Source organism: Okibacterium fritillariae (assembly GCF_052783725.1).
This window is the reverse complement of sequence record NZ_CP199917.1, coordinates 2,962,824-3,154,576: the sequence shown is the minus strand read 5'-3', so window position 1 is coordinate 3,154,576 and position 191,753 is coordinate 2,962,824. Positions and strand designations below refer to the sequence as shown.

Annotated in this window: 178 protein-coding genes, 1 tRNA gene and 3 pseudogenes (1 of these 182 only partly in view); 107 read left to right on the top strand and 75 right to left on the bottom strand. The window is 67.1% G+C overall.

Annotation, left to right across the window (positions count from 1 at the left end):
- Nucleotides 1-107 precede the first annotated feature (107 nt).
- From ACUWEX_RS14495 to ACUWEX_RS14455, 9 genes are all read left to right on the top strand, one after another.
- Nucleotides 108-1,142 carry a metal ABC transporter substrate-binding protein gene (locus ACUWEX_RS14495; protein ID WP_445996702.1) on the top strand — a complete coding sequence of 345 codons (1,035 nt, stop codon included), beginning with the start codon at nt 108-110 and terminating at the stop codon, nt 1,140-1,142.
- A 155-nt stretch (nt 1,143-1,297) separates the two neighbouring features.
- Nucleotides 1,298-2,143, top strand: coding sequence for a metal ABC transporter ATP-binding protein (locus tag ACUWEX_RS14490; RefSeq protein WP_445997654.1), 846 nt, complete (start codon nt 1,298-1,300; stop codon nt 2,141-2,143).
- A gap of 53 nt (nt 2,144-2,196) precedes the next feature.
- Nucleotides 2,197-3,072, top strand: coding sequence for a metal ABC transporter permease (locus ACUWEX_RS14485; RefSeq protein WP_079728888.1), 876 nt, complete (start codon nt 2,197-2,199; stop codon nt 3,070-3,072).
- A 92-nt stretch (nt 3,073-3,164) separates the two neighbouring features.
- Nucleotides 3,165-3,584, top strand: a complete 420-nt coding sequence (locus tag ACUWEX_RS14480; protein WP_079728887.1) for a Fur family transcriptional regulator — start codon at nt 3,165-3,167, stop codon at nt 3,582-3,584.
- Between the two features lie 172 nt (nt 3,585-3,756).
- Nucleotides 3,757-3,993, top strand: a complete 237-nt coding sequence (gene rpmB / locus ACUWEX_RS14475) for a 50S ribosomal protein L28 (protein WP_077054656.1) — start codon at nt 3,757-3,759, stop codon at nt 3,991-3,993.
- Complete coding sequence (gene rpmG / locus ACUWEX_RS14470; protein WP_077054657.1) at nt 3,993-4,160, top strand: 50S ribosomal protein L33; 168 nt, start codon at nt 3,993-3,995, stop codon at nt 4,158-4,160. Before rpmB ends, rpmG begins: the two co-directional genes overlap by 1 nt.
- Nucleotides 4,161-4,162: 2 nt before the next feature.
- Nucleotides 4,163-4,468, top strand: coding sequence for a 30S ribosomal protein S14 (gene rpsN, locus ACUWEX_RS14465; protein ID WP_077054658.1), 306 nt, complete (start codon nt 4,163-4,165; stop codon nt 4,466-4,468).
- A 251-nt stretch (nt 4,469-4,719) separates the two neighbouring features.
- The gene (locus ACUWEX_RS14460; protein WP_077054659.1) at nt 4,720-5,007 is read left to right on the top strand and encodes an HU family DNA-binding protein; all 288 of its coding nucleotides are present in this window, start codon (nt 4,720-4,722) and stop codon (nt 5,005-5,007) included.
- 128 nt (nt 5,008-5,135) lie between these two features.
- The gene (locus ACUWEX_RS14455) at nt 5,136-7,118 is read left to right on the top strand and encodes a cytochrome c oxidase assembly protein (protein ID WP_445996701.1); all 1,983 of its coding nucleotides are present in this window, start codon (nt 5,136-5,138) and stop codon (nt 7,116-7,118) included.
- Between the two features lie 6 nt (nt 7,119-7,124).
- On the opposite strand, the gene ACUWEX_RS14450 is transcribed toward ACUWEX_RS14455, so the two are convergent.
- A complete protein-coding gene (locus tag ACUWEX_RS14450; RefSeq protein WP_445996700.1) occupies nt 7,125-8,357 on the bottom strand; it encodes a hypothetical protein in 1,233 nt (410 codons plus the stop codon).
- 45 nt (nt 8,358-8,402) lie between these two features.
- Between ACUWEX_RS14450 and ACUWEX_RS14445 the strand changes: the two genes are divergently transcribed.
- Nucleotides 8,403-9,689, top strand: coding sequence for an ATP-dependent DNA helicase (locus ACUWEX_RS14445; RefSeq protein ID WP_445996699.1), 1,287 nt, complete (start codon nt 8,403-8,405; stop codon nt 9,687-9,689).
- Between the two features lie 226 nt (nt 9,690-9,915).
- On the opposite strand, the gene ACUWEX_RS14440 is transcribed toward ACUWEX_RS14445, so the two are convergent.
- The 4 genes from ACUWEX_RS14440 to ACUWEX_RS14425 form a co-directional block, all read right to left on the bottom strand.
- Nucleotides 9,916-10,593 carry a biliverdin-producing heme oxygenase gene (locus ACUWEX_RS14440; protein ID WP_445996698.1) on the bottom strand — a complete coding sequence of 226 codons (678 nt, stop codon included), beginning with the start codon at nt 10,591-10,593 and terminating at the stop codon, nt 9,916-9,918.
- A gap of 164 nt (nt 10,594-10,757) precedes the next feature.
- A complete protein-coding gene (locus tag ACUWEX_RS14435) occupies nt 10,758-11,333 on the bottom strand; it encodes a hypothetical protein (protein ID WP_445996697.1) in 576 nt (191 codons plus the stop codon).
- Nucleotides 11,334-11,384: 51 nt separating this feature from the next.
- The gene (locus tag ACUWEX_RS14430) at nt 11,385-11,795 is read right to left on the bottom strand and encodes a DUF4383 domain-containing protein (RefSeq protein ID WP_445996696.1); all 411 of its coding nucleotides are present in this window, start codon (nt 11,793-11,795) and stop codon (nt 11,385-11,387) included.
- A 181-nt stretch (nt 11,796-11,976) separates the two neighbouring features.
- On the bottom strand, nt 11,977-12,279 hold the full coding sequence (locus tag ACUWEX_RS14425; protein WP_445996695.1) for a DUF2470 domain-containing protein: 303 nt from the start codon (nt 12,277-12,279) through the stop codon (nt 11,977-11,979).
- 89 nt (nt 12,280-12,368) lie between these two features.
- Here ACUWEX_RS14425 and ACUWEX_RS14420 point away from each other — a divergent pair, with 89 nt between their 5' ends.
- Complete coding sequence (locus tag ACUWEX_RS14420) at nt 12,369-12,887, top strand: DinB family protein (RefSeq protein WP_445996694.1); 519 nt, start codon at nt 12,369-12,371, stop codon at nt 12,885-12,887.
- A gap of 8 nt (nt 12,888-12,895) precedes the next feature.
- Here the strand turns inward: ACUWEX_RS14420 and ACUWEX_RS14415 are convergent.
- Nucleotides 12,896-12,966 (bottom strand) — tRNA-Gly (locus ACUWEX_RS14415).
- 108 nt (nt 12,967-13,074) lie between these two features.
- Here ACUWEX_RS14415 and dcd point away from each other — a divergent pair.
- A complete protein-coding gene (gene dcd / locus ACUWEX_RS14410) occupies nt 13,075-13,680 on the top strand; it encodes a dCTP deaminase (protein WP_445996693.1) in 606 nt (201 codons plus the stop codon).
- Here the strand turns inward: dcd and idi are convergent.
- Nucleotides 13,677-14,225 carry an isopentenyl-diphosphate Delta-isomerase gene (gene idi, locus ACUWEX_RS14405; protein ID WP_079728842.1) on the bottom strand — a complete coding sequence of 183 codons (549 nt, stop codon included), beginning with the start codon at nt 14,223-14,225 and terminating at the stop codon, nt 13,677-13,679. The genes dcd and idi overlap by 4 nt on opposite strands.
- Before the next feature lie 86 nt (nt 14,226-14,311).
- On the opposite strand from idi, the gene ACUWEX_RS14400 reads away from it, so the two are divergent.
- The 13 genes from ACUWEX_RS14400 to ACUWEX_RS14340 all read left to right on the top strand — a co-directional run bounded on the left by ACUWEX_RS14400 (nt 14,312) and on the right by ACUWEX_RS14340 (nt 28,277).
- On the top strand, nt 14,312-15,382 hold the full coding sequence (locus ACUWEX_RS14400) for a polyprenyl synthetase family protein (protein ID WP_079728841.1): 1,071 nt from the start codon (nt 14,312-14,314) through the stop codon (nt 15,380-15,382).
- Complete coding sequence (locus tag ACUWEX_RS14395) at nt 15,379-16,278, top strand: phytoene/squalene synthase family protein (protein WP_445996692.1); 900 nt, start codon at nt 15,379-15,381, stop codon at nt 16,276-16,278. The genes ACUWEX_RS14400 and ACUWEX_RS14395 overlap by 4 nt, the downstream gene beginning before the upstream one ends.
- Nucleotides 16,275-17,855 (top strand): phytoene desaturase family protein, encoded by a 1,581-nt coding sequence (crtI, locus tag ACUWEX_RS14390; protein WP_445996691.1) that lies wholly within the window; start codon nt 16,275-16,277, stop codon nt 17,853-17,855. The genes ACUWEX_RS14395 and crtI overlap by 4 nt, the downstream gene beginning before the upstream one ends.
- Nucleotides 17,856-17,860: 5 nt before the next feature.
- On the top strand, nt 17,861-18,244 hold the full coding sequence (locus ACUWEX_RS14385; protein ID WP_079728838.1) for a lycopene cyclase domain-containing protein: 384 nt from the start codon (nt 17,861-17,863) through the stop codon (nt 18,242-18,244).
- Complete coding sequence (locus ACUWEX_RS14380; protein WP_079728837.1) at nt 18,241-18,561, top strand: lycopene cyclase domain-containing protein; 321 nt, start codon at nt 18,241-18,243, stop codon at nt 18,559-18,561. The genes ACUWEX_RS14385 and ACUWEX_RS14380 overlap by 4 nt, the downstream gene beginning before the upstream one ends.
- Nucleotides 18,548-19,450, top strand: a complete 903-nt coding sequence (locus ACUWEX_RS14375; protein WP_445996690.1) for a prenyltransferase — start codon at nt 18,548-18,550, stop codon at nt 19,448-19,450. The genes ACUWEX_RS14380 and ACUWEX_RS14375 overlap by 14 nt, the downstream gene beginning before the upstream one ends.
- 34 nt (nt 19,451-19,484) lie before the next feature.
- Entirely contained in the window at nt 19,485-20,594 is a 1,110-nt protein-coding gene (locus ACUWEX_RS14370; protein ID WP_445996689.1) for a LacI family DNA-binding transcriptional regulator, read from the top strand.
- Between the two features lie 252 nt (nt 20,595-20,846).
- Nucleotides 20,847-22,562, top strand: coding sequence for an ABC transporter substrate-binding protein (locus ACUWEX_RS14365; protein WP_445996688.1), 1,716 nt, complete (start codon nt 20,847-20,849; stop codon nt 22,560-22,562).
- A 3-nt stretch (nt 22,563-22,565) separates the two neighbouring features.
- Nucleotides 22,566-23,546 carry an ABC transporter permease gene (locus ACUWEX_RS14360; RefSeq protein ID WP_077054675.1) on the top strand — a complete coding sequence of 327 codons (981 nt, stop codon included), beginning with the start codon at nt 22,566-22,568 and terminating at the stop codon, nt 23,544-23,546.
- The gene (locus tag ACUWEX_RS14355; RefSeq protein WP_079728833.1) at nt 23,543-24,457 is read left to right on the top strand and encodes an ABC transporter permease; all 915 of its coding nucleotides are present in this window, start codon (nt 23,543-23,545) and stop codon (nt 24,455-24,457) included. The genes ACUWEX_RS14360 and ACUWEX_RS14355 overlap by 4 nt, the downstream gene beginning before the upstream one ends.
- A complete protein-coding gene (locus ACUWEX_RS14350) occupies nt 24,454-26,199 on the top strand; it encodes an ABC transporter ATP-binding protein (RefSeq protein WP_445996687.1) in 1,746 nt (581 codons plus the stop codon). The genes ACUWEX_RS14355 and ACUWEX_RS14350 overlap by 4 nt, the downstream gene beginning before the upstream one ends.
- The gene (locus ACUWEX_RS14345; protein ID WP_445996686.1) at nt 26,199-27,065 is read left to right on the top strand and encodes an alpha/beta fold hydrolase; all 867 of its coding nucleotides are present in this window, start codon (nt 26,199-26,201) and stop codon (nt 27,063-27,065) included. The genes ACUWEX_RS14350 and ACUWEX_RS14345 overlap by 1 nt, the downstream gene beginning before the upstream one ends.
- 39 nt (nt 27,066-27,104) lie before the next feature.
- Nucleotides 27,105-28,277 carry a glycoside hydrolase family 1 protein gene (locus ACUWEX_RS14340; RefSeq protein ID WP_445996685.1) on the top strand — a complete coding sequence of 391 codons (1,173 nt, stop codon included), beginning with the start codon at nt 27,105-27,107 and terminating at the stop codon, nt 28,275-28,277.
- Nucleotides 28,278-28,415: 138 nt separating this feature from the next.
- Here ACUWEX_RS14340 and ACUWEX_RS14335 read toward each other — a convergent pair whose 3' ends face one another.
- Nucleotides 28,416-30,977, bottom strand: coding sequence for a glucoamylase family protein (locus tag ACUWEX_RS14335; protein ID WP_445996684.1), 2,562 nt, complete (start codon nt 30,975-30,977; stop codon nt 28,416-28,418).
- Nucleotides 30,978-31,126: 149 nt separating this feature from the next.
- Between ACUWEX_RS14335 and ACUWEX_RS14330 the strand changes: the two genes are divergently transcribed.
- Together ACUWEX_RS14330 and ACUWEX_RS14325 are read left to right on the top strand one after the other, a co-directional pair.
- Complete coding sequence (locus tag ACUWEX_RS14330) at nt 31,127-32,020, top strand: dihydrodipicolinate synthase family protein (protein WP_445996683.1); 894 nt, start codon at nt 31,127-31,129, stop codon at nt 32,018-32,020.
- Between the two features lie 202 nt (nt 32,021-32,222).
- Nucleotides 32,223-34,154 carry an alpha/beta hydrolase family protein gene (locus ACUWEX_RS14325; protein ID WP_445996682.1) on the top strand — a complete coding sequence of 644 codons (1,932 nt, stop codon included), beginning with the start codon at nt 32,223-32,225 and terminating at the stop codon, nt 34,152-34,154.
- A gap of 104 nt (nt 34,155-34,258) precedes the next feature.
- Here the strand turns inward: ACUWEX_RS14325 and ACUWEX_RS14320 are convergent, their stop codons facing one another.
- On the bottom strand, nt 34,259-34,819 hold the full coding sequence (locus ACUWEX_RS14320; RefSeq protein ID WP_079728828.1) for a TetR/AcrR family transcriptional regulator: 561 nt from the start codon (nt 34,817-34,819) through the stop codon (nt 34,259-34,261).
- A gap of 61 nt (nt 34,820-34,880) precedes the next feature.
- Between ACUWEX_RS14320 and ACUWEX_RS14315 the strand changes: the two genes are divergently transcribed.
- Nucleotides 34,881-35,951, top strand: coding sequence for an SDR family NAD(P)-dependent oxidoreductase (locus ACUWEX_RS14315; protein WP_445996681.1), 1,071 nt, complete (start codon nt 34,881-34,883; stop codon nt 35,949-35,951).
- An 80-nt stretch (nt 35,952-36,031) separates the two neighbouring features.
- On the opposite strand, the gene ACUWEX_RS14310 is transcribed toward ACUWEX_RS14315, so the two are convergent.
- Together ACUWEX_RS14310 and ACUWEX_RS14305 are read right to left on the bottom strand one after the other, a co-directional pair.
- Complete coding sequence (locus ACUWEX_RS14310; RefSeq protein WP_445996680.1) at nt 36,032-37,624, bottom strand: phosphatase PAP2 family protein; 1,593 nt, start codon at nt 37,622-37,624, stop codon at nt 36,032-36,034.
- A 144-nt stretch (nt 37,625-37,768) separates the two neighbouring features.
- Entirely contained in the window at nt 37,769-38,320 is a 552-nt protein-coding gene (locus ACUWEX_RS14305; protein WP_079728826.1) for a hypothetical protein, read from the bottom strand.
- 41 nt (nt 38,321-38,361) lie between these two features.
- Between ACUWEX_RS14305 and ACUWEX_RS14300 the strand changes: the two genes are divergently transcribed.
- Both ACUWEX_RS14300 and ACUWEX_RS14295 read left to right on the top strand, forming a co-directional pair.
- Nucleotides 38,362-38,805, top strand: a complete 444-nt coding sequence (locus ACUWEX_RS14300; RefSeq protein ID WP_445996679.1) for a GNAT family N-acetyltransferase — start codon at nt 38,362-38,364, stop codon at nt 38,803-38,805.
- Nucleotides 38,806-38,917: 112 nt separating this feature from the next.
- Complete coding sequence (locus tag ACUWEX_RS14295; RefSeq protein WP_445996678.1) at nt 38,918-40,546, top strand: glycosyltransferase family 39 protein; 1,629 nt, start codon at nt 38,918-38,920, stop codon at nt 40,544-40,546.
- Nucleotides 40,547-40,616: 70 nt separating this feature from the next.
- On the opposite strand, the gene ACUWEX_RS14290 is transcribed toward ACUWEX_RS14295, so the two are convergent.
- Nucleotides 40,617-41,306: an ion channel gene (locus tag ACUWEX_RS14290; RefSeq protein WP_079728823.1), complete on the bottom strand. Its 690-nt coding sequence runs from the start codon at nt 41,304-41,306 to the stop codon at nt 40,617-40,619.
- 125 nt (nt 41,307-41,431) lie between these two features.
- Complete coding sequence (locus ACUWEX_RS14285) at nt 41,432-41,839, bottom strand: RidA family protein (protein WP_079728822.1); 408 nt, start codon at nt 41,837-41,839, stop codon at nt 41,432-41,434.
- A 266-nt stretch (nt 41,840-42,105) separates the two neighbouring features.
- On the opposite strand from ACUWEX_RS14285, the gene ACUWEX_RS14280 reads away from it, so the two are divergent.
- From ACUWEX_RS14280 to ACUWEX_RS14270, 3 genes are read left to right on the top strand one after another with little or no spacing between them, the layout of a single operon-like run.
- Nucleotides 42,106-43,404: a CaiB/BaiF CoA transferase family protein gene (locus ACUWEX_RS14280; RefSeq protein ID WP_445996677.1), complete on the top strand. Its 1,299-nt coding sequence runs from the start codon at nt 42,106-42,108 to the stop codon at nt 43,402-43,404.
- Nucleotides 43,401-44,702, top strand: a complete 1,302-nt coding sequence (locus tag ACUWEX_RS14275; RefSeq protein ID WP_445996676.1) for an extracellular solute-binding protein — start codon at nt 43,401-43,403, stop codon at nt 44,700-44,702. Before ACUWEX_RS14280 ends, ACUWEX_RS14275 begins: the two co-directional genes overlap by 4 nt.
- Nucleotides 44,699-45,163 (top strand): MaoC family dehydratase, encoded by a 465-nt coding sequence (locus ACUWEX_RS14270; protein WP_445996675.1) that lies wholly within the window; start codon nt 44,699-44,701, stop codon nt 45,161-45,163. The genes ACUWEX_RS14275 and ACUWEX_RS14270 overlap by 4 nt, the downstream gene beginning before the upstream one ends.
- Before the next feature lie 188 nt (nt 45,164-45,351).
- On the opposite strand, the gene ACUWEX_RS14265 is transcribed toward ACUWEX_RS14270, so the two are convergent.
- Both ACUWEX_RS14265 and ACUWEX_RS14260 read right to left on the bottom strand, forming a co-directional pair.
- Nucleotides 45,352-45,687: a hypothetical protein gene (locus ACUWEX_RS14265; protein ID WP_445996674.1), complete on the bottom strand. Its 336-nt coding sequence runs from the start codon at nt 45,685-45,687 to the stop codon at nt 45,352-45,354.
- A 265-nt stretch (nt 45,688-45,952) separates the two neighbouring features.
- Nucleotides 45,953-46,873 (bottom strand): sulfurtransferase, encoded by a 921-nt coding sequence (locus ACUWEX_RS14260; RefSeq protein ID WP_079728816.1) that lies wholly within the window; start codon nt 46,871-46,873, stop codon nt 45,953-45,955.
- Between the two features lie 58 nt (nt 46,874-46,931).
- Between ACUWEX_RS14260 and ACUWEX_RS14255 the strand changes: the two genes are divergently transcribed.
- Both ACUWEX_RS14255 and ACUWEX_RS14250 read left to right on the top strand, forming a co-directional pair.
- The gene (locus ACUWEX_RS14255) at nt 46,932-47,429 is read left to right on the top strand and encodes a DoxX family protein (RefSeq protein ID WP_234991272.1); all 498 of its coding nucleotides are present in this window, start codon (nt 46,932-46,934) and stop codon (nt 47,427-47,429) included.
- 14 nt (nt 47,430-47,443) lie between these two features.
- On the top strand, nt 47,444-48,451 hold the full coding sequence (locus tag ACUWEX_RS14250; protein ID WP_445996673.1) for a LacI family DNA-binding transcriptional regulator: 1,008 nt from the start codon (nt 47,444-47,446) through the stop codon (nt 48,449-48,451).
- Between the two features lie 116 nt (nt 48,452-48,567).
- Here ACUWEX_RS14250 and map read toward each other — a convergent pair whose 3' ends face one another.
- Nucleotides 48,568-49,338, bottom strand: a complete 771-nt coding sequence (gene map / locus ACUWEX_RS14245) for a type I methionyl aminopeptidase (RefSeq protein WP_445996672.1) — start codon at nt 49,336-49,338, stop codon at nt 48,568-48,570.
- 63 nt (nt 49,339-49,401) lie between these two features.
- Here map and ACUWEX_RS14240 point away from each other — a divergent pair, with 63 nt between their 5' ends.
- The 3 genes from ACUWEX_RS14240 (at nt 49,402) to ACUWEX_RS14230 (ending at nt 52,424) form a co-directional block, all read left to right on the top strand.
- Nucleotides 49,402-49,689, top strand: coding sequence for a helix-turn-helix domain-containing protein (locus tag ACUWEX_RS14240; RefSeq protein ID WP_079728813.1), 288 nt, complete (start codon nt 49,402-49,404; stop codon nt 49,687-49,689).
- A gap of 408 nt (nt 49,690-50,097) precedes the next feature.
- A complete protein-coding gene (locus tag ACUWEX_RS14235; RefSeq protein WP_445996671.1) occupies nt 50,098-51,087 on the top strand; it encodes an aldo/keto reductase in 990 nt (329 codons plus the stop codon).
- Nucleotides 51,088-51,095: 8 nt separating this feature from the next.
- On the top strand, nt 51,096-52,424 hold the full coding sequence (locus ACUWEX_RS14230; protein WP_445996670.1) for an L-fuconate dehydratase: 1,329 nt from the start codon (nt 51,096-51,098) through the stop codon (nt 52,422-52,424).
- Here the strand turns inward: ACUWEX_RS14230 and ACUWEX_RS14225 are convergent.
- On the bottom strand, nt 52,376-53,188 hold the full coding sequence (locus ACUWEX_RS14225) for a FadR/GntR family transcriptional regulator (RefSeq protein ID WP_079728810.1): 813 nt from the start codon (nt 53,186-53,188) through the stop codon (nt 52,376-52,378). The two genes, ACUWEX_RS14230 and ACUWEX_RS14225, sit on opposite strands and share 49 nt — an antisense overlap.
- A 192-nt stretch (nt 53,189-53,380) precedes the next feature.
- On the opposite strand from ACUWEX_RS14225, the gene ACUWEX_RS14220 reads away from it, so the two are divergent.
- From ACUWEX_RS14220 to ACUWEX_RS14185, 8 genes are all read left to right on the top strand, one after another.
- On the top strand, nt 53,381-53,773 hold the full coding sequence (locus tag ACUWEX_RS14220; protein WP_234991270.1) for an L-rhamnose mutarotase: 393 nt from the start codon (nt 53,381-53,383) through the stop codon (nt 53,771-53,773).
- The gene (locus tag ACUWEX_RS14215; protein ID WP_079728809.1) at nt 53,770-54,657 is read left to right on the top strand and encodes an amidohydrolase family protein; all 888 of its coding nucleotides are present in this window, start codon (nt 53,770-53,772) and stop codon (nt 54,655-54,657) included. Before ACUWEX_RS14220 ends, ACUWEX_RS14215 begins: the two co-directional genes overlap by 4 nt.
- A gap of 256 nt (nt 54,658-54,913) precedes the next feature.
- Nucleotides 54,914-56,260 (top strand): ABC transporter substrate-binding protein, encoded by a 1,347-nt coding sequence (locus tag ACUWEX_RS14210; RefSeq protein ID WP_079728808.1) that lies wholly within the window; start codon nt 54,914-54,916, stop codon nt 56,258-56,260.
- A gap of 202 nt (nt 56,261-56,462) precedes the next feature.
- Entirely contained in the window at nt 56,463-57,455 is a 993-nt protein-coding gene (locus ACUWEX_RS14205) for a carbohydrate ABC transporter permease (protein WP_445996669.1), read from the top strand.
- Entirely contained in the window at nt 57,455-58,429 is a 975-nt protein-coding gene (locus tag ACUWEX_RS14200) for a carbohydrate ABC transporter permease (RefSeq protein WP_079728806.1), read from the top strand. Before ACUWEX_RS14205 ends, ACUWEX_RS14200 begins: the two co-directional genes overlap by 1 nt.
- A 3-nt stretch (nt 58,430-58,432) precedes the next feature.
- Complete coding sequence (locus tag ACUWEX_RS14195; protein WP_445996668.1) at nt 58,433-59,707, top strand: Gfo/Idh/MocA family protein; 1,275 nt, start codon at nt 58,433-58,435, stop codon at nt 59,705-59,707.
- Nucleotides 59,704-60,603, top strand: coding sequence for a fumarylacetoacetate hydrolase family protein (locus tag ACUWEX_RS14190; RefSeq protein ID WP_445996667.1), 900 nt, complete (start codon nt 59,704-59,706; stop codon nt 60,601-60,603). Before ACUWEX_RS14195 ends, ACUWEX_RS14190 begins: the two co-directional genes overlap by 4 nt.
- A complete protein-coding gene (locus ACUWEX_RS14185; RefSeq protein WP_445996666.1) occupies nt 60,600-61,373 on the top strand; it encodes an SDR family NAD(P)-dependent oxidoreductase in 774 nt (257 codons plus the stop codon). Before ACUWEX_RS14190 ends, ACUWEX_RS14185 begins: the two co-directional genes overlap by 4 nt.
- A gap of 79 nt (nt 61,374-61,452) precedes the next feature.
- Here ACUWEX_RS14185 and ACUWEX_RS14180 read toward each other — a convergent pair whose 3' ends face one another.
- Nucleotides 61,453-62,787 carry an MFS transporter gene (locus ACUWEX_RS14180; RefSeq protein WP_445996665.1) on the bottom strand — a complete coding sequence of 445 codons (1,335 nt, stop codon included), beginning with the start codon at nt 62,785-62,787 and terminating at the stop codon, nt 61,453-61,455.
- A gap of 331 nt (nt 62,788-63,118) precedes the next feature.
- Nucleotides 63,119-63,706: a TM2 domain-containing protein gene (locus tag ACUWEX_RS14175; protein WP_079728802.1), complete on the bottom strand. Its 588-nt coding sequence runs from the start codon at nt 63,704-63,706 to the stop codon at nt 63,119-63,121.
- Nucleotides 63,707-63,910: 204 nt separating this feature from the next.
- On the opposite strand from ACUWEX_RS14175, the gene dnaK reads away from it, so the two are divergent.
- The 8 genes from dnaK (at nt 63,911) to ACUWEX_RS14135 (ending at nt 71,370) form a co-directional block, all read left to right on the top strand.
- Nucleotides 63,911-65,785 carry a molecular chaperone DnaK gene (dnaK, locus tag ACUWEX_RS14170; protein ID WP_077054710.1) on the top strand — a complete coding sequence of 625 codons (1,875 nt, stop codon included), beginning with the start codon at nt 63,911-63,913 and terminating at the stop codon, nt 65,783-65,785.
- A 3-nt stretch (nt 65,786-65,788) separates the two neighbouring features.
- A complete protein-coding gene (locus ACUWEX_RS14165; RefSeq protein ID WP_445996664.1) occupies nt 65,789-66,493 on the top strand; it encodes a nucleotide exchange factor GrpE in 705 nt (234 codons plus the stop codon).
- A gap of 5 nt (nt 66,494-66,498) precedes the next feature.
- Nucleotides 66,499-67,488 (top strand): DnaJ C-terminal domain-containing protein, encoded by a 990-nt coding sequence (locus ACUWEX_RS14160; protein WP_079728800.1) that lies wholly within the window; start codon nt 66,499-66,501, stop codon nt 67,486-67,488.
- A 107-nt stretch (nt 67,489-67,595) separates the two neighbouring features.
- On the top strand, nt 67,596-68,024 hold the full coding sequence (locus tag ACUWEX_RS14155) for a heat shock protein transcriptional repressor HspR (RefSeq protein ID WP_079728799.1): 429 nt from the start codon (nt 67,596-67,598) through the stop codon (nt 68,022-68,024).
- A gap of 70 nt (nt 68,025-68,094) precedes the next feature.
- Entirely contained in the window at nt 68,095-68,856 is a 762-nt protein-coding gene (locus ACUWEX_RS14150) for a DsbA family protein (RefSeq protein ID WP_445996663.1), read from the top strand.
- A gap of 48 nt (nt 68,857-68,904) precedes the next feature.
- On the top strand, nt 68,905-70,215 hold the full coding sequence (locus ACUWEX_RS14145; RefSeq protein ID WP_445996662.1) for a class I SAM-dependent methyltransferase: 1,311 nt from the start codon (nt 68,905-68,907) through the stop codon (nt 70,213-70,215).
- Nucleotides 70,216-70,219: 4 nt separating this feature from the next.
- Nucleotides 70,220-70,516, top strand: a complete 297-nt coding sequence (clpS, locus tag ACUWEX_RS14140) for an ATP-dependent Clp protease adapter ClpS (RefSeq protein WP_079728797.1) — start codon at nt 70,220-70,222, stop codon at nt 70,514-70,516.
- Nucleotides 70,513-71,370, top strand: coding sequence for a DUF2017 family protein (locus ACUWEX_RS14135; RefSeq protein ID WP_445996661.1), 858 nt, complete (start codon nt 70,513-70,515; stop codon nt 71,368-71,370). The genes clpS and ACUWEX_RS14135 overlap by 4 nt, the downstream gene beginning before the upstream one ends.
- Nucleotides 71,371-71,548: 178 nt before the next feature.
- On the opposite strand, the gene ACUWEX_RS14130 is transcribed toward ACUWEX_RS14135, so the two are convergent.
- On the bottom strand, nt 71,549-72,196 hold the full coding sequence (locus tag ACUWEX_RS14130) for an NADPH-dependent F420 reductase (RefSeq protein ID WP_445996660.1): 648 nt from the start codon (nt 72,194-72,196) through the stop codon (nt 71,549-71,551).
- Nucleotides 72,197-72,264: 68 nt separating this feature from the next.
- Here ACUWEX_RS14130 and ACUWEX_RS14125 point away from each other — a divergent pair, with 68 nt between their 5' ends.
- Together ACUWEX_RS14125 and ACUWEX_RS14120 are read left to right on the top strand one after the other, a co-directional pair.
- Entirely contained in the window at nt 72,265-73,467 is a 1,203-nt protein-coding gene (locus ACUWEX_RS14125) for a glycosyltransferase (protein ID WP_445996659.1), read from the top strand.
- A gap of 84 nt (nt 73,468-73,551) precedes the next feature.
- Nucleotides 73,552-75,711, top strand: a complete 2,160-nt coding sequence (locus tag ACUWEX_RS14120; protein ID WP_445996658.1) for an ATP-dependent Clp protease ATP-binding subunit — start codon at nt 73,552-73,554, stop codon at nt 75,709-75,711.
- Between the two features lie 11 nt (nt 75,712-75,722).
- Here ACUWEX_RS14120 and ACUWEX_RS14115 read toward each other — a convergent pair whose 3' ends face one another.
- The 4 genes from ACUWEX_RS14115 to ACUWEX_RS14100 all read right to left on the bottom strand — a co-directional run bounded on the left by ACUWEX_RS14115 (nt 75,723) and on the right by ACUWEX_RS14100 (nt 80,668).
- Nucleotides 75,723-76,745, bottom strand: coding sequence for a LacI family DNA-binding transcriptional regulator (locus ACUWEX_RS14115; RefSeq protein ID WP_079728792.1), 1,023 nt, complete (start codon nt 76,743-76,745; stop codon nt 75,723-75,725).
- Between the two features lie 73 nt (nt 76,746-76,818).
- Nucleotides 76,819-78,360 carry a GMC family oxidoreductase gene (locus tag ACUWEX_RS14110; protein WP_445996657.1) on the bottom strand — a complete coding sequence of 514 codons (1,542 nt, stop codon included), beginning with the start codon at nt 78,358-78,360 and terminating at the stop codon, nt 76,819-76,821.
- Entirely contained in the window at nt 78,357-79,772 is a 1,416-nt protein-coding gene (locus ACUWEX_RS14105; RefSeq protein ID WP_445996656.1) for an alpha/beta fold hydrolase, read from the bottom strand. The genes ACUWEX_RS14110 and ACUWEX_RS14105 overlap by 4 nt, the downstream gene beginning before the upstream one ends.
- Nucleotides 79,769-80,668 (bottom strand): SDR family oxidoreductase, encoded by a 900-nt coding sequence (locus ACUWEX_RS14100; protein ID WP_079728789.1) that lies wholly within the window; start codon nt 80,666-80,668, stop codon nt 79,769-79,771. The genes ACUWEX_RS14105 and ACUWEX_RS14100 overlap by 4 nt, the downstream gene beginning before the upstream one ends.
- Before the next feature lie 83 nt (nt 80,669-80,751).
- Between ACUWEX_RS14100 and ACUWEX_RS14095 the strand changes: the two genes are divergently transcribed.
- The 6 genes from ACUWEX_RS14095 (at nt 80,752) to ACUWEX_RS14070 (ending at nt 88,395) form a co-directional block, all read left to right on the top strand.
- The gene (locus tag ACUWEX_RS14095; protein ID WP_445996655.1) at nt 80,752-82,428 is read left to right on the top strand and encodes a SulP family inorganic anion transporter; all 1,677 of its coding nucleotides are present in this window, start codon (nt 80,752-80,754) and stop codon (nt 82,426-82,428) included.
- Nucleotides 82,429-82,643: 215 nt separating this feature from the next.
- Nucleotides 82,644-84,269 carry an FAD-dependent oxidoreductase gene (locus ACUWEX_RS14090; protein WP_445996654.1) on the top strand — a complete coding sequence of 542 codons (1,626 nt, stop codon included), beginning with the start codon at nt 82,644-82,646 and terminating at the stop codon, nt 84,267-84,269.
- Between the two features lie 18 nt (nt 84,270-84,287).
- On the top strand, nt 84,288-85,568 hold the full coding sequence (locus ACUWEX_RS14085) for an ABC transporter substrate-binding protein (protein ID WP_445996653.1): 1,281 nt from the start codon (nt 84,288-84,290) through the stop codon (nt 85,566-85,568).
- Nucleotides 85,569-85,571: 3 nt separating this feature from the next.
- Complete coding sequence (locus tag ACUWEX_RS14080; RefSeq protein WP_079728785.1) at nt 85,572-86,477, top strand: carbohydrate ABC transporter permease; 906 nt, start codon at nt 85,572-85,574, stop codon at nt 86,475-86,477.
- Nucleotides 86,467-87,408 carry a carbohydrate ABC transporter permease gene (locus tag ACUWEX_RS14075; RefSeq protein ID WP_079728784.1) on the top strand — a complete coding sequence of 314 codons (942 nt, stop codon included), beginning with the start codon at nt 86,467-86,469 and terminating at the stop codon, nt 87,406-87,408. Before ACUWEX_RS14080 ends, ACUWEX_RS14075 begins: the two co-directional genes overlap by 11 nt.
- Before the next feature lie 12 nt (nt 87,409-87,420).
- Complete coding sequence (locus ACUWEX_RS14070; protein WP_445996652.1) at nt 87,421-88,395, top strand: acetylxylan esterase; 975 nt, start codon at nt 87,421-87,423, stop codon at nt 88,393-88,395.
- A 115-nt stretch (nt 88,396-88,510) separates the two neighbouring features.
- Here ACUWEX_RS14070 and ACUWEX_RS14065 read toward each other — a convergent pair whose 3' ends face one another.
- Both ACUWEX_RS14065 and ACUWEX_RS14060 read right to left on the bottom strand, forming a co-directional pair.
- The gene (locus tag ACUWEX_RS14065; RefSeq protein ID WP_445996651.1) at nt 88,511-91,627 is read right to left on the bottom strand and encodes an alpha-mannosidase; all 3,117 of its coding nucleotides are present in this window, start codon (nt 91,625-91,627) and stop codon (nt 88,511-88,513) included.
- Between the two features lie 56 nt (nt 91,628-91,683).
- Nucleotides 91,684-93,192, bottom strand: a complete 1,509-nt coding sequence (locus ACUWEX_RS14060) for a hypothetical protein (protein WP_445996650.1) — start codon at nt 93,190-93,192, stop codon at nt 91,684-91,686.
- A gap of 106 nt (nt 93,193-93,298) precedes the next feature.
- Between ACUWEX_RS14060 and ACUWEX_RS14055 the strand changes: the two genes are divergently transcribed.
- Both ACUWEX_RS14055 and ACUWEX_RS14050 read left to right on the top strand, forming a co-directional pair.
- Complete coding sequence (locus tag ACUWEX_RS14055; protein ID WP_445996649.1) at nt 93,299-94,291, top strand: LacI family DNA-binding transcriptional regulator; 993 nt, start codon at nt 93,299-93,301, stop codon at nt 94,289-94,291.
- Nucleotides 94,292-94,470: 179 nt separating this feature from the next.
- Nucleotides 94,471-95,769, top strand: a complete 1,299-nt coding sequence (locus tag ACUWEX_RS14050; RefSeq protein WP_445996648.1) for an SGNH/GDSL hydrolase family protein — start codon at nt 94,471-94,473, stop codon at nt 95,767-95,769.
- On the opposite strand, the gene ACUWEX_RS14045 is transcribed toward ACUWEX_RS14050, so the two are convergent.
- The 3 genes and pseudogenes from ACUWEX_RS14045 to ACUWEX_RS14035 all read right to left on the bottom strand — a co-directional run.
- On the bottom strand, nt 95,750-96,391 hold the full coding sequence (locus ACUWEX_RS14045) for a GrpB family protein (RefSeq protein ID WP_445996647.1): 642 nt from the start codon (nt 96,389-96,391) through the stop codon (nt 95,750-95,752). The genes ACUWEX_RS14050 and ACUWEX_RS14045 overlap by 20 nt on opposite strands.
- A gap of 18 nt (nt 96,392-96,409) precedes the next feature.
- A pseudogene (locus ACUWEX_RS14040) lies at nt 96,410-96,577 on the bottom strand (DivIVA domain-containing protein); the annotation flags it as partial.
- Nucleotides 96,566-96,661 (bottom strand): annotated as a pseudogene (locus ACUWEX_RS14035) (DivIVA domain-containing protein); the annotation flags it as partial. The pseudogenes ACUWEX_RS14040 and ACUWEX_RS14035, both read right to left, overlap by 12 nt.
- Nucleotides 96,662-96,855: 194 nt before the next feature.
- On the opposite strand from ACUWEX_RS14035, the gene ACUWEX_RS14030 reads away from it, so the two are divergent.
- The 3 genes from ACUWEX_RS14030 (at nt 96,856) to ACUWEX_RS14020 (ending at nt 99,581) form a co-directional block, all read left to right on the top strand.
- Nucleotides 96,856-97,848 carry an ATP-binding cassette domain-containing protein gene (locus ACUWEX_RS14030; protein WP_445996646.1) on the top strand — a complete coding sequence of 331 codons (993 nt, stop codon included), beginning with the start codon at nt 96,856-96,858 and terminating at the stop codon, nt 97,846-97,848.
- A complete protein-coding gene (locus tag ACUWEX_RS14025) occupies nt 97,845-98,657 on the top strand; it encodes an ABC transporter permease (protein ID WP_079728775.1) in 813 nt (270 codons plus the stop codon). Before ACUWEX_RS14030 ends, ACUWEX_RS14025 begins: the two co-directional genes overlap by 4 nt.
- A gap of 75 nt (nt 98,658-98,732) precedes the next feature.
- Entirely contained in the window at nt 98,733-99,581 is an 849-nt protein-coding gene (locus ACUWEX_RS14020; RefSeq protein WP_079728774.1) for a CPBP family intramembrane glutamic endopeptidase, read from the top strand.
- A 31-nt stretch (nt 99,582-99,612) separates the two neighbouring features.
- Here the strand turns inward: ACUWEX_RS14020 and ACUWEX_RS14015 are convergent, their stop codons facing one another.
- The 3 genes from ACUWEX_RS14015 to ACUWEX_RS14005 all read right to left on the bottom strand — a co-directional run bounded on the left by ACUWEX_RS14015 (nt 99,613) and on the right by ACUWEX_RS14005 (nt 103,819).
- Nucleotides 99,613-102,612, bottom strand: a complete 3,000-nt coding sequence (locus tag ACUWEX_RS14015; protein ID WP_445996645.1) for a DUF2207 domain-containing protein — start codon at nt 102,610-102,612, stop codon at nt 99,613-99,615.
- Nucleotides 102,613-102,769: 157 nt separating this feature from the next.
- Nucleotides 102,770-103,099 carry a hypothetical protein gene (locus ACUWEX_RS14010; protein WP_445996644.1) on the bottom strand — a complete coding sequence of 110 codons (330 nt, stop codon included), beginning with the start codon at nt 103,097-103,099 and terminating at the stop codon, nt 102,770-102,772.
- A 132-nt stretch (nt 103,100-103,231) separates the two neighbouring features.
- On the bottom strand, nt 103,232-103,819 hold the full coding sequence (locus ACUWEX_RS14005; RefSeq protein ID WP_445996643.1) for a DUF1349 domain-containing protein: 588 nt from the start codon (nt 103,817-103,819) through the stop codon (nt 103,232-103,234).
- A gap of 61 nt (nt 103,820-103,880) precedes the next feature.
- Here ACUWEX_RS14005 and ACUWEX_RS14000 point away from each other — a divergent pair, with 61 nt between their 5' ends.
- The 7 genes from ACUWEX_RS14000 (at nt 103,881) to ACUWEX_RS13970 (ending at nt 108,463) form a co-directional block, all read left to right on the top strand.
- Nucleotides 103,881-104,474: a sugar O-acetyltransferase gene (locus ACUWEX_RS14000; protein ID WP_445996642.1), complete on the top strand. Its 594-nt coding sequence runs from the start codon at nt 103,881-103,883 to the stop codon at nt 104,472-104,474.
- Nucleotides 104,474-105,025, top strand: a complete 552-nt coding sequence (locus ACUWEX_RS13995; protein ID WP_445997653.1) for a TetR/AcrR family transcriptional regulator — start codon at nt 104,474-104,476, stop codon at nt 105,023-105,025. Before ACUWEX_RS14000 ends, ACUWEX_RS13995 begins: the two co-directional genes overlap by 1 nt.
- 131 nt (nt 105,026-105,156) lie before the next feature.
- On the top strand, nt 105,157-105,567 hold the full coding sequence (locus tag ACUWEX_RS13990) for a (R)-mandelonitrile lyase (RefSeq protein ID WP_079728768.1): 411 nt from the start codon (nt 105,157-105,159) through the stop codon (nt 105,565-105,567).
- Between the two features lie 24 nt (nt 105,568-105,591).
- On the top strand, nt 105,592-106,626 hold the full coding sequence (locus ACUWEX_RS13985) for a zinc-binding dehydrogenase (RefSeq protein ID WP_445996641.1): 1,035 nt from the start codon (nt 105,592-105,594) through the stop codon (nt 106,624-106,626).
- Nucleotides 106,627-106,731: 105 nt separating this feature from the next.
- On the top strand, nt 106,732-107,064 hold the full coding sequence (locus tag ACUWEX_RS13980) for a PadR family transcriptional regulator (RefSeq protein ID WP_079728766.1): 333 nt from the start codon (nt 106,732-106,734) through the stop codon (nt 107,062-107,064).
- Nucleotides 107,061-107,981, top strand: a complete 921-nt coding sequence (locus tag ACUWEX_RS13975; RefSeq protein ID WP_079728765.1) for a hypothetical protein — start codon at nt 107,061-107,063, stop codon at nt 107,979-107,981. Before ACUWEX_RS13980 ends, ACUWEX_RS13975 begins: the two co-directional genes overlap by 4 nt.
- A 32-nt stretch (nt 107,982-108,013) precedes the next feature.
- Nucleotides 108,014-108,463, top strand: coding sequence for a hypothetical protein (locus ACUWEX_RS13970; protein ID WP_079728764.1), 450 nt, complete (start codon nt 108,014-108,016; stop codon nt 108,461-108,463).
- A gap of 4 nt (nt 108,464-108,467) precedes the next feature.
- Here the strand turns inward: ACUWEX_RS13970 and ACUWEX_RS13965 are convergent, their stop codons facing one another.
- Nucleotides 108,468-109,484 (bottom strand): LacI family DNA-binding transcriptional regulator, encoded by a 1,017-nt coding sequence (locus ACUWEX_RS13965; RefSeq protein ID WP_159449548.1) that lies wholly within the window; start codon nt 109,482-109,484, stop codon nt 108,468-108,470.
- Between the two features lie 59 nt (nt 109,485-109,543).
- Here ACUWEX_RS13965 and ACUWEX_RS13960 point away from each other — a divergent pair, with 59 nt between their 5' ends.
- Both ACUWEX_RS13960 and ACUWEX_RS13955 read left to right on the top strand, forming a co-directional pair.
- Complete coding sequence (locus ACUWEX_RS13960; protein WP_445996640.1) at nt 109,544-110,866, top strand: MFS transporter; 1,323 nt, start codon at nt 109,544-109,546, stop codon at nt 110,864-110,866.
- Nucleotides 110,863-111,093 (top strand): LacI family DNA-binding transcriptional regulator, encoded by a 231-nt coding sequence (locus tag ACUWEX_RS13955; RefSeq protein WP_079728762.1) that lies wholly within the window; start codon nt 110,863-110,865, stop codon nt 111,091-111,093. Before ACUWEX_RS13960 ends, ACUWEX_RS13955 begins: the two co-directional genes overlap by 4 nt.
- A gap of 148 nt (nt 111,094-111,241) precedes the next feature.
- Here ACUWEX_RS13955 and ACUWEX_RS13950 read toward each other — a convergent pair whose 3' ends face one another.
- Genes ACUWEX_RS13950 through ACUWEX_RS13940 form a run of 3 tightly spaced genes read right to left on the bottom strand, consistent with a single transcriptional unit; the run spans nt 111,242 to nt 112,851 of the window.
- The gene (locus ACUWEX_RS13950) at nt 111,242-111,559 is read right to left on the bottom strand and encodes a transcriptional regulator (RefSeq protein WP_143785508.1); all 318 of its coding nucleotides are present in this window, start codon (nt 111,557-111,559) and stop codon (nt 111,242-111,244) included.
- Nucleotides 111,549-112,031, bottom strand: a complete 483-nt coding sequence (locus ACUWEX_RS13945) for a hypothetical protein (RefSeq protein ID WP_445996639.1) — start codon at nt 112,029-112,031, stop codon at nt 111,549-111,551. Before ACUWEX_RS13945 ends, ACUWEX_RS13950 begins: the two co-directional genes overlap by 11 nt.
- 55 nt (nt 112,032-112,086) lie before the next feature.
- Nucleotides 112,087-112,851, bottom strand: coding sequence for an SDR family NAD(P)-dependent oxidoreductase (locus ACUWEX_RS13940; protein ID WP_079728759.1), 765 nt, complete (start codon nt 112,849-112,851; stop codon nt 112,087-112,089).
- Between the two features lie 81 nt (nt 112,852-112,932).
- On the opposite strand from ACUWEX_RS13940, the gene ACUWEX_RS13935 reads away from it, so the two are divergent.
- Nucleotides 112,933-113,481, top strand: coding sequence for a TetR/AcrR family transcriptional regulator (locus tag ACUWEX_RS13935; RefSeq protein ID WP_079728758.1), 549 nt, complete (start codon nt 112,933-112,935; stop codon nt 113,479-113,481).
- Between the two features lie 44 nt (nt 113,482-113,525).
- On the opposite strand, the gene ACUWEX_RS13930 is transcribed toward ACUWEX_RS13935, so the two are convergent.
- Complete coding sequence (locus tag ACUWEX_RS13930; RefSeq protein WP_445996638.1) at nt 113,526-113,966, bottom strand: VOC family protein; 441 nt, start codon at nt 113,964-113,966, stop codon at nt 113,526-113,528.
- 421 nt (nt 113,967-114,387) lie between these two features.
- On the opposite strand from ACUWEX_RS13930, the gene ACUWEX_RS13925 reads away from it, so the two are divergent.
- On the top strand, nt 114,388-117,138 hold the full coding sequence (locus ACUWEX_RS13925; protein WP_445996637.1) for a DUF4062 domain-containing protein: 2,751 nt from the start codon (nt 114,388-114,390) through the stop codon (nt 117,136-117,138).
- A complete protein-coding gene (locus ACUWEX_RS13920) occupies nt 117,135-117,989 on the top strand; it encodes a hypothetical protein (protein ID WP_445996636.1) in 855 nt (284 codons plus the stop codon). The genes ACUWEX_RS13925 and ACUWEX_RS13920 overlap by 4 nt, the downstream gene beginning before the upstream one ends.
- 466 nt (nt 117,990-118,455) lie before the next feature.
- Here ACUWEX_RS13920 and ACUWEX_RS13915 read toward each other — a convergent pair whose 3' ends face one another.
- Nucleotides 118,456-119,325 carry an SDR family oxidoreductase gene (locus ACUWEX_RS13915; RefSeq protein WP_445996635.1) on the bottom strand — a complete coding sequence of 290 codons (870 nt, stop codon included), beginning with the start codon at nt 119,323-119,325 and terminating at the stop codon, nt 118,456-118,458.
- 261 nt (nt 119,326-119,586) lie between these two features.
- Between ACUWEX_RS13915 and ACUWEX_RS13910 the strand changes: the two genes are divergently transcribed.
- From ACUWEX_RS13910 to ACUWEX_RS13885, 6 genes are all read left to right on the top strand, one after another.
- Nucleotides 119,587-119,820, top strand: a complete 234-nt coding sequence (locus tag ACUWEX_RS13910; RefSeq protein WP_143785505.1) for a hypothetical protein — start codon at nt 119,587-119,589, stop codon at nt 119,818-119,820.
- 100 nt (nt 119,821-119,920) lie between these two features.
- Nucleotides 119,921-120,502, top strand: a complete 582-nt coding sequence (locus ACUWEX_RS13905) for a uridine kinase family protein (RefSeq protein WP_445996634.1) — start codon at nt 119,921-119,923, stop codon at nt 120,500-120,502.
- Nucleotides 120,499-121,011, top strand: a complete 513-nt coding sequence (locus ACUWEX_RS13900; protein ID WP_445996633.1) for a GNAT family N-acetyltransferase — start codon at nt 120,499-120,501, stop codon at nt 121,009-121,011. Before ACUWEX_RS13905 ends, ACUWEX_RS13900 begins: the two co-directional genes overlap by 4 nt.
- The gene (locus ACUWEX_RS13895) at nt 121,008-121,307 is read left to right on the top strand and encodes a hypothetical protein (protein ID WP_445996632.1); all 300 of its coding nucleotides are present in this window, start codon (nt 121,008-121,010) and stop codon (nt 121,305-121,307) included. The genes ACUWEX_RS13900 and ACUWEX_RS13895 overlap by 4 nt, the downstream gene beginning before the upstream one ends.
- Before the next feature lie 69 nt (nt 121,308-121,376).
- A complete protein-coding gene (locus ACUWEX_RS13890) occupies nt 121,377-121,919 on the top strand; it encodes a hypothetical protein (protein ID WP_445996631.1) in 543 nt (180 codons plus the stop codon).
- A gap of 256 nt (nt 121,920-122,175) precedes the next feature.
- Nucleotides 122,176-123,063, top strand: coding sequence for an HpcH/HpaI aldolase family protein (locus ACUWEX_RS13885; protein WP_445996630.1), 888 nt, complete (start codon nt 122,176-122,178; stop codon nt 123,061-123,063).
- 94 nt (nt 123,064-123,157) lie between these two features.
- Here the strand turns inward: ACUWEX_RS13885 and ACUWEX_RS13880 are convergent, their stop codons facing one another.
- The 7 genes from ACUWEX_RS13880 to ACUWEX_RS13850 all read right to left on the bottom strand — a co-directional run bounded on the left by ACUWEX_RS13880 (nt 123,158) and on the right by ACUWEX_RS13850 (nt 134,848).
- The gene (locus ACUWEX_RS13880; protein ID WP_445996629.1) at nt 123,158-125,407 is read right to left on the bottom strand and encodes an MMPL family transporter; all 2,250 of its coding nucleotides are present in this window, start codon (nt 125,405-125,407) and stop codon (nt 123,158-123,160) included.
- 141 nt (nt 125,408-125,548) lie between these two features.
- Nucleotides 125,549-126,214 carry a response regulator gene (locus ACUWEX_RS13875; RefSeq protein ID WP_445996628.1) on the bottom strand — a complete coding sequence of 222 codons (666 nt, stop codon included), beginning with the start codon at nt 126,212-126,214 and terminating at the stop codon, nt 125,549-125,551.
- A complete protein-coding gene (locus ACUWEX_RS13870; protein ID WP_445996627.1) occupies nt 126,211-127,386 on the bottom strand; it encodes a sensor histidine kinase in 1,176 nt (391 codons plus the stop codon). The genes ACUWEX_RS13875 and ACUWEX_RS13870 overlap by 4 nt, the downstream gene beginning before the upstream one ends.
- A 36-nt stretch (nt 127,387-127,422) precedes the next feature.
- On the bottom strand, nt 127,423-129,690 hold the full coding sequence (locus ACUWEX_RS13865) for a glycoside hydrolase family 3 C-terminal domain-containing protein (protein WP_445996626.1): 2,268 nt from the start codon (nt 129,688-129,690) through the stop codon (nt 127,423-127,425).
- Entirely contained in the window at nt 129,687-132,191 is a 2,505-nt protein-coding gene (locus tag ACUWEX_RS13860) for a family 78 glycoside hydrolase catalytic domain (protein WP_445996625.1), read from the bottom strand. Before ACUWEX_RS13860 ends, ACUWEX_RS13865 begins: the two co-directional genes overlap by 4 nt.
- Nucleotides 132,192-132,250: 59 nt before the next feature.
- Nucleotides 132,251-133,618 (bottom strand): MFS transporter, encoded by a 1,368-nt coding sequence (locus ACUWEX_RS13855; protein ID WP_079728744.1) that lies wholly within the window; start codon nt 133,616-133,618, stop codon nt 132,251-132,253.
- Nucleotides 133,619-133,828: 210 nt separating this feature from the next.
- Entirely contained in the window at nt 133,829-134,848 is a 1,020-nt protein-coding gene (locus ACUWEX_RS13850; protein WP_445996624.1) for a LacI family DNA-binding transcriptional regulator, read from the bottom strand.
- 109 nt (nt 134,849-134,957) lie between these two features.
- Here ACUWEX_RS13850 and ACUWEX_RS13845 point away from each other — a divergent pair, with 109 nt between their 5' ends.
- Both ACUWEX_RS13845 and ACUWEX_RS13840 read left to right on the top strand, forming a co-directional pair.
- Nucleotides 134,958-136,487: an NAD-dependent epimerase/dehydratase family protein gene (locus ACUWEX_RS13845; protein WP_445996623.1), complete on the top strand. Its 1,530-nt coding sequence runs from the start codon at nt 134,958-134,960 to the stop codon at nt 136,485-136,487.
- A 51-nt stretch (nt 136,488-136,538) separates the two neighbouring features.
- Nucleotides 136,539-138,230 (top strand): 3-ketosteroid-delta-1-dehydrogenase, encoded by a 1,692-nt coding sequence (locus tag ACUWEX_RS13840; RefSeq protein WP_445996622.1) that lies wholly within the window; start codon nt 136,539-136,541, stop codon nt 138,228-138,230.
- Nucleotides 138,231-138,368: 138 nt separating this feature from the next.
- Here ACUWEX_RS13840 and ACUWEX_RS13835 read toward each other — a convergent pair whose 3' ends face one another.
- Together ACUWEX_RS13835 and ACUWEX_RS13830 are read right to left on the bottom strand one after the other, a co-directional pair.
- Nucleotides 138,369-139,118 (bottom strand): MerR family transcriptional regulator, encoded by a 750-nt coding sequence (locus tag ACUWEX_RS13835; RefSeq protein WP_445996621.1) that lies wholly within the window; start codon nt 139,116-139,118, stop codon nt 138,369-138,371.
- A gap of 888 nt (nt 139,119-140,006) precedes the next feature.
- Nucleotides 140,007-140,645 carry a hypothetical protein gene (locus ACUWEX_RS13830; RefSeq protein ID WP_445996620.1) on the bottom strand — a complete coding sequence of 213 codons (639 nt, stop codon included), beginning with the start codon at nt 140,643-140,645 and terminating at the stop codon, nt 140,007-140,009.
- A 273-nt stretch (nt 140,646-140,918) separates the two neighbouring features.
- Here ACUWEX_RS13830 and ACUWEX_RS13825 point away from each other — a divergent pair, with 273 nt between their 5' ends.
- Complete coding sequence (locus ACUWEX_RS13825) at nt 140,919-142,259, top strand: hypothetical protein (protein WP_445996619.1); 1,341 nt, start codon at nt 140,919-140,921, stop codon at nt 142,257-142,259.
- A gap of 82 nt (nt 142,260-142,341) precedes the next feature.
- On the opposite strand, the pseudogene ACUWEX_RS13820 reads toward ACUWEX_RS13825, so the two are convergent.
- Nucleotides 142,342-142,482 (bottom strand): annotated as a pseudogene (locus ACUWEX_RS13820) (recombinase family protein); the annotation flags it as partial.
- A gap of 418 nt (nt 142,483-142,900) precedes the next feature.
- Between ACUWEX_RS13820 and ACUWEX_RS13815 the strand changes: the two are divergent.
- The 4 genes from ACUWEX_RS13815 to ACUWEX_RS13800 all read left to right on the top strand — a co-directional run bounded on the left by ACUWEX_RS13815 (nt 142,901) and on the right by ACUWEX_RS13800 (nt 147,687).
- Nucleotides 142,901-144,634 carry an AIPR family protein gene (locus ACUWEX_RS13815; protein ID WP_445996618.1) on the top strand — a complete coding sequence of 578 codons (1,734 nt, stop codon included), beginning with the start codon at nt 142,901-142,903 and terminating at the stop codon, nt 144,632-144,634.
- A gap of 114 nt (nt 144,635-144,748) precedes the next feature.
- Complete coding sequence (locus tag ACUWEX_RS13810) at nt 144,749-145,918, top strand: DNA cytosine methyltransferase (protein ID WP_445996617.1); 1,170 nt, start codon at nt 144,749-144,751, stop codon at nt 145,916-145,918.
- 55 nt (nt 145,919-145,973) lie between these two features.
- On the top strand, nt 145,974-146,705 hold the full coding sequence (locus tag ACUWEX_RS13805) for a GIY-YIG nuclease family protein (protein ID WP_445996616.1): 732 nt from the start codon (nt 145,974-145,976) through the stop codon (nt 146,703-146,705).
- 496 nt (nt 146,706-147,201) lie between these two features.
- Nucleotides 147,202-147,687 (top strand): hypothetical protein, encoded by a 486-nt coding sequence (locus ACUWEX_RS13800; protein WP_445996615.1) that lies wholly within the window; start codon nt 147,202-147,204, stop codon nt 147,685-147,687.
- Nucleotides 147,688-147,909: 222 nt separating this feature from the next.
- Here the strand turns inward: ACUWEX_RS13800 and ACUWEX_RS13795 are convergent, their stop codons facing one another.
- Nucleotides 147,910-148,746, bottom strand: a complete 837-nt coding sequence (locus ACUWEX_RS13795) for a hypothetical protein (protein ID WP_445996614.1) — start codon at nt 148,744-148,746, stop codon at nt 147,910-147,912.
- Nucleotides 148,747-149,348: 602 nt separating this feature from the next.
- On the opposite strand from ACUWEX_RS13795, the gene ACUWEX_RS13790 reads away from it, so the two are divergent.
- From ACUWEX_RS13790 to ACUWEX_RS13765, 6 genes are all read left to right on the top strand, one after another.
- Entirely contained in the window at nt 149,349-151,409 is a 2,061-nt protein-coding gene (locus ACUWEX_RS13790; protein ID WP_445996613.1) for a beta-galactosidase, read from the top strand.
- Complete coding sequence (locus ACUWEX_RS13785; protein ID WP_079728730.1) at nt 151,406-152,335, top strand: carbohydrate ABC transporter permease; 930 nt, start codon at nt 151,406-151,408, stop codon at nt 152,333-152,335. The genes ACUWEX_RS13790 and ACUWEX_RS13785 overlap by 4 nt, the downstream gene beginning before the upstream one ends.
- A 200-nt stretch (nt 152,336-152,535) precedes the next feature.
- Nucleotides 152,536-153,333 carry a carbohydrate ABC transporter permease gene (locus tag ACUWEX_RS13780; protein ID WP_407668769.1) on the top strand — a complete coding sequence of 266 codons (798 nt, stop codon included), beginning with the start codon at nt 152,536-152,538 and terminating at the stop codon, nt 153,331-153,333.
- Nucleotides 153,334-153,411: 78 nt separating this feature from the next.
- Nucleotides 153,412-154,734 (top strand): ABC transporter substrate-binding protein, encoded by a 1,323-nt coding sequence (locus ACUWEX_RS13775; RefSeq protein ID WP_445996612.1) that lies wholly within the window; start codon nt 153,412-153,414, stop codon nt 154,732-154,734.
- A 7-nt stretch (nt 154,735-154,741) separates the two neighbouring features.
- Nucleotides 154,742-156,844 carry an alpha-galactosidase gene (locus ACUWEX_RS13770; protein WP_445996611.1) on the top strand — a complete coding sequence of 701 codons (2,103 nt, stop codon included), beginning with the start codon at nt 154,742-154,744 and terminating at the stop codon, nt 156,842-156,844.
- A gap of 96 nt (nt 156,845-156,940) precedes the next feature.
- On the top strand, nt 156,941-157,357 hold the full coding sequence (locus ACUWEX_RS13765) for a hypothetical protein (RefSeq protein WP_079728727.1): 417 nt from the start codon (nt 156,941-156,943) through the stop codon (nt 157,355-157,357).
- 78 nt (nt 157,358-157,435) lie between these two features.
- Here ACUWEX_RS13765 and ACUWEX_RS13760 read toward each other — a convergent pair whose 3' ends face one another.
- From ACUWEX_RS13760 to acs, 6 genes are all read right to left on the bottom strand, one after another.
- On the bottom strand, nt 157,436-157,777 hold the full coding sequence (locus ACUWEX_RS13760) for a hypothetical protein (RefSeq protein ID WP_445996610.1): 342 nt from the start codon (nt 157,775-157,777) through the stop codon (nt 157,436-157,438).
- Nucleotides 157,778-157,780: 3 nt separating this feature from the next.
- The gene (locus ACUWEX_RS13755; protein ID WP_445996609.1) at nt 157,781-158,233 is read right to left on the bottom strand and encodes a prevent-host-death protein; all 453 of its coding nucleotides are present in this window, start codon (nt 158,231-158,233) and stop codon (nt 157,781-157,783) included.
- A 54-nt stretch (nt 158,234-158,287) separates the two neighbouring features.
- The gene (locus ACUWEX_RS13750) at nt 158,288-158,785 is read right to left on the bottom strand and encodes a GNAT family N-acetyltransferase (protein ID WP_079728724.1); all 498 of its coding nucleotides are present in this window, start codon (nt 158,783-158,785) and stop codon (nt 158,288-158,290) included.
- 102 nt (nt 158,786-158,887) lie between these two features.
- On the bottom strand, nt 158,888-159,478 hold the full coding sequence (locus ACUWEX_RS13745; RefSeq protein WP_445996608.1) for a nitroreductase family protein: 591 nt from the start codon (nt 159,476-159,478) through the stop codon (nt 158,888-158,890).
- A gap of 134 nt (nt 159,479-159,612) precedes the next feature.
- A complete protein-coding gene (locus tag ACUWEX_RS13740; RefSeq protein ID WP_445996607.1) occupies nt 159,613-160,458 on the bottom strand; it encodes a DUF4870 domain-containing protein in 846 nt (281 codons plus the stop codon).
- A gap of 91 nt (nt 160,459-160,549) precedes the next feature.
- Nucleotides 160,550-162,676: an acetate--CoA ligase gene (acs, locus tag ACUWEX_RS13735; protein WP_445996606.1), complete on the bottom strand. Its 2,127-nt coding sequence runs from the start codon at nt 162,674-162,676 to the stop codon at nt 160,550-160,552.
- 80 nt (nt 162,677-162,756) lie between these two features.
- Between acs and ACUWEX_RS13730 the strand changes: the two genes are divergently transcribed.
- Nucleotides 162,757-163,434: a DUF1684 domain-containing protein gene (locus tag ACUWEX_RS13730; RefSeq protein WP_079728720.1), complete on the top strand. Its 678-nt coding sequence runs from the start codon at nt 162,757-162,759 to the stop codon at nt 163,432-163,434.
- 293 nt (nt 163,435-163,727) lie between these two features.
- Here ACUWEX_RS13730 and ACUWEX_RS13725 read toward each other — a convergent pair whose 3' ends face one another.
- The 13 genes from ACUWEX_RS13725 to ACUWEX_RS13665 all read right to left on the bottom strand — a co-directional run bounded on the left by ACUWEX_RS13725 (nt 163,728) and on the right by ACUWEX_RS13665 (nt 176,400).
- On the bottom strand, nt 163,728-164,384 hold the full coding sequence (locus tag ACUWEX_RS13725) for a ScbR family autoregulator-binding transcription factor (protein ID WP_079728719.1): 657 nt from the start codon (nt 164,382-164,384) through the stop codon (nt 163,728-163,730).
- A gap of 323 nt (nt 164,385-164,707) precedes the next feature.
- Nucleotides 164,708-165,844 (bottom strand): threonine aldolase family protein, encoded by a 1,137-nt coding sequence (locus ACUWEX_RS13720; RefSeq protein ID WP_234991255.1) that lies wholly within the window; start codon nt 165,842-165,844, stop codon nt 164,708-164,710.
- Nucleotides 165,845-165,936: 92 nt separating this feature from the next.
- Nucleotides 165,937-167,127, bottom strand: a complete 1,191-nt coding sequence (locus tag ACUWEX_RS13715; protein ID WP_445996605.1) for an ABC transporter permease — start codon at nt 167,125-167,127, stop codon at nt 165,937-165,939.
- Entirely contained in the window at nt 167,124-168,008 is an 885-nt protein-coding gene (locus ACUWEX_RS13710; protein ID WP_079728716.1) for an ABC transporter ATP-binding protein, read from the bottom strand. Before ACUWEX_RS13710 ends, ACUWEX_RS13715 begins: the two co-directional genes overlap by 4 nt.
- Nucleotides 168,009-168,127: 119 nt before the next feature.
- On the bottom strand, nt 168,128-168,991 hold the full coding sequence (locus ACUWEX_RS13705; RefSeq protein WP_445996604.1) for a response regulator: 864 nt from the start codon (nt 168,989-168,991) through the stop codon (nt 168,128-168,130).
- On the bottom strand, nt 168,988-170,361 hold the full coding sequence (locus tag ACUWEX_RS13700) for a sensor histidine kinase (RefSeq protein ID WP_445996603.1): 1,374 nt from the start codon (nt 170,359-170,361) through the stop codon (nt 168,988-168,990). Before ACUWEX_RS13700 ends, ACUWEX_RS13705 begins: the two co-directional genes overlap by 4 nt.
- A 112-nt stretch (nt 170,362-170,473) precedes the next feature.
- Complete coding sequence (locus tag ACUWEX_RS13695) at nt 170,474-170,758, bottom strand: hypothetical protein (protein WP_079728713.1); 285 nt, start codon at nt 170,756-170,758, stop codon at nt 170,474-170,476.
- A gap of 103 nt (nt 170,759-170,861) precedes the next feature.
- The gene (locus ACUWEX_RS13690; protein WP_079728712.1) at nt 170,862-171,278 is read right to left on the bottom strand and encodes a hypothetical protein; all 417 of its coding nucleotides are present in this window, start codon (nt 171,276-171,278) and stop codon (nt 170,862-170,864) included.
- A 114-nt stretch (nt 171,279-171,392) separates the two neighbouring features.
- The gene (locus ACUWEX_RS13685; RefSeq protein WP_079728711.1) at nt 171,393-171,602 is read right to left on the bottom strand and encodes a hypothetical protein; all 210 of its coding nucleotides are present in this window, start codon (nt 171,600-171,602) and stop codon (nt 171,393-171,395) included.
- A 190-nt stretch (nt 171,603-171,792) separates the two neighbouring features.
- Nucleotides 171,793-173,256, bottom strand: a complete 1,464-nt coding sequence (locus tag ACUWEX_RS13680) for a DUF6421 family protein (protein ID WP_445996602.1) — start codon at nt 173,254-173,256, stop codon at nt 171,793-171,795.
- Between the two features lie 157 nt (nt 173,257-173,413).
- Entirely contained in the window at nt 173,414-174,346 is a 933-nt protein-coding gene (locus tag ACUWEX_RS13675) for an ABC transporter permease (RefSeq protein WP_079728709.1), read from the bottom strand.
- A gap of 67 nt (nt 174,347-174,413) precedes the next feature.
- Nucleotides 174,414-175,472: an aliphatic sulfonate ABC transporter substrate-binding protein gene (locus ACUWEX_RS13670; protein WP_079728708.1), complete on the bottom strand. Its 1,059-nt coding sequence runs from the start codon at nt 175,470-175,472 to the stop codon at nt 174,414-174,416.
- Nucleotides 175,473-175,545: 73 nt separating this feature from the next.
- Nucleotides 175,546-176,400 (bottom strand): ABC transporter ATP-binding protein, encoded by an 855-nt coding sequence (locus ACUWEX_RS13665; RefSeq protein WP_445996601.1) that lies wholly within the window; start codon nt 176,398-176,400, stop codon nt 175,546-175,548.
- Nucleotides 176,401-176,575: 175 nt separating this feature from the next.
- Between ACUWEX_RS13665 and ACUWEX_RS13660 the strand changes: the two genes are divergently transcribed.
- A complete protein-coding gene (locus ACUWEX_RS13660; RefSeq protein ID WP_445996600.1) occupies nt 176,576-178,162 on the top strand; it encodes an amino acid permease in 1,587 nt (528 codons plus the stop codon).
- A 20-nt stretch (nt 178,163-178,182) separates the two neighbouring features.
- Here the strand turns inward: ACUWEX_RS13660 and ACUWEX_RS13655 are convergent, their stop codons facing one another.
- Both ACUWEX_RS13655 and ACUWEX_RS13650 read right to left on the bottom strand, forming a co-directional pair.
- Nucleotides 178,183-178,569 (bottom strand): DUF1801 domain-containing protein, encoded by a 387-nt coding sequence (locus ACUWEX_RS13655; protein ID WP_445996599.1) that lies wholly within the window; start codon nt 178,567-178,569, stop codon nt 178,183-178,185.
- Between the two features lie 48 nt (nt 178,570-178,617).
- Nucleotides 178,618-179,520, bottom strand: coding sequence for a PhzF family phenazine biosynthesis protein (locus tag ACUWEX_RS13650; protein ID WP_445996598.1), 903 nt, complete (start codon nt 179,518-179,520; stop codon nt 178,618-178,620).
- Between the two features lie 87 nt (nt 179,521-179,607).
- Between ACUWEX_RS13650 and ACUWEX_RS13645 the strand changes: the two genes are divergently transcribed.
- On the top strand, nt 179,608-180,087 hold the full coding sequence (locus ACUWEX_RS13645) for a hypothetical protein (RefSeq protein WP_445996597.1): 480 nt from the start codon (nt 179,608-179,610) through the stop codon (nt 180,085-180,087).
- Between the two features lie 168 nt (nt 180,088-180,255).
- Nucleotides 180,256-180,429: a CsbD family protein gene (locus ACUWEX_RS13640; protein WP_079728702.1), complete on the top strand. Its 174-nt coding sequence runs from the start codon at nt 180,256-180,258 to the stop codon at nt 180,427-180,429.
- A 248-nt stretch (nt 180,430-180,677) separates the two neighbouring features.
- Here ACUWEX_RS13640 and ACUWEX_RS13635 read toward each other — a convergent pair whose 3' ends face one another.
- On the bottom strand, nt 180,678-181,499 hold the full coding sequence (locus tag ACUWEX_RS13635) for an alpha/beta fold hydrolase (protein WP_445996596.1): 822 nt from the start codon (nt 181,497-181,499) through the stop codon (nt 180,678-180,680).
- A gap of 189 nt (nt 181,500-181,688) precedes the next feature.
- On the opposite strand from ACUWEX_RS13635, the gene ACUWEX_RS13630 reads away from it, so the two are divergent.
- Entirely contained in the window at nt 181,689-182,849 is a 1,161-nt protein-coding gene (locus ACUWEX_RS13630) for a helix-turn-helix domain-containing protein (RefSeq protein ID WP_445996595.1), read from the top strand.
- Here the strand turns inward: ACUWEX_RS13630 and ACUWEX_RS13625 are convergent.
- Both ACUWEX_RS13625 and ACUWEX_RS13620 read right to left on the bottom strand, forming a co-directional pair.
- Complete coding sequence (locus ACUWEX_RS13625; protein ID WP_234991253.1) at nt 182,846-183,604, bottom strand: GH25 family lysozyme; 759 nt, start codon at nt 183,602-183,604, stop codon at nt 182,846-182,848. The genes ACUWEX_RS13630 and ACUWEX_RS13625 overlap by 4 nt on opposite strands.
- 119 nt (nt 183,605-183,723) lie before the next feature.
- Nucleotides 183,724-184,581, bottom strand: a complete 858-nt coding sequence (locus tag ACUWEX_RS13620) for an exodeoxyribonuclease III (RefSeq protein ID WP_079728698.1) — start codon at nt 184,579-184,581, stop codon at nt 183,724-183,726.
- A gap of 67 nt (nt 184,582-184,648) precedes the next feature.
- Here ACUWEX_RS13620 and pyrE point away from each other — a divergent pair, with 67 nt between their 5' ends.
- Both pyrE and ACUWEX_RS13610 read left to right on the top strand, forming a co-directional pair.
- Nucleotides 184,649-185,197, top strand: a complete 549-nt coding sequence (gene pyrE, locus ACUWEX_RS13615; protein WP_079728697.1) for an orotate phosphoribosyltransferase — start codon at nt 184,649-184,651, stop codon at nt 185,195-185,197.
- 2 nt (nt 185,198-185,199) lie between these two features.
- Nucleotides 185,200-188,385, top strand: coding sequence for a hypothetical protein (locus ACUWEX_RS13610; RefSeq protein ID WP_445996594.1), 3,186 nt, complete (start codon nt 185,200-185,202; stop codon nt 188,383-188,385).
- 95 nt (nt 188,386-188,480) lie between these two features.
- On the opposite strand, the gene ACUWEX_RS13605 is transcribed toward ACUWEX_RS13610, so the two are convergent.
- Nucleotides 188,481-189,110, bottom strand: a complete 630-nt coding sequence (locus tag ACUWEX_RS13605; RefSeq protein ID WP_200811560.1) for a LysE/ArgO family amino acid transporter — start codon at nt 189,108-189,110, stop codon at nt 188,481-188,483.
- A 68-nt stretch (nt 189,111-189,178) separates the two neighbouring features.
- Here ACUWEX_RS13605 and ACUWEX_RS13600 point away from each other — a divergent pair, with 68 nt between their 5' ends.
- The gene (locus ACUWEX_RS13600; RefSeq protein WP_079728695.1) at nt 189,179-190,078 is read left to right on the top strand and encodes a LysR family transcriptional regulator ArgP; all 900 of its coding nucleotides are present in this window, start codon (nt 189,179-189,181) and stop codon (nt 190,076-190,078) included.
- 55 nt (nt 190,079-190,133) lie between these two features.
- Here ACUWEX_RS13600 and ACUWEX_RS13595 read toward each other — a convergent pair whose 3' ends face one another.
- A complete protein-coding gene (locus ACUWEX_RS13595) occupies nt 190,134-190,964 on the bottom strand; it encodes an HAD-IIA family hydrolase (protein ID WP_077054807.1) in 831 nt (276 codons plus the stop codon).
- Nucleotides 190,965-191,103: 139 nt separating this feature from the next.
- Here ACUWEX_RS13595 and ACUWEX_RS13590 point away from each other — a divergent pair, with 139 nt between their 5' ends.
- Nucleotides 191,104-191,753, top strand: the 5' portion of a protein-coding gene (locus ACUWEX_RS13590; RefSeq protein WP_079728694.1) for a carboxylesterase family protein. Its footprint extends 769 nt past the window's final position; 650 of the gene's 1,419 nt are visible here — the first part of the coding sequence; the start codon lies at nt 191,104-191,106; the stop codon falls past the right edge of the window.

The window sequence follows — 191,753 nt, the reverse complement described above, 5'->3', positions numbered from 1 at the left end:
GTCGCCGAAAGGCGGCCTCTCCGTCGTTAACGAGCTCGAGCTTCCAATCACCCCTCCGCGTCGTCAGCGATTTTGATTACGGTTATCAATAAGGTAGCGTTTTCGACATGAAGAAGACCGCTCTGGGCGCCATCGTCGCCACTCCGCTCGTAGCCGCACTCATCCTGACGGGGTGTTCGTCGACGGGCGGCAGTACGGCTGATTCCGGCAAGGTGCAGATCGTCGCATCCACCAACGTCTACGGCGATATCGCCAAGCAGGTGGGTGGAGATGACGTCGAGGTGAAGAGCCTCATCACGAGCGCGGCGCAAGACCCGCACAGCTATGAAGCGAGTGCGCAGGACCGCCTGGCCGTGTCCCGAGCCGACGTCGTCGTGGAGAACGGTGGTGGGTACGACCCGTTCGTCGACACGTTGCTCGAAGCCGGATCGACCGAGGGCGTCGTCGTGATCAATGCATCCGAGCTGTCGGGGCTGATGCCCGGGCATGAGGGCGAGGCGCACGACCACGAGCACGAGGACGAGACATCCAGCCCGGCCGCTGAAGCGGAAAGCACGGGGGCTGCCGACGCCACGAGCACGGGGGCTGCGGACGAGCACGAGGGACACGATCACATCGAGGGCTTCAACGAGCACGTGTGGTACAGCTTCCAGGCAATGGACGAGGTTGCGCACGAACTCGCGCACGAGCTGGGGGAGAAGGATGCCGCCAACGCCGAGACCTACGAGAAGAACTATGAGAACTTCTCGGCGCAGTTGAAGGAGCTCGAAGCATCCGCGGCTGCGCTGAAGCCGCAGGCGGAGGGCAAGGGCGCCGCCATCACCGAGCCGGTGCCGCTGTACCTGCTCGAGGAGATCGGCTTGCAGAACAAGACGCCCGATGCGTTCAGCGAGGCGATCGAGGAAGGCACGGACGTTTCGCCGGCCGTATTGCAGGAGACGCTTGCCATCTTCACCAATCACGAGGTGGCGCTGCTCGCCTACAATGAGCAGACGAGCGGGCCCGAAACGGCTGAGGTCGAGAAGGCGGCGAAGGATGCCGGCATCCCGGTCGTGTCCTTCACTGAAACGATGCCAGAAGGTGACACCTACGTGAGCTGGATGACCGCGAACATCAAGGCCGTCTCGGACGTGCTCGAGTAGTGAGCTCTCCGAACGAAGACCTGGGCGCCACCGCCGAAACGGCCGGTGGCGCTTCGGCGCGCCCCGCGGGTGCTGAGGGAGTGAGTCAAGGCGCCTCACGACCACGAGGGGCCGAGGCTCGGCGGCGCGGGAAGACCGGGGCCGCGGCATCCGCTCTGCAGTTGAGCGGGGCGAAGCTCGGGTTCGGCGGGCGCACGCTGTGGGATGGGCTGGATCTCGATGTGCGGCCCGGGGAATTTCTCGCCGTGCTGGGCCCCAATGGCTCGGGCAAGACGAGCCTGTTGAAGACGATTCTGGGGCAGCAGCAGCTGGATGCCGGCAGCGCGCACGTCGGCGGACACATCGCGCGGCGCGGGGACCGTCGCATCGGATACATTCCGCAGCAGAAGCTGATCCCCGCGGGAACGCCCATGCGGGGCCGCGACCTGGTGGCGCTCGGTGTGAACGGACATCGCTTCGGCATCCCCTTCACGGGGAAGCGGGAGCGCGACGAAGTCGACCGGTTGCTCGCGGATGTCGGGGCGACGGCCTATGGCAACGATCCCGTCGGCGTGCTCTCGGGTGGAGAACAGCAGAGGCTGCGTGTGGGACAGGCGCTGGCCGGCGACCCGCTCCTTCTGCTGTGCGACGAGCCCTTGCTGAGCCTCGACCTGCAGCACCAGCGCGGCGTGAGCGAACTCATCGATCGGCGCCGGCGTGAGCATGACACCGCCGTCGTGTTCGTCACACACGACGTGAACCCCGTGCTGGGCATGGTCGACCGCATCCTCTACCTGGCCGGCGGGCGATTCCGTGAAGGAACGCCCGACGAGGTGCTGCGCGCCGACGTGTTGTCGGAGCTGTACGGCACCCCGGTCGACGTTCTGCGCACGGGCGGACGCGTGGTCGTCGTCGGGATTCCCGAGAGCGAACCTCAGCATCATCACGAATCGGATGGCAGCGGCGCAGTCGCCGGTGCGCCGACACGTCTGCCCGATGTGCGGGACGGTGGGGCGCGATGAGCGGCGGTATGAGTGTCATGGGATTCGTCGCGGCAGTGGGCGGCGGTGTGAAAATGGATGATTCCCTCTGGGGGCGTCTCTTCAACTTCGAGAACTACGGCGAGCTGCTCGGCCTGGTGCAGAACTCGATCATCGCGGGTGCGGTGCTCGGCATCGTGGGCGGTCTGATCGGCGTGTTCGTGATGCAGCGCGACATGGCGTTCGCGGTGCACGGGATCAGCGAGCTGTCGTTCGCCGGAGCATCCGCTGCCCTGCTCTTCGGGGCGAATGTGGTGGCGGGCTCGCTCGTGGGATCGCTGGTGGCCGCCATCCTGATCGGCCTGCTGGGGGCGAAGGCGCGCGATCGCAACTCGATCATCGGCGTGCTCATGCCGTTCGGGTTGGGGCTCGGCATCCTGTTCCTGGCCTTGTATCCGGGGCGCAGCGCAAACAAGTTCGGGTTGCTGACCGGGCAGATCATCTCGGTCGACGACCCGCAGCTCGGCATCCTCATTGCCATCAGCATCGTCGTGATGGTGGCGCTGCTGCTGATGTGGCGACCGCTCACGTTCGACAGCCTCGACGCGGATGTCGCTGCCGCGCGTGGTGTGCCCACCCGCGCGGTGTCGCTCGTCTTCATGGTGCTACTCGGCCTCACCGTCGCGGTGTCGGTGCAGATCATCGGGGCCCTGCTGGTGCTCGCGCTGCTGGTGACGCCGGCCGCCGCCGCTCTGCGCGTGTCGGCGTCGCCCGTGCTCGTTCCGCTGCTCTCCATGATCTTCGGGTTCGTGTCAGCGGTCGGAGGTATCCTGTTGGCGATCGGTGGCTCGCTGCCGATCAGTCCCTACATCACCACGATCTCGTTCGCGATCTACGTGGTGTGCCGGGTGATCGGGTTGAGGACGAGTGCGCGTGCGGGTCGGATGCATCGACAGAACGTCGCGGTCTGACCCGGGAGTCCGAGTGGGGCGCACATCCGGCAGTAGACCGGGGCGCGTGTGGCGGTAAACGTTCCATCGCGGGGCGGATCAGAGGAGACATGATGGTTGCGAAGAGGAACACCTGGCAGCGCGAGGCCGTGCGCGGCGCGCTCGACCAGAACGAGGGTTTCATCAGCGCGCAGAGCCTGCACTCCTCGCTGCGCGACACCGGATCGCCCATCGGACTGGCCACGGTGTATCGCGCCCTCGCCGACCTGCAGGCCGAAGGTGAGGCAGATTCGCTGCAGTCGCCCGAGGGGGAGAGCCTCTATCGTGCGTGCGAGTCGACCGCCCATCACCACCACCTCATCTGCCGCAACTGCGGTAAAACCGTCGAGATCGAGGCGACCGAGGTCGAGCAGTGGGCGCACCGCGTCGCCGGCGAGCACGGGTTCACCGAAGCGCAGCACATCGTCGACATCTTCGGACTGTGCGAGGCCTGCTCGCAGAAAGCGGCCGCGGCCAACTCCTCCGCCCGCTAGTCCGGCGACGAGAGTTGCGGCATCCGGGTGTCTGCGTCTAAGCTTGATGTTTGGCTGGGTGGATTCCGCTGCCTAGACCGCACATATACCCCCTTTCTTTCAGATTGGGGATGAACTGTGCCGACAAGAGATCTTGGGCAGGGCATTCGCTCTGCGGTAATTGGAGGAAACCATGGCAGCAAACTGCCAGGTGACCGGCGCCACTCCCGGCTTCGGGCACAACATTTCGCACTCGCACCGACGCACCAAGCGTCGTTTCGACCCGAACATTCAGAAGAAGACGTACTACGTGCCGTCCCTGCGTCGCAACGTGACTCTCACGTTGAGCGCTAAGGGCATCAAGGTCATCGACGCACGCGGCATCGAGTCCGTCGTCAAGGACCTCCTGGCCCGTGGGGAGAAGATCTAATGGCAAAGCACCAGGACGTACGTCCGATCATCAAGCTCCGTTCGACGGCCGGCACCGGTTACACCTACGTGACCCGCAAGAACCGTCGCAACGACCCCGACCGTCTCGTGCTCAAGAAGTACGACCCCGTAGTGCGCAAGCACGTTGAATTCCGTGAGGAGCGCTAAACATGGCTAAGAAGAGCAAAATCGCCAAGAACGAGCAGCGCAAGGTTATCGTCGAGCGTTACGCCGCCAAGCGCCTCGAGCTGAAGAAGGCGCTCGTCGACCCGAACGGCACCGACGAGTCCCGCGAGGCCGCACGCCTCGGCCTGCAGAAGCTTCCCCGCGACGCTTCGCCCATCCGCCTGCGCAACCGCGACGCGGTCGACGGTCGTCCCCGTGGACACCTCTCGCGCTTCGGCATCTCGCGCGTTCGTTTCCGCGACATGGCGCACAAGGGCGAGCTGCCCGGCATCACCAAGTCCAGCTGGTAATCAGCAGACATTCACGTTCCGAAAGGGCGATCGACACCACGTCGGTCGCCCTTTCGGCGTTCCCACGCCTCCACGTTTGCTGGGACACGCCGACGGAAAACGCCTTTTAGGCCCAATGAACCGCGAAAACGCGGGGAATCCTGGTACATTCGAGGCGGTCGATGAGACCGGTAAGGATGTGACCCAGGTCGCATCGATTCGTCTACAACAAACTCGCTGTGCAACACAGCACGTCCGAGGAGGACAACTCAATGGCTGATAAGACGCTTAACAAGACCGAACTGGTTGCCAAGGTCGCATCCGAGTCCGGCCAGAGCCAGGCCGCCGTCAGTGGCGTCCTCGACTCCCTTTTCTCCGTTCTCGCCGACTCGGTGAAGAACGACGTCAAGGTCACCATCCCGGGCTGGCTCGCCGTCGAGCGCACCTCGCGCGCTGCCCGCACGGGCCGCAACCCGCAGACCGGCGCTGAGATCGCCATCCCCGCCGGCCACTCGGTCAAGGTGTCGGCTGGTTCGAAGCTCAAGGCTGCGGTCAAGTAGTCTCACCTGCACTGATCAGAAGGGGCGTCGCGCAAGCGGCGCCCCTTCTGGCGTTAACGCGCTCCCACGCTCCCGTGCGGGGCCGGCGCGGGCAGGGAACGCTCGGGTGGAGAGCGTAGGCTTATGAAGTGCCACGCTTACCCCGCATCGCCGCGCCCGCGGCCCTTCTGGTGGTCGCATTCCTCGCGCTCATCGCCGCACTCGCTTATGGCGGGGGCGCTACGGCGCAGTTGCTCGCCGACCCGGGCGCTCTCGTGCGCTGGGGGCTGCCGGCATCCAAGATGCTCGTCAACATCGGCGCGGCCGTGATGATCGGTTCGGTGGCGCTGGCACTCTTCGCGCTGAGCCCGAAACGCGACGAATACGGGCATGCGCTCGACATCGCCGCGGCCGGCGCCGGGTTCTTCACCGTGGCATCCGGTCTGACGGGGTTCTTCACCTTCCTGAGCGTCACGAACACGGCGTTGTCGTTCGACGACTCGTTCGGCGCCAAGCTGGGCCTGTTCTTCACGCAGGTCGAGGTGGGCCAGGCCTGGCTCGCCACCACGCTCATCGGCGCGACGGTCACGGTGCTGTGCTTCGCGATTCGTGGGCAGACGCTCATGTTCTTCGTGGGGCTGCTGGCCGTGGCGTCGCTCATCCCCATGGCCCAGCAGGGGCACGCGGCCGGCACCTCCGGGCACAACGCGGCCATCACGGCGCTCGGGCTGCACCTGCTGTTCGCCGCCGTCTGGCTGGGCGGGCTGATCACGCTGGTCTTCATTCGCAAGGATCTCGAGCAGGGGCGTCTCATCGCCGTGCTGCGACGCTATTCCACCCTGGCGCTCGTCTGCTTCATCGTTGTGGCCGTCTCGGGCTATGTCAGCGCAGAGTTGCGCATCGGCAGCCTCGACCGGTTGCTCACCCCGTACGGCGTGCTGGTGCTGGTCAAGGTCGCGGCGCTGATCGTGCTGGGCATGTTCGGCGCGCTGCACCGCAACTGGATCATCGACCGCATGGCCGCCGCGAGCACGACGGTTGCGGCATCCATCACCGGTCGGTTCTGGTGGCTGGCCACGGCCGAGCTCGCGTTCATGGGAGTGGCGACGGGTGTGGCCGCGGCACTCGCCCGCACGGCGACGCCCGTGGGCGAAGAAGTTCCGCCCGTGCAGACGCCCGCGCAGCTGCTGACCGATGAGCCGCTGCCCGCGCCCCTCACCTTCGTGCGCCTCTTCACCACGTGGGACTTCGACCTCATCTGGGTGCTCGTCTGCGCGTTCGGCATCTTCTTCTACCTCGCCGGCGTGCGGCGCCTGCGCAAACGCGGCGACGCCTGGCCGGTCTACCGTTCGGTGCTGTGGGTGCTCGGCATGCTCGTGCTGTTCTACCTCACCAACGGCGGCATCAACGCTTACCAGGACTACCTGTTCAGCATCCACATGCTGGGGCACATGGGCCTGACCATGGCCGTGCCCGTGCTGCTCGTTCCCGGTGCCCCCGTGACGCTCGCCATGCGTGCCATTCAGAAGCGGTCGGATGGCTCGCGCGGCGCCCGTGAGTGGATCCTGCTGGCCGTGCACTCCAAGTTCGCCGGTGTGATCGCCAACCCGTTGGTTGCGGCCGTGCTGTTCGCGGGCTCGCTGTGGGTGTTCTATTACACGCCGCTGCTGCGCTGGGCCATGACCGACCACTTCGGACACGAGTGGATGATCATCCACTTCCTCATCGTCGGCTTCCTGTTCGTGCAGTCGCTCATCGGCATCGACCCGGTTCCCTACCGCCTGCCGTATGCGTTCCGCTTGCTGTTGCTGCTCGCGACCATGGCGTTCCACGCGTTCTTCGGGCTCGCGATCATGTCGAGCACCGGGCTGTTCCTCGCGGACTGGTTCGGGGCGATGGGTCGCACCTGGGGCGATACGCCGTTGATCGATCAGCAGACCGGTGGTGGCATCGCGTGGAGCGTCGGCGAGATTCCGACCGTGGCGCTCGCGATCGTCGTGGCCATCCAGTGGGCGAAGAGCGACACGAAGGAACAGAAGCGCGTCGACCGCAACGCGGACCGCACCGACGACGCCGAACTCAAGGAATACAACCAGCGGCTCGAGAAGATGGCCGCGCGCGACTCTCGCTAGCGACGGCTAGTTGCGGCGGGAGGTGGGGGCCGGTTCGGTGACGACCGTGACCTTCTGGTCGCCCGTGACGAAGACCGAGCCGACCATGTCGAAGTCGACGTCGTCGTCGAGCTGCTTGACCGAGCCGTCGAAGAGGGACTGCACGGTGACCTCGATCTGCGCGGTGCCGGGCGTCGACGGGATGCTCCAGGCATCCTCACCGGCTTCGATCTCGATCTCGGGGTATTCGGTCATGGACCAGGCCGCATCGCCCTGCACGCGGTCGTCGATCGTGGTGCCGAAGGGGCAGCCGGTCGGCAGCAGGACCGTCTGCTCGGCGCAGGCGTCGAGCTGGTCGTCGACGGCCTCCTGAACGGCGTCGACGAAAGCGTCGGTGGGCGCCGTCGTGACCGTGGCCTCATCGACGGCGGCGGGCTTCTCGACCAGGAGCTTGTCGGGGGAGGCGGTCAGGAGATCGGACTCGTGGTCGAAGGTGTAGCGGCCCGGGGTGAAGACCTGCAGGTTGACGACGTTGTTGAAGGCCGGCTTCTCGCCCTCGGGCGCTACTTGCCGCGTGTCGACCGCGAAACCGTTGGCGCGGAACGACGTCGAATGCTCGACCGTGAGGTTCACGACCGACAGCGGGCTCGTGTGGAAGCGCCAGGCGGGGATGAGCGGGAACCGGGTTCCGGCCGATTCGACGTCGAAGGTCGACTCGCCGAACACGCCGCCCGCGTTGTAGGAGTAGCGCACCTCGTGGCGGCCGTTGCCGCGATCGGTGTCGGAGACCAGCTCGATGTCGGTGAGGGTGCCAAGGGCGGCGCGGCGGAGGAGGGCGTCGGAGGCGTCGGCGGGAAGATCGTCAGCGGCGAGCTGTTTGGCCGAGACGGCGACCCCCGGCACGGCGAGGGCGGCTGCGGCATCCCGCGCGGCGAGATGGCCGAGGTAGGTGCGCACGAAACCGGCGGCCGAGTAGACGTCGCGGTTGAGGGCACCGATCGTGGCGCCCACGGCACCGAGGAGCAGGGCGGCGACGACGATGAGCGCGATCACCGAGCGGCGGCGCGAAGCGGGCGTGCGCGGCGCGGGCTGCTGCTGGGGGGTTGCTGGCGCGGAGCCGTAGGGCGGCTGCGGGACGCCCGCGGGGGGCATGGCCGGGCGGGGCGGGACGGGCGTGCCGGCGGCGTACGGGCCCGCTGGCGCACCCGGGGCCGGCGTCGGCGCGGCGGAGGCGGGGTCAGTCGGGCGGTCGTTGCTCACCCGGCTATCATAAAGGAGCCCGATCGCCGCACTACGAAGGCAGCCGTGAAGAACAAGATCACCCTCTCCGCCGAACAGCAGGCGGTGTTCGAGCGGATCGAGGAGACGCGCGAGAATCTGTTCATCACGGGCCGCGCCGGCACGGGAAAATCGACGCTCCTCAACCACCTGTCGTGGAACACCGAGAAGCAGATCGTCATCTGCGCGCCGACCGGGGTTGCAGCGCTCAATGTGGGCGGCCAGACCATCCATTCGCTGTTTCGGTTGCCCATCGGTTTGATCGCCGACCACGACCTCGACCAGCCCGACAACGTGCGCAAACTGCTGAACAGCATCGACACGCTCGTGATCGACGAAGTCTCGATGGTGAACGCCGACCTGATGGACGGCATCGACCGCAGCCTGCGCCAGGCCCGGCAGCGCCGCCTCGAACCCTTCGGCGGCGTACAGGTGGTGCTCTTCGGCGATCCCTACCAGCTGGCACCCGTGCCCGGCCGCGGCGATGAGCTCGAATACATCAATGACAACTACCGCTCGTTCTGGTTCTTCGACGCGAAGGTGTGGCATGAGACGCCGCTCAACGTGATCGAGCTGGGGCAGATCCACCGGCAATCCGACGACCACTTCAAATACATGCTGAACGCCGTGCGGCACGGACAGGTGACGGCCGAGATCGCCGGCGTGCTCAACAGCACGGGCGCGCGCACCCCGCCCGACGACGGCACCATCACGCTGGCGAGCCGCAACGACGCCGTCAACCGCATCAACCACGCCTCGCTCGCCAAGCTGCCGGGCCGCGCGCTGACCGCGAAAGCCGAGGTGTCGGGCGACTTCGGCAAAGGGGCCTACCCGGCCGACGAGGCGCTCGAGCTGAAGGTCGGGGCCCAGGTCATGTTCCTGCGCAACGACGCCGGCGGCGGAGGCGACGGCCAGCGCTGGGTGAACGGCACCATCGGGCAGGTCACCAAGATCGACGCGAACGTCTGGGTGGATGTCGAGGGGCACGAGTTCGAAGTCGAACCCGTCGTGTGGGAAAAGTACCGCTACACGTACTCGGCCGCGACCAAGCAGCTGCGCAAGGAGATCGTCGCGGAGTTCACGCAGTTCCCGCTGCGCCTGGCGTGGGCCGTGACCATCCACAAATCACAGGGCAAGACGTATGACAGCGCGATCGTCGACCTCGGGGCGCGCGCGTTCAGCCCCGGGCAGACCTATGTGGCGCTGAGCCGGTTGACCGCGCTCGAGGGGCTGTATCTGACGCGACCGCTGCGGCCCTCCGACGTCATCGTCGACAAGGACGTCGAGCGGTTCATGCGGGGCATCGAGCGCTAGAAAACGCGATCGGCGCGCTCGGCCGCAATCGTGAGCTGTTGCGCAAGCGTAGGCGCGGACGCGGTCGCCGAGTCGATCGCTGGCTCAATGATCCGGAAGTGTTGAGCGGCGGGCGTACCGGCACGCGCGCTTCAGCGGGCCCACGACGATGAAGCGGCAAACGGCGGGGCTTCCTCGCGCCGCGCCGATCTGCGCGCCACGTCCCAGCGGACGGCGGCCGTGGTGACTAGGCGACGACGGCCTCGGTGGACGTGCCCTCACGGACGGCCTTCTGCTCGGCCAGGTCGATGAAGAGCTCGGTGTTGAAGCGGTAGGCGAGCAGAACCTCGTCGATGACGCGATCGCGCTCGGCGTCGTCCCACGGCACGGCGTCGAGCTGCGCGCGGTAGACGTCCTTGAACTCGCGCGGCTTGGCGATGTCGCCGAAGAGGTAGAAGCCGACGCCGTTGGTGTCGAAGCCGAACTGGCGCTGCATGAGGGTGCGGATGATCTGGCCGCCCGACAGGTCGCCGAGGTAGCGCGTATAGTGGTGCGCCACGAAGCCGCCGGCCCAGGTGGCGCCGACCGCGTTGATGCGGGCGACATAGGCGCGCGTGGTGGCGAGCGGCTCGATGCGCTCGAGCCAGTCGTCGCCGATGAGGAAGCGCAGGTCTTCTTCGATGGCGGGCAGGCGCGTGAGCTTGGAGGAGATGAAGGGGGCGGCCACGGGGTCGTTCTTCATCTGCTCGGCCGAACGCTCGATGGCCTCGTAGATGAAGTAGTGCTGAGCCACCAGGGAGACGTAGTCGTCGCGCGTGCCCTTGCCGCTCATGAGATCGCCCATGAAGTCGGCGCCCTCGCTCGAGGAGTGACCCGTGCGGGTGCGCTCGCGCAGGGCGGCGGAGAAGGGGATTACGGGTGTCATGGCGGCTCCCAGAGACAAGGCGAAGTTAGGTAAGGCTTAGTTTAGTGGGAGGGGAACCGCGGTTGTCCAGTCCTCGGGGCGAAAACGAAGCGGGCGTCATCCCGACTCGAAGTCTGGATGACGCCCGCTCGATCGGACACCGTGCGGCGCGAACCGCGGATGCCTCAGTGGTTGCTGTGACCCCCATCGGTCACGTCGAATCCGTGCGAGCCGTGGGGAACGGCATACTGACCCGCGTTCGTGGCGGCCAGCGCCGGCGTCACCATGCCCGAAACGAGCAGGGCGCCGAACACCAGGCCGAGAACATAGCGGCCCGCTTGGGGCTGACCCGCCGCCGCATCTGCCCACGTCGTCGACGACACGGATGCCGCAGCATCCGATTTGCGATCGAAACGTCGGCGGGCCACGGCGAGCGACCCCGACACATAGAGATTCAACAGGGACCCGACTGCCATCGGGAGGAGGGGAACGGTGGAAGCCAGGGATGAACTGCCCGCCACGATCGAAACCGTGAGAAGCAGCGCCCAGAGCGCGACCGGGATGAGCGAGGCCACCATGACGGTGCGCGGCAACACAGTGTGCGCGCGAGCCATGACTAACAGGCCCCACACGATCTCGGCCACACCGAAACCGATGAGGAAGATCGCCAGGGGGAGAGGGGAGCCCGCGCCGATGGCGAGGTGCACGAGACCAGCCCCCAAGCTGGCCAATGCCATCCAGATGCGCGTCGTGTGAGACACGGTGACTCCTCTCTCCGTTATTCCTGGCCGAATCGTGATGGTGTGTATCGGTTAGACGGCAACCGAGCGGGGCGTGGCCTTGTCGGCGGCGAGACCGACACCCAGCAGCACGATGGCGCTGGCGAGGTGCAGGAAGTGGTCGGCCGTGTTCAGGGCGAGGATGTTGAGGCTGGTGCCGACGAGGAAGAACCCGACGATACCGAGCAGCAGGTAGACGGCACCGATGGTGACGTTGACCGACTTGGCGGCGGCCGTGTTGGACAGACCGGCGATCAACAGGGCGGCACCGATGAGCAGGTGGGCGATGTTGTGCAGCGGGTTGACCTCGAAGATGCCGAGCAGCAGGCCACCCTCGGTGGCGATGAAGCCGACGCCGCCGGCGACGATGAAGCCGAGCAGACCGACGAGCAGGTAGACGGCACCGAAGACGGATGCCACGAGGCGGTTAGGTGATGTGCGCATTTGAGTTCCTCCAAATAACTGAGTGCAACGGTTGTTTGCACATGTTATTCATTCGGAGGACTCACAGAATAGGTTTGGTGCCAATTCGTGGGGGGCCTGGCGTGCGCGAGTAGGCGTGTGGTAGGTGAATATCTAAAGCCTGGTCAGAGGATAATTCGGGCGGAATCACCGAGCCCGGTGCTCAGTCGTGCGGGCGGGGCGTCACGCCGAGCTTCTCGCACGCGCGGTCGTAAAGGACGACGATCTCTCGACGAATTTCCGAGCGTTCCGTGATAGCGCTCGACCAGGGCACGCGCACGTCGGCCGTGGCGGTGCCGGAGCGCACCTGCCAGAGGCCACCGTCGCCGTCGAGGCCCGTCATCGTGGCGCCGTCCGCCGCCTCGGTGGCGAAGGCGCGTGCGATGAGCAGGTTGTCTTCCGGGTGGTCCTCGTTCATGTGCTTGAGGACGGCGTCGACGATCGCGGGCTCGAAGGAGAAGGTCATGGGTGCGATGTTAGCCCGTGGCGGGATGTCGGGGGAGGGTGGCGGTTGTGGGGCGGCGGTGGCGCGGCATCCATTCATAGGGTGTGGGCATGACGATCGAGCCTGATACGAAGAACTGGACCTGGGTGTTGGAGCGGCGGTGCGACGAGTGCGGCTTCGACTCGTCGGCGACGCCCTATGAGGAGGTGCCCGGCCTCGTGCGCGAGAACGCTCGGGCGTGGCCCGCCGTGCTGCAGCGCGCCGATGTGGCCGAGCGACCCGACGACGCCACCTGGTCGGCGCTCGAGTATGCGGCGCACGTGCGCGATGTGTTCCGCCGGTTCGACACGCGGTTGGCGCTCATGCTCGAAGAGGACGCGCCCGAATTCGAGGACTGGGATCAGGACCGCACGGCGGTGGAGGAGAACTACGCCGCACAGGACCCCGACGTGGTGGCGCGGGAACTCGTCGCGGCGGCCGAGCGGGTGGCGGCCGACTTCGAACGCGTGCCCGCGGAGTTGCGCGGACGCGAGGGGCTGCGGAGCGACGGCTCGCGGTTCACCGTGGACACGCTGGCGCGCTACTTCGTGCACGACCCGGCGCATCACCTGTGGGACGTGACGCGCTGAAGAAAGTGAGCGGATGACGGGAATCGAACCCGCGCTATCAGCTTGGGAAGCTGAAGTTCTACCATTGAACTACATCCGCGAAGTGTCGGGCCGGGGCCCGGGGTGGCGCTCGCCGCAGGGGTGGGCGCTTCCGACATCCTAGCAAGTGTGTCAGCGGGGGCGGCCCGGCCGTCGATAAACTGTGCGCGTGCTGCTATCCGACAGGGACATCAAGACTCAACTGGCCTCCGGGCGCATCGGGCTCGCGCCCTCCGACGACGCGATGGTGCAGCCATCCAGCGTCGACGTGCGCCTCGACCGGTACTTCCGGCTCTTCGACAACCACAAGTACCCGTTCATCGACCCGTCCGAGGACCAGCCCGAGCTGACGCGCCTGATCGAGACGAAACCCGACGAGCCCTTCATCTTGCACCCGGGCGAGTTCGTGCTCGGCGCAACCTACGAACAGGTGACGCTGCCGGATGACGTGGCCGCCCGGCTGGAGGGCAAGAGCTCGCTCGGCCGACTCGGACTGCTGACGCACTCGACCGCCGGCTTCATCGACCCCGGGTTCTCGGGCCACGTCACGCTCGAACTGAGCAACGTGGCGACCCTGCCCATCAAGCTGTGGCCCGGCATGAAGATCGGACAGCTGTGCTTCTTCCAGCTGTCGTCGCCGACCGAGAAACCGTATGGTTCGGCCGAATACAGCTCGCGGTATCAGGGGCAGCGCGGGCCCACCGCATCCCGCTCGTCGTTCAACTTCCACCGCACCGACGTGAGCGTGACCGACGCGGGAGCGCCGGGAGCCTAGACCGCGTGCAGCGCCGCCATGACGCCCGGCAGCTGCAGGGTGAGCCAGGGGCTGAACGCGAAAGGCGTGGCCTCGACGGCCGACAACAGCGTGTGCGGCTCGGCCCAGAAGTACTCGGCGACCTCGTCGGCGCTCGGCTGCAATGCGCTCGCGTCGACGATCGCGCGGTAGACGGGGCAGATTTCGTTCTCGACGACGCCCGAGGCATCGACCGCGCGGTAGCGGAAATCGGGCAAAACGGCTTCAAGCGAGAGCAGGGCACCCGCGGGGATGCCGAGCTCCTGTTCGGCGCGTCGGTGCACGGCCTCGGTGAGGTCCTCGCCCGGGCCGGGGTGGCCGCAGAACGAGTTCGTCCACACGCCCGGCCACGTGAGCTTCGACAGCGCGCGGCGCGTGACGAGGATGCGGCCGGCCTCGTCGAACACGTGGCACGAGAAGGCCAGGTGAAGGCGGGTATCGAGATCGTGCACGGTGGCCTTGTCGGCGACGCCGATCGGGGCGCCATCCTCTGCGAGGAGCACCACTTGTTCGACGGACGAAGTCATACCCCTATTCTGCGCCACAGCAAGGGGTGCTCCAAATGGTCAGCCAGCGTACTAATTTCTCAGAACGATGAAGTAGCCTCAAAAGTATGGACCATCCCGATCTGGTCGAGAGCTCCTCTCGCGGACTGCGGCACGCGGAAGAGGCGCTGGAACGCTACTTCGTGCTCGCGAAACGCCGCGCGGAACAGTGGGGCGACGGCTACCTGAAACTGTGGAACGTCATCGAGCAGAACACGTCGGGGGGCAAGCGCTTTCGACCCCGCATGGTGATGACCGCGTACGTGTCGCTGGGCGGCGACGACCTGCCCGCCGCGGGACAGCTCGCGGCCGCCTACGAGATGCTGCACACCGCCCTGATCGTGCACGACGACGTGATCGACCGGGACTTCGTGCGCCGCGGCATCCCGAACGTGTCGGGCAGTTATCGCGACCAGGCCACGACCGCCGGTTTCGCCACCCCCGCCGCCGAACACCGCGGCATGTCGGTGGCCGTCATCGCGGGCGACCTCGCCCTGTCGGGCGCCTATGGTCTCGTCGATCGCACCGGCGCGGATGACGTGACCCGCCTGCGTCTGCGGGAACTGCTCGACGGCGCGGTGTCGGCGTCGGCGGCCGGCGAGCTGGCTGACGTGGACTTCTCGCTGCGGCCCGAAGCCCCGACCGTCGACGAGGTCGTCGACATGGAACGGCTGAAGACGGCCGTCTACTCGTTCGAGGCGCCCCTGCAATCGGGCGCCGTTCTCGCCGGCGCCGACGACGCGACCGTGACGGCTCTCGGCGAATTCGGCCGGCTCATCGGCATTGCCTACCAGATCGTCGACGATGTGCTCGGGGTGTTCGGCGACGAGCGCTCGACCGGCAAGTCGACCATCGGTGACCTGCGCGAGGGCAAGCGCACCGTCCTGGTGTCCTACGCCTCGACCCGCGAAGAATGGATGCGCGTGCGCGAACTGTTCGGATCGCCGGCACTCGAAGAGGACGGCGCCGAGAAGATCCGCGCGGTGCTCGAGGAGTGTGGCGCGCGGGCCTACACCGAGGCGCTGGCGCGCGACTACGCGAACCGGGCGTGGGAGGCCCTGACCTCCCCGTCGATCCCCGTGGCGACGCGCGACGAGCTGCGACCCATCGTGGCGAACGTGCTGGAGCGCGCGCGATGACGCCGCCGAAGGCCCCGCGCTCGGGCCAACCGCTGACGGGCCGCCGCCTCTATGACGAGGTCGCCGTGCAGACGGCCGCCGTGGTGATCAAGCACTACTCGACGTCGTTCGGGCTGGCCACGCGGTTGCTCGGCGAGAGTGTGCGCGTGCACGTGCAGAACATCTATGCGCTGGTGCGTCTGGCCGACGAGATCGTGGATGGTGTGGCATCCGATGCCGGTCTCGACGGAGCCGCGGTGTTGGCCGAACTCGACGCGCTCGAGGCCGAGACCGACCGGGCCGTGGAACGCGGGTACAGCACCAACCTGGTCGTGCACGCCTTCGCGCTCACCGCCCGCCGCGTGGGCATCACGCGCGAGCTGACGGAACCCTTCTTCGCGTCGATGCGCGCCGACTGCTCAGAGACCGAGCACACGCCCGAGAGCTTCGACGCCTACGTCTACGGCTCGGCCGAGGTGGTGGGGCTCATGTGCCTCAAGACCTTCCTGCACGGCCACCGCGTCTCGCCTGAGCAGGAACGCCGGCTCGTGGATGGCGCGCAACACCTCGGTGCCGCGTTCCAGAAGGTCAACTTCCTGCGCGACCTGTCGGCCGACTTCGATGTGCTCGGCCGCAACTATTTCCCCGGTGTGCACCTCGACGCCTTCGGCGAAGCCGACAAGAACCGGCTCGTGGCCGATATCGACACCGACCTCGCCATCTCGGCGGCCGTGCTGCCCGAGCTGCCCGCGTCGAGCCGCCGCGCCGTCGTGCTCGCCCAGTCGCTCTTCGCCGAATTGAACGAACGCATTCGCGCGACCCCCGCCGCCACCCTCGCCAGCACGCGCGTGCGTGTGCCCAACCCCGTCAAGGCCGCGCTCGCCGCGCGCGCCGCGGCCGGAAGGATGCCCCGATGATCGAGATCACCGAGAACGAACGGGTCGTCGTCATCGGGGGCGGCATCACGGGACTCGCGACGGCCGCGCTGCTCGCCCGCGACGGCAAACGCGTCACCCTGCTCGAACGCGGTGACGACGTCGGTGGCCGCGCCGGGCTGCGCGAACGCGACGGTTTTCGCTTCGACGCCGGGCCCAGCTGGTACCTCATGCCGGAGGTGTTCGACCACTTCTACAAGCTGCTCGGCACGACGAGCGCCGAACAACTGGAGCTGACGCCGCTCGACCCCGGGTATCGCGTGTTCTTCGAGGGGCGGGGAAGCGACACCCTCGACATCCGCTCGGATCGCGAGAAGAGCCTGGCCCTGTTCGACGAGATCGAGCCGGGGGCGGGCGCGCGCATGGCCGACTACCTCGACTCGGCGGCCGACACCTACGAGATGGCGAAGAAGCGCTTCCTCTACACGACCTTCCAGTCGTTCCTGCCGCTGCTGCGGCCCGATGTGCTCTCGCGCACGCCCAAGCTGCTGCGGCTGCTCGCCGAACCGCTGTCGTCGTTCACCAAGCGCTATGTGCAAGACCCGCGGCTGAACCAGGTGCTCGGCTACCCCGCCGTGTTTCTCGGGTCGTCGCCGTATTCGACGCCCAGCATGTACCACCTCATGAGCCACCTCGACCTCGAAGACGGCGTGCTCTACCCGCAGGGCGGCTTCGTGCGGCTCATCGAGACCATCGCCGACCTGGCCCGCGAGGAGGGCGTCGAGATCGTCACGAACGCGGATGTCACAGCCATCCTCACCGCGGGCGGTCAGAGCCCGGCCGCAACCGGTGTCGCCTATGTGGATGCCGACGGCGAGGCGCGCACGCTCAACGCCGAGATCGTCGTGTCGGCCGCGGACCTGCACCACACCGAGACGCAATTGCTGCCGCCGCACCTGCAGACCTACCCCGAGAAGTATTGGCAGAAGAAGACCTCGGGCCCCGGCGCCGTGCTGCTGTACCTCGGTGTGCGCGGCGAACTGCCCGAGCTGCTGCACCACTCGCTCTTCTTCACCGAGGACTGGGCCGACAACTTCGGCCGCATCTTCGGCGAGCCGACCTCGGTTCCCGACCCCGCGTCGATCTACGTCTGCCGCCCGAGCGCGACCGACGACAGTGTCGCGCCCGAGGGGCACGAGAACCTCTTCGTGCTGATCCCGATCCCGGCCGACCCGAGCATCGGCGGCGCCGGAGACGACCGGGTGCGCCAGATCGGCGACGCGGCCATCCGACAGATCGCCGAGTGGGCCGGCATCCCCGACCTCGAGGAGCGCATCGTCGTGCGCGAAGAGGTGGGACCGGCCGACTTCGAGCGGGACCTGAACTCGTGGAAGGGCGGAGTGCTCGGGCCCGCACACATCCTGTCGCAGAGCGCCTTCTTCCGCGCCGGCAACGTGAGCAAGAAGGTGACCGGGCTCTACTACGCCGGCGGGTCGTCGATTCCCGGCATCGGGCTGCCCATGTGCCTCATCAGCGCCGAGCTGGTGCTCAAGCGCGTGCACGGTGACACGTCGACGGGGCCGCTGCCCGAGCCGTTGATTCGACGCCGACAGCGCTGAACCGCATGGGGCTCATCTACCTGGCGGCGCTCGCCGTCTCGCTCACGGGCATGGTCATGCTCGACCGGCGGTTCCGCCTCTTCTTCTGGCGCGGTCCCGTGCGCGCAGCCGTGATCCTCGTGGTGGGGGTCGTGTTTTTCCTGGTGTGGGATGTCTTCGGCATCACGTTGGGCATCTTCTTTCGCGGCGAGACGAGCTTCATGACGGGCGTTCTCGTGGGGACCGAGCTGCCGCTCGAGGAAGTGTTCTTCCTGTGCCTGCTGTGTTACTTCGCGATGAACCTGTTCGCCGGGGTGGGGCTGGCGTTGACCGCTGCGGCCGACCGGCGCCGGGTGCGGGGCGGCGCGGGTGCCGACGTGACCGCACGGCGGGGCGGTGCGGCGCGATGACGTATTGGTTGCTCAACCTGTGGTTCCTGGTGCCGGCGGCGCTCGTGTTCGTGGCCGCCGTGGTCGTGTCGCAGCGACGCGGGGGCGCGGGGCGTTTCGTGGGCGCCGTGGCCGGGGCCCTCGTCATCCTGCTGGCCTTCACCGCCGTGTTCGACAACGTGATGATCAGCATCGGGCTGGTGGCCTATGACCCGGCGCGTATCAGCGGCGCGTTCCTCGGAGCGGCCCCGCTCGAGGACTTCGCCTACGCGATCGCGGCCGGGCTGCTGCTACCGTCGCTGTGGGTGCTGCTCGGGAGGCGCAATGAAAACCGTTAGAACGCTGCTGCTGTCGTCGCGCCCGATCAGCTGGGTGAACACGGCCTTTCCGTTCGCCGCCGCCTATCTGCTGACGACCGGGCGTCTCGACGTGACGTTCTGGGTGGGCACGATCTATTTCTTGATCCCCTACAACCTCGCGATGTATGGCATCAACGACGTCTTCGACTACGAGTCCGATATGCGCAATCCGCGCAAGGGCGGCGTCGAGGGCGCGGTTCTCGATCGCAGACTGCACCGCGTGACGCTGCTGGCCGCCGTGGGATCGAACATACCGTTCCTGGTATATCTCGTGATCGTGGGTTCGCCGCTGTCGTGGCTGGTGCTCGCGGTGAGCGTTTTCGCGGTCGTCGCCTACAGCGCGCCGGGGCTGCGATTCAAGGAGCGGCCGTTCATCGATTCGCTCACGTCGAGCACGCACTTCGTCAGCCCGGCCGTCTATGCGCTGGCGCTCGCGGGCGCCGACCTGGGTGACCTGCAGTTGCTGTCGCTGCTCGCCGGATTCTTCCTGTGGGGCATCGCGAGCCACGCGTTCGGCGCGGTGCAAGACATCCTGGCCGATCGTGAGGCGGGCATCGGCTCGGTCGCGACGGTCATCGGGGCGCGACCCACCGTGCGCGTGTCCGTCATCGTCTACCTGCTGGCGGGCGTGCTCATGCTGCCGACGCTGTGGCCGGGGCCGCTCGCCGCACTGCTCGTGCTGCCCTATGCCGCGAACTCCGCGGTCTTCTGGAACGTGACCGACGCCACGGCCGAAACCGCGAACCGGGGATGGCGGCGCTTCCTCACACTGAACTACCTCACGGGTTTCCTCGTGACGATGCTCATGATCTGGTACTGGTTCCTGATCACGCCCCACGACTTCGCGTTCGTCGGCGGACGGGGCTGACCCGAGCGAAGAGGCCGCTCGATAGGATTGCGGGATGGCCAAGGCACCCACCGTCTATGACGTTGCCGCGCACGCCGGGGTGTCGATCGCCACGGTGTCGCGCGTGCTCACGCGGCCCGACGATGTGCGCGCGGCGACGCGCGAGAAGGTGCTCGCGTCGGTGGGCGAGCTCGGTTATGTTCCGTCGGGCGCAGCCCGCGGCCTGGCCGCGCGGCGCACGGGTGTGCTGGGCCTGTATTTCCCGGGTTTCGACGCCATGGACGAGATCGATGACGCGGTGTTCACGGGTGCCGACGACGCCCCGCACGCGACCGGCGCCGAGCTCGTCGACGACATCGGCGGCCCCTCCGAGGTGCGTCAGCTGAACCTCTACTTCGACGAGGTGTTGCGCGGTGCCGAGCTCGAGGCCTGGCGCCGCGGATTCGTGCTCATGGTCGGCATCGGACGCGGTGACAACGCCGAGCAGACCGTGCGCGATATGGCGGGCCGCGTCGATGGACTCGTCATGCTGGCGCAGAGCGTGCCCGATGACGTGCTGGCCCAGTTGTCCCGTCGTGTGCCCGTCGTCGTGGTGGCCGGCCCGCGCCGCGAGGACGCCTACGACCACGTGTCGGTCGCCAACACCGAGGGCATGCGCGCGCTCACCGAGCACGTCGCCGCGGGGCTCGAACCCGATGAGCTGCTCTACCTCTCGGGCCCCGCCGACTCGCCCGACGACGCCGAGCGGTGGGAGGGCTTCTGCCAGGCCCTCGAGGCCCGCGGCGTCGACGCCTCGACCGTGCCGATCCTGCGCGGCGACTTCACGCGCGAAGCGGGTCGTCGGGCGGCGGCCGAACTGGCGGCGGGCGAGCGGATGCCGCGAGCCATCGTGTGCGCGAACGACCAGACCGCGCTGGGGCTCATGGAGGCGTTGCAGGCCCGAGGCATCCGCGTGCCCGAAGACGTCCTGGTCACGGGTTTCGACGGTATCGAGGCCGGTGCGCTCGCCACGCCGCGACTCACCACGATCCGTCAGCCCATGGACGACCTGGGGCGCGCGGCCATCCAGGTGATGGCCCGCCGGCTCGACGATCGCGAGCAGGCACCGCTGTCGATCCGGTTGCCCGTGAAGGTGCTGCTGCGCGAGTCGTCCGAACGCCGCTGAGCCCGGTTGACGGTTGCCGAGCGATGCCGCAGTTCGCTGGGCGCTGCGAGCTGCCCTCAGACTCGGGCGGACATCGTGGCTGTGCAGGTCGCCTCGACATCCGCTCTTGCGCTCCACGAATGTATGCGCTTACACTCGGTTTTGCGGACGCGCCCCCGAGCGTCCGTCGACAAAAGATCGTCGAGCCCCACAACAGCGCAGCCCCCACGGACTGCCTCGTGACAGAGAAGACATGAGGACGAAACGGTGTCAATGACGCACACACCCCGGCGCGAATCCCGCGCCGACAACCCAGTCCGGTCCGGCCCGCGCCGACCTCGACGACGCGCGCGTGCCGCGGCCGTCGCACTGCTCACGGCCGTCGCGCTCGTGGCATCCGGCTGCAGCATTCAGATCGAGAGCCAGCCCGACCCGTCGATCCCCGACGACACCATGCTCATCGGCGCCGACAACGGCTCGCCCATGTTCGAGAAGAACTTCAACCCCTACCTCGCGAACAAGCGCATCGGCGCGTTCTACATCTATGAGCCGCTGACGGTCATCAACAACCTCGACGGTAAGGGAACGCCGTGGCTCGCGGCATCCACCGAGCAGCCCGACGCCTCGACCATCGTTTTCACCCTGCGCGAAGGCGTGAAATGGTCCGACGGCAAGGCCTTCACGGCCAGGGATGTCGACTTCACCTTCCAGCTGCTGAAGAAATACCCGACGCTCGACATGCTCGGCGCGTGGCAGTACATCGACACGGTCGAGACATCCGGCAACACCGTCACGATTCACCTGAGCCAGCCCGACGTGCCGGCGGCCAACCTGATCGCGCAGACGCGCATCGTGCCCGAGCACATCTGGAAAGACGTGAAAGACCCGGGCACGTTCCGCAACGTGGAGCCGGTGGGCACCGGCCCGTACACGCTCGGCAACTTCGCGCCGCAGCAGTACACGCTCGACAAGAACAAGCGCTACTGGCAGGCCGACAAGGTCGCCGCCGAACACCTCGTGCTGCCCGCGAGCAACACGCAGCTCGACACGGTCTCGAAGGGGTATGACTGGGCCTACCAGTACATCTCCGACGTCGAGGGCACGTGGGGAGCTGCGAATAAGGACAACAAGTACTGGTTCCCGCCGGGCGGCACCATCGCCATGCTGCCGAACCTGACGAAGGCTCCGTTCAACGACATCAACTTCCGTCAAGGCCTCTCGCACGCCATCGACCGCGACAAGATCGCCGACGCTGCCACCGAGGGTTACATGCAGGGCGCCGGCCAGAACAACCTGCTGCTGCCCAACCAGAAGGACTTCCTGAGCCCCGACCTGCCGAACGACGGCAAGGTCACGCAGGACACCGCCTTGGCGCTCGAATACTTCGCGAAGGCCGGCTACACCCCGCGCGACGGCAAACTCGTCGACGCCGCGGGCAAACCGCTCGAGTTCTCGCTCATGACGGCGAACGGGTACACCGACTGGCTGCGCGCGGTGCAGCAGATCCAGAAGCAGCTCGGCGACATCGGTATCACCGTGAAGGTCGTGCAGCCCCAGCCCGCCGCCTACCAGCTCGCCATGCGCAACGGCGAATACGACATGACCATCGGCGCGATCGGCGGAACGGGTGACGTCTACCGCGACTTCAACGGTCTGCTGTCGAGCGAGTTCGTCGTGCCGGCGGGCGAGGAGGCGACGAACAACTTCGAGCGCTTCTCCGACCCGGCCGTCGACGACATCCTGGCGAAGTTCCGCGTGGCCATCGACGAGAAGGACCAGCTCGACTACGGCTACCAACTACAGAAGGTCATGTACGACCAGGTGCCCGCCATCGGCGTGTACTACGGCGGCTCGTGGGGCCTCTACAACACGACCAAGTTCACCGGATGGCCGACCGCCGAGAACCCTTATGCGTCGCTCATGACCTACGAATCCACCCCGCTCCTCATCTTCACGTCGCTGAAGAAAACCCAGAAAGACGGTGAGTGATCCGTGGCCTACGCACTCCGTAAAGTCGGGCTGCTGCTGCTCACCCTGTGGGCGGCCGTCACCCTGAACTTCCTCCTGCCGCGACTGATGCCGGGCACCCCGGCCGACGCCGCGATCGCCAAGCTGTCGCAGAACGGCCCCGTCTCAGAGGCCACGCGCGCGGCCATCGAGGCCCAGCTGGGCCTGCCGACGGGCAACCTGTGGCAGCAGTACGTGGACTACCTGCGCCAGGTCGTCACCCTCGACTTCGGCACCTCGTTCACGTTCTACCCGCAGCCCGTCTCGGAGCTCGTCACGCAGGCGCTGCCCTACACGATCATCCTCGTCGGCACCGTGACCATCGTGGCCTTCGTGCTCGGCACCCTGACCGGTGTGCTCGCGGCCTGGAAGCGTGGCACCTGGCTCGACGCCCTGCCCACCCTGACGGGCACCTTCGCCAGCGCGTTCCCCTACTTCTGGACCGCCCTGCTGCTGCTCTTCTTCGCCGGCTACGTGTTCCACTGGTTCCCCACCTCGGGCGCCTATGGGCCAACGGCCACGCCCGCGTTCGACTGGGCCTTCATCAGCGACGCGCTCTATCACGCGGCCCTGCCGGCGCTCACGATTCTCGTCACCTCGCTGGGCGGCTGGATCCTCGGCATGCGCAACGCCATGATCAACACCCTGGGCGACGACTACGTGACGTTCGCCGAAGCCAACGGTCTGAAGAGTCGCACGGTCGCCCTGCGCTACGCGGCCCGCAACGCCATCCTGCCGAACCTTACGGGCTTCGGCCTGGCGCTCGGCGGTGTGGTGGGCGGCTCCATCCTGGTCGAGCGCGTGTTCAACTACCCGGGCATCGGCTACCTGCTGTACAACTCGGTGGTCAACCAGGACTACCCGCTCATGCAGGCCCTCTTCCTGATGATCACCGTGAGCGTGCTCATCGCCAACTTCCTCGTCGACATCTTGTACGGCGTTCTCGACCCTAGGACCCGCCGATGACCACCACAGAGCAGATCAAGACCGTGTCGGATGCGCCGGTCGGGCGCCCGAGTCGCTGGAAGACCGTGGCCCGCATCGGGTCGACCCTGTGGTCGAACTGGAAGTCGCGCCTCGGCCTCATCATCCTGGGCCTCTTCATCCTGGTGGCCATCTTCGCGCCGCTGATCGCGCCCTACGGGGGCTCGCAGGACGGCTTCGAACGATCGTCGGATGCCTCCGCCGCCCACTGGCTGGGCACCACGGCGGCCGGCGAAGACGTGCTCTCGCAGCTGATCTACGGAACCCGCGTGAGCGTGTTCGTCGGTTTCGTCGCCGGCTTCTTCTCCACCGTCGTCGCCGTGCTGATCGGCTTGAGCTGGGGTTATGTGCGCGGCTTCATCGCCGACGTCATCAACTTCATCGTCAACCTGTTCCTCGTCATTCCGGGCCTGCCGCTCATGATCGTCATCGCGGCCTACCTGCAGAACGGCGGCATCGCGATGATCATCGCGGTCATCGTGATCACGGGATGGGCGTGGGGCGCTCGCGTGCTGCGCAGCCAGACGCAGTCGCTGCGGTCGCGCGACTTCGTGACGGCTGCTCGGTTCTCGGGCGAGAGCGCGTTCCGCATCGTGTTCCGCGAGATCCTGCCCAATATGACGTCGCTCATCGTGGGCAGCTTCTTCGGGGCCGCGACGGCCGCCATCCTCGCCGAGGCCGGCCTCGAATTCCTGGGGCTCGGCGACTCGACCACCGTCTCGTGGGGCACCATGCTCTTCTGGGCGCAGAACTCCAACGCGCTACTGACCGGCCAGTGGGTGCTGCTGTTCGCGCCCGGCCTCTGCATCGCCCTGCTCGCGACGAGCCTCACCTTGATCAACTTCGGCGTCGACGGGATCTCGAACCCGCGCCTACGAGAGGGTTCCAAATGACGAATACGGATGCCGTGACCACCCCCGCCCCCTCCGCCTCCGAGCTGCTGCTCGAGGTGCGCGACCTCTCGGTCGTCTACGAGTCGCACGACTCCGAGCCCGTGCAGGCCGTCGACCACGTCTCCTTCCAGCTGAAGCGCGGCGAGTTCATCGGGCTCGTGGGGGAGTCGGGTTCGGGCAAGTCCACGCTGGGCTTCGCGCTCACGCGGCTGCAGAAACCGCCGGCACGCACCAACGGCGGACAGATCTTGTTCGGCGGCGTCGACATCCGCGAATTGGGTGCCGAGCAGCTGCGCGAACAGCGCCAGGGCGGTTTCGCAATGGTGCTGCAATCGGGCATGAATGCGCTCAACCCGGTGCGCACGATTCGCAACCACTTCGTCGACATCTTCAAGGCGCACGGGCACGTCCAGCGCGCCCGCTGGGCCACGCGTGAGGTCGAATTGGTGACCAAGGTGGGGCTCAAACCCGAGGTGCTCGACCGCTACCCCGGCGAGCTGTCGGGCGGCATGCGTCAGCGCGTGTCGATCGCCCTCGCGCTCTCGCTCGAACCCCAGTTGATGGTGTTCGACGAGCCGACCACGGCGCTCGACGTGCTCGTGCAGCACGCCGTGATGGACACCATCATGTCGCTGCAGAAGAGCGAGAACTTCACGGCCGTGCTCATCAGCCACGACCTGGGCATCGTGCTCGAGGCCACCGACCGCGTGCTAGTCATGCACGAGGGTCGCATCGTCGAAGACGCGCCGTCGATCGACATCCTCGAACGCCCCCAGGATGACTACACGCGCATGCTGCTGAGCCACTACGCCGACCCGCGCGCCGAGGTCGTCGAGCTGCCCGGCTTCATCGACCTGGCCACGCGCAAGGCCCGCGGAGCGACGCGCGCCGACGTGGCCAGCTCGCCCGCCTCGGTGCGCACGCGCGGGGCCCGCTCGGCCGACTCGCCCATCGTGGTCGACGCCGTGTCGAAGGTGTACCCGCCGCCACGCCGGGGCGAGAAGCCCGTGACCGCCGTCGACAACGTGTCCTTCACGCTCGAACCCGGGCAGTCGCTCGCGCTCGTGGGCGCCTCGGGCTCGGGCAAGTCGACCATTGCCAAGCTCATCACGGGCGTCGAGAAACCGACCTCGGGGGCCGTGCGCTTCGGTGACCTGCAGATCGACAAGTTGGGGCGCCGCCAGCTGCGGTCGCTGCACTCGAACGTGCAGATGGTGTTCCAAGACCCGTATGCCGCGCTCAACCCGCTGCACACGGTCGAATACACGCTCACGCGACCCGTGCTCAACTTCACCGACCTGCGCGGCGACGCCGCCCGCGCGCGCGTGCTCGAGTTGCTCGAGACGGTGGGGCTCTCGCCCGTCGAGCAGTTCGCCGCCAAGCTGCCGCACCAGCTCTCGGGCGGGCAGCGGCAGCGCGTGGTCATCGCCCGCGCACTCGCGAGCGACCCTCAGGTGCTGATCGCCGACGAACCCGTGTCGATGCTCGACGTCTCGCTGCGCGCCGGCGTGCTGGCGCTGCTCGAGGACCTGCGCGAGCAGTGGGGTGTCTCGATGCTCTACATCACGCACGACCTGCTGAGCGCGCGGCTCGTGACCGACAACATCATGGTGCTGAACCAGGGCCGCGTGGTGGAGCGCGGGGCCACGGCCGATGTGCTGCGGCATCCGACCGACCCCTACACGATCGAGTTGCTCGATGCCGTGCCGAACCCGGCGCGGGCGAAGCGGGGTGCTGCGTAGTGGCGGAGTTTCGGCAGATCGCTCCCTTCGGGGCGCTCCCGGTCGGCGACGGCGTCTCGGTCGTCGCGCTGCCGGCCGCGGTGGGCGAGCTGACGGCGTTCCACGTGAAACCCTCGGGCCTGGCGCGCGGGACAGTGCTGATCGTGCCCGGGTTCACCGGGTCGAAAGAGGACTTCCGCACCTTCGTGCCCCTGCTGGCCGAACGCGGCTTCGAGGTCTATGCCTATAGCCAGCGCGGTCAGGCCGATTCGGCGGCGCCCTCGGGTGTCGAGAACTATGCGCTCGCCGACTTCGCCCGGGACGCCATCGAGGTGGCCGGGCTCGTCGGTGACGGGCAGCCCGTGCACCTGCTCGGCCATAGCTTCGGCGGATGCGTCGCGCGCGCGGCCGCCATCGCCCAGCCGCAAGCATTCCGCAGCCTGACGCTACTGTGCTCGGGCCCGAACGGATGGCCGGGGCGCCACCAGGACACGACCGACACCGTCGCCGCGGGTGGCAGCATCGGGCTCTGGTACCGCGACAACCCCGACACGCACGGGGTCTCCGACGCGCACCTCGACCCCGAGCGGGCGTTCCTGCGGCTGCGCGCCGAACGCACGTCGAGCGACAACCTGCTCTCGGCTGCCGACATCCTGCGCAACGACCCCGACACGACCGACGAGTTGCGGCAGGCCCGCATCCCGACGCTCGTGGCCCACGGCGAGCACGACGACAAGTGGCCCATCGACTGGCAGCGCGACATGGCCGAACGGCTGGGGGCGCAGTATGCCGTCATTCCCGGCGGCGCGCATTCGCCACAGGTCGAGGCGCCCGAGGCCACGGCCGACACCCTCGCAGATTTCTGGGGCGCACACGCCGCCGCGTGACGCCCCCTCTCGTCCCCAACCATCAGCTCAAGGAGAATCGTGAAGAGCTTCCCGAACGGATTCCTCTGGGGTGCGGCGACCGCCGCGCACCAGATCGAAGGCAACAACATCAACAGCAACTGGTGGGTGATGGAGCACGCCGAGAACTCGAACATGGTCGAACCCTCGGGTGATGCCATGGACAGCTACCACCGCTACCCCGAAGACATGAAGCTCTTGGCAGAAGCCGGGCTCAACTCCTACCGCTTCAGCATCGAGTGGGCGCGCATCGAACCCGAGCGTGGCTACTTCTCGCGGGCCGAGCTCGACCACTACCGCCGCATGGTCGACACGGCGCGCGACCTGGGCCTCGACCCGACCGTCACGCTCATGCACTTCACGGTGCCGCGCTGGATGTTCGACGACGGCTTCTGGCGAGCGGATGACGCCGCCGACCTGTTCGCGCGCTACACCGAGGCCGTGCTGCCCATCCTCGACGACGTCACCTACGTGTGCACCATCAACGAGCCCAACATCGCCGCCATGCTGGCCGGTGGTGAGGATGCCTCTAATCTCGTCGCCTTCGGTCTGCCGAACCCCGACCTCGGCGTCGCCGACACACTGCTCGAATCGCACCACCGCTCGCGCGAGGTGCTCTCGCAGCTGTCGCACGTGAAGAGCGGCTGGACGGTCGCCACGCAGGCGTTCCACTCCACGGGTGAGCCCGGCGCCGACGAGAAGCTGCACGAATACGGCTACCCGCGCGACGACTGGTACCTCGAGCAGTCCGCCGGCGACGACTTCGTCGGCGTGCAGGCCTACACACGCACGTTCATCGGGCCAGAAGGCCCCCTGCCCGTGTCGGACGAGGTCGAGACCACGCTCACCGGCTGGGAATTCTTCCCGGATGCCCTGCAGATGGGGGTGCGCAGCGCGTGGGAGAAGAGCGACCACACGCCCGTCATCGTCACCGAGAACGGCATCGCCACGGCCGACGACACGCGCCGCATCGCCTACACCGAGGGCGCGCTCGCGGGCCTGCACGCGGCCATGGAGGACGGCGTCGAGGTGCTCGGCTACCAGCACTGGTCCGCGCTCGACAACTATGAATGGGCGTCGGGTTTCCGTCCCACGTTCGGCCTCATCGCGGTCGATCGCGAAACGTTCGTGCGCACGCCGAAGCCCAGCCTCGCGTGGCTCGGGGATGTCGCGAAGCGCGGCGGTCTCGCCTGATCGCGTTCGACTGAGGCCCGGCCTCACACGCGTCGGCGGCCGCATCCACTCGGATGCGGCCGCTTCTGCGTGTGTGCGGGCGATCGGATGTCTCACCGGCGGTGCCGCGAGGGTTCCTCGCCAGCGGTGCGGCGGAGGTTACTCGTCTGCGGTGCCGTGGCGGCGGTGGCCTCGTCGCGTGGCGAGGAGCCCGAGGGTGAGCGCCAGGCCGCCGAGGACGGCGGCGACCGCCAAGACGATCTCGGAGGGGCCGGTCAGGGAGAGGAATGGCCGCCCCCGGTGCGGCCATTCCGTGGCCGGGTGCACGTTCGAGGGGTCGGCGAGGGGGTCTGCGGGCGCGGACCAGGGGGAGACGAGACCGGGGGTGGACGGGCCGTTCGGGCCCGGCGCGGTGGGGGCGGATGTCGGCGCCGTCGGGTCGTCGGGGCCTGGAGGTGTGGGGGTGTTGGGCGCAGGCGCGGTGGGCGACGGCGTGGCGGTGGGTGACGGGGTTGCCGTCGGATCGGGTGAGGGTTCAGCCGTCGGCTCTGCGGTGGGGGTTCCGGTCGGCGGAGCGGTCGGTGCCGGCGTTGCCGTCGCCGTGGGTGTGGCCGTGGGTGTCGGCGTCGGCGTAGGCGTAGGCGTAGGCGTAGGCACGACGGTAGGGGAGGGCGTTGGGCTGGGAACGGGAGTGACCGACGGCGTCGGTGTGGCCGTGGGTGTCGGACTGGGGGTGGGCGTCGGTGTCGGTGTCGGTGTCGGTGTCGGGGGCGTTGTGGGTGTGGCCGTGGGCGAGGGTGTCGCCGTGGGGACGACGGCGACGAGCGACAGTGGCTCGCCGCGGGCCACGACGCCGTCGTCGGCGCGCGAGCTCAGGGCGACGGAGTCTCCCACTCCACTCGTGTCGGCGGCCGTGCACGCCCAGGTGCCGTTCGCCCCGATGACCGCGCGACACAGCTCATCGGCGCGGCCTGCCGCTCCTCCAGCCGCGGAACTCGCGCCGTGCGAATCGGGTGTCGGGCCGCCGGCGTCGGCGACGGGCCCGTCGACGGGTCCGTCGACGCCCCCGACCGTGACGATCGCGCCCGGTTCTCCCGTGCCCTCGAAGTCGACCGGCCCGGCCGGAAGCGGATGTCCCGAGGCGGGCGCCGTGAACGCGGGGGCCTCGGGGCTGGCGCTCGAGCCGAAGATCTGCGCCTGCATGAGCGGCCGGATGGCGTTCTCGAATCGCTCGTCGACGAAGTACCCCTTGAGGGCATCCCCGCGCTCGGCATTGAGGATGGCGCCCATGATCATGGACTGGTCGAGAGAGAGGTAGCGCTTCGCCACCGTGCCGCTACGCACCGCGACGGCGTCGTAGAAACCGCCGGGGCCGTATGACTCGAATTGCGACCGCAACCGGCCCAGGTTGTCGAGCACGCCGGCGCGGTCGTAGCCGAGGGCCAGGAAGCTCGCGTGCGGTGTGACGACTCCGTCGCCGAAGGTCGGTGCCGGGTTGGTGCCCGTGTTGCAGTCGGCATGATCGCGGTCGACGTTCGTGCGCTCGCGGTCGGAGTGATAGCCGTCGTCCTTGATGCCCAGCTCGTCGACCCCGTATTCGGCATAGCCGCCGAACGGATCGCTCGCGGGGGAGAAGCCCCAGAAGCCGTACCCTGCCTCGTCGATGCCGTGTTCCTTCTGGGCGCGCACGGTCAGCGGATGATTGAGCCCCCACGAACGCGGCCCCCACGACGCCTCTGGCACGAACAGGTCGGGCATGAGCGCCTCGAACATGCTGCCACCCCACCCGGGCACGATGCTCATGCCGCGGTAGCGGTAGGTGCCCTCGAAGACCGTGATGCCGTCGTAGGTGCGCGAGACGCCGTGCGGTTTGTGCTCCTGCCAGTCGGCGTCGCACCCCGGCGACATGGTGCGCAGGGTGCCGTAGAACGAGCTCGCGGGCACCTCGCCCTTGTCGATGCCGAGGTAGGTCGTCATCCGCGTCTCGCTGACCGTCGTGTCGTAGGCCGAACAGTTGTAGAAGAGCGTCTCGGTGTGACCGCTCTGAAAATTGCCGGGGATGCTGCATTCGGCGGGCGAGGTGGGCCAGAAGCCGTTTCGGTTGAGGCCCGTGCCGCGGGCGCTCACCGCCCGGGGATCGTAGAACACCGAGAAGTCCATGCTGTCGTAGAGGGCCGTGGCTCGCGCGGCGAGGGAGGCTTCGGCGCCCACGACGACGCGCAGGGCGGCGGCCAGCCAGGCGTTGTCGACAGAACTGGCGAACGGGGGCTTCGTCGACCCGTCGGAGTTCGTATCGATCACCGGTTGCCCGTCGACCGGTCGATACCAGTTCCAGAACATGCCGCTCGCGGCGTGTCGCGGCATGGTCTCGAGGGTGCCGAGAGTCGCGGCGAGCCGTTGGCTCGCTTCGACGGGCGTGATGATGCCGAGGTCGCGCGCGGCGACGGTCGACCAGAGATAGCCGCCCACGTTGGTGGTGGAGGTGTAGCCCGATCGGGAGCCGGGCTCGAGGTCCCCCGCGATGCCGTCGGCGGTGAGGCCCGTGCGCTCGTCGGTCATGGCGACCAGCGATGACCAGGTGTCGCGCGCCGTGGCTTCGAGGAGTGGATCGGAGAGAGCGCTGCTCGAAGCCTGCGCGGGCCCGGCGGCGAGGCCGAGAACCAGGGCGCCCGCGGCGAGCAGGCTCGCGACCCGGCGCGTGAGCGGGAACCTTGTCTTCACGGCATCTCCTTCGGCTGGCCGACAGGCGGCGGTGCCCGAGAGGGTGGTGAACCCTAGCGCACCCGCCGATGAACAGACCGTACCAGCTAACATGCTCGAGCACCAGAATATGGATATCACAAGACCACCAATCGATCGAAGGAGCTGCAATGTTCATCGGACTCAGTGCTTTTGCCCCCACCCCGCTCGCCGAAGCGGCAGTCGACGAACCGGCGTATGGTCGCCTGATTGCCCGCCTCGCCCGGGCGGGTGTCGACTCGATCGGCGCGCTCGGCTCGACGGGCAGCTACGCTTACCTCGACCGCGCCGAACGCGCGCGAGCCGTGGCGGTAGCGGTGCGGCACGCCGGCGAGGTGCCCGTGATCGCGGGGGTGGGCGCGCTGCGGATGCGCGACATCCTGCACCACGTCGAAGACGCGCAGGAGGCCGGCGCATCGGCCGTCATCCTCGCGCCCATGACCTATGAGGCACTGTCGGACGACGAGGTGTTTGCGCTCTACGAGGAGGTCTGCGCCAACCTGTCCGTGCCGCTCGCGATCTATGACAACCCCGTGGCCACCCGCGTCACGTTCAGCGACGAGTTGCACAGCCGGGTCGCGCAGCTGCGGCCCGTCGCCGCTATCAAGCTGCCGCTGCCGGCCGTCGGCGTGGAGGCCCTGGCGGCACGCGTGACCCGTCTGCGCGCGCTCGTGCCCGCCACCGTGGCCATCGGCGTGAGTGGAGACGATGCGGCCGCCGCGGGCCTGTCGGCCGGATGCGACCTCTGGTTCAGCGTGCTCGGCGGCACCCTTCCGATCGAGTGCCTCGCGCTCGTGCGCGCCGCCCAGCGCGGGGCCGCCGACGACGCGGCGGCGACCTCCGCCCGCCTGCAGCCGATCTGGCAGCTCTTCGCGCGCTACGGCACCTACCGCGTGGTCGCCGCCCTGACCGAGCAGTTGGGGCTGGTGCCGCGCATGCACCTGCCGCGTCCCGTGCGCTCGCTCGATGCCGACGGGATGAGAAGCGTTGCGGAAGCGCTTACCGCCGCGAACATCAGGCTCTGAGGTGCGTGAGGGGGTGCACAGCGGCGCGTTGAAGCATCCGTGCATCTGAAGTTTGCTCAAGTGGAGTTTCCGACGATGCGGGCCGTGAGAAACGCACAACCGTGCAGTTCTCGCGGCCATTCCGCGGTTTTCCGGCGGCTAGCATCGACAAGGCGCCAGAAACATGGGCGCGCTCGTAATCAAAGGAGATGCACAGCAGTTCATGGACACCTCATCCACCGGCCGATCGGCCACCCCCTCGCGTCGTCACACCGAAGCCCGCACCACGGACTCCGGCCCGGCCTCGCCGCTCCCATTCATTCGCCGCAACAGCTTCTGGCTCGCGCTCTCGCTGCTGCTCTGCCTGGTCTCGGCCGTCGGCGCGTTCTTCGTGCAGACCAACGGCGCCACCGTGGCCGTCAAGGACATGCGCTGGGAGACCAGCTCGGGCCGCGAACTCAGCGCCCTGCTGTTCAAACCCGACACCGCGACCGCCGAGAACAAGGCACCCGTCATCGTCGTGAGCCACGGCTGGTGGAACTCGCGCGAGATGCAGGACGCCAACTACGTCGAGCTCGCCAAGCGCGGCTACGTCGTCATCTCGATCGACATGTACGGTCACGGCAACTCCGACCCGCTGCCCCTCGGCGGCGAATCCGAGAACGGCACGGGCATGTACGACGCGGTGAAGCTCGCGGCCCAGCTGCCCTACATCGACCCCGCCAAGATCGGTATCGAGGGCCACTCCAACGGCGCCCGCGCCGCCAACTACTCGGTCATCGCCGACAACCAGGCCGAGACGCCCCTCATCTCGGCCGTGCTGCTCGTCGATAACGAGGCGTTCTACACCGACCTCGAAGACCCCACCACCTACGTGAACAACTATGGTGCCCGGGATGTCGGGCTCGTCGCCGACCAGTACGACGAGTTCTTCTTCCGCAGCTACGACGCCGACGGCGCCGCCCTCACCACCCCGCGCGAATTCGTCGGAACCCCCAACGCGCAGTCGTTCCTGCACTTCGGTGAGGGCGACAGCACCGACAAGCGCACGGCCGGCGAGTACTACGAGCAGTCCGTCGACGGCGAGGACGCCGTGCGCGTGCTTTACACGCCCGCGCAGACCCACCCGTGGGGCCCGTTCTCGAAGCAGACCACCGAGTACACGATCGACTTCTTCGAGAAGACCCTCGGTGCCCCCAGCCCGCTGGCCGCTGACTCGCAGACCTGGCAGATCAAGGCGTTCTTCAACGCCATCGGCCTGATCGGCTTCGGCATGTTCCTCGTGGCCTTCACCAAGGCCCTGCTCGGCACGCGGGCCTTCGCCGGCCTGCGCCGCACCGAACCGTTCCAGCTCAACCCGTCCACCCGCAAGGGCCTCTACTGGTTCTGGGGCGCTCTCGTGGTCTCGGCGCTGTTCTCCGGCTGGAGCTACATCGCCCTCAGCCAGTCGACGGCACTCGCGCCCATCATCTACAACTCGGCACCGACCTTCATCGTGCAGGGCGCGCCGTTCTTCATCGGTCTGTGGGCCGCCATCAACGGTGTGTTCAGCATCGTCGTCATGGTCGTCTCCTACCTGCTGTTCGGCCGCAAGAACGGGCAGAATCTGCGCGAGGTCGGCATCCTGCCCGGCTGGAAGGCCATCCTGCAGTCGATCGGCCTCGGCCTCGTCGTGGTCGTCGCCGCCTTCGGCATCGTGTTCCTCGTGGACTACTTCTTCAAGACGGACTTCCGCATCTGGGTGCTCGCGGTGAAGGCGTTCACGCCCGACAAGGTGTGGATCGCGGTGCTCTACCTGCCCCTGTTCCTCGTCTACTACGTGGCGAACTCGGTGGCCATCAACAGCTTCAACCGCTTCACCATCCGCAAGAAGGAGTGGGTGAACACGGCGATCCTGGCGCTGTTCAACGCGCTTCCCGTGCTCGTGCTCGTCATCGCGCAGTACTGGACGTTCTTCGTGACGGGCGACCTGATCCCCGGATTCGCCGGCATCTTCGGCATCTGGCTGTTCCCGGTGATCGTGATTCTGGCCGCCGCGGCCGTGATCTCACGCAAGATCTACCGCGCGACGAACAACCCCTACCTCGGTGGTTTCATCATCGCCTCGGTCGTGACGGTCATCTCGGTGACCAACACGCTGACGGTCGTGAGCTAGCGAGCTAGCGAGCTAGCGAGCTCGTCCGCTCGCCTCGGCGCTGACGCGAAGCCCCCTCCGGTTCTCCGGCAGGGGGCTTCGTCGTGTCCGCGTGCGGAGCGCGCTCAGCCGGGGAGGGCGAATGCGGCGCGGAACAGGCGACGGCCGCGGGTGGCGACCTCGGGGCGATCGCGCTCGTCGGTGCGCGAGAGGAGGATGGCGAGCATGGCGATGGCCAGGAGGACATCCTCTGTCTCGACGTGATCGCCGATGCGGCCCGCCGCCTGGTCGCGCACGAGGAGTGCCTCGACGATGGCCGTGGCGCGCGTGCGCAGGGGCTCGGCGAGCGGGTCGTGGCGATGCGTCGTCATGACCTCGACGAGTGCTGTCGACGCGAGGGCCTGCTCGGTCAGGGCGTCGAAGAGGGTGCTGACGGTGGCATCGTCGTCGGCCACGAGCACCTCGAGTTCGGCGATGTTGTCGTCGAAGACGGCCACCGCGAGGGACAGGCGGTCGGGGAAGTGTCGGTAGAGGCTGCCCTGCCCGACGCCCGCCCGGCGCGCGATGGCCGAGAGGGGCGCCGCGAAGCCCGATTCGGCGAACACCTCGCGCGCCGCGGCGATGAGCGCTCGGCGATTTTCGGGGCCCGCGCTGGGGCCGCGATTCGCTTTCGGTGTGGAGGGCATCGGTGTAGCATAACAACCGGACAGTGTTGTCCGGTATGGCTCGCTCCACCGAGACGAAGGAATGATCGTGACCCAGAACGCCCCCCACCTCACCGCCGAGACCACCATCGCCGACTGGCTCGACGACCCGATCGGCGGCGCCCTCTTCGCCGAGCTGCTCGCGCAGGGCGGCCAGACGCCCGACTCGCTGCGCCCCGTGCGCAACCTCACGCTCGGGCGCCTCGTGGCCATGAGCCAGGGCGCTTTTCCGCAGGAGATAGTCGACGTGCTCGTGGCCCGCGCCGCGGCCGGCGACCTGCCGAGCACCGAGGGGGCCGCATCCGCCGCACCCGTGCCCGCGCAGCCCGCGCGTGCCCGCGCACCCCGCGTCGAGTGGGTCGAGAAGGTGACCGAGGGGCGCTTCACGGGCAAGACCGTCGTCGTCACGGGCGCCGGCTCGGGCATCGGCCGCGCCGTGGCCTCGCGGGTTGCACGCGAAGGCGGCCGCGTCGTCGCCGTCGACATCTCGACCGAGCGCCTGGATGACTTCGCCGCGAGCCTGCCCGACGCGGACATCGTGTCGGTGGCCGGCGACATCACCGACGACGCCTCCGTCGCCGCGATCGTCGAGGCCGCGGGTGACCGCATCGACGCGCTCGCCAACGTCGCCGGAATCATGGACGATATGACGCCCGTGCACGAGATCTCGGACGAGATCTGGAACCGGGTCTTCGCGATCAACGTGACCGGCACCATGAAGCTCATGCGCGCCGTCGTGCCCGTCATGCTGCCGCGCGGCACGGGTTCGATCGTCAACGTCGCGTCCGAGGCCGCTCTGCGCGGGTCCGCCGCCGGTGCCGCCTACACTGCCTCGAAGCACGCGGTGGCGGGACTCACGAAGTCGAGCGCCTTCATGTACACGGGCACCGGCATCCGCGTGAACGCTGTGGCCCCCGGGCCCACCATCACGAACATCGAGGCGCGCTTCGGGTCGGAGCTCGGCGCCGAACGCGTGCGCCTGGCCATGGCCGCGATGCCGGATGCCGTGGAGCCCGACGCCCTGGCCGCGTCGATCACGTTCCTGCTGAGCGACGACGCCGTGAATCTGAACGGCGTGATCCTGCCCTCGGATGGCGGCTGGTCGGCCGTTTAACCTCCCGGTCGGCTGACGCGACCCGTGCAGTCGCTTCGGCGACCGGGCCGCGCGGCCTCACCGCCGACGCCGCTGCACCCTCACTTGACGGTGCGGCGGCGTTTGCGGTCGCTGCGGTAGATGCACAGCTCGCCCGGCACCGTGACGATCGACACCGGGAAACCTGCGGGCGCGGCCTCGCGCACCTCGCCGTCGTGCGCGAACGCCACCGACGCGTCCACCCGGAAATCCATGGTCGTGCGCGTCTCGGTGTGCACGGCGAGCAGCGTTCCCACGCCGGGCACCGAGCGCAGCCACGACGAGAGGTAGCTGCCGAGTGCGAGGTTGGCGAAGACGCGCAGGCGGGAGGCCGAGACATCCGCCCGAATCGACCGGATGTCGAGCAGGTTGTCGGAGAGCGACCGCCGCGACAGCGGGATGATGTTGCGCGGGTGGTAGCGATTGACGCCCACGAACAGCATCCACGACCGGACGGGCCCGTCCTGGCGCCGGAACTCGACCGGCTCGCTGCGCCGCAGAACCTTGTGCCCGGCCACGAGTGCCGCGGGCCATTTGCCGATCTTGTCCTCGAGCTTCTCTCGCTCCTCGACCAGCTCCGGGTAGACGCCGATCGAGGCCGTGTTGAGCACGGTGATCGGGTCGTCGCCATCGATGCGCGCCTCGGCGACATCGACCGTCGTACCCTCGCCGCGCTGCACGGCCTCGATGGTGTCGGCGAAGCTGTCGATGCCCGCGGCGCCCGCGAAATGGTTGAGGGTTCCGCCCGGGAAGACGACGAGCGGGAGGTCGGCCGTGCGCGCGGCGTGGGCCGCCACCGCGACGGAGCCATCGCCGCCCGACATGCCGAGGGCGAGCACACCGTGCCGCTCGGCCGCGTCGCGGAAGAGGCCCGCCAGATCGTCGCCCGACGCGAGCACGTGGATGTCGGCGTGGGGGAGCGCCTGCCGAATCTGCTGCTCGGGGTCGGGCCCGAGGGCCGCCGACGCGCGGCCGGAGCCGGAGGACGGGTTGACCACGACGAAGAGGCCGGCGCCCTCATCGAGCACGGGCAGCGAGACGCGCGGGCCCGGGTCGCGGCGGCGCAGCTGATGACGCGTCGGCACGAGGGCGCGGCCGACCAGGGCGACCCCGACGCCGATGGCGAGGCCGCCCACGACATCCGAGACCCAGTGGGCGCCCGTGTGGATGCGCGAATAGGCGACGGCGGCCGTCAGGGGCGCGACGACGGCCCCGGCGGCGGGGGACTCGAGGGCGACCCCCGCGGCGAAGGCGGCTGCACTGGCCGAGTGGCCCGAGGGGAACGACGGGGATGTCGGGGTGCGGCGCAGGCGTCGACCGACCGGCACATCGGAGAGGAGGGGACGGTCGCCGCCGAAGAGGCTCTTGCCGACGAGGTTGCTCACGGCGCTCGCCGCCGCGAGACCTGCGAGGCCGCGCACGGCGCCGCTGCGGGAACGCCCGCCGACGAGGAACAGGACGCCACCGATGGCGAACCAGAGCTTGCTGTGGTCGGCCGCGCGCGAGAGGCGGGAGAGGGCCGTGTCGACCGCGGCGGGGGTGGCGTGCGTGTTGATGCGCGATCCGATGGTGCGGTCGAGGCTCAGCAGCCAGCCGGGCAGCACCCGGGCGCGGTGCTGGGCGTGGAGGGGACGGAGGACGCGCGGCAGAAGCATCCATCCAGGGTAAGACGCGCGGCCTCGATCACGCTGAGGGTTGTGGAGAGAGCGGAGGCCTGCTGGAGGCTTGGGCGAGGTGTGGCCGCGACGTGCCCGAGCCCGCGCCCGCTCGAGACGCGTCCGAGGCCTGCCCGGGACGGCTCAGTTGGCGCCGGCCGGCGGATTGACCGCCAACTCGACGCGGTCGGCGAGGTAGGCCGAAAACGGGGTGGCGGTGTCGGCGGTGGCGCGCGGATTCCAGCGCACGAGCGCCGCCCCGTCGTGCAGGAACAGCGGCCCATCGGCGTCGCGCAGCGCCTCGGGCGTGAGCTCGACCACCTCGGCGTCGTAGTTCACGCTCTCGCCCTCGGTGAACTTGCCGCGCGAGGCGGCCGCCCGGTATTCGCGCCGCGTCTCGGCCGACAGCGACTGGTAGGCAGGCCGGCCCGGTTCGACGGCGCGCGTCAGCGACCCCGTGCGATAGAGCGTGCCGTCCTCGCCCAGCAGGAAGACGCCCAGCCGCCACACGCGCCCGATGGGCGTCATCACCGCGTTGCGCTTGATCAGCAGGGTGCGGTGCTCGGGCACATACTGCGCGAGCGCCTCGGTGCGGGCGTCGGCGGCGCTCAGACGCTGAGCTGCGGCCGCGATCGTCGCCCGCAGCTCGCCGATGGCGGTTTCGTCGAGGGCCCTCTCGTCGTCATGCTCGGTCACCCTCGAAGTTTAGGCGCGCACCGGGCACCTACGATCGAGGGATGACCGTCATCGTGAAGGAAGCGGCGCTCGCCGACATCGATTCCCCCACCCTCTACGCCATCCTGAAACTGCGGGTCGACGTGTTCATCGTCGAGCAGCAGAGCGCCTACCCCGACCTCGACGGGCTGGATGCGGCATCCGACACGTTGTTCGTCTGGGCCGAAGACGAGCACGGCCATGTGATGGCGACCATTCGCGTGCTCGGGCTGGGTGCGCCCGTGCAACGCATCGGGCGCGTGGCGACGGCGGCGGATGCTCGGGGCCAGGGTCTCGCGGCCGTGCTGATGCGCCGCGGCCTCGAGCTCACGGCCGACGCCGACACCGTGCTGCTGGGCGCGCAATCGCACCTCGAGGACTGGTACGGCCGATTCGGCTTCGCGCTCGACGGAGAACCGTACGACGAGGACGGCATCCCGCACATCCCGATGAGCTTGAAGCGGTAGGGCTCCCGGCCTGTTCCCCGAACGTTCACCGGCAATCCGCCGAGCGGTTGCCTCGGACGTCGGGCCGATTCATCCGGCTGCGGCACAGTGGAAACGTCGGGAGGAGTTTGTCGTGAGCACGTCGCCTCTCACCGAACCCACTCCGACGGTCGGCGCCGCCAGCCCGGCTCGCTCTGCTGACGCGGCGGGTGTGACTCTCGCCGCTCGCGATTCAGCGCGCCCCGGCCTCCGCGGCCCTCGCCTACCCGCCCGGTTCCGCACCGCGCGCACCCGGCACACCCTGATCCCCTGGGCGATCGGGCTCCTCGCCGCCCTCGTCTCGGCCGCCGGATCGGGCAACGCGTCGTATTGGGGCGACGAGGCCGCGAGCGTCATGTCCGCCGAGCGCAGCATCCCCAACCTCTTCGCCCTGCTCGGCAACATCGATGCCGTGCACGGCAGCTACTACCTGTTCCTGCACTTCTGGACCGGTCTCGTGGGCACGGGCGAATTCGCCGTGCGCCTGCCGAGTGCCGTGGCCGTGGGTGTCGCGGCGGCGGGAACCGTCATGCTCGGCCGACAACTGCTCGGCGGCCGGGCGGCGATCGTGGCCGGGCTGCTCTTCGCCGTCATCCCGCAGGTCACCATGATGGGTCAGGAGGCGCGCTCCTACGCCTTCGGCATGGCCGCCGCCGTCTGGCTGACCAACTGGCTCGTCGCCCTCGTGCGCCGCCGCGACCTCAGCCCGCGCACCTGGGCACTCTTCGGGGTGGCCGTCGCCGCCTGCCTCTACCTGTTCCTCTACCTGGCGCTCCTCGCCCTCGTGCATGTCGCGGTGTTCGTGGCCTTCAAACCGGGCGCGCGGATGTGGCGGGCGTGGGCTCGTGCGCTGGTTCTCGCCGCGGTGCTCGCCGCCCCCGTCGTGTTCTTCGGCCTGGCGCAGCGCGGACAGATCGGCTTCCTCGCCCGCCGCAACTACGCCACACTCGAGTCCGCCCTCGTCGGCCAGTGGTTCGGATCGGCCTTCTTCGCTGTCGCGGCGTGGGCCCTCATCGTCGTCGGTCTCGTGGCGGCCATCCGGTCGGGTCGGCGGGCGGCGCTCGTGCTCGGGGTGTGGGTGATCGCGCCGACCGCGCTGCTGTTCCTCGGCAATGCCCTGATTACGCCCATGTACAACCTGCGTTACGTGGCCTTCTGCACCCCCGCCGTGGCGCTGCTCATGGGGTTCGGTGTCACGGCGCTCGCAGCCCTCGTGCGTCGGCGGCGACGTGAGGGCGGCGCAACCGGCTGGATGCTTCCCGCCCTCGCCATCCTGACCGTCGCCTCGCTCGCGGCCCCTGTCTACCTGGCCCAGCGCGGGCCGTATGGCAAGGACGGCGGCAGCGATCTGCGGCAGGTGGCCGACGCGATCGAGCGCAATGCATCCCCGGGTGACGCGGTCGTTTTCGCCGAGGACATCAAACCGTCGCAGAAGCCGCGCCTGTCGATCGACCTCTACCCCGACCGTTTCGCGGGGTTGACCGATGTGGCCCTCGTGACGCCGTTCACCGCGCGCGATCAGCTGTGGGATGTCGTGCGCCCCCTGCCCGAGGCCGCCCCGGCGTTGCTCGAGCACAACACCGTCTGGGCCGTCGAACGCGAGGGCCGCTCACTGGAGGACATCGCCGAGCTGCAGCGCCTCGGCTTCTACCCGCAGCAGATGATCCAGGTCAACCGCAGCGTGATCTACCGCATGGTGCGCACGCCGCCCGAGCTGCCCTGACCGGATTCTGCCGAGCCGAGCCGGCATCTCCGTGCCGGAACAGCGGCCCGCTCCTCGAAAGGAGCGACGCTCAGTCATCCTCGTTGGATGTCTCGGGCACGTGGCGGATGCGGTCGGACAGGTAGGACACGACGGTGCCCGACACGACGCCGACGATGATGATGCCGCCGATCATGAGCAGCACGGCGCTGAACCGGCCGGCCGTCGTCACCGGGTACATGTCGCCGTAGCCGACGGTCGACAGGGTTTCGCAGGCCCACCAGACCGCGTCGCCGAAGTCCTGGATGCGGGCTCCCGGCGCGTTTCGTTCGGCCTGCAGCGTCGACAACGACAGGAAGTACACGTAGAACACGGCGTAGGCCGCGGCGACGATGATGATCCGCGTGCGCACGGCGGCCCCGCTGCGGCGCTGCAGATAGGGGATGTCGCGCAACAGGTCGAGCACGCGCAACGCACGGAACACGGGCAGCAGGACCGACAGCAGGTCGACGACGTTGTGGCGGACGAACATCCATTTGTGGCCGAGCGGTGTGAGGGCGAGGCGCACGACGTAGTCGACGAGGAAGCAGATCCAGGCGAGCGCGAGGATTGCGAAGATCGCGCCGTGCGTTTCGGGCGGGAGATCCTCGGCGAGCACGTACACCGAATAGCCGATGACGAACGCGAGGCCGAGCGCGACGAGCGGCCAGCGCGCCGCGTTCTGCCAGCGCGAGCGCAGGTGCAGGCGGCGGGCCGCGGCGGGGGACGGGTGGGCGTTCATGGCTACATCAAACACGACGAGGGGTCTTGCGCGCTCGCGCGGCCCGATGCGACACGCCGTGACGGCGACGCCGCATGCCCAATGCCGAGTGCCTCACGCGCGACGCGACTGCAGGGATGCGAGGTCTAGCGCGCCACCGCCGCCGTCGCCTCGATCTCGACCAGTTGGTCGTCGTAGCCCAGAACGGTGACGCCCATGAGTGTGCTCGGCGGCTGGTGTGGCGCGAAGGCGTCGCGCACGACCTGCCACGCGGTCACGAGGTCGGCCTGCTGGGACGAGGCGACGAGCACGCGCGTGCTGACGACATCCGCCGGGGTCGCGCCGGCCGCTTCGAGCGCGACGACGAGGTTCTCGAAGGCCCGGCCCGCCTGTGCCGCGTAGTCGCCGGGCGCGACCGTGGCACCCGCGGCGTCGAGCGGGCACGAGCCCGCGAGGAAGATCAGCCGGGCATCCGCGGGAATCGTCGACGCGTAGGCGTATTCGGCCACGTCGGACAGGCGATCGGTATGGATGAGCGAGACGATGCTGGTCATGTCTTCCTCGGTGGCGGTGGCGGTGGTGGCGGCGGTGCGTGCGGGGCGAAGGGATGCGCGCGAGGATCGGTCTCGAGCGCGACCGGAGTGTGAGCGGCTCCCGCCCGACTCCAGCTTAGAAGTCCATCGCTTCTGGCGGCGGAGCGGCCGGCATCGCGCGACCCGTGCGGCGACCGATTGCGCCGGGCCGGAGCGCGCGCTACTGTGTGAACAAACGTTTGATCACCGCCATCCACCGCTCGCAGCGTCGCGAGAAAAGAGAGAACATGTCCGACGATTTCGTCAAACCGCTCGAGGGCGTGCTCGTGCTCGACTTCAGCCAGTTCTTGGCCGGGCCGGTCGCCGCCATGCGCCTCGCCGACCTGGGCGCGCGCGTCATCAAGATCGAGCGGCCGAAGGGGGGCGACATCGGACGAACCCTCGCCTTCGCCGGTCGCACGGCCGACGGCGACACGATCTCGTTCCACGCCATGAACCGCAACAAAGAGGGCATCACGGCCGACCTGAAGAACCCCGACGACCTCGCGCGCGTGAAAGAACTGGTCACTCAGGCCGATGTCATCATCCAGAACTTCCGCCCCGGCGTGATGGAACGCATCGGCCTCGACTACGACTCGGTCGCGGCCATCAACCCGCGCATCGTCTATGGCTCGGCCAGCGGATACGGCGACGACGGCCCCTGGAAGGACCGCCCCGGCCAAGACCTGCTCGCCCAATCGGTGTCGGGCCTGCCCTGGCTCTCCGGATCGGCCGACGACGGCCCCGTGCCCGTGGGCCTCTCGATCGCCGACCACCTCACGAGCTGCCACATCGCGCAGGGTGTGACGGCGCTGCTGTTCCGCCGTGAACGCACGGGCCGCGGCGGACACGCCCAGACCAGCCTGCTCGAGGCCATGCTCGACCTGCAGTTCGAGCTGCTCTCGACGCGGCTCAACGACCCGACCGTCAGCGTGACGCGGGGTGGTGCGCATTCGGCCCACGCGTTCCTCTCGGCGCCCTACGGCACCTACCCCACGGCCGACGGCTACCTCGCGCTGGCCATGAACCCGATCCCCGTGATCGGAGAACTCCTCGGCATCGACGAGCTCGTGGCCCTGACCGACCCCGACGCCTGGTGGTCGCAGCAGAAGGAGATCGAAGCCCTGCTGGCGGCCCATTTCGCGACGCACACGACCGAGCATTGGCTAGACATCCTCGACCGGGCGGATGTCTGGTGCGCGCCCGTGCTGACCCTCGACGAGCTCGTCGAGCACGACGGGTTCGCGGCTGTGCGCATGACGCAGAACGTGGTGCGGGATGCCGCGCACACCGCCTCGGGCGCGGACCTCACGCTCACCACGACGCGCAGCCCCATCCGCATCGACGGGCGAATCCTGACGAGCGAGACGCCGGCCCCCAAGCTCGGACAGCACAACGACGCCGTGCGCGCCGAGTTCGGGGCGGGCGCGGCCAGCGACTCGGCGAACCAGGCTTCACCGGCCGCTTCTGCTGCCGCTGCCGCCACCGCCGCCTCCGAGGGAGCCCCGGGCGCCATCGCCCCGCAGCCGGCCGGGGCCGCGCGATGACCGTCATCCTGCGCGGCATCACGTGGGAACATCCGCGCGGCTACGACTGCCAGGTCGCCTGCTCGACGGCTTTCGGGCTGCTGCACCCCGACATCGTCGTGCGCTGGGAGTATCGCTCGCTGCAGGCCTTCGCCGACGCGCCCATCGAAGATCTCGCCGAACGCTACGACCTGCTGGTGATCGACCATCCGCACATCCCGCTCGCCGCCGCGGCCGGTGCCTTCGCCCGCCTCGACGGGGCGGGGTTCGACGACGAGCTGGCCGCGCTCGCCAGCCAGAGCGTGGGTCGCTCGCACGAGAGCTATGCGCATGACGGGCACCAATACGGCCTGGCCTCGGATGCCGCCGCCCAGGTCTCGGCCCACCGCCCCGACCTGCTCGCCACACCGCCGACGACCTGGGATGAGGTGCTCGAGCTGGCCGCCGATGGCCGTGTCGTCTGGCCGCTGAAACCCATCGACGCGTATTCGAGCCTCATCACGATTGCCGGCAACCGGGCGTCGACCGGGCACGGGGAGGCGCCGACATCCCGGCCCGGTCATTTCTTGGCGGAGGAGGACACGCTCGCGGCGCTCGCCGATATGCGGCGGCTCGCCGAACTCGTGCCCGCCGTGAACCTCGGGCAGAACCCGATCGAGGTTGCCGAGATGCTGGCGTCCGACGACCCGTCGGCGTATTCGCCGCTGCTGTTCGGCTACTCGAACTACTCGCGCGTCACCTTCCGGCCGCACCGCTTGCAGTACGGCGACATCCCGACGGTCGCGCCGGGTTCCTCGAGCGCCATCGGCGACGGCGGGGGACAGGGCTTGGAGGGCGCGGCCGGGTCGGGGCACCCTGCTGCACATCGTTCAGTGGCCGGGTCGCTCCTCGGCGGCGCGGGCCTTGCCGTCTCGGCGCACACCTCGCATCCCGATGAGGCCCGTCGCTACGCGTTCTGGGTGGCCTCGGCCCACACCCAACGCTCGGTCTACTTCGACGGCGGCGGGCAACCGGGCAACGCCGCCGCCTGGGATGACGACCGCCTCAACCGCGAAACCCTCGACTTCTTCCGCGGCACGCGCCGCACGCTCGAAGCCGCCTACGTGCGTCCGCGCACACCGGGCTATATCGAGTTCCAAGACCGGGTCTCGCCGTGGGTCACCGAGGCGGTCGCCGGTCGGATGCCGGAAGCCACCCTCGCCCGTCGCCTCAACGAGGCCGCGGCCGAACTGCTCGACGTCGCCGCGGCCTCGCCAAGCCGGCCCGATCAGCCCGGCCTGCCCGAACATCCCGACCTGCCCCTGGAGGCATCCCGATGAATACCGTCGACCGCTACTTCGAGGACTACGAGATCGGCGAGACGCGCACCTCGGTGGGGCGCACGATCACCGAGACCGACATCGTGCTGCACGCCGGCCAGACGGGAGACTTCTTCCCCCACCACATGGACGCCGAGTGGACGGCCACGCAGCCGTTCGGGCAGCGCATCGCCCACGGAACGCTGATCATGTCGGTCGCCGTCGGCATGACCGCCGGGGACATCAACCCGCAGGCGATGAGCTATGGCTATGACCGGGTGCGATTCATCCGCCCCGTCTTCATCGGCGACACCATCACGGTGACGGCCGAGATCACCGAGAAGACCGACCACACCAAACGCCCCGACACCCTCGGCTATGTGCACGAGAAGGTGAGCGTCGTGAACCAGTCGGGCGACACCGTGCTCGTGCTCACGCACCTCTACCTCAGCAACAAGCGCGCGCTCTCAGCGACCTCGTGAGGAGCGGCAGGCCCTAGCGTGCGGAAGCCAACTCGTAGCGCTCGCTGTGCATGCGCGCCGATCTCGCATGGCGCGGCTCGCCGGGCGCGTTCAAGAAACGGCCTGAACGCGTGTTCGTCGACCCGCCGAGGCTTCTCAACACCTTGGCCTGAATCGATCGAGCGTGCTGCAGAGCCACTTCTGTGTCTTTACTCATCGACTTCTCCTTCGTGTTCGTTGCGGGCGATGACGGCGTTCGCAATGGCGAGAGCTATCCGTCTATCGTCGTCGGACAGCCAGGGCATGTCCACCAAGGCATCCATCATCGCCAGGCCCATTTCGCGTTCGGCGGCGTTTTCACTGAGGGCCTTCTCGATCGTCCACGACCAGCGTGTCCACGTCTGTTCGCGGGTTGCGAGGCGATCGATGCTCTTTCGGGACGAAGAGCCGCTCAGAGCGGTTGCGGTGATCGAACCGACTCCGATGATGCTCGCCAGTATCGCCGCCCAGAATGTCGCTAGTGCCCCCGCTGACCATGTCGTCATTCGCCCCCATCATGCATAGCGTGCGACAGTGCCCCGTGCCTGTCGTACACCGCTACGGTAGCCCGCTCACGAAGCTTCCCGGGCCCAGGAATTCTGCCCTCACAGCTCTCGCAACCGGCAGCGATGAGGATCATTTCACTGGCGTCTCGATCACTCCCGTAAAGCCGCCATTCATGTCCCCATAAACGCTTCGTGCGGGGCCGCCGAGATAGTTCGTGGGATGTTGCGCGCAGCGGCGTGTCCGATCACAACCGCTTCGGAAGAGTCAGCGGGGGGCGTCGCCCGTGGCGGCGGGGCGGTCCGGATGAGTGGACCACTCGCTCCACGAGCCGGGGTAGAGCGCGGGGTCGAAGCCCGCGAGCGTGAGCGCGACCGCATTGTGCGCCGCGGTGACGCCCGAACCGCAGTAGGTGGCCACGGGTGTGTCTTCGGCGATGCCGGCGGCGGCAAAGCGTTCGCGCAGCGCGTCGGGCGACAGGAAGCGGCCTTCGGCATCGACGTTGGCTGCCGTGGGCGTGCTGACGGCCCCGGGGATGTGCCCGGCGCGGGGGTCGATGGGTTCGACATCGCCGCGATACCGCTCGGCGGCGCGCGCGTCGAGCAGCGCGCCCGATGACGGCCAGCGGGAAGCCTCCTCGATGTCGATCGTGGGCAGATGCCCCGGGGAGAGCGTCACGGAGCCGTGCCGCGAAGCCTGCCGGTGCGATGCGGCCGGGTGCCCAGCATCCGCGTCGTGGCCCACGTCGGTCCCGGGGCCGGTCTCGAGCGGAAGCCCCGCCGCCGTCCACGCCTCCAGCGCCCCGTCGAGCAGCCGCACATCGGCGACCCCCGCCCAGCGCAGCAACCACCACGCCCGCGCCGACGACATGTTCTTCAGGTCGTCATAGACGACGATCGCGTCCCCGTCATCCACACCCCAGGCGCGCGCCGATGCCTGCAGCGCCTCGAGAGACGGCAGCGGATGCCGACCGGCGACGGGTGCCCGGCCCGCGGGCACATGTGCGGCCAACTGGTTCTCGAGGTCGACATAGACGGCACCCGGAATGTGCCCCGCCGCGAACGCGGGACGCCCGTCGGGCCGGTCGAGCCGCCAGCGCACGTCGAGAACGCGCACGGGCGCGCCGTCGAGGTGCCCCGCGTCGAGGGCGGCGGCGAGTTCGGGGGCGGTGATCAGGATGTTGCGCATATGTTCCACTCCACCAGTTTCTCGCGCGCCAGACGCTTCGCGGTGTGAGACTGAAGGAATGTCACGTACCTCGAAGAAAGCGGCCGTCGCCGCGCGCGAATCGACCCGTTCGTTGGGCGCCACGGTGAAGGCCGCGACCGCCAATCCTCCGCGCACCGTTCCGCGCCTGCTCGGCCGCATCGTGCTGGGGTCCTTCCTGCTGTTCGCCGGCATCGGCCACCTCACGTTCGTGCGCGAGGAATTCCGCGCCCAGGTGCCCGAATGGCTGCCCATCGACAAGGACACGGTCGTGGTGGCATCCGGCATCGTCGAGATCACCCTGGGCGGTGCGCTGCTCGCCCTGCCGGGCAAACGCGTGCACGTGGGATGGATCGTCGCGGCGTTCTTCGTCGTCATCTTCCCCGGCAACATCTCGCAGCTGGTCACCCGCACCGACGCGTTCGGCCTGAACAGCGACGCGGCCCGCGGTCTGCGCCTCATCTTCCAGCCCGTGCTGGTGCTGTGGGCGTTGTGGTGCACGGGCGCGTGGCGCGCCTGGCGTAACCGCTCGCGCTGAGCCAAACTGACCACATGGCAACACTGAGTGACGTGGCGGCGCTCGCCGGAGTCTCGGTGTCGGCGGTCTCGCGCGTGCTCTCGAACGCCCCGGCCACGCGCGTGAGCGACGACACCCGTGAACGCATCCACGCGGCGGCGAAAACCCTCGACTACCGGCCCAATTTCGCCGGGCGTGCGCTCAAGACGTCCCGCTCGCAGGTGATCGCGCTGGTCGTGCCCGACCTGACGAACGCCATCTTCACCGAGCTCATGCGCGGGGTCGAGGACGCGGCCATCGCGCGCGACTACATGGTGTTGCTCGGCCGCGCCGAAGACATGCAGCCGGGCGGCGCCATGATCGAGCGCCTGATCGGCGAGGGGCGCGTGGATGGCATGCTCGTGCAACTCGCCGAGGATGTCACCTCGGCCGACGTCGACCGGCTCATGGCGGGCCGCGCGCCCGTCGTGCTCATCAACTCGGTCGAGGCGGGGCATCCGGGGTCGGTCGTGCTCGACGACGAACGGGCCGCGCGCCTCGGCGTCGAACACCTGCTGGCGCTCGGGCATCGTCGCATCGGCCTCATCACGGGTGTGCCCGAATCGTTCAGCGGGCAACGGCGTGCCGACGGTTTTCGCCAGGCGATGGCCGCGGCATCGGTCGACATCGACGAGGCGCTCATCACGCGGCTGGGCTATGAGCCGCGCGCCGGCCGCGAGGCCTTCCGCACACTCATGACGGCGGATGGCGCGCCCACCGCCATCCTCGTCGCCAACGTCAACGCGGCCATCGGGGCGCTCGCCGAGGCGCGCTCACTGGGAATCTCGGTGCCCGACGACGTCTCGGTCGTCGCCCTGCACGACGCCTGGACCGCCGAGAATACGTGGCCGCCGCTCACCACCGTGCGCCTGCCGCTCTACGAGCTGGGTCGCCGTGCGGCCGAGGCCGTCTTCGCCCGGATGTCGGGGGGAGCCGTCTCGGACGTGACGGTCGCCGATGCGGCCCCCGAGCTCATCGAGCGGGAGTCGACGGCGTCTCTCTGAGCTTTGGTCGGCCGGCTGTGGGCCGGGCCGCCGCAACCCGGTAGCTTCCGATCAGCGCGGCCCGATGGGGGACTGGAAGCGCACGAGGTAGCCGTCCGAGGCCGCTGCCGACGGTTTTACGCCGGCACCGTGAGGACCTGCGCGCCGTCGTCGGTGATCGCGATGGTGTGCTCGGTGTGCGCCGTGCGGCAGCCGGTGGCGCTCTTCAGGGTCCAGCCATCCGTGTCGGTGATGAGACGGTCGGTGTCGGCCATGACCCAGGGTTCGATGGCGAGCAGCATGCCGGGGCGGAGTGTGAAGCCTCGCCCGGGCCGGCCGTTGTTGGGCACAGACGGGTCCTGGTGCATGGTGCTGCCCACGCCGTGGCCGCCGAATTCGGTGTTGACGCGGTAGCCGGCGGCTTCGAGCACGCCGCCGATGGTGTGCGAGATGTCGCCCATGCGCGTGCCCGGGCCTGCGATGTCGATGGCGGCCTGCAGGGCGTCGGATGTCGCGGCGATCAGCTTCTCGTCCTCGGGCCGCTTGGTGCCGCCCACGATGAACGACACGGCTGCGTCGGTGACGATGCCCCCGAGCGAGGCGGCGAAGTCGAGCGTGACGAGGTCGCCGTCGGCGAGGCGGTAGTCGTGCGGTTTGCCGTGCAGCACGGCGTCGTTGACCGAGGTGCAGATGGAGTGGCCGAAGGGCCCGCTGCCGAAGGAGGGCGCGTAGTCGACGTAGCAGGAGGTGGCGCCGGCCTTCGCGATCATCTGCGCGGCGAGACGGTCAATCTCGAGCAGGTTCATGCCGACGGTCGCGCGATCGCGCAGGGTGCTGAGCACCTCGCCGACGAAGTGGCCGCTGGCCTCGGCGCGCACGAGCTCGGTCTTGTCGAACAGTTCAATCACTAGGCATCCTCACGTTTCGAATAACAATACCGGTAATACTATCCCGTGATTAGAATCGTGGGTATGGTTCGAATTCCGTTGGGTCCCGAAGAGCTCGCGCGCGGCCGGGAGGTCGGCTCTATTCTGCGCGCGGCCCGGGGCGAGCGCACGATGGTGGGCATCGCCACTGCCGCGGGCATCTCGCCCGAGACCCTGCGCAAGATCGAGACCGGCCGCATTGCCACTCCCTCGTTCTCGACGATCGCGGCGATCGCGAGCGTGCTTCACCTCTCGCTCGACGACCTGTGGGCCGCGGTCGATACCCGTGTCGAGACCGTCGCCGACCTGCCCGGCTACGAGCGCGCGTCTTAGCGACACACGCACAAGGCGCATTCTCGGCCGTTTCGAGCGCTTCTCACACCGCGCGTCTCGCCCCTCGCGCTTCGCACACCGCGCGTCTCGCCCCTCGCGCTTCGCACACCGCGCGTCTCGCCCCTCGCGCTTCGCACACCGCGCGTCTCGCCCCTCGCGCTTCGCACCGCGCGTCTTTCCCCTCCCGCGGCGCCTTCTCGCCTGCTCTGGGCGCCTCGCTCCTCTTCTCGGCGAGCTCGCGTCCTCCGGCGGTGATCCGTTCGGTTGCCCCTTCGGGCTGTCCCCGGCGCGCCCTCGGTGGCGCGCGGTGTCGGCGCGCCGAGAACTCGACGCGGTGATTGCTGCGAAACATCCGATGAATCCCGTACTGTAGGAGAAGCACTCACCCCGAGACGAAGGAGACACGAGGTGAAGCAACGCACCACGCGCGGCGGGCTCCGGCTCAGCGAGATCGGCCTCGGCACGGCCCAATTCGGCAATCTCTACCGCGAAACGACGGATGCTGAGGCGGCAGGAGCGGTCGAAGAGGCCTGGGCCCGGGGCATCCGCTACTTCGATACTGCGCCCCACTACGGCCTCGGTCTCTCGGAGCGCCGGCTCGGCGAGGCCCTGCGCAAGTATCCCCGCGACGAGTACGTTCTCTCGACGAAGGTCGGACGATTGCTGGAGCCGAACCCGGGCGGCGAGCGCCACCGCGACGACGACATCTTCGAGGTGAACGCCGCCATGCGCCGCCGCTGGGACTTCAGCGCCGACGGCGTGCGCCGCTCGATCGACGACAGCCTCGAGCGCCTGGGCCTCGACCGCATCGACATCGTCTACCTGCACGACCCCGACGACCACGGCCAACAGGCGATCGACGAGGCCATCCCGGCGCTCGTGAAGCTGCGCGACGAGGGCGTCATCGGCGCGGTCGGCGCGGGCATGAACCAGTCGGCCCTGCCCACCGAGTTCGTGCGGCGCACCGACATCGACCTCATCATGCTGGCCGGCCGCTACACGCTGCTCGACCAGGGCGCCGCCGCCGATCTGCTGCCGGCCGCGCTCGAACTCGGCGTGGGCATCGTGCTCGCGGGCGTCTACAACTCGGGGCTGCTCGCGACCGAGCATCCGCAACCGGGCGCCACCTTCGACTACACCGAGGCGCCGGCATCCCTCATCGAACGGGCCAACGCCATCGCGGCCGTCACCGAGCGGCACGGCGTGACCTTGCCTCAGGCCGCCATCGCGTTCGTGTTGCGCCACCCGGCCGTCGTGTCGGTGCCCATCGGCGCGCGCACGGCCCGGCAGGTGGCGAGCAACGTCGAGCGCTACGACGCGCCTGTGCCCGAAGACCTCTGGCAGGACCTCACCGACGAGGGCCTGCTGCCTCCCGACGAAACCACCCCACAGAACTGAGAAACCCTATGACAACCATCACCGCCGCCGAGGTCGTCGACGTGCGCTTTCCCACCTCGCTGACCGCCGACGGCTCCGACGCCATGAACAAGGACGGCGACTACTCGGCGGCCTACGTCATCCTGCGCACCGACGATCCCGAGCTGTCGGGCTTCGGCTTCACGTTCACGATCGGCCGCGGCAACGACATCTGCGTGCTCGCCGCCGAACAGCGCGCGCTGCCGCTCATCGGCCTCCGGGTCGAGGATGTCGTGGGCGACCTCGGCGGCATCTACCGCTCGCTCAAATCCGACTCACAATTGCGCTGGCTCGGGCCCGAGAAGGGTGTCGAGCACCTCGCCATGGCGGCCGTCATGAACGCCGTCTGGGATCTCGCCGCGCGCGTGGCCGGCAAACCGCTCTGGCGCCTTCTCGCCGATATGACGCCCGAAGAACTCGTCGACGTGGCCGACCTGCAATACCTCTCCGATGCACTCACGCGCTCCGAGGCCATCGCCATGCTCACCGAGCTGCAGCCCACACGCGAGGCCCGCATCGCCGAACTCGAGGCCACGGGTTACCCCTGCTACACGACGAGCGCCGGATGGCTGGGCTACTCCGACGAGAAACTGCGCCGCCTCTGCCAGGAGGCTGTCGACGCCGGCTACCGCCACGTGAAGTTGAAGGTGGGAGCGAACCTCGACGACGACATCCGCCGTTGCCGCATCGCGCGCGAAGTATTGGGTGACGACGCCAACCTGATGATCGACGCCAACCAGGTGTGGGACGTGCCCGAGGCCATCGAATGGGTGAACGCCCTCGCCGAGTTCAAGCCGCTGTGGATCGAGGAGCCGACGAGCCCCGACGACATCCTGGGCCATGCTGCCGTGCGCCGCGCCGTCGCCCCCATCGGTGTGGCCACGGGCGAGCACGGCATGAACCGCGTGCTCTTCAAGCAGATGTTCCAGGCCGAGGCCATCGACTTCTGCCAGCTCGACTCGGCCCGGCTCGCGAGCATCAACGAGATCCTGTCGGTCTACCTCATGGCCAAGAAGTTCGGCGTGCCGGTGTGCCCGCACGCCGGCGGAGTGGGCCTCTGCGAGCTCGTGCAGCACCTGTCGATCTTCGACTACGTGGCCGTCTCGGGTTCGCTCGAGGGTCGCGTCACCGAATACGTCGACCACCTGCACGAGCATTTCGTGGACCCGTGCATCGTCGAGAACGGCGCCTACCGTCTGCCCACGCTGCCCGGCTACAGCGCCGAGATGCACGAGGCCTCCCTCGCCGAGTTCGCGTTCCCGGCCGGCAGCTACTGGGCGGGGAGGTCGGCCGCGGCGTCGCTCGTCTCGGCCGGGTGAGTGTGCATGAAGTCCTCGACCGCGAGCAGGTGCGATCCCATCGCCAGGCGCGCGCGGTCGGGGTCTCCGGCCACGAGGGCGGCGAGGATGGCTCGGTGCTCGCGGTGTGTCTCGCGGATGGCGCCCTGCTCGCTGATCGCCCGCCACATGCGGCCGCGGATGGTGCGTGACGACAGCGCCTCGATGAGGGCCGCCAGCGCGGGGTTCGAGCTCGCGCGCGCGATGATGCTGTGGAATGCCAGGTCGGCGTCGAGCACGCGGCGGTGGTCGACGGGTTCGTCGCCGAGCGACATGTCCTCGATGCCCGCGAGCACGGTCTCGGCCTCGGCCAGGGCTTCGGGCTGAGCGTGCAGCGCGGCGCGGGCGGCGGCCTCGGATTCGAGGACGCGTCGCACCGATTGCAGGTGTTCGGCGCCATCCGGCGTCTGCAGGTCGACCATGAAGCTCATGGGCGCGAGCAGCAGGCTCGAGTCGAGCGAGGTCACGTAGGTGCCGTCGCCCTGGCGGGTCTCGAGCACGCCCATGATGCAGAGCGCGCGCACGCCCTCGCGCAGCGACCCGCGCGAGATGCCGAGCTCGGCGGCGAGATCCTTCTCGACCGGCAGCCGCGATCCGGCCCGCAGCGTGCCGTCGGTGATCATCTTCTTGATGCCGTGCAACACGACGTCGGTCTGCGAGCGACCCGTCGCCGCGGGGCCGGCCTGCGCAGTGCCGTCCGGTGCCGCTGTCGCGCCTTGCGCCGCCGAGCCGGCCTGTGCTGTCATCCGATCATTCTAGCCAGGGAGCGTCGGGTTGCCAGAAAACCTCCGCGGTCGGCCCGCTCTGTGGCTAGATTAGACATCCGGATGGCGTGAACGTCAGATGTTTCGCAGCCGGTCCCTCCCGGCCCCGCCCGCCACCCTGCGCCCCCAGCCAGCCGCTTTACCCCGCCGCCCGGCCCAACGAAGGAGTTGCCCGTGGAAACGATCGCCCTGCACACCCGACTCGCCCCCGGCAAGGAGGCGGACTACGACCGCATCCACGCCGTCATTCCGCCCGAACTGGACGTCGCCCTGCGCGAGGCCGGCGTGCTCGACTGGCGGATCTGGCGCTCGGGGCTCGACCTCTTCCACGTGGTGGACTGCGAGGACTATGCGGCCATGCGGGCGTTCTTGCGCGAGCATCCGGCTAACGTGCCGTGGCAGGCGCGCATGGGGGAGTTGCTCGACGTGCCCGACGATTATTCGGGTGGCGACAGCGGCATTCCGCAGGTGTGGCAGCTGCCGGCCGAGCCGGTCGAACCCGCTGCGCACGCCGCGTCCGCTGCGCCTGTCGTGCCCGCTGCGCCCGCCGACGGGAGCGCCCGGTGATCATCGACGCCCACCAGCACGTCTGGAACCTCGACCGCGCGAGCTACCCGTGGCTCGGGCCGGAGCACGGGCCCATCAACCGCACGATCGAGTTCGACGAGCTGCGCCCGCACCTGCGCGCGGCGGGTGTCGACGCCACGGTGCTCGTGCAATCCGCCGACAACGACGCCGACACCGACTACATGCTGGATGTCGCGGCGAGAAACCGCGAGGTCGCGGCCGTCGTCGTGTCGGTTCCGCTCGAGCATCCGCGCCGCGCGGCCGCCCGCCTCGACGAGGTGCGCCGCAACCCGCACGTCGTGGGTGTGCGCAACCTCATCCACGACCTGCCCGACCCCGAGTGGCTGCTCCGTCCGGACGTAGATGAGGGGCTCTCGGTTCTCGAACGAGCGGATGTCACGTTCGACCTCGTTTCGGTGCTGCCGCAGCACCTGGAGTTGCTGCCGACGCTGGGGGAGCGGCATCCGAATCTCAGGATCGTGATCGACCACCTCTCGAAGCCGCCGATCGGCCTCGGCGCGGATGATCGCGAGCCCTGGTGGTCGCTCATCGAACGCGCCGCCGAGAACCCGCTCGTGCACGCGAAGGTCTCGGGGCTCTACTCGGCCGTGCCCGGGCGCATGGCCGACTGGACGCCCGACGACATCCGCCCCTTCTTCGACCGTGCGCTCGAACTCTTCGGGCCCGACCGCCTCATGTATGGCGGCGACTGGCCCATCTCGGTGCTCGCGGGCGACTACGAGCGCGTGTGGGAGGGGCTGCGTGAGGTCACTTCGGGCCTCGGCGCCGCCGATCGCGACCGCATCTTCGGGGGCACGGCCGCCGAGTTCTATCGCATCGACGCGGGGTTGCTCGAGCGCGCGGAGGCTGCATCCGCCGATTAGTCGAATGTCTGACGTGAGGCGAGCGGTGAAAAAGCCCCAAATTGGCCCGCACGAAACGCCAGACAACCCTTTGCCGCCCGATTCATCTGATGTATGCTCGCAGCGAGGACGCGATCTCCGCCCCTCACCCGATGTGAACAAACGATTGACCACGCGCATCCCGCTGATATAACGTTTGATCACGCCACACAGATCGGCCCTCACCCCGTGCGCACGAAGCAGTGCCCGCGGTCCCGTTCACACTGAAGGAGCGTCAATGAAGACCTCGACCCCCCGGCACCGCCGGGTTCTGAAAGGCGCTGCCGGAATCGGCGTCGCCCTCACCATGCTGGCCGTCACCGCGTGCAGCGGCGGCGGATCGACGGGCGGCGGCGCCGATGCGCAGACCGACTCGGGCGGAGCAATCACCGTCTGGGTCGACCCGCCCCGCGTGCCCGCGGCCGACGCCTTCAAGAAGGCGCACCCCGAGATCGACGTCACCGTCAACCAGATCGACGGCACCGTCGGCGGCAAGAGCGTGCAGCAGCAATTCGCGCAGTTCGACCAGGCCGGCAAGGGCTGGCCCGACGCCATCTTCTTCCCCTCGAACGACGACATCGCGTGGGCCACGAGCTCGCAGTCGAACTACGCCGCCGACCTCACCGACATCATGGCCGACACCATCGAGGGCTACGACCCGGCCGTGCTCTCCATGTGCAACTTCGACGACAAGATCCGCTGCCTGCGCAACGACGCCGCCCCGGACGTGTTCTGGTACAACAAGAAGTTCTTCGACGAGAACGGCTACACCGTCCCCACCACGTGGGAGGAGTACTCCGAGCTGGCCGTGAAGATCGCCGCCGAGCACCCCGGCAAGATCTCGGGCTTCACGGGCGACGCCTACGCCCCCGACCGCTACCTGTGGGCCAGCGGCTGCCCGACCAACGACCGCAAGTCCGAGACCGAGGTGCACATCAACCTCAGCGACGAGAAGTGCACGCGGGCCCAAGATCTCCTCGCCACGATGTACGACGGCAAGGCACTCTCCACGCTCGGCATCTTCGACGCGGATGCCGCGACCGTCGGCCCCGACATGGTCATGAGCCCCGGCGCCCTCTGGTGGGGCGACTACCTCTTCAACCAGACCTGGAAGATCCCGGCGGGCGAGATGTCGGCCGTCGCACCCCTCGCATTCGACGGCGACTCCAAGCCCTCCGCTGGCAACGAGGGTGGCGGCCTGTGGGGCATGTCGAGCCACATCAAGGGCAAGCAGCTCGAGAACGCGAAGATCTTCATGAAGTTCGTCGCCACCGACCCGGCCTGGCAGGTCGACCTGTCGACCGGTCTTCCCGGCTACGGCCCGGTGCAGGATGCCTGGATCGAGAAGCAGAAGTCGGCCAACTACTTCGCCGACAACGACACCACTTTCGCAGCCTTCAAGGAAGCGGCCTCGGCCGTTCCGGGTGACCACTCCTACATGCTCTACAACACGGGCGGCATCTGGACCGAGACCATGGCACCGTCGCTCGTCTCGGGCAACTCGTTCGACGACGCGTGGAAGAAGTTCAGCGATGAACTCGTCAACCAGGCGAAGACGTTCGGTTACACGATCACCGAGAAGTAAGACGCGCGTCGAGGCATCCGGCTCCCCCGACCGGATGCCTCGACGCTGCGACTCTCCCCGCATCACCGCACCGCCGCATCACCCGCACCGCCGCATCACCGCACCGCCGCATCACCCGCACCGCCGCACCACCCGCACCGCCGCACGACCCACACCCCACTGCTCCAGCCCGCTGTTCCAGCGACACATCGAGGAAGATGTCATGAGCCAAGGCACCATCGCCCCGCCCCAGGCGGAGGCCCAGCCGCAGCCACCCGGCCGCGGCCTGCGCACCAAACGCCAGAGCGCGGCCGGTCGCCGCAAGCTGCACCAGCGGGAGGTGCGCGGGGCCTGGACCCTGCTGAGCCCCTACATGGTGCTGCTGCTCATCGGTGGAATCATCCCCATCTTCTATGCGGTCTACACCGCGCTGCAGCGGCCGGCAACGCCCGTGCAACCCGAGGGCGGCTTTGGCGGCATCTCGAGCTTCGTCACGGTCTTCTCCGACTTCCGCTTCTGGCAGACCTTCGGCAACATCTTCAGCGTTCTCATCGTCTGGCTGCCCATCATGATGCTCGGCATCGTGGGCCTCGCGCTGCTCGTGCACGCCAGCCCCGGCCGCTTCGGCAACACCATGCGGTTCCTCTATTACATCCCCGGTGCGCTCGCGGGCATCGCGAACCTCGTGCTGTGGGTCTACCTGCTGAACCCCGCGCAGTCGCCCATCGCCGGGCTCTGGAACGTCATGGGCCTCGACACCATCAAGGCCGTCGTCGCGACCGACGGCAACCTCCCCTTCATCCTGGCCGGCATGCTCTTCTTCCAGGGCATCGGCACGTGGATCGTGGTCGTCAACGGCGGCCTCAACGGCATTCCGGATGAGGTGCTCGAGGCGGCTTCGATCGACGGCGCCAACGCGTGGCACACCGCCTGGCACGTGAAGCTGCCCATCATCCGGCCCTGGATCGGGTATGCGGCGCTCATGAACCTGGCCTACGGGTTCCAGCTGTTCCTCGAACCGCAGCTGCTCGACCAGGTGTCGTCGAACGCCCTGCCCGACCAGACGACCCCCACCCAGCTCGGCTACGCGTTCGCGTTCTCGAACTACAACTTCCCGGCCGCAGCGGCGATGTCCCTCATCCTGCTCGTCATCACCCTCGGAATCGGCCTGCTCATCGTGTTCCGCAGCGGCCTGTTCGGCGAGGAGGAGAAATAATGTCACTCGTCAAGGCCAAACCGCAGAAGCGCGCCAAGACCGCCCACCAGGAGGCGCTCGCCGGCCCCGTCGGCAGCAACCAGATGAGCGTGGGCCGGGTCGCCCGCGTCGCGACCATGCTCTTCGTCGCCGCCATCTTCATCGTGCCCATCATCGGCTTCGTCGCCATGGCGTTCCGCGACCAGGACGAGGTCGCGGCCGGCGAGGGCGGCATCCTCGGGCTCGGCGGCGTCTCGTGGGACAACGTCGTCTACAGCTGGTCGCAGGTCAACGGCTTCGGGCCGGGCGAGGGCGGGCTGTTCCTGCAGTGGGTCGGCAACTCCCTCTTCGTCGCCGTGATCGGAGCGATCCTCGCGGTCGTCGCCGCCATCCCCGCCGGTTATGCGCTCGCGCGCCTGCGGTTCCGCTTTCGCCGCACCGTGCTCTTCGTCACGCTGCTCGCGATGGTCATGCCCAACACGGTGCTCGTCATCCCGCTGTTCCTCGAGGTCAACGCCATCGGCGCCTCGGGCGAGCTGTGGCCCGTCGCCGTCATCATGGGCTTCTTCCCGTTCGGTGTGTACCTGGCCTACATCCACTTCATGACGACGATGCCTCAGGAACTCGTCGAGGCCGCGCGCATCGACGGGCTCAGCGAGATCGGCATCTTCTTCCAGGTGGCCACGCCCATCTCGAAGCAGGCCGTCGCGCTCGTCACGTTCTTCGCATTCGTCGCCAACTGGACGAACTACTTCCTGCCGCTCGCGCTGCTCAGCTCGGTGCAGGGCAACAAGACCATCTCGATCGGCCTGCAAGAGCTCATCGGGGCGTCGCCGCTGTTCAACCCGACGGTCGCGGCCGGACTCAATGTGAAGCTCTACATGCCGCAGCTGGCGCTCGCCACGTTCCTCAGCATGATCCCGTTGCTCATCGTGTTCATCGGCGCGCAGCGGTTCCTGATGCGTGGCCAGACCGTCGGCGCGGTGAAGGGCTAGCGGATGTCTGCACACACCGATCCCGTCGGCGCGCCCGCGTCTGCGTCCGCCGCCCCGGCCGAGGGCGTGCCGGGCCCCGGGGACGCCTCCGCACCCGAGTTCGTGCCCGCGTTCGCGCCATCCCCAGATCGCGCCGAGTTCCATCCGGCCGCCGCCTACACGCTCGCTCTGCCCTCGAACCCGCGACCCATCGTCATCCTGGGTGCGGGCGGAATCGTGCGGGATGCTCACCTTCCGGCCTACCGCAAGGCGGGTTACCCGGTGTTCGGCATTTACAACCGCACGGTCGCGCGCGCCGAGGCGTTGGCCGCGGAGTTCGGCGTGGAGCGCGTGTTCGGGTCGGTGGCCGAGGCCGTGGCGGCTGCGCCATCCGATGCGGTCTATGACATCGCCCTCATGCCCGAGCAATACCTCGAGGTGCTCGAGCAGCTGCCCGACGGCGCGCCCGTGCTCATTCAGAAGCCGCTCGGCAACCACCTGGCCGACGGGCGCGCCATTCTGGAGCTGTGCCGCCGCAAGAACCTGGTCGCGGCGGTCAACACGCAGCTGCGGTTCGCGCCCTATGTGGCGGCGGCCCGCGAACGCATCGCGCGCGGCGACATCGGCGAGCTCTACGACCTCGAGATCCGCGTGCAGGTGAACACGCCGTGGCAGATGTTCCCGCACGTGCTCACGCTCGACCGGCTCGAGATCAACATGCACAGCGTGCACTACATCGACCTCGTGCGGTCGTTCCTCGGAAACCCCGAGTCGGTCGCGGCGGTGACGGTGAAGCATCCCGCCAAGGCGCACGCCAATTCGCGCAGCGACATCATCCTGTACTATCCCGGCCGGCAGATCCGCGTGGTCATCTCGACCAACCACGATCACGACTACGGCGAGAAATACGAGGAGAGCTATATCAAGTGGGAGGGCACCCGCGGGGCCATCCGCGCCCAGATGGGCCTGCTGCTCGACTATCCGACGGGCGGCGAGGACCGCCTCGAGGTGCAGTACGACGATGATCACGCCGCGGGTTGGCAGCCGATCCCGTTCAAGGGCAGTTGGTTTCCGGATGCCTTCATCGGCTCGATGGGCGCCGTGCAGCGTTTCGTCGGCGGCGACGTCTCCGAGCTGCCGACCAGCGTCGACGACGTGTTCGACACCATGGCCATCGTCGAGGCGGCGTATGAGTCGTCGGCCGCGGGCGGAATTCTCCCGCCGTATCTGGCGGGGGAGCCGCAGAGCGGAGCCGACGCGACCGCAGACCCGAACGTAGAAGAGGAAGAAAGAATATGAGATTTGCCCGTTTCGGAGTGCCCGGAAGCGAAACCCCCGTCGTCGAATCGGAGGGGCGCCACTTCGACCTGTCGTCGGTGACCCCGACGATCGACCCGGCCTTCTTCGCCACGCACGCGGCCGACGACTTCGCGGCCGTGCGCGCGGCGCTCGCCGAGGGCACGCTGCCCGCCTTCGACGCGTCGGGTCAGCGCCGCGGCGCCCCGCTCGACCGGCCCGGCAAGATCGTCTGCATCGGCGTCAACTATTCCGACCACGCCGCCGAATCCAATCTGGCCGTGCCCACCGAACCCGTCGTCTTCATGAAGGACCCCTCGACCATCGTCGGTCCCGACGACGAGGTGCTCATCCCCCTGAACTCCACGAAGACCGACTGGGAGATCGAACTCGGCGTCGTCATCGGCCAGACGGCGCGCTACCTCGCCTCGCCCGACGACGCGGATGCCGTGATCGCCGGCTACGTGGTGTCGCACGACGTGTCGGAGCGCGAGTTCCAGCTCGAGCGCGGCGGCCAGTGGGACAAGGGCAAGAGCTGCGAGACCTTCAATCCGCTCGGTCCCGTGCTCGTCACGCGCGACGAGGTCGGCGACCCCCAGAACCTCCGCCTGCGCTTGAGTGTCAACGGCGTGGAGCGCCAGGATGGCTCGACCGCGGACATGATCTTCGGCATCCGACACATCGTCTGGTACCTGTCGCAATTCATGGTGCTGCGCCCCGGCGACCTGATCAACACGGGCACGCCCGCGGGTGTCGCGCTCGGCATCGAGGGCACGCCCTACCTGCGCGCGGGTGATGTGGTCGAGCTCTCGATCGACGGCCTCGGCGAGATGACCAACAAATTCGCGGATGCCTCAGCCCCCGCCTCCCCCACCACTCTCGAAGGAGCCGCACGATGAGCACCACCGAATCCACCCCGGCCGGCGAGCTGAGCGGCCTCGTCGCCGCGGTCACGGGCGGCGCCTCGGGTATCGGCCTGGCCACGGCGCAGTTGCTGGCCTCGCGCGGCGCCCAGGTCGTCGTGCTCGACCTCAACCCGCAGGATGCCCCCGCCCCGCTCGTCGGCATTGCGTGCAACGTGGGCGACCGGGCCTCGGTCACCGACGCCATCCGCGAGATCGAGTCGCGTTTCGGAGCCCTCGACATCGTCGTCAACAACGCCGGCATCTCGGCCATCGGCACGGTCGAGGACAACGACGACGACGAGTGGGCTCGCGTGTTCAACGTCAACGTCGTCGGCATGGCGCGGGTCTCGGCCGCGGCGCTGCCGCTCCTGCGCGCCTCGTCGCACGCGGCCATCGTCAACGTCTGCTCGATCGCGGCGCTGAACGGCATGCCGCAGCGCGCACTCTACGGTGCGACCAAGGGGGCCGTGCTGGCCCTCACGTTTGCGATGGCCACCGACCATGTGCGCGAGGGCGTGCGCGTCAACTGCGTCAGCCCGGGCACGGTGGCGACGCCGTTCGTGGACCGCATGCTGCAGAACTTCGCCGATCCCGTGGCCGAGCGCAAAGCCCTCGACGAGCGCCAGGCCATCGGCCGCATGGTGTCGCCCGAGGAGGTCGCCTACGCGATCGCCTATCTCGCGTCGCCGGCTGCGGCATCCACCACCGGAACGGCGCTCGACGTCGACGGCGGCGTCACCCACCTCCGCGTGCGACCTCGGTAGCAGCGGTTGCTCCCGGCAGGGGTGCCGGGTGCGGCGGTCGGTCTAGCTGGAGGCCGACCGCCTTTTCGCGCGCCCGGCGTCAGTGCTTGAGGCGGCGGCCGACGGGGATGAGGAGCGCGAGGCCGATCAGGACGACGATGATGATGCCGAGGATTCCCCAGTACTGGGCGCCGCCGATCGTCACACAGATGGCGAACGCTGTGGGGGCGAGGAATGAGACCGCGCGCCCGGTGGTGGCGTAGAGGCCGAACACTTCGCCTTCGCGGCCGGCGGGGATGACGCGCGCGAGGTAGGAGCGGGACGCCGACTGCGCGGGCCCGACGAACAGGCACAGCGCGAGGCCGAAGATCCAGAACACGGTCTGACCGCCGTCGTGCAGGAAGAACACGGCGAACCCGGCGATGACGATTCCGATGAGGGCCACGATGATGACGGGTTTCGGCCCGACTTTGTCGTCGAGCAACCCGACCGTGATGGTCGAGATGCCGGCGACCACGTTGGCGGCGATGGCGAAGATGATGACCTCGCCGGGGCTGAACCCGAACGATCCGGCCGCCAGAACGCCGCCGAACGTGAAGACGCCGGCCAGGCCATCTCGGAAGACGGCGCTCGCGAAGAGGAAGTAGACGGTGGTGCGGCTGTCTCTCCAGAGGTGGCGGATGTCTCCGGCCAGTCGTCCGTAGGAGGCGAAGAAGCCCACTTTCTCCCGCCGTGCGCCGACGCCCTTGTATTCGGGGACAGCGAAGAGCACCGGCAGCGCGAAGATGCCGAACCAGGCGGCGGCGATGAGCATGGAGACGCGGACATCCATGCCGTCGTCGCCCGTGACCCCGAAGAGGCCGACGTCGGGGCTGATGAAGCCGAAGTAGACGACGAGCAGCAGCACGATGCCGCCGATGTAGCCCATGCCCCAGCCGAAGCCCGAGACGCGGCCGAGGGTCTTGGGTGTGGAGATCTGGGCGAGCATGGCGTTGTAGTTGACGCCCGCGAACTCGAAGAACACGTTGCCGGCGGCGACGAGCAGCAGGCCGAGCCAGAGGTAGTTCTGCTCGGGTTGCACGAAGAAGAGGGCGGCCGTGATGGCGACGACGATGTAGGTGTTGACGCCGAGCCAGAATTTGCGGCGGCCCGAACTGTCGGAGCGTTGCCCGGTGACGGGCGCGAGCAGGGCGATCAGCAGGCCGGCGCCCGCGAGCGCCCAACCGAGCTGCGCCGACACGACGGTCTCGCCGCCGAACCCCTCGGCGGTGGTGAGGTAGACGGTGAAGACGAACGTGGTGACGACGGCGTTGAACGAGGCGGAACCCCAGTCCCACAGTCCCCACGCCAGCACGATTCGTTTCGGCACGGCGGCCGGTGCTTCAGCCAGGGCCGGCACGAGGGTGGGGGCACCGCTGCCCGCGAGTTCGCTCATGAGCACAGGCTACTGCGCGCGGGTTTCGCCACGGCGACCCCCACCCGAACTTTCGTCGACATTTCGCCGCGACAAAGGCGTCTGTTCTAAGATGGGCGTGAGAGCCCCGGGATTGACGGCGTACCAGCTACGGCTAGGGAAACCCCCCGGGGCCTAATTCTTTAAGAGCTGAGGCAGTGCCAGCTTTTTCAAGAGCCCTGGCACAGATTGGGCCGCGCACGTGGCGTCCCCACCCGGTGCGCGGCCCTCGGCGGGTGCCATGTTCCACGTTAGGGCAGCAAAACGGCCGCAGTTCGAGGGGTCGAACTGCGGCCGAATTGGTGCGAAAAGATTAGTTGTCGCGCAGGGGGCGACCCGATGCATCCGTGGCGAACGACTGCGCCTTCACGAGAATCATGATGCCCTCGATGAAGCCCCAGAGGGCGCCGAAACCGAAGGTGAAGATGGTCACCAGAATCTGGGCGATGCCGATGCCCACATAGCCGAGGTAGAAGCGGTGGATGCCCAAGCTGCCGAGCAGAATGCCGAGCAGGCCCGCGACCAGGCGGCTCTTGGCCTCGGGGTCATAGTAGGGCGGCGGGTAGGCGGGCTGACCGTACGGCTGCTGCTGCGGGTAGCCATAACCCTGCTGATTCGGGTCCTGCGGGTAGCCCTGCGGCCCCGGGCCCTGCTGGGGGTAGCCGTAACCCTGTTGATCGGGCTGCTGCGGGTAACCCTGCGGGGGATATCCATAACCCTGCTCGGGCTGCTGCGGGTAGGTGGGGGCGCCGTAGCCGGTTGAACCCGGGTTCTGGTCGCCGGCGGGCGGCTGCTGGCCGTAGCCCTGCTGCTCGCCCCCGTGCTCACCGAAGGGCGGCTGCTGACCGGCGCCGTTCGCACCCTCGGGGTCGTGCTGCGGGGTCTGGTTGTTGTCGCTCATGCGGTCATCCTAGCGAGACGCCGTAACGCCGAGGCGGATGATTACCCCCACAATCGGATGTCGCCCCGAAGTTGAGTCGGCAAGGCTCAAGATTCGCCGTGAGAACTTGACGCTCCGAGGCATCCGAGTAAACTTGAGTCATCGGCGCTCAACTACTGAGCAGCCGGAGAAACTTTGTTCCACCCCCTAAGGAGATAAACACACATGGCTCGAGCAGTAGGAATCGACCTCGGAACCACCAACTCTGTGGTGGCCGTCCTCGAAGGTGGAGAACCCACCGTCATCGCCAACGCCGAGGGTCTGCGCACCACCCCCTCGGTCGTCGCTTACACGAAGGATGGCGAGACCCTCGTCGGCGAGACCGCCAAGCGTCAGGCCGTCACCAACGTCGACCGCACCATCGCGTCGGTCAAGCGCCACATGGGCACCAACTGGACCTTCGCGGTCGACGACAAGAAGTACACGCCGCAGGAGATCTCGGCCCGCATCCTGGCCAAGCTGAAGCGCGACGCCGAGCAGTACCTCGGCGACACGGTCACCGACGCCGTCATCACGGTTCCCGCCTACTTCAACGACGCCGAGCGTCAGGCCACGAAGGAAGCCGGCGAGATCGCGGGCCTTAACGTGCTCCGCATCATCAACGAGCCCACCGCCGCCGCCCTGGCCTACGGCCTCGACAAGGGTAAGGAAGACGAGCTCATCCTCGTCTTCGACCTCGGTGGTGGAACATTCGACGTCTCGCTGCTCGAAGTCGGCAAGGACGAAGACTTCAGCACCATCCAGGTGCGCTCCACCTCCGGTGACAACCGCCTCGGTGGAGACGACTGGGACCAGCGCGTCGTCGACCACCTGATCAAGCGCTTCAAGGAGTCGACCGGTGTCGACGTCTCGAACGACAAGATCGCGAAGCAGCGCCTCAAGGAAGCCGCCGAGCAGGCCAAGAAGGAACTCTCCTCCTCGACCAGCACGAGCATCCAGCTGCCCTACCTGTCGCTCACCGAGAACGGCCCCGCCAACCTCGACGAGACGCTCACGCGTGCGCAGTTCGAGCAGATGACCTCCGACTTGCTCGACCGCACCAAGAAGCCGTTCGAAGACGTCATCAAAGAGGCCGGCGTGAAGGTCCAGGACATCGCGCACGTCGTGCTCGTCGGTGGATCGACCCGCATGCCCGCCGTCTCCGAGCTCGTCAAGAAGCTCACCGGCGGCCAGGAGCCCAACAAGGGTGTCAACCCGGATGAGGTCGTCGCCGTCGGTGCCGCCCTGCAGGCCGGCGTGCTGAAGGGCGAGCGCAAAGACGTTCTGCTCATCGACGTCACCCCGCTGTCCCTCGGCATCGAGACCAAGGGTGGCATCATGACGAAGCTCATCGAGCGCAACACGGCCATCCCGACCAAGCGCAGCGAGACCTTCACGACGGCCGACGACAACCAGCCGTCCGTAGCCATCCAGGTCTTCCAGGGTGAGCGCGAGTTCACGCGCGACAACAAGAACCTCGGCACCTTCGAGCTCACGGGTATCGCTCCGGCGCCCCGCGGCGTTCCGCAGGTCGAGGTCACGTTCGACATCGACGCCAACGGCATCGTGCACGTGTCCGCCAAGGACAAGGGCACCGGCAAGGAGCAGTCGATGACCATCACGGGCGGCTCGTCGCTCGCGAAGGAAGACATCGAGCGCATGGTTCGCGAAGGCGAAGAGAACGCGGCCGAAGACAAGAAGCGCCGCGAGCAGGCCGAGACGCGCAACACGGCCGAGCAGCTCGCCTACTCGATCGACAAGCTCATCAAGGAGAACGAAGACAAGCTCCCCGCCGACGTCAAGAACGACGTGCAGGGTGATGTCGACGCGCTCAAGTCCGCCCTCGCCGGCGACGATGAAGATGCCGTGAAGACCGCCTACGACAAGCTCAACGAGTCGCAGGTCAAGCTCGGCGAAGCCATCTACGCGCAGGCCCAGGCCGACGAGTCCGCTCCGGCCGCCGACGAGTCGGCGCCCACCGAGCAGGAGACCTCCTCTGACGAAGACGTCGTCGACGCCGAAGTGGTCGACGACGAGGACGACAAGAACGAGAAGAAGTAAGCAATGACCGACCAGAACCCCACCCCCGAAAACGAGGGGTCTGACGACCCCGTCGTCAACGACAAGCGCAAGATCGACCCCGAGACCGGGGCGGTTCGCGAACCGGGCGAGGGTCAGGTTGGCGGGGCGTCGGGCACCACGCCCGGCGCCCAGGACGACCAGGCCGTCGCCGATGTGCCCGGCCCCGACATCGAGGCCGAAGAGCTCATCGAGGCCGAAGGCCCCGACGTCGAGACCTCCCTGAGCGACGCCGACCTCGACTTCCTGTCGGGTCAGTCGAGCGCAGAAGATCTCGCCAACGAGCGCCTCGTCGACCTGCAGCGGGTCACGGCCGAATACGCGAACTACCGCAAGCGCACCGAGGCGAACCGCGAGGTGGAGCGCGAGCGCTCCGTCGGCGACACCGTCAAGGCGCTGCTTCCGGTGCTCGACGACCTCGACCGGGCGCAGAAGCACGGCGACCTCGAAGAGGGCGGCTCGTTCACGACCATCGCGCAGAAACTGCGCGCGGCCGTCGAGCGCCTGGGTGTGACCCCCTTCGGTGCCGCCGGTGAGGCCTTCGACCCCACCATCCACGAGGCGATCTTCCAGCAGCCGAGCCCCGACGTCACGAGCGAGCAGATCGCCGATGTCGTCGAGACCGGCTACTACGTCGGCTCCACCCTGTTGCGCGCGGCCAAAGTGGTCGTCGCCGTTCCTGCTGGGTAGGCGCGATGGCAAGTCAAGACTGGTTCGACAAGGACTTCTACAAGGTCCTCGGCGTGAAGAAAGACGTCACGCCGGCGGAACTGAAGAAGACATATCGCAAGCTGGCCCGGCAGTACCATCCTGACTCCAACCCGGGAGACACCAAGTCGGAGTCGCGCTTCAAAGAGATCAGCGAGGCCTACTCGGTTCTCAACGATCCCGAGCAGCGCAAGGAATACGACCAGATCCGCGCCATGGGCTCGGGGGCACGCTTCACCGCCCCCGGCTCGGGTGGCGGCGGCAACGGCGGATTCGACGACGTCTTCGGTGGCATGTTCGGTGGCGGTGCCCGTCAGGGGTACAGCTACCAACAGAACGGCTTCGAAGACATCCTCGGTGGCATGTTCAACAACGGCGGCGGCTTCGGCCAGCCGTCGGGCGGCTACCGCGGATTCGGCGGGCCCAGCCGTGGCCGCGACGTCACGGCGCACACCACGATCGACTTCATCACCGCCACGCAGGGCGACACCATCACCCTGCAGGGCGCCGACGGCAAGTCGATCAAGGTCAAGATTCCGGCCGGCGTGAGCGACGGTCAGAAGATCAAACTGCGCGGCAAAGGTCAGCCGTCACCCGATGGCGGCGAGCCGGGCGACATCGTGCTCACGGTGTCGGTGCGCAAGCATCCGGTATTCGAGCGCGACGGGCTCAACCTGCGCGTCACCGTTCCGATCACGTTCGTCGAGGCCACCCTCGGCGCCACGATCGAGGTGCCGACGCTGGGTGGCGACCCCGTGAAACTGCGGGTCGCACCGGGCACACCGTCGGGCCGCGTGCTGCGCGTCAAGGGCCGCGGCGTCACCACCTCCAAGGGCACCGGCGACCTGCTGGCCGTCGTGCAGGTGGCCGTGCCGTCACACCTCAGCGCCGAAGCACGCGAGGCGCTCGAGAAGTTCCACGCCACCGAACCCGCCGAGAACCCGCGCGAAGATCTGCTGCAGCGGGCCAAAGGCTAGAAGCACCACTGCGTTGGGCGGTGCACCAGAGGATGTCGACACGAGTCGTCGTCCCCGGGTGCGCCGCCCCTCGCGCATCCACGACACGCCGTTGAGAGAGGACACCGATGGACGAGAATTCCCCCGTTTTCGCGATCGCGATGGCGGCTGAACTGGCCGGGATGCACCCCCAGACCCTGCGCCAATACGACCGCCTCGGGCTGGTCTCGCCCACCCGCACCGCCGGCAAGTCCCGCCGCTACTCGATGCGCGACGTCGCCCAGCTGCGCGAGATCGCCCGGCTCAGCGCCGAAGGTGTCAGCCTCACCGGAATCTCGCGCATTCTCGCGCTCGAGAACCAGGTCACCGAGCTCACCGGCCGCGTCAGCGAACTCGAACACGCGCTCGCCGACGCCCTGCTGCGCACCCCCGGCCGTCGCATCTTCGCCGCCGGAGCCGCGGGCGACGTGGTCTCGCTGCGCAGCGGAACTCGCGCCCAGCGACGCACCGAACTCATGGTCTGGCGACCGCGCGGAGGCTCGCACACGTCGTCCTGAGTGGTGAAACTTCGGTAGGTCACAATGTTAGCGTGTGCGAAAGCAGCGCCGACCGAGACCGGAGAAGCCCATGACATCCGCCGCCACGCCCGCCCCCGAGTTCTCGCCGGGCCCGCACCCCGCCGCGCTCGCCCTCACGGCTCATGCCGCCCGGGCCGTGGCACGACGCCGGGTCATCGCGGCGGCCGCACTGCTGCTCGCCACCGTCATCAGCGTGTCCGGATGCGCGGCCGCGAAGCCCGTAGCTCCCATCATCCCGACGACCGTTCCCTCGCCGACGTCGCCCGTCGTCGACCGCGCCGTGCTCGAAGGCGACGCGCACAACACGCTCACCACCTCGGATGACGACACCGTGACGCTTGTCGAATATGCCGACTACCAGTGCCCGCCGTGCGCCCAGATCTCGGGCTTTGTCGAGCGCATCGCGAGCGAATACGACGGCCGCATCACGATCGTGGTGCGCAACTTTCCGCTCGAGATGCACGACAAGGCCGTGACGGCCGCGCGCGTCGCCGAGGCGGCCGGCCGGCAGGGCAAGTTCGCCGAGATGTATGCGGCGCTGTTCAGCGGGCAGCAGTCGTGGAAGGACCTGCCCGAAGCCGAGGCGCTGCCCATCTTCGCCGGATACGCCGCGGACCTGGGTCTCGACATGACGCGATACGCCGCAGACCTCGCCTCGCCCGAGGTTGCCGCCGTCGTGGAGAAAGACCTGGCCGACGGCACGCTCTCGGGCGTCGAGGGCACACCCACGATCTTCCTCAACGGCCAACGCATCAACCTGTGGACGTACGAGCAGATGAAGTCGACGATCGATCGCGTTCTGAGCGAGTAGGCGTTCATTGGCGGCCCCCGCGGGGGCGTGCGGCGGCTAGCCTGGAGTGTGCCCGAGTTCGACTTCGACGCCCTGCGCCGCGCCCCCGATGTGGAGGCGCCCAACCTTTTTGCCGTCGACCCGACCGACCGCTTCATCCTCGACGAGGCCGCCGAGCTGATCGAGGCCGCGACCGCCGGCTCGGTCGTGGTCGCGAACGACCGTTACGGCGCGCTCACTCTCGGCGCCATCGCCGTGCACGGCGCCCACGAGGTGCGTGTGCACCAGGACGCCTACTCGGGTGAGCTGGCCCTCCGCCGCAACGCTGAAGCGCAGGGCATCGCGTCAACCGCATTCGGGTCCATGGATGTCGAACCCTCCCTCGTCGACGGCGCCCGCGTCGTCCTCCTTCAACTCCCGCGCCAGCTGGATGCCCTCGACGAACTCGCCGCCCTCATCGCGCGCACGGCCGACCCCGACGTCGTCGTCATCGCCGGCGGACGCATCAAACACATGAGCATGGCCATGAACGAGGTGCTCTCGAAGCACTTCGGCGACGTGCGCGTGTCCCGGGCGCGCCAGAAGTCGCGCCTGCTGATCGCGAGCAAGCCGCGGGTTGCAGGCGCGGTTTCCGCCGATGCCGATGCCGATGCCGATGCTGATGCGGATGTCGACGCTGATGCCGATGTCGACGCGATCAGGTTCATGAGTACAGAGGCGGGCGAGGCCACGACCGGGACGGCCACACGCGAGGACATCAAGGGTCGATCCCCTCTCACCCTCGCGTCCCGCCACGACGACGCCCTCGACCTCTGGGTCGCCGCCGCCGGCGCCGCTTTCGGTGGCACGCGCGTCGATATCGGCACGCGCTACCTGCTCGAGTTCCTCCCGGACATGGCGCCCGACGCACGGCACGCCATCGATCTGGGTTGTGGCACCGGCATCCTGGCGACCTCGCTTGCCCGCGCCAGACCAGAGTTGCGCGTGATCGCCACGGACCAGTCAGCTGCGGCCGTGCGCTCGGCCCGCGAGACCGCCCGCCTGAACGGCGTCGCCGACCGCGTGGAGGTGGTGCGCGACGACGCCCTCGCCTCTCAACCCGACGCGTCGGCCGACCTGATCGTGCTGAACCCGCCGTTCCACGTGGGCTCGACGGTGCACGCGGGCATCGCGCTCAAACTCTTCGCCGACGCATCCCGCGTGCTGAAGCCCGGCGGCGAGCTGTGGACGGTCTGGAACACCCACCTCGGCTACCGCCCGGCCCTCGAACGCCTCGTCGGCCCCACCGAGCAGCGCGGCCGGAACACCAAGTTCACGGTCACGCGCTCGCGCGCCCGAAATCAACCCGGTCGCGCCGTTCCGCCGACCGTGCGAAGCTGAAGACATGGATTTTGCCACGCCCGACCTCGACACCGAACAGGGTGTCGACCTGGCCTCGGCGCTCTCGCGGCCGTGGCAGGTCGTGGTGTGGAACGACCCGGTCAACCTGATGTCCTACGTCTCCTACGTGTTCCGCAGCTATTTCGGCTACAGCCGCGAACAGGCCGAGGCCCTCATGCTGGCCGTGCACAACGACGGCCGCGCGGTCGTGGCCACGGGCAACCGTGAAGAGATGGAACGTCACGTCGAGGCGCTGCACGACTTCGGCCTGTGGGCGACGCTGTCGCGGGTCGAGGAATGAAGGGTTTCAGCGCCCTCGCCGACGGGCTGCTCGCGGCCGAGTTGACGCCGGGCGAGGTCATGTTGCTGGCCGACCTGGGCATGCAGTTCCGGTCGCTGCTCGAGGCCGTGAGCGAGCGGGCTCGGGATGACTCGGGCGACGGTTTTCACGAAGACGAGGCCGCACGCATCCTGGGGTCGCGGGGCTGGGGTTCCGGCTCGACGGGCTCGAAAGGCGCGGCCGGTGCAGATGATGAAGCTTGCGCGGTCGGTGCAGATGGGTCGGCGGGTGCATATGGTTCTGCCGACGCCGACGCCGACGCCGACGCCGACGCCGACGCCGACGCCGACGCCGACGCCGACGCCGACGCGGATTCCGGCACATTCTTCGACCCCGACGCCGAATTCGGCGACGATGACGGCCGCATCTTCGCGGACGTTTCCGAGGGGGACCTCGACCCGGTCTGGGACGACCCGGCCGTGCGGCGGCTCTTTCCCGACGCCTACCCGGAGGACCCCGAGGCATCCGTCGATTTCCGGCGCTACACGATCGAATCGTCGACCGATCGCAAGCTGCAGAACGTGGAAGACCTGATCGCGTCGCTCGTGAACGGGCGCGACCCCGAGGCGATCGCCGCGACCCTGTCGGGCGCCGACGATGTGCTTGTGCGGCTGAACCCGGCGCAGGTGCAGGCGTGGATTCGCTCGCTGACCGACCTGCGGCTGACGCTCGCCGCCCGCCTCGGCATCGAGGAAGACGGCGACGAACCCGAGCCGACCGACGAAGACGCCGCGGCCATCTTCGACATCTACGACTGGCTGGGCTGGGTGCAGGACTCGCTGGTCACGGCGCTCTCGGAGAGCCTGCCGGCCTAAGGCGCGCCGCGTCCTGGCGGGCACCCTGCTCGACAAGGCCAGGCCGACGAACCCGGCCCGACGAACCCGGCTGGACGAACGCGGCCGGCGAACCCGGCCCCCACGAACACAGGGGCCCAACGAGTTCTCACCCGGCGAGCCCCTGTGGCGTCATGAGCCCTGCGGCTCAGACATCCGATTACATGTCGCGGTAGCGCTTGGCCTCGGCGAGCTTCGGGTGGATGTCTTCGGCCGTCATCTTGAGGCCGTAGGCGGGGGTGTCGCGCTGGAAGCGCCATCCCTCGGCCAGCGGGCCCGCGTCGACGACGTCGAAGCCGAGCTTCTCGATGAACGTGACGACGCTCGCCTTGGAGTCTTCGTCGTCACCCGCGATGGGCAGCGCGCGGCGGTCGTCGGCGTCGGCCGGGCGGGCGTCGGCGGTGAGGTCGGCGGCCGCGATGTTGTTGAACGCCTTCACGACGTAGCTGCCGGGCAGCAGCTTCTGCAGCATCTCGGACACGGTCGTCGACTCGTCGTCGAGCTCGGCGATGTTGCCGTCGCGCTGCGGGTAGTAGTTGTTGGTGTCGATCACGATCTTGCCCTCGAGCTGTTCGACGGGAACCTGGTCGATGGCCTTCAGGGGGATGGTGACGACGGCGATGTCGGCGGCCTCTGCGGCCTCGATCGGGGTGGCCGCACGGGCGTTGTCACCCAATTCGTGGATGAGGTCGCTGAGCGTGTCGGGGGTGCGCGAGTTGCTGATCACGATGTCGTAGCCGTTGGCCGCCGCGAGGCGGGCGAGCTGAGAACCGATGTTGCCTGCGCCGATAAGTCCGAGAGTAGTCATGTGGACTTCAACACGGATGCCGCGCAGGGTGTTCCCGATAGGCTGACGAGGTCTTCCGGAGGTTCTCGATGCACATTCTGATCGTCACCGATCAACACGCCGACTCGCTCGGGGGCGTGCAGGTCTCCATCCGGTTGCAGAAGCGTTTTCTCGAGCGGGCGGGACACACCGTCACGGTCGTGGCGCCGCGCATGCACCGCCAGCATCCGGGCGATGCGGGCTATCTCGACCTGCCGTCGGTGCCCGTGACGGTCGATCGCGAATACTCGCTCACGCTGCCCGGGCGCGGCACGGATCGGTTCATCGACGCGCGCATCCCGGCCCACGCCCCCGTCGAGCTCGTGCACGTGCAGGGCGATTTCTGGGGCGCGCTGATCGGCTATCGCTTCGCCGAGCGGCACGGGCTGCCGGTGGTGCACACCATGCACAACCACATGGAGTTCGGCATCGAACAGGTGGTGCCTTTTCCCCGCCTGGCGATTCGCGGCCTGCTGTGGTGGCAGCATCGGGTGTTGCGCAAGCGGTCGACGCTGGCGCCCTCGGCGTGGAGCTATCTCAACGAGTTGGCGTTGCGGGCGGATGCGGTGACCGCGCCGTCGAGCCACTTCGCGCGGCTGCTCGAGCAGAAGGATGTGGCCCCTCGCGTCGAGGTGATCTGGAACGGCGTCGACGACGAGGTCGTGGAGCGGGTGCTGGCGCGGGATGTCGCGGGTGAGCCATCCGAGGAGCGCCGGCCGATCTTCTTGTGGACCGGGCGCATGAGCGCAGAGAAACGGTTGATGGAGTTTCTCGAGGCCGTGCGGCTGGCCGATGTCGACGCCGAGTACCGCCTCTACGGCGGCGGGCTGCTGCTCGCCAAGGCGCGCGCGTTCGTCGAGCGGGCCGAGGCGGCGGGCCTGCGCTCGACCGTGCGGTTCATGGGCAAGGTGCCCTATGCCGATTCACTCGCGGGCATCCGTGCTGCCGACGCGCTCGTGCAGACCTCGATTGGTTTCGAGACGCAGGGCATGACGGTGTTCGAGGCCGCCGCCGTGGGAACGCCCTCGATCGTGAGCGACCCCAATATCGCGGGCGAGCTGCCGCCTGGCGTGTTCCGGCAACCGCAGGATGGTTCGGTGCGGGCGCTCGCCGATGCGCTGGTGGCCGCGGCAACCGACATCCGCTCGGGTTCATGGCCCACGATCGTGCCGGCCGAGGCCATCGAGTTTCGCCAGAGCTATCAAACGGGCCGGATGCTGCGCCTCTACGAATCCGTTCTCCACAGTCGCTGATCCCCCCGTCCTACCATTCTCGGTCGGCGCGAGGTAAAATTGAGTCACAACGACTCAACTTATCTCTGGGAGGAGATCAACCACATGCAAGCTGGGCAGATGCCGCCGCAGGAAGACCAGAAGAGCGCGCTCGAGCAATACGGCGTCAATCTCACCGATGTCGCGGCATCCGGCAAGCTCGACCCCGTCATCGGGCGAGACGCCGAGATCCGGCGTGTCAGCCAGGTGCTCACACGGCGCACCAAGAACAACCCGGTGCTCATCGGTGAGCCCGGTGTGGGAAAGACGGCCGTGGTCGAGGGCCTCGCGCAGCGCATCGTCGCGGGCGACGTGGCCGACTCGCTGAAGGGCAAGCAGATCGTCTCGCTCGACCTGGCCGCGCTCGTGGCCGGCGCGAAGTACCGCGGCGAGTTCGAGGAGCGCCTCAAGGCCGTGCTGAAAGAGATCAACGACGCCGACGGCCAGGTCATCACGTTCATCGACGAGCTGCACACGCTCATGGGTGCCGGCGCGGGCGAAGGCTCGGTCGCCGCCGCCAATATGCTCAAGCCCATGCTGGCCCGCGGTGAGCTGCGCCTCATCGGCGCCACCACGCTCGACGAATACCGCGAATACATCGAGAAAGACGCCGCTATGGAGCGGCGCTTCCAGCAGGTCTTCGTGGGCGAGCCGTCGGTCATCGACACCGTCGCCATTCTGCGCGGTCTGAAGGAGCGCTACGAGGCGCACCACAAGGTGACGATCGCCGACTCGGCGCTCATCTCGGCGGCCTCGCTGTCCAACCGTTACATCCCGGCCCGCCAGCTGCCCGACAAGGCCATCGACCTCATCGACGAGGCCGCGAGCCGGCTGCGCATGGAGATCGACTCGGCCCCCGTCGAGATCGACGAGCTGCGCCGCAGCGTCGACCGGCTGAAGCTCGAAGAGCTCGCGCTCAAGAAGGAGAAAGACGAGGCATCGAAGCAGCGCCTCGAAACGCTGCGCGACGATCTGCGCACGCGCGAAGCCGAGCTGCTCGAGCTCGAGGCGCGGTGGGATCGCGAACGGTCGCAGCTCAACCGCGTGGGTGAACTGAAAGAGAAACTCGACGCCGCGCGCATCAAGGCCGACCGGGCCCAGCGCGAGGGCAACCTCGAGAAGGCCTCGCGCCTGCTCTACGGTGAGATCCCCGTCATCCAGCGCGAGCTGGCCGAAGCCGAGCTGGTCGAGAACACCGAGCCGCGCATGGTCAACGACCAGGTCACGAGCGAAGACATCGCCGCCGTCATCGCGGCCTGGACCGGCATCCCCGTCGGCCGCCTGCTGCAGGGCGAGACCGAGAAGCTGCTGCACCTCGAACAAGAGCTGGCCAAGCGGTTGATCGGGCAGAAGCGTGCCGTGCGGTCGGTGTCCGACGCCGTGCGCCGCACGCGGGCCGGCATCTCCGACCCCGATCGGCCCACCGGGTCGTTCCTGTTCCTCGGGCCCACCGGTGTGGGAAAGACCGAGCTGGCCAAGGCGCTCGCCGAGTTCCTGTTCGACGACGAGAAAGCGCTCGTGCGCATCGACATGTCCGAATACGGCGAGAAGCACTCGGTCTCGCGGCTCGTCGGTGCCCCTCCGGGCTACATCGGCTATGAGGCGGGCGGCCAGCTCACCGAGGCCGTGCGCCGACGCCCCTACTCGGTCGTGCTGCTCGACGAGGTCGAGAAGGCGCACCCCGAGGTGTTCGACATCCTGCTGCAGGTGCTCGACGACGGTCGCCTCACCGACGGCCAGGGTCGCACGGTCGACTTCCGCAACACCATCCTGATCCTGACCTCCAACCTCGGCTCGCAATACCTCGTCGACCCCACGCTTGACCCGGCGGCGAAAGAGGAGGCCGTGCAGCAGATGGTGCGCCAGGCCTTCAAACCCGAGTTCGTCAACCGACTCGACGACATCGTCGTGTTCCAGACGCTCAGCGAAGAAGACCTCGGCCAGATCGTCGAACTCTACATCGAGCGGCTGCAGCGCCGCCTCGGCGAACGGCGCCTCGAGCTCGCCGTCACCCCCGACGCGCGCAGCTGGCTGGCCGAGCGCGGCTACGACCCCATCTACGGGGCCCGGCCGCTGCGACGCCTCATGCAGAACGAGATCGACGACCGGCTCGCCACGGGCATCCTGGCCGGCCAGATCCGCGACGGCGACACCGTGCGCGTCGACCTCGACCCGGTCGCCGACGCGCTCACCGTCTCGGCGGTCGCTCCCGAGCCGGCCGAATAGTACCGCCGGAGTCAGACCGTGCCGCGGCGGACGACCGAGGTGGGCACGAGCGAGCCCTCGAGTGAGACATCCTCTCCGCGCAGCTGGGCGAGCAGCACCTCGGCGGCGCGCTGGCCCACCGCGGCGGCCGGCTGGTGCACGGTCGTGAGAGGCGGATGGCAGCGCAGCGCCCACGCCGAATCGTCGAAACCGACGAGCGACACATCGTCAGGAACGCGGCGCCCCGAGACGCGCAGCGCCTCGAGAGCGCCCGCCGCCACGGCATCCGACGCCGCGAACACGCCGTCGATCGACGGGTCGCGGCCGAGCAGCACGCTCATGCCCTCGAAGCCGTCGTCATAGGAATAGAGGGGGACGTCGACCACGAGGGACTCGTCGAAACGGTCGCCCAGGGCATCCCGAAAACCGGCCAGGCGGTCGGAGCCCGAATCGCGGTCGAGCGCCGCGGCGATCATGCCGATGCGACGGCGGCCCCGGCCCACGAGTTCGGCCGTGACATCCGCCGCGGCTTTGCGGTTGTCGATGCCGACGAAGGGGAGGGCGCGCAGATCGGGCGGGTGCCCGACAAAGGTGGCGGGCAGGCCCAGGCGCTCGATAACACGCGTGATCGGGTCGTTCTGGCGCGCCGACACCATGATGACGCCGTCGACGAAACCGCCCGAGAGATAGCGCGTGATGCGGTCGGTGTCGCGCTCCGAATCGACGACCAGGCACACGAGCTGATGATCGGCCTCGCTCAGGGCCTCGTTGGCGCCCAGCAGGATGTTGCCGATGTTGGGGTCGTCGACGAACAGGCTGTGCGGCTCGTGCACCACGAAACCGACCGCCTGCGTGCGCTGCATGACCAGGTTGCGGGCCGCCGTGTTGGGCACATAGCCGACCTTGGCGATGGCCGATTCGATGGCCTCACGCGCCTCGGCCGAGACGTAGCGCTCGCCGTTGACGACGCGGCTCACCGTGCCGCGCGAGACCCCCGCCTCGATCGCGACATCGTGAATCGTCGCGCGTTTGCGGCGAATCGGCGGTGTGCTCACGGCTCCACCCTAGCGCGGGGGTGGAGCCGCCAGACGGTCACGGCGGGCACACCGGGCGCGACCGCCGACACGGTTAGCGCAGCATCCGATCGGCCGTGCGCAGCGACAGAGCCATCTGGATGAGGCCGGGGTTGGCGCTCAGGGCACTCGGGAACGTGGAGTTGTCCGAGATCCAGAGGTTCGGGATGTCATGGCTGCGGCCGTCGCCGTCGATGACACCCTCGGCGGGGTCGACGCTCATGCGGCACGTGCCGAGCGTGTGTGCGGTGCGGGCGAGAACCCGCGTGTCGAGGGCTCCGGCCGCCTCGAGGATGCGCGTCATCGTCGCCGTGGCGTGCTCGTCGATGGCCTTCTCGTTGTCGCCGGGAGTGAACGACACGATCGCGCGCGGGACACCCCAGTCATCCCGCTCGTCAGAGAGCACGAGGCGGTTGTCCTCGGACGGCAGGCACTCGGCGTTGATGCCGATGCCCGCCGAATAACGGGATGCGTGCAGGGCGTCGACGAGCTCGTCGCCCCACAGGCCGCCGCCGCGCACGAGCGAGGTGGCGTAGGTGAGGGGCATCGCGCCCAGGCTCTGGATGAGGTAGCCGCCCGCGAAGTCCGCGTCGGTCGGGCGCACGAAGTCCTCGCTGATGAGGGCGGACGGGTAGCCGCGATAGCCGCGCACCTGCTCCTCGAAACGACCCCACACCTGCACGGCGCCGTGGGCCAGGAAGTTGCGGCCCACCTGTCCGCTCGAGTTGGCGAGACCCGTGTTCAGCAGCAGCCGCGGCGTCTCGATGCCGCCGCCCGCCAGAACGAGAGCGGCACAGCGCTGCCGGTGCTCGCGACCATCCTGGCGGTAGACGACGGCCGACACGCGGCCGAGCGCGTCGAGCTCGATGCCGTGCACCATGGCGTCGGGGCGGATCTCGGCGCCGTTCGCGACGGCCGCCGGCAGGTAGGTGATGGCCGTGGTGGCCTTGGTTCCATAGCGCTCGCCCTGGTGAATCGACCCCAGGTTGTTGCTCGCCGCCCGGGCCCCGTGATGCGGCTGGTCGCGCTCGCGGCTCAGGATGGCGGCGGGCGCATCGGTCGCGCGAATGCCGAGGCGCTCGCAGCCGAGAGCGACGAGATCGGCGGATGCGTTGCGGTCGACGGGCGGCTCGAGGTATTCGCGCTCGGCATCCCAGGGGTAAGGCGTCGGGCCGGACACACCGATGACCCGCTCGACCTCGGCGAGGTAGCCGGTCAGCTCAGCGGGGTCGATGGGCCAATCGGCGCCCTCGCCCGTCTCGGTGCGCAGCGACAGGTCGCGCGGGTCGGGGCGCGGCGTGAAGGCACCCCAGTGCAGGGTGCTTCCGCCCACGCCGAAGCCGCTGTTGTTGGGGCCGAATGCCGTCGGGGTGTCGCCGCCGCTCAGACGCTCCGACATCCAGTTGATGCGGGGTGCCTCGACCTCGTCGTTGGTGTAGTCGTCGGGGTCGAAGTTGGGGCCGGCCTCGAGGGCCACGACGCGCAGTCCGCGTTCGGCGAGCCGTGCCAGCAGGGGTGCCCCGCCCGCGCCGGTGCCGACCACGACCACGTCGACGACGTCGTCCTCGGCATAGGTGCGCATGTCGGTGAGGTTCATGCGGTGTGCTCCCTGTCGTCGTGCGTGATATCCCCGAGATCGCCGAGGTCTGCGGGCTCCCACGGGTCGCGTCGACCGGCCGCGAGGGCCACATAGCCCGCGGGTTCGGCGTGGTCGCCGCTCGTGGCGAAACCGTCGTAGCCGATGCGGGCGAGCGAGGCCGGATGCGCGAGCCACACGCGCGTCAGATCGTTGCGCACGTCTTCGAACCAGCGGCGCACGATGTCGCCTTCCCACGGGCCGCCGGGGATGCCGTCGCCGTCGATGATGCCGCGGATGAGGTCATCCTGCTCGGCTGCGGCGTGCGGCCAGACATCGGCCAGGGCGTTGAGTCCCAGGCGGTAGGCGGTCGGGTCGTCGGGCAGTTTCGCGGGACGCCAGCCGTCGGTGCGCCCATCGGCCAGGTCGCGGTCGATGCGCGCCGCGAGGTCGATGTGTCTGGGGCCGTCTTGCGGCAATAAGCGGTCGGCGAGCGAGCGCAACGTGTCGAGCTGCCCGGGGGTGAGCGCGCGCGGGCGGTAGTCCGGGTCGTCGGCGAGCATGCGGCGCGAGAGCAGGGCGCGGGCCTCGCGGCCGGTGCGCCCCGAGGCGATCACGAGACCCCAGTCGCGAGGAATCGTCGGGGATGCCGCGGCCACAGCCTCCCAGAGGCGCACCACCTCGGCCGCCACCTCGGCGGGTCGCTCATAGGGCAGCAGGTGTCCGGTCTCGGGCAGCGACACGAAACGCGCCCGCGGGTAGACGTCCGCGATGAGACGTGACTGCGCGAGTGACCCCAGGTCGTCGTCATCCTCGCCGCCCAGCACGGTCACGGGCAGGTCGAGCGTGCCGATCTCGGCCGACACGTCTTGGAGGCTGCCCACGTCGAGCCAGCGTTGCCAGGACAGCACGGATGTCGCACGCACCTGCTCGACGGCGGCCTTCTCGTCGGCCGCGGAGAGGGGGCTCGCCACGTTCTGCGAGACGAACTCGCGGGCGGCGGCCTCGTCGAGAGGACCGTCGGCCACCCACGCCAGCATCTCGGCGCGCTTGTCGTCGTCCATGGGTTCGGGCGTCGGTGGGGAGGGCGCGAGCAGCACGGCGCCCGCGAGCCCGAAGGCCTCGGCGCGGCCATCGAAGACGCGTGCGATCACCAGGGCCGCGACCTTGCCGCCCATGCTGTGGGCCGCGAGCATCCACGGCCCGCCGTCGATCTCGGCTTCGATGGTTGCCACAGCGGCGTCGACCTGCGCCGCCACCGACCCGTTCGCGGCGTCAGGAGCCGAGCCCTGTCCGGGGAGGTCGATTCCGACGACTCGGAATCGGTCGCCGAGCGCCGCGGCGAGAGGCGCAGCGGCGGCCGCGCTGAAACCCAATCCGGGAAGGAAGAAGACGGTACAGACGTGCTCAGTCGTTGTCGTGCCGGCGCTCACGGAGTGACCATGCCGCCGTTGACGTTCAGCGTCTCGCCCGAGACGTAGCTCGACTCGGCCGAGGCGAGGAACACGTAGGCGGGCGCCAGCTCGGCCGGCTGGCCGGAACGCTGGTAGGTGCTCTCGTCGTCGAAGGCCTTCATCTGCTCGTCCGAGACGCCGCCCGACACCTGCAGCGCGGTCCAGACGGGGCCGGGGGCCACGACGTTCACGCGGATGCCGCGCGGCGCGAGTTGCTGCGACAGACCCTTCGAGAAGTTGTTGATCGCCGCCTTCGTGGCCGCGTAGTCGAGGCGGTCGGGCGCGGGCTTGTAGGCCTCGAGCGACGCCGTGTTGACGATGCTGGCGCCGGCGGGCAGGTGGGGGAGCGCCGCCTTCGTGAGCCAGAAGTTGGCGAACACATTGGTGCGGAAGGTCTGCTCGAACTGCTCGTCGCTCAGGTCTTCGAGGCGGTCGACGGCCACCTGCTTGCCGGCATTGTTGACGAGGATGTCGAGGCCGCCGAGCACGCGCACGGTCTCGTCGATGATCGCGCGGCACCGGGCGGGGTCGCTGATGTCGGCGGCGATCGCGTGACCGGTGGTGCCGGCATCCTTGATCAGCCCGAGGATGTGGTCGGCGTCTTCCTGCTCGGCGGGCAGGTGCACGATGACGACATCCGCCCCCTCGCGTGCGAAAGCGATCGCAACCGCGCCGCCGATGCCCGAGTCGCCGCCCGTGATGAGCGCTTTGCGGCCCGCGAGGCGTCCGCTGCCGCGGTAGGTCTTCTCGCCCAGGTCGGGCACGGGCGTCATCTGCGCCTGCACGCCGGGCTCGGGCTGGTGCTGCACGGGGGGCTCGACCCGTCCGTATCGTTCGACGGGGTTTCCGAAGGTGTACTGATCGCCTGAAGTCATGACTTCACACTAGGTTTGCGCCGCTCCCCGCGCACGGCCTTGCGCTTCGCCGACTTGGGGTTTAACGCCCGCGTAGAGTGGGGATGTCGTCACCACCTCTTCGACGACCCTCTTCTTTCCCCACCACATCGACCGATATCGGCCCGGTGGGCCGCGCAACGGGGCGCCTCGACACGTCAATAACGGCCCCTCGCGAGGTGCCCCAGCATAAAGGAGCCACTGTGGCTATCACCCAGAAAAAGTCCCCGTCAGACGCGAATCGCTACCGGCCAGAGCCGTCGGTGCTCACGGCGTTGAAGACGCCCCGCATCCTGACGCGAGAGGTGCTCGCCGGCCTCGTCGTCGCGCTGGCCCTCATCCCCGAGGCCATCTCGTTCTCGATCATCGCCGGCGTCGACCCGCGCGTCGGGCTCTTCTCCTCGTTCGTCATGGCGGTCTCGATCGCGTTCCTCGGCGGACGCCCCGCCATGATCACGGCGGCCACGGGCGCGGTCGCCCTCGTCATCGCGCCCGTCGCGCGCGACTACGGCATGGACTACTTCATCGCCACGGTCATCCTGGCGGGCATCTTCCAGGTGTTGCTCGCCGTGCTCGGGGTGGCCAAGCTCATGCGGTTCATCCCGCGCAGCGTCATGGTCGGCTTCGTGAACGCGCTAGCCATCCTCATCTTCACGGCGCAGGTGCCGCACCTGATCGGCGTGCCGTGGCTCGTCTACCCGCTCGTGGCGATCGGCCTCGTCATCCTCGTCTTTCTGCCGCGGCTGACCAAGGTGGTGCCGGCCCCGCTCGTCGCGATCGTGCTGCTCACGGTGGCCACGGTCGTGACCGCGCTCAACGTGCCGACGGTGGGCGACCAGGGCGAATTGCCGCGCAGCCTGCCCGAGCTCTTCATCCCGAATGTGCCGCTCACGGGCGAGACCTTCGCGATCATCGCGCCCTACGCGCTCGCCATGGCCCTCGTCGGTCTGCTCGAATCGCTCATGACCGCCAAGCTCGTGGATGACGTGACCGACACGCACTCCCGCAAGACCCGCGAGGCCTGGGGCCAGGGTGTGTCCAACATGCTGTCGGGCGTCTTCGGCGGCATGGGCGGTTGCGCCATGATCGGCCAGACCATGATCAACGTGAAGGCGTCGGGGGCCCGCACGCGCATCTCGACGTTCCTCGCGGGCGTGTTCCTGCTCATCCTCGTCGTGGTGTTCGGCGACATCGTGGCCGTCATCCCGATGGCCGCGCTCGTGGCCGTCATGATCATGGTGTCGGTGGGCACGTTCGACTGGCACAGCATCAAACCGTCCACGCTCAAGGCCCTGCCCAAGAGCGAGACGCTCGTCATGGTGGTCACGGTGGCCGTCGTCGTGATCACGCACAACCTGGCCATCGGCGTCATCGTCGGCGTGCTGGCGGCCATGGTGTTGTTCGCGCGGCGGGTGGCGCACTTCGCAACCGTGACGCGCGACATCCGCGAGGTCGCCTCGGATGCGGGCAGCCACACCACGGTGTACTACCGCGTCGATGGCGAGCTCTTCTTCGCCTCGAGCAACGACCTCACGACCCAATTCGAGTACGCCGACGACCCCGAGCGCGTGATCATCGACATGTCGGGATCGCACATCTGGGATGCCTCGACCGTCGCCGCGCTCGACGCCATCATCAGCAAATACGAGCGCCACGGCAAAACGGTGACCGTCACGGGCCTCAATGAGGCGAGCACCTCGCTGCGCACGCGCCTGGCGGGCAACCTGGGCGGCGGCCACTAACCGGCCGGTCCGACGCCCCGACGCCCCGGCGGCTTGCGTGTCGGCCTCTGCCCGGCGACGCGCAACCCCACCGGTCGAGGTCCCGTTCGAGGGCCCGGCCGGGCAATGAAGATTACCTCGGCTGGTTGCTTTGCTCCGGGTATTCGAGCGGTTAGAGTCGCACAGGACCGACCCCGATCGGCTCACAATACGAATTACCTGCGAAGGGGCAGTGAATGAAGGCGACCAGCCACACGATCACCACAGATGTCGTGATCATCGGCGGCGGACTCGGCGGCGTGGCCGCGGCCCTGGCGGTCGTGCGCTCGGGCCGGCGGGCCGTCCTCACCGACGAGTTCGCCTGGCTCGGCGGCCAGCTCACCTCTCAGGCCGTTCCGCCCGACGAGCACAAATGGGTCGAGCGGTTCGGTGTCACGGCGTCCTACCGGGCCCTGCGCGAGGGCATCCGCGATTACTACCGCGACAACTACCCGCTCACGGCCGAGGCCCGGCTCAACCCGCGTCTAAACCCCGGCGCCGGCCTCGTGAGCAAGCTGTGCCACGAACCGCGCGTCGCGGCCGCCGTCATCGAGCGGATGCTCGCGCCCCACCGCTCGAGCGGCCGACTCGTCGTGCTGCAGCCCTATGTGGCGATCGCCGCCGAGCACCACGACGGAACCGTCTCGAGCGTCACGGTCACCCGCGTCGGCTCGCACCGCGCCGACGCCGACACCATCACCATCACCGCGCCCTACATCCTCGACGCCACCGAGACGGGCGAACTCCTGCCCCTCACGGGCACCGACTACGTCACGGGAGCCGAGGCCCGCTCGGAGACGCACGAGCCGAGCGCCCCCGCATCCGCTCAACCCGACAACGTGCAGGCCATCACGTGGTGCTTCGCCTTCGACCACACCGACGGCGACAACACCATCGACCGCCCCGCCGACTACGACTTCTGGCGCAGCTATGAGCCGCCGTTCTGGGGCGACCGCCTGCTCTCGTTCACCGCCCCGAACCCGCGCACGCTCACGCCCGAGAAGCGCACCATGGTCGTGAACCCGGCGCTCGTCGACGGCCGCGACTCCGACCAGAGCCTCTCGGGCGGCGACTCCGACCTGTGGATGTTCCGCCGCATCCTCGCCCGCTCGAACTTCACGCCGGGCGCCTACGACAGCGACATCGTGGTCGCGAACTGGCCCATGCTCGACTACCTCGAGGCATCCATCCTCGACAACGCGGATGCCGCCACCCACCTCGAGGCCGCCCGCCAGCTCTCGCTCTCCTACTTCTATTGGTTGCAGACCGAGGCGCCTCGCCCCGACGGCGGAGCCGGCTGGCCCGGGCTGCGGCTGCGCGGCGACGTGCTCGGCACCCCGGACGGTCTCGCCCAGGCGCCCTATATCCGCGAATCGCGTCGCATCCGGGCGCTCACGACCATCGTCGAGCAGGACATCTCGGTGGCGAGCCGCGGCACCGCCGGGCCCGCGACCTTCGACAAATCGGTCGGCGTGGGCATGTACCGCATCGACCTGCACCCGTCGACGGGCGGCGACAACTACATCGACGTCGAGTGCAGCCCGTTCGAGATTCCGTTGGGTGCGCTCATCCCCTCGTCGACGTCGAACCTGATCGCGGCGTCGAAGAACATCGGCACCACGCACATCACGAACGGCGCCTACCGGCTGCACCCCGTCGAGTGGAACATCGGCGAATCCGCCGGCCACCTGGCGGTGTTCTGCCTCGAGGGCGGCACCACGCCCCGCGCGGTGCACGACGACGACCACCTCACGTCCGACTTCCAGGAACACCTCCAGGCGGCCGGTATCGAGATCCACTGGCCCGAGATCCTGGGCTACTAGCGAGAAATGAGAGAGGCAATGACAACAGCAAAGAAGCTGACGACGATCGCCGCGATGGCGGCGAGCGCGTTGCTCATCACGGCGTGTTCGGGCGGCTCCCCGTCCACCGCGCCGACGACGGCTGCGGCGGGAAGCGTCGACCTGCGCATGTCGGTGTGGAGTTCCGACGCGAAGCAGCTCGAACTCTTCAACTCCGTCGCCGACGAATACAAGCAGAGCCACCCCGAGATCGGCTCGATCACGTTCGAGTCGCTGCCCTTCGCCGACTACAACACGACGCTCACGACGCAGATCGCCGGCGGCAACGCCCCCGACATGGCGTGGGTGGGTGACATCGCCAAAGACCTCATCGTCTCGGATGCCCTCGTGCCGCTCACCGAGCCGTTCAAGGCCACCGACGGCTACGACTTCGACGACATCCTGCCGAGCGTGGCCAAGTCGTTCTCGCAGGACGGGCAGCTCTACGCCTACCCCTTCTCGAACTCGCCCTTCGCCCTCTACGTCAACAAGACGCTGCTGGCCGAGGCGGGACAGACCTTCGACCCCGAGGGCCTGACCTGGGACGACGTGTCGACGATGGGTTCGGCCGTCAATGAGAAGACGGGCAAGGCCGGTTTCGTCATCCGCGACTTCGACTACTCGTCGTGGCTGACGCTGCCGAGCGTGTGGACCGGTTGGGGCGCCGAGGCCTGGAACGCCAAGGGCGACACGTGCCAGATGAACACGCCCGAGATGGTCGACGCGTTCCAGTTCTTGCACGACGCCATCTACGTGGACAAGTCGATGCCCGGACCGGGCGTGACGGCGGACTTCTTCGCCGGCGACTCGGCCTTCACGACGGCCCAGGTGTCGCGCGCCTCGCTGCTCGACGGCTCGTTCGAGTACGACATCTACCCGCTGCCCGCCGGACCCGCCGGCGAGTACTCGGTGCTCGGCCAGGCCGGCATGGGCGTGCTCGCCTCGAGCAAGCACCCGCAGGAATCCACCGACTTCCTCGCGTTCCTGACCAACCCGACCAACTCGGCCAAGCTCGCCCAGTTCTTCCCGCCGCCCCGCGAATCGCTCCTCACGGGCGAGAAGCTGGCCGCCGTGAACACGAAGCTCTCGGCCGAACAGCTCGAGCGCGTCGTGGTCGACGAACTGCCCGAGGCCGTGTCGCCGCCCGTGCACACGGGTCCCGCCAAGATCGCGCAGACCGGCAAGACCGTGCTCGACCGCATGTGGACACCCGATGCGGATGTCGACGGGGTGCTCGACGAGATGTGCGTCGCCCTCAAGCCGCTGCTGACAGCCGAGTAGACCATGCCGACAACGCGTCAGCGCAGCTTCTGGACCACCAAACGGCGTGACGTCGTTGCCGGGTACGTCTTCATCGCGCCGCAGTTCGCCGGGATCATCGCCTTCGTGTTGATCCCGGTGGGCCTCGGCATCTGGTTCAGCCTCAACGAGTGGAACATCTTCACCGGGAACCTGACGTTCGTCGGGGGCGACAACTACGCCCGCGCGATCGCCGATCCCCAACTGCCCGCGGTGCTCGGGGCCACGGCCATCTTCTCGGGCGGCGTCGTCGTCCTGAACCTGGCGGTCGGCCTCGGGCTCGCGGTGCTGCTCAACCGCAAGATCCGCGGCGGTGCCCTGTTCCGCACCCTGTTCTTCTCGCCCGTCGTCATCTCGGTCGTGGCGTGGACCCTCGTGTGGGGTTTCCTGCTGCAGGACAACGGCGCCATCAACAACCTGCTGCTCATGTTCGGGGTCGACGGCCCCAACTGGCTGCAGCAGGGCCCGACCGCCATGTTCGCCGTCATCATCACGCAGGTCATCCGCAGCGTGGGCGTCAACATGATCCTGTTCCTGTCGGCGCTTCAAGGCGTGCCGCGCGAGCTGTATGAGGCCGCGCGCGTGGATGGCGCCAGCCCCGCGGCCGTGTTCTTCCGCATCACGCTGCCGCTCATCTCACCCACGCTGCTGCTCACGGCCATCATCACCATCGTCGGCTCGCTGCAGGCGTTCGCGCAGGTCGCGGTGCTCACCGAGGGTGGCCCCGACCTGTCCACCACCGTGCTCGTCTACTACGTCTTCCAGCAGGCGTTCCAGTTCAACGACATCGGCTACGGTTCGACCCTCGCGTTGATGCTCCTGAGCTTCGTGCTCGTGCTCACGGTCGTGCAGTGGCAGCTCCGACGAAAGTGGGTTTTCTATGAAGACTGAGCCGACACTCAGAACACGGTCGGATGCTCGGGGCCCCGGTCGTGGCGCTGGTCGCCCGATCGAGCCCGACCCGCTCGTCACCACGCGGGAGCGCCGCATCCGCAGCCGTTGGCGTTCGGTGATCTTGATCGGCGCGTTGATCGTGCTGGTCATCCCCTTCGCCGTGCCGACCATCTGGATGATCACGTCGTCGTTCAAGCCGCTCAACGAGATCTTCGCGTCGCCGCCCACGCTCTTCGCGGCCAACCCGACGGTGGATGCCTATGCCGAGGCCTTCACATTCCAGCCGTTCGCGCAGCAATACGTCAACAGCCTCTACATCGCGATCGCCGTCACGGTGGTGACGATGCTGGTGTCGAGCCTCGCGGGCTACGCGTTCGCGCGCATCCCGTTCCCCTTCAAGAACACGCTGTTCCTGATCGTGCTGCTGGGGTTGCTGGTGCCGAGCGAGGTGACGATCATCCCTCTGTTCCAGATCTTCAAGACGCTGGGGCTGATCAACACGCACCTGCCGCTGCTGCTCGTGCCCGCGTTCGGCGCCCCCGCGGTGCTCGGAACCTTCATCATGCGACAGTTCTTCATCTCGCTGCCCGTGGAGCTGGAGGAGGCGGCGCGGCTCGACGGCCTGGGCCGCGTGGCCATCTGGTGGCGCATCTGCCTGCCGCTCGCCAAGCCGGCGCTGTCGGCGGTCGCCATCCTCACGTTCCTCGGCTCGTGGAACATGTACCTCGAGCCGACGGTCTACCTGACGAGCCCCGAGCTCTTCACGTTGCCGCAGGCGCTGACGCGTTTCACCGACGCCTATGGCGGCGAGATGTGGGACACGCAGCTGGCGGCGGCGACCATGACCGTGGTGCCCGTGCTGATCGTGTTCCTCATCGCCCAACGGCAGTTCGTCGAGGGGCTCGCCCATTCGGGCCTGAAAGGCTGAGAGGATCGCTGCATGTTCACCGATCTGCCCGAGGCGGCGCTGCGAGAGTTTCGCAGCGCCGTTTCCCGCCCCGACGACTTCGACGACTTCTGGGCGCGCACCCTGGCCGAGTCCCGCGCCGCGCGCGCCCCGCAGACGAGCCGGCCGTTCCGCAGCCCGCTGACCGCGGTCGAGATCAGCGACCTCGAGTTCTCGGGGTTCGGGGGTGACCGCATCCGCGCCTGGGTCATCGCGCCGGCGGGTGCCGCCGACGGACCCCCGCTGCCGGCCGTCGTCGAATACCTGGGCTACGGCGCCGGCCGCGGCAACCCGCTGTCGCACCTCTTATATGCGTCGGCGGGTTTCGTGCACGTCGTGGTCGACTCGCGCGGGCAGGGTGCCGGTCGCGGGCAGGCCACCGGCCACACGCCCGATCCGCACGGTGCGGGGCCGTCGTTCCCCGGCAAGATGACGGCGGGCATCGAGCATCCCGATACCTATTACTACCGGCGCCTCATCACCGACGCCGTGTTGGCGGTCGACGAGGTGCGCGCCCTGCCCATCGTCGACGCTGCGCGCGTCGGGGTCGTGGGTGGGAGCCAGGGTGGCGCGCTCGCCATCGCGGCCGCGGCCCTGTGCGACGATCTGCGCGCTGCCGTGGCGTTCGTGCCGTTCCTCTCGGATGTCATGCGGGCCACGACCATCACGAACGAGAACCCCTATGCCGAGATCGCCCACTTCTTGGCCAACCAGCGGGCCCGTGTCGAGGATGTCGCCACCACGGTCGCCTATGTCGACGGCGTGAACTTCGCGCGCCGTGCTCGCACGCCTGTCTGGTACACCGTCGCGCTCATGGACCCCATCTGCCCGCCGTCGACGGTCTTCGCATCGTTCAACGAGTACGCCGGGCCGAAGCAGATCACGGTGTGGCCGTATAACGGTCACGAGGGCGGCGGCATCGAAGATCGCGCGCTGTCGCTCGAGGTGTTCACGACCGCTCTGGCCTGACGGTTCTGGCCTGACCGCTTTCTCGCGCACCGCGCGCTGCACGCCGAAACGCCTGGCCGATCCCTTCTGAGGGGAGGCCAGGCGTTTCGGCGTATCGTCTCTGCGAACCGGGCGGCTACGGTCGCACGAAGCGCAGGGTCACGATCTGGAAGGGGCGCACGTCGAGCTCGGCCGAAGCCCCGTCGGTGCCGACGAGTCCGTCCGCAGCGTCGAGGGTGCGTTCGAGCAGGTCGGTCTCGTCGATGCGCGCCACGTCGAAGGCAGCGTCGAGCGTGCCCCGGGCGCGGGCCCCCGTCGACTCATAGAGCCGCACGATGACGTCGCCGCTGCCATCCTCGGCAAGCTTCACGGCCTCGACCACGATGGCCGGATTCGACGACACGACGAGCGGCGCGATGGATGTCTCGGCCACACCGTTCAGCGTGCGCAACGGCAGGTTGCGCCGATAGCCGGCCTCGACCGCATCCGGGATCGTCGCGCCGATGCCCACCGAGACGTTGAGCGTGTGCAGGCCCTGGTCGGCGGCCGGGTCGGGGAACACGGGGGCGCGCAGCAGCGAGAGGCGCACGGTCGTGGCATCCGAGCGCGTGCGGCGGCCTTGGGACGCGTCGCCGCGCGTGCGACCGATGTCGTGACCGTAGGTGGCGTCGTTGGCGATGACCACGCCGAAGTCGCGCTCGCCGACGTGCACCCAGCGGTGGGCGGATGTCTCGAAGCGCGCCGCATCCCACGACGTGTTCGTGTGGGTGGGGCGGTAGACGTGCCCGAACTGGATCTCGGAGGCCGCGCGCTCGGCGTGCACGTCGAGCGGGAACGCCAGCTTCAGCAACTTCTGCGACTCGTGCCAATCGATGGTGGTGCGGATGTCGATGGTCGCCGCATCGGCGGGCACCGAGACCAGCTGCTCGACGGTCGACGAGCCGAAGGAGCGCGAGATCTTGAGCGCCTGACCCGAGCCGCCCGCCTGGCCACCGCCCAAAGCACCATCGAGCGACACGATCTCGACGGAGTCCGCCGCGGTCAGGTTCTCGGTGTGGCGGCGGTAGTGGTCGTCGATGTCCCAGGCATCCCATTTGTTCGGGGTGTCGCGGTGCAGCTGCAGCAGGTTGGCGGTCTGCCCGGCGGGCACGACCTCGCGCTGCCGACGCGTGTCGACGATCGACGTGATGAGCCCCCGGTGGTCGACCACCACGCGCAGGTGCTCGTTCTCGATCAAGTACTGAGCGGTGTCGGCACCGCCGTTGCTGCCGACAACGCCGTCTTGGCGGGTGATGGCGGCCGTGCCCGTCTGCTGCGCGAGCGGCGCGCCGCCCCCGAGTGCGGGCACGCCGTCGACGGCGAACGGCGACGCGTTCACCCGCAGGGTCTCGTCACCGCTGCCCGCGAGGGCGGCGATCGACGCGGCGATGATGTCCTCGAGCACGGCGGCCACGCGCGCATAGTTGCGCTCGGCCTCCTGGTGCACCCAGGCGATCGAGGTGCCGGGCAGCACATCGTGGAACTGCTGCAGCAGCACGGTGTGCCAGGCCTCGGTCAGCGCCTCGACGGGGTAGGCGGCACCCGCCCGCACGGCCGCCGTGGTGGCCCACAGTTCGGCCTCGCGCAGCAGGTGCTCCGAGTGCCGGTTGCCCTGTTTGGTGCGGGCCTGCGACGTGTAGGTGCCGCGGTGGAACTCGAGGTAGAGCTCACCCGACCACACGGGCGGCGCCGGGTATTCGGCCTCGGCCTCTTCGAAGAAGCGTCGCGGGCTGGACAGCTCGACGGTCGGCGACCCCTCGAGGCTTTCGGTGCGGGCCGCCGTCGCGAGCATCTCGCGCGTGGGCCCGCCGCCGCCGTCGCCGTAGCCGAAGGGCACGAGCGACATGGTGCCGCGGCCCTTCTCGGCGTATTGCCGCTCGGCGCGAGCGAGGTCCTCGCCCGAAAGGTCGGAGTTGTAGAGGTCGACGGGCGGGAAGTGCGTGAAGATCTGGGTGCCGTCGATACCCTCCCAGCGGAACGTGTGGTGCGGCATGACGTTGGTCTCGTTCCACGAGATCTTCTGGGTCAGGAACCAGCGCGCTCCGGCCGCCGCGGCGATCTGGGGCAGGGCCGCCGAATAGCCGAACGAGTCGGGCAGCCACACCTCCTCGGTGTCGATGCCGAATTCCTCGAGGAAGAATCGCTTGCCGGCCACGAACTGCCGGGCCAACGCCTCGCCGCCCGGCAGGTTGGTGTCCGATTCGACCCACATGCCGCCGACGGGAACGAAGTTGCCCGTGGCCACGTGCGCGCGCACGCGCTCGAACAGCTCGGGGTAGGACGCCTTCAGCCAGGCATACTGCTGGGCGGATGACGCGGCGAACACGAAGTCGGGATTGCGATCGATCAGGTCGCACACGTTCGAGAACGTGCGCGCCACCTTGCGCACGGTCTCGCGCGTCGGCCACAGCCACGCCGAGTCGATGTGGGCGTGCCCGACGGCGTGCAGGTGGTGGGCGCTCGACGACGCGGGGGCCGCCAGTGCGGGGGCGAGGATCTCTCGGGCAGCGTCGGCCGTGCCGCGCACGTCGGCCGGGTCGAGCGCGTCGATGGCGCGGTCGAGGGCGTGCAGAATGGATGCCGCGCGCTGCGACGCCTCGGGCAGTTCGGCCGCGAGCTGCACGAGCACGCGCAGATCCTGTTCGAGCTCCCACACGGCGTGGTCGCGCAGGCCGATCTCGAGCCGCGCGAGCCGGTAGATCGGGTCGGTGCCGGCCGTGGCCTTGTCGCCGTAGGGCGTGGGCGCGAACGACCAATCGCCCGTCACGTTGGGGTTGGAGGCGGCCTCGATGAACAGGTCGACCGAGGTGACGCCATCGAGCGGAACCGCCTGGTTGAAGGGTTCGACGGCCTTCACGATGCGCCCGTCGGGGGAGTAGACCGTGCCCTCGGCCTCGAAGCCCGACTGGGCGCCCGTGTAGCCGAGATCGACGACCAGTTCGGCGTTCGTGCGTGCCTCATCGGTCCAGCTCGCCGGCAGCTCGCCCGTCACGCGGAACCACACCGTGCCCCACGGCTTGCCCCAGGCCTCGCCGATCGTGACAGGGCGGAACTGGGCGGCGTGCTCGCGCATGGTGGCGAAGGGGACGGGTTCGTCCGGGACATCCCACGCCGTGATGGTCAGCGGTGACCGTTCGCGGTAGAGCGCCGGAAGGATCCGCTCGGATCGGAAGCGGGCAACGCGGAGTTCGACCTGGGAACGACTGAAGTGCATCGGGGGACTTTCTGGTGAGGAGGATGTGCGGGGAAAAACGTGGGCAGAAAACGGGGTCAGGAGGCGATGGTCACGCGACGTCCATCGGGAAACACGGCCACCTTGCGCCATCCGCTGCCGTTCTGTTCCCACCCCTCGTTGACCGAACCGGCCGCGGGCGTGGGCACGGAGCCGGCGAAACGGTTCTGCGTGGTGTAACCGGCGGCCGCCATGCTCGTGTAGCCCGGCAGGTCGAAGGATGACCGGTAGCCGTTGTCCACGATGAGGGAGGCCTCGTCGTCGACGCCCGAGCCGAGCTCGATGGTGGGCGTGATGAAACGGGTGGACCGCGCATCCGGCCCGAGCACGATGGCCTTGGCGGTGGGGAACTGGCTGCGGATGACGCCGAAGTAGCCGCCCACGACCGTGAGGTTGCGCACGTAGAAGTCCGAGCCCTGCCCGTCGACGCCGACGCCGAGGCAATGCGCGCCCGACGTGGGGAAGAAGTTCGGGTTGACGATCATGTGACTGATGCCCGCGTCGATCTTGATCTCGTAGCCGTTGCGCGACCCCTCGGAGCGGAAGTTCAGCAGGGTCAGCCCGGAGTTCACGGACTTGCGGTTCTGGTTGCGCACCGACTGCAGGCCGACCGTGCCGCCGATGGCCTGGCAGTCGAGCAGCGTCATGTTGGTGGGCGCCAGCAGGAATCCGCCGAGCCCCGGGCTGATGGCCTCGACGTTGGTCATCGAACCGCCGATCGACGCCAGCCCCGAGTCCTGCACGCCCCAGCCGCCGGGCGACACGATCTTGATCTTGTTGAACGCGTTGGCGTAGGAGTACTCGTCGTTGACGCCCGAGACGAAGGTCGCGCGCTCGCGGAAGATGCCCGATTTACCGGTTTTCTGGATCCAGAGGTTGCGGAACTCGCAGTTCACGAGCGAGCGCAGGTAGAGCCCGTGGCCGCCGCCCGTGGTGCCCGTCATCTCGAAGTCGGCCAGCACGACGCCGGTCGCCTTGTTGTTGTTGGCGGGGCCGGCCTTGTCGCCCACCTGCCCCGTGACGGTGAAGATGTCCTCGGTAGCGCCGGCGATCTGGATGATCTTCGTCTGACGCATGCCCGCGCCGATGATCTTGGGGCCCGCGTAGCCGTAGGGCTGGCCGTTCACCGGCTGCACGGGGCTGTTGCGGTAGTCGACCGACAGGCCGCGCACGTGGATCTGGCCGGCGGGCAGCGACACCTCGCCGCCCGGTGCCGTCATGGCTTTGTTGATGGCCGCTTGAACGGCTGACGTGTTGTCGGCCCCGGCCACGTCGACGAAACCGAACTCGGGGTCGAGGGGCGAGATGGGGCCCTCGGTGACGGTCACGGCGGTGGGCTTCGGGCCCTTCGGCGGCTTCGGCTTGCCCGCCAGGGAGGTGTCGGTGGCGGCGTTGGCCGGCGACCCGATGCTCGCGACCGAGGCGACGGCTCCCGCCGCGGCCACCGCCGAGGCGGTCAGGAAGTTGCGGCGTGCCGATCCCTGCCCCGTCGGGGTGGGTGCGTTCTCGTGGGTGGTGTCGCTCGAGCATGGTGTCTTCTTTGACATCGTCGTAGCCTTTCAGTCCGGGGGCGCGTGCGGCCTACGAGGAGCCTGCGGCATCCATCTGGTACCGTCAAGACGTAATACCTATTACTCGACGAAGAGGGTGGTTATGAACTTCCGGGTCACGCAGCGCGACATCGCCAAGCTCGCGGGTGTCAGCCAAACGGTCGTGTCCTTCGTGCTCAACGAGCGCGACGAGAATCTGGCGCGGGTGCCCGAGGCCACGCGTGCGCGGGTGCTGCGCATCATCCAGGAGACCGGATATGTGGCCGACCCCATCGCGCGACGCCTGAAGCAGATGGGCAATCGCATGATCGGCGTCTACACGTACGAGGCGCTGTTCCCGGCCGACCGTGAGGACTTCTTCTACCCGTTCCTGGCGGGCATCGAGGAGGAGGCGCAGCGGCTCGACCACGACCTGCTGCTGCTGACGAGCGGGCGGGCCACGGGTTCGAACCTCGGCTTGAGTGCCGGTGTCACGCGGCTGAGGCTCGCGGATTGCTGCATCCTGCTCGGCCAGAACATGCCGTCGCAGGAGCTGCAGTTCTTGATGGGAAGCGGTTTTCCGTTCGTCTCGATCGGTCGCCGCAACGACGTCGGTGGCCCCGTGCCCTACGTCGCGGCCGACTACGAGAACGCCGTGGGCGGGCTTGTCGAGCGGGCGCGCGGGCTCGGGCACGAGCGCTTCGTCTACCTGGGTCACGGAACGGGCCCCGAGTCCTACGTCGACCGGGCCGCCGGTTTCGACACGCACGTCGGCCAGGCCGGCACGCATGTGGCGCCCGAAGGCGACCCGCACGAGTGGATCCGCGCCATCGAGGCCGCGCGCGCGACGGTCGTCTTCGTCGAGCAGGATGACTTCCTCCACCGCCTGGTCGCGGCGCTCGACGAGCGCGGTCTGGCGGTTCCCGAGGTGTTCTCCCTCGTCAGCCTGTCGGGGTCGATCGACGCCCCGGACGGCCTGACCGGCTTCCGCCTGCCGCGCCGCGAGATGGGCCGATTGGCCGTCGATATGCTGTCGAGCCCGGCCGATCATCCGCGCCAATCGCTGCTGTCGTGCGAACTCGTGGAGGGGCGCACCTTGGCCCGCGTCGCGAGCTGAGCCGGCGGGCCGTGTCTCGCGGGCCGTTCGAAATCCCCTATTCCGCTCGCGGCGATCGTGACCTATGGTGGCCTTCGCAGGGGGAGTGGAGCGACGCCGACGGGCCACGAATGATCGTGGGGGGCGGTGCTTGTCGATCCCGCGCATCCATCATCGGGTCGACAGACAGCGGGGAAAACATGTCCACGAATCACCCATCCGAGGCGCCGGGCCGGGCCTTCACACGACGATCGCTCCTACAGGGAGCGGCGGCCGGAGCGGCCGGTCTGCTGCTCGCCGGCGGTGTCGGGCAGCCGGCTTTCGCCGCCGCCACGCGGCCCTACATCCCGGCGAGCCTCACCTATGCGCCCACCGATCCGCTGGCCGGATTCTTCCAGAAAGTGGCCGCGGGGACGGCGAGCATCGTCTTCAACGGCGACTCCATCACCGAGGCGTATGGAGCCGCCAACCCGCAGGAGGGTTACCCCGCCCTGCTGCTCGACCGGTTGCGTCGCTCGAAGCAGCAACCGCTGGGTGGCCTCGGCTATGTGCCCGCGCGGTATCAATTCTCGGGGGCTGTGCCGAAGCCCGTGACCGCCACCTATCTGACGTATTACGGGAAGAACAACAACGTCATCGACATCCAGGCGAGCACCTACAACGGTAAGCGCAGCACGCAGGAAGGCCTCGGGCGCCGTTCGGTGCTGCTCGAGCCGACCGTCATCACATCGATGTCTTTCACGCAGAAGTTCACGTCGATCCGCATCGCCTACCGGGCGCAGTCGGCCGGCACCACGTTCTCCGTGCAAATTGGATCCGGTGCGCCGAAACCGGTCGCACCCGGCTCGGTCGCCGAGGGCACATTCACGATGGACCCGATCGCCTCCGCACAGCGGACCGTGACGGTCACTGCCGTGACGGGAGGCGTGTTCATCGAGGGATTCGACATCTACGACGGCGACGAGAAGGCGGGATTCCAGGCAATCGAGTCGAGCCAATCGGGTTCGATGACGTGGCAGTTCTCGGCGGCGTCGGGCGCGCCAGTAGGGCTCGGCACGGGCACGGGAAGTAGCGGATGGGCGAACAGCCTCGTGCGCTATGAGCCCGACCTCATCGCCTCGATGTGGGGCACGAACGACTACGCGAACCAGGTCCCACCCGCGGATGTGACCACACACACGATCAATTACCTGACGCTCATGCACGCCAAGAAGCCGGCCGCGACGAAGCTCATCATCATGCCGTACGAGTTCGGGGCGAAGCGGACGCTGCCGTGGTCGGACTATGTGAAAGCCCAGACGGACGCCGTGGCGGCTTTCTTGGAAGCGAACCCCAACGCCAAAGTCGGTTTCTTCGACCTCGGTAAATACATCCCCAAGTACTTCGGGGCGACTTCGGCCACGACCGAGTTCATGTCGGATGGCATCCACCCCAACAGTCACGGATACGACGTCATCGCCGCCATCCTCTACGTCTACTTCACCTCGAAGCCGGCCTAGTCCGCGCCCGCGCCTTGATCTCGAGGATGACGTCGGTCTTGGCATCGGCGTAGGCGTTCATGTCGTCCCACTGCCGCGACATGAGGGCGCGTTTCGTGCTCTCGTAGAGCGCGCGGTCGGCGGCGTCGGAGCGTAGATGGTTGCGCAACAGCAGGTATTCGTCGATGGCCGCGTTGCCGCGTTCGTAGATGTGCACGTGGATGTCGCGCTCGGGCGTGCGCACCATCCGATGCCTCGGTTCCCGCACGCGCAGCGCGTAGCCGGCCGCCAGCAGGGCGTCGAGGTAGTCCTCCTCGGCCGTGATGTCGGCGACGGCAACGACGATGTCGACGATCGGTTTCGCCGCCAGGCCGGGCACAGAGGTCGAGCCGATGTGCTCGATGTCGATGGATGCGGGGGCGAGGGCATCCGCGATGCGCTGGCGGTGCTGCTCGAAGATCTCGGGCCACCGCTCGTCGTAGTCGTGCAGGCCCACGCGCAGGGCCTCGGCGCCGCCCACGAGCTCGAGACCGGCGACATCCGCTCGACGGGGGACGGGGCTGGCGGTGGAGCTGGAGTTGCAGCGGGCGCTAGAGCTGGGGCTTGGGCTTGGGCTGGCGCTAGCAGGGGAGTCGCCGGTCATTCAGCGCGCCTCGTGCTCGCGGAGCGCCGCCACGATCTCGTCGAGGAAGTCATCGACATGGTCCTGGTCGTACCCCTCGCGGAACTTCGTCGGCGCGAAGAGCGCCTCCACGACCTCGACGGACGTGATCGGGTTGATCGACCGACGTCGCTCATAGCCGGCGAGCGTCTCGCGCACGCGCTCCATCAACTCGTCGACGTCGCGCGGCTCGTAGCCCTCGCGCCACCGCGTGGTGCCGAACTTCTTGGCCGCGACATCCTCTGAACGCATGCATCCCCCTCTGGTCTTCCTCGATCCTGCCATGCGGTGCGCGGGATGAGCGGAATGAGCGGGACGAGCGCCATGACCGAGGCGAGCGCGGTGCAGGCGCGGGCGCCGGGCCGCACCGGTTCGATGCCCCTCGGCGGAGGCCGCTCCGCCTGCCGGTGGAGGTGCCGCGCGCGCCGGGTCGGTAGCGTCGGATCATGGGGATCGACGACGACCGAGCGGGCCACGACCCGCGGCACGACACCGCCATCGACGTGCGCGCGCTGACCAAGAGTTTCGGTGACGCCGAGGTGGTGAGCGGCGTGGACCTGTCGATCGCGCGCGGCGAGGTGTTCGGCATCCTGGGGCCCAATGGTGCCGGTAAGACGACGACCATCGACTGCCTCGCGGGTCTGAGCGCCGCAACGTCGGGTTCGGTGCGCGTGCTCGGCCTCGATCCCGTCGCCGACCGGGCCGCCTTCACCGCCCGGGTGGCCGTGCAACCGCAGGCCGCCAGCCTCTTCGACCACCTCACGGTCGCCGAGACGCTGCGCCTGTTCGCGTCGTTCCACGCGCAGCCCGCGCCCCTCAAACCCCTCCTCGCCGAGGTCGGTTTGACCGCCGACCAGGGCATCCGCGCGAAGCACCTGTCGGGCGGTCAGACGCGCCGGCTGCTGCTGGCCGTCGCGCTCATCGGCGACCCCGAGCTCGTCATTCTCGACGAACCGGCCGCGGGCCTCGACCCGAGCGCGCGCCTGCACCTGTGGTCGACCATCCGGGCGCTGCGCGATCGCGGTGTCACAGTGCTGCTCACCACGCACGACATGGAGGAAGCCACGGCCCTGTGCGACCGGGTGGCCATCCTGGTGCGCGGCGAGATCGTCGCGTCGGGTTCACCGGCCGACCTCGTGCGGCAGAGCGCGGGCGAGAGCACGGTGCGCTTCGTGGTGGCGGCGGGCACCGACCTCGGCCCGGTCGAGCGGATGGAGGGGGCCAACGCGGTGTCGACCGAGAACGTGGCGGGCGGCATCCGTGTCGTCGTGAAAACGGATGACCCGGACGGCCTGTTGCGCGCCATCACCTTCACGCCGGGGCTGCAGGCGCGCGAGTTCGCGGTGCATCGCAGCTCGTTGCAGGACCTGTTCGTCGAGCTGGCCGAGAACGTGGCATCCGGCCCCGCGCCCACTCATACCGAGGGGAGCGCCGAATGAGCGCCGTCACGCCGCCCACCGTCCGCCCGCGTGCCGCCGGCCCGGCGCGCCGATCACCCTTCGTCGAGGTCAGTCGCGCGAGCGCGCTCGAGCTGCTGCGCAACGGCAAGATCGTGGCGTCGATGATGTTCATGTTCGGCTTCTTCCTGTTGCTGATCGTGTGGCTCAACGCGGTGCTGGCCGGCAGCTCGGATGTCCCGGGCGGTGACTATCTGCGCCTGAACCTGGCCACCTGCATCGTCGTCGGCTATCTCGCCATCGCCATCACGGGAACGACCGTGCCCCTCGTCGCCCTGCGCGAACGCGGAACCCTGCGGCTGCTCGGCACCACACCGCTCAAGCGGCTCACGTTCCTGCTGGCGCAGACCCCCGCCCGTTTCGCGCTCGGGGCCGCCGAGGCCGTCGTCATCCTGGCGATCGCGATCGCGCGCGGCTATCTCGACCCGTTGCAGACGCTGCGTCTCAGCGTCACGCTGCTGCTCGGCCTCGTCATGCTGTTCTCGTTCGGCTACCTGCTGGCGTCGCGGCTGCGCAACGCCGAGGTGGCGAACCAGTTCACGGGGCTCATCCCGATCGTTGTGCTGCTCACCTCGGGCACCGTGTTCCCGCCGTCGCTCTTTCCCGACTGGCTGGTGCCCGTGCTGAACGCCATCCCCACCGCCTGGTTCATCCAAGCGGCCGGCGCCGACCTGTCGGGCTATACGCCCTTTACCAGCGTCTACGTGCTGTGGGCGCTCATGGCCGCGGCCACGGTCGTCGCGACGCTCCTCGCTGCGCGGCTGTTCCGCTGGGACATCCGCGAGGGGTGAGAAACGTTGCCTGTTCGGGTGCGCAGGAGCCGCTAGCGTTGGTGTCATTCCGGTCCGCCAGAGGAGAGGCTCGCCATGAGCGACACGACACCGACAATCGCCCCCGAGCCGCGGTCGCCGTGGAAACGCTTCTGGGAGCGGGGCGGGTGGTGGCGCGGGGTGCTCCTCGCGGCCGTCTACTACGGCATCTATCAGTTGCTGTCGATCGCCGTGAACGCCGTCTTCCCGGCGGGCGGTAGCGTTCGCGGTGAGCTGGGCAGCGCCATGGATGTGTTCCTCGGCACGGGCCTGCCGATCATCCTCGGCGGGGCTGTGCTGCTCGGCTTCGCGGCCTCGCTCGGTTGGGTGCGCGAGCTCTTCGGGCCGCAGCCGGTTCGCGGCCGCCGATGGATGTGGATCGGCATCGTCGTCGTCCTCCTCATCAACGTCTCGGCGCTCCTGTCGATCGACACGCAGTCGGCGGGCGCGGCGTTGATCGCGTCGTGGCTGTTCACGGGCCTCTTCGTGGGGCTCGCCGAGGAGCTTCTGACCCGCGGATTCGTCGTCAACTTCATGCGCAAGGCCGGCCACGGCGAGATCGCGGTGGCGCTGGTGTCTTCGGCGGTGTTTGCCGCTCTGCACGCCGGCAACTTCTTCACCACCGACCAAGGATTGTCGACGACGGCCACTCAGGTGGTCTACACGTTCTTCTTCGGCCTCATCATGTATCTGGCGCTGCGCCTGACGGGCCGCCTGATCTGGCCCATCTTGCTGCACGCCTCGACCGACCCGACGGTGATCATGTTCGCCGGTCATCCGTCGAAGGGAAACCCGCTCAGCATTCTCGCCTCGCTGAGCACCTACCTCATCACTGTTACGGGTCTCGTCTTGCTCATCGTCTTCATCGTGAGCGAGCGTCGACGCGCCCGTCGCGACCTCTCCTAATGGGCCTGCGCCTCGAACGGGCGCACAACGCTCACCGGTTTCGGGATGCTCGGGTGAGCACGAGTCCCGTCACCCCCAGCACCACCGAGGCGAGCGTGATGAGCGCGAGCGGCAGGAACGTGGGCTCGTCGCCGGGCATTTGCGCGCTGAGCCAGACGAAGAGGATGGCGCCCGACAGGACGACGGAGGGCATCAGCCAGCGGGCGAGGTCGCGGGGGATGCCGCGGCGGAACATGCCTGGGCTTCTCCGGGCTCCGGCGAATGCGACGGCGAGACCGAGCACAGAGCCGAGGCCGCCGAGCACGAACACGGCGAGCGTCACGGCGGCGGACGTCTGCTGCTCGGGCGTGCGCACTTGCTCGGTATTCGGGCGGTCAAACGTGCCGGCCGGGAAGTCGAGGGTTGCTCCCGCATCGTCATCCGTGAGCTCGGAGGGGTAGCCGGACTCACCATTGCGTTTCAGTTCGAGAACGTGCGTCTGGATGCCCTCCGCATCTGAGGATTCCTCGACAGAGGGGACCTTCGTGCCGGGTGTCGCCTCGAACTCACCGAAGGGGATAACCGCATCGCCCGGGGCGCCAGGCAGGCCAGAGGTGCCGGATGACTCGCTACCGGCCGTGTTCCAGCCACCGGCCGTCTGCTCCGCGGCAAGCTCGTCGGGCACGCGCAGCTCGAGTCGCAGCGGAGAGGGAGCGGGGTCGTCGCCCCAGTTCGCGTCGTTCGCCCATCCGGTCAGCAGGGCGCCCCAGGCCATCCGATCGACGGCGATGCCTGAAGAATCCTCGGCCGGCACGACGGGCGAGGTGAGGGCGTATTTGATGCGGATGTCGTGAGTTCCGGTCAGCACCTGGGACAGCTCGGTGGCGAGTAGGAGGGTGTCGGCATCCGGGGTCACGGAGAATTTCGCGGGCTCGCCATCGACGGTCACGCTCGACACCTCGAGGCCCAGGTCGTAGCCGTCGATGCTGCTGCGCCACTGCTGGGCGAATTGGGGCACGCGGGCGCCCTCGTCGCCGAATGACACCGAGACCTCCTCGGTGACCGCGAGACGTGCGCCGCCGTCATCCGCGCGCGTGAGTTCGGCGACGGCGTCGAAGGATTGCACCTTCGTGAAGAGGGTGCCGGTCACGTCGCCGCTGTAGGAGCGGTAGGCGACCGGGCCCGGGTAGGGGTTCGGCAGCACGGCGACCGCGACGATCGAACCGGCAACGAGCAGAAGCGAGAGGCCGCGGATCGCGGTGCGGGCACCCGCCGAGAGGGAGGACGCCGACGAGAAGTCGCCCCGGGATTCGCGGGCGCGGGCCGTCTCGCCGATGCTGCCCGCGATGAGCGCGGCGACACGCTTGCCGACCGGGCGCGGCGGGCCGAACAGCACGGCATAGGGCAGGAGTCGGTCGCCGACGGGGCCGCGCGCGGTGAGCTGCGTGCGCTCGGAGTACACGCCCACGCCGCGCAGATACTGCTTCACCAACGCGCCGCGCCGGGTGAGGGGCCGCGCCGAGAGGGCGATGGTCAGCACCAAGAGCGCGAGCACGGAGGACACGACGACGAAGGCCACCGGCCACCACACCACCGACAGCGTGGCCTGATAGGACAGCTGACGCAGCAACCCCCACTGCACGACCGTGAGCGCGAGCGGTGCCGCGATGAAGAGGTCGCGCACGAAACCGCGCGGGATGCGGCGCAGTCCCATCGTCAGCTGGGTGCGGCGTTCGGTGGCGACGGCCGAGCGCAGCAGCGCAAGAGGCAGGTCGCCGATGGTGCCGGTGCCCCGGGCGACGCGGGCCGCCTCGGCAAAGCGTGAGGTGCGCTCATCCGAATCGAGCCCGCGCCGTTGGCCGGCGCTGAGTGCCGCCGCGAGCTGGGCCGCACGCGGACGGCGCAACACCTGGGCCGCCAGATGTGGGCTGATGCCGGGCGGCGGTTCGTGCTGCGCCACGAACCAGGGCCGACCGCGCGCGTCACCCCAGGCGACGGCGCGCGCCGCGAAGGCGAGCAAGAAGGTCAGCGCGAGGAAGGCGAGCGGCGCGATCGGGCCGTAGACCTGCACCCAGTAGAGCGGCGTCTGCGGGGGCATCGTGAAGGCCCCGGGCTCGAACGACATCACGAAACCGGCGTGCGCGTGCGGCGGCACGTTCTCGTCCGAGATGAAGCGGTAGGTGACGTCGTCGGCCGAACCCGTCGCGGCCTGCGGTTCCGGGTCGAGCCAGACGCCGCCCGCCACCATGAGCCAGGTCAGGCTGCTGCGCGGCTGCCGGATGAGCTGCTCGTCCACGTCACGTGGGATCGTGACCGAGACGTCGAGGCCCGAGAGTCCCTGCGGCCAGGACGGGCCGAAGACATCCCATTTCAGCAGGTCGACCGGGCGGCCCGTGTCGGGGTCGATCGACGAAAAGGCCAGGTCGTGCAGGTTATAGCGCAACACGAATTCGTGGGTGCCCTGCAGGGTGTCGTCGCCCTCGAGCGTCAGGCGCACCTGGGTGGGTGTCTCCGAGCGGCCTACGTCGAGTGTCTTGCCATCCATCGTGGCTTCGATGCCGTCCGGTGTGAGCGCATGCCCCTGGTACTGGCTCGCGAGGGTGCGCTGGATGCCGCGCTCGCCGCCCGCGCCGTCACCCGCGTCGCTCGCCGCATCCGGAAATTGTGCGGTGATGCGCTCTTCGACCTGCACGTCCATGCGGCCGTCCTCGGCGCGGGTGACGCGGTAGTCGGCGGTGAACTGCCGCGCGATCCACGTGTCGGTGACGTTGGAGGCCGACTCGGTGATGTCGTCGAGCGTGAGGGGTTTGTTGATGACGGGGCCGACGAGCAACACGATGCCGGCGAACGCCACGAGCGCCCAGAACCCGCGCAGGCTGTAGCGCAGCCCGGGGCCGCCCTTCGACCGCAACCAGGCCTCGAGCGCCAGCAACCACCGCGACAATACGACCCACAACGGGCTGTGCTTCGGGGCCGGGTCGGGGATGCGTTCGTCTGAAGCGTCAGCCCCCGCCGCGTCTGCGGGCGGCTGTGCCGGGTCCTCGGTCGTCACCCTTCGAGTCTGGCACAGCACCGAGGTCGCTCAGGATGCTTCGCGCCGGGCTGTGCCAGCGCGGAACGCTCAGACACCGGGGTGCGCGAAAACGATCGAACGCGGCCGGAGCGCCTGATGCGGGCATCACGACGAGGATGCCGCGGGGCAGCTCGAGCTAGAAGTCGGCGTCGAAGTCGGACGGCCCGTCGTCGGCGCCCTCGCGGGGTTTGGGAGGCTGGAGGTTGCGGGTCTTCTCCCGCATCGATTCCAGTGCGGTCGGATCGTCGAGGTCGACGGCCCGGTCGAGTGCCGGCGAGGAGAAGAGTTGGCTCGCCGGGCCGAGAAGAAGTCGCGCTTCACCGCGCAAGGCTTCGTCCGAGAGGGCCGGAACGGTGACCAAATCCGATTTGCCGACGTTGGCCAGGGCTCGGGCGTACTCGACGACGGCCGTGCAGATCTCGTCTCCCAAGATGACGTATCCGCTCGCGTAGAAGAGCTTTTGCATGGTGTTCGTCCCCCTCGTCGTGACTGGTTCTGATAACGACGTTAGATGACCTCTCGGCGTGCGCGGCAGGGATTGACCTCGCCGAATCCTCGCGCTAATTTCCGACGCGGGGCTTCTGTCGGCCGGCGCCGCTCAGTGCTCGGGGTGCAGGCTCTCGTCGGTCTCGACGATGCGCCACGACGTGAAGTGAACCGTGAGGTCGGCTCGGGATGGCGCGCAGCACATCGGGCCCGCCGTGACCGCCGCGTCGGGGTCGAGGGGTGCGACGCGAACGAGCCGCCATGCCTCGTCGTCGACGCGGGCGCGGATGGTGAGAGCATCCCCGGATCGGCTGGCGCGAATCGTGACGAGGCGGCCATGCCAGCCGGGGATGGGGGAGAGTGACCAGTCGGACATGCCGCGCGTCACGACCGCGCCGAGGCTGTCTTCGCCGTCGCTGCGTTCGACGCCGGTCTTGATCCAGGTGGTGTCGTCGACCTTGACGAAGATGCCCGCCTGGTCGAACTGGGCCGAGAAGTCGAGGTGGAACGCGACCTCCATGGCCGAGTTTTGCTCGAACGGAACGAGCAGGGCGTGCTCGGTGTCGTGGATGAAGCCGTAGGACGTGATGCGCCAGGCGTCACTTTCTTCGACGGCGGTCACGCGCATGCCGTCGTCGGCGATCTCCACGCGCGCCGGAGGGGTCGTCCAGGCGCCCGAGTTCCAGTCGATATCGGTCATGGCGGATGTCCTCTCCTCAGCGCGGCCCGGCCGACCACGGCCCAAGCGTACACTTGTACACATGACGATCGACCACTTCCCCGGAGATTCCCGCAGCAACTACGAGCGGATGCTCGCCGGTGACGACTACATCGCCGACGACCCCGAGATGGCCCGCCGGGCCGGCCGCGCGGATCGCCTGGCCGACGCCTACTATCGAGCCACGCTCGCGGATGAGGCGGCCGCCCGACCCCTGCTCGTCGAGCTTCTGGGGTCGCTCGGCCCGGACGCCGTCGTGAAGCCGCCCCTCTTCGTGGACTACGGCGAGCACATCCACATCGGCGCGCGCACGTTCGTCAACTACAACCTCACGGCCCTCGACGTCGCCACCATCACCATCGGCGAGGACTGCCAGATCGGCCCGAACGTGCAACTGCTCACGCCGACGCATCCCGTCGCCGCGCAGCCCCGCCGCGACAAGATCGAGGGCGCCCAGCCCATCACGATCGGCGACAACGTGTGGCTCGGCGGCGGCGTCATCGTGTGCCCGGGCGTGACCATCGGCTCGGACAGCGTGATCGGCGCCGGCTCGGTCGTCACGCGCGACATCCCGGCCGGCGTCGTCGCGGTCGGCAACCCCGCCCGCGTGATCCGCGACATCGACGAGCCGCGGTGATGCAGGCACGGGCGCCGCGCCGCATTGATCCGCATCGACGTGAGCGTGTGATCGAAGCCTGCCTCGACGTGATCGCCGATGTCGGGGTCGACGGCACGACCCACCGGCGCGTGGCCGCGGCGGCCGATGTCCCACTCGGGTCCATGACCTACCACTTCGCCGGGATGGACGAGCTCCTCCGCGAGGCATTCACGCTCTTCGCCGATCAGGTCGCGACACAATTCGCGAGCCGCCTCGACAGTGCGACATCCGAGGAGGAAGCCGAGCGCGCCGTGGTCGACATCATCCTGCACGACACCTTCGGCACCGACCGCGACCTCGTCCTCACGCACGAGCTCTACACGCTCGCGGCCCGTCGGCCCGAATATCGCACGATCACACAGACCTGGATGGCTCGCAGCCGGGCCGCCCTCGAACGGCACTTCGACCCGTCGACCGCACGCTTGCTCGACGCCCTGATCGAGGGGCTCACCATCCACCGCGCTCTCGACGTGACGCGACCCGACGATGCACTCGTCGTGGAGGCGGTGCGCCGCATCCTGCGCCCCTGATCAACTGCCGGGTGACGCGATCCGAAGGGGGTTCTGCGAGTACCGGGCAAGACGCGACCTTCCTTACCGGCGCCTGACGCGGTTCAGTTAACGAGGATCACCTCGGCACACAGAACCCGACAGGACGCGACATGAACATCGAACCCGCCACCCCCACCACGAAGAACCCGCCTGAGCAGTTCGCGGGCGACGTGTGGCTCGACCCGATCGCGCTGCCGCACGAAGACGGGCAACACCTGGTCGTCGCCACCGTGCGGTTTGCACCCGGCGCCCGCACCGCGTGGCACTCCCACGAGAAGGGTCAGTACCTGCGGGTCACCGCGGGTGTCGGCCGCTTCGGCACGCGCGATGGCCAGATCATCGACGTGCACCCGGGCCAGACGATCTACACACCGCCGGGTGAGGAGCATTTCCACGCCGCGGCGCCGGGCGTGTTCATGGAGCACATCGCCATGCTCGAGAACGGCGACGACCCGTCCGCCACCACGAGGTGGCTCGAGCACATCACCGACGACGACTTCACCGGCACCTCGTCTCACTGACCACACACTTCGAAAGGAAAGCTCATGCGAGCCACATTGATGTACAAATCCGGCGACGTCCGCGTCGTCGAGGTGCCCGAGCCTGAACTGCGCGAAGCGACGGATGCAATCATCCGCGTCACCCATGCGTGCGTCTGCGGTTCCGACCTCCACCCCTATCACGACCTCGGGGACACGCCCGAGGGGCGACGCATGGGCCACGAGGCCATCGGCGTCATCGAGCAGATCGGCACGGATGTCTCGACCCTCGCCATCGGCGACACCGTGATCGTCCCCTTCGCCTGGTCTGACGGCACGTGCGCTTTTTGCCAGGACGGTGTCACGACGTCCTGCGTTCACGGCGGTTTCTTCGACGGAGCGTCCTCGGCGACGCAGGCCGAGAAGCTGCTGGTGCCGCAGGCGGATGGCACGGCCGTGAAGATCCCCGCGGGCACGGACGAGTCGTTCATGCCCTCGCTCCTCACCCTGTCGGATGTCTACCTCACCGGCTATCACGCCGCCATCCGCGGCGAGGTCGGCCCGGGCAAGACCGTCACGGTGGTCGGAGACGGCGCCGTCGGGCTCTCGGCCGTGCTCGCGTCGAAGCAGCTCGGTGCCGAGACGATCATCCTGATGGGCCGCCACACCGCGCGCACCGACCTCGGTCGCGAGTTCGGCGCCACCCACGTGGTTGCCGAGCGCGGAGAAGAGGGTGTCGCGAAGGTGAGGGAGATCACTGGCGGCGAAGGCTCGCACGTCGTTCTCGAGGCCGTTGGCCACATGCCCGCCTATGAGCAGGCCTACGGAATCATCCGCCCCGGCGGCACGATCAGCCGCGTCGGCGTTCCGCAGTATGAGGACGCCCCAGTGGGCTTCGGCTCGCTCTTCGGCAAGAACGTCACGCTCACCGGCGGGCCCGCCACCGTGCGCGCCTACCTCGAGGCCGCCATCCCGCAGGTGCTCGACGGCACCATCGACCCGGGCCGCGTCTTCGACCGCGAACTGCCGCTCGACGATATCGCCGAGGCCTACCGCCTCATGGATGACCGCGAGGCACTCAAGGTGCTCATCCGGCCGTAGTCGAGCCACATCCAACGCCACGTCAGAAGGGGTGCTGCCGATCGGCGGCGCCCTTTTTGCGTGCCCGCTTGTCACTACTATGCATTGCACGCTAACATGCAAAACATGACAGCTGATGTGGGGGCGCAGATCCGGAAGGGCGTCGTGGAATACTGCGCGCTCGGCATCCTGTCGCGCGAGCCGATGTATGGCTGGCGGCTGTCCGAGGAGCTGGTCGAGCGCGGCATGATCGCGAGCATCGGCACCCTCTACCCCGTGCTCGGGCGCCTGAAAGATCGCGGCCTGATCACGTCCTACGCCGGCGAAAGCGGGTCGGGGCCCGTGCGCAAGTACTACAAACTCACCCCCGCCGGGGAGGCCGAGCTGAGCGAATTCCGCCGCCAGTGGGAGCCGTTCACCCGTTCCGTGCAAGACATCGTGGCAGGAGACGACGCATGACCACCGTTCCCCCCGAGGCGCAGGCCTACCTGAAACGCCTCGACCGAGCGCTGCGGCCCGTGCCACGCGATGTCGCCTCGGCGATCCGAGCCGGCATCACCGAAGAGCTGGCGGGCCTCGAGCCGCAGGAGGCCGTCGATCGGGTCCGCTCCTTCGACGACCCCGAGGCGATCGCGGCTGCCGCGCTGGGAGAGAGTCGCGCCGACGCCCGGCCGGCCCCTCGGCGGCGGGCCCTCTGGATCGTCGGCGCCGTCGCGGTCGTCGTGGTGGTCGCCCTCGTCGTCGCGGCCTCGGTCTCGGGCTGGCTGTCGGGCCCAAGACCTGATCGCGACGCGCAGCCGGCTGGCCCCTCGGCAAGCGCGTTCCCCATGACCGATCTGGGCCCGTCGCCCGCCCCGGCCACGCCCGGCCCCGACGAGCTCGAGAAGCTGCGCCTCGAAGAACAGGACCGTCAGTGGGATGCCGTCACGGCCACCTATCCCGACGCCGTGCGCCCCGCCGACCCGTTCCAGGAATACCGCGACCCGAACGACTCGACGGCCCTTCTCGGATGCCTCACCGCCGCGGGCCTGCCCGTGGACCTCGGCTCGACGGTCGGCGGTGGCGGACCCGTCAGTGTGGGCACGAGCACCTCGACCGAGGCCGAAGAGGTCGCCTCGTTCACCTGCTGGGCGGGCTACCCCACGAAACCGGTCGCGCCGATGACGACCGCCCAGCTCGACTATCTCTACAGCTACCTGACCGAATACCTCGTGCCCTGCTACGAGGCCAACGGAATCACGAACGCCAAGGCGCCCAGCCGCGAGGACTTCGTGAGCCAGTGGCCGAACCAGGGATGGTTCCCCGACACGACCTCGGCTGCGCTGAGCGACCAGGAGCAGCAGCGCATCGACAGCACCTGCAAGCGACCGGACTGACGATGCGCTCGATACATCCTCGTCACCTTCGCGTGGTCACCCGCAACGTGATCGTCGCCGCGGCGCTCGTCACTGTGCTGGCGGGCTGCACGCTGCTCAGCCCCGAGCGGGGCGACTCACCGGCACCGACCTCGACGACGACGGATGCATCATCCGCGACGCCGACCGCAACGCCGACGCCCTCCCCGGTGCCCACCAACCAATTCGTCGACTCGGGCCCGACCGAATTCGCCACGGGCGACGCCACGGAGCTGCCCGACGGCGCCCTCCGCTATATCGTGCAACCGGGCGACGTCGGCAACGTGATCTGCGAACGATTCGGCCGCGACTACTGGCAGGGCTACCTGGCCGACGCCGACGGCAATCCTGTGAACGGCGCTCTGGGCTGCATGATCGTCAGCTTCCCCGGGGATGTCATGATCCTGACGCGCGACACCCGGGCCGAGGCCATCAAGCGCGCCCGGTTGTCCGCGCCCGAGTAGCGTTTCAGGCGGATTCGCGCACGAGAAGGTGCAGACCGACCAGGGCCTCGAGCATCCCGGGCGGGCCCGTTCGGTCGAGGACCTGTTCGAGCAGGCCGACGGCTGCCTCGGCGAAGGCGGTCTTGTCGATGGCCAGCGTCGTGAGTTCGGGGCTGCTGAGGCGGCCGATGTCGAGGCCGTCGATGCCGACGACGGCCACCTTGCTCGGCACGGGGACGTCGAGCCGGCTGAGGGTTTTCAGCACCCCCATGGCCATGACGTCGTTGTAGACGAGGATCGCGTCGGTGTCGGGGGCCTCGCGCAGGAGGCGTTCGGTGGCCGTCATGCCGCCGTCGAGGGACTCGTCGGCCGAGATCAGGGGGCGGCCCGGCCAATCGAGCCCGTGTTCGCCGACATACGTTTCATACACGTCGCGTCGTTCCCGCGAGCCCGCGTCGTCGGAGTCGATGAACGCGATGCGACGTCGGCCGGACGCGACGAGGTGGTCGAGCGCGGCGGTCACGCCCGAGGCGCCGTCGAGCACGACGCGGGCGTCGAGCCGGGGATGAGCGGGGCCGTCGAGCATGATGAGTGGCAGGCCCAGGCCGCCCTCGCGCAGCACCGCGGCGGGCAGGAGGGAGAAGGTGTCGGAGCGGCATCCGGTCAATGCGAGCGCATCGACACGCGAGGCGATCGAGGCGAGCTGCGCGCGACCCTTCTCGCGATCGGTGCCGATATCGCAGAGCAGCACACTCCAGCCGCGCTCGGCCGCGACGCGCGTGAGTGCCGAGGCGAGCTCGGCGAAATATGGGTTGCTCAGGTCTTCGAGTACCAGCCCAATCGTGGTCGTGCGCCCCTGCACCATGCTCTGGGCGCTCCGGTTCGGGCGGTAGTTGAGCTCGTTTGCCGCGGCCAATACGCGAGCCTTCGTCGCGGCGCTGACGTCGACCATGTCGTTGAGGGCCCGCGTCACGGTCTGGCGTGAGACGCCGGCTCGCGCCGCGACGTCGAGGATCGTGCTCGCGCCGCGTTCTCTTGCCATGGACTCGAGTGTACTGCTAGCGTCGCCTACGCCGTGAACGTTCACGGTGCTCATCTCGATTGGAGCTTCCCCTGTCTTCCTCCGCCGCCCCCGGCTCCTCTTCGCTCGATCACCGAGAGGCCCGTCGCGCCCGCATCGCCGTCGGCATCCTGTTCTTCACGAACGGCGCGCTGATCTCGAACCTCCTCCCGCGCTATCCCGAGATCAAGGATGACCTCGGCCTCACGAACACCGCATTCGGCGCGGCCGTCGCGGCCTACCCGCTGGGCGCGCTCCTGCTCGGGCTGACGGCTGGCATGCTCATCCGCCGCTTCCGCTCGTCACGGGTCGCCATCGCGGCGACGGTCATCACCGCGATCGGGCTCCTGCTCGTGGGAGTTGCCCCCGGCTGGATCGTCCTCGCCCTCGCGCTCTTCCTGGCGGGCGCGATGGACGCGATCACCGACGTCGCGCAGAACTCACACGGCCTGCGCGTGCAGCGGCTCTACAAGCGGTCGATCATCAACTCCTTCCACGCCATCTGGTCGATCGGCGCGGTCATCGGCGGCGTGATGGGTGCGGCCGCGGCGGCTCTCGGCGTGCCGCTGCTCCTGCACCTCACGATCTCGGCGGTCCTCTTCAGCGTCGCCGCGGTCGCGTCCTACCGCTGGCTGTTGGCAGGGCCTGAGCCGACTCCGGATGCCGCGCCCACCGTGGCCGAGCCGCTCGCCGGGTCGCTCGCCGAGCCGCTCCCCGCGTCGACCGCATCCCCGTCCCCGGCCGCATCCCCGTCCGCAACCGCGAAGCCCGGCGGCACCGCCTGGCGCTACGCCACCCTGCTCGCGCTCGTCGTCATCGCGGCCGGCGGCGCCATCGTCGAGGATGCCGGCAGCTCCTGGTCCGCCATCTACCTCTCCGACAGCCTGGGCGCCTCCGCGTTCGTCGCGGGCCTCGGCTTCATCTCGCTGCAGGGCATGCAGTTCGTCGGCCGCCTGCTCGGCGACCGCATGGTGGACCGTTTCGGCCAGCGCGCGATCGCCCGCCTCGGCGGCGCGCTCGCGCTGGTGGGAATGGGGGCCGCGCTCGCGTTCCCGAGCATCCCCGGAACCATCGTCGGCTTCGGGTTGGCCGGCTTCGGCGTCGCAACGCTCATCCCGGGCGCCATGCAGGCCGCCGACGAGCTGCCCGGCTTCAAACCCGGCGCGGGCCTCACGATCGTCGGATGGCTCCTCCGCCTCGGTTTCCTGCTCTCGCCGCCCCTCGTGGGCGCCATCGCCGACGCATCTTCGCTGCGTTTCGGCCTCATCCTCGTCCCCGTCGCGGGCCTGCTCGTCCTGATCTTCGCTCGCGTCCTCGCCACCCGCACCACGACCCGCACCGCCACCCCGGGCGTCGATCGATGACGGAACACCGAGCCCCCACGATCGCGGATGTCGCCGACCGCGCAGGCGTCTCCCGTCAAACCGTGTCGAGAGTCATCAACCACGACGCCTATGTCGCGAACGACACTCGGATCAGGGTTCTCGAAGCCATCCGCGACCTCGGCTACCACCCCAACGTCGCGGCCCAGGCCCTCGGCCGCCGCAACCGTCCGGGCCCGCGCGTGTCCTCAAGCGACGCGGACGCGTGAGGTGCGCCTTCTCGCGCCAGGCCACCCGCCAACCGCCGACCGCCGCCTGCTGACTGCCGACTGCTGACTGTTGCGCCGCGGCGGCTGCCGACCGCTGTCTGCTGACCGATGTGCCGCGGAGGCCGCACCGGTGCCATCTTTCAGACGCCTACTGGTCGCCCAGCGCCTCGGCGGCCAGCCGCTGCAGCGCCACGATGTGGGCGTCGAACGTGTATTGCCCGAGCGGCGTCAGGCTGAGCGTGGTGGTGAGGCGCTTGTCGGTGCGGCTCGAGGAGGTCGACTTCTTCACCGTCACGAAGCCGAGTTCGACCAGGCTGCGGACCGTCTTCGAGAGGTTTGCCTCCGACAGCCCGAGCGTGTCTTTCAGAACCGAGAACTCGGCGCTGTCGACGGGGCGCAAGAGGCCGCAGATGCGCAGGCGGTTCGGCGCGTGGATCGCTTCCGAGAAGCGGGCATCATCGGCCACGCCGCAGCTCCCGATCGAAGGCACGGTCATAGGCGCGGCCGCCCAGCCACATCACCAGGAATGCTGCGAGGGCGCTCGCAATGATCCACACGCCGTTCCCGGTGGCGGCGAGGGCGAACGACACCCCGAGCAGCAGCACGATGACGACACCCATGACGATGGCGACGGTGAGGCTGCGCGGTCCGGCCGTGTGGGTGATCGTCACGCCCGTCTTCTTTTGATAGGCCAGCGCGAGAAAGACGATGCCGAGCGAGGCGAACGTGACCAGCAGGGATTGCCAGATCGTCCCGGTGCCGATGGGCGAGCCGACGATGGCAGCGGTCGCGAGGGCGAGGAGCGGGTAGTACCAGCCCGGTGTCGCGACCCGATCCGCCAGGGCTGAGCGGTCTGACTGGAGCGCGCCCAGCGCTTCGCGCGCATCCCGATTGCGGTCGTCGGCGGGGTAGCGAGAGCCTTCGTAGTGACTTTCCATGTTGGAAACCATTTCACATGCCATCCGGTTAAGCAAGTGTTTTGGATGCCTCAGCTCATGCCTTGTCGCGGAACATCTTCTCGGCGATGCGCAGTCCGGTACGGGTCGGAAGGACTCTCGCGAGCGCCGCCAGCATTCTGTTGCTCCCGCCATCCACCACCGATGGCGCCGAACCGTGGAGCGCCGCCCATGCCGTGTCGACGACATCCTGAGGTTGGCGTTTCCCCTTCGCGGCACCGGGGTTCATGGGCGTGACGGTATCGCCGGGGGACACCGACAGAACGCGGATGCCGTGCTTCCGATTCTCTTCCGAGATGGCCTCGCTGAACAGGCGCACGTAGGACTTCGAGGCCCCATAGGCGGCGAGGTAGGGCGTCGCTTGATAACCCGCGACGCTCGCGATATTGATGATCGCGCCACGACCGGCAGCCCGCATCCGGATGATGGCGGCCTGGTTCACCAGCGTCAATGCGGCGATATTGAGGCCGATCATGCTCCGCAAGGCGGCGGGGTCGATGCGCGTGAGGTCTCCCTCGGGTGCGGAGCCGGCGCTGAAGATCACATGGTCCAGACGGGGCAGTTTCGCGATCGCCTCGACGAGCGTGGCGACATCCGACGCCTGCGAGAGGTCTCCCGCGTGCACGACGACCTCGTTCCCGTGGATGTCGGTCAATTCGGCGGCAAGGGAGTCGAGGGCGCTTCGCGACCGCGCGACGACGACTAGATCGAACCCCTTCGCGGCATAGTCCTGGGCGAACTGCCGGCCGATGCCGGAACTCGCCCCCGTGATCAGGGCAACGGGACGAAGAGATGCGGGCATCTCATTCCTTTCACTCGAGTGACACTCTAAACGGATAAGCTATCCGAACGGAAAGTCTATACGTTTCGCTAGAGTGGAAAGGTGGAAACGCAGCGGAGAGACGTCGTGCGCAACCGGCAGCGCATTCTGGATGCCGCGGCGGCCGCCCACGCGCGCGGAGAGGCCCTGGCGCTCAACGCCATCGCCCGCGCGGCTGACACGGGCGTGGCCACCGTCTACCGGCACTTCGCCTCGGTGGAGGCGCTCGAAGAAACCCTGGTTTGGGATCGGTTCGACGAACTGCGCGCGATGCTGCAACCGTCGAGTGCGGCATCCGTCGACTCGGTGCTCGAGAAGTACTTCGCACTTCTCCTGGGCGACCCGCTGTTCGAGACCGTGATCTCACGCGCCGAATGTGCTCTTGAGCGCACCGGCGAACTGCGCGACGAGTTGATCGAGGCTTTGTCGTCTTTCATGGGGCGCGAGGCAACCGGTGGGCGCCTTCGCGCTGACCTGGAGCCGGACGACCTGCTGGCGCTGCTGTGCGGTCTCGCTTATTCGGCGCGCACGCTCGGGGCAACGGCCGACGACCCCCGTGGCCGGCTGCTGTTCGCCGTCCTGATGTCTGGGCTCCGCCCGCCGCGACCGTAAAAACTAGTCGGCCGGCCGCCTCGCGGGCCTTCATGCGAGGCCGCTCATGAGCCTGCGTCAGCTCCCGTGCTGTCGCCCGAGGCGGCATCCCCGTCAACCGGCGGCTTCATCCAGAACGGCGAGTAGTGGTAGCCATCCGGGTCGTCGAATTGGCGCTGATACATGAAGGGGTAGTCATCCGTGTCGCCGATGCGGCCGCCCGCTGCACCCGCGCGTTCGACGAGCTCGTCGACGGCTTCCTGGCTGCCTAGATCGAACGAGACCGTGACTTTGGAGGGGGTGTCGGGCCCGCCGACGAGGTCCTCGGTGGCTCCGACGCTGGCGTACATCGCCCGGCTGCCGAGCATGATGTACTGCTCCGGCGCGATCGCGAAGCAGTACGCATCGGGCCCCGACATCTCGTCGTTGCGCTGCCAGCCGAGGGCCGTGTAGAAGGCGGTCGCGCGTTCGACGCTCTCGACCGGGCACGTGATGAAGATGGTCATGTGGCTCATGCTGGCGACCGGAGTGCCCGCCGTCAAGATCATCCGACACTGGTGCTTCTGACGCCCCTCGCCCTAGCGGGATTCCGCGAGTATTTGGCGGATTTCCGCAGGTGCCCTCCTGTTGCGACCGTTGAACGTCGCCGTGGGCCCGGTGTGCCGCTCGACGAGCGGCGCGTGACGCGTCGTGGTACTCCGTACCCACCCCGGGGGTGAGGTTTTCTGTACTTGAGGACGATGGCCGCGCAGGGGGAGCGCGGGATAGGGTGACGGCATCCCGCCCGGTCGATCGCGCCTGATCGACTGCACCCGTTCGAGGCCGCACGCGCCACACGGGGTCCTCTCGCCGAAGCTGTCGCCACGGACATCCTCATTTTTCACGCCGCCTGTGTGCGGTCACGAGAGCGCTCACATCGGATGCTTCATGAATCTCACTCCCGTTTCGATCAGAACCCCCGACCAACTTCTCCGCGTCTTCGTCAGCTCCACGCTGCGCGATCTGGCGGAGGAACGCCAGGCCGTGCGCGGCGCGATCGAGCGGATGCGGCTGGCCCCCGTGATGTTCGAGCTCGGGGCTCGCCCGCATCCCCCGCGCGACCTCTATCGCTCCTATCTGCAGCGCAGCGAAATCTTCCTCGGCATCTATTGGCGCCGCTACGGCTGGGTCGCACCCGACGAAACGGTCTCGGGTCTCGAAGATGAATACAACCTCGCGCCGCCCATGATGCCCCGCCTGATCTACATCAAGTCGACCGACGACGTGCTCGAACCGCGCCTGGTCGAGCTGTTGCAGCGCATCAAGAACGACGACCGCGCATCCTATAAATCGTTCGACACGGTGGAGGAGTTGCGCGAGCTGGTCGAGGCCGACCTGGCCACCCTGCTGGCCGACCGCTTCGACGCCTCCCTGAACGCGTCGGCCGACGGCGCCGCTGCCGTGATCGCGCCGCCGCAGCAGTACCTGCCGTCAGAGACCGGTGCCGGCGCCATCCCGGCCCCGCTGACCTCGCTGCTCGGGCGCGACCGCGAGTTCGAGCGGGCCCGGTCGCTCCTGTTGCAGGATGATGTGCGCCTCGTCACGCTGACCGGCCCGGGTGGCGTCGGCAAGAGCCGCCTCGCGATCGAGCTGGGCCGGTCTGTTCGTGAGGAATTCCCGGACGGTGTCGTCTTCGTCTCGCTCGCCGCCGCGCACGACGCCGACCAGGTGCCCGCGGCCATCGCCGATGCGCTCGGCGTGCGCGACACGGGTGCCGAACCCCTCGTCGACACGCTCACCACAGCGCTGCGGGGCCGCCGCGTGCTCATCATCGCCGACAACTTCGAGCAGGTCATGGGCGCGACGCCCGCCCTGATCGCCCTGCTCGCCGCGCTCCCCGGTCTGTCGTTCCTCGTGACGAGCCGCACGGTGCTGCGCGTGCTCGGCGAGTACCGCGTCGACCTCGGCCCGCTCGCCCTCCCCGCCGCCGTCGACCGCGATGTCGCGTCGGTGCTCGAATCGGCGGCCGTGCAACTCTTCGTGCAGCGGGCCCGCTCGGTGGCGCCCGAGTTCGTGGTCACCGAGGACAACGTGGCGGCCGTCGTCGGCATCTGCCGCAAGCTCGACGGCGTGCCGCTGGCGCTCGAACTGGCGGCGGCGAGCATCCGTTTGCTGCCCCCATCCGTTGTTCTCACGCGCCTCGAACAGCACCGCGGCCTCGTCTCGGGAACCCCGCACCTGCCCGCGCGCCAACGCAGTCTCGAGGACACCATCGAGTGGAGCGTGCAGCTGCTGCCCCCGCGCGAGAAGACCCTGCTGCAGCGGCTGGGCGTGTTCTCGGGCGGCTTCTCGCTCACCGCAGCCGAGGCCGTGGCGGGCGGCGGTGCCGCGGGTGACGGCACAGCGGGGGAAGGCGCCGCGGGTGAAGGCGCCGACGTCGACGTGCTCGAGAGCCTGGGCGCGCTCGCCGATTCGAGCCTCATCCGCCAGCAAGACCACGGCGAGGATGCGCGCTTCACCCTCTTCGGCTCGGTGCGCGACTATGCCCGCCGGGGCCTCGAAGCATCGGATGCCGGTGCCGCCACCCACCGCGCCCACGCCCGTTACTTCGCCGACCTGGGTCACGCGTCGGTACCGCTCCTGCGCGGCCGCACCCAGAACGCGACTATGCGTCAGCTCGCCGACGACCGCGACAACCTGCGCGCCGCCGTGCACTACTTCATCGAGCACCGCGAGTGGGATCGCCTGGCCCGCCTCGCCTGGGACCTCTACGTCTATTGGTGGATGGGTGGGCTGCTCAACGAGGTGCGGGGCTGGATGGATGAGCTGCTCGCATCCGGTGACGCCGTCGATGACTCGAGCCGGGCCGCCGCGCTCTACTACAGCCGCGCGATCACGTTCTGGCAGCAGCCGGTCGAGGTCATCCCGGGTCTGACCGAGAGCTCGACGCTCTTCCACGCCGCCGACGATCGCTCGGGGGAGGCCCTCGCCCGGACATCCCTGGCGCTCGCGCTCCTCACGACGACGCCGCCCGAACCCGCCGAAGCCGAGGACGAACTCGAACGATCCCTCACCCTCACGCGCTCGGCCGGCGACACGTGGGGCGAGGCGCTCGTGCTCGTGACGCTGGGCCGCGTGGCCATCTTCGACCAGAAGCTGCGCCGGGCGCTCAACCGTTTCGAAGAAAGCCTCGAGGTCGCGCGCCGTCAGGGCGACGACCTCAGCGCCGCCATCGCCGAGAACCACCTCGGCTGGGCGCACCTCATGCTCGGGGATGTCGACACCGCCCGCGTGCTGTTCCGAGAAAGTCTCAGCGCCTCGGCGCTCGTCGGGCACACCGAGGGCATGGCGTACGGCCTCGAGGGCGCCGTCGCGGTCGCCGCGGCCGACGGAGACATCGAGCGCACCGGCCTCCTCCTCGGGGCCTCGGAAGCGCTGCGCGAGCGGTCGGGTCTCTACAACGTGCCGACGTTCTCGTTCCACCAGCAGGCCATCGCGCCCATCCTGGCGGGCGATGCCGCGGCGCAACTGCTCGCGGCCCAAGAGCGTGGCCGCCTGCTCCTCCCGGCCGCAGCGGTCGCGCTCGCCGTGAGCCCTCCAACGCCGCGGCCTCCCGTTCCGGCCGAAGCCGAAGCCGAAGCCGGAGCCGGAGCCGAAACCGAAACCGTTTCCGACCTCGAACAGGCGGCCCGTTCATGACCGAGAGCACAGCGGTGGTCGACAAGCATTCCGCCGCCCGCCCCACCGGCGCCGAGCTCTACACCCGCCTCCTCGCCGCCTTCCTCCTCCCGTTCCTCGCGGCCGCCTTCGTCCTCCTCTACCTCCTCCCCGGCACCACAGACGCCCTCTTCGCCTGGACCATCGAGCCGCCCCTCACTGCCATGTTCCTCGCGAGCGCCTACCTCGGCGGCATCTGGTTCTTCGCCGCCGCCGCGCGCCCCGGCAACTGGCGCGCCGTCAACCGAGGCATCCCGGCGGTCCTCGTCTTCGCCACCCTCCTCCTCGTCGCGACCCTCCTCCACCTCGACAAGTTCCACCCGGGCCACATCTCGTTCATCGTCTGGTTCGCCCTCTACCTCACGACCCCCGCGCTCGTTGTCATCCTGATGATCGTCAACAGACACACGGATGACGGCACCCACGCCCCTCGCGACTACCGCGTCCCCCTCCCCACCCGCATCGTCCTCGCGGCCATCGGTGTCGCGTCGCTGGCCACGGGTCTCGCCCTCTTCTTCCAGGCGGATGCCCTCATCGCCGCCTGGCCCTGGACGCTCACCCCGCTCACGGCCCAGGTCATGGGCGCCGCGCTCACCCTCCCCGGAATCGTCAACCTCGCGCTCCTGCGCGACCCCCGCTGGAGCGCCTTTCGCACGGTCTTCCAGGCCCAGATCGTCAGCCTCGTCGCGATCGTCCTCGCCCTCATCATCCGCGCCGCCGACCTCAAACTGGCGCCCTCATCCGTCGTCTTCTGCGCCGGCATCGCCCTCTCGCTCGTCGCCTACGTCCTCTTCTACCTCCACAACGACCGCCGCAGCATCCGACCGCGCTGATGCCCAGGCACCTCGGCACTCGAGCTTGAAACCAGCACGAGGGACTGTCAGTGTGATCACTGCTGAAGTGTGACGCTTTGGGGGACCTGACTATCAGGGCGAGGCTGGGGGCCTATGAAACGCGTGCGAGTTCTCGCGCTCTACACGTTCTTCATTGTGTGGCTCCTAGCGACCACGCTTTATCACCAACGAACGTACTGGGGCGACGCTGCCCAAACCTGCCTACAGGCTCCAATCGGTACGGATGTCTCAGAGGGCGCCTATCAGGTGCACTCGTTTGTGCCTCTCGGCACAACCTGTGTCTCCTCCGATGGAAACGGGTCGCTGAGATCCGTATTCCTCCCCGAACCCTGGTGGGATTTCGGGATCCTCGTTCCCGTTGGCGTCGCGATCTTCGTGTTGGAACTACGAAGCGCGCGTCGACCCCGCCCGTGGCGCAGCCGCATGGCGCGCTCCGGATGCCCCGTCAGCGCGGCGTTCGCTGCAAGAAGGTCTCGAGGCTTTCCGGGGCCTCGCCGGTGATGGTCTCGACCGCGTCGCTCACGGGCGCCATGACGTTGCTGGCCACGGCGGTGTAGGTGCTCACCCAGGCGTCCACCTGCCAGTCCGGCGCTCCATAGGGGGCTCGCGATGCGTAGGCCTCGTCGATGCTCTCGTCGTAGAACGTGACGTCGCGCTCGCGGATGCGGCTGATCGTGGCGGCGACGTCGGCGAAGCTCAACGCCTCGGGGCCGGTGATGTCGTAGGTGCGCCCGGCGTGCGCGGCGGGATCGAGGAGCACTGCGGTAGCCGTGCGGGCGACATCGGCGCGAGAGACGAGTGCGACGCGACCGGTGCCGCCGGGTCCGCGGATGACGCCGTCTTCGCCGACGAGGGCTTCCATGAAGTCGATGTAGAAGCTGTCACGCAGGAAGGTCCACGACATCCCGGACGCCTTGATGTGTTCCTCGGTGGCGAAGTGGTCGCGGGCGAGCGTGAAGATCGCGTCGGGGGCTGCAGCCACGAACGATGTGTACACGATGTGGCGAACGCCAGCCGAGGCAGCCGCATCGACGAACGTGCGGTGCTGCTCGAGCCGATCGGCGCTTTCAGACGCGGACACCATGAACAGGGTCTCGACCCCCTTGAGCGCTTCGGCCGCCGCCGAGGCATCGCCATAGCTGGAGCGGTGCACGGTGCTTCCCGCCAACTGCGGTGCCTTCGCCGGGTCACGCACGAGAAGCCGCTGGGGCACGCCATAATCAGCGAGAGCGCGGGCCACGAGCCCGCCGACCACGCCGGTTGATCCGGTGACGGCCAGTGTGGCTGCAGCTGCATTCGTCTGGGCATCGCTCACGTGAAGTCCTCCTCGATGATGACGGCGGATGTCTCGCCGCTCGTAACGGCCGCCGCCTGCTCACGCGCAACAACCCCCCACAAGCTTCCCCCGTCGACAACCGCGCTTCAAGGGCCGCCGCATACGCACTTTCGGGTAAGCGGTGCCGCGCGAGCCTCCCAATACCCCCGAACGGGTGACAAGGGTGCGGGGTCTGTGGAAGGGTGTTTGCACGCCTCGACCGGTTGGGGCCGGGGAACACGAATCAGGATGGGGACGATCATGAAACGTAAATCACTGAAAGCAGCGGCGGTCGCAGCGGTCGCCGGGGGACTGCTTTTTGCAGGCATCCAGCCCGCCCAGGCCACTCAGGCCGTCTACTACTACGAGTCATTGGGCACCTGCTCTCAAGCGGCCGACCGCTACGCGCAAAGCGCCACAATCGAGCAGTTCTGCACGGTCGATGCCTACATCAATGGCGTCCCGTATCGCTGGCGTCTCATGGTGAACTTCTAACCGACACTCTGTGCAGCGTCGCTGTCTCGTCACCGTTCAGTTAGCCAAACGTCTAACGGAGGCGGATCGGCGAACCTCAGCGGGCTTGTAGCCTGGGGCCATGCAGAGCCGCGACCTCATCGACCACATCTCCGGTCGCTCGCGTGACTCTGCTCGCCCTGTTGTCGTCGGCGTTTCGGGATACTGCGGGTCGGGCAAGTCGACACTGGCCCGGGAACTCGTGGCAGCCCTGCCCGGCGCGGTGAGAATGCGGGGCGACGATTTCCTCGATCCGGCTCGGTCTCATGTTCGATCGACCGACTGGGATGGCGTCGACCGGTCTCGTCTGGTCGCTTCCGTGATCGAGCCTTTCCGAGAGCGGCGCCCCAGTGAATTTCGCCGCTATGACTGGTCGGCTCGTGCCCTGGGCGACCCGGAGTCCCTTCCGGTCGCCGACGTGCTCGTGGTCGATCTGATCGGACTCTTCCACCCCGAGGTCGTCCCTCTCCTCGACGTAGCCGTGTGGTGCGACGTCGACCTCGACACGGCCGCGACCCGCGGGATGGATCGCGACAGAAAGCTCGGCCGCACCCACGAATCGCTGTGGCGCGATGTTTGGATCCCGAACGAGATCGACTTCAGCAACCGTTTCGACCCCCGCCGATCCGCGACGGTCCTTTACGAGTCCCTCGGAGAACGATGAACCTGTCGGCAACCTCCATCGTGACCGCACGATGCGTTCTCGAGCCGTTGACGGTGGAACACGCGCCGGAAATGATCGGCGTCCTCGCCTCCGATGATTTGTATACGTTCATTGGCGGAGAGCCGCCCTCGGAGCGTGCTCTGCGGGAGCGCTACCGACGCCAGGTGGAGGGGCGCTCGCCGGATGGCACCGAGGGATGGCTGAACTGGGTGATCCGCGAAAACGCAGGCGGCCGTGCGATCGGCTACGTTCAGGCGACAGTTGTGGAGCGCGCTAAGGGTGCCCGTGCGGATTTGGCCTGGCTGATCGCGTCCTCGATGCAACGCCAGGGTTTTGCCTCGGAGGCGGCGGAGGGCATGGCCGGATGGCTCCGGGGACGCGGTGTGACCGACATCCGTGCCCATATTCACCCTGGGCATGAAGGTTCCGCTCGAGTGGCTCGGCGTCTGGGGCTGGCGCCGACATCCGAGATGCAGGATGGCGAAACGCTGTGGATGCTGCAGGAATGAGCGAGGGCCCGCGTCGGGGGGTCAGTCCAGCTGACACGGATAAGCCCGCAGAGGGGGAGTTCCCCGACAGCCCAGAGACCGCTGTCGCCAGCTATTACCGATACCCCGGTGATTCCGAGTGGTGGATGTTCCACGACGGAACGACCTGGGTCGGTGATCCGGTCCGCCTGCCCTGGTACAAGAAGCCCGTCTCCTGGTCGGTGGGTCGAGCGCCGCGCTGGGCTCACGTGGTGATGTTGGGCGTCATGGCCCTCGTGGCTGCGACAAAGCTCCTCTTCGACTTCCCGCCCGGATAGCGAGTTGGCAAGGTGGGCACAGGTGCCCATGGTGTGCGGAGTGGTCCGCCAATAGCGTTACTCACCATCATGGACAACATCGGAATCATCCTGCTCGCCGTCCTCATCCTCGTGATGCTGATCGGATGGCCCATCGCGCGGCCCTTCCTCAAACGTCGGGCTAACGCCGCCGGGCGTGAGGCCGGCGAGAAATATGCGGCCGGCAAACTGCCCGGCGTGCTCGAGGCCCTGGGCCGCACGGTCGTTATCCATGCCGACGAGGCTGCTGCGCATAACGTGGTCGACACGGCCGTGGCGACGATGCCCCGCAAGGCCGGCGCGCACGTCGGCGGCGGCTGGGCGATCAAGTGGGTCGAGAAGGATGACGTCGTCGCGCAGCTCACCACTGAGCCGTCCTCGGGTGCGGGCGTGCTGAGCGTGGCTCGGTTCCGTGATTACCTGGGGTTCCCGCAGGGGGCGAAGGAGTGGACGGCCTTCGCGCGCGCCGTCGAACAGGCCGCTGCGGCATCCGGAATCGCCGTCTCGACCGGCACAGTCTCTTTTGCCCGGGGCGCGCGCATCGACGATAAGAACTGGGTGTGGGCGCCGGTCGCCGAGCGTCCCAACGTCTGACGGACCACTAGCGGCCGGGGCTGCCCTCGGGCGGATCCTGCGCGTCGAGTCGTTCTCGTCGGCGCTCAGGCCATTCGACGCGGCGCAACTTCGAACGCTCTATCTCAGGTTCCCGTCGGTCCAGATCTGAATCGCGGCGCGGATGGCTTCGGCATTGTCTTGGCCGCCGTGCGTCCCACCGAACGCCTCACCTCAGGACTGTAGAACACCATTGATGGGCAGGCCGTCTCGGTAGTGTTTACAAAGATCGCGTTCAATGTCGGTGCCAGACAACCAAGATGTGTCCCTCCTGGCGGTGGATGCAATTACGTTCCGGCACGGGTTCACCAGAAGAACAAATGTCTCGGGCGAGCTCAGCAGCCGGGTTACCGCGGATGGAGGCCAAAAAGTGAGTGGTTCAAAACACGACACAGCAGACGGCGTGTGGTGCGTTTTGGGTGAGCCCCGAACCGTCGCGCAAATCGGTCAAAGTGGATTCGCCTGGATCGGGCTGGACATGCAGCACGGCGCATTCGACGACACGTCCCTGATGTCGACGATGCAAATGCTTTCCACGCTCCCACAGTCTCCGATGGTTGCAGTACGGGTGGCAGAACTCTCTGATGCCCGGATCGGACGAGCGCTCGACCTCGGGGCTGACATCGTCATCGTCCCGATGATCGAAACCGTCGAGCAAGCACAGCAGGCTGTCGCGGCCGCCGATTATCCCCCGAACGGGCGGCGCAGCTGGGGCTCACTCGTCAGCCAATGGGGTCACGTCGCGCCCACGCCGGCCGCTTCGAATCCCGAAGTCTGGGTGATGCTCGAGACACCCGCGGGGGTTGAAGCAGCTGAAGAGATCCTTGCTGTGCCGGGGGTGGCCGCAGTTTTTGTCGGACCCTTCGATCTTGCAATCGGCCTCGGAGTCGATGTCACGGACCTTCTGAAAGCTCAGCACGCTGATGACCCTCTTCCCCGGATCGTCGCCGCCGCGCGACGAACACAGAAGCAAACAGGTGCTTTCGCGGGGGACCCCACGCGCGCAGAGGCGTTGCGGTCTATCGGTTTCAGTCGAGTCGCGGTCGCCACCGACTCTGCGTTGCTCGCCCTCGGGGCTGCTTCGGTGTTGGGTCACGACGCCGGTACTACCTTGAGAACTTACTAAGTCTGATAGGGACTAGACGCGGATCGGACGCCAGCAACCAGGGACCTGAGCGCTCCCTCAAATCCCTGGACGCCGACGCCCGTCTGCGTGTCTCTTATTGCACCCTCGATGTGGTTTCAAAGTCGTCCGGTACCGTCGATACCGTCGGAGCCTCGAGCGCGGAACCTTCGGCATCTATGTGTGGGAGTGCTCTGCCGAGCCATTTCGGTAGCCACCAGGCGGCTTCGCCCGTGAGAGACAGGATCGCCGGAACGATCACCATTCGAACAAGGAACGCGTCCGCAACGACCCCAACCGCAAGTGCGAGCGCTATTGACGCGACCAACGACGATGGGCTGAGCGCAAATCCGCCGAACACCGCGGCCATGATCGTCGCCGCGGCGACGACGATGAATGCGGTGCGTCCGAACCCGTCCAGGATCGCTTCTCGAGCGGGGAGACCCTTCGAGTGGGCTTCATGGATACGTGAGACCAAGAACACCTGGTAGTCCATCGCAAGGCCAAAGAGTATGCCGACGATGAGGATAGGGAGAAGGCTGAGGAGCGGATTACCGAGTGGTGCCGCGAACAGAGAGCCGAGCCATCCCCATTGGAAAACCGCCACGGTCACGCCGAGCCCTGCCCCGAGCGAAAGCAGAAATCCTGCGGTCGCGATAAGAGGCACAAGAATAGACCGGAACATGATCATCATCAGGATGAGTGACAGCCCGACGATGAGGACGATGTAAAGAACGAGAGCATCACCAAGCTTCTGATCGACGTCGATTCCAACAGCCGTCACACCTGTGACCTGCAGTGAAACGCCCGGAACCGCGTTTGAGGATTCTCTGATGTCTCGGACGAGATCCTTCGTCGCTTCATCGACTGCACCGCTCTCAGGGATGACCGTGAAGATGGCGGTGTCGCCCGTGGTGCTGACTCCGGATGGAAATACGGTTTGAACATCATGAATCGATTCCAATGTCGACATGATGTCGGGTTGTGCTTTTGAAATGGCTTGACCCTCGGCCAACACAATGAGCGGATTCTGTGCTCCATCGCCGAACTTTTCGGCGATGAGGTTGTAAGCGGCACGCTGGGTCGACTCGGGGTCTTCGCCGCCCGGCATGGACAGTGAGGTCTTCAGAGACAGCACGGGCACCGCCAGGATGACCAGAAGCGTCACAGCTCCAATCACTGAGATGAGGGGATGTTTGACCACCGATGCTCCCCATCGTTCGAGATACCCGATCCTCGTGTTCTGCTCCTTGCCGCCCTGCGAAACGAGGCCGCTCTCCCGTGTTGGGGCAACCGACCGTTTATAACGCGAACGCTCTTTGCGGGGGAGAACGTTGTGGCCCATCGACATCATCAAGGCAGGCAGAAGGGTGAGCGCCATCAAGATCGCGATGAGCACGGCCACCGCGCCGGCCAACCCCATTTCTGTGATGAAAGGGATGTTTACAACGGCGAGGCCGGTCAACGCGATGATCACGGTGGTGCCGGCAAACACGACGGATGAGCCTGCGGTGCCGACCGAGATACCGATGGCGTCGTCGATCTTTCTCCCGGCCCGCAGCTCAGCTCGGAAGCGCGCGAGGACGAAGAGACCGTAGTCGATGGACACTGCCAGCCCCAGCATGACAGCCAAAATTGGGGTGATGGATCCGATGGGGTACAGCGCGGAACTAGCGAGAACACCGAGGATTCCGACCCCGACACCCACGATGGCGCCAACCATATTGGCACCTGCCGCTCTGAGCGAACCAAACGTGAGAACCAAAACAAGGAAGGCAATAGCTACGCCAACAATCTCGCTCGGTCCGAGTATCTCGGGCACTCCGCTGCCCAGCGAACCGCCGACTTCGACAGCTTTCCAGTCCTGATCCCGCTGGTTCTCTGCGGCTTCGAGCACCTCGTCGTAGACGGTTTCCGCGTTCGCGTCGGTGATGCCGGAAAGGTCGACTGAGAGAACAGCCGTGCTGAGATCGGGGGAGACATATGGATTTGCTGGATCGAGGGGGTCACTCACGGTTTCGACATGAGGCAGTCCGGAGAGGTTTTCCCGCAGCTCGATGATTCGAGCTGCCGCGGCTGGGTCCGTGACGTTCTCGTCGTCGCGGGTTTGCACAACGACTTGCAGGGAGCCGGTTCCGGGTTGCGTCGCGGTGTCGGGGAATTCCCGTTCGACGGTGTTGAGCGCGGTACTGGATTCGGTCCCGGGGATCTCAAATGCTCCGTCACTGAATTTCATGCCGGTGAGTGTGATCACGGCAAGTACGACCAGAGTCAGGGTCCAGGTGAGGAAGGTGAGTAGTCGATGCCGGGCGCTGAATCGTCCGACGCGGTAAAGCAAGCGGGCCAAGGGGATATGTCCTCTCCAAAAAGCTGCCCGACAGTCGGGCTCTTCCAGCTTGGAGATGGGCCAGCGACCTTTCGTCGTCTGGCGGGATCGGATCATCGTTCATTCGGGGCGATCGCCGTACTGCGTTCATGGTAGCGGGCGCTAACGGGGGCGGCCGAGTCCTGCTTCAATGGCGATCACAACGAGCTGAGATCTATCCCGTGCACCGAGTTTTGTCATCGCTCGATTGATGTGAGTCTTGACCGTGTATGGGGAGATGAAAAGTTCTTTGGCGATGTCGTCGTTGCTGACTCCGTGTGCAGCGCGAGCGACAATCATCTGTTCGCGGTCAGTGAGTGCGGAGAGTTCTATGTGTTGCCCGCTCTGCAATACTTCGGGCCTCGGCGTCTTCAGATTGTCGAGTAGCGCCAGCGTCGCATCGTCTGAGAGCCCCGGACCGCCAGCGGCAACGGCGCTGATCTTGTCAGCAAGTTCACTCGGCCCAACGCTCTTGCTCAGAAACCCGACAGCGCCCGCTGTGAGAGCAGCAACGACATTTTCCTGGTCTTCGAAAGTCGTCAGAACGACTACCCGAACGAGCCGTAGTCGAGGATCGCGGCGGATCCGTGAGATCGCTTCGATTCCGTCGACGCGCGGCATTCGAAGGTCCATCAGCACCACATCGGGGAGCAGGTCACGGCTCAGTAAGTGGGCTTGTTCCCCATCTGTCGCCTCGCCGACCACCTCAAAATTGTTCCGGGCTTCGAGCATTCCGCAAAGGCCCATTCGGATAAGTGGTTGGTCGTCGGCGATGAGTATGCGAATCATGTGTCTTGTTCCGGGTTGAGCGGGAGTGTTGCGTTGAGCGTGAACACGCCCAGGTGATTTTCGACGTCGAGCGAGCCGCCGGCGGAGATGATGCGCTCCCGCATGCCGATGAGACCGAAGCCACCATCGACTCGTTTTGGTGAGGAGGTGGCAATTGCGTTCCTGACAGTCACGCGGAGCCCGCCCGGATCGCGTGTAATTCGGATATCGACGCGGCCTTTCCCGTGCTTGTGCGCGTTTGTGAGCGCTTCCTGGAGCACACGGTAGGTGGCGACCTCGACCGTTGGGGTCAACATGTGATGCGGAACTGTCTTGATGTCGGCGTTGATAGATAGACCGATTTCCCGGAACGTTGTGAGCAGCTCGGTGATGTTCTCGATGCCAGGTGACGGCGTCGCGATCGCCTTTCCGCTACTGCCTGGTTCTCGAAGCACACCGACCAGCCCCTGAAGCTCATCCAGAGTTCGGGCTGCGGCACCGCGGATTGCCTGCAGGGAGGCGGAAGTCCTCTCGGGGTGCTGGTCAAGCTGTGCTTCCGCTGCTCCGGCATGAACGCTTATGACCGCGATGTTATGGGCGAGTACGTCGTGGAGATCGGCCGCAATTCGCAGGCGCTCAAGAGTAATCCGCTGTTCCACATCCCTCCGCCGAGACTCCAGATTTGTCTCGGCACGGTCGAGGATGTCCCTCACATGGACGCGCTGTAAGCGAATGGCTGAACCCAAGCCCGCCGAGGCCGCCGTCCATGCGATGAGACCCAACGCCGTGGGCTCAAGCGGGCCGATACTGAGTGCGATGACCAAACTGCCGTACAAGCCCAAGCCCTGCAGCACGGAGCACATGATGACCGTGCGACTTGAGCGCGTGAGTGCGACGGTAAATAGGCAAATTTGTGCGAAGCACCACAAATAGAGCGCAGCTGGCTGTTCAAGATGAGCGAAGATCACACAAAGCACGGTGGCGGCAATCAGAGCGGCGACCGGCTGAATTCGGCGGCTCACGCTGATTGCCCATGCGATGACAGCCAGGACGATCTCGGTATGGTTCGTGTCCGAACGGAGGATACCGCCGATGAAGGACACGGTGACAAAAAGCCCGATGCCATCCAGAAGGAGTTCCCACGGGTCGCCCAGACGGCGACCCGTGGGACCCTTCGGGTTCTCGCTCACCACGCGAACATCTTCGATAGCCCTTTTCAACTCATGTCATCAGACCAGCTCGTTGACAGCGTCCTGATCCTCGGTGGTGTAGCTCAATGTCATGAGTTGCTCGAGCATTTCAACGGGGAATGCGCCACCGGTGAAAGCCAAGAACTGTTGCATCGGCATCGATTCGACCATTTTGAGGCCATCGGGGTTCTGATCTGCTTGCTGCGCCTGTTCTTCAGACATCCCGGCAGTCAAACCCTGCATGAGAGCCGGCCCGACACGCGGATGCGCGAACCAATCACCAACTGTTGAGTCCATGGTGAGAGGGCGAATGATCACGTCGCCGGTCAAAGCCAGCGTCTCTTCGGCGAAGATGCTTGCTGAGCTTTCGCCAATCTGCACTGTGTATTCGCCTGGGGCAACAACCCAGCGATCGAGCTCGATGTCCCAGTAGGCGAACGCACGGCGATCAAGAGCGAGTTCAACGGTTTGGGTTTCGCCAGGTTCCAGTGTGACCTTACGGAAAGCGCGCAGCTCGCGCACCGGTCGACGCACCGGCCCCGCCGTCGTTGCGACGTACACCTGCACGACGTGCTTGCCGGTCCGGGCACCGGTGTTTGTGACGGTGACGCGAGCGGTGGCGGTGTCTGGCCCGGTGATCTCAGTGACCAAGGCGGTAGTTGCGAATGTGGTGTAACTCAGCCCGTGGCCGAACGGGTAGCGGACGGGCACATCAGCAGTCGTGTAGTGGCGGTATCCGACCATGACGCCCTCGCCGTATCGCACATGGCCTTGCTCACCGGGGAAATTGTTCCAGCTGGGGTTGTCCTGAAGCCGCAACGGGATTGTCTCGGCGAGATGGCCGGAAGGGTTCACGACACCGAAGAGCACGTCGGCGATGGCCGAACCGCCTGCCTGGCCGAGCAGCCAGCCTTCGAGAATAGCGTCAACATCGTCATGCCAGCCTTCGAGAGAGACGACTCCGCCGTTGGAGAGCACGACGACCGTTCGAGCCGAAACGGCGGCGACATCGCGGATGACGGCAAGCTGCGCTGTCGGCAGCGAAAGTGTTTCGCGGTCGAAGCCTTCGGATTCTTCGCGGTCGCTGAGACCGGCAAAGACGATAGTGACGTCTGAGCGGGCGGCCACTTCAACAGCGAGGGCGCGCCGTTTGTCGACGTCCGGGTCTTCGGCCAGGGTGAAGCCGTCAGCATGTTCGACGGTAATGCCACGCTCAAGGGCGAGGTCGCGAATGGTATCGAGAGCAGCGTCGGTGCGTGTCGGATTGATGTGGGAGCTACCGCCACCCTGGAATCGGGGTTCGGTGGCGAAAGAACCGATCACAGCTACTCGCGAGACATTGCTGATGGGCAGGACGTCCCCGTCGTTTTTCAACAGGACTACAGAGTCGGCTGCCAGCTGACGGGCGAGCGCGTGATGGCTATCGACATCGAACTGGCCGGTGGATGTGCGGTGACGCGCGGTAAGGGCAAGGACTCGACGAACCGCATCATCGACGAGAGCTTCGGAGAGTTCACCACGTGTGACCGCGTCAACGATTGCCTGGTCGGTGGCGCCACCGCTGCCGGGCATTTCGAGGTCCATTCCCGCGGCTACGCCGGCGACGCGGTCGCTAACTGCGCCCCAGTCAGAAACCACCGCGCCTTCGAATCCCCATTCGTCGCGGAGAACTTCGGTGAGCAGCCACGGATTATGCGAGGCGTAGACGCCATTGATTTTGTTGTAGGAAGCCATGACCGTTGCGGGTGCGGCTTCGGTGACAATGCGTTCGAAGGCGGGGAGGTAGATCTCCCTCAGTGTGCGTTCGTCGACATCGGCGCTGATCCGCATGCGCTCGTGCTCTTGATTGTTGGCGGCGAAGTGCTTGACGGATGCCCCGGGACCAACTGCTTGCATCGCGTTGACATGAGCGGCGCCGAGGACACCGGAAATCAGCGGGTCCTCCGAGTAGTACTCGAAGTTGCGTCCACACAGCGGTGATCGCTTGATGTTGACCCCGGGACCGAGCACAACGGCGACACCGAATGCGTTGGCTTCCCGCCCCACAGCGGCGCCGAGTTGTGCGGCAACGTCAGGGTCCCAGCTCGAACCGACAGCCACCGCGGGTGGGAAGCAGGTCGAGGGCAATGCGTCATTGATGCCGAGGTGATCGGCTTCGCCGTCCTGTCGCCGGATGCCGTGGGGACCGTCCGTGAGCACGATCGAAGGGATGCCAAATTCCTCGATGGCTTTCGTGGACCAGAAGTCCTGCCCGGAGAGAAGGGAGGCTTTCTGGGCAAGCGTCAGTGCGCTGATGTCGATAGTCATGCGGATGCTCCCGTTGAGGCGGCGGTCAAAGTGTTGGAAATGGCTGTGCGGAATTCATCGGAGGCACCGGGAACGTAGTCGAGCATGGTTGCGATCGACATGGTGGCGGCTTCAGGTGCCGTGCCGTCCAGAGGCACACCGGGGTAGAAGCTCCCAAACGTGTCCATGAAGAGACGCCAGGCGTTCGCGTCTGCAGCCACGTCGCCGAGAGTGGAGTCCAAGGTGAATACCGAGAGGTTGGCTGCGACGTCGGCTTCATACTCGAAATGGTGTGTGCCTGCGCCGATCTCGATGGCGTCGTTCTCGGCGTGCAAAGGGAGCAGGACTTCGGCGGTCGTCCCCTCCGGGATCTGGAGGTCGACGGTCATGGTGGCATCCTCGAGTGCCCAGGCAATGCGCACCTCACCGAACGTGGTGAGGTGTCGGAGGGTTGCGTTCGTCAGGTCCCTGCCGGGCTGCGGGGCAATGCGCATGCGACGGTAACCCGGTTCGAGGGCATTGAGGCCGCCGATCGTGCGATGCATCCAGTCAACGACAGCTCCGAGCGCATAGTGGTTCAGCGACGTCATGCCGGACGGGTTGATGGTGCCGTCCGGGCGCACAGAATCCCACCGCTCCCAAATTGTGGTGGCGCCCATGGTGACGGGGTAGAGGAACGAGGGGCACCCTGTTTCCAGGAGCAAAAGGTAGGCCTCATCGAGGTGCCCGGTTGATGACAGAGCATCTGTGACGAGCGGTGTGCCCGCGAATCCAGTCGAGATGCGGAACCCTGCTTTTGCGACGATCTTCGCGAGTTGATCGCCAGCATGCTTCTTCTGCGCTTCGTCAAGGATGTCGAAAGTGATGGCGAGGGCGTAGGCGGTGGCTGTTTCATTGACGACCCGGCCGGAGGGGCTGACGTACTCGTCATGGAACGCCCCACGCACCCGAGCGGCGAGTTCCGAGAATTCCGCGTGGTCAACGGTGCGACCGAGAATCCTCGCCGTTTCGGCCATTTCGCGCGTGGTCCGACACAGGTAGGCCGCAGCGACGAGGTGCCGGTCGGTTTTGCCGCCGGCCGGATTGTCGTCCGGTGCATCCGGGTCCAGCCAGTCACCATATTGGAAACCGCTGCTCCACAATCCGTTGTCATCGAGGAGATCGGCCACCTGGCGAATGAACGTGGTCATCGAGTCGTATGCCTCCTCGAGGATCTGGGCATCGCCATATTCGCGGAAGAGCGCCCACGGAAGGCTTACTGCCACATCACTCCACAGGGCTGTCGGCGACGATGGGGTGGAGAGCACATCCGGCACCACCCATGGCACGAAACCTTTCTCCTGTTGTTCCGCGGCGAGATCGCGCAACCAGGATCCCAAGACCCCGCGCACGTCGTACAGGAAAGCGGCTGTTGGAGCGAAGGCGTTGATGTCTCCGGTCCAGCCGAGGCGTTCGTCGCGTTGCGGGCAGTCGGTCGGTACTCCCACGAAGTTGTCGCGCATGGACCAGACTGCATTTGAGTGCAGCTGGTTGAGTAGCGGGTTGGACGTTTCGAGCCATCCCGTGCGAGTCATGTCGGAATGCGCCACAATTGCCCGCACTGAGGCTGGGTTCAGCTCTCCCGGCCAGCCCTCGATCTCGACGTATCGGAACCCATGGAACGTGAAGCGAGGCTCCCACGTTTCGGTGTCGCCACCCGCCAGAGTGTAACGATCGGTAGCCGCAGCCGTGCGCAGAGTCTCAACGTCGATCTCGCCAGCGGTCATCACCTCGGCGTGCCGCAATGTCAAAGTTGTGCCCGGTTCCCCCGTCACGGATAACCGCACCCAGCCTGAGATGTTCTGCCCAAAATCGACCACGGTCTTACCGGCGGGAGTGCTGAGGATATCGACCGGCGCGAGTTCCTGGATGCGGCGAATTGGTGGAGCGATCGGTTCGACAAGTGTGTCGAGTGGCCAATCAAATAGATCGACATCGCCCCAACTGCTGTCGTCGAATTCCGGCCGGTCCCACCCGGAAGGTTCGAGACGCGCGTCGAAGGTTTCACCGTCGTAGATGCTGTTGCTGCGCACTCCGCCGGTGCCGGCGCGGAACGACGTATCACTCGCTATGAGCTCCTTCGCGCCGTCGGCGTATTCGATCTCGAGCTGCAGCCAGGCTGCGGGTCGATCGGAGTAGTGGTTGCGTTTGTCTTCCCACCCCAGTCGTCCAAGAGCCCACCCTTCCCCGAGCACGATGCCGATGGTGTTGGTACCGAGATGAATGTCCTTTGTCACGTCGTGGCTGCTGACGACGAGGCGATGGCGATAGGACGTCCAACCTGGAGCGAGAACCTCGTCCCCAACGACGGCACCGTTCAGGTGTGGCTCGACAAATCCGATTCCGGTCGAGTGCAGCGTCGCGCGCACCGGCTCCTCGCGAACGTGTACGTCTCGGCGGAGATACGACGCGGGTTCGTTCGCTCTTCCAGTCGACGTGCTCGGGGTGATGAACGATGCGGACCAGGTGGGGGACAGAGACATTCGATTGCTCCTCGGCAGCTTCAGGTGTTCGGTAGTTGTGCGCAGTGCGCGGGGCGTCTTTAGCGAACGGAACGTACGCGAAGGACGACGAGGCCGCCCACGATCGTGATCGCACCCGCGATGATGTAGAGCAGGGTGTAGTTCTTATCTCCCGCAGCCGTGGCGCCGATTGCTAGGAAGACGGGGGCAAGGAACGGCGCCGCCGCTTGCGGGATCGACACGGCGAAACCGGTGATGCTCATGAATCGACCGGCGCTCGTGTCCTTTTCGGGCAGCACGTCGAGCAGAAGCGCCTGGTCGACCGCCGCGAACATTCCAATGCCGACTGACGTCGTGAGAGAACCGACATAAAGGAGCGTGACATCGGGAGCGAGAGCTGTGGTGATCGCGCCGGCGGCGAAGAGGACGGCACCTGTCAACACGAACACGCGGCGCCGGCGCAGCTTGTCGGAAAGGAAACCGCCCCCAATGGCGCCTAGCGTTGTCGCGAAGATGCCGAAGAGGCCGAGCGTCGCGATGATAGGAGCCACTTCCGTCACGGGAACGCCCAGGCGAGAGGCGAAGAAGAACGCGGTGAATGTGGTGTTCAGGGTGAGGCCGAAGTAGAACAGGAATCGGCCCAGCCAGACCAGGGAGAAGTCGGGGTAGCGGCGGGGATTGAAAACGTATTTGCTCAGGATGTTCTTGACCGAGAGTTTCTCGTCGAAAGTTCGTCCTCGACTGTCTTCTTCGTGGATGAGGAATACGAAGAGGGTTACGAACAACACGCCTACGGCGCCGGGCAACAGGAACATCAACAGCGAGTTGCCGGTCAGTGTGCCAGCGATTACGACACCGAATACGGGGGCGATCTGCGTGGCGAAACCTGTGAGTCCGGCCACCTTGCCGCGCTGGCTTTCCGGGAGCCTGTCCGCCATGGAGATTTGGAGGTTGCCAAGCACTTGACCCCACCCGAGTTGAGCGAGGATCCAGCCCGCCCCGAGAATGATCGGGTTCGGAGCAAGCGCCATCACGATGAGCGAGATGACACCGAGCAGCATTCCGACGATCATGAACGGGCGTCGGCGGCCGAGGCGGGTTCGGGTGCGGTCGCTGAGAGTTCCCAGTAGTGGCCCAGTCAGCATCACTACCAGGGCGCCGGAACCGGTGATGTAGCCAAGGTATTCTTCCCGGCCGGGGGCGAGCTCAGAGAGGCGAATCGAGAGCGAGATGGCGATCGGCGTGATGAACGCCACGAAGACGCCGAACTGCCCGAGAACTTGCAGCCAGATGTAGAGCGAGCTCACCTTTTCTTCCGCCGGGCTGCCCGCCCCAGAGGCGCCGTTGACATCCTCAACCGGTGGGAAAGTGGCGGTTGGGGGAGTGCTGGGGATCGGTTGCGGGGGGATCGGGCTAGCGGCCGGGACGTCGCTTGGTTGTTTCGCCATTGAAGACTCCATTGTCGGGATCGATCGGGGCTATCCGGCGAGGAAGGCCTCATCGATAGCGGCTAGCGCGAGCTAGTACACGTGACCTTAGCGACCCCAACTAGCGCGCGCAAGTTATACAGGCGAATTACTGAGGATGCCGAAGTCCCGGCGTCGGCGGTTACGCGGCGCGCTCTCTGGTGCCAGTCGCGAAGTGGCACGGGGTGCGTTTTACCGCTTGTCCGCGGGAATCGCTCGTGTGGAGTCACGCTCGATGAGCTGAACCGTGGGGGTCGCCTGCTCGGCTGGGGCAGTGTCGGAACCTTCGATGCTGGCGATTGTCAGGGCCGCGAGCTGTCGGCCGAGGCCAGCGGTGTCGAGGCGGATCGTCGACAGGCGCGGCTCGAAGAGGCGGGCAATTGGGGCGTCGTCGTGACCTATGACCGACAGTTCACCGGGAATGTCGATTCCCGCACGCAGCGCTGCTCCCACGAGTGCTGCAGCCACATCATCGTTGTAGGCGAGGACGCCCGTTACACTGGCTGCCCGCCAAGAAAGTACTGCGGTGGTGGCTGACTCATCGTCCAGATCTATCGCCGCCCGTTCGATGCTGCAGCCCGCCGTTTCCGCTGCACGCTGAGCCGCGGCCCATCGTTCTTGACCGAGAGTAGTCAGACGCGGATCGGCCGTGTCGGCGTAGGCCAATGCGCGGTGCCCCAAATCAGCGAGGTGCTCCACCTGCATGGTGGTGCCCGGCTCGTCATAAGGCGGGGCGAGCGTGTCGGGGTCTGGAACGATCCGGGTCACGCCTGCGGCCCGCATCGCTTCGATGGCTTGGGGCGTGAACGGCAAGTAGCCCATCACTGCATCTAAGTCGACTGTCTCCCAGAGGGGGCGGGCGCGCCCTGAGTCGTGGGGGGTCGTAATCAAGAGCGTGTAACCGGCATCGTCCAGCGCGTTCGATGCTTCTTCGATGTTGTTTCGGACGCTGAAGTCGATCGGCCAGTCGGGAAGTATGAGCAGCACGGTGTTGGTGCGCCCGCTTGCGAGGGCTCGTGCGGCTGAATGTGGCCGGTAACCGAGCCGATGAGCTTCGGCGATCACTCGCCGACGGGTTGCCTCTGAGATGGTCTGGCCGGCGGTGTTGTTGAGCACGAAGCCGACAGTCGCGCGTGAGACGCCCAGCGAGGTGGCGATGTCCTTCGCTGTGACGCGACGGGACGCTTTGCCTGTGTCAGTTTGTGTGTCCACGGAGCCCCCTTCCTGACGCGGATCGCTTGCGCGGTCTAGCTGCTCCAGGCTAGCATCAGGGCAGTTTACTAGCGCGCGCTACCTGGCGTGTGCATGCAAGGGAGCAACGATGTCGATGACTACCGGGCGAAAACGCCGCACTCGAGTTTTTCTCACCGGAGCGGCAGGCAACTGGGGTCGCCGGGTTCTCGACGAGTTCCGGCAGCGGGCCGATGACTTCGAGGTTGTGGCCCTCGTTCTCCCTTCTCCGAAAGACGTCGCTGTTATTCGCGAGTACGAAGACATGGACAACCTTCAGGTCGTCTTTGGCGATCTCACGAACTACTCCGATGTCGAGACCTGCGTGCGCGGTGCGGATTTTGTCTTGCATATCGGGGCCGTTGTCTCTCCGTTTGCTGACGATCATCCCGAGCTGGCCCACCGGGTCAACGTCGGCAGCATGGCGAACATCATTCGCGCGGTGCAGTCCCAACCACATCCTGAAGCAATCGGGGTGGTGGGTGTCGGCTCGATCGCAGAGACGGGTGACCGTAACCCGCCGCACCATTGGGGGCGGGTGGGTGACCCGCTTCGTGTCGCCCGATACGACGAATACGGACAGAGCAAAATCATCGCTGAAAAGATGCTCGTCGATTCAGGGCTACCGAAATGGGCGTGGGTGCGCCAGACGGGCATTTTCCACCCAGGGGTACTCGAGATCCGCGATCCGATCATGACCCACTCACCGTTCGACGGTGTCATGGAATGGGTCTCCGTCGAGGACGCATCGCGGTTGATGGTCGGTGCCTGTGGTCCGGACGTTCCGGAAGAGTTCTGGGGTGGCGTCTTCAATATCGGCGGCGGGGAAGGCTGGCGACTCACGAACTGGGAGCTGCAGACTCGTATGACGCGCGCATTAGGTGTGTCCGATGTGAAGAGATGGTACGAGCGGAAGTGGTTCGCGACGCGAAATTTCCACGGGCAGTGGTATGTCGACTCTGATCGACTCAATGATCTGATTCCGTTTCGGGAGGACAGCTTCGAAGACGCATTGGCGCGAGCGATCCGCGCGAACCCGTCCCTTCGGGTTGCCGGCCGAGTACCGGCCTGGATCGTGAAGAACCTCGTCCTCAAACCGCTCACGTTGAAACACCGCGGCACCATGGGTTTCATTCGAGATAACGACGAGGAGAAGATCGCAGCGTACTTCGGCAGCCGCGAGGAATGGGAACGCATCGGAGGGTGGGAAACGTTCTGGCCCGTCCGACCGGATCGGACCCCCACGCTTCTTGACCACGGTTACGACGAAACAAAATCTCCGTCCACGTGGTCAACATCAGATTACCGAGGGGTGGCGGGTCACCGTGGCGGCGAATTAGTGACACCCCCAGACGCTGTTGTCACAGGTGACGGCGCAACGCAGCTGGCGTGGCGTTGCGCGGAGGGCCACGAATTCTCAGGCAGCCCGCGGCTGATCCTCACGGCGGGCCACTGGTGCCCTGAATGCGTCAAAAACGTTGCCACCTATCAAGAGCAGGCCGTTCAGAACACATTTCTCGCTCAGCTGACGGAATCGAATCCCGCGTCCGGTGCCGGTCGCACGACGAGGCGCAGCTATCCTTCACACCGCGAACCTGACTCAGCTGTCGGCCGGCGCTAATCCCTTTTTGAATGATCGCCAGGGCATTGAGGCCGTGGCGGAAAGGCAACGATGCTCACGGAAAAGTCGCGTAAGACATTCGATCTCGTCATCGTCGGTTCGGGCACAGGTTTGGCTGCGGCCTTGGCCGCCCATGAACGTGGCCTCGAGGTTCTCGTCATTGAGAAGACCGATCTGATCGGTGGGTCAACCGCCCGATCAGGGGGCGCGTTCTGGATCCCTGCCAACGAGATTCTTGAGGCGCGAGGCGCAGGCGACACGGTAGAGCGGGCGGACCGATACCTCGAAACCCTGGTCGGTGAAACAAGCACCCCAGCGAAGCTTCGGAAATACGTGCGATCGGGCAACGACACGGTTCGCATGCTTCGCCGGATGACACGAATGAAATTCACCTGGGCGCAGGGGTATTCGGACTATCACCCCGAAGTATCCGGTGGGTCAGCCGCGGGGCGCAGCTGCGAGTGTCGTCCCTTCGACGCCGCGCGCCTTGGTCCTCATCGCGCCGACCTCCGCCCATCCGTGATGTCGGCACCGGTCCCAATGGCCGTTACGGGCGGTGACTATAAGTGGCTCAACCTCATGGTGAAGATCCCTGTCAGGGGGCTTGCGGTAGCAGCATGGCGAGCGATTCAGGGCGTTGGCGGACTTCTTATTGGGCGGCGCTACGTTGCGGGGGGCCAAGCTCTGGCGGCCGGTTTATACGACGGAGTGCTCCGTGCAAACATTCCCGTGTGGCGGAACACAGAATTGCTGGAGGTGCATCGAAACGAAGACGGTGTATCCGGAATCCTCGTGCGCAGGGACGGTCAAGAACAGGAAATAGATGCGCGAGCGGGCGTTGTTTTAGCTGCCGGAGGTTTCGACCACGACCTTGTTTGGCGTCAACGACACCAATCCAAACACCTGAAGGACTGGAGTCTCGGAAGTAGCGGCAATACCGGCGACGCCATCAAAGCGGGCATTGCCGTCGGCGGTAGCACAGCGCTGCTCGACCAATCTTGGTGGTTCCCCGCCTTCGCGCCGTTGGCGGGCAGGGCGCCCACGGTCATGTTGGCCGAACGTTCCCTTCCTGGCTCATTCATGATCGATCGGCACGGGCGCCGGTTCATCAACGAAGCGGTGGACTACATGTCGTTCGGCCAACGCATCCTGCACCGGGAACGCACCGGCGATCCAGTAGGCACGATGTGGATGGTCTTCGACCAGGAATACCGCAACAGCTACCTCCTCGGAGGGAGCGTTTTTCCCCATATGCCGCTCCCGAAGGCCTGGTACGAGCAAGGAATCGCCGTTAACGCGACTTCCTGGAAAGCGCTGGCCCGAAAAATGGGCGTTGATGAGACATCCTTCTCCAATGAAGCCGCGCGCTTCGCCGAGGCGGCAACCGCGGGCGTAGACGAGCAATTCATGCGCGGACAGAGCGCTTACGACCGCTACTACGGAGACCCAACCATCTCGCCTAACCCAAACCTCCGCGCACTCGATCCACGCCGCCTCTACGCCGTAAAGATCGTCCTCAGTGACTTAGGAACGTGTGGCGGGCTGCAAACGGATGAGCGTTCCCGGGTGTTGGGCGTCGACGGCAACGCAATCGATGGACTGTACGCGATCGGCAACACGGCCGCGAACCTCTTTGGCACCCGTTATCCCGGCGCCGGCGGCACGATCGGTCCCGGACTCGTCGGAGGTTATGTGGCTGCCGATGATGCGGCCGAGCGAGCTCGCAGAATCGAGAGAGGTTGACCGAGTGGACGGGCGCCGGCCGCCGTCGGAGTCAACGATGATGTCGGCCAGGTATGCGTCATTCACACCATCCGAGACCGCCCGCGCCGTCCCGATTTGTGCGCCGGTCGTCTCGCATCCCTCGCCCCTCCCGATGCTCTAATCCAAATTCGTTCCGATCCAAATTTGAATCGCGGCGCGGATGGCTTCGGCATTGTCTTGGCCACCGTATGTCGCAGCGAACCGTGAGTCGGTGACGTAAAGCTGGGCGAGCCCGGCATACGAGTCCCGATCAGGCTTCCGCCCGTTCCACTGTTCAGTCACCCACTGGTGGTGGCTCCCGACCAGCGCCTGAAAGGCCTCCGATGCCGGGTCTGTGCCTGCCTCGGCCGCCGCCCGCAGCGCAGCGTTCACGTCCAGGCTGCGCGCATCGTCGGCTCGCCGTTCGTCCTCCGTCATCTGGTCTCGGCGCCGCGCACTGTCCTCCCACGCGTCGTCGCCCCAGCGCTGTCGCACTTCGGTCTCGTATTGACTCGGGTCGAAGCCCGCGAATACCTCTTCGATGCTCATCTCGCGTCCTTTCTGCACCGCGTCCAGGGTTTGCCTGACGACGGCGATCTGCTGATTCGTTCGGTCTCTGCGCTCTTCGAGAAGCGCGAGGTGGACTCGGATCGTCTCGGCCAGCGACGCGTCGTCACCAAGCGCGATCTGGATGTCCGCCAGGGGCACCTCAAGCGCACGCAACGACAGAATGCGATAGAGCCTCGACAGCTCCGCATCCCCATAGAACCGATACCCGTTACTCGCCACCCGCGAGGGCCGCAGCAACCCGATCTGCTCATAGTGCCGAAGCGTTCGACTGGTCAGCCCGGTCGCGCGGGCCACATCTTTGATCGGCCACTCGTCCATGCGTGCTCCCTTCTCTCCCATATCTGCAACCATCCCAGTTGACGCAACGGCAGAGTCAAGCAAATTGGGTGTGCAAAATTGAATAGTGGCCTCCAGGTTGATGGCCGTTCGGTCACGCAATCAGGGCCGTGGGTGCCATTCGCGTGAACGTAGTGTGTCGCTCGCGGACATTTCACCGAAATCTGAAAGTGGAGTCATTGATCTGTCGCTCCGCGGTGATAGTCAGCCATTAGGTCGTCGAGTATGTCAATCGTGACCTCGAGAGTGCTTTGATCTCGCGCAGACCAGTCGGGGCCAAGCTTCTGACGGTAGACGAAGGCCATATATTCGCTGCGAAGCGTGATTGCATCCATGGCCCCATCGTCACCTTCCGTCCGCGATCGGAAGCAACGGATGACCCTTCTGTGGACAACTTGATGGTTACCGCCCTGGGGAGAACGGACAGTGGTCCGGGAGGGGGCTCCGCTAGGGGGAGCCGAGCGCTGCAGGGCTGAAAGGCGATGGTCATCGACCAGCGCGGCCACGACGGTAGCATGCGAGCACCGGCGGACATATCCCGGGCGGTTTTGGTCGGCGATGTTGCACCAGCGATCAAGGTCGATTCATCCGGACCGGTCGATCTCGTCGGCCAGTCGATGGGCAGTCCATGGCCATGCTCGTCGCAGCCAGCCATTGCGGTGTTTGATCAGATCAGCGGAGCTACATTGGCTACAAACAGTGGCCCCCGCACCCCTGGGTTTGGGAGTGTGAAGCCCATTCCCGCTGGAAGAGTTTTTGTTCGCCCACGACGTTGAATACGCCGCGCTCCGGCATCAGCATTACAAGGACATCGGCCCCCCGACCCATTCAGTCGACGCCACCTGGGCTTAGCATCACGGAGATCAAGACCTACTTTGGTCGAACGCTCTCTTCGATTCCTCTAAACGATTCGATCACGGAGCGTTCGCCCAGCAATCCCGCAGAGCGCCATCGCCTGATGTTGTCCATGATCAATTGCAACGCGAGACGGCGATCTTGGTATCCGGAGTTTGGCAGGACTGTCATCGCGTGCGAAAGCGCCTCGCTGACCGCTTGCTCGCGTTCGGACTTGGCGTGAAGTCGCACGGCGTAACAAGCTGCCTGTAGCTCGGACAGGTCTGGGAGAGGCGGGTAGTCCAAGTCCCACGTGCCTGGGATTGTGAGGCTCCTTCTTTCCACGATTTCCGCCTTCCTGTACCACTCGTCGAGAGCCGGGAATTGCCGGCCGATGAGATGAAGGACGGGCACAAGCGCATCATCGATGCGTCGCTCTTGTTCTATCCGCTCCCGTCTCTGCTCCGAAAGCCTCCGAGCTTCCTCGGAGGCTTTCGCGACCTGGAAGCTCCGAATTGCGATGATCGCCGAAACAAGTGCCACAAGGATGCTTCCAACTGCGGCGACAATTGGAATCCACAAGTCGGCCATGTCGTCGCGAGGATTCGGGCCTCTTTCTAAGAGATCCACTAGTCGCCGAAGCCAGTACCAAGTTTCATCAACAGCAAAGTTCACGATCGAACAATATCGCCGGTATTGGATCGCGTCCGATACGGGATCCCCCACCGGACGCTTTGTCCGTGAAATAGGAGCTGGCAAGCGAGACCAAGGGTTGGTCGCCAGCACCCGTGGACGTTTCCTCGGCGGCAGGGTTCGATGTCACTTACCAGAATTAGTTGAAACGTACGACACGTTGGACGTTCGCGTCTTATCCGTCCAGTTCTGCATCTCGTGAAGATTTGCCTAATCAGCGACTCATTCAACATGACATGGCGCCATCATCGTCTCATGGAAGCCCTTTTTATCGATCCGACTTTTGGTGTCCTCGGTCATGAGGAAGCTAAATTCGAATCTTCTGCATCGTTCTTCGACTATGACGTAGTCCTGTGGGATTGCTTCGGCACCTATAAACGCATGCTCGCCGCGGGCCACGATTATCGGGGAGATCCCGCCCTCAGTGAGTCTCTATCCGTTAGTTTGGTCCGCGCGATCGCACGTCGAAGAATTGAATTGACGAAGTTTCTCGAGCTCGGCCGCACCTTGGTGTTGTTCGCCGATGCAGATCGGAACATATGGGTGAATAGCGGGAAGAAAGAGTTCTCTGGCACGGGTAGAAATCGACAAACAACCAACATCGTGGAGCCCGTTGGTCTGTTCAGGGCCCTACCGTTCGAGTTCGGTGCCTCGTTGGGCCATGGAACAAATTTTTCGGCCGCCGACAGTCGATTCGGGGATCTGCTTCGGTCGACTCAGGGACGATGGAGCTATAGAGCAACGTTGACCAATTATCCGGGCCGTGCCCTCGGAACAGTCACTGGAACTGACCTCGTCATAGCCTCGCTTGAGCAGACGGTAAGTGGCGGAAACGTGGTCGTCCTTCCTGCGTTCTCGTCACCGAGCCACTTCGATCCGGATGAGTCGGACGGCGGCGAACCGCTAAACCAACTCATCTCCTATGTAAATGCTCTGGTTAGCGTGGAGGAAGAAGACAGACCTGCGTGGTTCGATCACTACCAGCTCGCGTCAGAGGTGGCGCGAGCGCCAGCGATCACCAGCCTTGAGGAGCGCCTTGCATCGATTCAGGACGATTTAGAAAGGATTCGAGGAGAGCAGGCCGAGGACGAGCGCCGGAAGTTGCTGATCTCCGCCACAGATAGTGTGCTCGAGCGGCAGGTGCAGGACGCACTCGAATCCATAGGATTTAGGGCTCTTGAGGTAGCCCCTGGACGCGGGGATCTGAGGATGGAGTGTGACGAGGGCCAGATTGTCGTCGAGGTCAAAGGAGTCACAAAGAGCGCGTCGGAGAAGCATGCGGCACAGCTCGAGAAGTGGAGCGCGATAGAGATCGAGAACGGCAACGAGGCCAAAGCAATTCTTATAGTTAATGCTTGGCGCCTTTTGGGGCCGGATCTCAGAATTGAAGAGGCGTTCCCTGACCAAATGATTGCTTATGCGTCATCGCGGAACCATGCCTTGATCACTGGGCTTCAACTACTCAACATGAGCGAAGCGGCCCGGCTTGATGTCTCGCTCGCGACGACCTATCGCGAGCAAATTTTCGTTACGAATGGTCGGTTGTTGCTTGATCTGCCTCCAGCGCTCATCCTTCAGTCGCATAAGGAAGACTGAGGCACCTTTATTCGGTGGACTGAAATAAGGAATGGCTGTGTCATAGCTCGGATGCGAGGGTAGAGAGCGGCCCGAGACATGCCTAGGTAGCGGCAATCGCCCGGTCAAACTGAGGCTGAGAAGCACGCGCATCCGAAACAGCCCGGTCGATATCGACGTCGTAACGTCGAACCCCGGCGGCTTGGAGATCCTGCTTTTGGCGCTCCGTGGATTTCTGCCTAGTTGAGACTCGCGCTTACCCGATGAGTCGACCAGTTACGCATCTTTCTATGTCTTGTAACGCAGCTTTCGTGCGGAAAATCGCTCATAGTCTTGCGGGACCTAGCTGTCAGAATCCTGCGAGGCGCTTTGCGCCGCGCTCAACCTCGGCGGCCGGGGAGTGGTGAGACATCTCAGATCCGTAGGGTTGAAAGAGGGCACTTTGAATTCGAGGCGGAGATATCACTGAGAGCAGGCTTCCTAGGTAATGAGTCCCATGAACATCGATCGTCTTTCCGTCGGCATGCGCGATATGGAAGTACATGGGGTCCTTGCAGGCACGTTTTTGTTGGAGTAGTCGTTCTGCGCAAATCTAACCTCGCTTCATGGTGAGAAGCCCGTAAGCTACGAGCCATAACGACCACTTTTAGCGGGGGGACCGCATGTCAAGTAACGAACGAAGCCTCATCGACCACTTGGTTCACGAAGCCCAATCGGCTCGAGCAGTGCCTTACCCAGACGATATTGCTTTTGAGCTGTTCGCCGCTGAGACAATGCTTCGGGAACGAAATCTCAGCGAGGAGGAGATCGAGACCGGCCGTATTGGCGGCGGCAAGGATGGCGGCATCGATGCGGTCTACACATTCCTGGATGACGCCCTCCTCGATGAGGATTCGGAGATCTTTGACCAAGATGCCCAAGTAAGCAAGATTCGTAAGGGCGCCGAACTGGAGTGCTATTTCATCCAGGCCAAGAGGGAGGAGTCCTTCACGGAAACGGCATTCGACAAAGCCGAGTCATCTCTTCGGCGATTGCTGAGTCTCGAGAGTACCGATGAGGAGCTGCTCGTTCTGTATTCCGCGGAGGTGATTGGACGGGTACGCCTTTTCACCGATGCATGGAAGAAGCTTCTCACTCGCGCCCCGAAGATCTCCCTCCATTTTGACTATGTGACGCGTGGAGACACGGCCACCGCGGGTCCCCCGGTTATGCAGAAATCGACGGATTTGGCGAATCTGCTTCAGGAAAAAGTGCCGAACGCTTCCGCAAGTGCGAGCTTGATCGGTGCGCGCGAGCTTTGGGAAAAAGCTAGCGCTACACCGGAGTATGACCTCCAAATTCAATTCGAGGATTACGTGACGAAAGGGGAGTCATATATCGGGCTGGTAACTCTTGCGAATTATCACAAGTTCCTTTCGGACGATCGCGGAAATTTGCGACCGCATATCTTTGACTGGAACGTTCGAGATTTTCAGGGAGATGTAAGCGTCAACCGTGAGATTCAGGCCACACTCGAAACAGACAACGGCGACGATTTTTGGTGGCTCAACAACGGTGTGACTGTCCTCTGCTCACAGGCGACGATTGGAGGGGCCAAAACCTTTACGCTCGACGGCGTGCAGATCGTGAACGGCATGCAGACCTCTCATAGGATCCACACAGCGGTCGCTTCTGCGGGGGAGGGCAATACCCTGAACACAGGTCGTGCCGTGCAGGTGCGTGTCATCAAAACGCAAGATGAAGCGGCACGGGACAGAATCATACGCGCGACCAACAGTCAGACGAAGGTTCCGGACGCATCTCTTCACGCGACCGAAGAGATCCATCGCCAGATAGAGGCTCACTTCCTTGGCCGTGGATGGTTCTACGACCGCAGGAAAAATTTCTATAAGAACCATGGCAAGCCGGCAGATAAAATCATTGGCATACCAGCGCTCGGTCAGGCGGTTATGGCAATCGGCCTGGGGCGGCCCAATGACGCCCGCGCCCGCCCAACCACTCTCCTAAACAGGGATGCTGACTACAAGGATATTTTCAGCTCCGCCCTTCCTTTGGACGTGTACCTGTGGATTGCCAGGGTTCAAAAGATGGTGGACTCATTGCTTCTGAGCGAGACAGACGCCGTGCTGAGAGCAAATTTCAGGTACTACGTGAGTCTTTACTGGGCGACTGAGGAATTTGGCGCCCAAATATATAGCCCGAAGCAGCTCGCCAGGCTTGCCGCCGCTGGTGATGTCCCTTCTCGAGAGCAAGTTATCGAAACCTTGGCGAAAGTCGAGACTCTCGCGGCCGCAATTGCTGCGGCGGAGGAGTGGAGCCTTGATCGAGTAGCAAAGAACAAGCAGTTGACGGAATCGGTAGTGGATGCGGCAGTCGCTGAGGCCAGTAGTCTTTGAACCGCTGGCTTCACGGTATCCATTGGGCGAACGGAAGTGACTTCAAGTGCGATTCGGCTCGGATCTTCGGAGCGTGCAGTGAAGGATGACAGTGGCAGCGGTTATGGTCGTTCTGTGCCTGAAATCGTCAACATAGCGTCTGCTCGTCCTAAGGTCCTCGAGTTTTTTGCGGGGATTGGCCTTGCGCGCATGGGGTTAGAGAAAGCGGGCTTCCGCGTCGCTTGGTCGAATGACTATGAGCAAGACAAGTGGGACCTGTATCGAAACCACTTCAAAGATGTGGACGGCGAAGAGCACAGCTTCACGCTCGGCGACATAGGGGCGATCGAGGTTGCCCAATTGCCTCGCGATGCGAAGCTAGCTTGGGGTTCTTCACCATGCACCGATTTGTCCCTTGCCGGGTCCCGAGGTGGCCTTCGCGCAGGTGAGTCAAACGCGTTCTGGCAATATGTCCGGCTCTTAGAAGAGCTAGGAGACGACCGCCCCGAAGTGGTAGTCCTAGAGAACGTAGTCGGGTTGGCGACTTCCCACGGTGGTGACGACCTTGCAGCGGCTGTTCGGGCGTTTAACGAGCTCGGGTACTCGGTTGATGTGCTTGCACTAGACGCGCGCAGATTCATCCCGCAATCGCGTCCGAGGCTATTCCTGGTGGGCGCATTGAACCCTCCCGAAGACACGGTCGAGCCAGACGGAGAGCTCCGCCCGGATTGGCTACAGGCCGTATACGGCGACCCGACACTACGGATGCACAGGGCGCCGCTGCCTGCTCCACCTGCCCCTCTTTTGGCGGGTTTCGGTGAGTTTGTCGAGACGATGCCTACAAGCGATGAGCGTTGGTGGGACACCGTACGTACGGAAGCTTTCGCTTCTTCGCTATCGCCCGTTCAGCGCGACCGAATCGCAAGTATGCGTCGGACACCGGGTGTGAAGTACCGAACGGCATACCGGCGCACTCGAAATGGTGTGGCCGTGTGGGAGGTCCGACCTGATGACATTTCGGGTTGCCTCCGCACAGCACGGGGCGGATCTTCCAAGCAAGCTGTGGTGAAGCTCGGTAACAATCGACTTCAGGTGCGGTGGATGACTCCTCTCGAGTACGCACGTCTGATGGGCGCGGACGACTACAACCTTTCGGGTGCTCGCACCAATCAGGCCCTGTTTGCATTCGGCGATGCCGTTGCTGTGCCTGCCGTGTCATGGCTGGCGGAGCACTATCTAATGCCTCTCGTTCGGGGAGAGTTCGTTACGCGCGACGTTGATATGGCTCAGGTGCGCCGTGGGTAGTCGTGGCATCGCGTCATACAACGATGCTCAGGGTAAACCACCATCAAAGCGATCCATGCCGACCAAATTTGTGCAGCAGTTCCGTCAGCGTTTGTCTGATGCGCTAGCAACTGTCGATTTGGACAGTGGTAAGGCGCTCAATAAGTGCATTGGTGTGTACGCGTTCTACGATTATGACGGTGAGCCGATTTATGTTGGGCAAACCTGGGAGGACTTCGGCACACGTGTGGGGCGGCACCTTCGCGGCCAGCGCACAGACACTCTCGCGTATCGCATTCTGGATCCCTTCGAGGTCGCCGAAATGGAGTTATACCCCGCCGAGGATGCCAGGGGGCTGTCGAAAGCAGAAAAGACTGCAGCAATTGATGCGCTCGAATATTCTGTGTACGTTCGTGCGATCGAGGGCTCTAAGTATCACGCGATTCTAAACGAGAAAATTCCTCCTGTGTCGCCGCGGGTCGCGTTACCCCGCGCGTATCGGTTCTCACTTGTGGGGGACGATGCGCGTGAGGAACGGGAGCACCCCGACGTTCGTATCGCCCGCCGTGCGGAAACCCTCGCGCGTGTCGCCGCCGTAGCCCACGAGCGCGGTGAAGTCTCCTCGGGACTGCGGCGCGTGATTGTAATTCAAGCCGTTCGTCTTGCTGACTTAGCTGCCGCTCGGCTGGCTTTTGCCGAGGGTCGGCCGCGCCCATCCGCTGGCGCAATCGATGTCAGAGAACTGGTTGGAAGTGTCATGGCCGAGTTCGTAGACGACGAGTCGACCGATGATGGGCTGGACACCTAGGACCAATGTCGAGGGTGGACTATCGCCTTGAATGTAAGTCGCTTATATTTCAGGCTGGGCCACGTGTCGCGCGGGGTGCTCGGGCTGCAATTCGGTAGTTAGTCACCGTCGTTCCCCGTTCCCCAAATGCTATCCAGCTCATCGTTTGCCGAGCGGTTTGTGTCCACGAGTCCGATTCCGAACGGCACACCACCTCGCCTTACGTGAGCAGTCAAGCGGCGGCCGGAGGCGTTGGTGGCCGGAGCCGCCTGCACAACTGTTCGCCAGGCTCGGACTCTCGGCGTGGGTGGTATCTGTGACCTTTCCCGGAGGTGGTGCAGTTGATCGCCTTTTCGATTTTCGTCGGTTTTCGCTGTGGTCGAGATTCGCGCGCGTTGGGCAAGGACAAGCTGGAGCACTTCACCTTTCAAGACAGCTCGCAAGATAGCTTGATTATTTCCGATGATCATGAGAGTGTAACCAAGATAGGTTCTAACATATTTAAGGAGTGTTTTTGATGCACCAGATTACTGTTCATGTTCCAGAGAATCGCGTAGAAGACTTCTATATCAGGTTCGGCGAATTCCTTGCAGGAGAGCCAGCCGATACTAGTTTCCCGGCGGTGATAAGTTCGCGACAAGTTCCGCAGTGGGCTCTAAGTGATGAGGCGCAGGTGGTCGCTGAGCGCTTGTGGGCTCAGGTATCAGGCCCTGGTCGAAGTGTCCTGATCTACCTGGCCAGGCAGGCGAAAGAGGCCACGGCCTTCGTTTCAGCAGAAAAGATAGCCCGCGATCTCAATCACCCAAAAGGTAAATCTGGAATCGCGGGGATCCTTGGCGGCGTAGGTAAAGCAATCCGCCGAGCAGATCTACCGGTCTACAGTACGCACTCAGGAGGCCAGTGGCATTACCTGTGGGATTGGGATGGCGACGCGTATGCAATGGAGCCCCAGGTCGCACAGTTACTGATCAAGGCGAATAACGGCCCAGCGCGAGATCTATGAGGCCAGGGGGTGTTTCGAATACGGAAGTCGGGGGCTTGTGGTCGTTGAGGTCGCTGCTACCCATTTCTGACCTGATCTCGAACTGAGTGAAGTGCCCGAAGGTGATCTCGGCAAAGGCAGTCCGCAAAAGATAGGTAAGGGGTTCGATCTCAGTGATGATGAGATCGAACCCCATCCCCATCACAACGGTAGTTGACGATCTTGACCTTCAACTGACTCGCCTCACGGTTGCGCGTTTGTTTCAATCACAATGGCTTGATCCCCTGTGTCGTCGGAAGGTGCCTCGATACTTGAGTGCGTATCGACGCTTAGCATTTCGATCACGGTTTGGACGTTTGCGGAGATTGCAACAGGGGCCCCTGTCAGGATTACAATGCTCGACACTGCGGCGACCAGGGATCTCAATTTGCTTCTGATTTCGGGTTGTTTGGCGATCTCGGCACTCTGGTTGGGGTTGAGGACGAGGTGGCCGACTAGCTGGTCTCTTTCGTTCACGACCGGTTCGGACCCGCGTATGTCGACCATCCAGATCGCATGCTGCAGCCTGGAGCAGTGGTTGAGGAGTGTTTCTTTCGCTCCTGCAGAAAGCGCTTCATTTTGCCTCACCAGCTGGACAAGCGCGTTGACCAGAGCAAGGGCTTCTTGGAGAACCGGTTTATCGACGTGGGCTCGAGCATGATGTGTCTTGCTTAGAACATCACTGCACACACTGAGCCCGTAGAGGACCCCGGTGTTCCGGATTCTCTCTTGCATCGAGTGCATTGGATCTCGTGGGGACTGAACCATTGCGAGAATGGTCTCAGCATCATCCAACGGCTTGGCCAAGATCTCCGGAGATATGGGGGAGTGGTCCAGATCCTGAATCGCCTGCCTCGCGAGGGCCGGTTGCCGATACATCTCCGCTGCGTATTCGGCAAACTGAGGGCTGTACTCTCCGTTCAGGCCAAAGTAGGTCGACCATCCGTACAGGATCGACTGGGTACCCGCGGACAGTTCCAAACAATGGCTGAGGAGCATAAACACTCGACCGGCCGGGTTCTCCAAGTTGGTTTCTGACATGAGCCCTCCCAAATTCGATCCTTGTCGAAACTACAGGCAGTGAGACGTGAAACGCGTCAGTGGCCCCTGTGGCGGATAGTTTGATTTGGCAGGGGTGCTTCAGTGATGAGGTGGAGAAATCATGGTACTCGCCCTTAAAGTGAAACTTCTGCGGCATCCGACCATGGCGCTACGGGATATCTAGGATCAAAACGATCGAATCTGTTCGAGCATAGTGATCGTGCGAAATTAGGCACCTCCCAATGGAGGAACTTCTCCGGAACGGAGGTGGAGACGAGGCTTGTTTCGTTCACCTGCCCGCATGATCGTTGTCCTCGGTCCCGCGAGTGAGGCAAGCCAAATCGATCAGGGATGAATTTGGCGTCCAGGTGTCGATGAGCGGAACGAGCGGTCATTTCCGGCAATCGCTCTGGCCTCCGAGTTGCGGGATTGTGGCGGGTTCGAATGCCGACAATTTCCGCTGCAGTGAAGTCCCGCCACCTTGACACCTCGTAATGCTTCTGTCTACTCTGTGTACGTTCACAGACTCTCAACGAGGAGTTGTCACTCCGCAATCTGTGCACGTTCACAGGACGCCGACGCGAGTCGGGGCGGAAGGATTCATGAGCACGCAGCATCCAGCATCAGGCGCACGGCCGGTGTTCTCGCACGACGGCATTGCGTTCGGCTGCGACTACAACCCCGAGCAGTGGGACCGGTCGGTCTGGCGCGAAGACGTCGACCTGATGCGCGAGGCGGGCGTCGATCTCGTGGCCCTTAACATCTTCGGCTGGTCGCACATCGAGCCGCGCCCGGGGGAGTACGACTTCGACGGGCTCGACGAGATTCTCGACCTGTTGCACGCCGCCGGCATCCGCGTGAACCTGGGCACGGGCACCGCCTCGGCCCCGCCGTGGTTGACCGCCCGGCACCCCGAGATCCTGCCGCAGGTCGAAGACGGCACCACACGCTTTCCGGGTGGACGCCAGGCGTGGTGCCCGTCATCCGCCGTGTTCCGCCGCTACGCGCTCGAGCTGGTCGAAAAGGTCGCCGAGCGCTATGGCCAGCACCCCGCTGTCGAGCTGTGGCACGTGTCGAACGAGCTCGGCTGCCACAACGCCCTCTGCTACGACGACGAAAGCGCCGAAGCTTTTCGCGGCTGGCTGCGCGCCCGCTACACGACCATCGAACGCCTCAACACCGCGTGGGGCACCTCGTTCTGGAGTCAGCAGTACAGCGACTTCGCCGAGATTCTGCCCCCGCGCCTGACGCTGTCGAGCCGCAACCCGAGCCAGGTCATCGACTTCCACCGCTTCTCGTCTGACGAACTGCTCGGTTATTACCGAGCCGAGCTCGAGGTGCTGCGCCGTCACAGCAGCGTGCCCGTCACGACCAACTTCATGGTCACCGCCCACATCCGCAACCTCGACTACTGGCAGTGGGCGCCCGAGATGGATGTCATCGCCAACGACCACTACCTCGACAACCGTCTCGCCGACCCCACCGCCGAGCTGTCGTTCGCCGCCGACCTGACGCGTGGCCTCGCGCAGGGCGGCCCCTGGGTGCTCATGGAGCAGTCGACGGGCGCCGTCAACTGGCAGCCGCACAACCTGGCCAAAGCCCCCGGCGAGATGACCCGCAACTCGCTCACCCACGTGGCGAAGGGCGCCGACGCGGTGTGCTTCTTCCAGTGGCGTGCCTCGTTGCAGGGATCCGAGAAGTTCCACTCGGCGCTGCTGCCCCACGCAGGCACCGACAGCGACCTGTGGCGCGAAGTGGTCGACCTCGGCCACACTCTCGACCGCCTCGACGAGATCACCGGCACGCGCGTGCAGGCCGACGTGGCCATGCTGTTCAGCTGGGAGAGCTGGTGGGCCGCCGACGGCGAAAGCCGCCCGAGCCACGGCGTCGACTACCTCTCACAGGTGCACGCCGCCCACGCCTCGCTGCGCCGCCTCGGCCACACCGTCGACCTGGTGCGCCCGGGCGCCGACCTGTCGGCCTACAAGCTCGTCATCGTGCCGTCGCTCTACCTGGTTCGGGATGCCGAAGCCGAGGTCGTCTCGAACTACGTCGCCGCGGGTGGCCACGTCGTCATCACGTTCTTCAGCGGAATCGTCGACGAAGAAGACCGCGTGCGCGCCGGCGGCTACCCGGGCGCGTTCCGCGAGTTGCTCGGCATCAACGTCGAAGAGTTCGCACCGGTTCTGCCGGGGCAGCGGCTGACGCTCGCCTCGGGGATGACCGCGACCGCCTGGTCCGAGCGCGTGCGAGCCCGCGGTGCCGAGGTTCTCGACACGTTCGCCGACGGGCCGTCCACCGGAAGGCCCGCCATCACCCGCAACGTCGTCGCCAGCAACAGCGACAGCGCAAACACCCCCGGCGTCGCCCGCTACCTCGCCACGAGCCTCGACCCCGACGCGCTCGACTCCGTGCTGCGCGACGCCGCGGCCGAAGCATCCGCCCGCCCCCAGGGGGACGAGCGCGAACCCGGGCTCGAGGTCATCCGCCGCGCCACCGCCGGCGAAACCCCCCGCAGCTACCTCTTCCTCATCAACCACTCGGCGCACGACGTCGAGACGCCGGCGCGGGGCCTCGACCTCGTCACCGGCGACACCGTCGACAACATCGCACGCGTGCCAGCCGGCGCCGTGCGCGTGATCAGAGAGGACCCCGCGCGATGAGCGTCAGTGTCGAAACGGCGGCGGTGAGCGCTCCCCGGCGCCGCGTGCGCCCGCCCAAACTGGTGGTGCAACACAAGAAGGCGATCGCGATCTTCATCGCACCCTTCGCGGTGCTGTTCGCCCTGTTCTACCTCGTGCCCATCGGTTACGCCGTCTACCAGTCGCTGCTCGTCATCCAGCGCGACGGCACCTTCGGCCAGGCGCGCGAGGTGTTCGGCGGCTTCGCGCAATACGTGCAGGTGTTCCAGAACGGGCCCTTCTGGCAGTCGGTCGGCCGCGTGCTGCTGTTCGGCGCCGTGCAGGTGCCCGTCATGCTGGGCCTCGCCCTGCTGTTCGCGCTGCTGCTCGATTCGCCCATCCTGCGCGGCAAACGCTTCTTCCGCCTCGCGTTCTTCGTGCCCTACGCCGTGCCCGGCGTCATCGCGGCCATCATGTGGGGGTTCCTCTACTCGCCCAACCTGTCGCCCTTCACCGCGGTCACGCAGAACATCGACTTCCTGTCGGCCGATCTCGTGCTGTGGGCCATCGCCAACGTGGTCACGTGGGTGTTCGTGGGCTACAACATGCTCATCATCTACTCGTCGCTGCTCAGCATCCCGACCGAGATCTATGAGGCCGCCCGCCTCGACGGCGCGGGTCAGATGCGCATCGCATGGTCGATCAAGATCCCGCTCGTGATGCCCGCCATCGTGCTCACCGCGATCTTCTCGATCATCGGAACGCTGCAGCTGCTCGCCGAACCGCAGGTGTTCCGCACCTTCAGCTCGGCCGTGTCGAGCACGTTCACCCCGAACCTCACGGTCTACACGACGTCGGCCATTCCCAACGTCAACCTCGCGGCCGCGTTCTCGGTCGTGCTGGCATTGGCCACCTTCATCCTGTCGTTCGGTTTCCTCAAGTTCACGCAGCGAAAGGACGACAAATGAGCGCCATCCTGTCTTCCCCGGCCAACGGTTCGCCCGATTCGAATCAGGCGTCGGATGTCGCGCCCACCTCACGCATTCGTCGCGGCGGTCGCGGCCAAGCGGGTGGCGGTCACGGTCACCAGGGCCCCGCCGGCTCTAACACGACCCGGGCCCGCGGCCCCCGCGAGAGCCCCCTGTCGCGCGCCGGAGCCCTGATCGTGATGCTCGTCTTCACGCTCTACTTCCTCATCCCCATCTGGTGGCTGTTCATCGCCTCGACCAAGTCGGCGCCGCAGTTCGGCAACACGCCCGCCCTGTGGTTCGCGGACTTCAACCTGTTCGAGAACATCGGCCAGCTCATCGCCTACCGCGACGGCGTCTACCTCAAATGGATGCTGAACTCCGTGCTCTACGCGGGCCTCGGCGCTCTGCTCGGCACCCTGTTCGCGGCCATGTGCGGTTATGCGCTCGCCAAATACCGCTTCCCCGGCCGCGACGCCATCTTCAACGTCGTGCTCGGCGGAGTGCTCGTGCCCGCGACCGCTCTGGCCCTGCCGCTCTTCCTCATCTTCAGCCAGGTGGGGCTCACCAACACGTTCTGGTCGGTGTTCCTGCCGTCGCTCGTCAGCCCGTTCGGCGTGTACCTGACCCGCATCTTTGCGGCGTCGAGTGTGCCCGACGAGTTGCTCGAGGCATCCCGACTGGATGGTGCCGGCGAGATCCGCACCTTCTTCACCATCTCGGTGCGGCTCATGTTCCCGGCGCTCGTGACCGTGTTCCTGTTCCAGTTCGTGGCCATCTGGAACAACTTCTTCCTGCCGCTCATCATGCTGCGCGACGAGACGCTGTTCCCCGTGACGCTCGGGCTCTACGCCTGGAACTCGCAGGTGAATCAGATTCCCGAACTGCGCCTCTATGTGCTGGTCGGCGCGTTCCTCTCGATCATCCCGCTCGTCATCACGTTCCTGCTGCTGCAGCGGTTCTGGCGCTCGGGTCTCGGCGCCGGCTCGGTCAAGTAGCGCCCGGCATCCTCACTTTTCACCTTCCGCATCACCTTCACCCCGATAGATCACGCACACCCACAGAAACGGAACAGCATGAACCTCAAGAGAACAGCGGTCGCCGCAGCGGTGCTTTCGGCCGTCGTTTTGAGCGGCTGCTCGTCGACCACCGGCAGTGAGGGCAGCGACGCTGCAGCCTGCACGCCGGCCGACGGAAAAGTCGAGCTCAGCTTCACCTCCTGGATTCCCGGCATCGAAGACGCCGTGGATGTTTGGAACAAGGCGAACCCCGACATCCAGGTCGCCGTGCAGACGGGTCCCAACGGCAACAGCGGCACCTACCAGAACTTCTTCAACCAGCTGAAGGCCGGCAACGCGCCCGACCTCGGCCAGATCGAATACGACGCGCTGCCCAACTTCCGCGTGCAGAACGGCCTCATGGACCTGGGCGCCTGCGAAGACGTCATGGCCTCGAAGGACAAATTCGTCGACTGGACTTGGGGTCAGGTCTCGCTCGGCGAATCCGACTCGGTCTACGCGATCCCGCAGGACTCGGGCCCCATGGCCATGTTCTACCGCGCCGACCTGTTCGAGCAGAACGGCATCGCCATCCCCACCACGTGGGATGAATACAAGGAGGCTGCCAAGAAGGTGCGCGCCACCGGCAGCTACATCACCAACTTCTCGCAGGGCGACATCAACCAGTTCGCCGGTTTCGTGTGGCAGGCCGGCGGCAGCTGGTTCCAGAACGACGGCACCGACTGGACCGTCGATTTGACCGATGACGCCTCCAAGAAGGTGGCCGACTACTGGCAGGAACTCATCGACGAAGACCTCGTCTCCACCGTTCCCGCCTGGACCACCGAATGGGACAACGCCTACAACACCGGCGCGGCCTGGAGCTGGAACTCCGCCGTCTGGGGCGCCAACTCCATCGCCTCGGGCGCACCCGACACCGCGGGCAAGTGGTCCGTTGCTCAGGCCCCGCAGTGGAAATCCGGCGACAAGGCTGCCGGCAACTGGGGCGGCTCGTCGACGGCCGTCTTCACTGGCTCGGAGCACCCCTACGAGGCCGCCAAGTTCGCGCTGTGGCTCAACACCTCTGAAGAGGCCCTCACCATGCTGAACGAGTCGGCGAACATCTACCCCGCCACCAAGGACGGCCTCAACCTGCCGATCCTCAAGCAGGGCGTCGAGTTCTACGGCAACCAGCCGATCTACGATGTGTTTGCCGACGCCTCCGCCGAGGTCGCCGAAGACTTCGCCTGGGGTCCGACCATGACGCAGACCTACAACGACGTGTCGGATGGCTTCAAGTCCGCCGTCTCGGGCGACGGAACCCTGTTCGACGCACTCAAGAAGGGCCAGTCGGCAACCGTCGACGCGCTGAAGGCCCAGTCCATCCCCGTCAAGGAGTAGTTGCACCGTGATTCACCACCTTCGTGCCGCGGGCGTCAGCCTGATCGTCGATGCCCGCGGCGCGAAGGTGCCCTCGATTCTGCACTGGGGGGCGGATGTCGGCGAGCTCGACTCATCTGCCCTCGACAGCCTGGCCGGGGCCCTGGTGGCCGCCGTGCCGCCCTCGTCGATCGACGAACCCCCGCGCCTCAGCCTCGTGCCGACCCTGTTCGACGGGTGGAGCGGGCGGCCCGGGCTCGAGGTTCACCGCGTGGGCGGGCCTGCCCCTTCGGTATCCCAACCGCTCGCGCTGCGCCTCGTCGCGACCGACGCTTCTGAAACATCCCTCATCTTCACGCTCGCGGATGCCGCAGCCGCCGTCACCGTGACGGTCACGCTCGAGCTCACCCCCGAGGGCGTCCTGCGCCTGCGCCACCGCGTGCGGAACGATGCATCCTCACCTCTTGCCGTCGACGGCGTCGCCGCAGCCCTGCCGCTCCCCGACCGCGCCCGAGAACTCCTCGACTTCACGGGTCTTTGGACCCACGAGCGCACCCCGCAGCGCCACACCCTCGGCCAGGGCATCTGGAGCCGCGAACACCGCCACGGCCGCCCCGGCCACGACGACGCGTTCCTCTTCGCGGCCGGCACCCCCGGCTTCACGTTCCGCACGGGCGAGGTCTGGGCCACCCACCTGGCCTGGAGCGGCGACAAGGTCCTCTGGGCCGAACGCTCGCCGCTCGGCGCCTCGGTCTCGGGCAGCGGCGAACTGCTCGCACCCGGCGAAATCATGCTCGCGGATGGTGAGCACTACGAGACCCCGTGGACCGTCGCCGTCTACTCGGCCACCGGTCTCGACGGTGTGTCGGCCCGCCTGCACCCCTGGATCCGCTCGTGGAGCAGCATCCGCCGCCCCCGCCCCGTCGTCTTGAACACGTGGGAGGCCGTCTACTTCGACCACGACCTGCCCACCCTGCTGACCCTCGTCGACCAGGCCGCACGCGTGGGCGTGGAACGGTTCGTGCTCGACGACGGCTGGTTCGAGGGCCGCACCGACGACCGCCGCGCCCTCGGTGACTGGTTCGTCGACGCCGCGCGCTGGCCCGACGGGCTCTCCCCGCTCATCGACGCCGTGCGCGCGCAGGGCATGGACTTCGGGCTGTGGGTGGAGCCCGAGATGGTGAACCCCGATTCGACCGTGGCGCGCGAGCATCCCGACTGGATTCTCGGTCACGCGGATGCTCCCACCTGGCGTTTCCAGCGTGTGCTCGACCTGTCGAACCCCGAGGCCTTCGCCTACATCCTCGGCCGCCTCGACGCGCTCCTCGGCGAATACGACATCGCGTTCCTCAAGTGGGATCACAACCGCGACCTGCTCGGCGGCTCGGCCCACCGGCAGACCGCCGCGTTCTACCGCCTGCTCGACGCCGTGCGCGCGGCCCACCCCCACGTCGAGATCGAGTCGTGCGCGTCGGGCGGGGCGCGCATCGACCTGGGCGTGCTCGAACGCGTCGAACGCGTGTGGACGAGCGACACCAACGACCCGCTCGAGCGCCAGGCCATCCAGCGCTACACGTCGCTCGTGATCCCGCCCGAATACCTCGGCGGCCACCTGGGCGCCGCGCAATCGCATACCACCTGGCGCACCTCGGACCTCGAGTTCCGGCTGGTCACGGCCCTCTTCGGCAGCGCCGGCATCGAGTGGAACCTGAACGAGGCCTCACCCGCCGAGCTCGACACCATCGCCGCCTGGATCGACACCTACAAGCGCCGGCGCGACCTGCTGCACTCGGGCACCGTGGTGCGATCGGATGCCTCCGACCCCGCGTTGCACGCCCACGGCGTCGTCTCCCGCGACCACACGTCCGCGCTCTTCGCCCACGTCTCCCTGGCCGCCCCGCGCACCGCGGTGCCGTCGCCGCTCCGCCTCCCGGGTCTCGACCCCGACCGCCTCTACCGCGTGCGCCCGCTCACGCTCGGGGCCGCTCCGCGCGCCATCCAGGATGCTCCTCCCGCCTGGATCGCGGCCGGTGAAACCGTGCTCTCGGGCCGCATCCTCGCCGAGATCGGCCTCGCCGTGCCGCTCCTCGCGCCCGAACAGGCGCAGCTCTTCACGGCCGACGCGCTCTAGCGCAGGTCGCGCGGGGAGTGGTACCCATCGCGAGCAACGCTCACGTTCGATAGCGTTATCTCGCCAAGAACATCCGAATCACCCGAGGGGGACCCCATGAGGGAACGACGCACCAAGACCACCGCACTCATCGCCGGCTTCGCCATCGCCGGTTTCCTGCTGTCCGGCTGTGCCGGCGGCCAGAGCAAGGCTGACGCGTGCAAGGAGCTCGAGAGCGGCATTCAGCAGCTGCAGACCGAGCTGACCGAGAGCTCCTCGAGCCTCGCCACCGACCCTGACGCCGCGTCCGAGGCCATCAGCAAGCTCGCCGACACGTTCAGCGACAACGCCGAGAAGGTCACCAACGACGAGGTCAAGCCGACCGCCGACAAGGCCGAGAAGGCCATCTCGGCCATGTCGGACGAGTTCGAGAAGTACGCCGATGACCCGACCACGGCCGACGTCAACGCGCTGACCGAGAGCGCCACCGACGTGCAGACCACCTTCACCGACCTCGGTAAGGTCTGCGACTAAGTTTCAGCACGCAGCACAAAAGGGGGGTCGCCTACGGGCGGCCCCCCTTTCGCGTGCCTGGGCGCCTGCGCCTGACGATCACTTCGTCTGGTTGGGATGCCTGGTGTGCACGTTCTCGAGATGAACCGTGCGGTCGACCACATAGAACCAGATTCGGGCATCGCCCTGCTGGGTGGGTTTATGCTGCCATCGATCGTGTTCGACTCCGTCTCGGACGATGACACCGAGCTCCCCACGCAGGCGGTAGTTCGTGGGTGTGACGGCCAGCGGATGTTTCGTGAGGAAATCCCACGAGTCGGCGAGGGGGCCGCGAATGGTGGCGCAGAGATCTGTCCATCCGCGCCTCGCCTGGGTCGATGCGAACGTGATCGCGTATTCGCTCTTCTTGGTGGGGCGGGGGACTCTGTCGAGCTTTGCCATGGCCTAGGGGCGGCCGACCGGCTCGTCGTCGATCCAGTCGACATCGGTGCGCGTGAGTCCTGCGGCGATCGCTATTGCGGTCTCGCGCCAGGCAGTGATCTCGGCAACGGCAAGGTGCGCCTGATTGGTCGCGAAGGATGCGCGCGCGGCATGAAGCAAGTCGCTAGCGCAGGCGGCGCGGTCGGCCGCATCGAGCGCCAGCATCCAGGGGAACAGCTCAGCCATGGATTCGGCGAGCGTGCCTCGCTCATTCGTGGCCGCCGCGATGAGCTGAGCTGCCAGTTGGAGCAATGATTCGCGCGCATCTGCTTCTCGCTGCGACATCAGAACGAGATCCTCACCGTCACGACGAGTGACCTGCACCGGATGGTCTTCCGCTGCCTCGAAGACGGTGCTCGAATGCCTGCTCAGGTCTGATGACTGAAACGACTTATGAGGCATGTCCAAGGTTCGCATCGCCCCAGCATAGTTCTGAATGTGTTCTGAAGTCAATGAATCATGGTCGCTGCATCAGCGGACGAGGCGGACCTCGGTGATCTCCTCGCCCAGGAAGGGCTGCGTCTGGCGGGCGCCGTCGGGCGTGAAGCCGTTGCGGGCGTAGAAGCGGTGCGCGCGCGGGTTGTCCTCGGCCACCCACAGGAACGCGGGCTGCTCGCCGAGCACGGCGTCGAAGAGCTGCTGGCCGATGCCCGTGCCGTGGAACGCGTGCAGCACGTAGGTGAAGTAGAGCTCGGAGCGGTCGGTGACCTCGGGGTCGCGGCTGGGCCCCGAACCCGAGAAGCCGACGATCTCGCCGTCGACGAGGGCGGCGTAGAGGCAGCGGCCGTCGCCGAGCGACGAGTAGTGCGTCCACAGCTCGGCCATGCGGCGCGGTGAGACGGCCCGCAGCGCTTCGTCGCTGATCAGGTGGTCGTAGGTTTCGTGCCAGCAGGTGGCGTGCACACGCCCGAGTGATTCGGCGTCGACGTCGCGAACCGGGCGAACAACAGCATCGATGGTGGTGTTCATAGTCGGGAGACTACCCCCGGCTGCGCGGACCCTCAAAATCGCGGATGCCCCGGCCGGAAGCATCCGGTCGGGGCATCGCGTCGTGTGGCTGAAACTGAGGGACTACTCGTTGACGAGGACGATCTCGTCGAGTGCCTTGCGCTCGCGGGGGGCGACCTCGCGCTCGCGCAGCTTGTCCTCGAGCGTGTCAGGGCTGGCCACGTGGCCGATGGCCGACACGGTCAGGATCTGGTGGTTGGGGCCCAGGTCGAAGGCCTCGGCCAGCTCGTCCTTCTTGAAGCCGCCCATCTGGTGCACGTGCAGGCCGTCATGGTGGGCCTGGATGCTGAGGTGCGCCATGGACTGGCCCAGGTCGTAGACGGCCCAGGGCAGCGGCTTGCCGTCGGCGTCGGTGACCTCGGCGACGGCCACGATGAGCGCGCCCGCGTTGCCGGCCCACGCCTTGTTGAAGCCCATGAGGTGGGCGGCGATGGTGTTGAAGGTGTCGGAACCGCGACGGCCGACGATGAAACGCCAGGGCTGCGTGTTGGCGGCGCTCGGCGACCAGCGGGCGGCCTCGAGGGCGGCGGTGAGCGTCTGCTCGTCGATGGTGGCGGTGGCGTCGAAGGCGCGCGGGCTCCAGCGGTCCGAGAGGACGTCGAGGATGGGCACGCTCGTGTCGGCGGTGCGGGCAGGGGTGGTGATGTCGGTCATCCGTGCTCTTTCGTTCTGGTTCTGGGGGTGTGTTGTCAGAGCGTCGCCGTTGACTACGTATGTAAACGTATGGATGCTGCGACTATTCCGGCTGCGGGCGGGAGGCTCGCAGCATCCGGCGCTCGTCTGTCGGGTTATTCGGACTTTTGCGTGAGGATGTGGAACGGCACGGTCAGCGGGAAGCGGTAGACCTCGCCGCGCGACGAACGCACGCCGCCCAGGATGAGGGCGACGAGGTTGACGACGTTCCACACGACGATGAGGAGGACCGTGAAGAGCGGGGGTGAGACGAAACCACCGCCGCCGAAGGTTGCGAGCACCAGGAAGTGCGCGACGAAGGCCACGATCTGGCCGAGCAGGTAGGTGATCTGCCAGTTCATGGCGTTGCGGGCGTTGCCGGCCGAGAGGGGGCCGCGGTGGCGCACGGTCGACCAGACGATGAGCGTGGCGATGATCGAGAAGAACGGCGAGAGGTAGAAGAAGCCGAAGAGCGAGACCAGGCCGATGAGCCACACGAGCTGGGCGCCGGACTTGTCGGCGCCGCGGTCGGGGCCGCCGTAGTTCGGGGCGCCGTAGTTGGGGGCGCCGTAGGCGGGCTGGCCGTAGGGAGGCTGGCCGTAACCGGGTTGTCCGTAGTTGGGCTGGCCATGCGGCTGCTGGCCGTAGCCGGGCTGGCCGTAGCCGGGCTGGCCGTAGCCGGGCTGGCCGTATTCGGGCTGGTCAGCGCCGTCTTGGCCATAACCGGGCTGCCCGGAAACAGGCGGGGCGTAGGGAGGCTGAGCGAAGCCCGACTGCTCGTGCGTCGGCTCGGCGAACGGCACGGGTGGGCCATACGGCGATTGCGGCTCCGACTGCGACTGGGGCTGTCCGTAGGGCGACTGCTGCTGCGGTTCGTCATACGGCGACGGCTGCGGCGTCTCGTGCCCGGGGTGCTGGGCGGGCGTCGGCTGGTCGGCGGGGGTTCCGTCGGGGTTCGTCATGCGAGGCATCCTCACTGTCATCGTCGAAGGCGGTGGCTGTTTATCGAGTATCCGTCCATCCTGTCAGAGCCGTCGATGGGGAGTTCTTTCGCTAGCGGGCGGCCCGGGTGGCGGCTACGATCGCTTCGATACGGGCGGGCGTCGTCTCCTCCTGCAGGCTCGTGGTGTCGCCGAGGGGGCGGCCGTCGCTGATATCGCCCAGCAGCCGGCGCATGATCTTGCCCGAGCGGGTCTTCGGCAGGTCGGGCACGATCACGACATCCCGCGGTTTGGCGATGGGGCCGATCGCCTGGGCGACATAGGCTCGCAACGTCTCGCGCAGGGCCTCGGCCTGTTGCACCCAGTAGGCGTCGTCGGCGCCCGAGGCATCCTGGGGCAGTGACGACGGGATGACATAGGCCGCGATCGCCTGCCCCGTGATCGGGTCGCTGACCCCCACCACACCGGCCTCGCCCACGGCCGGATGCGCGACGAGCGCCGACTCGATCTCGATGGTCGAGAGGCGGTGCCCCGACACGTTGATCACGTCGTCGACGCGGCCGAGCACCCAGATGTCGCCGTCGGCATCCCATTTGGCGCCGTCGCCCGAGAAGAAGTAGCCCTGCTTCCAGTACTTGGCCCAATAGGAGTCGCGATAGCGCTCCGGGTTGCCCCAGACGGTGCGCGCGAGCCCCGGCCCCGGGCGGTCGACGACGAGGTAGCCGCCCGAACCGTAGGGCACGCGCTCGCCGTCCTCGTCCACGATGAGCGTCGAGATGCCGGGCAGCGCGCGGTTGGCCGAACCGGGTTTCAGGGTCGAGACACCCGGCAGTGGCGCCATGGTCGCGGCCCCCGTCTCGGACTGCCACCACGTGTCCACGATGGGCGCCTCGCCGCGGCCGATGCGGGTGTGGAACCACATCCAGGCCTCGGGGTTGATGGCCTCGCCCACGGTGCCGAGAATGCGGATGCTCGACAGGTCGAACTCGGCCGGCGGCCCGTCGGGGAACCACGTGCTGAGCGTGCGGATGAGCGTGGGCGCCGTGTAATAGGTGGTCACGCCGTAACGCTCGATGATCTCGAAGTGGCGCGTGCGGCTCGGGGTGTTGGGCGTGCCCTCATAGATCACCTGCGTGAGGCCGTTCGAGAGCGGTCCGTAGATCTCGTAGGTGTGCGCCGTGACCCACGCGAGGTCGGCCGTGCACCAGTGCACATCGTCGGGTTTGGCGTCGAAGATGGCCCAGTGGGTGAAGGACGCCTGGGTCAGGTATCCGCCCGAGGTGTGCACGAGGCCCTTGGGTTTTCCCGTGGTGCCCGAGGTGTAGATGATGAACAGCGGGGTCTCGGCGTCGAAGTACTCGGGTTCGTGCACATCGCTCGCGGCATCCACGGTGTCGTGCCACCAGACGTCGCGGCCGGCGGTCCAGGGGATGTCGTCACCCGTGCGCTTGACGACGAGCACGTGTTCGATGCTCTCGACTCCAGCCACGGCCTGGTCGGCGTTGTCCTTGACGGCCACGGCGGCACCCCGGCGGAACTGGCCGTCGGTCGTGATCAGCAGCTTGGCGCGCGTGTCCTCCACCCGGAAGCGCAGGGCCTCGGCCGAGAAGCCGCCGAACACAAGCGAGTGGATGGCGCCGATGCGGGCCACGGCGAGCGTGGCGATGATTGTCTCGAGAATGACGGGCAGGTAGATGACCACGCGGTCGCCCACGCCGATGCCGAGCTCGGTGAGCGCGTTGGCGGCCTTCGAGACCTCGCGCTGAAGCTCGGCATAGGTGAGGCTGCGTCGGTCGCCGGGCTCGCCTTCGAAGTGCACGGCCACCTTGTCGCCGAGCCCGTTCTGCACGTGCCGGTCGACGCAGTTGACGGCCACGTTGAGTCGCCCGCCCGCGAACCAGGTGGTCTCGGGCACCGAGAGGGTGCCGGATGCATCGGGCGCGGCGGGCTTCCACGTGTGCACGCTCTGCCACGGGGTGTGCCAGTCGAGCCGCGCGGCCTGTTCGGCCCAGAAGGCGTCAGGGTCGGCATCCGCTCGTGCCCACCAGGAGGCGTCGACGTTGGCGCTCGCCGCGATGGCCGCGGGTGCCGGGTAGGCGCGCGTCTCGTCGAGCAGGTTCGCGATCGTCGGGTGCGAGGCGCCGGTTGTTGTGGCGGCGGTCGTCGCGGTGTTCGGGCGGCCCGGCGTGCTCGAGCCAGGCGTAGCGGCGGCGGATGCGGGGGCGAGATCGTCGGGCATGCTTCCAGGTTAGGCGGGCGCAGAGTGCGGTGCGCGGCCGAGTGAAACGCTCGTTAACACGACGGGGGTAGTGTGGCCCGATGGCTACTCTCGGCACTGCCCTCGACACCGCCGATTGGCGTTTCCGCATTTTCGAGCTCTACGCCGACGTGCGACGCGTCGCGGCGTCCGACCCGGCGGCCGCGCACCGTCTCTGGCGCGACCGGCGTGACGAGCTGTTCGACACGCACCCGGCCTCGCCTCTCCTGCCCGAAGATGCCGAGACGTTCTCGGGTCTGCCCGTTGCCGACTACGACGCGGCCTGGCGCTTCGAGGTGGATGTCGCGCCCGTCGACGAGGGCCGTGACATCGCCGTTCCCACGGGCACCGACGGCGTCGTCGGCTTCACGCTCATCGGCACGGCCGAGCTGCCGGGCGACCGCGGCTCGCTCGCCGTGTGGAAGCACGCGGGCTACGGCGGCGGCCTCTTCGTCCCCGTCAAGGACCGCCTGGCCGGCGCCGAGGGCGGAACCTACGGCGGTGGCCGCTACCTGCTCGACACCATCAAGGGCGCGCACCTGGGCACCGCGGGGGCGACGGATGCTGCCACTCCCGACCACGGCGCCGGCGCGGGTCGCCTCGTGCTCGACCTCAACTTCGCCTACAACCCGTCCTGCGCCTACGACCCCGCGTGGGCGTGCCCGCTCGCCCAGCAGGAGAACACCCTGCCCGTCGAGGTTCCGGTCGGCGAGACCTACCCCGTTTCGCGCGCGCACTGACGCGGCGGGGTGCGTCGGCGGCCTCCCCTCACGCGAGGCTGGCATTACGGATTCGTCGCCGCGGTTACCGCCTCCTTGGTCCGGCCGTCGAGGTTTCGGCAAATGATCGCGCTCTCTTGCGCCGACGCCGAACGTCGCGTATTTTAAACAAACGGCCCAGTCGGTTTCCCTTGGGGAACCACTGATGGGGGCCCAGATCGACACCTCGGGGGAGGTTGTCGGCTCGGGGGCGTCGGCGGGCATCTCTCGAAAGTGCGCGTCGACGCCCGGCCGACCGATCTGGTCTAGGGATCTCAGATCGAGGGCGGGGCTCCGTCGCCGTGCACGAGTCGCGGAACCGCGAGCAGGTGGTCGCGGCTGTCGGGGCAGCCGATGGCCGCGAAGATGATGTCCCACATGTTGGTGATGCGGTTGTCGAGGCGGGCCCAGTCGTCGAAGACCGCCGAGACCATTTGGGTGCCCGTGAACGATTCGACGACGAAGCGCGCGATGCTGTCGACCTCGATGCGGGGCGAGACGTCGCCTTCGGCGATGGCCTTGCGCAGGTGCTCGGCGCTCTGCGCGATCCAGAATTCGTAGGGGGCCCGGGCGTGCTCGGGAAAGTAGCCGGCCGATTCGGTGCTGAGTCGGATGCCGGCCTGCACGATCGGCAGCGTGCGCAGTTGCTGGGCGAACGTGTGGGTGAGCCGCACGAGGCCCTCGGCACCGGGCATGTCGTCGCTGAGCAGCTCGGCGCCCGCTGCGACGCATAGCTCGTGCTGTTGCAGGATGAGCTCGAGCGCCAGGGCGTGCTTGGATTCGAAGTGGAAGTAGAGGGCGCCCTGGGTGACGCCCGCCTCGGTGATGATCTCGCTGAGTTTGGCGCTGGCGTAGCTCGATCGGGCGAACACCACGCCGGCGGCTTCGACGATCGCTTGTCGCGTCGCGCGAGCGCGTTCCTGTTTAGGCATGGGTCCTCCGGGCTGTCGGGGACAGGATACCTCCGCCGTCTATGAAGGGTGCCCCCCTTGCAGAGGCCCGCACTCAGCTTGGCGGGATGCCGCTCGACGCGGCGAGGCGGCGTCGATCAGGGGCGCGGAAGAATGTCCCGGACAGAGCCGGTTTCGCGAGAATCGGTAACCCGTCCCGGGGTGGCCCGGTTTGGGGATAGAGCACGCACAGATTTGACCGCCATCGGCGAGTCCTCTCAGGCCGGGCGGGTACCGGTGCCGGTGCGATGCCGATGCCGGTGTCGCCGCCCACGACCCCAGTGCGCCGCCGCCCCGGTCTGTCGCTAGAGCGCCTCGCCCGGAATGGGGTGCCCCACGAGGTGCGAGGCGGGCGCGACACCCGCGGCGGGTGCCTCGGCCAAAACCCGGCAGATCGCCTCGACGAAGCTGTCGATGTCGGCCTCGGTGGTGTCGAACGCGCACATCCACCGCACCTCGCCCGTCGCCGCATCCCAGTCGTAGAAGCGGAAGGACTCGCGCAGGGTATCGGCGACACCGGGCGGTAGCACGGCGAAGACCGCGTTGGCCTCGGTCGGCTGGCTGAAGCCGAGACCGGGGGCCTGACCGGCCGCGATGCGCTCTTCGAGGGCCGATCGCAGGCGCACCGCCATGGCGTTGGCGTGGCTGGCCGAGCGGTGCCAGAGGTCGCCCTCGAGCAGCGCGATCAGCTGCGCCGACAGGAAGCGCATCTTCGAGGCGAGCTGCATGTTGAGCTTGCGCAGGTAGACGAGACCCTGCGTGGCGGCCGGATTGAGCGACACGACGGCCTCGCCGAACATGAGGCCGTTCTTGGTGCCGCCGAACGAGAGCACGTCGACCCCGGCGTCGGTCGTGAAGGCACGGAACGGCAGACCGAGGGCCGCGGCCGCGTTGGACAGCCGGGCGCCGTCGAGGTGCAGAGACATGCCGTGGGCATGAGCGTGGTCGGCGATGGCACGGATCTCGTCGGGCGTGTAGAGCGTGCCGAGCTCGGTACTCTGCGTGATGGACACGACGAGCGGCTGCGCGCGGTGCTCGTCGCCCCAGCCCCAGGCCTCGCGGTCGATCAGCTCGGGCGTGAGCTTGCCGTCGGGGGAGGGCACGCCCAAGATCTTGATGCCGCCGACGCGCTCGGGCGCCCCACCCTCGTCGACGTTGATGTGGGCCGTGGTGGCGGCGATGACGGCCCCCCAGCGCGGCAGCATCGACTGGATGCCGACAACGTTGGCACCCGTGCCGTTGAAGACGGGGAACACCTCGGCCTGCTCGCCGAAGTGGCCGCGGAAGATCTCGGTCAGGCGCTCGCTGTACTGGTCGCCGCCGTAGGCCACCTGGTGCCCGCCGTTGGCCTGGGCGATGGCCTCGATGACCTCGGGGTGCACCCCCGCGTAGTTGTCGCTGGCGAAGTTGCGGACGTCGGAATCATGCAGTGGAAGGCTCACACCCCTAATCTCGCACAGAGCGGCCGCCCCGCGCATCCTGGCCGAAAACTGTGGATGAACGGGGCGGCCGCTGCCTGGGGAGAACGAACGCGTCAGCCGCGCAACGCCTCACCGAGCTTCACGCGCGCCCCCGTGCGCAGAAGCGAGTTGCTGTACATCTTGGAGCCGAGCAGGAGCACGACGACCGTGGTCACGGCGAGGATCGCGAGCGAGAGCAGCGGCTCCCACCACTCGGCCGTTCCGAGGAACAAACGCACCGGCATACCGACGGGCGCCGAGAAGGGGATGTAGGACATGATCGCCAGCACGGTCGGGTTGTCGTTGAAGAAGATGACCGCGAAGTAGGGCAGCATGACGAGCATCGTGACGGGCATGGTCGTCGATCCGACATCTTCTTGGCGCGAGACCAGGGCGGCCGTCGCGGCGAAGAGCGCGGCCAGCAGCACGAACCCGATGACGAAGAAGATCACGAACCACACGATGGGCGCGCCGAGGCCGGTCAGCAGATCGCTCTGCCCCGTCACCGTCAGGCCCACGATGGCGATCACCGCGATGAGCGCGATCTGCGCGAAGGCGAGGATGCTGTTGCCCAACACCTTTCCGGCCAGCAACGCGCGCACCGGGATGGCAGACATGAGGATCTCGACCACGCGGGTCTGCTTCTCCTCGACCACGCTCTGCGCGATCGTCGACCCGAACGTCATGGCCGACGAGAAGAACACGAGGCCGAACGCGATGGCGACGAGATAGCCGAGGAATCCAGCATCCGCCCCCTGGTCGAGCAGCACGACCTTGGGCGCCGTGCTGAGCGCCTGCACCACCGAGGTCGGCGCCGAATCGTTGGCCACGACCTCGAAGAGCAGCGGCGAATCGCCCGAACGATCGGGCAGGATGGTGGCCTCGACGTCGCCGTCGCGCACCAGTTTCTCGGCGGCCTGCTCGTCGTCGACCACGGTCACGTCGAACGATTTCGCCGCGGCGGCCGGGATGACCTCGCTCGTGGCATCGACGACCGCCACCTTCGTGGCCTCGCTGCCGGCCGAGTTGGCCGAGAACCCCGCGAACAAGATGGAACCGAGGATGATCACGAGCAGAAGGGCCGACGAGATCAGGAACGCTTTGCTGCGCAGGCGGGCGCGGATCTCACGCTCGGAGACGAGCCACACGCTCGATGCGAAGCCGGGGGCCTGCGGCGCGGCGGGTCGGGCCGACGCGGGGGCAGACGACGTCCCGCGCGAGGGCGGCGTCGGGGAAGATGGCGAGGGCGAGGTGCGGGTGCTCATCGGATGACCTCTCGGAATATGTGGGCGAGCGAGGGACGCTGCGGGTGGAAGGTGGTGACGGCGCCGGCCTCGACCGCGCGCCGCAGCACGAGCTGCGCGGTCTCGTCGGTGTCGGCGTCGAAGAGCGCGTAGCCGCCGTCGAACTCGACGACGTCGACGCCCGGCAGGCCACGGATCCAGCCGATATCGGTGCCGGCCTGCAGCTCGAAGCGGCGCGTTGCGTGCTTCTCGCGCAGCGCCTCGCGCGAACCCGAGGCGCGGATCTCTCCGTTGGCGATGATGACGAGGTCGTCGCAGAGGCGTTCGACGATATCGAGTTGGTGCGAGGAGAAGAGCACGGGCACGCCGGCATCCGCTCGCTCTTTCAGCACGCCCACGACGGTGTCGACGGCCAGGGGGTCGAGACCCGAGAACGGCTCGTCGAGCACGAGCAGATCGGGCTGGTGCACGAGGGCCGCCGCGATCTGCGCGCGCTGCTGGTTGCCGAGCGACAGCGATTCGAGGGTGTCGTTGGCGCGCTCCTCGAGGCCGAGGGATTCGAGCAGTTCTCGCGTGTTCTGCGTGGCGCGCGACGACGAGAAGCCGTGCAGGCGGGCCAGGTAGACGAGCTGCTCTTCGACCTTCATCTTGGGGTAGAGGCCGCGTTCCTCGGGCATGTAGCCGAAGCGGTGGCGGTCGCCGGCCGTGAGCGGCTTGCCGTCTTTCGTGACGGTGCCGCCGTCGGCCGACAGTACGCCGAGGATGATGCGCATGGTCGTGGTCTTGCCGGCACCGTTGCCGCCGACGAAGCCCGTCATGCGGCCGGGCTGCACCGTGAACGACACGTCGTGCAACACCTGCCGGTCGCCGTATGAGCGGGTGATGTTCTCTAGCTGAAGCACGCTGGCTCCTCCGATTCTCTGCGTGATTACAAGCTAGAGCGGGGCGGGCGTGTCGGGCATCAGCCGCGGGGCGGGTTCTCGCGTCTCCGCCTGGCGGGGGAGGGTGTCGAATCCACGCCTCAGGCGTCCGAGACGGCGTAGCCGCTGCGGAACGCCCACACGATGGCCTGGATGCGGTCGCGCACGCCCAGCTTGGCGAAAATGCTCGACACGTGCGTTTTGACCGTCGCCTCGCCGACATAGAGCGTCGAGGCGATCTCCTGGTTCGAGAGGCCGTCGGCGAGCAGGGCGAAGACATCGCGCTCCCGCTCGGTGAGGAGGGCGTAGGCGGCACGCTCGTCGTCGTTCGGGCCGCCCAGAGCCGCACGGCCGTCGCGAGGGTGATCGGGCAGGGTGCCCGGCGCGGCGCCGAGGCCCGACGCTGGGGGTGACGAGGGCTGCGACATCCGCCCGGCCACCCCGCCGAAGCGGGCGATGACGCGTTTGGTCACGGTGGGCGACAGCAGCGCCTCGCCGCTCGCGACGACCCGCACGGCCTCGATCAGCTGCTCGGGGGACGAGTTTTTCAGCAGGAACCCGCTCGCGCCGGCCGCCAGGGCGTCGAAGAGGTAGTCGTCGCGGTCGAAGGTCGTCAGAATCAGGACGGCGGCGCCGATCGACGGGTCGCCCGTTATCGCGCGCGTGGCGTCGAGCCCGTTCATTCCGGGCATCTGCACGTCCATGCAGATGACGTCGGGCGCGAGGGATGCCGCGGCCACGATCGCCTCGGCCCCCGAGCCGGCCTCGCCGACGACCTCGATACCGGGCTGGGCGCCCAGGATGATGCGGAAACCCGCGCGCAGCAGCTCCTGGTCGTCGACCAGCAGCACGCGGATCGGCCCGCTCGCGCCCGCACCAGCACCCGCGCCCGCACCGGCGGTCGAGCCCGTATTCGCACCGGCTTCCGCGGCCGCGTTCAGGCCACCCTGCGTCGAATCGGTCATGCCGACACCATCCGTTCGTGAGAGTCGTTCGGGCCCGTGAGCCGATCATCGAGGGAAACGGGGATGCGCGCCCGCACGAGATAGCCGCCCCGGGGCCGCGGCCCCAGTTCGAGCGTGCCGCCGGTGGCCCGAACGCGCTCCTGCATGCCCACGTGCCCGAGCCCGGTGCCGCGCCGCCGCGACGGCAGGGTCACGGCCAGGGATCCGCTGTTGGTGATCTCGATCTCGACGGCCTCGCCGAGGTAACGCAGGCGCACGTCGGCTCGCGTGTCGGGGCCGCCGTATTTGCGCGCGTTGGTGAGTGCCTCCTGTGTGACCCGATACAGCGTCAGCGACACCAGTTTCGGCAGGGGCCGCGGTGCGCCGACCGCCTCGAAGCGCGTGGGTACGCCGGCCTGGGTCGACTCCTCGCAGAGGTCGGGCAGTCTGTCGACGCTCACCGTAGAGGCCGCCTCAGACTCTGCGTCGGTCTGGCGCTCGCGCTCGGCGTCGGTGGCGGTCTCGGGTTCCGGTTCGCGCAAGGTGCCGAGGATGCCGCGCAACTCGTCGATGGCCGACCGCGCGTTGTCCTCCACGACGCCCAGCGCCGCCCGCGCGGCGACGGGATCGAGGTCCAGCACGGTGCGTGCTGCCCCCGCCTGCACTCCCATCACCGACACATGGTGCGCCACCACGTCGTGCAATTCGCGCGCAATGCGCAGACGCTCGAGCGATACGGCCTGACGAGCCGAGCGGATGCGCTCACGATCGAGCAGCGCCGTGCGATGTTCGAGCACAGCACGTTCCTTCGCGCCATCCCAGGCCCGATTGCCGAAGTACCAGGCCGCGCCGAAGTAGAGGATGTTCGTGAGGATCTGGATGAGCAGGTAGGCCACGAGCGGCGAGAAGAGCCCGGCGCGCGAGAAACCCGGCATGGCGTCGGGATCGGTGGTGGCCAGGAACATCGAGATCAACAGCCACACGAGCATGACGAACACGATGACGATGCGCACGACGAACGCGCGTCGGCGATCCGATGTCCAGGCGCCCACCGAATAGAGCGCCAGGAAGAGGGCGATGTTGCAGAAGAGCAGCTCGCTGACGTGCAGCTGGCCGATCACGATGAACACGGCCGAGAGCACGAGTGCGACCGAGGCCGGCCAGACCCGCCGGAGCGCGAGCGGCAGGGTGATCAAGGCCAGGGTCAGGATGCTGATGCCGAGGTCGGCGGGATCGTCATAGAACCCGGCGACCGTGTAGAGCATGAGGCTCAGAATGGAGCCGACGAAGAGGCTGACAGCGAGGACCAGGTCGGTGCGGCGCTCGCCGGGAGTGGGAGCCGGGCGGGTCCATCCCGGTTCGTCGGGGTCGAGGTAGGCGGCGCCGGTCATGCTTCTAACGTAGCCGCCGGCCGGCCGAGGGGCCTCCGTCGTGCGAGGGAGGCCCCTCGGCGCAGCCAGGCAGCCAGGCAGCCGGGCAGTCGGTCAGCCGGGCAGCCGAGCGTCAGCGGCCGAGGCCGAAGTCCCGTTTCTTGTTCGCGTCGCGGTACGCCTTGGCGATGGACAGGGTGGCGCGGGCGCCGATGGAGGTGTTGGCCGCGTCGTCTCGGTCCCGCTTCGCGCTCTTCGGGGTCTCGTGCTTGCGCAGGGCGTCGAACGACTTGGACGACCTCTTGGCGGCCTTCTTGGTCGACGTGGCGGTTTCGTTCGACCAGCGAGCCACGCGCGAGCCCAGGGCGTAGAGCACACCGGCGATAACGGTCAGCGTGACGAATTTCTTGACGGTCATGTGGCCTCCCGGCGATTGTCGATCACCCCGAAACTACGCCGCGAGCGCGGGGGAGGCAAAGGCTTGACACCGAGTAGGAGAGCCGACTCGAGGACTCGACGGCTCAGCGGGGTTGCGCGACGCAGATCGTGTCGCCGCCTTCGTGTGTCTTCGTGACAGTGAGGGCCTTCTCGAACTCGATTCCCTCGTCGCGGATGATCGTGCACACGATCTCATCGGAGGTCGATCCCGAGATGACGACGCGGGCTTCGTCCTTTGCGCCCACGACGGCATCCTTCTGTGACCAGGCGCTGCCCGAGGCCTGAGCCGGCCGCATCTTCACATCTGTGGGAAGCCCGTTCGTCGCCGACAGGTAGGTGATCTTCTCCGTTCCTTGCAAGCCCTCGACGCTGTAGCTCACGACGTAGGAGTCGATGGGTTGATCGTAGAGCGATTTCAGCACCCAGAAACCGGCCGCGGCCAGCCCGAGCGCCCCGAGGACGGCGAGAAGGATGAGAAGGGGTTTGGTCGCGCTGCCCATAATGTCTCCAATTCTAAAATGATGTAGTTCATATTCTAGAAGACACTTGGGGCAAAACGAAGGGCGGGGGAAGTAAGACTTCCCCCGCCCGGGTCGCTCATGCCGTGAGGCGCTTTAGCGCAGGCTCTTGACCTTTTTGTTGGCGGCCTTCTCGGCCTTGGCGAGTTCCTTCTTGGCGCGACCGCGGGCCTTCTTCACCTGCGGGTCGTTCCAGAACTTCTTCACCGACTTGGAGATCTGCTTGTAACGGGCGCGACCCGCCTTGGCTCCCAGCACGTAGGCGAGGAAAGCGATGATGAGGATGAAAATGAACTTGGGGCGCATTGGTCCGGTCTCCTTGAGGTCGTCTCGGCGAGTGTGCTCGGCGAATGTGCTGGGCGCGTCGTTCCTCCGACGCTATCGAATTCGGCTCGGGAACGGCAGAGGGTGGCGCGGCCTTGCGGCCCGGGTGTACGAGGCGTAACGTACCCGGCCGCCGCCCGCGCCGCCTGCCGCCTGCGCCACCTCCTGCCGTCTAGTGCAGGCCCTTCGTCGAGGCGATCACGGGCGCCATCTTCTTGCCCAGCGCCTCATAGAACATCGACAGCGGGAATTCGTCGTCGAGCACGGCATCCGTGTAGCCCTTCGGCGGGCCCTGCAGCACCTCGTCGGGAAGCCCCCGCGCCCATGCCGACGCGGGATGCGGGGCGAGCGTTGCCGAGATCAGCTCATGTGCGGCCAGCCAGTGCGCCACCTTCGGCCGGTCGATCGAGCGCCAGTATAACTCGTTGATCGCGTCGCTGAGCGCCACGACGACGGCGGGCACGGCATCCCAGTCGAAGGCCAGGCGGGTGTCGGTCCAGTGCAGCACGCCGCGCTGGTGCAGCCAGGCGAAGAGCAGCTGCCCGCCGAGGCCGTCGTAGTTGCGCACGCGGTCGCCCGTCAGCGGGAACCGGAACAGCCGGTCGAACAGGATGGCGTATTGCACGAGCCCGGCCATGCGCAACGTGGTGCGCTCGATCTCGCTGAGCGACGCGTCCTCACGGGCGCCGAGTGCCGCCTGCACGGTCACCGATTCCCGGAACGCCGTCAGGTCGCAGCGCAGCTCCTCGAGCGAGTAGAGGAAGTAGGGCATGCGCTGTTTGATCATGAACGGATCGAACGGCAGGTCCCCGCGCATATGCGTGCGGTCGTGGATGAGGTCCCACATGACGAACGTGTGCTCGGCCAGCTGCTGGTCGGCGAGGAGCGCCGCGGCCTCGTCGGGCAGGTCGAGGCGTGTGATGCTCGCGGCCTCGGTGACGACGCGGCGAAAACGGGCGGCCTCGCGGTCGGCGAAGATGGCGCCCCACGTGAACGTCGGCACCTCACGCATGGCCACGGTCTCGGGGAAGAGCACGGCCGAGTTGGTGTCGTACCCGGGCGTGAAGTCGAGGAAGCGGATCGGAACGAACAGTTTGTTCTCGTAGTCACCGGCCTCGAGATCGTGCACGAATTCGGGCCAGATCGTCTCGACCAGCACGGCCTCGACGAACCGGTTCGTGCTGCCGTTCTGCGTGTACATGGGGAACACGACGAGGTGGGCGAGCCCGTCGACGCGGTTCTGCTGCGGCTGGAAGGCGCGCAGCGAGTCGAGGAAGTCGGGCACGCCGAAGCCGCCGTCGGCCCAGCGCGCGAAGTCGCCGTCGACCAGCCGCAGGTAGTCGGCATCGTGCTCGAACGACGGCGCCAACTCACGGATGCTGTCGCGCACCGTCTGCACGAGTCGGGCGGCTTCGTCGTGGTCGCTCGTGTCGCCGGCCTCGCCGATCGAGCCGTCGCGCAGCTGCAGCTCCTGCAGCCGCGTGGCCGCGCGCTTGAGGTTCTGCCACGCGGGCGTCTCGACGAGGGCGCGATTCGCCCGGGTCGCGGGGGAGGTCTGCGAGAGGAGCTCGTCTTCGACGACCTCCGGTTCGCCGACGACGGCTGCGGTGTGCGCAGGTGTGCTGTTTTCGGACATGGTGAACCTCCTTCGCAAGATCGAGCGTGTGGCTCAACGCTAACGAAGAAGACGCGCTTTTCGGTTGCGTCTTTCAGCGAAAAGGTGTGCGCGGACGGCCGGACGCGCGCGAAATCATCCGCGCAACCGGCCTCTCACGCAGAAGGGCCCGAACGGGTCACGCCCAGCGCTTGTTGACCCAGCGCTCGAGCACGCCGACCAGGGCATCCGTGAGCTTGCCGATGACGGCGAGCAGGATGATGGCGAGGAAGATGCGGTCGATGCGCCCATTGTTCTGCGAATCGATCAGCAGGAAGCCGAGGCCCATCGACGAGGCGATCAGCTCGGCCGCAACGAGGAACAGCCACGACTGAGCGAGCGCCAGGCGCAGCCCCGAGATGACCGAGGGCAGCACGGCCGGCAGCTGGATGGTGGTGAAGAGCTTCACACCGCGCAGCCCGAACGCGCGCCCGGCCTCGACGAGGTTGCGATCGACGTGTCGCAGCGCCGCCGAGATGGTCGTGTAGACGGGGAAGAATGCGCCGATCACGATCAGGGTGATCTTCGACTCTTCGCCGATCTTCAGCCACAGGATGAGCAGCGGAATCCAGGCGAGCGACGGCACCGCGCGAATGGCGCCGAGAGTGGGGGCCACGAGGATGTCGGCGAGGCGCGAGAGCCCCACGACGGCACCCAGGATGATTCCGAGCACAGCCCCGATCGCGAAACCGATCAGCACGCGCTGCAGCGAGATGGCCATGTACTGGCCGAGCAGACCGCGCTGGATGAGGTCGATGCCCGCGTTCCAGACCATGGCGGGCGAGGGCAGTTGAGACACGGGCACGAGGCCGAGCGATGTCGACAGCTGCCATCCCACCAGGATCAGAATCGGCAGGATGCTGCCGCCCACGATGACGAACCAGGTGCGGCGCGTGAGCGGCCGGCGCCCGCGAGCGGAGTCGACCCGGCGGTCGCTGGCCTCGCTGCGGGCCGCCACGTCGGGGCGCACGCGCGTGGCGGCCGGGGTCGCGTATTCGGCGGCGGGCGGCACCACGCCGACCGCGCCGCGGCGCACCTGTTCGCTGTTCGTCAGCTGGTCGTTGTCAGACATCGAATCCTCTGCGATCGAAGGGCGGGGCGAGTGCGGGCGGGCGGCCGGGCTGCGGCGTGCGGCGTCGTTACTTCGAGCCGACGGCGTCCGGGTCGGCCTTCTCGGCGAACTCGGGGTCGAGCAGCGATGCCAGGGCGTCGTCGATCTGCTTCTGGTCGGGCACGTCGCCGGATTCGACGAAGATCGGGCCGATGACCTTCAGCACCTTCTCCTGCGCGCTGCCGGGAACGTTGTCGACGTCGAGGTTGGAACGTTCGGTGATGACCTTGGTGGCCACGGCCGAGTCGAGGCCCGCGACATCCGCCAAGATCTGGGCAGTCTTCTCGGGGTTCTCGGCGGCCCAGGCGCGGGCGTGCTCGTAGGTGTCGACGACGGTCTGCGCCACATCGGGCTTGGCGTCGAGGAACGTCTCGGTCGCGTTGAGGAAGCCGTAGCTGTTGAAGTCGACGTTGCGGTAGATGAGCTTGGCTCCCGCTTCTTCGGCGCCGGCCATGATGGGGTCGAGGCCGGCCCAGGCGTCGACCGAGCCGTTCTGCAGGGCGGCCCAGCCGTCGGCGTGCTGCAGGTTCTCGATCGTGACGTCGCTGGCCGAGAGGCCGTTCTCCTCGAGCGCCTGCAGCAGGAAGAAGTAGGGGTCGGTGCCCTTGGTGGCGGCGATCTTCTTGCCCTTGAGCTGCTCGACCGAGGTGATGTCGGAGTTCGGTCCGACCGCGAGGGCCGACCATTCGGGCTGCGAGAAGATGTCGATGGTCTTGATGGGCGAGCCGTTCGAGCGGGCGAGCAGCGCGGCCGAACCGGCGGTCGATCCCACGTCGATGGCGTTGGCACGCAGGGCCTCGTTGGCCTTGTTCGAGCCCGCCGACTGCACCCAGTTGACCGTGATGTCCTGGTCGTCGAGGGCGTCCTCGAGCCATCCCTGGTCCTTGATCACGAGCGACAGCGGGTTGTAGGTGGCGAAGTCGATGTTGAGCGTGCCGCCCTCGGTCTTCGTGTCGGAGGAGGCCTGGTCGTTGTCGGAGCCAGCGCTCGGGTTCTGGGTTTCGCCGGCGACGCAGCCGGAGAGCAGCAGAGCGGCGGTGGCGGCGCCCGCGACGACGGCGGCGATGCTGAGACGTTTCTTGCGCATGAGGGTCCTTCTGGGCTGATGGTGCAGGAGGGCGGTGGGGGGAGGAGTGGAACGGGAGAGCGGGTGAGATGCGTCAGCGGCGGGTGTGCCGGTCGATGCCGAGTCCGTCGAGCAGGCGTCCGCGCAGCTCGGCCAGGTCTGCCGATCCGCGGTCGCGGGGGCGTTCGCCCGGCACGGTGAGGGTCTCGACGATGGTCGAGCCGTCTCGCCCGTCTTCGCGGCCGAGCAGAATGACGCGGTCGGCCAGTTGCAGCGCTTCGTCGACGTCGTGCGTGACGAGCAGCACGGTGGTGGGGGCGGCGCGATGGATGTCGAGCAGCAGGTCCTGCATCTTCAACCGGGTCAGCGCATCCAACGCCCCGAAGGGTTCGTCGAGCAGCAGCACGCCGGGGTTGCGGGCGAGTGCGCGGGCGAGCGAGGTGCGCTGCGCCATGCCGCCCGAGATTTCACGGGGGCGGTGCCCGGCGAATTCGCCGAGGCCGACCAGGTCGATGAGGGTGGCGACGCGTTCGGCGCCGGCCTTCTTGTCGGTGCCGGGCGGCAGGCCGATGGCCACGTTGTCGGTGACGCTGCGCCAGGGGAGCAGGCGGGGCTCCTGGAAGCCGATGGCCGTGCGGCCGTCGGTGCCGGCGACGGGCTGGTCGTCGATGAACGCGTCACCCGTCGACGCCGTGTCGAGGCCGCCCGCGATGCGCAGGAGCGTGGACTTGCCGCATCCGCTCGTGCCCAGGATGGCGACGACCTCGCCGGGCGCGATGGTCAGGTCGATGTCGCGCAACACGGTGCGTTCGCCCGAGGCCGGGGTGGCGACATCCGTCGTCGAGGCGGCGCGACCGCGCTTTTTCTCGACCGGAAAGCTGCGGCTGAGCCCGTCGAAACGCACCGAGAACGCCGTGTTGGCAGCGGTGGTGGAGGTGAGGGTGGCCATGTTTCAACGCTACCCAGGGCCTCGTGAGGATGTTTCGCCTGCTGTCACACGACGTAACAGACCCCGGCCGACCAATAAGATTTGCCCTCCCGCGCGACACGCCGAACGGAGGGCGTCGAAATCTCAGTTTTTTGCGGAGCCGTGGCATGCTGGCCGTCTGCGAAAGGACGACCCCATGACGCATTCCCCCGACGCCGGCCGTTCCCCCTCGGCGAAGCCCGACACCACGGCTGATCTTCCGGACTACCAACCGAACTCAAGCTTCGACGCCGAGCAGGCCGGCTACCAGAAGAATCTGAAGTCGCGTCAGCTGCAGATGATCGCCATCGGTGGCGCCATCGGCACGGGATTGTTCATGGGCGCGGGCGGCCGGCTCGCCATCGCGGGCCCGTCGCTCGTCATCGTCTACGCCGTGTGCGGCGTGTTCGCGTTCTTCATCCTGCGCGCGCTCGGCGAGCTGGTGCTGCACCGCCCGTCCTCCGGGTCGTTCGTGTCCTACGCGCGCGAGTTCTTCGGGGAGAAGGCCGCCTTCGTGGCTGGATGGATGTACTTCCTCAACTGGGCCATGACGGCCATCGTCGACGTCACGGCCGTGGCGCTCTATGCGCAGTTCTGGTCGATGTTCACGGTCGTGCCGCAGTGGCTTCTCGCGCTCATCGCGCTCGTCGTGGTGCTCGGCGTGAACCTCGTGTCGGTCAAGGTCTTCGGTGAGCTCGAGTTCTGGTTCGCGCTCATCAAGGTCGTCGCGCTCGTGGCGTTCCTCGGCATCGGCACCGTGTTCCTGGCGGCCGGCTGGCCCACCGAGGAGGGTGTCACGGGCGTCGCCATGCTGGCCGACAACGGCGGCTTCTTCCCCACGGGTCTGTTGCCCGGCGTCATCACCGTAACGGGTGTGCTCTTCGCCTACGCCTCGATTGAGCTCGTGGGAACGGCGGCCGGTGAGACCGCCAACCCCGAGAAGGTCATGCCGCGCGCCATCAACTCGGTCGTGTTCCGCATCGCCGTGTTCTACGTCGGCTCGATCCTGCTGCTCTCGCTGCTGCTGCCCTACGACACCTACAAGGCGGGTCAGAGCCCGTTCGTCACGTTCTTCTCGCACCTCGGCAACCCCGAGACGGGCGAGATCGCCGGGTCGATCATGAACTTCGTGGTGCTCACGGCGGCGCTCTCGAGCCTGAACGCTGGCCTCTACTCGACCGGCCGCATCCTGCACTCGATGGGGATGTCGGGCGCCGCGCCCAAGTTCACCACGCGCATGAACAAGGCGGGTGTGCCCTACGGCGGCATCATGCTCACGGTCGTCATCGCGCTGTTCGGCATCGCCCTCAACGCCTTCGTCCCCGAGGAAGCCTTCGAAATCGTGCTCAACGTGGCCGCGCTCGGCATCATCAGCACGTGGGCCATGATCGTCATCTGCCAGATGCAATTGCAGCGCTGGGCGGCTCAGGGTCGCCTGAAACGACCGTCATTCCGGATGCCGGGGGCACCCGTCACGTCGTGGATCACGCTCGTCTTCCTCGCCGTCGTGCTGGTGCTCATGGCCTTCGACTGGCCCACGGGAACCCTCACGGTCTCGTCGCTCGTGCTCATCATCCCGGCCCTCATCGTCGGCTGGCACTTCGCCAAACCGCGCGTGCTCGAGATCGCCAAGGCGCGCGACGGCCACACGGGTGCGTTCCCGGCCGTGGCCAACCGCTCACCCATCGGCGGCGGCCCCGCGTCCGGCGACGGCGACCCGTCGGACCGCCGCTCCGGCCGCTGATTTCTGAGTTTGGTACGCAGTCAGCGCAGCTGCGCGGCCCACGATTGGACGAGGGTGGCGAAGGCGTCGCGGTGTTCGAGGATCTGGTCGGATGAGCCGAAGGTGACGACCGCTCGGTTGCGGTCGGCCCAGCGCAACAAGCCCGCCGGGGCATCCACGGTGATTTCGGGATGCTCGGGCTTCGGTTTCGCGCCCGTGTGCAGAATCACCTGAACTGCCGTCGGCCGCCGAAAGTTGAAGGTCGCGAAATCGTCGACGGTCGCGAAGTTCGGGGCCTTCCACTTCAGCGTCTCGACGACGTCGGGCGCGGCATCGAGGAGCGCCGCGCGCAAGCCACGGGCCGACTCGGCCATCGGATGCTCGAGCCCCGCCCAATACTCGTCCGCCGCAGCGTCGCTTCTACCCATGCCTCAGTATGGCGCTGCCATGCCGTCGCTGCCCGAAGAATTTCTGCGTCAGGCAGGGAGCTCCGGCGCGTCGATGGGCGTCGCCGTGCCCGTCACGGTGATGCCACCCGCCGCCGGGATGTCGACCGTCAGCAGGCTGGGCAATCCCACGTGCCGCCCTTGACGAACCAGCACGCGGGCCGGCGTCGTCACGGCACCGAGCGACCGCAGGTAGCCGCCGAGGGACGCCGCGGCCGAACCGGTCGCCGGGTCTTCAGTGATGGCCCCGACGGGGAACAGGTTGCGCGCCTCGATCTCGAGGTGGGCGGGCGGCGTGTCGCCTCCGGCATCCGAATCGGGCACGTGGATGACCGTAACGGTGCCCGCCCAGCCCCGCGCGTCCATGAGCGCCCGCATGGCGACCGGGTCGAACGTGAACGCGTCGAAGCGCTCGAGCTCGCGGATGGCGACGACCGGATGCCAATTGCCCGCGAAGGATTCGCGAACGGGGAAGCGGGTGTCGAGGTCATCCGGCCCGACGCCGATCAGTGAGAGCAGTTCAGCGGTGGTGGAGCCGCCGAGCTCGCGCACCTCGGGTTCGACGCTCGTGAACGCGGCCGTGACCGCGCCGTCGGCTCCCGTCGAGGTCTCGATGCGCACATCGCCCGCGGCCGTGCCGAACACGTAGGTGCCCACACCGTCCCGCTCGGCGAGGGCGACGGCCGTGGCGATGGTGGCGTGGCCGCAGAAGGGAACCTCGGCTCCAGGCGAGAAATAGCGCAGGCGCACGTGCCGCGGGTCGCCGCCCACGGCGTGCTCCACGACGAAGGCCGTCTCGGCGTATCCCACGCGGCGCGCGATGGCCTGCATGGTCTCGCCGTCGAGGGGGCGCGCGTCGAGCACGACTCCGGCGGGGTTGCCCCCGGGGTTTCCATCGGCGAAGGCGCTCAGGCGCAGGACATCAGCGGTCATCCTCTCAGTCTGACGAGGGCCATGCTCCCCGGGCAAGAGGCCAATTCGCCACTGCCGGTCAGCGCGATCCTGCCCTATGCTCACCGCATGGCCGAATCGATGCAGGATGCTCAGAACCGGGTTCTCGCGCTCAACAGCGACGACCGCCCCTTCTTCTACGAACCCACCGCCGTCGGCATCCGCGCCACGTGGAAGTACGCCGACCAGAAGTGGCTCGGTTTCTTCGGCGCGGGCGTGCGCCAGGGGTCCTACGACCTCTATGTGACGCTCGACCCCGACGACGGCACGTGGGAATTCGACGAAACGTCGGCGGATGCCGAGGCCACCGTCAACGCCGACGGGCTGCACGGCGAGAAGAAGTGGCAGAGCGGCTCGCAGAAGTCGTTCACGCTCAACAAGAGCTTCGCGCTCGCCTCGGAGTCGACGGACCGCCAAGGCACGCACACGGGCCAGTTCTTCGGCTATCGCTTCGACACCGACGAGATCAAGCAGCCGCTCATCGACGCCCTCACGGCGGCGGGCTACTCGCGCAAGAAGGGCTTTTTAGGCAAGCTCTTCGGCGGCTGAGGAGTGCCGCGCAGTGGCCCCTTCGGATTGCCCCGAAGTGGTCACAATCCGCTTGCGGGCACGGCAGCGAACCCGGTATGAAGAAAAAGTCGCATGAGTTTCGTGACGAAACCCGGCGACGACCCGTCTTATCCGTGTACGTAACCCGATTCGTGAAAGGGGCTCATCATGAGCGCAGCAGACAAGATCAAGAACGCCGCTGAAGAACTAGCCGGCAAGGCGAAAGAAGCGGTCGGCAACGTGACCAACAACGACAAGCTCGCCGCCGAGGGCAAGGCCGACCAGACCAAGGCCAACGTCAAGCAGACCGGCGAAGACGTCAAGGATGTCTTCAAGAACTAGTCGTCGTGACGGGACGGCTTCGCCGGGAGCGGGTCGCTCACGCGACAGTCTCGTGCCGCGGCACGAGCCGTACTCGCGGGCATGGATGCCCGCAGACGTCAGCAGCACGCACGAAGCGGCCCACCCTGGGGTGAGCCGCTTCGTGGTCTGCACGCCCGCGTTCGCACCGATAGTGTCTGCGTGAACGCCACCTACCTCGCGCAGAGTCTGCGGGCGCGGCCTGTGCGCAGGTCAGGCGCGGCGCCAGGCTATTTCTTGATGAACTCGAGAATGTCCTGGTCGAGTTCGGTCTGGTAGGCGCCATGGATGCCGTGCGGGGCACCCGCATAGACCTTCAGGGTGCCGTCCTTGACGAGCGTGATGGTCTTCTCGGCCGCCGCCGCGATCGGCACGATCTGGTCGTCGTCGCCGTGCGCGATAAAGATCGGCACATCCAGGGCCTTGAGGTCATCGGTGAAGTCGGTCTCGGAGAACGCCTTCACGCAGTCGTAGGCCGCGGCGAGGTTGACCAGCATGCCCTGGCGCCAGAAATCATCCTTGGCTCCCTGAGACACCGAGCTGCCCTCGCGGTTCGCGCCGAAGAACGCCTCGCTCAGGTCCCGGTAGAACTGCGACGCATCCTCGAGCACACCGGCGCGGATGCCGTCGAATACCTCGATGGGCGTGCCCTCGGGGTTATCGTCGGTCTTCACCATGAGGGGCGGAACGGCCCCGGCGGTGATGACCTTCACGACGCGCCCCTCGCCGTGCTGCGCTGCGTAGCGCACGACTTCGCCGCCACCGGTCGAATGACCGATGACGACGAGATCGTGCAGGTCGAGGGCTTCGACCAGTTCGGCGAGGTCCTGAGCATAGGTGTCCATGTCGTTGCCCGTGTAGGTCTTCGACGAGCGCCCGTGGCCGCGGCGATCATGCGCGATCGCGCGGTAGCCGGCATCGGCCAAGACTTTCAGTTCCTTCTGCCAAGCGTCCGACGACAGCGGCCAGCCGTGGCTGAGCAGCACGGGCTGACCCGAGCCCTGTTCGGTGTAATAGATCTCGGTTCCATCGGTAGTGGTGATGTAAGGCATGCGTGTTGTCCCTCTCGCGAGCCGGAAGTGTTGCGGTCATGCCGAACCTACGGCGAAGCGGGTCCCGGCGATACGTTCGGCAGCCCATTCCCGTTCCGTCACCTGTCCAGACCTGTTCCGTCACTTGTCCAGCGGGGCACAGCACCACAATGATGCAGAGAGAGCATCGCCCGATCAGAGAGGAAGTCGATGAACCTGCAGGAACTCGTTGACGAGCTGTCCCTCGCGCTCGGGCGGTCCGTCGTCATCGGCGACCGCGAATTCCGGTCCCTCGCGGCCAGCCCGCAGGGCGACGACGTCGATGACATCCGCACGAACAGTCTCTTGCGTCGCGCCCTCGCGCCCGAGCCGCGCACCTACCTCGAAAACGAGGGGGTCTTACAGGCCACGAAACCCGTCATCGTCTCGTTCGCTCCGTTCGGCACCCATGCGCGACTCGTCGTGCCGATCCGCGACGACGACACCCTGCTGGCCATGATGTCGATCATCGTCGGGGGGTTGCCCGCGCTGACCGAAGCCCAGCACGCCGCCATCGACGCGTCGGTGATGATCGCTCGGCACCTCCTCGCCGAGAACCCCCATGCCGCCACCTCGCTGCGCGCCGCGGTAATGGGCCGGCTCATCTCGGCCGACGAGGCCGAGCGCCGCGCCGCCTTCGCCGAGGCGCTGCGCAAAAACTGGATCGAACGCGGCGGCAACACGATCGTGCGCGCCGTGGCCATCGACCCGGGCATCGGCCCCATCCAGCGCGTGGCTTTCGGCCGTCACCTCGGCTCGCTCAGCGCACCCGCGATCGGCTTCCTCGGCGATCGCGACGGCACACTCTTCTTCGTCGGGCGCGCCGCCGACAACGATGTGGCCGACCGTGTCATCCCGGCCGAGGCATCCAAGTTGGCCGTCGCCATCCACTCGATCGGCTCGGCCCGGCACTCGCGCGACCACGACGACCTGAGCGCGGCCGCCGACCAGGCCGCGCTCGCCGCCGACCTGGCGGGTGCCATCAAACCGGGCGTCACCCGGGCCGACATCAGCGAGCTCGGCGCCTGGACGATGCTCGCCGCCATCCAGGCCGATCGCTCACAACTCGAGACGTTCTCGCCCGCCGCCCACGCACTCACGGCAGGCGGCGGCGACCCACTGCAACGCGAAACCGTCGAGACCTATCTGGATGTCGGGGGTCGAGCCCGCGACGCCTGCGAACGCCTGCACATCCACCGCACCACGCTCTACTACCGTCTCGACAACATGCCGCCGCCCGTCAAGGCCGCGCTCGACGACGGCATCAGCCGCAGCTCGCTGCACCTCGCGCTCAAACTGGTGCGCTACTGGGAGGCGACGGGGCGCTTCTAGCGCTGGCCCGACGCGCGCAGGCTCTTCAGCTCGTCGAGCGTGCCGCGGAAGACGTTGAGGTCGATGTAGTCCTCGTCGCCCTCGTAGCCGGGCAGCTTCTCGCGGTTGGAGTACTGCCAGAGATCCCAGGCGCGTCCATCGGGAAGCGTCGGCGGGGTGAAGACCGAGCGGATCCAGATCGGATTCTCGGCATAGCCGTCACGCAAATACGAGTCGTAGTAGTCGGCCGTGGCATAGAGGATGGGTGGCGCGCCGTAATGCGCCTCGAGGTCGGCCAGCAGGGGGTCGAGGATGTCTCGCACCTGCTGCTTCGTGGGCATCGTCGCGCAGTAGTCGGCGTAGCACTCGACATCCACCACCACGGGCAGGGCGCCGGTCTCGTTGGGCACCGTGGCGATGATGTTGTCGGCCTGCGTCGAGCCCGAGCTGTCGAAACTGAGGAAATGGTAGGCGCCGACGAGGAGATCGGTCTGGCGTGCGGCCTGCCAATTCTCGGCGAACCGCGAATCCTGGCTGCCCGACCCCTCGGTCGCCTTGATGAACGCGAAGTCGATGTCCTGATCGGCCAGCGTGTCCCAGTCGATATCGCCCTGATACACGCTCACGTCCACGCCCCGCACGGAGTACCCGGCGGCGAAGAAACGGTTGGGCCACAGCACGCCCGTGGCCACGAGCAGAGCACAGAGGCCGGCGGCGACCACGACGGATGCCGCGGCGATCGCCCAGCGCATCCATACCCGTCGTCGCGTCGTCACCCCACCAACCTAGCCGGACAGGCCGCGCCGTCGGACGCGCGAGCCCGCCGGATGCGTGAGCCGCCGTACCCGGAAGTCGCCGGATGCGCGAGGCCGCTGAATACCGAGCCGCGCTCGTGTCAGCCGAAGATCATCGGGCGGTCTTCGTCCTCGCCCTCGAGCGCCAGGTCGACGAGCACCGGGACGTGGTCACTGGGCGAGTCGCCCTTGCGCTCGTTGCGGTGGATCGAGGCATCCGTCACGAGTTCGGCGAACGCGGGTGAACCCATGATGAAGTCGATGCGCATGCCCTCGTTGCGGGGGAAGCGCAGCTGCTTGTAGTCCCAGAACGTGTAGCCCTCTGGCACGATCGGGCGCACGACGTCGACCATGCCGATGGCCTCGAAGGCGTGGAACGCGTCGCGCTCGGGGCCCGAGATGTGGGTGCTGCCCGGGCCGAACGAGGGGTCGCCCATGTCGCTGTCGGAGGGGGCCACGTTCCAGTCGCCCATGAGCGCGAGCGGCAGCGTCTCGTCGGCCAGCCACGCCTGCGTGTCTTCGCGCAACGCGTTCAGCCACTGCAGCTTGTACTCGTAGTGCGGGTCGTCGACGCCACGGCCGTTCGGAACGTAGAGGCTCCACACGCGCACGCCGTCGACCGTCGCGCCGATCGCGCGCGCCTCGAGCGGGTTGCCGTCTGGGTCGAGCACGGGGGTCGTCTTGGTGGCGTTGGCCTTGCCGAAACCGGGCATGCCCGCGAACGAGGTGGCGATGTCATCCATGGGCAGGCGGCTGGCGATGGCCACGCCGTTCCACTGGTTGAGGCCGTGCGTGACGACCTCATAACCGGCCTCGGTAAAGGGATCGTGCGGGAACTGGTCGTCACGGCACTTGATCTCTTGCATGGCCAAGACGTCGACGTCTTCGCGGACCATCCAGTCGACGACGCGGCCCACTCGGGTGCGAATGGAGTTGACGTTCCAGGTGGCGATGCGCATGCCGACAATGCTATCCGGGCCCGTCGTGTGGACGTTCCGGGCCCGTTCACCCGTAAACTGTCGTCTTGTGACGGATGCGCGCCAACAACTCATCGAATTCATCTCGGCCGAGGCAGTCTTCCACGGAGACTTCACCCTGACGAGCGGCAAGAAGGCCACGTACTACGTCGACCTTCGCAAGGTGAGCCTCGACCACCGCGTCGCTCCGCTGATCGGCCAGGTCATGATCGACCTGATCGCCCCGGTTCCGGATGTCTTCGCCGTCGGTGGTCTGACCATGGGCGCCGACCCCGTCGCCGCTGCGATTCTGCACCAGGGTGCCGCCCGTGGCCTCACCTACGACGCGTTCGTCGTGCGCAAGGAACCCAAGGACCACGGCCGCGGCAAGCAGGTCGAAGGCCCCGATCTCGCCGGCAAGCGTGTCATCGTTCTCGAGGACACCTCGACAACGGGCGGTTCGCCGCTGAAAGCCGCCGAGGCGCTCGAGAAGGTCGGCGCCATCGTCGTCGGCGTCGCCGTCGTCGTCGACCGCAACACGGGTGCCCGCGAGATCATCGAGAAAGCCGGCTACCCCTACTTCGCCGCCATCGGGCTGGCAGATCTGGGCCTGGAGTAACCGTGGCCGACGAGCGACGGCGGGGCGACCAGCCCGAACGGAACGACGGCGACGAGGCCCGTGACCGAGACGCCGTCGAGGGCGCGCCCGGCACACACCCCGACGAGCCGCCCGTCGAGACGGCGGGGCTGCCGCTCGGCACCGAATGGTTGCTCGGACAGCTCGATGACGACGACGCTGACGACGACGACGTTGCGGATGAGGTGAGCGACGGTTCGTCCGTCGCGCCGCGTGCTGCGGGGTCTGAGTCTTCGTCCGATGCCGAGGCCTCTGCTCCGACCGGTGTGCGCGGTTCGGTGCGCAAGGCCGAAGAGCAGCTCATGTCGTGGCTCGGGGCGAGCACCGAGCACGACACGGAGAAGACGCCCGAGACCGGCGCCCTCGCATCCGCTTCGTCCGACGATGCCGCGAACACCGAGGATGTCGAGACGGGACCCATGCCCGTCATGCCCGCCTTCGGCACGCCGGCTGGTGGAATCCCCGCCTCGCCGTCGACCGAGCATCTGTTCCGCGCCCCGGCGAACCCGGCCGACCGCAACGAGACCCCCGAATTGTCGCCCTGGTGGCGCGCCCGACCCGGTGCGCAGCCCGACGACGCCGCGTCGGAGCAGGACTCGGACGACGGCGCCACGGATGCCTACCCGAGTGAGGAAGGCTCGTCTCGCTCGAGCACGGCGACATATGCCGGATCACTCGGACTCGACGGGCTGCGCGGTTCGCGCGGGGCGTCAGAGGGCGATGCAGCTGGCGACGAGACCGACGGTGACGACACGTCCGGCGTGGGATCGGCCACGGGCGAGGCCCCGACAACGCGGCGCGAATCGCGCACGGCGCGGATGCCTGTCGTGGCCCCGGAGGAGTCGAGCGCCGACGACGAGTTGCCGGCGGACGAACTGGATGACACCGACCTGATCGATGTGCACACCAGTGACGATGAGAATTACGCGCCGCGGCGCGCGACCTTCACGCCGCCGCCGAGCGAGGCGGCCGTGCCCGAGTGGGCCCGCGCCGATGACGACGATGCCGATGCCGATGCCGATGCCGATGCCGATGCGCAGGTCGGCGGTGAGGGCGAGTCGCACTCCGACGGCGCCAGCGCCGCGGCCACTGGCGGCATCGCTGCCGCGGAGGAGGATGCGCCCGCAGACGTGCCACGCTCCTCGCTGCGGCATCCGCAGGCCCTGAGTTTCACGCCCGAAGAGTTGGCCGCCGTGCGCGGTGAGCGGCCGTACGAGGCGACGGCTGAGGACGCGTCGTCCGCCGAGGCGCAGGGATCAGCGACCGACGAGGTCGACCCCGACGGAGACACGGTGTCGGGAGACGGCCATGGCGCCGCGCGCGACGAGGACGGTCGTGTGGGCGGTCACGCTCAAGATTTCTTGACCGAAGACCTCGGCGAGGTTCCCTTCTCCTGGGAGCTCAGCCGCAACGACGAACTCGACCCCCGCGTGCATGCGCGCCGCGAAGCCGAGCGCGTGGCCGAGGAAGAGCGCGTGGCCGAGGCTGAACGTGTGGCTGAAGAAGAGCGTGCGGCTGACGCCGAGCGTGCTGCTGAAGCCGATCGTGCCGCTGAAGCCGAACGTGCAGCCGAGGCCGAGAGGGCTGCTGAGGCCGAACAGGCTGCCGAGGCTGCTCGTGTCGCCGAGGAGAAACGTGCCGCCGAGGTCGAGCGGCAGGCCGAACTCCGGCGAGCCGCCGACGCTGAGACAGCCCGCGCCGCGGCCGCCGAATACGAAGCGGCCCTGGAACGCCAGCTCGCGGCGATGCGCGACCGCGAAGCCGCGAGCGGCGCAGCGTCGGCAGCCGGCGTCGCCGGACTCGCCGCGGCCACTGCCGCCGCTGCCGGCTCTGCCGCAGGCGGGAACGAACGAGCCGACGGAATGAACTCCGGCGAGGAGGACGATGCGGCCGCCCGCGCAGACGCGGGTTCGCGCTCGGCGTCCGTCGACGCCCCGACAGAGGCGATGGACTTCTCGGAACTGCAGTTCGCCTCGCGCAACGACGACCGCGAACCGGCTGCGAGCTCGACCGGTCGCGAGGCCGCGGGGGACTCCGGCACTGGCACTGGCACTGGCACCGGCAGCGATTCCGGCACCGGTTCCAGCGCCGACACCGACGCCTACACCGATACCGACTCCTGGTCGCTTTTCGGCGACGACGATGCAGACGAACTCGAGCGTGACGACACGGACGACAATGCGGGGCCCCGCGCCGACGCATCCGATCGACGTGCCGACGCCGCCGATGCCACTGTCGTGCTGCCCGTTGCCGACTCGGAAGCTCCCTTCGGGGGCGACGTCAGCCAGCCCGGTCAACCGGACAACGCGCCGACGCAGCTTCTCGGTGCGGCCGGAGCGGCGACCGCGGCGGATCGTGCCCCAGAATCGACAGGTCCGGCACATAACGCGGCCGGAGCTGCCGGAACCGAAGCATCCCGTCGCGCCGCATCCCGCGCGAACGACGATCACGCCATGTCGGCACACGATTCGAGTCCCCGGGCCGCAACCGGCGGCGCGAGTGGCTCCGGGCCAGGCGCTGGCGACGGCGGCACGCGTCCGCCCGCGGGCAACACCGTCGCCTCGAGGTTCCCTCGCCCCCTGATCCTGGTGGCCGGGGCGCTCGTCCTGGTGCTGATCCTCGTCGGGCTCTTCTTCTTGGGCACGCGCATCCCCGGGCTCGTAGCCGGGCCCGCCACGCAACCCACCGCGACACCGACCGCGAGCCCCGCGACATCCGAAACGCCGACGGCCACGGCCGAATCCGCCCCCGAGCCGACGCCCGAGGCCCCAGCAGCCCCGGCCGCCGGACCGCTCGCGCCGGGCACGTATGACTGGAAGCTGCTGGCCGGCGGCGAATGCCTCGAGCCCTACACGAACCCGTGGGTCGAAGAGTTCACCGTGGTCGACTGCGCCACCCCGCACGCCGCACAGATGGTGAAGAAAGCGGCCGTGTCGGAAGACCCGGCCGCGGCGTTCCCGGGCGAAGCGGCCATCGCGGGCCAGATCTCGCTGCTCTGCAGCGCACCCGGCGTGCTGAACCTGGCCGCGGCGGGCGCCCTGAACGACGTTCAGGTGCAGGGCAGCTACCCGGTCACGGCCGAGCAGTGGGCAGCGGGCGAGCGCAGCTACTACTGCTTCGTCAGCCGGTCGAGCGCCCAGCCCATCACGGGGTCTCTCGCCGGAAGCTGAGTTTCTGAGCCTGCGTGCCCGAGCGCCGGCGCTCCATCATCCGTGTCCGAGCATCCGTGCCCGAGCATCCGGGCCTGGACATCCGTTCCCGACTGTCAGTGGCCGAGCGCCATGCGGATGCCGAGCGCCAGCATGACGACCGCGATGAGCGCGTCGAGAACGCGCCACGACGACGGCTTGGCGAAGAACGGCCGCAGCAGCCGCGCCCCGAACCCGAGCAGCGTGAACCAGGTGAAACTCGCCAGCACGGCGCCGCCCGCCCACCACCACCGCTCGGCTTCGCCCTGCTGGTTGGCGACCGATCCCAGCAGCAGCACGGTGTCGAGATAGACGTGGGGGTTCAGCCAGGTGAGCGCGAGGGCTGTGAACACGGCCGCTCGCAGCGAGATGCGCGGTGATGCGGCGCCCGGTTCGAGCGCCTTCGGCTTGAGGGCCCGCCAGGCGGCGAAGAGACCGTAGGCGATCAGGAACACCGTTCCCAGGACGCGGATGACGACGAGCGCCACCGGGGCTGCCTCGATGACCGCGCCGATACCCAGCACTCCGACGACGATGAGCACGGCATCCGAGATCGCGCAGATGGCGACGACCGCGAGGACGAGACCGTTGCGACCCGTGAGGCCGAGCTTCAGCAGGAACGCGTTTTGCGCGCCGATCGCAACAATGAGGGCGAGCCCGGTGCCGAAACCCAGCAGGGCGGGCAGGAGGGTGGTGGAGAAGGTCACGATGTAACGGTATGGATGCCGGGGTGTGCAGTACAGCTAAAGATTCTTCTGCGCCGTAAGCTGCGCTTATGGTCGCTTTCACCCCCGAACAGCTCGCGACGCTCAGCGCGATCCTCGACGAGGGCACCTTCGACGGTGCCGCGCGGCGACTGCATGTGACGGCCTCGGCGGTCTCGCAGCGAATCAAGGCCATGGAGCTCACCGCGGGCCAGATCCTGGTCGAGCGGTCGAACCCCGTTCGCCTGACGGCGGCGGGCGACGTCGTGCTGCGCTATGCCCGACAGGTCGAGCTGCTGCAGCAAGACACGGCGCGCGAGCTCGGGCGGGCGGCATCCGATGGCGGCGTCGTCACGGTGCCCGTCGCCGTCAACGCCGACAGCCTGGCCACTTGGTTTCTCGAGGCCGCCTCGCTTCTGTACGAGGTGACCGGCGTCGAAGCCGTGTTCGACATCCACCGCGACGATCAGGATCACACGGCAGAGCTGCTGCGCTCGGGAGCCGTCATGGCGGCGGTCACCTCGGCGTCGCAGGCGGTGCAGGGATGCTCGGTCACGTCGCTCGGCCGCATGCGTTACCGGGCGGTCTGCAGCCCGTCGTTCGCCCAGCGCTTTCTCGACGAACGCGCCTCGGTCGAATCGCTCGGGTCGGCTCCCGTCGTGAACTTCGACCGAAAAGACCAGATCCAGCGGCAGTTCTTCCGCGACTACACGGGACGATCGCTGCGCTCGCCGCGGCACTATGTGCCCACGTCGGCCGATTACGCGCGCGCGGTCGTCTTCGGCATGGGGTGGGGGATGCTTCCCGAGCAGCAATGCGCGGCCGAGATCGACCAGGGGGTGTTGCTCGACCTGGCGCCCGAGCATCCGATCGATATCGCGCTGTATTGGCAGCGGTGGAATCTGACCTCACCCACGCTCGACGCCGTCTCGAGCGTGGTCGAAAGCGTGGCGCGCGAACAGCTGCGCTGAGTGGGTGCCGGAGCCGGAGCTGGGACCAGAGCCCGAGTCTGAACCGGGGCTCCGCTTAGGAAGCCGGGACGGTCGAGCTGCCTTCGAAGTCGTCGGACTCCACCGGGTCTTTATCGAGCAGGTCGATCACGCCGCCCAGGATCTCATCGGGGCGGAACGGGTAGCGGTCGATCTCGGCCTGATCGCTGATGCCCGTGAGCACCAGGATGGTGTGCAGCCCGGCCTCGATGCCCGCCACCACGTCGGTGTCCATACGGTCGCCGATCATGCCGGTGTTCTCGGAGTGCGCGCCGATGCGGTTGAGCGCCGAGCGGAACATCATGGGGTTGGGCTTGCCCACCACATAGGGCTCCTTGCCCGTTGCCTTGGTGATGAGCGCCGCGATGGCACCCGTCGCGGGCAGCACGCCGTCGGCGCTCGGGCCCGTGGCGTCGGGGTTGGTGACGATGAAGCGCGCGCCCTTGATGATGAGGCGGATGGCCTTCGTAATGGCCTCGAACGAGTAGTTGCGGGTCTCGCCGACGACCACGTAGTCGGGGTCGGTCTCGGTCATGATGAACCCGGCCTCGTGCAGCGCGGTCGTGATGCCGGCCTCACCGATGACGAATGCGGAACCGCCCGGCACCTGGTTCTTGAGGAAGTCGGCGGTGGCGAGAGCGGAGGTCCAGATGAACTCTTCGGGCACCTCGAGGCCGGACTGACGCAGGCGCGCGCTGAGGTCGCGCGGCGTGAAGATGGAGTTGTTGGTCAGCACGAGGTAGGGCTTGCCCTGGTCGCGCCACTGCTGCAGCAGCTCGGCGGCGCCGGGCAGCGCACGGTTCTCATGGACGAGAACGCCGTCCATGTCGGTCAACCAGCATTCGACGTCTTCGCGACGAGTGTTCATTGCGACCTCTTTCTGTCCGTGGCCAGTTTAGAGGTTCGGGGTGACAAGGCGAGGGGATGTCTGTGCTCCCACGATCCTCCCCGCAAACGTTCACGCCGCTCCGAGGTCGCTCGTCGGGGGCGGTGATTGAATGAGGGGGATGTCTGACCACAACGTGCCGCCCGCCGCCTCCGCCGCCCCCGCAACCTCTGGGTCGCCGAATCTGTCTGGGCGACGTTTCGATTCGGGCTCGGCGCCCCGCTTCGAGCCGCCGTGCGGACCCGTCGAGGGCTGGAACGATGGCGCCGTCGTGCGGGCCACGGGCATCCCCTATGCCGAAGCCGAGCGCTTCGAGCGGCCGCGGCCGGTGCCTGACCGCGGTGCCGGCGACATGCTGGGCGCCACCGAGTGGTCGCACGCATCCCCTCAGCCCTATAACGCGTTCCTCGAGCAGGTGCTCGGCGCGACGCCCGACCGGCATCCGAGCGAGCACTGCCAACAACTGTCCGTCACGATGCCAGCCGATCTCGCGCGCGGCGAGACCGTGCCCGTCATGGTCTGGATCCACGGCGGCTCCTACGCCAACGGTGCCGGCGACCTGCCCGTGATGGATCCGGCGGCGCTCGTGGCTGAGCAGCGCGTCGTCGTCGTGACCGTCACGTATCGCCTCGGCATCCTGGGCTTCCTCGGCGACGGCACCGACGAGCGGCCCGCCAACCTCGGCTTGCTCGACATGCTCGAGGCGTTCCGCTGGGTGCGGCGCAACATTCAGGCGTTCGGCGGCGACCCGGCGCGCGTCACGGCGTTCGG

Bases quoted from the DNA above. Each gene is read 5' to 3' on its own strand.
- ACUWEX_RS14495 (WP_445996702.1), top strand. From the start codon at position 108: ATGAAGAAGACCGCTCTGGGCGCCATCGTCGCCACTCCGCTCGTAGCC.
- ACUWEX_RS14485 (WP_079728888.1), top strand. From the start codon at position 2,197: ATGGATGATTCCCTCTGGGGGCGTCTCTTCAACTTCGAGAACTACGGC.
- ACUWEX_RS14480 (WP_079728887.1), top strand. From the start codon at position 3,165: ATGGTTGCGAAGAGGAACACCTGGCAGCGCGAGGCCGTGCGCGGCGCG.
- rpmB (WP_077054656.1), top strand. From the start codon at position 3,757: ATGGCAGCAAACTGCCAGGTGACCGGCGCCACTCCCGGCTTCGGGCAC.
- rpmG (WP_077054657.1), top strand. From the start codon at position 3,993: ATGGCAAAGCACCAGGACGTACGTCCGATCATCAAGCTCCGTTCGACG.
- rpsN (WP_077054658.1), top strand. From the start codon at position 4,163: ATGGCTAAGAAGAGCAAAATCGCCAAGAACGAGCAGCGCAAGGTTATC.
- ACUWEX_RS14460 (WP_077054659.1), top strand. From the start codon at position 4,720: ATGGCTGATAAGACGCTTAACAAGACCGAACTGGTTGCCAAGGTCGCA.
- ACUWEX_RS14440 (WP_445996698.1), bottom strand. From the start codon at position 10,593: ATGACACCCGTAATCCCCTTCTCCGCCGCCCTGCGCGAGCGCACCCGC.
- ACUWEX_RS14430 (WP_445996696.1), bottom strand. From the start codon at position 11,795: ATGCGCACATCACCTAACCGCCTCGTGGCATCCGTCTTCGGTGCCGTC.
- ACUWEX_RS14425 (WP_445996695.1), bottom strand. From the start codon at position 12,279: ATGACCTTCTCCTTCGAGCCCGCGATCGTCGACGCCGTCCTCAAGCAC.
- ACUWEX_RS14420 (WP_445996694.1), top strand. From the start codon at position 12,369: ATGACGATCGAGCCTGATACGAAGAACTGGACCTGGGTGTTGGAGCGG.
- idi (WP_079728842.1), bottom strand. From the start codon at position 14,225: ATGACTTCGTCCGTCGAACAAGTGGTGCTCCTCGCAGAGGATGGCGCC.
- ACUWEX_RS14400 (WP_079728841.1), top strand. From the start codon at position 14,312: ATGGACCATCCCGATCTGGTCGAGAGCTCCTCTCGCGGACTGCGGCAC.
- ACUWEX_RS14395 (WP_445996692.1), top strand. From the start codon at position 15,379: ATGACGCCGCCGAAGGCCCCGCGCTCGGGCCAACCGCTGACGGGCCGC.
- crtI (WP_445996691.1), top strand. From the start codon at position 16,275: ATGATCGAGATCACCGAGAACGAACGGGTCGTCGTCATCGGGGGCGGC.
- ACUWEX_RS14385 (WP_079728838.1), top strand. From the start codon at position 17,861: ATGGGGCTCATCTACCTGGCGGCGCTCGCCGTCTCGCTCACGGGCATG.
- ACUWEX_RS14380 (WP_079728837.1), top strand. From the start codon at position 18,241: ATGACGTATTGGTTGCTCAACCTGTGGTTCCTGGTGCCGGCGGCGCTC.
- ACUWEX_RS14375 (WP_445996690.1), top strand. From the start codon at position 18,548: ATGAAAACCGTTAGAACGCTGCTGCTGTCGTCGCGCCCGATCAGCTGG.
- ACUWEX_RS14370 (WP_445996689.1), top strand. From the start codon at position 19,485: ATGGCCAAGGCACCCACCGTCTATGACGTTGCCGCGCACGCCGGGGTG.
- ACUWEX_RS14365 (WP_445996688.1), top strand. From the start codon at position 20,847: ATGACGCACACACCCCGGCGCGAATCCCGCGCCGACAACCCAGTCCGG.
- ACUWEX_RS14355 (WP_079728833.1), top strand. From the start codon at position 23,543: ATGACCACCACAGAGCAGATCAAGACCGTGTCGGATGCGCCGGTCGGG.
- ACUWEX_RS14350 (WP_445996687.1), top strand. From the start codon at position 24,454: ATGACGAATACGGATGCCGTGACCACCCCCGCCCCCTCCGCCTCCGAG.
- ACUWEX_RS14330 (WP_445996683.1), top strand. From the start codon at position 31,127: ATGTTCATCGGACTCAGTGCTTTTGCCCCCACCCCGCTCGCCGAAGCG.
- ACUWEX_RS14325 (WP_445996682.1), top strand. From the start codon at position 32,223: ATGGACACCTCATCCACCGGCCGATCGGCCACCCCCTCGCGTCGTCAC.
- ACUWEX_RS14320 (WP_079728828.1), bottom strand. From the start codon at position 34,819: ATGCCCTCCACACCGAAAGCGAATCGCGGCCCCAGCGCGGGCCCCGAA.
- ACUWEX_RS14315 (WP_445996681.1), top strand. From the start codon at position 34,881: ATGATCGTGACCCAGAACGCCCCCCACCTCACCGCCGAGACCACCATC.
- ACUWEX_RS14310 (WP_445996680.1), bottom strand. From the start codon at position 37,624: ATGCTTCTGCCGCGCGTCCTCCGTCCCCTCCACGCCCAGCACCGCGCC.
- ACUWEX_RS14300 (WP_445996679.1), top strand. From the start codon at position 38,362: ATGACCGTCATCGTGAAGGAAGCGGCGCTCGCCGACATCGATTCCCCC.
- ACUWEX_RS14290 (WP_079728823.1), bottom strand. From the start codon at position 41,306: ATGAACGCCCACCCGTCCCCCGCCGCGGCCCGCCGCCTGCACCTGCGC.
- ACUWEX_RS14285 (WP_079728822.1), bottom strand. From the start codon at position 41,839: ATGACCAGCATCGTCTCGCTCATCCATACCGATCGCCTGTCCGACGTG.
- ACUWEX_RS14280 (WP_445996677.1), top strand. From the start codon at position 42,106: ATGTCCGACGATTTCGTCAAACCGCTCGAGGGCGTGCTCGTGCTCGAC.
- ACUWEX_RS14275 (WP_445996676.1), top strand. From the start codon at position 43,401: ATGACCGTCATCCTGCGCGGCATCACGTGGGAACATCCGCGCGGCTAC.
- ACUWEX_RS14270 (WP_445996675.1), top strand. From the start codon at position 44,699: ATGAATACCGTCGACCGCTACTTCGAGGACTACGAGATCGGCGAGACG.
- ACUWEX_RS14265 (WP_445996674.1), bottom strand. From the start codon at position 45,687: ATGACGACATGGTCAGCGGGGGCACTAGCGACATTCTGGGCGGCGATA.
- ACUWEX_RS14260 (WP_079728816.1), bottom strand. From the start codon at position 46,873: ATGCGCAACATCCTGATCACCGCCCCCGAACTCGCCGCCGCCCTCGAC.
- ACUWEX_RS14255 (WP_234991272.1), top strand. From the start codon at position 46,932: ATGTCACGTACCTCGAAGAAAGCGGCCGTCGCCGCGCGCGAATCGACC.
- ACUWEX_RS14250 (WP_445996673.1), top strand. From the start codon at position 47,444: ATGGCAACACTGAGTGACGTGGCGGCGCTCGCCGGAGTCTCGGTGTCG.
- ACUWEX_RS14240 (WP_079728813.1), top strand. From the start codon at position 49,402: ATGGTTCGAATTCCGTTGGGTCCCGAAGAGCTCGCGCGCGGCCGGGAG.
- ACUWEX_RS14230 (WP_445996670.1), top strand. From the start codon at position 51,096: ATGACAACCATCACCGCCGCCGAGGTCGTCGACGTGCGCTTTCCCACC.
- ACUWEX_RS14225 (WP_079728810.1), bottom strand. From the start codon at position 53,188: ATGACAGCACAGGCCGGCTCGGCGGCGCAAGGCGCGACAGCGGCACCG.
- ACUWEX_RS14210 (WP_079728808.1), top strand. From the start codon at position 54,914: ATGAAGACCTCGACCCCCCGGCACCGCCGGGTTCTGAAAGGCGCTGCC.
- ACUWEX_RS14205 (WP_445996669.1), top strand. From the start codon at position 56,463: ATGAGCCAAGGCACCATCGCCCCGCCCCAGGCGGAGGCCCAGCCGCAG.
- ACUWEX_RS14200 (WP_079728806.1), top strand. From the start codon at position 57,455: ATGTCACTCGTCAAGGCCAAACCGCAGAAGCGCGCCAAGACCGCCCAC.
- ACUWEX_RS14195 (WP_445996668.1), top strand. From the start codon at position 58,433: ATGTCTGCACACACCGATCCCGTCGGCGCGCCCGCGTCTGCGTCCGCC.
- ACUWEX_RS14190 (WP_445996667.1), top strand. From the start codon at position 59,704: ATGAGATTTGCCCGTTTCGGAGTGCCCGGAAGCGAAACCCCCGTCGTC.
- ACUWEX_RS14185 (WP_445996666.1), top strand. From the start codon at position 60,600: ATGAGCACCACCGAATCCACCCCGGCCGGCGAGCTGAGCGGCCTCGTC.
- ACUWEX_RS14180 (WP_445996665.1), bottom strand. From the start codon at position 62,787: ATGAGCGAACTCGCGGGCAGCGGTGCCCCCACCCTCGTGCCGGCCCTG.
- ACUWEX_RS14175 (WP_079728802.1), bottom strand. From the start codon at position 63,706: ATGAGCGACAACAACCAGACCCCGCAGCACGACCCCGAGGGTGCGAAC.
- dnaK (WP_077054710.1), top strand. From the start codon at position 63,911: ATGGCTCGAGCAGTAGGAATCGACCTCGGAACCACCAACTCTGTGGTG.
- ACUWEX_RS14165 (WP_445996664.1), top strand. From the start codon at position 65,789: ATGACCGACCAGAACCCCACCCCCGAAAACGAGGGGTCTGACGACCCC.
- ACUWEX_RS14160 (WP_079728800.1), top strand. From the start codon at position 66,499: ATGGCAAGTCAAGACTGGTTCGACAAGGACTTCTACAAGGTCCTCGGC.
- ACUWEX_RS14155 (WP_079728799.1), top strand. From the start codon at position 67,596: ATGGACGAGAATTCCCCCGTTTTCGCGATCGCGATGGCGGCTGAACTG.
- ACUWEX_RS14150 (WP_445996663.1), top strand. From the start codon at position 68,095: ATGACATCCGCCGCCACGCCCGCCCCCGAGTTCTCGCCGGGCCCGCAC.
- clpS (WP_079728797.1), top strand. From the start codon at position 70,220: ATGGATTTTGCCACGCCCGACCTCGACACCGAACAGGGTGTCGACCTG.
- ACUWEX_RS14135 (WP_445996661.1), top strand. From the start codon at position 70,513: ATGAAGGGTTTCAGCGCCCTCGCCGACGGGCTGCTCGCGGCCGAGTTG.
- ACUWEX_RS14130 (WP_445996660.1), bottom strand. From the start codon at position 72,196: ATGACTACTCTCGGACTTATCGGCGCAGGCAACATCGGTTCTCAGCTC.
- ACUWEX_RS14125 (WP_445996659.1), top strand. From the start codon at position 72,265: ATGCACATTCTGATCGTCACCGATCAACACGCCGACTCGCTCGGGGGC.
- ACUWEX_RS14120 (WP_445996658.1), top strand. From the start codon at position 73,552: ATGCAAGCTGGGCAGATGCCGCCGCAGGAAGACCAGAAGAGCGCGCTC.
- ACUWEX_RS14110 (WP_445996657.1), bottom strand. From the start codon at position 78,360: ATGAACCTCACCGACATGCGCACCTATGCCGAGGACGACGTCGTCGAC.
- ACUWEX_RS14100 (WP_079728789.1), bottom strand. From the start codon at position 80,668: ATGACTTCAGGCGATCAGTACACCTTCGGAAACCCCGTCGAACGATAC.
- ACUWEX_RS14095 (WP_445996655.1), top strand. From the start codon at position 80,752: ATGTCGTCACCACCTCTTCGACGACCCTCTTCTTTCCCCACCACATCG.
- ACUWEX_RS14090 (WP_445996654.1), top strand. From the start codon at position 82,644: ATGAAGGCGACCAGCCACACGATCACCACAGATGTCGTGATCATCGGC.
- ACUWEX_RS14085 (WP_445996653.1), top strand. From the start codon at position 84,288: ATGACAACAGCAAAGAAGCTGACGACGATCGCCGCGATGGCGGCGAGC.
- ACUWEX_RS14080 (WP_079728785.1), top strand. From the start codon at position 85,572: ATGCCGACAACGCGTCAGCGCAGCTTCTGGACCACCAAACGGCGTGAC.
- ACUWEX_RS14075 (WP_079728784.1), top strand. From the start codon at position 86,467: ATGAAGACTGAGCCGACACTCAGAACACGGTCGGATGCTCGGGGCCCC.
- ACUWEX_RS14070 (WP_445996652.1), top strand. From the start codon at position 87,421: ATGTTCACCGATCTGCCCGAGGCGGCGCTGCGAGAGTTTCGCAGCGCC.
- ACUWEX_RS14065 (WP_445996651.1), bottom strand. From the start codon at position 91,627: ATGCACTTCAGTCGTTCCCAGGTCGAACTCCGCGTTGCCCGCTTCCGA.
- ACUWEX_RS14060 (WP_445996650.1), bottom strand. From the start codon at position 93,192: ATGTCAAAGAAGACACCATGCTCGAGCGACACCACCCACGAGAACGCA.
- ACUWEX_RS14055 (WP_445996649.1), top strand. From the start codon at position 93,299: ATGAACTTCCGGGTCACGCAGCGCGACATCGCCAAGCTCGCGGGTGTC.
- ACUWEX_RS14050 (WP_445996648.1), top strand. From the start codon at position 94,471: ATGTCCACGAATCACCCATCCGAGGCGCCGGGCCGGGCCTTCACACGA.
- ACUWEX_RS14045 (WP_445996647.1), bottom strand. From the start codon at position 96,391: ATGACCGGCGACTCCCCTGCTAGCGCCAGCCCAAGCCCAAGCCCCAGC.
- ACUWEX_RS14030 (WP_445996646.1), top strand. From the start codon at position 96,856: ATGGGGATCGACGACGACCGAGCGGGCCACGACCCGCGGCACGACACC.
- ACUWEX_RS14025 (WP_079728775.1), top strand. From the start codon at position 97,845: ATGAGCGCCGTCACGCCGCCCACCGTCCGCCCGCGTGCCGCCGGCCCG.
- ACUWEX_RS14020 (WP_079728774.1), top strand. From the start codon at position 98,733: ATGAGCGACACGACACCGACAATCGCCCCCGAGCCGCGGTCGCCGTGG.
- ACUWEX_RS14010 (WP_445996644.1), bottom strand. From the start codon at position 103,099: ATGCAAAAGCTCTTCTACGCGAGCGGATACGTCATCTTGGGAGACGAG.
- ACUWEX_RS14005 (WP_445996643.1), bottom strand. From the start codon at position 103,819: ATGACCGATATCGACTGGAACTCGGGCGCCTGGACGACCCCTCCGGCG.
- ACUWEX_RS14000 (WP_445996642.1), top strand. From the start codon at position 103,881: ATGACGATCGACCACTTCCCCGGAGATTCCCGCAGCAACTACGAGCGG.
- ACUWEX_RS13995 (WP_445997653.1), top strand. From the start codon at position 104,474: ATGCAGGCACGGGCGCCGCGCCGCATTGATCCGCATCGACGTGAGCGT.
- ACUWEX_RS13990 (WP_079728768.1), top strand. From the start codon at position 105,157: ATGAACATCGAACCCGCCACCCCCACCACGAAGAACCCGCCTGAGCAG.
- ACUWEX_RS13985 (WP_445996641.1), top strand. From the start codon at position 105,592: ATGCGAGCCACATTGATGTACAAATCCGGCGACGTCCGCGTCGTCGAG.
- ACUWEX_RS13980 (WP_079728766.1), top strand. From the start codon at position 106,732: ATGACAGCTGATGTGGGGGCGCAGATCCGGAAGGGCGTCGTGGAATAC.
- ACUWEX_RS13975 (WP_079728765.1), top strand. From the start codon at position 107,061: ATGACCACCGTTCCCCCCGAGGCGCAGGCCTACCTGAAACGCCTCGAC.
- ACUWEX_RS13965 (WP_159449548.1), bottom strand. From the start codon at position 109,484: ATGGCAAGAGAACGCGGCGCGAGCACGATCCTCGACGTCGCGGCGCGA.
- ACUWEX_RS13955 (WP_079728762.1), top strand. From the start codon at position 110,863: ATGACGGAACACCGAGCCCCCACGATCGCGGATGTCGCCGACCGCGCA.
- ACUWEX_RS13945 (WP_445996639.1), bottom strand. From the start codon at position 112,031: ATGGAAAGTCACTACGAAGGCTCTCGCTACCCCGCCGACGACCGCAAT.
- ACUWEX_RS13940 (WP_079728759.1), bottom strand. From the start codon at position 112,851: ATGCCCGCATCTCTTCGTCCCGTTGCCCTGATCACGGGGGCGAGTTCC.
- ACUWEX_RS13930 (WP_445996638.1), bottom strand. From the start codon at position 113,966: ATGACCATCTTCATCACGTGCCCGGTCGAGAGCGTCGAACGCGCGACC.
- ACUWEX_RS13925 (WP_445996637.1), top strand. From the start codon at position 114,388: ATGAATCTCACTCCCGTTTCGATCAGAACCCCCGACCAACTTCTCCGC.
- ACUWEX_RS13920 (WP_445996636.1), top strand. From the start codon at position 117,135: ATGACCGAGAGCACAGCGGTGGTCGACAAGCATTCCGCCGCCCGCCCC.
- ACUWEX_RS13910 (WP_143785505.1), top strand. From the start codon at position 119,587: ATGAAACGTAAATCACTGAAAGCAGCGGCGGTCGCAGCGGTCGCCGGG.
- ACUWEX_RS13905 (WP_445996634.1), top strand. From the start codon at position 119,921: ATGCAGAGCCGCGACCTCATCGACCACATCTCCGGTCGCTCGCGTGAC.
- ACUWEX_RS13900 (WP_445996633.1), top strand. From the start codon at position 120,499: ATGAACCTGTCGGCAACCTCCATCGTGACCGCACGATGCGTTCTCGAG.
- ACUWEX_RS13895 (WP_445996632.1), top strand. From the start codon at position 121,008: ATGAGCGAGGGCCCGCGTCGGGGGGTCAGTCCAGCTGACACGGATAAG.
- ACUWEX_RS13890 (WP_445996631.1), top strand. From the start codon at position 121,377: ATGGACAACATCGGAATCATCCTGCTCGCCGTCCTCATCCTCGTGATG.
- ACUWEX_RS13885 (WP_445996630.1), top strand. From the start codon at position 122,176: ATGTCGGTGCCAGACAACCAAGATGTGTCCCTCCTGGCGGTGGATGCA.
- ACUWEX_RS13875 (WP_445996628.1), bottom strand. From the start codon at position 126,214: ATGATTCGCATACTCATCGCCGACGACCAACCACTTATCCGAATGGGC.
- ACUWEX_RS13865 (WP_445996626.1), bottom strand. From the start codon at position 129,690: ATGACTATCGACATCAGCGCACTGACGCTTGCCCAGAAAGCCTCCCTT.
- ACUWEX_RS13860 (WP_445996625.1), bottom strand. From the start codon at position 132,191: ATGTCTCTGTCCCCCACCTGGTCCGCATCGTTCATCACCCCGAGCACG.
- ACUWEX_RS13855 (WP_079728744.1), bottom strand. From the start codon at position 133,618: ATGGCGAAACAACCAAGCGACGTCCCGGCCGCTAGCCCGATCCCCCCG.
- ACUWEX_RS13845 (WP_445996623.1), top strand. From the start codon at position 134,958: ATGTCGATGACTACCGGGCGAAAACGCCGCACTCGAGTTTTTCTCACC.
- ACUWEX_RS13840 (WP_445996622.1), top strand. From the start codon at position 136,539: ATGCTCACGGAAAAGTCGCGTAAGACATTCGATCTCGTCATCGTCGGT.
- ACUWEX_RS13835 (WP_445996621.1), bottom strand. From the start codon at position 139,118: ATGGACGAGTGGCCGATCAAAGATGTGGCCCGCGCGACCGGGCTGACC.
- ACUWEX_RS13825 (WP_445996619.1), top strand. From the start codon at position 140,919: ATGGAAGCCCTTTTTATCGATCCGACTTTTGGTGTCCTCGGTCATGAG.
- ACUWEX_RS13815 (WP_445996618.1), top strand. From the start codon at position 142,901: ATGTCAAGTAACGAACGAAGCCTCATCGACCACTTGGTTCACGAAGCC.
- ACUWEX_RS13805 (WP_445996616.1), top strand. From the start codon at position 145,974: ATGCCGACCAAATTTGTGCAGCAGTTCCGTCAGCGTTTGTCTGATGCG.
- ACUWEX_RS13800 (WP_445996615.1), top strand. From the start codon at position 147,202: ATGCACCAGATTACTGTTCATGTTCCAGAGAATCGCGTAGAAGACTTC.
- ACUWEX_RS13795 (WP_445996614.1), bottom strand. From the start codon at position 148,746: ATGTCAGAAACCAACTTGGAGAACCCGGCCGGTCGAGTGTTTATGCTC.
- ACUWEX_RS13790 (WP_445996613.1), top strand. From the start codon at position 149,349: ATGAGCACGCAGCATCCAGCATCAGGCGCACGGCCGGTGTTCTCGCAC.
- ACUWEX_RS13785 (WP_079728730.1), top strand. From the start codon at position 151,406: ATGAGCGTCAGTGTCGAAACGGCGGCGGTGAGCGCTCCCCGGCGCCGC.
- ACUWEX_RS13780 (WP_407668769.1), top strand. From the start codon at position 152,536: ATGCTCGTCTTCACGCTCTACTTCCTCATCCCCATCTGGTGGCTGTTC.
- ACUWEX_RS13775 (WP_445996612.1), top strand. From the start codon at position 153,412: ATGAACCTCAAGAGAACAGCGGTCGCCGCAGCGGTGCTTTCGGCCGTC.
- ACUWEX_RS13765 (WP_079728727.1), top strand. From the start codon at position 156,941: ATGAGGGAACGACGCACCAAGACCACCGCACTCATCGCCGGCTTCGCC.
- ACUWEX_RS13760 (WP_445996610.1), bottom strand. From the start codon at position 157,777: ATGGCAAAGCTCGACAGAGTCCCCCGCCCCACCAAGAAGAGCGAATAC.
- ACUWEX_RS13755 (WP_445996609.1), bottom strand. From the start codon at position 158,233: ATGCGAACCTTGGACATGCCTCATAAGTCGTTTCAGTCATCAGACCTG.
- ACUWEX_RS13750 (WP_079728724.1), bottom strand. From the start codon at position 158,785: ATGAACACCACCATCGATGCTGTTGTTCGCCCGGTTCGCGACGTCGAC.
- ACUWEX_RS13745 (WP_445996608.1), bottom strand. From the start codon at position 159,478: ATGACCGACATCACCACCCCTGCCCGCACCGCCGACACGAGCGTGCCC.
- ACUWEX_RS13740 (WP_445996607.1), bottom strand. From the start codon at position 160,458: ATGACGAACCCCGACGGAACCCCCGCCGACCAGCCGACGCCCGCCCAG.
- acs (WP_445996606.1), bottom strand. From the start codon at position 162,676: ATGCCCGACGATCTCGCCCCCGCATCCGCCGCCGCTACGCCTGGCTCG.
- ACUWEX_RS13730 (WP_079728720.1), top strand. From the start codon at position 162,757: ATGGCTACTCTCGGCACTGCCCTCGACACCGCCGATTGGCGTTTCCGC.
- ACUWEX_RS13725 (WP_079728719.1), bottom strand. From the start codon at position 164,384: ATGCCTAAACAGGAACGCGCTCGCGCGACGCGACAAGCGATCGTCGAA.
- ACUWEX_RS13715 (WP_445996605.1), bottom strand. From the start codon at position 167,127: ATGAGCACCCGCACCTCGCCCTCGCCATCTTCCCCGACGCCGCCCTCG.
- ACUWEX_RS13705 (WP_445996604.1), bottom strand. From the start codon at position 168,991: ATGACCGATTCGACGCAGGGTGGCCTGAACGCGGCCGCGGAAGCCGGT.
- ACUWEX_RS13700 (WP_445996603.1), bottom strand. From the start codon at position 170,361: ATGACCGGCGCCGCCTACCTCGACCCCGACGAACCGGGATGGACCCGC.
- ACUWEX_RS13695 (WP_079728713.1), bottom strand. From the start codon at position 170,758: ATGACCGTCAAGAAATTCGTCACGCTGACCGTTATCGCCGGTGTGCTC.
- ACUWEX_RS13690 (WP_079728712.1), bottom strand. From the start codon at position 171,278: ATGGGCAGCGCGACCAAACCCCTTCTCATCCTTCTCGCCGTCCTCGGG.
- ACUWEX_RS13685 (WP_079728711.1), bottom strand. From the start codon at position 171,602: ATGCGCCCCAAGTTCATTTTCATCCTCATCATCGCTTTCCTCGCCTAC.
- ACUWEX_RS13680 (WP_445996602.1), bottom strand. From the start codon at position 173,256: ATGTCCGAAAACAGCACACCTGCGCACACCGCAGCCGTCGTCGGCGAA.
- ACUWEX_RS13675 (WP_079728709.1), bottom strand. From the start codon at position 174,346: ATGTCTGACAACGACCAGCTGACGAACAGCGAACAGGTGCGCCGCGGC.
- ACUWEX_RS13670 (WP_079728708.1), bottom strand. From the start codon at position 175,472: ATGCGCAAGAAACGTCTCAGCATCGCCGCCGTCGTCGCGGGCGCCGCC.
- ACUWEX_RS13665 (WP_445996601.1), bottom strand. From the start codon at position 176,400: ATGGCCACCCTCACCTCCACCACCGCTGCCAACACGGCGTTCTCGGTG.
- ACUWEX_RS13660 (WP_445996600.1), top strand. From the start codon at position 176,576: ATGACGCATTCCCCCGACGCCGGCCGTTCCCCCTCGGCGAAGCCCGAC.
- ACUWEX_RS13655 (WP_445996599.1), bottom strand. From the start codon at position 178,569: ATGGGTAGAAGCGACGCTGCGGCGGACGAGTATTGGGCGGGGCTCGAG.
- ACUWEX_RS13650 (WP_445996598.1), bottom strand. From the start codon at position 179,520: ATGACCGCTGATGTCCTGCGCCTGAGCGCCTTCGCCGATGGAAACCCC.
- ACUWEX_RS13645 (WP_445996597.1), top strand. From the start codon at position 179,608: ATGGCCGAATCGATGCAGGATGCTCAGAACCGGGTTCTCGCGCTCAAC.
- ACUWEX_RS13640 (WP_079728702.1), top strand. From the start codon at position 180,256: ATGAGCGCAGCAGACAAGATCAAGAACGCCGCTGAAGAACTAGCCGGC.
- ACUWEX_RS13635 (WP_445996596.1), bottom strand. From the start codon at position 181,499: ATGCCTTACATCACCACTACCGATGGAACCGAGATCTATTACACCGAA.
- ACUWEX_RS13630 (WP_445996595.1), top strand. From the start codon at position 181,689: ATGAACCTGCAGGAACTCGTTGACGAGCTGTCCCTCGCGCTCGGGCGG.
- ACUWEX_RS13620 (WP_079728698.1), bottom strand. From the start codon at position 184,581: ATGCGCATCGCCACCTGGAACGTCAACTCCATTCGCACCCGAGTGGGC.
- ACUWEX_RS13600 (WP_079728695.1), top strand. From the start codon at position 189,179: ATGGTCGCTTTCACCCCCGAACAGCTCGCGACGCTCAGCGCGATCCTC.
- ACUWEX_RS13595 (WP_077054807.1), bottom strand. From the start codon at position 190,964: ATGAACACTCGTCGCGAAGACGTCGAATGCTGGTTGACCGACATGGAC.